Annotated in this window: 212 protein-coding genes and 3 riboswitches; of the genes, 132 read left to right on the top strand and 80 right to left on the bottom strand. The window is 55.7% G+C overall.

Annotation, left to right across the window (positions count from 1 at the left end):
- Positions 1-150: 150 nt before the first annotated feature.
- Together ACXAIA_RS10275 and ACXAIA_RS10280 are read right to left on the bottom strand one after the other, a co-directional pair.
- Positions 151-360, bottom strand: a complete 210-nt coding sequence (locus ACXAIA_RS10275) for a hypothetical protein (protein WP_475349248.1) — start codon at positions 358-360, stop codon at positions 151-153.
- 143 nt (positions 361-503) lie between these two features.
- The gene (locus ACXAIA_RS10280) at positions 504-1,604 is read right to left on the bottom strand and encodes a DNA methyltransferase (protein ID WP_475344315.1); all 1,101 of its coding nucleotides are present in this window, start codon (positions 1,602-1,604) and stop codon (positions 504-506) included.
- A 477-nt stretch (positions 1,605-2,081) separates the two neighbouring features.
- Here ACXAIA_RS10280 and ACXAIA_RS10285 point away from each other — a divergent pair, with 477 nt between their 5' ends.
- The 8 genes from ACXAIA_RS10285 to ACXAIA_RS10320 all read left to right on the top strand — a co-directional run bounded on the left by ACXAIA_RS10285 (position 2,082) and on the right by ACXAIA_RS10320 (position 11,692).
- Positions 2,082-3,089, top strand: a complete 1,008-nt coding sequence (locus ACXAIA_RS10285) for a BMP family protein (protein WP_475349249.1) — start codon at positions 2,082-2,084, stop codon at positions 3,087-3,089.
- Between the two features lie 410 nt (positions 3,090-3,499).
- On the top strand, positions 3,500-5,107 hold the full coding sequence (locus ACXAIA_RS10290; protein WP_475349250.1) for an ABC transporter ATP-binding protein: 1,608 nt from the start codon (positions 3,500-3,502) through the stop codon (positions 5,105-5,107).
- Positions 5,104-6,174, top strand: a complete 1,071-nt coding sequence (locus tag ACXAIA_RS10295; RefSeq protein ID WP_475349251.1) for an ABC transporter permease — start codon at positions 5,104-5,106, stop codon at positions 6,172-6,174. The genes ACXAIA_RS10290 and ACXAIA_RS10295 overlap by 4 nt, the downstream gene beginning before the upstream one ends.
- A gap of 17 nt (positions 6,175-6,191) precedes the next feature.
- Positions 6,192-7,133, top strand: a complete 942-nt coding sequence (locus tag ACXAIA_RS10300; RefSeq protein WP_062955907.1) for an ABC transporter permease — start codon at positions 6,192-6,194, stop codon at positions 7,131-7,133.
- A gap of 48 nt (positions 7,134-7,181) precedes the next feature.
- Positions 7,182-8,471, top strand: a complete 1,290-nt coding sequence (locus ACXAIA_RS10305; RefSeq protein WP_475349252.1) for an amidohydrolase family protein — start codon at positions 7,182-7,184, stop codon at positions 8,469-8,471.
- Positions 8,472-8,550: 79 nt separating this feature from the next.
- Positions 8,551-9,156: a flavin reductase family protein gene (locus ACXAIA_RS10310; RefSeq protein ID WP_475349253.1), complete on the top strand. Its 606-nt coding sequence runs from the start codon at positions 8,551-8,553 to the stop codon at positions 9,154-9,156.
- 171 nt (positions 9,157-9,327) lie between these two features.
- A complete protein-coding gene (locus ACXAIA_RS10315) occupies positions 9,328-10,629 on the top strand; it encodes an esterase-like activity of phytase family protein (RefSeq protein WP_475349254.1) in 1,302 nt (433 codons plus the stop codon).
- A gap of 94 nt (positions 10,630-10,723) precedes the next feature.
- Complete coding sequence (locus ACXAIA_RS10320) at positions 10,724-11,692, top strand: SAM-dependent methyltransferase (protein WP_475349255.1); 969 nt, start codon at positions 10,724-10,726, stop codon at positions 11,690-11,692.
- Between the two features lie 261 nt (positions 11,693-11,953).
- Here the strand turns inward: ACXAIA_RS10320 and ACXAIA_RS10325 are convergent, their stop codons facing one another.
- Positions 11,954-12,361, bottom strand: a complete 408-nt coding sequence (locus ACXAIA_RS10325) for a GFA family protein (RefSeq protein ID WP_475349256.1) — start codon at positions 12,359-12,361, stop codon at positions 11,954-11,956.
- 237 nt (positions 12,362-12,598) lie between these two features.
- Between ACXAIA_RS10325 and nadB the strand changes: the two genes are divergently transcribed.
- From nadB to ACXAIA_RS10340, 3 genes are all read left to right on the top strand, one after another.
- Positions 12,599-14,245, top strand: a complete 1,647-nt coding sequence (gene nadB / locus ACXAIA_RS10330) for an L-aspartate oxidase (RefSeq protein ID WP_475344286.1) — start codon at positions 12,599-12,601, stop codon at positions 14,243-14,245.
- Positions 14,246-14,695: an MOSC domain-containing protein gene (locus ACXAIA_RS10335; RefSeq protein WP_475349257.1), complete on the top strand. Its 450-nt coding sequence runs from the start codon at positions 14,246-14,248 to the stop codon at positions 14,693-14,695.
- 74 nt (positions 14,696-14,769) lie between these two features.
- Positions 14,770-15,840 carry a GAF domain-containing protein gene (locus tag ACXAIA_RS10340; RefSeq protein WP_475349258.1) on the top strand — a complete coding sequence of 357 codons (1,071 nt, stop codon included), beginning with the start codon at positions 14,770-14,772 and terminating at the stop codon, positions 15,838-15,840.
- On the opposite strand, the gene ACXAIA_RS10345 is transcribed toward ACXAIA_RS10340, so the two are convergent.
- Complete coding sequence (locus ACXAIA_RS10345) at positions 15,837-16,451, bottom strand: DUF4269 domain-containing protein (protein WP_475349259.1); 615 nt, start codon at positions 16,449-16,451, stop codon at positions 15,837-15,839. The genes ACXAIA_RS10340 and ACXAIA_RS10345 overlap by 4 nt on opposite strands.
- Before the next feature lie 88 nt (positions 16,452-16,539).
- On the opposite strand from ACXAIA_RS10345, the gene ACXAIA_RS10350 reads away from it, so the two are divergent.
- Together ACXAIA_RS10350 and ACXAIA_RS10355 are read left to right on the top strand one after the other, a co-directional pair.
- Positions 16,540-16,701, top strand: a complete 162-nt coding sequence (locus tag ACXAIA_RS10350) for a hypothetical protein (RefSeq protein ID WP_475349260.1) — start codon at positions 16,540-16,542, stop codon at positions 16,699-16,701.
- On the top strand, positions 16,694-17,491 hold the full coding sequence (locus ACXAIA_RS10355; RefSeq protein WP_475349261.1) for an AEC family transporter: 798 nt from the start codon (positions 16,694-16,696) through the stop codon (positions 17,489-17,491). The genes ACXAIA_RS10350 and ACXAIA_RS10355 overlap by 8 nt, the downstream gene beginning before the upstream one ends.
- Here ACXAIA_RS10355 and ACXAIA_RS10360 read toward each other — a convergent pair whose 3' ends face one another.
- Together ACXAIA_RS10360 and ACXAIA_RS10365 are read right to left on the bottom strand one after the other, a co-directional pair.
- On the bottom strand, positions 17,492-18,580 hold the full coding sequence (locus ACXAIA_RS10360; RefSeq protein WP_475349262.1) for a YHYH protein: 1,089 nt from the start codon (positions 18,578-18,580) through the stop codon (positions 17,492-17,494). It abuts the gene before it with no gap.
- Between the two features lie 99 nt (positions 18,581-18,679).
- On the bottom strand, positions 18,680-20,554 hold the full coding sequence (locus ACXAIA_RS10365) for an ABCB family ABC transporter ATP-binding protein/permease (RefSeq protein ID WP_475349263.1): 1,875 nt from the start codon (positions 20,552-20,554) through the stop codon (positions 18,680-18,682).
- Positions 20,555-20,806: 252 nt separating this feature from the next.
- Between ACXAIA_RS10365 and ACXAIA_RS10370 the strand changes: the two genes are divergently transcribed.
- From ACXAIA_RS10370 to rlmH, 4 genes are all read left to right on the top strand, one after another.
- On the top strand, positions 20,807-22,093 hold the full coding sequence (locus ACXAIA_RS10370) for a glutamate-5-semialdehyde dehydrogenase (protein ID WP_475349264.1): 1,287 nt from the start codon (positions 20,807-20,809) through the stop codon (positions 22,091-22,093).
- Positions 22,090-22,698 (top strand): nicotinate-nucleotide adenylyltransferase, encoded by a 609-nt coding sequence (locus ACXAIA_RS10375; protein WP_475344266.1) that lies wholly within the window; start codon positions 22,090-22,092, stop codon positions 22,696-22,698. The genes ACXAIA_RS10370 and ACXAIA_RS10375 overlap by 4 nt, the downstream gene beginning before the upstream one ends.
- 54 nt (positions 22,699-22,752) lie before the next feature.
- Positions 22,753-23,142 (top strand): ribosome silencing factor, encoded by a 390-nt coding sequence (gene rsfS / locus ACXAIA_RS10380; protein WP_342344550.1) that lies wholly within the window; start codon positions 22,753-22,755, stop codon positions 23,140-23,142.
- Positions 23,143-23,224: 82 nt separating this feature from the next.
- A complete protein-coding gene (gene rlmH / locus ACXAIA_RS10385; protein ID WP_167722865.1) occupies positions 23,225-23,683 on the top strand; it encodes a 23S rRNA (pseudouridine(1915)-N(3))-methyltransferase RlmH in 459 nt (152 codons plus the stop codon).
- A gap of 24 nt (positions 23,684-23,707) precedes the next feature.
- Here rlmH and ACXAIA_RS10390 read toward each other — a convergent pair whose 3' ends face one another.
- Entirely contained in the window at positions 23,708-24,085 is a 378-nt protein-coding gene (locus ACXAIA_RS10390; RefSeq protein WP_475349265.1) for a winged helix-turn-helix transcriptional regulator, read from the bottom strand.
- Between the two features lie 92 nt (positions 24,086-24,177).
- Here ACXAIA_RS10390 and ACXAIA_RS10395 point away from each other — a divergent pair, with 92 nt between their 5' ends.
- The 4 genes from ACXAIA_RS10395 to ACXAIA_RS10410 all read left to right on the top strand — a co-directional run bounded on the left by ACXAIA_RS10395 (position 24,178) and on the right by ACXAIA_RS10410 (position 29,797).
- Positions 24,178-24,666, top strand: a complete 489-nt coding sequence (locus tag ACXAIA_RS10395; RefSeq protein WP_475344258.1) for a GFA family protein — start codon at positions 24,178-24,180, stop codon at positions 24,664-24,666.
- Between the two features lie 261 nt (positions 24,667-24,927).
- Positions 24,928-26,691 (top strand): methyl-accepting chemotaxis protein, encoded by a 1,764-nt coding sequence (locus ACXAIA_RS10400; protein WP_475349266.1) that lies wholly within the window; start codon positions 24,928-24,930, stop codon positions 26,689-26,691.
- Positions 26,692-26,895: 204 nt separating this feature from the next.
- The gene (locus tag ACXAIA_RS10405) at positions 26,896-28,704 is read left to right on the top strand and encodes a methyl-accepting chemotaxis protein (RefSeq protein ID WP_475349267.1); all 1,809 of its coding nucleotides are present in this window, start codon (positions 26,896-26,898) and stop codon (positions 28,702-28,704) included.
- A 319-nt stretch (positions 28,705-29,023) separates the two neighbouring features.
- Entirely contained in the window at positions 29,024-29,797 is a 774-nt protein-coding gene (locus ACXAIA_RS10410) for a DeoR/GlpR family DNA-binding transcription regulator (RefSeq protein WP_475349268.1), read from the top strand.
- Positions 29,798-29,825: 28 nt separating this feature from the next.
- Here ACXAIA_RS10410 and ACXAIA_RS10415 read toward each other — a convergent pair whose 3' ends face one another.
- Together ACXAIA_RS10415 and ACXAIA_RS10420 are read right to left on the bottom strand one after the other, a co-directional pair.
- Positions 29,826-31,160, bottom strand: a complete 1,335-nt coding sequence (locus tag ACXAIA_RS10415; RefSeq protein WP_475349269.1) for an aspartate aminotransferase family protein — start codon at positions 31,158-31,160, stop codon at positions 29,826-29,828.
- Positions 31,157-32,158 (bottom strand): phosphotransferase enzyme family protein, encoded by a 1,002-nt coding sequence (locus ACXAIA_RS10420; RefSeq protein ID WP_475349270.1) that lies wholly within the window; start codon positions 32,156-32,158, stop codon positions 31,157-31,159. The genes ACXAIA_RS10415 and ACXAIA_RS10420 overlap by 4 nt, the downstream gene beginning before the upstream one ends.
- Before the next feature lie 253 nt (positions 32,159-32,411).
- Here ACXAIA_RS10420 and fabG point away from each other — a divergent pair, with 253 nt between their 5' ends.
- Both fabG and ACXAIA_RS10430 read left to right on the top strand, forming a co-directional pair.
- A complete protein-coding gene (fabG, locus tag ACXAIA_RS10425) occupies positions 32,412-33,191 on the top strand; it encodes a 3-oxoacyl-ACP reductase FabG (protein WP_475349271.1) in 780 nt (259 codons plus the stop codon).
- Between the two features lie 78 nt (positions 33,192-33,269).
- Positions 33,270-33,923 (top strand): hypothetical protein, encoded by a 654-nt coding sequence (locus ACXAIA_RS10430; RefSeq protein ID WP_475344244.1) that lies wholly within the window; start codon positions 33,270-33,272, stop codon positions 33,921-33,923.
- Between the two features lie 37 nt (positions 33,924-33,960).
- On the opposite strand, the gene ACXAIA_RS10435 is transcribed toward ACXAIA_RS10430, so the two are convergent.
- Together ACXAIA_RS10435 and ACXAIA_RS10440 are read right to left on the bottom strand one after the other, a co-directional pair.
- Complete coding sequence (locus ACXAIA_RS10435; protein WP_475349272.1) at positions 33,961-34,494, bottom strand: dihydrofolate reductase family protein; 534 nt, start codon at positions 34,492-34,494, stop codon at positions 33,961-33,963.
- A 162-nt stretch (positions 34,495-34,656) separates the two neighbouring features.
- Positions 34,657-36,096, bottom strand: coding sequence for an L-serine ammonia-lyase (locus ACXAIA_RS10440; RefSeq protein ID WP_475349273.1), 1,440 nt, complete (start codon positions 36,094-36,096; stop codon positions 34,657-34,659).
- Positions 36,097-36,165: 69 nt separating this feature from the next.
- Positions 36,166-36,288, bottom strand: a riboswitch (glycine riboswitch).
- Between the two features lie 3 nt (positions 36,289-36,291).
- A riboswitch (glycine riboswitch) is annotated at positions 36,292-36,397 on the bottom strand.
- Positions 36,398-36,669: 272 nt separating this feature from the next.
- On the opposite strand from ACXAIA_RS10440, the gene gpmI reads away from it, so the two are divergent.
- The 10 genes from gpmI (at position 36,670) to ACXAIA_RS10490 (ending at position 47,127) form a co-directional block, all read left to right on the top strand.
- A complete protein-coding gene (gene gpmI, locus ACXAIA_RS10445) occupies positions 36,670-38,262 on the top strand; it encodes a 2,3-bisphosphoglycerate-independent phosphoglycerate mutase (RefSeq protein ID WP_475349274.1) in 1,593 nt (530 codons plus the stop codon).
- Complete coding sequence (locus tag ACXAIA_RS10450) at positions 38,240-39,607, top strand: murein hydrolase activator EnvC family protein (protein WP_475349275.1); 1,368 nt, start codon at positions 38,240-38,242, stop codon at positions 39,605-39,607. The genes gpmI and ACXAIA_RS10450 overlap by 23 nt, the downstream gene beginning before the upstream one ends.
- The gene (locus ACXAIA_RS10455) at positions 39,604-40,905 is read left to right on the top strand and encodes a S41 family peptidase (RefSeq protein WP_475349276.1); all 1,302 of its coding nucleotides are present in this window, start codon (positions 39,604-39,606) and stop codon (positions 40,903-40,905) included. The genes ACXAIA_RS10450 and ACXAIA_RS10455 overlap by 4 nt, the downstream gene beginning before the upstream one ends.
- 58 nt (positions 40,906-40,963) lie before the next feature.
- Positions 40,964-42,493 (top strand): divergent polysaccharide deacetylase family protein, encoded by a 1,530-nt coding sequence (locus ACXAIA_RS10460; RefSeq protein WP_475349277.1) that lies wholly within the window; start codon positions 40,964-40,966, stop codon positions 42,491-42,493.
- Between the two features lie 39 nt (positions 42,494-42,532).
- Complete coding sequence (locus ACXAIA_RS10465) at positions 42,533-43,078, top strand: RNA pyrophosphohydrolase (RefSeq protein ID WP_475349278.1); 546 nt, start codon at positions 42,533-42,535, stop codon at positions 43,076-43,078.
- A gap of 84 nt (positions 43,079-43,162) precedes the next feature.
- Entirely contained in the window at positions 43,163-43,351 is a 189-nt protein-coding gene (locus ACXAIA_RS10470) for a hypothetical protein (RefSeq protein ID WP_475344229.1), read from the top strand.
- Positions 43,352-43,481: 130 nt separating this feature from the next.
- On the top strand, positions 43,482-44,288 hold the full coding sequence (locus ACXAIA_RS10475; protein ID WP_475349279.1) for a methyltransferase domain-containing protein: 807 nt from the start codon (positions 43,482-43,484) through the stop codon (positions 44,286-44,288).
- A gap of 42 nt (positions 44,289-44,330) precedes the next feature.
- Positions 44,331-45,176, top strand: a complete 846-nt coding sequence (locus ACXAIA_RS10480; RefSeq protein WP_475349280.1) for an alpha/beta fold hydrolase — start codon at positions 44,331-44,333, stop codon at positions 45,174-45,176.
- A gap of 219 nt (positions 45,177-45,395) precedes the next feature.
- A complete protein-coding gene (locus ACXAIA_RS10485; protein ID WP_475349281.1) occupies positions 45,396-46,073 on the top strand; it encodes a hypothetical protein in 678 nt (225 codons plus the stop codon).
- A 67-nt stretch (positions 46,074-46,140) separates the two neighbouring features.
- Positions 46,141-47,127 (top strand): squalene/phytoene synthase family protein, encoded by a 987-nt coding sequence (locus ACXAIA_RS10490; protein WP_475349282.1) that lies wholly within the window; start codon positions 46,141-46,143, stop codon positions 47,125-47,127.
- Between the two features lie 81 nt (positions 47,128-47,208).
- Here the strand turns inward: ACXAIA_RS10490 and ACXAIA_RS10495 are convergent, their stop codons facing one another.
- From ACXAIA_RS10495 to ACXAIA_RS10505, 3 genes are all read right to left on the bottom strand, one after another.
- Entirely contained in the window at positions 47,209-48,405 is a 1,197-nt protein-coding gene (locus tag ACXAIA_RS10495) for a phosphoglycerate kinase (protein WP_475349283.1), read from the bottom strand.
- A 185-nt stretch (positions 48,406-48,590) separates the two neighbouring features.
- Positions 48,591-49,436 (bottom strand): diaminopimelate epimerase, encoded by an 846-nt coding sequence (gene dapF / locus ACXAIA_RS10500; RefSeq protein WP_475349284.1) that lies wholly within the window; start codon positions 49,434-49,436, stop codon positions 48,591-48,593.
- Between the two features lie 109 nt (positions 49,437-49,545).
- Complete coding sequence (locus ACXAIA_RS10505; RefSeq protein ID WP_475349285.1) at positions 49,546-50,052, bottom strand: hypothetical protein; 507 nt, start codon at positions 50,050-50,052, stop codon at positions 49,546-49,548.
- Between the two features lie 417 nt (positions 50,053-50,469).
- On the opposite strand from ACXAIA_RS10505, the gene ccoN reads away from it, so the two are divergent.
- The 20 genes from ccoN (at position 50,470) to leuB (ending at position 69,650) form a co-directional block, all read left to right on the top strand.
- Positions 50,470-51,927, top strand: coding sequence for a cytochrome-c oxidase, cbb3-type subunit I (gene ccoN / locus ACXAIA_RS10510; RefSeq protein ID WP_475346223.1), 1,458 nt, complete (start codon positions 50,470-50,472; stop codon positions 51,925-51,927).
- Positions 51,928-51,940: 13 nt separating this feature from the next.
- A complete protein-coding gene (gene ccoO / locus ACXAIA_RS10515) occupies positions 51,941-52,672 on the top strand; it encodes a cytochrome-c oxidase, cbb3-type subunit II (protein ID WP_475349286.1) in 732 nt (243 codons plus the stop codon).
- Between the two features lie 15 nt (positions 52,673-52,687).
- A complete protein-coding gene (locus ACXAIA_RS10520) occupies positions 52,688-52,849 on the top strand; it encodes a cbb3-type cytochrome c oxidase subunit 3 (RefSeq protein WP_167722914.1) in 162 nt (53 codons plus the stop codon).
- A gap of 15 nt (positions 52,850-52,864) precedes the next feature.
- A complete protein-coding gene (gene ccoP / locus ACXAIA_RS10525; protein WP_475349287.1) occupies positions 52,865-53,737 on the top strand; it encodes a cytochrome-c oxidase, cbb3-type subunit III in 873 nt (290 codons plus the stop codon).
- Between the two features lie 306 nt (positions 53,738-54,043).
- Positions 54,044-55,543, top strand: a complete 1,500-nt coding sequence (ccoG, locus tag ACXAIA_RS10530; protein WP_475349288.1) for a cytochrome c oxidase accessory protein CcoG — start codon at positions 54,044-54,046, stop codon at positions 55,541-55,543.
- Between the two features lie 32 nt (positions 55,544-55,575).
- Complete coding sequence (locus ACXAIA_RS10535; RefSeq protein WP_475349289.1) at positions 55,576-56,097, top strand: FixH family protein; 522 nt, start codon at positions 55,576-55,578, stop codon at positions 56,095-56,097.
- Positions 56,094-58,517 carry a heavy metal translocating P-type ATPase metal-binding domain-containing protein gene (locus ACXAIA_RS10540; RefSeq protein ID WP_475349290.1) on the top strand — a complete coding sequence of 808 codons (2,424 nt, stop codon included), beginning with the start codon at positions 56,094-56,096 and terminating at the stop codon, positions 58,515-58,517. Before ACXAIA_RS10535 ends, ACXAIA_RS10540 begins: the two co-directional genes overlap by 4 nt.
- A gap of 4 nt (positions 58,518-58,521) precedes the next feature.
- Positions 58,522-58,710: a cbb3-type cytochrome oxidase assembly protein CcoS gene (gene ccoS, locus ACXAIA_RS10545; RefSeq protein WP_475344209.1), complete on the top strand. Its 189-nt coding sequence runs from the start codon at positions 58,522-58,524 to the stop codon at positions 58,708-58,710.
- Between the two features lie 79 nt (positions 58,711-58,789).
- Positions 58,790-59,488, top strand: coding sequence for a cyclic nucleotide-binding domain-containing protein (locus ACXAIA_RS10550; protein WP_475349291.1), 699 nt, complete (start codon positions 58,790-58,792; stop codon positions 59,486-59,488).
- Between the two features lie 225 nt (positions 59,489-59,713).
- Positions 59,714-60,559: a 3-methyl-2-oxobutanoate hydroxymethyltransferase gene (panB, locus tag ACXAIA_RS10555; RefSeq protein WP_475349292.1), complete on the top strand. Its 846-nt coding sequence runs from the start codon at positions 59,714-59,716 to the stop codon at positions 60,557-60,559.
- 53 nt (positions 60,560-60,612) lie between these two features.
- Positions 60,613-61,470, top strand: a complete 858-nt coding sequence (gene panC / locus ACXAIA_RS10560) for a pantoate--beta-alanine ligase (protein ID WP_475349293.1) — start codon at positions 60,613-60,615, stop codon at positions 61,468-61,470.
- A 302-nt stretch (positions 61,471-61,772) separates the two neighbouring features.
- Entirely contained in the window at positions 61,773-63,260 is a 1,488-nt protein-coding gene (ffh, locus tag ACXAIA_RS10565; protein ID WP_475349294.1) for a signal recognition particle protein, read from the top strand.
- Positions 63,261-63,409: 149 nt separating this feature from the next.
- Positions 63,410-63,823, top strand: coding sequence for a 30S ribosomal protein S16 (rpsP, locus tag ACXAIA_RS10570; protein WP_475344200.1), 414 nt, complete (start codon positions 63,410-63,412; stop codon positions 63,821-63,823).
- Positions 63,824-63,870: 47 nt separating this feature from the next.
- Positions 63,871-64,545, top strand: coding sequence for a ribosome maturation factor RimM (rimM, locus tag ACXAIA_RS10575; RefSeq protein WP_475344199.1), 675 nt, complete (start codon positions 63,871-63,873; stop codon positions 64,543-64,545).
- 3 nt (positions 64,546-64,548) lie between these two features.
- Positions 64,549-65,265 carry a tRNA (guanosine(37)-N1)-methyltransferase TrmD gene (trmD, locus tag ACXAIA_RS10580; RefSeq protein WP_475349295.1) on the top strand — a complete coding sequence of 239 codons (717 nt, stop codon included), beginning with the start codon at positions 64,549-64,551 and terminating at the stop codon, positions 65,263-65,265.
- Positions 65,266-65,268: 3 nt separating this feature from the next.
- On the top strand, positions 65,269-65,676 hold the full coding sequence (gene rplS, locus ACXAIA_RS10585) for a 50S ribosomal protein L19 (protein WP_475344196.1): 408 nt from the start codon (positions 65,269-65,271) through the stop codon (positions 65,674-65,676).
- 556 nt (positions 65,677-66,232) lie between these two features.
- On the top strand, positions 66,233-67,639 hold the full coding sequence (gene leuC / locus ACXAIA_RS10590) for a 3-isopropylmalate dehydratase large subunit (RefSeq protein ID WP_475349296.1): 1,407 nt from the start codon (positions 66,233-66,235) through the stop codon (positions 67,637-67,639).
- Between the two features lie 11 nt (positions 67,640-67,650).
- Positions 67,651-67,839, top strand: a complete 189-nt coding sequence (locus ACXAIA_RS10595; RefSeq protein WP_062955955.1) for a hypothetical protein — start codon at positions 67,651-67,653, stop codon at positions 67,837-67,839.
- A gap of 4 nt (positions 67,840-67,843) precedes the next feature.
- Entirely contained in the window at positions 67,844-68,455 is a 612-nt protein-coding gene (gene leuD, locus ACXAIA_RS10600) for a 3-isopropylmalate dehydratase small subunit (RefSeq protein WP_475349297.1), read from the top strand.
- Positions 68,456-68,546: 91 nt separating this feature from the next.
- Positions 68,547-69,650 carry a 3-isopropylmalate dehydrogenase gene (leuB, locus tag ACXAIA_RS10605; protein ID WP_475349298.1) on the top strand — a complete coding sequence of 368 codons (1,104 nt, stop codon included), beginning with the start codon at positions 68,547-68,549 and terminating at the stop codon, positions 69,648-69,650.
- A 56-nt stretch (positions 69,651-69,706) separates the two neighbouring features.
- Here leuB and sigJ read toward each other — a convergent pair whose 3' ends face one another.
- The 4 genes from sigJ to ACXAIA_RS10625 all read right to left on the bottom strand — a co-directional run bounded on the left by sigJ (position 69,707) and on the right by ACXAIA_RS10625 (position 73,171).
- The gene (gene sigJ / locus ACXAIA_RS10610; RefSeq protein ID WP_475349299.1) at positions 69,707-70,609 is read right to left on the bottom strand and encodes an RNA polymerase sigma factor SigJ; all 903 of its coding nucleotides are present in this window, start codon (positions 70,607-70,609) and stop codon (positions 69,707-69,709) included.
- A gap of 103 nt (positions 70,610-70,712) precedes the next feature.
- Complete coding sequence (locus tag ACXAIA_RS10615; protein ID WP_475349300.1) at positions 70,713-71,147, bottom strand: carboxymuconolactone decarboxylase family protein; 435 nt, start codon at positions 71,145-71,147, stop codon at positions 70,713-70,715.
- Positions 71,148-71,283: 136 nt separating this feature from the next.
- Positions 71,284-71,700 (bottom strand): hypothetical protein, encoded by a 417-nt coding sequence (locus ACXAIA_RS10620; protein ID WP_475349301.1) that lies wholly within the window; start codon positions 71,698-71,700, stop codon positions 71,284-71,286.
- A 247-nt stretch (positions 71,701-71,947) separates the two neighbouring features.
- Positions 71,948-73,171, bottom strand: coding sequence for a class I SAM-dependent methyltransferase (locus ACXAIA_RS10625; RefSeq protein ID WP_475349302.1), 1,224 nt, complete (start codon positions 73,169-73,171; stop codon positions 71,948-71,950).
- A 669-nt stretch (positions 73,172-73,840) separates the two neighbouring features.
- On the opposite strand from ACXAIA_RS10625, the gene ACXAIA_RS10630 reads away from it, so the two are divergent.
- The 7 genes from ACXAIA_RS10630 (at position 73,841) to ACXAIA_RS10660 (ending at position 81,287) form a co-directional block, all read left to right on the top strand.
- The gene (locus ACXAIA_RS10630) at positions 73,841-74,863 is read left to right on the top strand and encodes an aspartate-semialdehyde dehydrogenase (RefSeq protein WP_475349303.1); all 1,023 of its coding nucleotides are present in this window, start codon (positions 73,841-73,843) and stop codon (positions 74,861-74,863) included.
- Positions 74,864-75,056: 193 nt separating this feature from the next.
- Entirely contained in the window at positions 75,057-76,007 is a 951-nt protein-coding gene (locus tag ACXAIA_RS10635; protein WP_475349304.1) for a sugar-binding transcriptional regulator, read from the top strand.
- Positions 76,008-76,204: 197 nt separating this feature from the next.
- Entirely contained in the window at positions 76,205-77,515 is a 1,311-nt protein-coding gene (locus ACXAIA_RS10640) for an ABC transporter substrate-binding protein (RefSeq protein ID WP_475349305.1), read from the top strand.
- A 163-nt stretch (positions 77,516-77,678) separates the two neighbouring features.
- A complete protein-coding gene (locus tag ACXAIA_RS10645; protein WP_475344172.1) occupies positions 77,679-78,551 on the top strand; it encodes a carbohydrate ABC transporter permease in 873 nt (290 codons plus the stop codon).
- A gap of 10 nt (positions 78,552-78,561) precedes the next feature.
- Positions 78,562-79,392 (top strand): carbohydrate ABC transporter permease, encoded by an 831-nt coding sequence (locus ACXAIA_RS10650; protein ID WP_475344171.1) that lies wholly within the window; start codon positions 78,562-78,564, stop codon positions 79,390-79,392.
- A gap of 38 nt (positions 79,393-79,430) precedes the next feature.
- Complete coding sequence (locus tag ACXAIA_RS10655; protein WP_475349306.1) at positions 79,431-80,438, top strand: ABC transporter ATP-binding protein; 1,008 nt, start codon at positions 79,431-79,433, stop codon at positions 80,436-80,438.
- A gap of 78 nt (positions 80,439-80,516) precedes the next feature.
- Positions 80,517-81,287 (top strand): SDR family NAD(P)-dependent oxidoreductase, encoded by a 771-nt coding sequence (locus tag ACXAIA_RS10660; protein ID WP_475344168.1) that lies wholly within the window; start codon positions 80,517-80,519, stop codon positions 81,285-81,287.
- A gap of 97 nt (positions 81,288-81,384) precedes the next feature.
- Here ACXAIA_RS10660 and ACXAIA_RS10665 read toward each other — a convergent pair whose 3' ends face one another.
- Positions 81,385-82,623, bottom strand: coding sequence for a winged helix-turn-helix domain-containing protein (locus ACXAIA_RS10665; RefSeq protein ID WP_475349307.1), 1,239 nt, complete (start codon positions 82,621-82,623; stop codon positions 81,385-81,387).
- Positions 82,624-82,798: 175 nt separating this feature from the next.
- Between ACXAIA_RS10665 and ACXAIA_RS10670 the strand changes: the two genes are divergently transcribed.
- Entirely contained in the window at positions 82,799-84,793 is a 1,995-nt protein-coding gene (locus ACXAIA_RS10670; protein WP_475349308.1) for an SLC13 family permease, read from the top strand.
- A 331-nt stretch (positions 84,794-85,124) separates the two neighbouring features.
- On the opposite strand, the gene ACXAIA_RS10675 is transcribed toward ACXAIA_RS10670, so the two are convergent.
- The 6 genes from ACXAIA_RS10675 to ACXAIA_RS10700 form a co-directional block, all read right to left on the bottom strand.
- The gene (locus ACXAIA_RS10675; RefSeq protein WP_475349309.1) at positions 85,125-86,033 is read right to left on the bottom strand and encodes a hypothetical protein; all 909 of its coding nucleotides are present in this window, start codon (positions 86,031-86,033) and stop codon (positions 85,125-85,127) included.
- Positions 86,030-86,470 carry a hypothetical protein gene (locus ACXAIA_RS10680; protein WP_475349310.1) on the bottom strand — a complete coding sequence of 147 codons (441 nt, stop codon included), beginning with the start codon at positions 86,468-86,470 and terminating at the stop codon, positions 86,030-86,032. The genes ACXAIA_RS10675 and ACXAIA_RS10680 overlap by 4 nt, the downstream gene beginning before the upstream one ends.
- A gap of 770 nt (positions 86,471-87,240) precedes the next feature.
- Complete coding sequence (locus tag ACXAIA_RS10685) at positions 87,241-88,167, bottom strand: hypothetical protein (RefSeq protein ID WP_475349311.1); 927 nt, start codon at positions 88,165-88,167, stop codon at positions 87,241-87,243.
- Between the two features lie 52 nt (positions 88,168-88,219).
- Positions 88,220-89,119: a bifunctional methylenetetrahydrofolate dehydrogenase/methenyltetrahydrofolate cyclohydrolase FolD gene (folD, locus tag ACXAIA_RS10690; protein ID WP_475349312.1), complete on the bottom strand. Its 900-nt coding sequence runs from the start codon at positions 89,117-89,119 to the stop codon at positions 88,220-88,222.
- Positions 89,116-89,448: a DUF167 family protein gene (locus ACXAIA_RS10695; RefSeq protein WP_475349313.1), complete on the bottom strand. Its 333-nt coding sequence runs from the start codon at positions 89,446-89,448 to the stop codon at positions 89,116-89,118. Before ACXAIA_RS10695 ends, folD begins: the two co-directional genes overlap by 4 nt.
- Before the next feature lie 302 nt (positions 89,449-89,750).
- Positions 89,751-90,047, bottom strand: a complete 297-nt coding sequence (locus ACXAIA_RS10700; RefSeq protein WP_475349314.1) for a YggT family protein — start codon at positions 90,045-90,047, stop codon at positions 89,751-89,753.
- A gap of 289 nt (positions 90,048-90,336) precedes the next feature.
- Between ACXAIA_RS10700 and ACXAIA_RS10705 the strand changes: the two genes are divergently transcribed.
- A complete protein-coding gene (locus ACXAIA_RS10705) occupies positions 90,337-90,921 on the top strand; it encodes a DNA-3-methyladenine glycosylase I (RefSeq protein ID WP_475349315.1) in 585 nt (194 codons plus the stop codon).
- Here the strand turns inward: ACXAIA_RS10705 and ACXAIA_RS10710 are convergent.
- The 6 genes from ACXAIA_RS10710 to ACXAIA_RS10735 form a co-directional block, all read right to left on the bottom strand.
- Positions 90,913-91,956, bottom strand: coding sequence for a LacI family DNA-binding transcriptional regulator (locus tag ACXAIA_RS10710; protein ID WP_475349316.1), 1,044 nt, complete (start codon positions 91,954-91,956; stop codon positions 90,913-90,915). The two genes, ACXAIA_RS10705 and ACXAIA_RS10710, sit on opposite strands and share 9 nt — an antisense overlap.
- A gap of 107 nt (positions 91,957-92,063) precedes the next feature.
- The gene (locus ACXAIA_RS10715) at positions 92,064-92,675 is read right to left on the bottom strand and encodes an alpha-ketoglutarate-dependent dioxygenase AlkB family protein (protein ID WP_475349317.1); all 612 of its coding nucleotides are present in this window, start codon (positions 92,673-92,675) and stop codon (positions 92,064-92,066) included.
- Between the two features lie 95 nt (positions 92,676-92,770).
- Complete coding sequence (locus tag ACXAIA_RS10720) at positions 92,771-94,222, bottom strand: efflux transporter outer membrane subunit (RefSeq protein ID WP_475349318.1); 1,452 nt, start codon at positions 94,220-94,222, stop codon at positions 92,771-92,773.
- 1 nt (position 94,223) lies between these two features.
- Entirely contained in the window at positions 94,224-97,415 is a 3,192-nt protein-coding gene (locus tag ACXAIA_RS10725) for an efflux RND transporter permease subunit (RefSeq protein WP_475349319.1), read from the bottom strand.
- A 2-nt stretch (positions 97,416-97,417) separates the two neighbouring features.
- The gene (locus ACXAIA_RS10730) at positions 97,418-98,569 is read right to left on the bottom strand and encodes an efflux RND transporter periplasmic adaptor subunit (protein WP_475349320.1); all 1,152 of its coding nucleotides are present in this window, start codon (positions 98,567-98,569) and stop codon (positions 97,418-97,420) included.
- A 336-nt stretch (positions 98,570-98,905) separates the two neighbouring features.
- Positions 98,906-101,017: a methyl-accepting chemotaxis protein gene (locus ACXAIA_RS10735; protein WP_475349321.1), complete on the bottom strand. Its 2,112-nt coding sequence runs from the start codon at positions 101,015-101,017 to the stop codon at positions 98,906-98,908.
- Between the two features lie 371 nt (positions 101,018-101,388).
- On the opposite strand from ACXAIA_RS10735, the gene ACXAIA_RS10740 reads away from it, so the two are divergent.
- Positions 101,389-102,288, top strand: a complete 900-nt coding sequence (locus ACXAIA_RS10740) for a helix-turn-helix domain-containing protein (RefSeq protein WP_475349322.1) — start codon at positions 101,389-101,391, stop codon at positions 102,286-102,288.
- A 53-nt stretch (positions 102,289-102,341) separates the two neighbouring features.
- On the opposite strand, the gene speB is transcribed toward ACXAIA_RS10740, so the two are convergent.
- Positions 102,342-103,397, bottom strand: coding sequence for an agmatinase (speB, locus tag ACXAIA_RS10745; protein ID WP_475349323.1), 1,056 nt, complete (start codon positions 103,395-103,397; stop codon positions 102,342-102,344).
- Positions 103,398-103,575: 178 nt separating this feature from the next.
- Here speB and ACXAIA_RS10750 point away from each other — a divergent pair, with 178 nt between their 5' ends.
- From ACXAIA_RS10750 to ACXAIA_RS10760, 3 genes are all read left to right on the top strand, one after another.
- Positions 103,576-104,484: a LysR family transcriptional regulator gene (locus tag ACXAIA_RS10750; RefSeq protein ID WP_475349324.1), complete on the top strand. Its 909-nt coding sequence runs from the start codon at positions 103,576-103,578 to the stop codon at positions 104,482-104,484.
- A gap of 176 nt (positions 104,485-104,660) precedes the next feature.
- Positions 104,661-105,506 carry an AzlC family ABC transporter permease gene (locus tag ACXAIA_RS10755; RefSeq protein WP_475349325.1) on the top strand — a complete coding sequence of 282 codons (846 nt, stop codon included), beginning with the start codon at positions 104,661-104,663 and terminating at the stop codon, positions 105,504-105,506.
- Positions 105,503-105,832 carry an AzlD family protein gene (locus ACXAIA_RS10760; protein WP_044827231.1) on the top strand — a complete coding sequence of 110 codons (330 nt, stop codon included), beginning with the start codon at positions 105,503-105,505 and terminating at the stop codon, positions 105,830-105,832. The genes ACXAIA_RS10755 and ACXAIA_RS10760 overlap by 4 nt, the downstream gene beginning before the upstream one ends.
- A gap of 77 nt (positions 105,833-105,909) precedes the next feature.
- On the opposite strand, the gene ACXAIA_RS10765 is transcribed toward ACXAIA_RS10760, so the two are convergent.
- The 3 genes from ACXAIA_RS10765 to ACXAIA_RS10775 all read right to left on the bottom strand — a co-directional run bounded on the left by ACXAIA_RS10765 (position 105,910) and on the right by ACXAIA_RS10775 (position 109,018).
- Entirely contained in the window at positions 105,910-107,502 is a 1,593-nt protein-coding gene (locus ACXAIA_RS10765) for a peptide chain release factor 3 (protein WP_475349326.1), read from the bottom strand.
- Positions 107,503-107,606: 104 nt separating this feature from the next.
- Positions 107,607-108,644: a permease gene (locus tag ACXAIA_RS10770; RefSeq protein WP_475349327.1), complete on the bottom strand. Its 1,038-nt coding sequence runs from the start codon at positions 108,642-108,644 to the stop codon at positions 107,607-107,609.
- A gap of 50 nt (positions 108,645-108,694) precedes the next feature.
- Positions 108,695-109,018 carry an ArsR/SmtB family transcription factor gene (locus ACXAIA_RS10775; RefSeq protein ID WP_475349328.1) on the bottom strand — a complete coding sequence of 108 codons (324 nt, stop codon included), beginning with the start codon at positions 109,016-109,018 and terminating at the stop codon, positions 108,695-108,697.
- A 160-nt stretch (positions 109,019-109,178) separates the two neighbouring features.
- On the opposite strand from ACXAIA_RS10775, the gene ACXAIA_RS10780 reads away from it, so the two are divergent.
- The 8 genes from ACXAIA_RS10780 to ACXAIA_RS10815 all read left to right on the top strand — a co-directional run bounded on the left by ACXAIA_RS10780 (position 109,179) and on the right by ACXAIA_RS10815 (position 119,094).
- Complete coding sequence (locus tag ACXAIA_RS10780) at positions 109,179-109,511, top strand: ArsR/SmtB family transcription factor (RefSeq protein ID WP_475349329.1); 333 nt, start codon at positions 109,179-109,181, stop codon at positions 109,509-109,511.
- A gap of 32 nt (positions 109,512-109,543) precedes the next feature.
- Positions 109,544-110,056, top strand: coding sequence for an arsenate reductase ArsC (locus tag ACXAIA_RS10785; RefSeq protein ID WP_475349330.1), 513 nt, complete (start codon positions 109,544-109,546; stop codon positions 110,054-110,056).
- Between the two features lie 26 nt (positions 110,057-110,082).
- Positions 110,083-111,123 carry an ACR3 family arsenite efflux transporter gene (arsB, locus tag ACXAIA_RS10790; protein ID WP_475349426.1) on the top strand — a complete coding sequence of 347 codons (1,041 nt, stop codon included), beginning with the start codon at positions 110,083-110,085 and terminating at the stop codon, positions 111,121-111,123.
- Between the two features lie 12 nt (positions 111,124-111,135).
- On the top strand, positions 111,136-112,161 hold the full coding sequence (locus ACXAIA_RS10795) for an ArsJ-associated glyceraldehyde-3-phosphate dehydrogenase (RefSeq protein ID WP_475349331.1): 1,026 nt from the start codon (positions 111,136-111,138) through the stop codon (positions 112,159-112,161).
- 5 nt (positions 112,162-112,166) lie between these two features.
- Positions 112,167-113,393 carry an organoarsenical effux MFS transporter ArsJ gene (gene arsJ / locus ACXAIA_RS10800; RefSeq protein ID WP_475349332.1) on the top strand — a complete coding sequence of 409 codons (1,227 nt, stop codon included), beginning with the start codon at positions 112,167-112,169 and terminating at the stop codon, positions 113,391-113,393.
- Positions 113,394-113,732: 339 nt separating this feature from the next.
- Positions 113,733-114,488 carry a PhoH family protein gene (locus ACXAIA_RS10805; protein WP_475349333.1) on the top strand — a complete coding sequence of 252 codons (756 nt, stop codon included), beginning with the start codon at positions 113,733-113,735 and terminating at the stop codon, positions 114,486-114,488.
- Positions 114,489-114,667: 179 nt separating this feature from the next.
- Positions 114,668-114,896, top strand: a riboswitch (cobalamin riboswitch).
- A gap of 107 nt (positions 114,897-115,003) precedes the next feature.
- Complete coding sequence (locus ACXAIA_RS10810; protein WP_475349334.1) at positions 115,004-117,958, top strand: ribonucleoside-diphosphate reductase subunit alpha; 2,955 nt, start codon at positions 115,004-115,006, stop codon at positions 117,956-117,958.
- Between the two features lie 23 nt (positions 117,959-117,981).
- Complete coding sequence (locus ACXAIA_RS10815; protein WP_475349335.1) at positions 117,982-119,094, top strand: ribonucleotide-diphosphate reductase subunit beta; 1,113 nt, start codon at positions 117,982-117,984, stop codon at positions 119,092-119,094.
- 85 nt (positions 119,095-119,179) lie between these two features.
- On the opposite strand, the gene ACXAIA_RS10820 is transcribed toward ACXAIA_RS10815, so the two are convergent.
- The gene (locus tag ACXAIA_RS10820; RefSeq protein WP_475344120.1) at positions 119,180-120,199 is read right to left on the bottom strand and encodes a cation diffusion facilitator family transporter; all 1,020 of its coding nucleotides are present in this window, start codon (positions 120,197-120,199) and stop codon (positions 119,180-119,182) included.
- Between the two features lie 223 nt (positions 120,200-120,422).
- Here ACXAIA_RS10820 and ACXAIA_RS10825 point away from each other — a divergent pair, with 223 nt between their 5' ends.
- The 4 genes from ACXAIA_RS10825 to ACXAIA_RS10840 all read left to right on the top strand — a co-directional run bounded on the left by ACXAIA_RS10825 (position 120,423) and on the right by ACXAIA_RS10840 (position 127,046).
- Positions 120,423-122,405, top strand: coding sequence for a heme lyase CcmF/NrfE family subunit (locus tag ACXAIA_RS10825; RefSeq protein WP_475349336.1), 1,983 nt, complete (start codon positions 120,423-120,425; stop codon positions 122,403-122,405).
- Positions 122,406-122,425: 20 nt separating this feature from the next.
- A complete protein-coding gene (gene ccmI / locus ACXAIA_RS10830) occupies positions 122,426-123,685 on the top strand; it encodes a c-type cytochrome biogenesis protein CcmI (protein WP_475349337.1) in 1,260 nt (419 codons plus the stop codon).
- A gap of 322 nt (positions 123,686-124,007) precedes the next feature.
- Positions 124,008-124,454 (top strand): response regulator, encoded by a 447-nt coding sequence (locus ACXAIA_RS10835; protein WP_475344114.1) that lies wholly within the window; start codon positions 124,008-124,010, stop codon positions 124,452-124,454.
- Between the two features lie 21 nt (positions 124,455-124,475).
- Positions 124,476-127,046 carry an ABC transporter permease gene (locus tag ACXAIA_RS10840; RefSeq protein WP_475349338.1) on the top strand — a complete coding sequence of 857 codons (2,571 nt, stop codon included), beginning with the start codon at positions 124,476-124,478 and terminating at the stop codon, positions 127,044-127,046.
- A 76-nt stretch (positions 127,047-127,122) separates the two neighbouring features.
- Here the strand turns inward: ACXAIA_RS10840 and atpC are convergent, their stop codons facing one another.
- The 6 genes from atpC to ACXAIA_RS10870 form a co-directional block, all read right to left on the bottom strand.
- Positions 127,123-127,527 (bottom strand): ATP synthase F1 subunit epsilon, encoded by a 405-nt coding sequence (gene atpC, locus ACXAIA_RS10845; protein ID WP_475344108.1) that lies wholly within the window; start codon positions 127,525-127,527, stop codon positions 127,123-127,125.
- Between the two features lie 41 nt (positions 127,528-127,568).
- On the bottom strand, positions 127,569-128,987 hold the full coding sequence (atpD, locus tag ACXAIA_RS10850; protein WP_475344105.1) for a F0F1 ATP synthase subunit beta: 1,419 nt from the start codon (positions 128,985-128,987) through the stop codon (positions 127,569-127,571).
- A 52-nt stretch (positions 128,988-129,039) separates the two neighbouring features.
- Positions 129,040-129,930 carry a F0F1 ATP synthase subunit gamma gene (locus ACXAIA_RS10855; RefSeq protein ID WP_475344102.1) on the bottom strand — a complete coding sequence of 297 codons (891 nt, stop codon included), beginning with the start codon at positions 129,928-129,930 and terminating at the stop codon, positions 129,040-129,042.
- 30 nt (positions 129,931-129,960) lie between these two features.
- Positions 129,961-131,493 carry a F0F1 ATP synthase subunit alpha gene (gene atpA / locus ACXAIA_RS10860; protein ID WP_475349339.1) on the bottom strand — a complete coding sequence of 511 codons (1,533 nt, stop codon included), beginning with the start codon at positions 131,491-131,493 and terminating at the stop codon, positions 129,961-129,963.
- On the bottom strand, positions 131,493-132,050 hold the full coding sequence (locus ACXAIA_RS10865; protein WP_475349340.1) for a F0F1 ATP synthase subunit delta: 558 nt from the start codon (positions 132,048-132,050) through the stop codon (positions 131,493-131,495). The genes atpA and ACXAIA_RS10865 overlap by 1 nt, the downstream gene beginning before the upstream one ends.
- A 420-nt stretch (positions 132,051-132,470) precedes the next feature.
- Entirely contained in the window at positions 132,471-133,109 is a 639-nt protein-coding gene (locus ACXAIA_RS10870; RefSeq protein WP_475349341.1) for a glutathione S-transferase family protein, read from the bottom strand.
- A 246-nt stretch (positions 133,110-133,355) separates the two neighbouring features.
- On the opposite strand from ACXAIA_RS10870, the gene ACXAIA_RS10875 reads away from it, so the two are divergent.
- Positions 133,356-134,126: a substrate-binding periplasmic protein gene (locus ACXAIA_RS10875; RefSeq protein ID WP_475349342.1), complete on the top strand. Its 771-nt coding sequence runs from the start codon at positions 133,356-133,358 to the stop codon at positions 134,124-134,126.
- Positions 134,127-134,147: 21 nt separating this feature from the next.
- On the opposite strand, the gene ACXAIA_RS10880 is transcribed toward ACXAIA_RS10875, so the two are convergent.
- The gene (locus ACXAIA_RS10880; RefSeq protein WP_475349343.1) at positions 134,148-136,379 is read right to left on the bottom strand and encodes a primosomal protein N'; all 2,232 of its coding nucleotides are present in this window, start codon (positions 136,377-136,379) and stop codon (positions 134,148-134,150) included.
- Between the two features lie 172 nt (positions 136,380-136,551).
- Between ACXAIA_RS10880 and fsa the strand changes: the two genes are divergently transcribed.
- From fsa to ACXAIA_RS10920, 8 genes are all read left to right on the top strand, one after another.
- Entirely contained in the window at positions 136,552-137,208 is a 657-nt protein-coding gene (gene fsa, locus ACXAIA_RS10885; RefSeq protein WP_064788713.1) for a fructose-6-phosphate aldolase, read from the top strand.
- Between the two features lie 128 nt (positions 137,209-137,336).
- Entirely contained in the window at positions 137,337-138,026 is a 690-nt protein-coding gene (locus ACXAIA_RS10890) for a DUF484 family protein (RefSeq protein WP_044827252.1), read from the top strand.
- Positions 138,005-138,955 carry a tyrosine recombinase XerC gene (locus tag ACXAIA_RS10895; protein ID WP_475349344.1) on the top strand — a complete coding sequence of 317 codons (951 nt, stop codon included), beginning with the start codon at positions 138,005-138,007 and terminating at the stop codon, positions 138,953-138,955. Before ACXAIA_RS10890 ends, ACXAIA_RS10895 begins: the two co-directional genes overlap by 22 nt.
- An 86-nt stretch (positions 138,956-139,041) precedes the next feature.
- A complete protein-coding gene (locus ACXAIA_RS10900; protein ID WP_475349345.1) occupies positions 139,042-139,347 on the top strand; it encodes a YrhK family protein in 306 nt (101 codons plus the stop codon).
- Between the two features lie 86 nt (positions 139,348-139,433).
- Positions 139,434-140,039 carry a glutathione S-transferase family protein gene (locus ACXAIA_RS10905; RefSeq protein WP_475349346.1) on the top strand — a complete coding sequence of 202 codons (606 nt, stop codon included), beginning with the start codon at positions 139,434-139,436 and terminating at the stop codon, positions 140,037-140,039.
- A 106-nt stretch (positions 140,040-140,145) separates the two neighbouring features.
- Positions 140,146-140,637 carry a class I SAM-dependent methyltransferase gene (locus ACXAIA_RS10910; protein ID WP_475349347.1) on the top strand — a complete coding sequence of 164 codons (492 nt, stop codon included), beginning with the start codon at positions 140,146-140,148 and terminating at the stop codon, positions 140,635-140,637.
- A 63-nt stretch (positions 140,638-140,700) separates the two neighbouring features.
- Positions 140,701-142,089: a glutamine synthetase family protein gene (locus tag ACXAIA_RS10915; protein WP_475349348.1), complete on the top strand. Its 1,389-nt coding sequence runs from the start codon at positions 140,701-140,703 to the stop codon at positions 142,087-142,089.
- Positions 142,090-142,242: 153 nt separating this feature from the next.
- Positions 142,243-142,965 (top strand): hypothetical protein, encoded by a 723-nt coding sequence (locus ACXAIA_RS10920; protein WP_475349349.1) that lies wholly within the window; start codon positions 142,243-142,245, stop codon positions 142,963-142,965.
- 17 nt (positions 142,966-142,982) lie between these two features.
- Here ACXAIA_RS10920 and ACXAIA_RS10925 read toward each other — a convergent pair whose 3' ends face one another.
- Positions 142,983-143,207, bottom strand: a complete 225-nt coding sequence (locus ACXAIA_RS10925) for a hypothetical protein (RefSeq protein ID WP_475349350.1) — start codon at positions 143,205-143,207, stop codon at positions 142,983-142,985.
- Positions 143,208-143,576: 369 nt separating this feature from the next.
- On the opposite strand from ACXAIA_RS10925, the gene nadA reads away from it, so the two are divergent.
- From nadA to ACXAIA_RS10945, 4 genes are all read left to right on the top strand, one after another.
- Complete coding sequence (nadA, locus tag ACXAIA_RS10930; RefSeq protein WP_475349351.1) at positions 143,577-144,599, top strand: quinolinate synthase NadA; 1,023 nt, start codon at positions 143,577-143,579, stop codon at positions 144,597-144,599.
- A gap of 78 nt (positions 144,600-144,677) precedes the next feature.
- Positions 144,678-145,517, top strand: coding sequence for a carboxylating nicotinate-nucleotide diphosphorylase (gene nadC / locus ACXAIA_RS10935; RefSeq protein ID WP_475349352.1), 840 nt, complete (start codon positions 144,678-144,680; stop codon positions 145,515-145,517).
- Positions 145,518-145,523: 6 nt separating this feature from the next.
- Positions 145,524-145,949 carry an NUDIX hydrolase gene (locus ACXAIA_RS10940; RefSeq protein ID WP_475349353.1) on the top strand — a complete coding sequence of 142 codons (426 nt, stop codon included), beginning with the start codon at positions 145,524-145,526 and terminating at the stop codon, positions 145,947-145,949.
- 128 nt (positions 145,950-146,077) lie between these two features.
- On the top strand, positions 146,078-146,893 hold the full coding sequence (locus ACXAIA_RS10945; RefSeq protein ID WP_475349354.1) for an isocitrate lyase/PEP mutase family protein: 816 nt from the start codon (positions 146,078-146,080) through the stop codon (positions 146,891-146,893).
- Between the two features lie 100 nt (positions 146,894-146,993).
- On the opposite strand, the gene ACXAIA_RS10950 is transcribed toward ACXAIA_RS10945, so the two are convergent.
- On the bottom strand, positions 146,994-149,612 hold the full coding sequence (locus ACXAIA_RS10950; protein WP_475349355.1) for a DUF3772 domain-containing protein: 2,619 nt from the start codon (positions 149,610-149,612) through the stop codon (positions 146,994-146,996).
- A 217-nt stretch (positions 149,613-149,829) separates the two neighbouring features.
- Here ACXAIA_RS10950 and ACXAIA_RS10955 point away from each other — a divergent pair, with 217 nt between their 5' ends.
- Together ACXAIA_RS10955 and zapE are read left to right on the top strand one after the other, a co-directional pair.
- Positions 149,830-150,819, top strand: coding sequence for a CorA family divalent cation transporter (locus tag ACXAIA_RS10955; RefSeq protein WP_475349356.1), 990 nt, complete (start codon positions 149,830-149,832; stop codon positions 150,817-150,819).
- Positions 150,820-150,916: 97 nt separating this feature from the next.
- Complete coding sequence (gene zapE / locus ACXAIA_RS10960; RefSeq protein ID WP_475344052.1) at positions 150,917-152,044, top strand: cell division protein ZapE; 1,128 nt, start codon at positions 150,917-150,919, stop codon at positions 152,042-152,044.
- A 50-nt stretch (positions 152,045-152,094) separates the two neighbouring features.
- Here the strand turns inward: zapE and ACXAIA_RS10965 are convergent, their stop codons facing one another.
- Positions 152,095-152,424 carry a hypothetical protein gene (locus ACXAIA_RS10965; protein ID WP_475349357.1) on the bottom strand — a complete coding sequence of 110 codons (330 nt, stop codon included), beginning with the start codon at positions 152,422-152,424 and terminating at the stop codon, positions 152,095-152,097.
- Positions 152,425-152,671: 247 nt separating this feature from the next.
- On the opposite strand from ACXAIA_RS10965, the gene mdh reads away from it, so the two are divergent.
- The 6 genes from mdh (at position 152,672) to lpdA (ending at position 161,662) form a co-directional block, all read left to right on the top strand.
- A complete protein-coding gene (mdh, locus tag ACXAIA_RS10970; RefSeq protein ID WP_475344050.1) occupies positions 152,672-153,622 on the top strand; it encodes a malate dehydrogenase in 951 nt (316 codons plus the stop codon).
- Positions 153,623-153,763: 141 nt separating this feature from the next.
- The gene (gene sucC / locus ACXAIA_RS10975; RefSeq protein WP_475349427.1) at positions 153,764-154,993 is read left to right on the top strand and encodes an ADP-forming succinate--CoA ligase subunit beta; all 1,230 of its coding nucleotides are present in this window, start codon (positions 153,764-153,766) and stop codon (positions 154,991-154,993) included.
- 2 nt (positions 154,994-154,995) lie between these two features.
- Complete coding sequence (gene sucD, locus ACXAIA_RS10980; protein ID WP_167723089.1) at positions 154,996-155,871, top strand: succinate--CoA ligase subunit alpha; 876 nt, start codon at positions 154,996-154,998, stop codon at positions 155,869-155,871.
- A 70-nt stretch (positions 155,872-155,941) separates the two neighbouring features.
- On the top strand, positions 155,942-158,854 hold the full coding sequence (locus tag ACXAIA_RS10985; RefSeq protein WP_475349358.1) for a 2-oxoglutarate dehydrogenase E1 component: 2,913 nt from the start codon (positions 155,942-155,944) through the stop codon (positions 158,852-158,854).
- 108 nt (positions 158,855-158,962) lie between these two features.
- Positions 158,963-160,231 carry a 2-oxoglutarate dehydrogenase complex dihydrolipoyllysine-residue succinyltransferase gene (gene odhB, locus ACXAIA_RS10990; protein WP_475344047.1) on the top strand — a complete coding sequence of 423 codons (1,269 nt, stop codon included), beginning with the start codon at positions 158,963-158,965 and terminating at the stop codon, positions 160,229-160,231.
- A 24-nt stretch (positions 160,232-160,255) separates the two neighbouring features.
- A complete protein-coding gene (gene lpdA / locus ACXAIA_RS10995; protein ID WP_475349359.1) occupies positions 160,256-161,662 on the top strand; it encodes a dihydrolipoyl dehydrogenase in 1,407 nt (468 codons plus the stop codon).
- A gap of 160 nt (positions 161,663-161,822) precedes the next feature.
- On the opposite strand, the gene ACXAIA_RS11000 is transcribed toward lpdA, so the two are convergent.
- The 5 genes from ACXAIA_RS11000 to dctP are packed head-to-tail and all read right to left on the bottom strand — an operon-like array spanning position 161,823 to position 166,033.
- The gene (locus ACXAIA_RS11000; protein WP_475349360.1) at positions 161,823-162,821 is read right to left on the bottom strand and encodes an alpha/beta hydrolase; all 999 of its coding nucleotides are present in this window, start codon (positions 162,819-162,821) and stop codon (positions 161,823-161,825) included.
- On the bottom strand, positions 162,818-163,171 hold the full coding sequence (locus tag ACXAIA_RS11005; RefSeq protein WP_475349361.1) for a hypothetical protein: 354 nt from the start codon (positions 163,169-163,171) through the stop codon (positions 162,818-162,820). The genes ACXAIA_RS11000 and ACXAIA_RS11005 overlap by 4 nt, the downstream gene beginning before the upstream one ends.
- A 15-nt stretch (positions 163,172-163,186) precedes the next feature.
- Positions 163,187-164,467, bottom strand: coding sequence for a TRAP transporter large permease (locus ACXAIA_RS11010; RefSeq protein WP_475349362.1), 1,281 nt, complete (start codon positions 164,465-164,467; stop codon positions 163,187-163,189).
- 16 nt (positions 164,468-164,483) lie between these two features.
- The gene (locus tag ACXAIA_RS11015) at positions 164,484-164,987 is read right to left on the bottom strand and encodes a TRAP transporter small permease (protein ID WP_475349363.1); all 504 of its coding nucleotides are present in this window, start codon (positions 164,985-164,987) and stop codon (positions 164,484-164,486) included.
- A gap of 29 nt (positions 164,988-165,016) precedes the next feature.
- Positions 165,017-166,033, bottom strand: coding sequence for a TRAP transporter substrate-binding protein DctP (gene dctP, locus ACXAIA_RS11020; RefSeq protein ID WP_475349364.1), 1,017 nt, complete (start codon positions 166,031-166,033; stop codon positions 165,017-165,019).
- A gap of 123 nt (positions 166,034-166,156) precedes the next feature.
- On the opposite strand from dctP, the gene ACXAIA_RS11025 reads away from it, so the two are divergent.
- The 3 genes from ACXAIA_RS11025 (at position 166,157) to ACXAIA_RS11035 (ending at position 168,664) form a co-directional block, all read left to right on the top strand.
- Positions 166,157-167,104, top strand: a complete 948-nt coding sequence (locus ACXAIA_RS11025) for a LysR family transcriptional regulator (RefSeq protein WP_475349365.1) — start codon at positions 166,157-166,159, stop codon at positions 167,102-167,104.
- A gap of 158 nt (positions 167,105-167,262) precedes the next feature.
- The gene (locus ACXAIA_RS11030) at positions 167,263-167,709 is read left to right on the top strand and encodes a methylglyoxal synthase (RefSeq protein ID WP_475349366.1); all 447 of its coding nucleotides are present in this window, start codon (positions 167,263-167,265) and stop codon (positions 167,707-167,709) included.
- Between the two features lie 28 nt (positions 167,710-167,737).
- The gene (locus ACXAIA_RS11035; RefSeq protein ID WP_475349367.1) at positions 167,738-168,664 is read left to right on the top strand and encodes an AEC family transporter; all 927 of its coding nucleotides are present in this window, start codon (positions 167,738-167,740) and stop codon (positions 168,662-168,664) included.
- Here the strand turns inward: ACXAIA_RS11035 and ACXAIA_RS11040 are convergent.
- Positions 168,611-169,399 (bottom strand): RluA family pseudouridine synthase, encoded by a 789-nt coding sequence (locus ACXAIA_RS11040; protein ID WP_475349368.1) that lies wholly within the window; start codon positions 169,397-169,399, stop codon positions 168,611-168,613. The genes ACXAIA_RS11035 and ACXAIA_RS11040 overlap by 54 nt on opposite strands.
- Positions 169,400-169,551: 152 nt before the next feature.
- Between ACXAIA_RS11040 and ACXAIA_RS11045 the strand changes: the two genes are divergently transcribed.
- From ACXAIA_RS11045 to ACXAIA_RS11055, 3 genes are read left to right on the top strand one after another with little or no spacing between them, the layout of a single operon-like run.
- Complete coding sequence (locus ACXAIA_RS11045) at positions 169,552-170,334, top strand: DUF6134 family protein (RefSeq protein ID WP_475349369.1); 783 nt, start codon at positions 169,552-169,554, stop codon at positions 170,332-170,334.
- On the top strand, positions 170,331-171,098 hold the full coding sequence (locus tag ACXAIA_RS11050) for an SDR family NAD(P)-dependent oxidoreductase (RefSeq protein WP_475349370.1): 768 nt from the start codon (positions 170,331-170,333) through the stop codon (positions 171,096-171,098). The genes ACXAIA_RS11045 and ACXAIA_RS11050 overlap by 4 nt, the downstream gene beginning before the upstream one ends.
- Complete coding sequence (locus ACXAIA_RS11055) at positions 171,095-171,541, top strand: nuclear transport factor 2 family protein (RefSeq protein ID WP_475349371.1); 447 nt, start codon at positions 171,095-171,097, stop codon at positions 171,539-171,541. Before ACXAIA_RS11050 ends, ACXAIA_RS11055 begins: the two co-directional genes overlap by 4 nt.
- Here the strand turns inward: ACXAIA_RS11055 and ACXAIA_RS11060 are convergent.
- The 5 genes from ACXAIA_RS11060 to ACXAIA_RS11080 all read right to left on the bottom strand — a co-directional run bounded on the left by ACXAIA_RS11060 (position 171,504) and on the right by ACXAIA_RS11080 (position 176,871).
- Positions 171,504-171,995: a DUF3833 domain-containing protein gene (locus ACXAIA_RS11060; protein WP_475349372.1), complete on the bottom strand. Its 492-nt coding sequence runs from the start codon at positions 171,993-171,995 to the stop codon at positions 171,504-171,506. The genes ACXAIA_RS11055 and ACXAIA_RS11060 overlap by 38 nt on opposite strands.
- Before the next feature lie 86 nt (positions 171,996-172,081).
- The gene (locus ACXAIA_RS11065) at positions 172,082-173,428 is read right to left on the bottom strand and encodes an MFS transporter (protein ID WP_475349373.1); all 1,347 of its coding nucleotides are present in this window, start codon (positions 173,426-173,428) and stop codon (positions 172,082-172,084) included.
- Positions 173,415-174,692 carry a class I SAM-dependent methyltransferase gene (locus tag ACXAIA_RS11070; RefSeq protein ID WP_475349374.1) on the bottom strand — a complete coding sequence of 426 codons (1,278 nt, stop codon included), beginning with the start codon at positions 174,690-174,692 and terminating at the stop codon, positions 173,415-173,417. The genes ACXAIA_RS11065 and ACXAIA_RS11070 overlap by 14 nt, the downstream gene beginning before the upstream one ends.
- Before the next feature lie 5 nt (positions 174,693-174,697).
- Complete coding sequence (locus tag ACXAIA_RS11075) at positions 174,698-175,531, bottom strand: DUF1365 domain-containing protein (protein ID WP_475349375.1); 834 nt, start codon at positions 175,529-175,531, stop codon at positions 174,698-174,700.
- Entirely contained in the window at positions 175,528-176,871 is a 1,344-nt protein-coding gene (locus ACXAIA_RS11080) for an NAD(P)/FAD-dependent oxidoreductase (protein ID WP_475349376.1), read from the bottom strand. Before ACXAIA_RS11080 ends, ACXAIA_RS11075 begins: the two co-directional genes overlap by 4 nt.
- Positions 176,872-177,083: 212 nt before the next feature.
- Between ACXAIA_RS11080 and ACXAIA_RS11085 the strand changes: the two genes are divergently transcribed.
- Together ACXAIA_RS11085 and ACXAIA_RS11090 are read left to right on the top strand one after the other, a co-directional pair.
- A complete protein-coding gene (locus tag ACXAIA_RS11085) occupies positions 177,084-177,674 on the top strand; it encodes a sigma-70 family RNA polymerase sigma factor (RefSeq protein WP_475349377.1) in 591 nt (196 codons plus the stop codon).
- The gene (locus ACXAIA_RS11090; RefSeq protein WP_475349378.1) at positions 177,671-178,375 is read left to right on the top strand and encodes a ChrR family anti-sigma-E factor; all 705 of its coding nucleotides are present in this window, start codon (positions 177,671-177,673) and stop codon (positions 178,373-178,375) included. The genes ACXAIA_RS11085 and ACXAIA_RS11090 overlap by 4 nt, the downstream gene beginning before the upstream one ends.
- 78 nt (positions 178,376-178,453) lie before the next feature.
- On the opposite strand, the gene ACXAIA_RS11095 is transcribed toward ACXAIA_RS11090, so the two are convergent.
- The 3 genes from ACXAIA_RS11095 to ACXAIA_RS11105 are packed head-to-tail and all read right to left on the bottom strand — an operon-like array spanning position 178,454 to position 180,955.
- Entirely contained in the window at positions 178,454-179,341 is an 888-nt protein-coding gene (locus ACXAIA_RS11095; RefSeq protein ID WP_475349379.1) for a 23S rRNA (adenine(2030)-N(6))-methyltransferase RlmJ, read from the bottom strand.
- A 6-nt stretch (positions 179,342-179,347) separates the two neighbouring features.
- Positions 179,348-180,172 (bottom strand): rRNA large subunit pseudouridine synthase E, encoded by an 825-nt coding sequence (locus ACXAIA_RS11100; RefSeq protein WP_475349380.1) that lies wholly within the window; start codon positions 180,170-180,172, stop codon positions 179,348-179,350.
- 48 nt (positions 180,173-180,220) lie between these two features.
- Positions 180,221-180,955: an SIMPL domain-containing protein gene (locus tag ACXAIA_RS11105; RefSeq protein WP_475349381.1), complete on the bottom strand. Its 735-nt coding sequence runs from the start codon at positions 180,953-180,955 to the stop codon at positions 180,221-180,223.
- 270 nt (positions 180,956-181,225) lie between these two features.
- Here ACXAIA_RS11105 and ACXAIA_RS11110 point away from each other — a divergent pair, with 270 nt between their 5' ends.
- Positions 181,226-181,903: a D-lyxose/D-mannose family sugar isomerase gene (locus ACXAIA_RS11110; RefSeq protein ID WP_475349382.1), complete on the top strand. Its 678-nt coding sequence runs from the start codon at positions 181,226-181,228 to the stop codon at positions 181,901-181,903.
- An 80-nt stretch (positions 181,904-181,983) separates the two neighbouring features.
- On the opposite strand, the gene ACXAIA_RS11115 is transcribed toward ACXAIA_RS11110, so the two are convergent.
- Positions 181,984-182,943, bottom strand: a complete 960-nt coding sequence (locus ACXAIA_RS11115; protein WP_475349383.1) for a tetratricopeptide repeat protein — start codon at positions 182,941-182,943, stop codon at positions 181,984-181,986.
- A gap of 472 nt (positions 182,944-183,415) precedes the next feature.
- On the opposite strand from ACXAIA_RS11115, the gene ACXAIA_RS11120 reads away from it, so the two are divergent.
- The 5 genes from ACXAIA_RS11120 to ACXAIA_RS11140 all read left to right on the top strand — a co-directional run bounded on the left by ACXAIA_RS11120 (position 183,416) and on the right by ACXAIA_RS11140 (position 187,232).
- Positions 183,416-184,297, top strand: a complete 882-nt coding sequence (locus tag ACXAIA_RS11120; RefSeq protein ID WP_475349384.1) for a sensor domain-containing diguanylate cyclase — start codon at positions 183,416-183,418, stop codon at positions 184,295-184,297.
- Positions 184,204-184,416 (top strand): diguanylate cyclase domain-containing protein, encoded by a 213-nt coding sequence (locus ACXAIA_RS11125; protein ID WP_475349385.1) that lies wholly within the window; start codon positions 184,204-184,206, stop codon positions 184,414-184,416. Before ACXAIA_RS11120 ends, ACXAIA_RS11125 begins: the two co-directional genes overlap by 94 nt.
- 152 nt (positions 184,417-184,568) lie before the next feature.
- Positions 184,569-185,654 (top strand): GGDEF domain-containing protein, encoded by a 1,086-nt coding sequence (locus tag ACXAIA_RS11130; protein WP_475349386.1) that lies wholly within the window; start codon positions 184,569-184,571, stop codon positions 185,652-185,654.
- Positions 185,655-185,721: 67 nt separating this feature from the next.
- Positions 185,722-186,921 (top strand): BaiN/RdsA family NAD(P)/FAD-dependent oxidoreductase, encoded by a 1,200-nt coding sequence (locus ACXAIA_RS11135; protein ID WP_475349387.1) that lies wholly within the window; start codon positions 185,722-185,724, stop codon positions 186,919-186,921.
- A gap of 119 nt (positions 186,922-187,040) precedes the next feature.
- Positions 187,041-187,232 (top strand): PLDc N-terminal domain-containing protein, encoded by a 192-nt coding sequence (locus ACXAIA_RS11140; RefSeq protein ID WP_475349388.1) that lies wholly within the window; start codon positions 187,041-187,043, stop codon positions 187,230-187,232.
- Between the two features lie 67 nt (positions 187,233-187,299).
- On the opposite strand, the gene ACXAIA_RS11145 is transcribed toward ACXAIA_RS11140, so the two are convergent.
- Together ACXAIA_RS11145 and ACXAIA_RS11150 are read right to left on the bottom strand one after the other, a co-directional pair.
- On the bottom strand, positions 187,300-189,066 hold the full coding sequence (locus tag ACXAIA_RS11145) for a TRAP transporter permease (protein ID WP_475349389.1): 1,767 nt from the start codon (positions 189,064-189,066) through the stop codon (positions 187,300-187,302).
- Positions 189,067-189,140: 74 nt separating this feature from the next.
- Positions 189,141-190,103, bottom strand: a complete 963-nt coding sequence (locus tag ACXAIA_RS11150; RefSeq protein WP_475349390.1) for a TAXI family TRAP transporter solute-binding subunit — start codon at positions 190,101-190,103, stop codon at positions 189,141-189,143.
- Between the two features lie 448 nt (positions 190,104-190,551).
- Between ACXAIA_RS11150 and ACXAIA_RS11155 the strand changes: the two genes are divergently transcribed.
- Together ACXAIA_RS11155 and ACXAIA_RS11160 are read left to right on the top strand one after the other, a co-directional pair.
- The gene (locus ACXAIA_RS11155) at positions 190,552-191,997 is read left to right on the top strand and encodes an MFS transporter (protein ID WP_475349391.1); all 1,446 of its coding nucleotides are present in this window, start codon (positions 190,552-190,554) and stop codon (positions 191,995-191,997) included.
- Positions 191,998-192,201: 204 nt separating this feature from the next.
- Entirely contained in the window at positions 192,202-194,394 is a 2,193-nt protein-coding gene (locus ACXAIA_RS11160) for a malate synthase G (protein WP_475349392.1), read from the top strand.
- A 112-nt stretch (positions 194,395-194,506) separates the two neighbouring features.
- Here the strand turns inward: ACXAIA_RS11160 and map are convergent, their stop codons facing one another.
- The 3 genes from map to pcaH form a co-directional block, all read right to left on the bottom strand.
- Positions 194,507-195,256 (bottom strand): type I methionyl aminopeptidase, encoded by a 750-nt coding sequence (gene map / locus ACXAIA_RS11165; protein ID WP_475349393.1) that lies wholly within the window; start codon positions 195,254-195,256, stop codon positions 194,507-194,509.
- 132 nt (positions 195,257-195,388) lie between these two features.
- Complete coding sequence (pcaG, locus tag ACXAIA_RS11170) at positions 195,389-196,018, bottom strand: protocatechuate 3,4-dioxygenase subunit alpha (protein ID WP_475349394.1); 630 nt, start codon at positions 196,016-196,018, stop codon at positions 195,389-195,391.
- 3 nt (positions 196,019-196,021) lie between these two features.
- Complete coding sequence (gene pcaH / locus ACXAIA_RS11175) at positions 196,022-196,735, bottom strand: protocatechuate 3,4-dioxygenase subunit beta (RefSeq protein ID WP_475349395.1); 714 nt, start codon at positions 196,733-196,735, stop codon at positions 196,022-196,024.
- 104 nt (positions 196,736-196,839) lie between these two features.
- Here pcaH and ACXAIA_RS11180 point away from each other — a divergent pair, with 104 nt between their 5' ends.
- Positions 196,840-197,787: a LysR family transcriptional regulator gene (locus ACXAIA_RS11180; protein ID WP_475349396.1), complete on the top strand. Its 948-nt coding sequence runs from the start codon at positions 196,840-196,842 to the stop codon at positions 197,785-197,787.
- A 24-nt stretch (positions 197,788-197,811) separates the two neighbouring features.
- Positions 197,812-198,447: a trimeric intracellular cation channel family protein gene (locus tag ACXAIA_RS11185; RefSeq protein WP_475349397.1), complete on the top strand. Its 636-nt coding sequence runs from the start codon at positions 197,812-197,814 to the stop codon at positions 198,445-198,447.
- A gap of 23 nt (positions 198,448-198,470) precedes the next feature.
- Here ACXAIA_RS11185 and phnF read toward each other — a convergent pair whose 3' ends face one another.
- Positions 198,471-199,184 carry a phosphonate metabolism transcriptional regulator PhnF gene (gene phnF / locus ACXAIA_RS11190; RefSeq protein WP_475349398.1) on the bottom strand — a complete coding sequence of 238 codons (714 nt, stop codon included), beginning with the start codon at positions 199,182-199,184 and terminating at the stop codon, positions 198,471-198,473.
- A 133-nt stretch (positions 199,185-199,317) separates the two neighbouring features.
- On the opposite strand from phnF, the gene phnG reads away from it, so the two are divergent.
- The 8 genes from phnG to phnN are packed head-to-tail and all read left to right on the top strand — an operon-like array spanning position 199,318 to position 205,761.
- Positions 199,318-199,818: a phosphonate C-P lyase system protein PhnG gene (gene phnG / locus ACXAIA_RS11195; protein ID WP_475349399.1), complete on the top strand. Its 501-nt coding sequence runs from the start codon at positions 199,318-199,320 to the stop codon at positions 199,816-199,818.
- Positions 199,815-200,438, top strand: a complete 624-nt coding sequence (gene phnH / locus ACXAIA_RS11200; protein WP_475349400.1) for a phosphonate C-P lyase system protein PhnH — start codon at positions 199,815-199,817, stop codon at positions 200,436-200,438. Before phnG ends, phnH begins: the two co-directional genes overlap by 4 nt.
- Before the next feature lie 2 nt (positions 200,439-200,440).
- Positions 200,441-201,574 carry a carbon-phosphorus lyase complex subunit gene (locus tag ACXAIA_RS11205; protein WP_475349401.1) on the top strand — a complete coding sequence of 378 codons (1,134 nt, stop codon included), beginning with the start codon at positions 200,441-200,443 and terminating at the stop codon, positions 201,572-201,574.
- 4 nt (positions 201,575-201,578) lie between these two features.
- Positions 201,579-202,505: an alpha-D-ribose 1-methylphosphonate 5-phosphate C-P-lyase PhnJ gene (locus ACXAIA_RS11210; RefSeq protein WP_297018779.1), complete on the top strand. Its 927-nt coding sequence runs from the start codon at positions 201,579-201,581 to the stop codon at positions 202,503-202,505.
- The gene (gene phnK, locus ACXAIA_RS11215; protein WP_475349402.1) at positions 202,505-203,287 is read left to right on the top strand and encodes a phosphonate C-P lyase system protein PhnK; all 783 of its coding nucleotides are present in this window, start codon (positions 202,505-202,507) and stop codon (positions 203,285-203,287) included. The genes ACXAIA_RS11210 and phnK overlap by 1 nt, the downstream gene beginning before the upstream one ends.
- Positions 203,288-203,301: 14 nt before the next feature.
- A complete protein-coding gene (gene phnL, locus ACXAIA_RS11220; protein WP_475349403.1) occupies positions 203,302-204,006 on the top strand; it encodes a phosphonate C-P lyase system protein PhnL in 705 nt (234 codons plus the stop codon).
- Entirely contained in the window at positions 203,999-205,141 is a 1,143-nt protein-coding gene (locus tag ACXAIA_RS11225) for an alpha-D-ribose 1-methylphosphonate 5-triphosphate diphosphatase (protein WP_475349404.1), read from the top strand. Before phnL ends, ACXAIA_RS11225 begins: the two co-directional genes overlap by 8 nt.
- A complete protein-coding gene (phnN, locus tag ACXAIA_RS11230) occupies positions 205,138-205,761 on the top strand; it encodes a phosphonate metabolism protein/1,5-bisphosphokinase (PRPP-forming) PhnN (protein WP_475349405.1) in 624 nt (207 codons plus the stop codon). The genes ACXAIA_RS11225 and phnN overlap by 4 nt, the downstream gene beginning before the upstream one ends.
- Positions 205,762-205,811: 50 nt before the next feature.
- On the opposite strand, the gene ACXAIA_RS11235 is transcribed toward phnN, so the two are convergent.
- From ACXAIA_RS11235 to ACXAIA_RS11260, 6 genes are all read right to left on the bottom strand, one after another.
- The gene (locus tag ACXAIA_RS11235) at positions 205,812-206,513 is read right to left on the bottom strand and encodes a DUF1045 domain-containing protein (RefSeq protein WP_475349406.1); all 702 of its coding nucleotides are present in this window, start codon (positions 206,511-206,513) and stop codon (positions 205,812-205,814) included.
- A gap of 99 nt (positions 206,514-206,612) precedes the next feature.
- Positions 206,613-207,260 (bottom strand): LbetaH domain-containing protein, encoded by a 648-nt coding sequence (locus ACXAIA_RS11240; protein ID WP_475349407.1) that lies wholly within the window; start codon positions 207,258-207,260, stop codon positions 206,613-206,615.
- A gap of 3 nt (positions 207,261-207,263) precedes the next feature.
- Positions 207,264-208,076 carry a phosphonate ABC transporter, permease protein PhnE gene (gene phnE / locus ACXAIA_RS11245; protein WP_475349408.1) on the bottom strand — a complete coding sequence of 271 codons (813 nt, stop codon included), beginning with the start codon at positions 208,074-208,076 and terminating at the stop codon, positions 207,264-207,266.
- Positions 208,077-208,145: 69 nt separating this feature from the next.
- The gene (phnD, locus tag ACXAIA_RS11250) at positions 208,146-209,162 is read right to left on the bottom strand and encodes a phosphonate ABC transporter substrate-binding protein (RefSeq protein ID WP_475343960.1); all 1,017 of its coding nucleotides are present in this window, start codon (positions 209,160-209,162) and stop codon (positions 208,146-208,148) included.
- 70 nt (positions 209,163-209,232) lie between these two features.
- Positions 209,233-210,078, bottom strand: a complete 846-nt coding sequence (gene phnC / locus ACXAIA_RS11255; RefSeq protein ID WP_475343959.1) for a phosphonate ABC transporter ATP-binding protein — start codon at positions 210,076-210,078, stop codon at positions 209,233-209,235.
- A 303-nt stretch (positions 210,079-210,381) separates the two neighbouring features.
- Positions 210,382-211,377: an Ldh family oxidoreductase gene (locus tag ACXAIA_RS11260; RefSeq protein WP_475349409.1), complete on the bottom strand. Its 996-nt coding sequence runs from the start codon at positions 211,375-211,377 to the stop codon at positions 210,382-210,384.
- Positions 211,378-211,630: 253 nt separating this feature from the next.
- On the opposite strand from ACXAIA_RS11260, the gene ACXAIA_RS11265 reads away from it, so the two are divergent.
- Complete coding sequence (locus ACXAIA_RS11265; RefSeq protein ID WP_475349410.1) at positions 211,631-212,056, top strand: META domain-containing protein; 426 nt, start codon at positions 211,631-211,633, stop codon at positions 212,054-212,056.
- 116 nt (positions 212,057-212,172) lie between these two features.
- On the opposite strand, the gene ACXAIA_RS11270 is transcribed toward ACXAIA_RS11265, so the two are convergent.
- On the bottom strand, positions 212,173-213,843 hold the full coding sequence (locus ACXAIA_RS11270) for a BCCT family transporter (protein WP_475343954.1): 1,671 nt from the start codon (positions 213,841-213,843) through the stop codon (positions 212,173-212,175).
- A 64-nt stretch (positions 213,844-213,907) separates the two neighbouring features.
- Positions 213,908-214,321: a universal stress protein gene (locus ACXAIA_RS11275; RefSeq protein WP_475343952.1), complete on the bottom strand. Its 414-nt coding sequence runs from the start codon at positions 214,319-214,321 to the stop codon at positions 213,908-213,910.
- A gap of 859 nt (positions 214,322-215,180) precedes the next feature.
- Between ACXAIA_RS11275 and ACXAIA_RS11280 the strand changes: the two genes are divergently transcribed.
- The 5 genes from ACXAIA_RS11280 (at position 215,181) to ACXAIA_RS11300 (ending at position 222,527) form a co-directional block, all read left to right on the top strand.
- Positions 215,181-216,770 carry an ABC transporter substrate-binding protein gene (locus ACXAIA_RS11280; RefSeq protein WP_475343951.1) on the top strand — a complete coding sequence of 530 codons (1,590 nt, stop codon included), beginning with the start codon at positions 215,181-215,183 and terminating at the stop codon, positions 216,768-216,770.
- Between the two features lie 196 nt (positions 216,771-216,966).
- Positions 216,967-217,974, top strand: coding sequence for an ABC transporter permease (locus ACXAIA_RS11285; protein WP_475349411.1), 1,008 nt, complete (start codon positions 216,967-216,969; stop codon positions 217,972-217,974).
- Positions 217,971-218,798: an ABC transporter permease gene (locus ACXAIA_RS11290; protein ID WP_008889682.1), complete on the top strand. Its 828-nt coding sequence runs from the start codon at positions 217,971-217,973 to the stop codon at positions 218,796-218,798. Before ACXAIA_RS11285 ends, ACXAIA_RS11290 begins: the two co-directional genes overlap by 4 nt.
- Positions 218,791-220,422 (top strand): ABC transporter ATP-binding protein, encoded by a 1,632-nt coding sequence (locus ACXAIA_RS11295; RefSeq protein WP_475349412.1) that lies wholly within the window; start codon positions 218,791-218,793, stop codon positions 220,420-220,422. Before ACXAIA_RS11290 ends, ACXAIA_RS11295 begins: the two co-directional genes overlap by 8 nt.
- A gap of 98 nt (positions 220,423-220,520) precedes the next feature.
- Positions 220,521-222,527 carry a CocE/NonD family hydrolase gene (locus ACXAIA_RS11300; RefSeq protein WP_475349413.1) on the top strand — a complete coding sequence of 669 codons (2,007 nt, stop codon included), beginning with the start codon at positions 220,521-220,523 and terminating at the stop codon, positions 222,525-222,527.
- Between the two features lie 81 nt (positions 222,528-222,608).
- On the opposite strand, the gene ACXAIA_RS11305 is transcribed toward ACXAIA_RS11300, so the two are convergent.
- The 4 genes from ACXAIA_RS11305 to bcoG all read right to left on the bottom strand — a co-directional run bounded on the left by ACXAIA_RS11305 (position 222,609) and on the right by bcoG (position 228,119).
- On the bottom strand, positions 222,609-224,468 hold the full coding sequence (locus ACXAIA_RS11305; protein ID WP_475349414.1) for an autotransporter outer membrane beta-barrel domain-containing protein: 1,860 nt from the start codon (positions 224,466-224,468) through the stop codon (positions 222,609-222,611).
- A 214-nt stretch (positions 224,469-224,682) separates the two neighbouring features.
- Positions 224,683-225,627 (bottom strand): alpha/beta hydrolase, encoded by a 945-nt coding sequence (locus tag ACXAIA_RS11310; RefSeq protein ID WP_475349415.1) that lies wholly within the window; start codon positions 225,625-225,627, stop codon positions 224,683-224,685.
- A 129-nt stretch (positions 225,628-225,756) separates the two neighbouring features.
- Entirely contained in the window at positions 225,757-227,208 is a 1,452-nt protein-coding gene (locus tag ACXAIA_RS11315; protein ID WP_475349416.1) for a carnitine 3-dehydrogenase, read from the bottom strand.
- Positions 227,208-228,119 (bottom strand): 3-dehydrocarnitine:acetyl-CoA trimethylamine transferase BcoG, encoded by a 912-nt coding sequence (gene bcoG / locus ACXAIA_RS11320; protein WP_475349417.1) that lies wholly within the window; start codon positions 228,117-228,119, stop codon positions 227,208-227,210. Before bcoG ends, ACXAIA_RS11315 begins: the two co-directional genes overlap by 1 nt.
- A gap of 54 nt (positions 228,120-228,173) precedes the next feature.
- Between bcoG and ACXAIA_RS11325 the strand changes: the two genes are divergently transcribed.
- Positions 228,174-229,208 carry a GlxA family transcriptional regulator gene (locus ACXAIA_RS11325; RefSeq protein ID WP_475349428.1) on the top strand — a complete coding sequence of 345 codons (1,035 nt, stop codon included), beginning with the start codon at positions 228,174-228,176 and terminating at the stop codon, positions 229,206-229,208.
- A gap of 15 nt (positions 229,209-229,223) precedes the next feature.
- Here ACXAIA_RS11325 and ACXAIA_RS11330 read toward each other — a convergent pair whose 3' ends face one another.
- Positions 229,224-230,156: an L-lactate dehydrogenase gene (locus tag ACXAIA_RS11330; RefSeq protein WP_475349418.1), complete on the bottom strand. Its 933-nt coding sequence runs from the start codon at positions 230,154-230,156 to the stop codon at positions 229,224-229,226.
- Between the last annotated feature and the right edge of the window lie 530 nt (positions 230,157-230,686).

Below are 230,686 nucleotides of genomic sequence, written 5' to 3' on the forward strand. Positions count from 1 at the left end.
CAACCGCTCTGTGCACCGTGAACGGGTGGTGGCCACCACCCGTTCAAACAAAAGAGGCAGAAGGATCATAACAAATCCTTCTGCCTCTCAATGTATAAGGCCCGTGGTCAAAACCACGGGCCTTTTGTTTATGAACCTCGCGCGGCGCGATCAGGCGTAAATATCGATCACCTGTCCACGGCCCTCTGTCGGGGTCGGCGCGGCCTGCTGCGACGTTTCGGCTTCTGCTGTTTGCTCTACCCGCTGTGTCGGCGGTGAATTCAGGTCGTTATTCCCCGTTTCAGCAATCGGCGCGGTTGCCTGCTGAATTTGGACCGGGTTGGGTGCGTATGCGGCACCCCCTACTGCACCTGGCTGCATCTTTGTCTCCATCTATCCTTGCGGATAAGCATTGATCTCGAAAATATAGCAATAATTTCGAAAAAAAGCAAAACCGGCGGGTTTTGCAACCACGCCGGTTCTTTTGGGCATCAATGATTTAGCCGGAGTTTTCCCGGTTCGGATCAGGCGGGGACCTGACCCATTTCCTTGCGCAGCTGGCTGCGCAGGTTATCGATCGAAACCAGTCGGCCATCGCACTTGTAATGCCAATAAGTCCAACCATTACAAGCCTGTGCGCCCTGAACATGCGCGCCGACCTGATGGATTGAGCCTGCATTATCCTTGTGACTGATCGAGCCATCTGCACGCACCATCGCGGCCACATTGCCCCGGTTGTCATAGATCTTGTCACCCGGTGCAAGCAGGCCACGTTCGATGACCGCACCAAACGGAATACGCGGCAGGGAACGCTTCGACTCGGTCAGCTCAAGGCTGTCACCATCAAGCATCTGGACCTTGGCAATACGATCACGCGCAGCTTCAGCGTAGCTTTCTTCGCGTTCCAGACCGATGAAGTGACGGCCCAGACGACGGGCAGCCGCACCGGTCGTGCCCGTGCCAAAGAACGGGTCAAGCACCACGTCACCCTGACGGGTGGTTGCCATCAGAACACGCTGAAGCAGTGCTTCGGGCTTCTGGGTCGGATGGACCTTCTTGCCCTTGTCATCCTTGAGACGTTCAGAACCAGAGCAAATCGGCATCAACCAGTCTGAGCGCATCTGCAAGCCTTCATTGAGCTGCTTCATCGCTTCGTAGTTAAAGGTGATGGCTTTCTGTTCTTCGCTTTTCGAGCACCACAGAAGGGTCTCGTGCGCGTTGCAGAAACGCTTGCCGCGGAAGTTCGGCATCGGGTTGGTTTTACGCCAGACGATATCATTGAGGATCCAGAACCCGATATCCTGCAGCGTATTCCCGACACGATAAATGTTGTGATACGAACCGATCACCCAGATCGCACCGGTATCCTTAAGCACACGGCGGGCCGCAGTCAGCCAGTCACGGGTGAACTCGTCATAGTGACGGAAGCTGTCAAACTGATCCCAATGGTCGTCAACGGCGTCGACCTTGGAATTGTTCGGACGTAGCAGATCACCGCCAAGCTGAAGGTTATAGGGCGGATCGGCAAAAATCAGATCGACGGATTTTTCCGGCAGGCTGTTCATCAGTTCGATGCAATCGCCAACCATCACCTGATCAAGTGGTAAAGATGTCTTTTTTGTCATGATGCCTTCTAGGTTCCCCCTTGAAATCTTGATGAAAGCATCAACCGAAATAGTTAATGAAAGAGTTAACCGACTCCGAAATTTTTCAAGGATTCGCATTGTGTTAGAAAGTGCGTCACCTGTTTAGACAATCTTAACTGCTATGGTCGAAAAACCGGAAGATTTTGGCCCGTCACACCCAAAACCGGACAGCCGGGTGATACAGCCCGGACTCGGCAAATCAAAGGCGGGCTCAACCGCGCCAATCGGGAACAGAAAACGCCTGCCCCACCTCATGGCTGAGCAAAAACCGGCCAATTGCGCGCGAAAATTTAGTCCAAACCCTGTTCATTCCCAGCGACTTACACCAAAGAGCGGAAAACTGACCATTTGGACAGAAGGTGCTTTGCCTCTTTTGTGATCGCGTATACAATCTGCTCACAATCTATGCAAAAGGTTGAGTTTCGCATAACGGCAATAATCCGCAGGGGGACAAAAATGAAGTCTGGTACTTTCCGCCTAACGCGTCGTGCCATGCTGTCGGCCATCGTCGGCGCAGCCGCCGTCGTTTCGTTTGGCTTTGGTGCACCGGCCCAGGCCGCCGATCCGCTCAAGGTTTCGGCGATCTACACCGTTCCGGTCGAACAGCAGTGGGTCTCGCGTATTCACAAGGCGCTTAACGCGGCCGAAGCACGCGGCGATATTTCTTATGAGTTTTCCGAAAACGTCGCCAACACCGACTATGAGCGCGTCATGCGCGAATATGCCGAAAACGGTTCTGACCTGATCGTTGGTGAAGTCTTTGGTGTTGAACGCGCCGCCCGCAAGGTTGCGGCCGACTACCCGGAAACCGCGTTTCTGATGGGGTCGAGCTTCGCACCGGACGGGGAAAACTTCTCGGTCTTTGATAACTTCATCCATGAGCCGAGCTACCTTGTCGGCATGGCAGCTGGCAAGGCCACCGAAACCAACAAGATCGGCATGGTCGGCGGCTTTGCCATCCCGGAAGTGAACCGTCTGATGCATGCCTTCATGGCAGGTGCAAAATCGGTCAATCCGGATGTCGAGTTCATGGTGACCTTCATCAACAGCTGGTACGATCCGCCCAAGGCCAAAGAAGCAGCCTTTGCCATGATCGATAATGGCGCGGACATCATGTATGCCGAACGCTTTGGCGTTTCCGATGCCGCCAAGGAACGCGGTATTCTGGCCGTTGGTAACGTGATCGACACGGCGGCGGATTACCCTGGCACCATTCTGGGCTCCGCGCTTTGGAACATGGAAGCCACCATTGACCACGCGATTGAGGCGGTCAAAGCTGGTGAATTCGAGGCCGAAGATTACGGCAAATTCAGCTACATGGAATTTGGCGGCGGTTCTGTCGTTCTCGATCCGGCCCTGCTGCCGGACGGTACGGTCGAAGAAGTCGAAGCCAAACAGGCTGAAATCCTTGATGGGTCCTTCACTGTCGAAGTAAACGACGAAGAACCGAAATCAACGATGTAAGATTTCTCTGAAAGCACTAGGGTCAAAACTCATTCAAATCACCACCTTGGCAGCTGATATGAGAGAAAAACGCTAGGAAAAACCCGCAGACCGGGGTGATCCCCGGTCAAGGGATTTGACGCAGTGGCTTTCTCTCATAGCAGTTGTCCTCCGGATCTCCCGGATTTGCACGGGCTATTTTGTCACAAAACCTTGCAAGATTAAGATCTTGCTGCGATTTTGCTCCGCATATCCGCACAAATCCGAGAGACCAAGTCGGTGATTTGAACGAGTTTTGACCCTAGGCAGTTCGGTTACATAATCGAACTGCCCTTTGTCGTTTACGACATGATAGGGTCTAACCCCGATCCCACCACGAATACGCCCACCGCCCCACAGCGTGACGCATAAAAACAAAACGGATTACCCGAATGTCATCTGCTGCGCACACATCACCTGAAACGTCGCAAGACCTGCTGCTGTCGCTGGCAGGTGTCACCAAAAGATTTGGCGCACTCGTTGCCAATGACGCCATCGACCTGACCGTTCACAAGGGCGAAATCGTCGCCCTTCTTGGTGAAAACGGTGCGGGTAAAACCACCCTGATGAATATCCTGTTCGGTCACTATGTCGCAGATGAAGGCACCGTTGCGGTCGCCAGTCGCGCAGGTGAGCTTGAACAGCTTGAACCGGGCGCCCCGCAGGCTGCCCTTGATGCCGGGATCGGCATGGTTCACCAGCATTTCACCCTGGCTGAAAACCTGACCGGGCTTGATAACATTGTCCTTGGGACCGAACCGATTTTCAGGCTGCGGCGTGATCGCAACAGTGCGTGCGCCAAGCTTGGCGAGCTGATGGCCGGATCGGGCTTGAATGTCGATCTGGACCAGCCGGTGCACAAACTGACCGTTGGCGAAAAGCAGCGCGTGGAAATTCTCAAGGCGCTGTATCGCGATGCGCGCTTGCTGGTTCTTGATGAACCAACGGCGGTTTTGACCCCGCAAGAAGCCGACAGCCTGTTTGCCATCCTGCGCAAGCTTGCCACAAACGGCCTTGCCGTGATCATCATCGCCCACAAACTGGCCGAGGTTCTGGCTGTTTCACACCGGATTGCCGTGCTGCGCGGCGGGGCCAAGGTTGGCGAGATGAAAACAAGCGACGCCGATCATAAATCCATTGCCGAACTGATGGTCGGCCGCGAAGTCCCGGCCAGCCGCCGAACCGCGCGGGAGGCTGGAAAGCCGGTGATCACCCTTCATGATGTTACCATTGATCGCGGGGATTCTCGCCGGTCCCTGCATGGGGTAAATGTCACCGCCCGCGAAGGTGAAATCCTGGGTATTGCCGGGGTATCGGGCAACGGTCAGGCAGCACTGGCACAGCTCATTGCCGGGCTTGATAAACCCGATAGCGGCACGGTCAAGATATTCGGTGAAACCGTCACCAAATTTGATGCCCACAAGTTTGCCCAGAACGGCATCGCCCGCATCCCCGAAGACCGCCATCATGACGGTATGGTTGGATCAATGACAGTGGCCGAAAACATTGCGATCGAGGATGTCCGAAGCGCGGACTACCAGAAACTCGGTTTCCTTGATTTCGACGCCATCCACAAACGGGCCGAACACGCGATTAGCGATTATGACGTGCGTTGCCCCGGCCCGGATGCACCGGCCCGCCTTTTATCCGGTGGCAATATCCAGAAACTGATTCTGGCACGTGTTCTGGAAAAATCACCCAGGCTGATCCTTGCCAACCAGCCGTCACGCGGCCTTGATGTTGGGGCGCAATCGGAAGTCCATCGTCGCTTGCTTGAAGCCCGTCAGGGCGGGGCTGCGGTCATTCTGATCTCCGAAGACCTTGATGAACTTCTGACAATTTCCGATCAGATCGCGGTGATCCATGCCGGGCACATTACACCCGCCATGCCCACCGACAGCATTAATCGATCCGAACTGGGCCTGATGATGGCCGGACAAAAAGCGGCACCGCATGCCCCGAATGCGAAAAAGACCACCAATTCGGGAGAAACGGCATGATCCGCTTTGAACCCCGCAATAATCCCGGCCCGTTTCTGGTGTATGGCGTGCCGGTTCTGGCCGCAACGATTGCCATTCTTCTGGCCGCCATTCCGCTTGCCCTTGCCGGTGCGCCGATTATTGAGGCCTATGGCCTTATGATCAGTGGTGCCTTTGGCTCGGTCTTTTCGATCTCGGAAATGCTGACCCGCGCAACGCCGCTGATCCTGACCGGGCTTGCCGCTGCCATCGCATTCCGGGCCAAGCTTTGGAACATCGGTGCCGAAGGCCAGCTTTACATGGGGGCCATGGCCGCCGTTGCCATTGGTTCTGGCGTGATTGACGGACCAAGCTGGGTGATGATCCCGGTTGTGATCCTTGCCGGTATGGCGGCCGGGGCGCTTATGCTGATTGGCCCGACACTTTTGAAAACCCGCCTTGGCGTGGATGAGGTCGTCACCACCCTTCTTCTGAACTTCATTGTCTTGCTGTTTGTGCAGATGATGCTGGAAGGGGCGCTTAAAGACCCGATGTCGATGGGCTGGCCGCAATCCGAACCGGTTATTGATAGTGCCGCTTTCCCGGCACTTCTGGAACGCATGCGGGTTCATATCGGCTTGATCATCGCACTGATCTCAGCCGTTGCCTTGGCGGTTTTCGTCAAACGCACGATCTGGGGCTTTGAAATTCGGGCGGTTGGGGAAAATGCCGCTGCTGCCAAATTCTCCGGCATTTCGGTAACCAAGACCATGATCTTGGTTGCGGCCCTTTCGGGCGGTCTGGCGGGGCTTGCCGGTGTATCGGAAGTGGCCGGCACACGGGGTTATCTCGCAACCGATCTGTCACCGGGCTATGGCTATGCCGGGATCGTGGTGGCGATGCTTGCCCGTCTGTCGCCGATCGGGGTGATTGCATCGGCCTTGTTTGTCGCGTCGGTCTTTGTCGGTGCAGATTCCATGAGCCGCGCGATTGGCGTTTCAAGCTATCTGGCGGATCTGATTGTTGCCATGGCGTTGCTGTGCGTTCTGATCGGCGGGTTCCTAACCCGGTTTAAAGTTCACTTTGATCGCAAATCGGCACACGGCTAGGGGCGAGGGAAAAGACCATGGAAATCATTGATATTCTTCTTGCCGCCAGCTTCTGGGAAGCCGCCATTCGCATCGCGACGCCGTTGATCTTTGGCGTTCTGGGTGCATTGATCTGCGAACGCGCCGGGGTGCTTAACCTCGGGATCGAGGGCATCTTTACCGCTGGTGCCATGGCGGGCTGGATGGCTGTATGGCTTGGTGCGGGGCTTTGGGGCGGCGTATTGGTGGCCGCCCTCGCCGGGGGATTCTTTGGCCTGATCCATGCGATCCTGACCGTACCGTTGGGGCTGAGCCAGCATGTGTCGGGGATCGGTGTGACCCTGCTTGCAACCAGCCTGTCCTATTTCACCTATCGCACAGCCTTGCCCGATGTGTCTTCCCCACCGCGGATCGAGCCATTTCGACCGCTTGATATTCCGTTCCTGTCGGACCTGCCTTTCATCGGACAGGCGCTGTTTTCGCAAACGGCGATGACGATGCTGGCCCTTGTTCTGGTGTTTGTCACCGGCTGGGTTTTGTATCGCACCCCGCTGGGCCTTGCGATCCGGGCGGTTGGTGACAACCCGTCCTCGGTCGAGGCACAGGGTCTTTCGGTTTATGGCCTTCGCATCGGGGCGGTGGTGGTTGGCTCATCGCTGATGGCACTGGGCGGGGCGTTTTTGACCATGTCGGCCTTTGATGCGTTCTTCTTTGGCATGATCAACGGCCGTGGCTGGGTCTGTATTGCGCTGACCGTGTTTGCCAGTTGGCGACCGGGCAAGGCCTTGATCGGGGCATTGCTGTTTGGGGCCTTTGATGCGTTTCAGGTGCGTTTGCAGACCGAGGTCGGGGCATTCCTGCCATCGCAGGTTTTCCTGATGATGCCCTATATCCTGTCGATCATTGCGCTTATTGTTGTCGCCCGCAAAGCCGATTACCCCAAGGCGCTTCTTGTGCCATGGTTCAAGGGACAGCGATAAGCTGCGCATACCATTTGTGACTGCCACCACCAGACCAAGGATGACATCATGCAACCCGATCTGATCCTGAAGAATGCCAATATCGCCAACGGCCAGACCGGGGTCGATATTGCCTGTCAGAATGGCAAGATTGTCGAGATCGCCAGTCACATTGATGTTCCGGCAGTCGAGGTGCTTGATTGCGGCGGCATGCTGGTCAGCCCGCCCTTTGTCGACAGCCACTTCCACATGGATGCGACGCTGTCACTGGGGCTCCCGCGCATGAATGAGTCGGGCACGTTGCTTGAAGGCATTGCGCTTTGGGGGGAGCTTAAACCACTTTTGACCCCCGATGCAGTGATTGAACGCGCGCTGAAATATTGCGATCTGGCGGTATCAAAAGGCCTGCTTGCCATCCGCAGCCATGTTGATGTCTGCGATGATCGTTTGCTGGCGGTGGATGCCCTTTTGGACGTCAAGAAACAGGTCGCGCCCTATATCGACCTGCAACTGGTCGCATTCCCACAGGATGGCTATCTGCGAAGCCCGACGGCCAAGAACAATGTCATTCGCGCCCTTGATAAGGGGGTCGATGTTGTCGGCGGCATTCCGCATTTCGAACGTACCATGGCAGACGGCGCGCAAAGCATTACGGAACTTTGCCAGATGGCGGCAGACCGTGGGCTTATGGTCGATATGCATTGCGATGAGTCGGATGATCCGCTGTCACGTCATATCGAAATGCTGACCTATGAAACCCAACGTCTTGGGCTTAATGGTCGGGTGGCGGGATCACACCTGACATCGATGCATTCGATGGATAACTACTATGTCTCCAAGCTGATCGCGCTCATGGCCGAGGCAGAGGTTTCTGCCATCGCCAACCCGCTGATCAACATCACCCTGCAGGGTCGCCACGATAGCTATCCCAAACGCCGCGGCATGACCCGTGTACCGGAACTGCGCGATGCCGGGCTCACCGTCGCGTTTGGCCATGATTGCGTCATGGACCCCTGGTATTCGATGGGATCGGGTGACATGCTGGAAGTTGCTTCCATGGGGATGCACGTTGCCCAGATGACCTCGCGCGATGATATCCGCGCCTGCTTTGACGCGGTGACAACCCAACCGGCCAAAATCCTTGGCCTTGAGGGTTACGGGATCGAGGTCGGCAACAAGGCGGACTTCGTCATCCTTCAGGCCCGCGACACCATCGAGGCCATCCGCATGCGCGCCAACCGCCTGTTCGTCATCAAGAACGGCAAAATCATCGCCGAAACCCCGATGGCCCAAACCCGCCTGCACCTTGCCGACCGCCCCGAACACGTGCGTGAACATGAATACGCACCAGGCCAATAACAGGCCGAATAATTATTGGTGATCCAACCGGGCTACGACACCGGATAAGGAACACCGCGCAAACAGATCAGGACACACCATGTTCTACGAACCGGGAAAAACCGCGCACAACCTGCCGCATGATCCGTTCAAGGCCTGTGTGGCGCCGCGTCCGATTGGCTGGGTATCGACGGTTGATGTCGATGACCGTCCCAACCTTGCGCCCTATTCGTTTTTCAATGCGGTGCATGGCAATCCGCCGATGGTGATGTTTTCATCGGGCGGCTCGGTCGACAGTTTGCGCAATGCCCGTGATACCGGCGAATTCGTCGTCGGCGTTGCCCCGAAGGCACTGCTGAAGGAACTTAACTTTTCCTCCGCCCCGTTGCCGCCGGGCGAAGATGAGTTCGCATATGCCGGATTGGAAAAGCTACCCGCCCAGTGCGTCAAACCGCACCTGATCAAGGGTGTGCCAGTGCATATGGAATGCAAGGTCTTTCAGATCGTCGATCTGCCAAGTGCCAATCCCGACCGACCTTGTGCCATGGTGATTGGTACGGTAGTCGGCCTGCATATTGATGATGCCATCATTCGCGACGGGATGGTGGATGTCACCCTGTTTGAGCCGCTCGCACGCCTTGGCTATCAGGAATATGCCAGCGTATCGGAGACCTTTACGGTGCGCCGTGAGGATTTCTGGAAATAGTCCGGTAACCGATGCCTCCGTGCCAAGCGTCTGATTTGTTTCATCAAAGCGACGCGCAAGCGCAAACAAACTGTCACACAGACCCCTTAATGTGAACAGGAACACAGTTCGCCCGAACATTGCGGGCTTGAGCTGCTTGTTTTTGTGAAATTTTCCAGGGGATTCCCAGTGATGAAACGGACGTTTTCGGCCGGTCTTTTCGGCGTTACGGCCATGCTGATGGCGGGCTCTGCCATGGCGGGCGAGGCCAAGGTTTTTGAAACCAAAAGTGCGATCAACAACCTGTCGACCGTTATGGTCGATGGCGGCAAGGCACGCGATCTGACCGTTGGTCTGGGCTCTGGCGCTTATCGCCGTCCGGGCGACCCGGGCAACATGTTCTATGCTGTGTCCGACCGGGGTCCGAACTTTACCTGTGCAAATGTCGAAGCAGTTCTGGGCGTGTCCGCCGATCAGGTCTGCAAGGGCCAGAAAGTCCGGGTCTATCCGACCCCGGATTATTCGCCGTCGATCTACACCATCTTCCTCAATGATGATGGCAGCTTTGACATCAAGGATGTCATCACGCTGAAAGATCAGAATGGTGTGCCGCTGACCGGGCTGACCAACAAGCTCACCATCGCCAAAACCGAAAATCCGGTTGATGCCAATGGCAATATGCTGGAACAGTCGGTGTCCTCGATCGATGCCGAAGGCATCATTCGCCTTTCTGACGGCTCATACTGGATTGGCGAAGAAAACGGTCCGTCGATCCTGCATGTCGCAGCTGACGGTACCGTGAATGAGCGTATCGTTCCGGCTGGCTCGGAAAAGGATTTCGAAGGCGCGGCCTATAAGGTGACCGGCGGTCTTCCAGCCATTCTGGTCAAACGTCAGACCAACCGCGGCATTGAATCGATGGCGCTATCGCCAGACGAGAGCAAGCTGTACTTCATGGTTCAGAACCCGCTGGCCAACCCGGACAAGGCCGCCTACACCAAGGCAAAGAACACCCGCCTGTTTGTGTATGACCGCGCCTCTTCCAAGCTTACCGGTGAATATATCTATCAGCTTGATGATCCGCAGACCTTCCGCAACGATCCGTCGGAAAAACAGAATTCTCCGCGTATCTCGGAAGTTCTCGCCCTTGGCAATGACCGTCTGCTGGTGCTTGAACGCACCAACAAGACCACCAAGCTGCATGAAGTCGAGCTTGCGGGTGCGACCAACATCCTTGCCACCCGCTGGGACGACATGTCGACCAGCCCGTCGCTGGAACAGCAAAACAATCTTGGCAGCATTGATCTGGTCGCGGTTTCCAAGACGCTTCGTTTTGACAGTGCCGATTACCCGGAAGCGCCCAACAAGCTTGAAGGCCTGGCCATCATGGGTGATGGCGCGCTTGCCATGATCAACGACAATGACTTTGGCATCAAAGGCGATCCGACCAAGGTTCTTCTGATCGACAGTCTGGTGCAGGCTGACAAATTCTGAGTTGTCGTCTCCCTGATCGGCAATCACCGGCGGGAAAGCTGTCATGCAGCTTTCCCGCTTTTTTATTGGGTCAAAACGGCGTAAAAGCAGGCCCATGATGGAAAACACAAACATATTCGACACCCCGGACGGCATCGATGCTGTAATTGAACCGATGGATGCTACCGGCTATCTCGCCCCTGTCGGGTTTGAGGATCAGCTGGAAGCCGAACTTGGCGACGTGATTGAACGCCATGACCGCCTAATGTTTGCCCCGGGTCCTGAACGGCGTGTTTTCTGGGCACAGAATGTCTGGCACAATCCGGTGCGCATTGCCATCCCGTCGATCAAGGGTGCTGCCAAAATCCTGAAATTCAATCAGCGCAACTGGGCCCTGTTCAAGTTTGACCATTTTTCGCGCGCCAAGCTGATCGAAAGCCACCTGCCGCATGTTTCGGCCAAACGCCAGGTGTTTGGCGAACCGGCACCAACCGCACCACTTGGGTCATGGACGCTGATTGATCCTGACACCATCATTGCCGCAGCTGATTGTTCCAGCCCGTGGAAAAATGGCGATATCGAGTTTGAAGAAGACAAGGTCACGCCGCCAAACCGGGCCTACCTGAAACTGTGGGAAGCCTTCACGCGACTGGGCGCCTATCCGCAGGCCGGACAACGCACCATGGATCTGGGCGGAAGCCCGGGTGGCTGGACCTGGGTTTTGCATGAATTTGGCACCGATGTGATTTCCATCGACAAGGCCCGCCTTGATGCCAAGATCGCCAATCTGCCACGTGTGGATTTCCGTCAGGAAAGTGCCTTTGGCCTCGACCCCAAGGAAATCGGCCATATCGATTGGCTGTGCTCGGATGTGATCTGTTATCCGGATCGGTTGTATCAGCTGGTCAATCAGTGGATGGAGGCCGACATGGCCACCAATTTCATCTGCACCATCAAGCTGCAGGGCGATACGGACTATTCCGCCATCACCCAATTTGCCGATATTCCGGGATCAAAGGTCGTGCATCTTTATAACAACAAGCACGAACTGACCTGGCTTAAGGTCCCCGGTGTTACGGATTAGGGTCAGGACCTATTAATTTGATTGGAATGGCAGAACTTATATTTGTGAAATCCAAGGAAAAGCCCGCTGAGCGGGTCGGCAACCCGCGCGAGGGGTTTGACGCAGGAGTTTGCAAATATAAGCTCTGTCCTTCGGATCGTTCAGATTTGTACGGGCTACTTTGTCGCAAAACCTTGAAAGATAGGTATCTTTCGGCGGTTTCGCTTCGCGTATCCGCACAAATCTGAACGACCATTCGAACCAAATTAATAGGTCCTGACCCTACTGATCGAACTGTTTGATCGCCGGATCAAGCGGATAGTAATCGCCTTTATCAGCGCAGAAAATCTGGCCTGACATGGTGAGCGAACCGGTATCGTCGAGGGTACCGGGCATCACCGCCATGCTTTTTGATCGCACCGGTCGCCAGAAAATTGCCGTCCCGCATAGTTTGCAAAAGCCACGATCCGTCTTTCCCGACATCCGGTACCAGCGCAAACCGGTTTCATCGATCAGGTGCACGTCCTTCCGATCAAACCGAGCATAGGCACTGACATGGCCGTGCAATTTGCGACACAGAGTGCAGTGACACATCACCGGATTGTCGACCTGCCCCTGAATTTCAAAGCGCACCTTGCCGCAATGACAGCTTCCTGTGTGGTGATGCTGACGGGCCGTATCTGACGTCATCGGACTCTCCCTTGGTCAAGACGGACTGCACGACGCAAACCGGTCTGATGGTAACCCGATCGCGGCCTTTTGCGCGATCAACAATGTTGCTGCGGCGGTGTTTCATCATACTTTTTCAGACAATTATGTTTGAGATTGGACAAAAGCAGTCCTATTCTGCGCCTCTGTTCGGAGCCCGATGTTGACGCCATCGCGCCAATTTCCGCCATCTGGCTCCGCCCGAAAGTGATGGGAAAAATGTCCGAAAATTCTTTCCAGTATGATGTGCTGATCATCGGCAGTGGTGCTGCCGGCTTGTCCACGGCGCTTAAGCTTGCCCCGCATGTAAAGGTCGCCGTTCTTTCCAAGGGAAAGGTTGATGACGGCTCGACCAATTGGGCACAGGGCGGGATTGCCGCAGTGCTCGATGCCACTGACAGCATTGAAAACCACGTGCGCGACACCCTGGTCGCCGGTGCCGATCTGTGCAAACGTGAAACCGTCGAATTCGTCGCCACCAATGCGCCAAAGGCGATCGCATGGCTTGATGAACTGGGCATTCAGCTGACCCGTGATCCGAATGGCGATAACAATCAGCCATTCCATTTGACCCGCGAAGGCGGCCACAGCCATCGGCGCATTGTCCATGCCGCTGACGCCACCGGGCGCGCGGTGCAGACAACCCTTCAGGGACAGGCACTTAATCATCCCAACATCAAGATTTTTGAAAATTATCTGGCGATTGATCTGGTCACTGATCGCAAGTTCGGCGGCGAAGGCCGCCGTTGTATCGGGGCCTATGCGCTTGATCTTGATACCGGGCAGGTCAAATCCTTTAACGCACGCACCGTGATCCTGGCGACCGGCGGGGCGAGCAAGGTTTATCGGTTTACCTCCAACCCGGATGGATCGACGGGGGATGGTATTGCCATGGCGTGGCGTGCCGGATGCCGCGTGATGAATATGGAATTCAGCCAGTTTCATCCGACATGCCTGTATCACCCGCAAGCCAAATCCTTCCTGATTTCCGAAGCCGTGCGCGGCGAAGGCGGCAAGTTGTTGCTGCCCGATGGCACGCGTTTCATGGACCGGTTTGATGAACGGGGTGAATTGGCCCCGCGCGATATCGTCGCGCGCGCGATTGACCATGAACTCAAACGTCTGGGCGCGGATTGCGTTTACCTTGATATCACCCACAAGGGCGCCGATTTCATCAAGGAACACTTCCCGACCATTTATGAAAACTGCCTGAGCTACGGCATCGACATGACCAAACAGCCGATCCCGGTTGTCCCAGCCGCCCATTATACCTGCGGCGGGGTTTTGACCGATCTGCGCGGGCGAACTGATCTGACCGGGCTTTATGCGATTGGCGAATGTGCCGGTACCGGTTTGCATGGGGCGAACCGGCTGGCGTCGAACTCGCTTCTCGAATGCCTGGTGTTTGGCGATGCTGCGGCAAAGGACATTGTCGAAGCCCTGCCGGTGCAGGATCATTTCAAACCGATCCCGGACTGGGATGAAACCGGCATCACGGATTCTGACGAGGAAGTCATTGTCGCCCATAACTGGGAACAGCTGCGCAACGTGATGTGGGACTTTGTCGGCATTGTCCGCACCACCAAACGCATGCAGCGCGCCCAGCACCGGGTGGATTTGCTGCTATCGGAGATTGACGAATATTACGGCAACTTCCGTGTCACCAATGACTTGCTCGAACTGCGTAACCTGTCAGTGGTGGCCAAGCTGATCATTCAGTCTGCCCTGTGGCGCCGTGAAAGCCGGGGTCTGCATTACACCATCGACTATCCGGAACTAGATGAAAGCGGAACCCCGCGTCAGACCATTCTGGTGCCGGAAAACTTCGCGGGTCGTTGGGTCATTTCCGGTCAGTGGAAAACATAAATGGTGATTAAAGCTGAACTGATTGGCATTGCGCGCAAGGCCCGCTCGCACGCCCCGATGGAAACGCTTGATCAGGTTGATGTCACAACCGATCTTGGCGTTGACGGGGATTACCGAGGCAAACTGCGCCGGCGTCAGGTGACCATCCTGGCAGAAGAAGACTGGCAGGCGGCATGCGATGAGATCGGCCGTAATGACATTGCTTGGACCGAACGCCGGGCCAATTTGTATGTCCGCGGGATTGCCCTGCCCCGTTCCAAGGGCAGCAAACTTTCGATTGGTGACGTGGTTTTTGAAATCACCGGTGAAACCGATCCCTGCAATCGCATGGATGACGTTGCCATGGGCCTGCAAGACGCCTTGATGCCAGATTGGCGCGGTGGCGTGACCTGCCGGGTGATCGAAGGCAGCACGATTGCGATTGGCGATCCGGTTGGCGCAAAAAACTAGATCAAAGGTCGCCTTGATTGCACGCCGCAACCGACTAGAATTCGGGGCATAAAACACGAAACGGGGGAAATCGGATGCACAAGGCAGTATTGCCCAAGGACGAGCTTGATCGTCAGAAATCGCTTGAAAGCATGGGCATTCTGACCAGCGACGCCAACCCGGAACTTGATCGCATCACCCGCGTTGCACAACGCATTTTCGGTTCCGAAATCGTGGCGATTTCCCTGCTTGATAACGACCGCCAGTTTTTCAAATCCAACATCAACCAGCCGACATCGGAAACCCCGCGCGACGTTTCATTCTGCGGCCATGTCATCCATGACGATCAGGCCTTTGTCGTCGAAGATGCGGTCTCCGATGATCGGTTTCGCGACAATCCACTGGTTACCGGCGCGCCTTTTGTCAGATCCTATGCCGGCGTCCCGTTGACCAATCCGGATGGCTTCAAGATCGGAACCCTGTGTGTTGTCGACACCACCAGTCGGCAGTTCAACGATGAAGACCTTCAGATTCTCGAGGACCTCGGACTATGGGCCGAGACCATCATCGCGCTGCGCTACGGGGCAAGAACCCCGCAACAGGTCTATGATGACCTTGATCCGGCCAAACAAGAAATGCTGACCGATTCCAAAACGCGTTCATGGAATGCGGCGGGCATGACCGAATTCCTGCATCGCGAGCTGATCAATGCGCGGCTCAAACACACGCCGATTGCTATCTACCGCTTCGAGATTGATGACCATGAAAACCTTGTCAAAACATATGGCAAGGAAACCATGGAGCGCGTTGTTCTGGCCATTTCATCTGCGGTGACATCATCGCTTCGCGACCGTGATGTTGTCGGCCGGGTTGACGATTATGGCTTTGCCTGCCTGATGCCGGGCGCGCGTGAGGAACAAACAAGCTTTCTTGGTTTCAAACTATGCGACACGGTGCGTGAACAATGCCGCTTTACCGACGCCGATGGCGATCCGGTGCGCATTACGGTCAGCGTCGGCGCGACCTGGGCAGAACCCGAAGCCAAATTCAATTGCACAGCGCGTGAAATCCTCGATATCGCCTCAAACGCGCTTACGGTCGCGAGAGAACAGGATATCGAAAACGTCGTCTATCACGCGTTACCGATATCAGGCGCGACGACCTAGCGCCCGGGCACACCAAGCCGCGCGCACAGTTCCGCTGGTGATAAATCCACCAGTTCCGCCAGCGCGATATAGGGATCCCCCACCAATCCCAGAAGCCGGGCAAAAGCCGGTTCGGTCTTAACACCGGATTGCTTCAGGTCACGCACACGCTTGGCAAAATCATCGCCCATAACCGACAGAATTCGCGCCTCGACCAGCATATGGATAAAGCCGTATTGGGCTCGCGTTGGGCGATCTGTGGCAAAGATTTCGATGGGAAGACCTTCGCACGCAAAACAGACGACAAGGGCCTCATTCACATGGCGGGTGGCATCGCGCCGATGGCGGGCATAACCATCGAAATGACCAAAACTCTGATCAGAAAACGCCCCGAACGCCGCCAGATCAGACACGTTGCAGAGGATATCGATATCGGATTTTGGGGTATCAATCGCCAGCGGCAAGGTTCCGACAACTTCCGGATCATAAGGCGCCAGATGTTCAAGCACCCGATAACGGCCCAGGATTTCGGCCGCCCGCATGCCTTGAAGTGATGCGACCCGTAACAAAGCCAGCCCGGAAAAGCTTTGTCGATCCAGCCCATCAGGCCAATCCATTACCGTTTGGTTCATCTTGGAAATCATTCCGTTTCTTGACCTGCACGCCAAAGCAGGGATAGCTCATAGCTGCGCGCACTTAAAATGAAAGCCTCTGGCACATATGCTTGATATCCTTGCCATTACAACACCGATCTTCCTGCTGATTGCCATTGGTTACATCGCGGTCTTTCGCAATATCGTGCCGCAGCCCGTCGTACGTGGCATGGGGGCATTTGTCATCAACTTTGCCCTGCCTGTTGATCCGCGCCCTGATCGTGCGTGACATTACGGAGGTACTCAATACCGACTACCTGGCCGTTTATGGTGCCGGGTCGCTGATCGTGTTTGCGCTGGGCTATTTCTTTGCCCGCGTCATCGCCCGAAAAAGCCAACAGAATGCTGCCCTGCAAGGCATGGGCATGCCGGCTTCAAACAGTGGCTTTGTCGGCTATCCTATTGTCGTGCAATTGCTTGGCCCGACGGCGGCGATTGCACTGGCACTGTGCTTTATCATTGAAAATCTGGTGATCACACCGCTGACCCTGATCCTGGGCGACAGTGCCCAGACCGAGGGCGCAAACCGCTGGCATATTTGGCGCAAGACCTTTGTCCGACTGGGGCGCAACCCGATTATTTTTGCTCTTTTGATCGGTCTTGCCATTTCAATTTCCGGCATCACTTTGCCCGGCCCGATATTCTCGGTGATTGATATGCTGGCATCGGCATCGGGCCCGGTCGCACTATTTGTCATTGGCGGCGGGCTGGTCGGCCTCAAGCTGCGCGGTTTGCGCTTTGACATGGCGCGCATCGTATTTGGTAAACTGGTGCTGCACCCGCTGATCATTTTCCTGTTGCTGGGCCTTGTGCCATATCTCGACCCGATGATGAAAATCGCCGCCGTCACCTTTGCCTGCGCACCGATGTTTAGCGTCTATGCCATCTATGGCCAGCGTTACCGCCACGAAGGCATGAGTGCCGCCGCCCTAATGGCCGCGACCTTACTGTCCTTCATCACGATCAGCACATCGCTGTGGCTGCTTGATAGCACGGCCGTTTTCGGGCCATTGCCCTGATTAACGCGGCGGAGGGCCGAATTTTGGGCGCTGTCCGGGGAAGCCGCCGCCCGGCGGCGGGCCACGTCGATCACCGCCGGGTCCTGCACCGGGACCATTTCCCGGACCACCAGGGCCACCGGGGCCCATACCACCCTGCCCCTTGGCAAAGCTGCGATCGGGCATCCCTGCCAAAAGGCGCGGAATAAACGGAAAGCTCTCGGTCACGAAATAGGCATAGGTGCCGTTTGGATATTCGGGCGTCACGGTTTCACGGCCATTGGCCTCGTCGAGATCGCCCAACCCAGGAACGAATTCGAAATCCTCGCCATAAGTGCCGTCATAGGTGCCGCCGGGTCCATTCGGACGTGTGCCGGATTTCACCCGCCATGAACTGCGCACTGCGACCACCGGCGATGCCGGATCATTTGGCTTGGAATAGCCAAACATTGCATAGATCGGAAAACCGTCGGCGGCAAAGCCGATGCGAATGGAATGCTGGTCGGGCGACCAGCTTTTGATCAGTCCCTTGGGCAAGCCATGATAATGATAGGTCCCGTCCGGCTGGACATGAGCATTGTTCTGATCAAGACCGAGATCGACCGTTGGCGAGATCGCCTCGTAACGCCAGCCGGACTGACGGTCGCGCTGCCAGAACTCCGCTGTATAGGGATCAAATGGCACCCCATTGACAGCCACACCAAATGACATGTGATCAATTAATGAAAATCGTCCGGTTTTCGCCGGGTTCAGAGGCAAGCGAAATTCAAGCGATTGCGCCTTGATGGAATTGGGATTCTTGCTGTTTGGAAAACTGCCGGTCGCATGATCGGGAATCGCATTGGAACGGATATAGCGATATTGACCATCTTCACGCATGCTGACTTCGTTTGAGACAGCCCAAGCCTGCTTTGTCGGATTAAGAACCATTCCGGCAAGCGGCAACATACCCATCCCGACCAGAATGTTGCGACGCATGCGATCAACTTCTTCGCGCGTGTCACCGGCATGATCACCTTCATCCATCGGGCCATGATGATGATCATGGCTATGATCATGTTGGTGTTCTGATGACGCCCCCTCAAGCGCATGCCGATCGCTTCGTGTCAATTTCCCCACCGGACTTCCCCCAAAACCAGTTGCGACGTCATCCCCATTATTTGGCGATGACGTCGCAAGGTTCCAGAACAATTTCACCCGGTAGGGCCATCAGGTCGGAATTTCGCCTGCATGGGCGAGGATTTCCTCGGCCTCGCGGATTTCCTGTTGCTGGGCCCACATCTCGGCATACAGGCCGTCACGATCAAGCAATTCCTGATGGCGACCGCGTTCGGCCACCTGCCCGTCACGCAGCACGATGATTTCATCGGCATCAATCACCGTCGACAAACGGTGCGCAATAATCAGCGTTGTATGGCCGCGCGACACATCGCGAAGCGCCTGCTGGATGTCCTTTTCAGTTCGGGTATCAAGGGCTGATGTGGCTTCGTCAAAGATCATGATTTTCGGACGTTTGAGCAACATGCGCGCGATTGATACGCGCTGTTTTTCCCCGCCCGACAGTTTCAGACCACGTTCCCCGACCATGGTTTTGAAGCCTTCGGGCAGACCTTCGATAAAGCCGTCAATGCTGGCAAGCTTGGCGACATTTTCGATCTCGCCCTGCTCCGCGCCGGGACGGCCATAGGAAATGTTATAGGCAATGGTATCGTTAAACAGGACGGTATCCTGCGGCACGATGCCGATTTCGCGCCGAAGCGAGTTTTGCGTCACATCGCGGATGTCCTGATCATCAATCGTGATCTTGCCACCCGACACATCATAGAAGCGAAACATCAGACGGGTCAGGGTGGATTTGCCCGCCCCGCTTGGCCCGACAACGGCAACGGTTTTGCCCGCCGGGACCTCAAAACTCACGCCCTTGAGGATTTCACGGTCCGGGTTATAGGAGAAATGCACATCCTCAAACCGGATGGCGGCATTTCCGCACGCAAGGCCCTTGGCATCCGTCTTGTCTTCGACTTCCTTTTCCACATCAAGAAGCGAGAACATGCGCTCCATATCGGTGAGCGACTGTTTGATCTGACGATAGACAAAACCAAGGAAGTTGAGCGGCATATAAAGCTGCAGCAGATAGGTGTTCACCAGAACGAAGTCACCCACCGTCATGCTGCCATCCTTCACCCCCTGGGCCGCCAGCAACATGTTCAAAACCAAGCCCACCGCAATGATCGCGCCCTGCCCGACATTGAGCTTTGACAGCGAGACTTGCGACTGTACCGCTGCGGTTTCATAGCCGCGAAGCGCCTTGTCATAGCGGACCGATTCATGGGCTTCGTTATTGAAGTATTTGACCGTCTCGTAATTGATCAGACTGTCGATGGCCTTGGTGTTGGCCTCGTCATCGCGCTTGTTCATTTCGCGACGGAATTTCATGCGCCATTCGGTAACCACCAGTGTGAAAACGATATAGATCACGATGGTGGTAAAGGTAATCAGCGCAAACCAGACATCATAAAGCGCCCAGAGAATGATCGAGACCATCACGATCTCAAGCAGGGTCGGCAGGATGTTGAACAGCATGAAGGACAGAAGGAATTCAATGCCCTTCACCCCGCGTTCAATCGCACGCGAAAGACCGCCCATCTGCCGATCGAGATGGAAGCGCAGCGACAGGCCATGCAGATGTTCAAAAACACTCAGCGCGGATCGGCGGATCGCACGTTGAGCCACCTTGGCAAAGACCGCATCGCGCATTTCGCCAAAGGCCGAGACGAGAATACGCACAAGGCCATAGCCAACAATCAATGCGACCGGCACAACGATCAGGGCTATGGTATCGGCCGATCCGGACTGGGCCGCGTTGGACGCGGCATCACCCGCCTTGTCGCCACCGCCAAGCGCATCAACCGCGTATTTATAAAGGACCGGGATATAGACATTGGCGACTTTGGCCCCGACCAGAAACAGCAGGGCCAGAACAACGCGTGCCTTAAGCTCAACCTCGCCGCGCGGCCATAAATAGGGCAGGAACGTCTTGATGACGCCGAACTCTGCGCGCGCAGTCGGTTGGTCGGAACCCATATTTTTCAAAACCTTATCCCCAAGCAGGTACCGAACGGCATTGCGGTATGCGCACGGCATGTCATGTCTTTCTGTCATCAACAGATGGACCGCCGCGCACTATTTGGCAAGCATTCAGCGCGCTTTATGCATTCAAGGACATTGCAGATAGCGGGTTTGACGTCTATTTTGCCAATTTGTTGATAAAATCTCAGAACAAACGACCTGATGCGCTTTTGCACAGGCCGGAAACACAGGAACGGAACCAGGACCATGACGGCGCTTGCCAGTATCGAAAGCCAGGATATCGCAGCATTGATGCGCGATATGGGAATCAAGGCCCGCAAGGCGGCACTCGAACTCGCACAGGTCCCGGCCGAGCCAAAAGAAGCCGCCCTTAAGGCCGCGGCGGCCAAGCTGCGTGAAAATTCCGATGCCATCCTGACTGCCAACGCAAAGGATATGGAAGCCGGCCGTGCCAAGGGCCTGACCGCGGCCTTGCTTGATCGTCTGGCACTTGATGCAGACCGCATAGAAGCAATTGCCAAGGGTGTCGAAGCAGTTGGCGCCCTGCCCGATCCTGTTGGTCGTGAATTGGCCCGCTGGAGCCCGGAACATAACGGCCTTGATATCGCGCGTGTGTCCGTGCCGCTTGGCGTGATCGGCATCATCTATGAAAGCCGCCCGAACGTCACGGCCGATGCCGGGGCCATGTGCATCAAATCAGGCAATGCCGCCATCCTTCGCGGCGGGTCGGAAAGCTTCCATTCATCACGCGCGATTTTTGATTGCATGGTGGCCGGCATCGTTGAAGCGGGCCTTCCCGAAAACGCCATTCAGATGATTCCGGTCACGGATCGTGCAGCCGTGGGCGAAATGCTGAAACTATCAGATTACATCGATGTCATCGTCCCGCGTGGGGGCCAGTCGCTGATTTCGCGCATCACCGATGAAAGCCGCATTCCGCTATTCAAGCATCTTGAAGGGCTGTGCCACACCTATGTCCATGCCAGCGCCGATCCGCAAAAGGCCGTGGATATTGTCGTCAACGCCAAGATGCGCCGTGTCGGGATTTGCGGTGCGACTGAAACCGTGCTGATCGACAGTTCGGTTGCCGGGCGTTTGCTGCCTCGCATTGCCGAGGCACTGGTTGCCAAGGGCTGCGAGCTGCGCGGTGATGAAACCGCACAGGCGATTGATGGCCGTATCAAACCGGCCTCAGCCGATGACTGGGTCACCGAATATCTGGATGCGATCGTCTCGATCAAGGTCGTGTCGGGTGTTGAAGAAGCGGTTGATCATATCAACACGTTTGGTTCACACCATACCGACGCGATTGTTGCTGAAAACACAACAGCCACGGCCACCTTCCTGAATGGTGTTGATTCCGGAATCGTGATTGTGAATGCATCGACCCAGTTTGCCGATGGCGGCGAATTTGGCATGGGTGCCGAAATCGGTATTTCGACCGGCAAGCTGCATGCGCGTGGCCCGGTCGGAGTCGAGCAGCTGACCAGCTATAAATATATTGTCCGTGGTCAGGGCCAAACCCGTCCATGACCTCAGCGGCACCCAGATCACATGCGGCCCCGCCCCGGGTCGGCCTGTTGGGCGGGTCGTTCAATCCCGCCCATGAAGGCCATCTGCATATCTCGCTCGAGGCGTTGAAACGCTTGCAGCTTGATGCGGTCTGGTGGCTGGTATCGCCGCAAAATCCGCTGAAGTCATCGACCGGTATGGCCGACCTTGCCGACCGGTTTGATTCGGCACTGATGATGGCAAAGCATCCCCGCATTGTTGTTTCTGCAATTGAAACCGAGCTTGGAACCCGCTATACGGCCGACACTCTTGCAGCCTTGCAACGCCGTTTTACCCGAACAAAGTTCGTTTGGCTGATGGGAGCAGACAACCTGGCCCAGTTCCATAAATGGAAATGGTGGGAAAGGTTGATTTTACGTGCTCCCATTGCGGTTCTTGACCGTGAGGGGTATTCTAACAAGGCATTGTCCGGAACCGCCGCGCGCCGTATGGAACGCTGGCGCATTCCCATGGACAGGGCGGGTTTGCTGGCCGATCTCGATGTTCCGGCCTGGGTATACCTGCCAATCAAGCGCCATCCGGCTTCTTCGACTGCAATTCGCGCCGAAGGCAGATGGCAGGTGTAAGCATCGCAGCGATGTGTTTGTCGGACAATTCCGACCATCGCGCGGAACATTAAGGTGGCGACCATAGGTACCGCAAAACAGACTCTTAAGCCGGGCGAAATGCTTTCGCTGATCAAGAGTACGCTTGAAGATGACAAGGCTGAAGACCTTGTCACCATTGATCTGACCGACAAAACCTCCCTTGCTGATCACATGGTTATTGCAACCGGCTCGTCCTCGCGCCGGGTGGCAGCCATGGCCGAGCACATTGTCGAAGCCATCAAGGATGCTGGCCAGGGCCGTGCATTGGCCGAAGGCAAGGAACAGGGTGACTGGGTTCTGGTGGATACGGGTGATGTTATTGTTCATCTGTTCCGTCCGGAAGTTCGTGCGTTCTACAACATCGAAGAAATGTGGGGCGTTGAAAACCCGGCCCTGAAACAGCAGGCAGCGCGGCTGTACTAACAGCCCGCGCTGTTTGGCGCCTGCCTATCATCACGGGTCTGGCACCAAACAGGTATCTTGCGGAACGGTCTGGATCGAAGACATGCAAATCACCCTTGCTGCGGTGGGACGGATGAAATCCGGCCCCGAGAAAGATCTTTTTGACCATTACGCTGCCCGACTGCGCTGGCCGTTCGTGCTGCGCGAAGTCGAAGAAAAAAAGAAGCTTCCCCCCAATCAGCTCAAAGACCGCGAAGCAGACCTTCTGCTTGGTGTCATTCCGGAAAATGCCTTCCTGATCGCGCTTGATGAGCGCGGCAAGGAATACGGCTCTATCGAGTTTTCGCAAAAGCTTGAAGGCTGGATGGATCAATATGCCGGCAATATTGCCTTTGCCATTGGCGGGGCGGACGGGCATGGGGCGGCTTTGAAATCACGGGCCAACACGCTTTGGTCACTGGGCAAGGCCACCTGGCCGCATATGCTGGTGCGTGCGCTTATCGCCGAACAACTGTTTCGCGCCCACGCCATCCAGACCAACCATCCCTATCACCGCGAATAGTTGCGGCTGCGTTTACCAGCCAAGCTAATCACTTGATGGAATTCCAGACGCCATGAAGTCTTCCGGTGGAATCCAGGTTCCTGGGATGTGACGGTTTGCCCAGCGACAGACTTCCTGCATGACTGGCAAGAGTTCTGCGCCCTTTCGGGTTAACCGAATTTCGTATCGTTTGGGTCGGCTCTGGTAAAGTTTTCGGGAAACCAAGCCGTATCGTTCCATTGCTTCCAGACGATCACTCAAAACACTACTGGTGATCTTTTCTGGTGAGTCCAAAAATTCCGAGAATTTTGTCTTTCCGTTTATCAGGTCTCGCAAGATCACCATGGTCCATCGATCTCCGATAATATCCAGAGTCGTTGCAATCGGGCACCCTGATCGCGGCTCTACAATTCTCTTAACCATTTGAAATATAGTTCTTTATCAATTGTAAGTTGTAACTTGCAAGTTACAACTTACAATCTACTCCCGTTTCATGAAGATGTCAGGAGAAAACTATGTCACAGAACCAAAAACCGCATCCAGATCCGCTCCCGGGCGGCCCTTCCGGCCATGAACAAAGCGGTGGCTTTGAAGGAGGCTGCCTGTGCGGTGCTGTCCGTTACAAAAGCGCCAACCCGCCGCAACTGACCGGACATTGCCATTGCGTTGATTGCCGCAAAAGCAGCGGCACCGGGCATTGCACCCATGTCATTGTTGCCGAGGATGGCTTTACGCTTACCGGAAAAGTCACTGTCTATGATCGCAAAGCCGACAGCGGCAACATGATCAGTCGGGCTTTTTGCCCGACATGTGGGTCTGCACTGTTTTCCCGTAATGTCGGCATGCCCGGAGTGGTTTTTCCAAGGGCATCCAGCCTTGACGATCCGGAAATCGCCCAGCCCAGCATGGTAGTTTACGCCAGCCGAGCCCCTTCGTGGGACAAACAGCCAAGTGATTTACCTTCCTTCCCGGAAATGCCGCCTGAACCACCTATCAATTTTTAAATCTGGTCCGGCACCAAAGTGACCGACCTCCCGATCCGGCAGAAACAATTTCGCGTTGCGGCGTAAAGGTGGGGTTTAACCCCACCTGAGGTCGAATATCACCTATACCGTTGCTCAAGCAATGCGCGATAAAACAAGGATCTTTTCTCCTTTTTAGCGCATGCTGCCTTGCAACATGCCAATTGCCCCGATAACATTCCTTACAAGAAAGAAATATTCCCAAAATCAAAAAGACTCTTGGGCAATGGTAAGGCTTTGAATATGGAACAAACCGTTTTGGCCGCGCAGGACGGCGAAACTGCGCACGACGTCGCCCAAACCGCTGCTGGCATCGAAGAACTGATGCGCGGCATCTCCACCGCACTGGATTACATTCAGCATCTTCTGGAATTTGCCAACACCGCAGGCGAAACCCAGGACAGCCTGATGCGCGAGATTGACGTGCGTTCCAACAATCTGCGCGCCGGTCTTGATGATACCGGGCGCGAGATCGACAACAGCACCAGTGTTGCCCGCGACGTGCAGGACTCTACCCGTGCCACCGTGGCCGAAAAGACCGAAGCCATCCGCGCCGACCTTGAACGCATCAGTGCCGAACTTGAAACCAAGGCCGAAGGCGCCAACAAGGTTCTGAGCGCGATTGAAGATATCGGCAAGGGCATCAAGCTTTTGGCGCTCAATGCCGCGATTGAAGCCGCCCGCGCCGGTGATCATGGCCACGGATTTGCCGTGGTTGCCAAGGAGGTCGGCAACCTTGCGCAAAGCACCATGCAGCGCACCCACGAAGCGGTCGACCTGATTGATCTGTCTGACGTGACCAAGGCCCTTCGCGAAAGCATGGCCAATATCGGCCGTGACCTTGATAGCCTCGGCAATGAAATCGAAGGGTCGCTGACCACCCTTCAGGAACGCTTTACCAACATGTCCGGCCGCTTGGCCGATATTTCCGAACATAACCAGGTGGTGTTCGAACTGCTCGCGGGCAGCAAGGATGCCTCGGCGCGGACACGCAGCAAGGTGACCTGGGCACATGAAGACACCAAGGCACTGGGCGCAAGCCTGGGCGATGCGAGCACGGCACAAACAAACCTCAGCCGGTTTCTTGATAAACATCACCTGCATGACGATCCGACCTATGACCGGTTGGCCGATATCAAGGCGCGCGGCAAAATCCGTATTGCCATCGAACCGGCCTTTGTCGGCCTGTCATTCCGCCCGAAGCCAAATGATCCGTTGCGCGGCCTTGATGCCGATTACGCACGCGCGCTGGCCAAATGGCTGGGGGTTGAGTGCGAATTTGTTGAACATCCGTGGGATTTGCTGACCGAGCTTTTATTCGTTGGTGCAAAACCCGGTGCACCAACGGCCGATGTGGTCTGGAGCGCCCTGCCACCCAGCGACTTCTATAAAGGTGTCGCCTATTCCGACACATATACCTATCTCAACTTCGCGCTGTGTCGACGTGCAGGCAATACCGAGATCAACCGTCTTTCGGATTTGAATGGCAAGGTTTTGGGCATCATCAATGACCCGGTGGCGTTTCAGGTTCTTGAAGAACAGGGACTGCGCTGGGCGGATAATGAAAACAAGCCGGGCGGCATTGCCAAGCTGTCCAACCTGATTGCCTATAGCGACCAGACTCGCCTGCATGATGCCTTAGCCAATGGGGCGGTGGATGCCTTTGCGGTTGATCAGCCGATTTTCCACTGGGCTGCCAATAACCCGGAAAGCCCGTGGCATGGCCGGATCGAAGTCCTGCCGGGTAATATCCTGCCGCTGCCTTATTACTATACCGCTGCTGTCGCGGCCGAACCGGCATCGTGGAAATTGCTCTGTGCGATCAACGAATTCATTAGCGAATTCCGTGGTTCAAATGAGCGGGCCGAGATCGAAAAACTTTGGCAGGGTCAGGCATTGCAACATCACCTCACCTACAAGGACGAGGCCGGAAACCTTATTGGCGCCGATGAACTGGCGACCCTGTATCACGCCCATTGCCGCAAGTTCGGCATTGCCGACGCCTAGACTTTGCAACGCAACATCAAATGCCGTTTTGCGGGCACGGGTCGCGGAGCGGCATTTGAAAAACATCGCAACTTCAAGGCGTCACAGGTGCTTTTATCAACTTTCACAATATGTTGCCTTGCAACAATTTCCACCGGGCGATAAAGTTTCCTTATAAGAAATAAAAATTCACACAATTCAGTGGCAGCGGTGAGGCTTTGAAAAATGGACGAAACCATCATGGCTCCGCGTGCGGACGAAGTCGATCAGGACGCGCCGCAACAATCATCAGACATCCCCGAAATGGAGTCAGTTGCGCCCACACCGCAAGCCGATAAACTTGATGCGTTGATGCGTGGCATTTCCACTGCCCTTGATTACATCGAAAACCTGCTGGAATTCGCCAATACCGCCGGCGAAACCCAGGACAGCCTGATGCGCGAGATTGATGTGCGCTCCAACAACTTGCGCACCGGTCTTGAAGAAACCCGCCGCGAAATCGAAGAAAGCACGGCCACGGCCAACGATGTGCAGGAAAGCACCCGCACAACCGTTTCGTCGAAAACCGATGCCATTCGCGGTGACCTTGAAAAGATCAGTCAGGATCTTGAAACCAAGGCCGAAGGGGCCGCAAAGGTGCTGAGCGCGATTGAAGATATCGGCAAGGGCATCAAGCTTTTGGCGCTTAACGCCACGATTGAGGCGGCGCGTGCCGGTGATCATGGCCGAGGCTTTGCCGTGGTTGCCAAGGAAGTCGGCAACCTGGCGCAAAGCACCATGCAGCGCACCAATGAGGCCGTCGACCTGATCGATCTTTCCGATGTCACCAAGTCCCTGCGTGAAAGCATGGGCAATATCGGCAGTGACCTTGATAGCCTGGGGGGTGAAATCGAAGAAGCCCTTGGGGGCCTGAAAGATCGCTTTGCCCAGATGTCCGGTCGGCTTGAACATATCAGCGGGCATAATCAGGTCGTGTTTGAACTGCTTGATGCCAGTAAGGATTCATCGGCCCGCACACGCAGCAAAGTCAGCTGGGCGTCGGGCGAAATCGGCAAGCTGTCTGATTGCACCACCGATCCTGCAAACGTCTCAACCAAACTTTCGCGCTTCTTGGCCGCCAACCACATTCCCGAAGACCCGGCCTATGACCGGATGGCCGACATCAAGGCGCGCGGCAAAATCCGCATTGCGATTGATCCGGCACTGGTCGGCGCATCCTTCCGCCCGCAAAAAGGCGGGCCGTTGCACGGCATCGATATCGATTATGCAGTGGCCTTTGCCAAATCCATCGGCGTTGAATGTGAATTCATTGAACATCCGTGGGACCTTTTGACCGAACTTCTGTTTGTCGGCAAAAAGGCCGGTCAGCCGCCTGCCGATGTTGTCTGGTGTGCGTTACCGCCAAGTGATTTTTATAAGGGTGTGGCGTTTTCAGATACCTACACCTATCTGAACTTCTCGCTGATCCGCCGCCCGGACAACACATCAATCAACACGATTGCCGATCTTGAAGGCAAGGTCCTGGGTACAGTCAATGACCCGGCCGCCCTTGCCGTGCTTGAAGATGTCGGCCTGCGCTGGGCGGATAATGAAAACAAGCCCGGCGGCATTGCCAAGCTTTCGAACATGATTGCTTATGGCGATATTTCGCGCGTGCATGACGCGGTTGCCGACGGGGCGATTGATGCCTTTGCCGGGGACCACCCGGTATTTTATTGGGCGTCGAAAAACCCGCAAAGCCCGTGGCATGGCAAGCTTGAAGTTCTGCCAAAACCGATCCTGCCGCACCCGTTCTTTTATGTCGCGGCGGTCGCGGCCGAACCGGCATCCTATCCGTTGCTTTGTGCGATCAATGACTTCATTGCCGAATTCCGCAAGACATCAAAACGGGCCGAGATCGAGAAGCTTTGGCAAGGTCAGCCGATTGAACATCACCTGACCTACAAGGATGAGGCCGGCAATCTGATCGGGGCGGACGAACTTGCCAGCAGCTACCACGCCCATTGCCGGAAGTTCGGGATTTCGACTGACTAGGGTCAGGACCTATTAATTTGGTTTGAATGGTCGCTCAGATTTGTGCGGATACGCGGAGCGAAGCCGCCGAAAGATATATATCTTTCAAGGTTTTGCGACAAAGTGGCCCGTGCAAATCTGAGCGATCCGAAGGACAGAGTTCATGTTTGCAAACTCCGACGTTAAACCCCTCGCGCGGGATACCAACCCGCCCAGCGGGCTTTTCCTTGGATTTCACAAACATAAACTCTGCCATTCCAATCAAATTAATAGGTCCTGACCCTAAGTACCTTGCGTAAAACGGCTGGCGTGATGCTGGTGCGGGCATTATCATCGTGCCATGGCGTCAAACAAGAAATCCCTTCGACAACAACGCATTCTTGGCGAACTGGACCACGAACCGTCCCTTCGGATCGCGGATCTGGCCGAACGACTGAATGTCTCGAATGAAACCATTCGGCGCGACTTTGACGAGCTGACGTCGCAAGGCTTGATCAACCGCACCTATGGCGGGGCGGTCCGCCGTCAGGCCAGCGAGCCGGGCCTCAATGAACGCCATCAGCTTCACATCACAGAGCGTGAAAGCATCGCCAAACAATCCGTCCCGATTCTGGCCGGTGCGCGCCACATCATGATCGGATCGGGTGCAACCACGGTGCATGTGGCCAAACGGCTGGCCGTGACCATGACCGATCTTACCGTGATCACCCATTCCTTTGGCGTCGCCACGGTTCTTGCCATCAACCCGACCATCCGGGTGATCATGGCACCGGGCGTTTACCACGCCCAGGAAGGTGCAATGCATGGTGCGCAAACAGTGCGGTTTTTGGAAAACTATCGGGTGGAGTGGGCCATTCTGGGCGCCAGTGGCCTTGATGGCGACGGCGCCAGTGATGCATTGATCGAGGCGGCTGATGTTTATTCCGTCATGATGGAACGCGCGACCCGTAGCATGATTGTTGCCGATCACACCAAGTTCAATCAGGCCTTCCCGGCACGTTATTGCGACTGGACAGCGGTTGACGTTCTGGTCACGGATGAACACCCGATGGGCGTGCTGGGTGAAACCATCCGCGAAAGCGGCTGCACGATCAAGGCCGCCAACAGCAATTAATCCCCGAATTCAGTCCGGTCATGCGTTCCTAGCGGCAGGCGCGCAGCGACTTCGCCAGCGCCTCGATAAAGAAATCAACTTCTGACGATTTCAGACATAGTGGCGGGCGGATTTTCAACGTCTGACCATATTTTCCGGCCGCCCCGATCAGAACGCGATGTTCGCGCATGGCATTGATCACGTCACCAACCAGCTGCCCGCTGGGCTTGGCCGGATCACCATCGGGGGACAGGTCCACCCCCAGGAACAACCCGGCACCACGCACATCACTGATGCGACCATCAATATCGGCCAGATGCATCAACCCTTCGCGCAGCGACTTGCCACAAAGCGCTGCATTACTCTGAAGGTTTTCATCACGGATGACATCCAAAACCGCCAAGCCCGTTGCGGATGCCACCGGGCTTGCAGCAAAGGTATTGAAATATCCGACATCCTCGCAAAATGCGCTTAGCAGTTCCGGGCGCACGGCAATACCGGCCATCGGGAACCCATTGCCCATCGGTTTGCCCATGCTGACGATATCGGGTTCGACATCGTGGCGATCAAAGCCCCAAAACGCATCGCCGGTTCGCGCAAAGCCCGGCTGGACTTCATCAGCGATAAATATCCCGCCGCAACGATGAACCACCGCCACCGCCAGTCGCAAGAACCCGCGCGGATTTGAAAAGACGCCGTCACTTGAAAAAATGCTGTCTGCAATCAGGGCCGCAACCCCATGGCCACGATCCTGCAAAACCAGTGCGGCCTTGTGGACCTCATCAGCAAAGCCCGCCGCGACATCATCGCCATAGCTCAGCTTGCTCGGTGCCGGAACGGCAACGACATGATCGGGCAGATTGCCGCGCTTGAGTGCGGATGGCGAAATCTCTGTCACCGCACTCGTATTGCCGTGATAGGCGGACTCGGTCACGATGATGCCGCGCGCCCCTGTCGACCGCTGGGCAATACGCAGCGCAAGGTCATTGGCCTCGCTGCCACTGCAGGTCAGGACGATATTTTCAAGGTAATCGGGGAATGTCGCCTTAAGGCGATCCAGATATTCCTCGGTCGTCTGATGCAGATAACGGCTGTTGATATTAAGCTTGGCGGCCTGATCGGCCATGGCCGCAACCACACGCGGGTGGCAATGCCCGACCGAGGGCACGTTGTTATAAAAATCAAGATAGCTCGTGCCATCTGCCGCCGTCATCCAGCAGCCAGACCCCGACACCATTTCAATCGGATCGCGGTAAAACAAAACCGATGCCGCCCCGAAATTCCGGGTCCGGCGCGACAATAGGTCATCACCGGCCGGTGGGTGGCCGATGGACGTTTTGCCATCATAGGCATTCATATCAAGGATGGGGCGCGCAGGTTTCATTTCGCACTCTCGACGGTGAGATAATCCTGCGCCATTTGCAGGGTTCCGGCGGTAAAGTCCGTGCCCATCTCCTGCGCGGTCGGTGTTTCCGGATGACTTGCGATCCACGCGGTCAAAAGCAAACGCCGCAGCATGACAAAACTATCCAGCATTGCCGCGTCAGCAGCCGAAAACGGCGCGACAGTTCGGTACCCTTCAATCCATGCTTCTTTCAGGGCCGGGACAATCGGATCAAGCTCGATAAAGCTGATTGCGGCAGCAAAGTCATAGCCAAACCAGCCAAAGCCGCAATCATCGAAATCGATCACACCCAGCCGATCACCATCGACCAGAAGGTTCGCCAAACGCAAATCAGCATGGATCAGGCCATAGCGATCATTGCCCATGCCAAAGGCGGCCAGTTTCTGATCAAGATGCACACAAAGCCGTTCAAGCAAGGTCAAGCCATCTTCATCAAGACCGGGGGCCGCGCGCCAATCCCCCCAATGCGGATTGGCCCCAAGCGTGGTGTCAAACGTCCAGCTTTTGCGCACGAAATTGACCGAGCGCGTCCATTGCCGCGCATGTCCATGCAAACGTGCACTGATCGCGCCCAACTTGAAAAAGCCATCGACCAATGCTTCATCGGCAGAAGGTTCTTCGCCGCTCATGAAATCAAAGGCAACCACATGGCGGTTGCCCCCGTCCTGATCAAATTCGGCGACCAATGATCCGTCACTACGCAGGCGCGGCTTGGGAGTATCGACGATATCACTGGCACGCAGGGCATTGATCCAGGCCAGCTCAGATTCGATTTCCGCCCGCGTGTGATAACCCGGCCGATGCACCCGCAAGATCAGCTTTGCGTCACTATCGGGATCGGTCGCGAGAAAAGTCGCATTCTCCGACACGGTCAAAAGCGACACATCGGTATTCACGCCCATCCCCCAACCGGGCAGGACCGATTCCGCGCCCTTTTTCAGGACATCAATCATGTTGTCATCGTAAATGCCGCCCAACCGATGCCTCCTGTCGCTTTCTGCTGGCCGTGCAAAACGAGTTGTCGCGCCGTTTCGGGGCCGTCTCCCTGCCATTTTGTGAATAATGCGGCACAAAATGTGTAACTTGCAACATTTTTTGTTGCATCACGGAATATTTCGCCCAATCATCAAGGAAACATAACGCAGCACACAATCAGGGAACCGGCAATCCGCAGCACAGAACACATCTAGCACAGGCGCATTGCCCAATGACTTCACGAAAGGATCGACCATGCTTACTTCGATTTCCGGCAAAAGCGTCATCGTCACCGGTGGCTCAAAGGGCATTGGCAAGGGCATTGCCATGGTATTTGCCAGCAAGGGCGCAAATGTCATGATTGCCGCCCGCACCGAAAAGGACGCGGCAGCCACCGTCGATGAAATCAAGGCCGCCGGGGGCACCGGTGACAAGTTCCTGTGTGATGTGTCGGATTTCGATCAGGTAAGCGCGTTGGCTGACTACACCGCAAGGACCTTTGGCGGGATTGATATCCTGTGCGCCAATGCCGGTATCTTCCCGCAGATCAAGATGGTTGATATGACCGCCGATGATTGGGATCAGGTGATGTCGACCAACCTCAAAAGCAGCTTCCTGTGCGTGAAGGCCTGCATCCCCTATTTCGAAAAAACCGGCAAGGGCCGCGTGGTGATTACATCCTCGATCACCGGGCCAGTGACGGGCTATCCGGGCTGGTCGCATTACGGCGCATCAAAGGCCGGTCAGCTTGGCTTTATCAAGACGGCGGCCATGGAACTGTCACGCTATAACACGACGATCAATGCCGTCATGCCCGGCAATATCATGACAGAGGGGCTGGCGGACCTGGGTCAGGAATATCTTGATTCCATGGCGAACTCGATCCCGCTCAAACGTCTGGGCAGTGTCGAAGATATCGCCAACGCCGCCCTGTTCTTTGCATCCGATGAAGCGGCCTATATCACCGGCCAGCAAATCGTCGTCGATGGCGGTCAGATCCTGCCGGAATCGCTTGAGGCACTTGAAGAGATTTAAGCAGCTACCCTTAAGAGAACTTTCAATGCGATCTCAAAGTAATATTCTTCTCAGAAGAAACAACACTTGGGGGTTGCAATGTTCCGCCGGATTTCGGTACGCCTTTGGTTAGCTTTGTCGACAGTTCTGGTGATTTCGGGGTGTGCTGGAAGTCAGGTAAACTATTCCCCACCGGACCTTTCCAGTTCGTTAGGCACAAACGAGATCACGATAGAAGCAGACTTCGAAGCTGTGTGGGATGAATATGTAAAAGAACTCTCCCAAAGTTTCTTCGTAATCAATAACATCTCTAAAGAGAGTAGGATTATCAACGTCTCGTTTTCAGCCAATGACCCGACAAAATATGTCGAATGCGGCACTACAACGATTACGTCCAAGCACCCTGCTCGCGGAACCCAAACGTTTACCTATCCTGTTGCGGGTAGCTCCAGTCATTGGCTTGGCGTCGAAGGCACAAATCACATAGTAGATCGAGTAAGGCAAACTAGCCTTGAAGGACGAGCAAACATTTATATTGCCCCACTGAATTCGTCTCAGACTCTCATGCGGGCTAATGCTAGCTATGTGTTGAACATTCAAGTGAAGATAACCGGGGTCACCGCTTACCATCAGGAAATGAATAGCTCTCAAGTATCCTTTTCCACGCAAGAGCAGGGTGCTGGAGCCGATGGGATCACATGCAAGAGTAAAGGCGTCTTCGAAGAAGCACTATTAGACCTAGCTACTCTCTGAAAACGCCCAAGCTCCGTGCCTAGTCAAACGAAACACCCTATGCCAAACCGTACTGGCTGCGTACGACGCCGGAATTGTATCGCTCGGACGCCAACAGGCGGGGCTTAAGCCCCCCGGCGTCACGCCCGAACAGCGATATCCCGTCCCCCAGCACTTCCGGGATCGTAAAGATATCCAACTGATCAGCAAACCCGCCAAACAGGAACTGTGTCACCACACTGCCGCCGCCAACGACCCAGATGTCGCCATCCCCGGTTCGGCGGTCGCGCAGCTGATCGACCAGTTCGATGATGCTGCCACCATAGGCCTCTGTATTAGCGGGCCGGTCACGGGGCAGATCGCGCGATGTCAGAACGATTGTGCGACGGGCCTCATAGGGCCAGTCGCCAAATTCCATCACCTGATCAAAGGTGTTTCGCCCGATGATCAACGTGCCAACGGAGTCCAGAAAGTCATCAAAGCCGAATTCGGCCGGGTCATATTCACCCAACCAGTCCACCGCACCATTGGCGCGCGCAATGAAGCCATCCAGACTGACCGCGATATAAATGCGGAACAGTTTTTTGCTCATGTCTATGTCCAACCGATATTGGGGTCTTTGCCCCTATTTTTAATCGGCAAATCATAGCAAAACACCAACCACAAGTCGCAAGAAACAATCGCAGCAAACCGGGTCATTTCCATGACACATGCGAAAAAGCCCGGCTTTCTGCCCTATTCTTAAGAATTGGGTTTAGCACTCAACCACGTTGACATTGACCGCAAGGCCGCCCTGACTGGTTTCCTTGTACTTGCTTTGCATGTCGAGTCCCGTCTGGCGCATGGTTTCGATCACCTTGTCCAGCGACACGGTATGTTGCCCGTCACCGCGCAATGCCAGACGTGCGGCATTGATCGCCTTGACCGCGCCCATGGTGTTGCGCTCGATGCACGGCACCTGCACCAGACCGCCGATCGGATCGCATGTCAGGCCAAGGTTATGCTCCATGCCGATCTCGGCGGCGTTTTCAACCTGCTCGGGCGTGCCGCCCAGAACCGCACACAGCGCACCGGCCGCCATCGAGCAGGCTACGCCGACCTCCCCCTGACAACCGACTTCAGCGGCCGAGATCGAGGCACGCTTTTTATAGATCGACCCGATGGCCGCTGCGGTCAGAAGGAATTCACGGATATTGTGCTGATTGGCGTTGGCGCCGAACTTTTCGTAATAGCGCAGAACCGCCGGAATAACCCCCGCAGCACCATTGGTCGGCGCAGTCACAACCCGGCCACCTGCTGCGTTTTCTTCGTTGACCGCAAGCGCATAAAGATTGACCCAATCAATCACGGTCAGCGGATCACGCAGGCCTGCTTCGGGCTTTTCAGTCAGTTCCTTATAAAGGTTTGATGCCCGGCGCTTGACGTTCAGTCCGCCTGGCAAAATGCCATCGGTGCGAATGCCGCGATCAATGCAGCTCATCATCGCGTCATGGACACGATCAACAAAGGCGATGGTTTCTTCCGGGCTGCGCCAGCTTTGCTCGTTCTCCATCATGATTTCCGCAATCGAGCGACCTTCGCGCTTGCAGATTTCCATCAGCTCATCGGCCGAGGAAAACGGAAATGGCAGGGTGATGTTATCGCCGGAATATTCCGCACCGTGGTCGTCGCTCGATACGATAAAGCCACCCCCGACCGAGAAATATTCCTGGGTGTGGATTTTCACGCCATCGCGGTCAAAGGCGGTAATGCGCATGCCGTTGGGATGCTGCGGCAGAGTTTCGGTGAAATGAAACACCAGATTGGTATCGCGGTTAAACGCCACCGGATACTGCCCATAAAGCTGCAACAGGCTGGTTTCATCAATCGCCGTGACCGTTGGCACGATGTCGTCGGGATCGATATTGCGCGGGCGTTTGCCATTCAGCCCCATGATGACAGCGGTATCGGTGGCGTGCCCCTTGCCGGTCAGGGCAAGCGAGCCATACAGATCCACCACGACACTGCCGGTATTTTGCAAAAGATTGCATGCTTCGAGTTCAAGGCAGAAACGATATCCCGCGCGCATCGGGCCAACCGTATGCGAACTCGATGGGCCGATGCCAATGGTGTAAAGGTCGACAACCGACAGGTTAACGTCATGTTGGGAATTGTCTTGCGATCCCGAAGAGGGATCGGTTGCGGGATTTGTCATCAAGGGCCTCCTTCACGGCTCAGTAAAGCGCTTGTTTTCGCGCTGTTTACGAACCGGTGTTTTTGCCCCCTCTGTCCCTTGACCTGAGATTATCTGCCACCGTCCGATAAATATCGGGCAACTGGCGTTCATCCTTCGGTGGAAACCATATCGCGTCTTCTCCCTGACGCTTTTTGGTTTCTCTCTCCAGAGCCTCTATCCGTGACGGTCCATCTGCCTGAGAGTGTTTATGAGGCATTGCTCCTTCGGCGCCGCACATCATGCAAATCGCGTGATATCCGAACTCTCCCGTCACGGTGCGAAATGGCATTTCTGCCACCTCAGAGGTTCACCGTCAGATTGAACACTATCTGCGTCTTTAGACACTGTCAAAAGAACTGGTTTGCATCTGCAAAATTTTCTGCGGCGGATGCTGTTAAGCACCGGCAATCGTGCTAAATTGCCCGTGTAATTCATGTACCTGTTGTGCGCGAAGGTAGACCCACCCTGCCCGCATGACGGGATTGATGGCGAAATATCCCCTAAGTCACCATATTTACGGGACATTCAGCCTTTTCCTTTATCTGTGGGGTTATGAACGTGACTGACAAGAATTCCGTAAAGCGCCCGCGCCCTGTGGTGCTGTGCATTCTGGACGGCTGGGGGTATCGCGAAGAAAGCAAGAACAACGCTGTTGCGCTTGCCAACACGCCTGTCTGGGATGACCTTTACGCCAACAATCCGACCGGGTTCCTCAAGGCCTGCGGTCTGGATGTCGGCCTGCCCAAAGGTCAGATGGGCAACTCGGAAGTCGGTCACATGAACCTCGGTGCCGGCCGCGTGGTCATGCAGGAACTGCCCAAAATTGACGAGGCGGTCAAAACCGGCACCATCGCCGAAACCGACACCGTCAAAAAGATCATCGCCAAGCTGTCCGATTCCAACGGCGTTTGCCACATTGCCGGTCTTCTGTCCGAAGGCGGGGTGCATTCCCATCAGGTACATATGGCAGCCCTTGCCAAAATCATCGCCGGTGCAGGCGTGCCGGTGAAAATCCACGCCTATCTTGATGGCCGTGACACGCCGCCGAAAAGTGCCCCCAAGTTCCTTGAGAAATTCCGCACCCTGATCGGCGATGCCAATGTTGAAATCGCGACGGTTACGGGCCGCTATTATGCGATGGACCGCGACAATCGCTGGGAACGTGTCAGCCAGGCCTATTTCACCATGGTTCAGGGCGCGAACTATGCCGATGGCCGCACAGCCGAAAGTGCCGAGGCCGCGATTGCCGATGCCTATGGCTCTGACACCACCGACGAATTCGTTCTGCCGACCGTGATTGGCGATTACGCCGGTATGCAGGATGGCGACGGTCTTTTGATGACCAATTTCCGAGCTGACCGGGCGCGTGAAATCCTCGCCGCCCTTTGTGCGCCGGACTTTGACGGCTTTGATCGCGGCACGCCGGTAAACTTCGCCGTGCAGGCCGGGATGGTCGAATATTCGTCCGAACATGCAAAATACATGGATGCGATCTATCCGCCGCAGACCCTGCCAAACATCTTTGGCGAAGTGGTTTCCAAGGCCGGCATGAAGCAGCTGCGCATCGCCGAAACTGAAAAATACCCGCACGTGTCGTTCTTCTTTAACGGCGGCGAAGAACAGGTATTTGAGGGCGAGGACCGCATTCTGGTCGCATCCCCCAAGGTCGCGACCTATGACCTGCAGCCGGAAATGTCCGCACCGGAAGTGACCGAAAAGCTGGTCGCGGCCATCAAGGCGGAAAAATACGACACCATCATCCTGAACTTCGCCAACCCGGACATGGTCGGCCATAGCGGCATCCTTGAAGCCGCCATGAAGGCGGCCGAGGCGGTTGATACCTGCCTTGGCAAGGTGATTGACGCGATCAAATCGGTCGGTGGCGTTGCCTTTGTCACCGCTGATCACGGCAATTGCGAAGTGATGGTTGATCCGGAAACCGGCGAACCGCACACGGCACATACGCTTAATCTCGTTCCGACCATCCTTGTTAACGCTCCGGAAGGGGTAACATTGGAAGATGGCCGTTTGGCCGATGTCGCACCGACCTTGCTGCAATTGCTGGGCGTGCCACAACCGGCCGAGATGACCGGCAAACCCTTGCTTAAGGGCCTGAAACAGAATGACGCGCTTCTTGCGAGCTAAATCAGTCTCGAAGATCGCCCTGTTTGCGCTGACCGCATTTGCGGTGCTGTTTGCGAACGGGGCAGCGCCGTCTTTTGCCCAATCGCTGCAAAAGGTTGATCAGCAGCTTGATCAACTTGAAAGCCAGCTTTCCGAACAGCAAAAACAGGAAGAATTCCTGTCGCGCAAATCGCGTGAACTTTGGACCGAGGAACAAGCCCTTCAGTCCGAGGCGATTTCAGTCGCCAGACGCACCCAGCGCCTTGAAACCACTTTGACCGATCTCGAAGATCAGCTTGAAACGCTTGAAGCGCGCGAAAAAACCGCTGCCACCAGCCTTGAAGACAAGGCCGGGCAATATGCCCGCATCCTGATGGCCCTGCAGCGCCTGTCGACCACCCCGCCCGAAGCCGTGATTGCCCTGCCGACATCACCGCAAGATACCCTGCGCTCTGCCGTATTGCTCAAGGCCGCCTTGCCCGGGGTCGAGCAACATGCACGTGATCTGCGCAAGGAACTGACAGAAATCGCAACGCTACGCGAAGACATCCGCGAACGGCGAAGTGATGTCGCCAGTGCGACCGATGAATTGCAGCAGGAACGCGCATCCCTTGCTGCCCTGCTTGATGAAAAGCGCCGCCTGCGTGCCCAGACAGAAGCCGAAGCCGAAGAAGCTGCCAAGGCGGTCAGCCTGCTTGCCGATGAGGCCAAATCACTGGGCGAGCTTTTGCGCAATCTGCAAAACCGCGCCGAAGGCCTGCCGATGCCGCGCGCACGTCCTGAAATGCGCGCAACTGTAAGCACCGAACCGGATGCCGATATGCTGGGCGCAACAACGATTGCGAAAAACACACCCCCGCCACCGCCCGAGAGCAAGACTGAGCCAGTAAGCAGTGCTCCGAGCAACGCCAACGACGGCAATGACGAAGAAGAATTCGCCGTTGGCAGTTCAATTACCCTGGCGCAAGGCAACCTCAGGATGCCTGCCAGTGGTAAAGTGGTTACACTTTTTGGTGAAAAATCGCGCGGTCCGGATGGCTTGACCGTCAACCGATCCAAGGGAATTGAGATCAGCACCCGCGCAAATGCGCAGGTTGTCTCACCTTTTGACGGCAAAGTTGTCTTTGCCGGCCCCTTCCGCGGGTACGGCCGCCTCTTGATTATCGAACACGGCGAAGGATACCATAGCCTTATCGCCGGTTTTGATCGGCTCGACAGTGTGGTAGGACAATATCTGTTGGCGGGCGAACCTGTTGGTATTATGGGTGAAACTTCGCCAAAACTATATCTGGAGATGCGCCAGGACGGGGAAGCAATCAATCCGCTTCCATGGCTGGCCTCGAAAAACGGCAAGGTAAGTGGATGAAAACCTCACGATTGGCAGTACTCGCACTCGCGACCGGCATGACTTTCGGCCTTGCGTCGCCAGTTTTGGCGCAATCTTCAACCTCCTCGGCGGAGACCTATCGCCTGCTTAATCTGTTCGGCGACGTGTTCGAACAGGTCAAAGGCAAATATGTCGAAGATGTCGATGACAAACAACTGATCGAAGCCGCCATCAACGGCATGCTGACATCGCTTGATCCGCATTCCTCCTATCTGAACATGGATAATTTCGAGGAAATGCAGGTCGATACCCGCGGTGAATTCGGCGGCCTTGGCATCGAAGTCACGATGGAAGATGGCTTTGTCAAAGTCATCGCACCGATCTATGACACGCCAGCCGAAAAGGCCGGCCTGCAGCCGGGCGACTTCATCACCCACATCGACGGCACCGCCATTCGCGGCATGACGCTTAATGATGCGGTCGAGATGATGCGCGGCAAGGTCAATACCGACATTGTCCTGACCATCATCCGCAAGGGGGAACAGACCCCGTTTGACGTCACTCTGACCCGGGCCGTGATCAAGATCCAGTCGGTGCGTGCCGAACCAAAAGACGATGTTGGCTATATCCGTATCACCAAATTCAACGAACAGACCTTTAGCGGCCTGCAGCGCGCCATTGGCGACATGCGCGAAGACATCGGCCCAGAAATCAAGGGTCTGGTGATCGACTTGCGCAACAACCCGGGCGGTCTTCTTGATCAGGCGATTTCGGTATCAGACGCCTTCCTTGATAAGGGCGAGATCGTCTCGACCCGTCCGCGCGACACCCAGAACACCGAACGCTACAACGCGCGCACCGGTGACCTTAGCAAAGGTCTGCCGATCGTGGTTCTGATCAATGATGGCTCTGCCTCGGCGTCCGAAATTGTCGCAGGCGCGCTTCAGGATCACCGCCGTGCGGTCATTATGGGCACGCGCAGCTTCGGCAAGGGATCGGTTCAGACCATCCTGCCAATGCCGGGCAACGTCGCCCTTCGCCTGACCACGGCGCGCTATTACACGCCGTCAGGCAAATCAATTCAGGAAGTGGGCATCGTGCCGGACATCATCGTTCCGCAGGCACGTGTCGAAAGCATCGAGGCCGACACCCGTCGTTCAGAAGCATCCCTTAGCGGGGCGCTTCGCAACGAGGACGAAGGCATCACCGATGCGGAACAGGATGCAAATTCCCGCCGTGACGAGGCCGAACAGCTGGCGATTGATGACTATCAGCTGTCACGTGCGCTTGACATGATCCGGGGTATTTCCCTGTTTGGCCCACGTCCGAATGGATAAGGGTGGGCCCGGCATCGTGAGAGACTGACTGTTCGTGTTCAGGAAAATCCTAAATTCCTTGCCGTTCCGAAAAAAGAAGAACGGCGACATCGACGGGGAAATGGCCGATGATCTGGCCGAAGACCTTGGCGAGGGGATGACTGACGCCGACGAAGATGAAGACGACGTCAATCTTGATGACCTGCCCTTTGACGAACTGCCGATAGAAGTCCAGTTCAAACGACTGCCAAAGCGCCCGAAATCACGGCGCAGCTGGCTGTCGAAAATGCTGATCATTACGCTTTTCCTGTCACCATTTGGTGCAACCGCTGTGGCGATGATCCCGATTCTGGATCCTGAAACCGGTTGGCGGCTTTTCCATACCGGCGGACCTGAATCGACGATGACTGTTCCGGGTACGGAGCGCGAACTGCAAGAAGAAATCGCACGCGGCGTTCAGGATGTTCAGGATCGCGACCGCGCCGCACAGGAAGCCGCCAACGGCGAAAATGGCGACGGCCAGTCTGCCGAAGACATCGCAGGCGACCTTGATGGCGTATCCGATCTGATCGGCACCCCGGGCGCGGACGGCACCAATGGCAATGATGCCCCGACCCCCGAAGAACTCGCCGCCCTGATCGAAGAAGAAGGGTCGCTTGACGAACCGATCGAACCCGATCCGCTGCGCCCGGCGCCGCTGCCGGGCCTTGACGAAGAAGGCAGTTTTGGCCGCATCCCGCGTATTGGCGATGATGGCACAACGCCATTTGATGCCTATAAGCGCCCGTTTGAACTGCCCGAAGACACACCTGTCGTCGCCGTGATGCTGACCGGTGTCGGCCTAAACGAACAGCGTACCGAAACGGCGATCAATGATCTGCCGCTTAACATTTCGCTAGCGATTTCGCCCTATGCCCGCGATCTGCAAACGGTTGCCCGCGAAGCGCGCGCCATGGGCCATGAAGTCTTCCTTGAACTTCCGATGGAACCGGCCGACTTCCCGCTTTCCGACCCCGGCCCGCGCGCACTTTTGACATCCCTGTCCGAGGGTGAAAACCTTGTCCGGCTTGAATGGCTTCTGGCGCGTTTCCCAGGATATGCCGGACTGGTCAGCCGTCAGGGTTCGAAATTTGGCAGCCTTGATAGCGCCATTCGCCCGGTGATCGAATTCATCTCGCGCACGGGGCTGATGTATGTCGAAGGATCGGGCAGCGGTGTGGCCAGCTATGGCGCCCAATTGGCGGCAAATGCCGACACCCCAAATGCGATTGGCAATGTGATCATTGATGAAACGCCAAGCCGCCGCCAGATCGACAGCCGCCTGGCCGAATTGGTCGAGATGGCCAAACGCACCGGTGTTGCCGTCGGGATTGCCCAATCCTATCCGGTCACGATCCAGCGTCTGCGCAACTGGGCCTTCCGCCTGCGCCGTCAGGGTGTGGTTCTTGTCCCGGTCAGTGCGGTTACCGGTCAGCAAGTTACACCGCAATCCGCTGACGAGGCCGAAGCCGCCCGCCTTGAAGCCGAGGAACGCGAACGCGAAGTCATGGCCGAGCAGGCAGCCCAAGAAGAAAACGCAGAACCCGCCAACACAATCGAGAACGAGTGACAGATGCCGGACCACCCGGCCCGTCCGTCAGGAGAAATCATGGCAAAGAAGTCCGATAAACCCAAAAAGACGGAAACCGTTACCCCCGATAAAGTCACGGCTGACGATCTTCCCTATCGACCGTGTGTCGGCATTGCCCTGTTTAACGCTGACGGCCTGGTGTGGATGGGCAACCGGTTCAGGTTTGAAGGCGCATGGCAATTGCCACAGGGCGGCATTGATGATGGTGAAACCCCGGTTGAGGCCGCCATGCGCGAACTCGAAGAAGAAATCGGCACCAACAAGGCCGAAATCGTTGCCGAAACACCAAGCTGGCTGACCTATGACTTGCCAGAACATCTGATTGGCAAAGCGTTCAAGGGCAAGTATCGCGGCCAGAAGCAAAAATGGTTTGCCATGCGCTTCACCGGCAAGGACAAGCACATCAATATTGATGTGCCGCATCCGGAGTTTGATAGCTGGCGCTGGAATGATCTGGCGACCCTGCCGGACCTGATCGTGCCGTTCAAAAGGCCGGTTTATTTGCAAATTGCGGCCGAATTTCATGATGTACCGCAAAGAATTCGTGAAATGGGTCGGGCATAAAACGATGTTTGCGGCTTGATCGCTGCACAGTTTTCGCTACATTTTGCTTATTATAACTCACATTCGGCTTAGAGGAGTTCCAGCATGGGTATGGATCGGTTGATCTTTGGTGTTCTGACCATCGTGGTCGGTCTGTTTGGCCTGTTTTATGCGTCAGGTTCGCACGACGGCTATTCCTACTTCGTCGGCCTTACGATGTTCATTGGCGCCGTGCTGTTCATGTTCCATCTGATCAAAGGCCATTATGACCAGCTCGAAGCAGCTGATCACTAATCGCTGACGGAATGTGACAGGACCTCTGGTCCGGTTTGCTGCGCCCCGTTCTCTGGTTCGGGGCGCAAGTCTTTGGGGTTTCGTCACCTCAATGCTTCAAACGACCCCCGAAACGCGATAAGAGTTTCCCATGAGCAATACACATTGGGACCCTGCCCGTTACGGTTTGTTCGGCAATGAGCGCCTGCGACCGGCCATCGATCTGATTTCACGTTTGCCCAAATCGGCAAACGGGTTTTCCCCCCGTCACATTGTCGATCTAGGCTGCGGCCCGGGATCGGTGACCGCCGTTCTTGCCGATGCCTATGGCGCGGGCACAGCGGACGGACCCGGCATCGTTGGGGTCGATTCCTCAGACGAGATGCTTGAAACCGCGCGCAAGCGCGATGAAAACATCACCTGGCAAAAGGCCGACATTGCTGACTGGCAGCCCGATGAACCGGTTGATCTTTTGTTTTCGAATGCGGCCCTTCATTGGGTGCCCGATCATTCGAAACTGTTTCCCCGTCTTCTTGAGCATATCCGCCCCGGCGGTATCATCGCCATTCAGGTGCCCAACAATTTCCTGGCACCCAGCCACCAATTGATCGGCGAAACCGGCATGGACTGGCGCAAGGAAGTGGCGGCCGCCATGCATGCTGCACGCATCATGCGCCCTGGTGATTATTTTGATGTGCTCGCACCGGCCTGTGACGACATCGATCTGTGGCAAACCCAGTATTGCCATGTCCTGACGGGTCCGGATGCGGTCTATAACTGGACCAGTTCGACCATCCTGCGGCCGGTCATGGCCGCCCTGCCCGATGACGAAGCGCGCGCGACCTTTACCAAGAAATACAAGGAACGCCTTAATCAGGTTTATCCGTCCCGCGATGACGGACGCACCCTGTTTCCGTTCAACCGATTGTTCATGATCGCGCGCAAAAAATCCGCATAACGATCAAAGTCAGAACCAGACATCCCTGACAAGGAGCACCGCATGGCCGACTTTCGCGAACATTTCGTCAAATGCTGCGGGTATGAGGTCCATGTCAGGGCATGGGGCGATCCGGCCAACCGGCCGCTTTTGATGATGCACGGGCTTGCACGTCTGGCGGATGACTTTGATCATGTCGCGCCACATTTCACCGACAAATATTATGTGCTGTGCCCATCGATGATCGGGCGTGGTTTCTCTGGCTGGGCCAGTAATCCGGATACGGAATACACCGTGCCTTTCTATGTCGCACAGATGTTTGAACTGCTTGATCATTTCAACATCGATACCTGCGACTGGATTGGCACATCGATGGGCGGGTTGATTGGCCTTTATGCCACGACCGAGGTCGCCGGGCGGATCGAACGGCTGGTTCTCAATGACATCGGACCGGAACTTGACCCCGATGCCGTTGCCCGCATCAAATCCTATGTCGGGGCGTCACCGGAATTTGAAACCATCGACGAAGTCGAACAGCTTGTCCGGCTTGTTTATGCCTCTTTCGGGGTAGCCGATGACGCGACCTGGTCCTTTTTGGCATCGCGATCGGTTCGCCGTCTGCCGAATGGCAATTTCATGATGCATTACGACCCGGAAGTCATGCGGGTCTTTGCCGAACACATTGATAAGTTTGATGCTTGGGCCGAATTCGACGCCCTGCCCTGCCCGGTCATGTTAATCAGTGGCGAGAAATCCGACCTGATTCCCAAACCGATTGTTGATAAGATGAAGCAGAAAAAACCGGAAATGCCGGTTTTTGCAGTGGCGAACTGCGGGCACGCTCCCCACTTAAATGATAAAGCGCAAATCGACGCAATTCGGGACTTTCTGAGCATGAGCACATCCTGACCGGCCAAAGCCCGGTCACAAGCAGGATATCTTCACGCCATAAAATCCCGTCCGTCATAAATCCGATGATGTTTTGCCGCGCGCCAAGAACGCGGCACGGGTTGGACGGTTGTTGGTTGGGAGCGACAAAATCACACCATTCAAGCGTCCGGGACGAGACGCAGTCTGGCTGTTGCCTCGATTTTTGTGGTTGCTCAATCACCTGTGGGAACAGGCGACATGACAAAGCTGCAGTGGTTAAATTGGGTAAAAAGACACCGGACCCTGACGTTTCTGACGGCCTTGCTTTTGGCAGGTCTGGCGCAGAACCCTTCTGTATGGGCGCAAACGCTTGAAAATGTGCCGCCATCAAAAACCGGGATGCAGCTGGTGCCGGGTGGCTCGGCCTTTGGTCCCGGCGGCATTTCATCAACACTCCCGCCCGGCTTTGATCAGGGACTGACCCCGTCTTCCCGCTATGGCATTGCGTTGGCACCCACGCCAAGCGATCCGCATAATCCTTCGCAATACTGGCTTGAATTCGGCGGCGCGCCGCGCGCTGATCACGGCATGAATGCCCAGATCGGGCTTGGCTATTCGCCGTCCCCCGATCTTGGTTTTACCGTGGGGCCGTTCCTTGATCTTGATGCCGCAACCCCGGGCACGATCGGCATTTACCAGACCGATCGGTTTGGGGCCCAACGCCGCGTCCGTCCGGGTATCAATCTAACCGGTGTGGGTGATGCCCATGATGCCGGACTTGCCGGATCGCTATCCTATATGCCGCTTGAAGATATCTGGATTGGATTACACGGGTCGGTTTCGCGCGATTTGACGCCCCGCAATCCGGAAGACGGTCTGCTTGATGGCATTGATGCGATGCTGGGACTGACGGCAAGCTATCGGATCGAATTCTGATCTTGCGCGGGCCGGGCAGTCCTGTATGACTGTTTGAAAGGAAACCCAAGGGGACATTCAGACGCGCATGAGCCATTCGCTTCCACCAGAACATGCTGTGCTTGGCGCACCATTTGATGCCTGTAACGATCTGGCCGCGGCGAAAAACGCCAATCTTTATCGTGCGGCCATGCGCCTTGGCCCGGAACGTCAGCGATTCTTTCTGGCTGCCTATGCCTCGATGCGCGTGATTGACGATATCGTCGATGACGGTTTCCTTGAGCTTCCCGACGCCCAGCGCGATGCCGAACGTGAAGACGTCCTTGAAACCGTGCATCAATGGCAGGCCCAGGTCATGGCGGCCAAGGCCGATATGGACAATCCAATGCCCGAAGGCGGGCCGTTGACCGGTCCGGTGTATGACGCGCTCCGCCTGACCCTTGGCCGCAGCGACCTTCCCGCCGATCCATGGATTGAACTGGCCGATGCGCTTCATCGCGACATCGCCGAAGAACCGATGGATGAATGGGACGATTTCATCGCCTATTGCGAAGGGGCAACCGCTGCCCCGGCATCGATCTTTGTTTATCTGCTGTCAGCACGGCATGATCCCGAAATCGGCTATACCTCGCCGCTGACCAATCCGCCGCTTTATCATGCGCGTGATATGGCGATCTTTTGCTATATCATTCACATCCTGCGCGACCTGCCCGAAGACATCAAAGGCCCGGACCGCCTGGTTACCATCCCCTCCGAAATGCTGATTGCCGCCGACATCACCCTGGGCGAGATCCGCAATGCCATCGGTCAGGGCAAATATGATGACCTGGATTATCTTGGCAAAATCCTGCTCGAACATGCGTGGGAGCATTTTGAGACCGGTCAGGCGCGATCAAGCGAATTGCTGTCCGTTCTTGATACCGACGAGGCCGACACATTATCGCGCCTGTTCACTGTCTATATCGAACTGGCCGGTGCGATGACGGAAAATGGCTATGCCGCGTTCCTTAAGGATCGCGATGCCATCATGCAAAGCACCGCGCAAAACAGCCTGCCCGACGTCAAAAAGGATTAGGCTGGCAAGGTTTTACGGACCAGCCAAAAGAAAACCCCACCAGTTTGGCGGGGTTTGTCATTTTGCCATAAAGGCGATGGCTTAGCTGGCGCGAAGCGCTGCCACCCCCGGAAGGGTTTTGCCTTCAAGCCATTCAAGGAAGGCCCCGCCCGCGGTCGAGACATATGAAAATGCCTGATCAGAATCGGCATGACGCAGGGCTGCGACCGTGTCACCACCGCCAGCAACCGACAGAAGCTTGCCTGCCTTGGTCAGTTCAGCAGCGTGCTGGGCGACCGAAACGGTTGCGGTATCAAACGGGGTAATTTCAAACGCACCAAGCGGGCCGTTCCAGACCAGCGTTTCACAAGACTCGAGACGCTTGTTCAGATCAACAATGGTTGCCGGACCGGCATCAAGGATCATGCCATCAGAAGCAACGTCATCGATATCGGAAACATCATGCGGCGCATTGGCGGCAAATTCCTTGGCGACCAGCGCATCGACCGGTAGGACGATTTCACAATTCGCAGCTTCGGCCTTTTTGAAAATGGCCCGTGCGGTGTCGAGCAGATCATGCTCACAGAGCGACTTGCCAACATTCACACCCTTGGCCGCCAAAAAGGTATTGGCCATACCGCCGCCAATCACCAGCTGATCGACCTTGGCCACCAGATTGCCCAGAAGATCAAGCTTGGTCGAAATCTTTGCCCCACCGACAATCGCCATCACCGGATGTTTCGGTGCTTCCAGCGCATTGCCAAGTGCTTCGAGCTCGGCCTGCATCAAACGGCCGGCATAAGCCGGAAGTGCGCGCGCCAGACCCTCGGTCGAGGCGTGCGCACGGTGCGCACAGGAAAACGCGTCATTGACATAAACATCGCCCAGTTTGGCGAGCTCGGCGACAAAGGCCGGATCGTTCTTTTCTTCTTCGGCGTGGTAGCGCAGGTTTTCCAGAAGGGCGATTTCGCCGTCTTCGAGGCTATTCACAACGCTGGCTGCTGCATCGCCAATGCAATCATCGGCAAACTTCACCGGACGACCAAGCTGCTTGGCAAGGGCCTCGGCCACCGGTTTCAGGGTCATTTCCGGAACGCGCGCCCCTTTCGGGCGGCCGAAATGTGTGATGATCACCAGTTTCGCACCGGCATCGGCCAGTTCGATCAGGCCCGGAACGGTACGGTCGATACGAGTCGTATCGCCCACAACCCCATCTTTCATCGGAACGTTAAGATCAGCGCGCAGCAAAACGCGCTTGCCAGCGACATTGACACCGTCAAGCGTATTGAAGTCAGCCATTATCTGAACCTGCTTTTGAGTTTCACAAAAGACGGGATTGGGTGTCCCGACATGGATTGAGCCAAATCCTGATGCGCCCTGTTTTGCCCGATCAGCGCAACCGACGCAAGGCCGGATCAGGCCCGCAAAATTACCTAAAAGAAAAACCGGCCAACGTTTCCGCCCGGCCGGTTTTCAAAACCTGATCAATGGTTCCCCAGAAGGGATGCATGCAAAAAGCCCGAGAAACTGGTCGCCACCGGCCCGGTCATCAGAACATGATCATCGGGCAGCCATTCAATCGTTAGCGGCCCACCATCAAGAACGACTTCGACCTTGCGTCCGGTCAGGCCACGGCGCGCGGCCGCAACACCCGCGGCACAGGCCCCGGTGCCGCACGCCCGAGTGACCCCGACGCCGCGTTCCCAAACCCGCATGCGCAGTTTGTTTTCATCAATGATACTGCAAACCTCGATATTGGCACGTTCCGGGAACATTTCGTGATGTTCAAGCACCGGCCCCAGCTTTTCGATATCAATCGCCTCGGCGTCATCGACAAAGAAAACGCCATGCGGGTTGCCGACATTAACGCCAACCGCGTCTGACAGCGGACCAAGGGAAAGAGGAATATGATTGGTATCAACCGCCTCGGACAGCGGGATATCACGCCAGTCCAGTTTGACCTGCCCCATATCAACCGTCACCCGGCCATCGGCCAGACCATTGGCATCAAGCAATCCGACAACGGTTTCAATGATGACTTCCTTGCGGCCCAGTTCGCCCATGATGACATTGGCAACACAGCGCGTCGCATTGCCACAGGCCTCGACCTCGCCGCCATCATTGTTGCGGATGCGCATAAAGGCATCGGCCAGATCATCGCGCGCCGGTTCAATAACAATCAGCTGATCACAGCCAACCCCGGTCTTGCGATCGGCAATGCGGGCCGCAGTCGCGTTATCAAGATCAAGCACAGCGGGATCGCGTCGTCCGTCAAAGACAACGAAATCATTTCCCAGACCATGCATTTTGACAAAAGGAATACCGTTCATACCCGCCTTATAATCCTGATTGCGCACTGCGTCCACAGGGGGAATCCCCGATGGGCCGGGGATTTTCGCAACGAAGACGGATCAGAACGGAATGGAATCTTGGGCTGGATCAGGCCGACATGCGCGGTGCGGCCGGCGCGCAATAACGCACTTTGCTCGGCGCATATCCCGAACGGGCGAAATAGGTCCGCAGGCGGTCATCGGGTTCACCAAGCGATACATAGACATTGCTGCACTGGTGAATACGGGCCAGACGGGTCATGCCATCGCGCATGGCATCCAGGACATAATCGCCCGACACAATTTCAACCGCCATGACATTGTCGACATGCAAGACAAGGCCATCGGTCATGTCATCGCGGACATAATAGGAAAACAGGCCATGGATATAACCGCGTTCATTGGCAATCACGATAATGCCACGCTGACGCTGCCAGAGGATGTCATCACCATCGGTTCTCGCACCAAAAGACTCCGTGGCCACCGGCACGCAATACTGATCGACGAATGCACGCCAACGATCAAATGACATGTCGACTTTCAACATCTGAACCAGCGGATAGGTCATATCCGCGGTCTGTGCTGTAAGTGGAAGTGACTTATAGGCTTCTGACATGATCCTGCCCTCTAGAATTTATCAGATCATGCCGGAAATAATTCGCGCTCACCTTGATGTGCATCAACACCTTTTAAGGGTTTGGCGCGCATAAACACAGCCAGTACAGAAGTACCCATCCGAAGGGCCATAACGTTTCCTCCGATTGAATTTCTGACGGGTTTGCAAGCCAATATTGACGTAGGTCAATGGCTTTGGGACGATCAGTCCGCATACTCATCGAACGAATTAGGAAACCTCGCCCGGAATGACGCGCCCTGACGTAAAGCCAAGGCGTATTTTGGGTGGGGCTTTTTGTGCAGGTGGGTTGAAGATCATTTGGTCATCGATTCATCAGGACTATTGAAACTGCCCGAGAGGGTTTTGGGCAGTTCACCCGACCACCTTGAACGGGAGTCAAGCATGAGCCAGGGGAGCATGGCACAGGCAGCATCGCCTTCAGTTGCTGTCGATTATAATATGGACGTTGTGCGCTGGGGCGCACTTGCGACCGTATTTTGGGGAGTAGTCGGATTTTTGGTGGGCGATGTCATCGCATGGCAGCTTGCTTTTCCGGTTCTCAATTTTGATACCGAATTTTTGAACTTCGGACGTTTGCGTCCACTGCACACGTCCGCAGTGATCTTTGCCTTTGGCGGTAACGCGTTGCTGGCGACGTCATTCTATGTGGTGCAGCGCACCTGCCGCGCCCCGCTTTATGGCGGCAAGGCACTTCCGGCGTTTGTGTTCTGGGGTTACCAGCTGTTCATCGTCTTGGCAGCCATCGGTTATGTCACCGGTGTGACCCAGGGGCGTGAGTATGCCGAACCGGAATGGTTTGTTGACCTTTGGCTGACCATTGTCTGGGTTTGCTATCTGGCGGTCTTCGTCGGAACTTTGCTCAAGCGTACAGAGCCGCACATCTACGTTGCGAACTGGTTCTATCTGGCCTTTATCGTGACCATTGCGATGCTCCATCTGGGCAACAACCTTGCCATTCCGGTCTCATTGTTTGGCACGAAGTCCTATTCGATGTTCTCTGGCGTGCAGGATGCATTGACCCAGTGGTGGTACGGCCACAACGCTGTGGGCTTCTTCCTGACGGCTGGCTTCCTGGGCATGATGTACTACTTCATTCCGAAGCGTGCCGAACGTCCGGTTTATTCCTATCGCCTGTCGATCATCCACTTCTGGGCGCTGATCTTCCTGTATATCTGGGCTGGTCCGCACCACCTGCACTACACCGCGCTTCCTGACTGGGCACAGACCCTTGGCATGACCTTCTCGATCATGTTGTGGATGCCGTCATGGGGCGGGATGATCAACGGCCTGATGACGCTTTCGGGCGCCTGGGACAAACTGCGCACGGACCCGGTTCTGCGCTTCATGGTCGCAGCTGTCGGTTTCTACGGCATGTCGACCTTCGAAGGCCCGGTCATGTCGATCAAAGCCGTCAACGGCCTGTCGCACTATACCGACTGGACCATTGGCCACGTGCATTCCGGTGCATTGGGTTGGGTTGCCTTCGTATCGTTCGGTGCAATCTACTTCCTGATCCCGGTCCTTTGGAATCGTGAACGCCTGTATTCGATGCGCCTTGTGGCCCATCACTTCTGGCTCGGCACCATCGGGATCGTTCTTTACATCACCTCGATGTGGGTTTCGGGGATCATGCAGGGTCTGATGTGGCGCGCCTATGACGAGCTTGGTTTCCTGCAGTATTCCTTCATCGAAACTGTCGAGGCAATGCATCCCTACTACATCATTCGTGCAACTGGTGGCCTGTTGTTCGTGCTGGGTTCGCTACTGATGGTCTGGAACGTTTACAAGACCATCAAGGGTGACCTGCGCGAAGAAGCACCAATCGGCACACCTGCAACCGTTGCAGCCGAATAAGGGGGAACGAGATATGCTTCTTAAAAAACACCATTTTGTTGAAAAGAACGTCTTTGTTCTGATCCTTGGTATTTTCCTGACTGTCATCATCGGCGGTATCGTTGAAATCGTACCGTTGTTCACGATGGAACAGACCATTGAGAAGGTTGAAGGTGTCCGTCCTTATTCGCCGCTCGAACAGGCCGGTCGTAACATCTATATCCGTGAAGGTTGCTATAACTGCCATTCCCAGCAGATTCGTCCGTTCCGCGACGAAGTCGAACGGTATGGCCATTACAGCCTTGCAGCAGAATCGATGTATGACCATCCGTTCCAGTGGGGGTCAAAACGTACCGGTCCGGATCTGGCCCGTGTTGGTGGCAAATATTCCAACGCATGGCACGTTGCCCACCTGATTGACCCGCGCGCTGTTGTGCCGGAATCGATCATGCCGGGCTATCCGTTCCTGGCGGAACGCAAACTGGACTTCGATGACGCTCAGGCACATCTCGAGACCCTCAAACTGGTAGGTGTCCCCTACTCAGACGAGATGATCGAGGCGGCCAAGGCAGACCTTTACCTGCAGGCCAGCGAGGATGCGGCGTGGGATGATGATTTCCTCGCGCGCTACCCGAATGCGGCAACAGGTGATTTTGACGGCAACCCGGAAGAGCTGACTGAAATGGATGCGCTTGTCGCATACCTGCAGGTCCTCGGCCGGATGGTCGACTTCACCACCTACAACCCGCAGATGAACCTGCGCTAACGCAAGGGAATCGTCATGGAATTCTTTACGCAACTCGCTGACTTTTTCCGCCCTCTGTGGGGTTTGTGGCTGATGCTGCTGTTCAGCGCGATTATTGCCTGGGTCATGTGGCCGAGCAAAAAGCGCAACAAGGACATGGAAGCACATGCGCAGATCCCCTTCCGGGATCAGGATTGAGGGGAGAACAGAGCTATGTCGACTAAAGTCGAGAAAGATCAGGTATCCGGAACAGATACCACCGGTCACGAATGGGATGGCATCAAGGAACTCAACACTCCGCTGCCTTCCTGGTGGGTCTATGTCTTCTGGATTACGTGCATTTGGTCGGTTGGTTACTGGGTGGTTTACCCGTCCTGGCCGACTGCCAATGATTATCTCAAGGGTATGTTTGCAACCACCAACCGTACCCAGCTGCACGAAACCATGGCCAATGTTGCGGCCGAACGTGCACCTTACATGGAACGTCTGGCAGCCCTGGATGTCTCGGAAATCACCAATGACAGTGAACTTCTGAACTTCTCCATGGCTGGCGGCAAGGCGGTCTTCGCCGACAACTGCGCACCGTGTCATGGCACGGGCGGTTCGGGTAACCCGGGCTTCCCGTCGCTTCAGGACGATGCGTGGCTTTGGGGCGGTACGCTTGAGGCGATCAACGAAACACTGCATGTCGGTGTGCGTTGGGATGCCAACGAAGATACCCGCTTCAATGACATGCCGGCCTTCGGTCGTGACGAACTGCTTGAACGTGACCAGATCGAAGATGTGGTCGAGTATGTTCTTTCCTTCACCGATCGTGCAACCGACACCGCTGCGGCGGATCGCGGTGCGGTCGTCTTTGAAGAGAACTGCGCATCCTGCCACGGCGAAGATGCCAAAGGCGTTCAGGATCTCGGTGCGCCGAACCTGACCGATGCCATCTGGCTCTATGGTGGTTCGAAAGAAACCATCACCGAGACGGTCATGAATTCCCGTGGCGGCGTCATGCCGGCATGGGGTGGTCGTCTGGACGAAGAAACCATCAAAATGCTGACGGTTTATGTCCACTCGCTCGGTGGCGGCCAGTAAGCAGCACGCCAAATCGCTTTCAAGCAAGGCCCGCGATCAATGATCGCGGGCCTTTTTTCTGCGCGCCTGATCAATCCACCAGCTTTCGCGTACTTTTCCCACAGAACCGTCCGACAAATTGACATGTGTCATGGTGTCTGAAGTGGGCCTCTCGTATCTTCTGACTGAGATTTGAATAATTAGAGTTTGCCCTGCAAAGCTGCCAGAAACCAACTTCTCCTGACAGCCTAACCTTCAAAACGACTGGCGGGTTCGCCCCGCACAGAGAGCAGTCGTCGGGTTCAGAGCAACAACCAGGTAGCGAACATGGCCATGTCCAATTTGCAGCATTCCGAAGTCCCCCCGCAGGCTAATCCGAACCTCGCGCCTGAGGAAGAGGATATCCAGCTTTATAAAACGCGCGACAAAGTCTATCCGAAACGCGTCTCCGGTCGCTTCCGGAACCTGAAGTGGTTTGCACTGATCGCCCTTCTGGGCATCTATTGGGTCGTGCCGTGGCTGCGCTGGGACCGGGGACCGACCGCCCCCGATCAGGCCGTTCTGATCGACATGGATCTGGGCCGCGCCTATTTCTTCTTCATCGAAATCTGGCCGCAGGAAGTCTATTACATCACCGGCATCCTGATCATGGCGGCTGTTGGTCTGTTCTTGGCGACGTCGCTGTTTGGCCGTATCTGGTGCGGCTATGCCTGCCCGCAGACGGTCTGGACCGATCTGTTCATGCTGGTTGAACGTTACATTCAGGGGGACCGCAACGCCCGTGTCCGTCTCGACAAATCGAAATGGACGTTGGAAAAAGTCTGGAAAATCAGCGCGACGCATCTGGCCTGGATCGCGATTTCCATGGCGACCGGCGGGGCGTTCGTCCTGTATTTCCATGACGCTCCGACCGTGATGGTCGATATCTTTACCGCCAATGCCAGCTTTGGCACCTATGTCACGATCGCGTTTTTGACCGGTTCGACCTATCTTCTGGCCGGCTGGGCGCGTGAGCAGGTCTGCACCTATATGTGCCCGTGGCCGCGCTTCCAGTCTGCGATGCTTGATGATGAAAGCATGATCGTCACCTACGAAAACTGGCGCGGTGAAACACGTGGTCCGATCAAACGTAAAAACCTTGTTCGCGGCGAAGTGCCCGAAACCGGCCACTGCATTGATTGCCACGCTTGCGTGAATGTCTGCCCGACCGGCATTGATATCCGCGATGGCCTGCAGCTTGAATGCATCGGCTGTGGTCTGTGCATCGATGCCTGTAACGAGATGATGGACAAGGTCGGCTTCCCGCGTGATCTGGTCCGCTTTGACTCGGTACAGAACACCCAGCTTCGCGCGCAGGGCAAGGGAACCCGCGTACGCATCATTCGCCCGCGGACCATCTTCTATTCGGTGCTGTTGGTGATCATTGCATCTGTGATGATGTTTGGTCTGGCCAACCGTTCGGTGCTGGAACTCAATGTCCTGCGCGACCGCAACCCGCTGTTTGTTGCCCTGTCCAATGGTGACGTACGTAATGGCTACACCATGAAGGTTCTCAACAAGGAACAGGCCGAGAAAACCTATGTCCTGTCCATTCAGGGACTGGATGCCACCGAGCTTCAGGTCATTGGCCTGACGCCCAATCAGGATGGCACCTTTGACCTTGATGTGGCACCGGACCGGGTTGGCAGTTTCCGCGTGTTTATCGCCGCCGATCCTGACGACCTTGACGGCAAATCGACACCGTTCGAATTTACCGTGACCGATCAGGACACCGGAAATACCGAAACATATGATACAGTGTTCGCCGGTCCCGAGACCGACAACTGATCGCAGCAGCGCATCAGTATTGGAGACAAGAAATGGCTATGCAGATGACGACATCCCCTTCTTCCGATCAAAACGGTCCGCGCAAGTCGGACCGCTGGATCCCATGGTACTTTGTCGGTGGTTTCGCCATCATGCTGATCGCCAATATCTCGCTGATCACCTTTTCGATGACCAGTTGGAATGGCCTCGTGACCAAGCATGCCTTCGAAGAAGGCAACAATTATAACGCGGCCATTTCCGGGGCTGCCCGCCAGGAAGAACTTGGCTGGCGCAGCAAGCTTAGCGTCGATGGTGTCATTGATCAGAATGGCACCATCACGGTTCTGTTCCGCGACAAGGACTCCAACCCGATTACCGGCGCCAAGATGTCTGTCATGATGTCGCGTGCCGATCGTGACGATCTTGATGCCACCATCCCGATGGCAGAAATTGCCCCGGGTGAATATCGTGCAAGTGCCTCCTTCCCGGTCTATGGTCGTTGGCAGCTGCGTACCATCGCCAATGCGATGGGTGATGATTATCAGACCGTCGAGTATGTCGTCGTAAATCCATGAACGCCCCCCTTCAGTCCTGTCGTCACTGTGGCGAACCGGTGACGCCCATGTCGCCGGCGGCACCCGACTTTTGTTGTGCCGGGTGTGCCGGTGCCTATGAGTTGCTGGGTGAACTGGGACTGACTTCCTATTACAAGCGACGTGCCATCGATCCCAAGGTCCGTGCGCTTCGCCCGGACGAAGAAGAAGTCGCAAATTTCGATTTCACCGAACTGGCCAGCACCGATAGCGACGGCCACCATCATCTTAATCTGATGGTCGATGGCATTCATTGTGCGGCCTGTGTCTGGCTGATTGAAACCCTGCTGCAGCGAAACAGTGCTGTTTTGCACGCGCGCGTCAATATGACGACCCGCCGCCTGCGCCTGAGCTGGCAGGGCGAGGTCAGCGATATCGAAGACATCATTCGTCCGGTCATGCAGATGGGCTATCGCCTGATCCCGTTTGATCCGGCTGCCCTTGAACAGGCCACAACATCGCGCAACAAGGAACTCCTGCGCTGTCTGGCGGTCGCCGGGTTTGCCGCGGGCAATGTGATGTTGCTGTCGGTTTCGGTCTGGGCCGGGTATTTTCAGGGCATGGGTGGGGCGACCCGCGATCTGTTTCACTGGATTTCCGCCCTGATCGCGCTACCCGCAGCGGCCTATGCCGGATTGCCATTTTATCGCTCGGCCCTTGGTGCTATCCGCAATCGCCGGGTCAATATGGATGTGCCGATCAGTCTGGGTGTCATTCTGGCACTGGGCATGAGCTTGGCACAAACCATCCGCGGCGAACCACATGCCTATTTCGACAGTGCGATTACGTTGCTGTTTTTCCTGCTGATCGGGCGGTATTTGGATGGGCGCGCACGTGGACAGGCGCGCTCGGCGGCAGAACATCTTCTGTCGCTTAATGCCCGCTCGATCACGGTCATTGATCCGGATGGCACCCGGCGTCTGATCGCGCCGCAAAAGGCCACGCCAGGCATGATCGTTCTGGCTGCGGCGGGTGAACGCATCGGCATTGACGGCAAGGTCATCGAAGGTCAGTCCGATATCGACACCAGCATCATTACCGGCGAAAGCATCCCGGTCCTGACCCGTCCGGGCACCACGGTCTTTGCTGGCACCACCAATATATCTGCCCCGCTTCGCATCGAGGTAACGGCGACCGGCGGCAATACCTTGCTGTCGGAAATTGTCCGCCTGATGGAAAATGCCGAACAGGGCCGCGCCCGCTATGTCGCGATTGCCGACCGGGTTGCCAAGGCCTATGCGCCGGTGGTTCATACCCTGTCGCTGGCGACTTTCATCGGCTGGTGGCTGATTGTCGGCATTGGTTGGCAGGACGCGCTGATGAATGCCATCGCGGTTCTGATCATTACCTGCCCCTGCGCGCTGGCACTTGCCGTTCCCGTCGTTCAGGTGATTGCCACCGGGCGGCTGTTGCGTGCCGGGGTTCTGGTGAAATCGGCAACCGCGCTTGAACGCCTGACCAAGATCACCGGCATCATTTTCGATAAAACCGGCACTCTGACCACTGGCAAACCGGAACTGGTTGGCCAACCGGCTGAGGACAAATTGATGCTGGCGGCCAGCATGGCGGCCAACAGTAACCATCCGCTGTCGCGCGCCCTGGTGCGTGCGGCGGGCAATGTCACCGCACATCCCAATGTAACGGAGCAAGCTGGACTTGGCCTGATGACGGCTGGTCCCGCGGGTCCAATCCGGCTGGGCAGCCGTGCCTTTTGCGATATTGCCGAAAATGCGGCGGTGCCGTCTGATATTATCGGCCCCGAATTGTGGCTGGCAGAGCCCGGGGTTGCACCGACACGTTTTGTCTTCCGCGACACCATGCGAAGCGACGCACCCGATGTGATCGACACCCTGCGCAAGCGCGGCTTTGACATGACCCTGCTCTCAGGCGACCGCGAAAGCACCGTCCGCCAGCTTGCCGAAACGCTGGGCATTCCCAACTGGCAAGCGCGGATGTCGCCAACCCAGAAAGCCAACCATATCCAAACCCGATCAGATGCGGGCAAGCACGACCTGATGGTGGGCGATGGCATCAATGATGCCCCGGCCCTGGCGGCAGCCCACGCGTCAATGTCCCCGGCCACAGCCGCCGAGATTTCGCAAAATGCGGCCGACATCGTTTTTCAGGGCGACCGGCTTGGCGCTGTGATTGAAGCCATTGACGTCGCCCGCAAGGCTGACCGGCTTGTGCGTCAAAACTTTGCCCTGTCCTTTGCCTATAACATCGTCACGATTCCGCTGGCGGTATCGGGGTTTGTAACCCCGCTCTTTGCGGCCATCGCGATGTCATCTTCTTCCCTAATCGTGATCGCCAACGCCTTGCGTTTGCATGCAAAATCAGGCAAGCCTGACGAGATCGGCACGAAACCGGCAACCAAGTTGTCGCAGCAGGCAGGAGCCTAATGCCATGAGCAACCTCCTTCTCCTTATCCCGATTGCCCTGTTTCTCGGGCTTCTGGGCCTTGGCGCATTCTTATGGTCGTTGCGTTCGGGGCAGTTTGACGATATGGAAGGTGCGGCAAATCGCATTCTCTTTGATGATGACGACGTCGCGCCACCGACCGATTCAAAGAAATTCCATCAAAGCGATAGTTAGAATTGCTTGAAACTGCGCTATCTCATCGGATAGATTCAGTTTCATTCCGCCTACCGGGTCACCAGCATCGGAGTCTGCGATGGCAGTCCGCCCCCAAATTTGCGAAGCCTGTTCGATCAAGGACTTAACCTTCTGCTCTGCCCTGCATGGTGACGAGCATGATCAGCTGCGCCAATTGTTGACTCACGCTCATTACGACCCGCACAGCACGATTTTCCACGAGGCCGAAGAAGCCGACTATGTGTTCAACGTGACGGCCGGCTCGGTAAAGTTGTACAAGCTGCTGGGCGATGGCCGCCGTCAGATCACCGGCTTCCTGTTTGCCGGTGACTTCCTGGGGCTGGCCCTGAACTCGAACTACAGCTATTCCGCCGAGGCGATCGAACCGGTCACCGCGTGTCGCTTCCCGCGTCAGAAGCTCGAAAAGATGTTCGACAAGTTTCCGCATCTTGAAAAACGCATGCTTGGCATGGCCGTCGACGAACTGGCTGCCGCACAGGATCAGATGCTTCTGCTGGGCCGCAAGACCGCCAAGGAAAAGGTCGCATCCTTCCTTCTGATGCTGGCCCGTCGTCAGGAACATCGCGGCGAAAGCACCGAGACCATCAATGTGCCCATGAGCCGGTCCGACATTGCCGATTATCTTGGCCTGACGATTGAAACCGTGTCACGCACGCTGACCCAGCTTCGCAAGGAATCGACCATTTCGCTTAAGGACAACCGCCATATCGAAGCGGTCGGTCTTGATATGCTCGAAGATCTTGCCGAAGGTCTTTGATTCCTTCGTGGATTTCTTCGTACCTGTGAACGGCCAATCGAACTAAGCGGTACAGATCATTCGAAACATCAGTCCCGACACGCCTGAAATGGCGGTTATTGGCCGAATTGCCTATTTCGCGATTGCAAAAAATGTTTCCCGTTCGCGGCCATGGTATTGTACACATGACCGCACGCCCGACAGAGATCGGGCAGCGAAATCCGGTTGTACCGGGGGAGAAACGTCATGAGTGCCACCAGCAAAAAGATGGGCCGGACCTCCGTCCCAGAACTTCGTGCCCGTAAGGGGCAGGAACCGATTGTCTGCCTGACCGCCTATACCGCGCCAATGGCCCAGCGCCTTGATGAACATTGCGACCTGCTTCTGGTCGGTGATTCACTGGGCATGGTTGTCTATGGCATGGAAAGCACGCTTGCCGTGACCGTCGATATGATGGTCAATCATGGCAAGGCCGTCATGCGCGGATCACAAAATGCCTGCGTTGTTGTTGATCTGCCCTTTGGCAGCTATCAGGAATCCAAGGAACAGGCGTTCCGCACAGCATCCCACATTCTGGCCGAAACCGGCTGTGCTGCCGTCAAGATCGAAGGCGGTGCGGAACTGGCCGAAACCATCGAATTTCTGACCATGCGCGGTGTGCCCGTGATGGCCCATATCGGCCTGATGCCCCAACAGGTCAACACCATGGGCGGCTTCAAAAGCCAGGGCCGCGATGAAGAAACCGCGACAAAGGCCCTTGCCGATGCCAAGGCGGTTGCCGATGCCGGCGCATTCTCGGTGGTGATCGAAGGTACGGTCGAACCGGTCGCCCGTCAGATCACCGAGGCGATTGATATCCCGACGATTGGCATCGGGGCGTCCCCCGCCTGTGATGGTCAGGTTCTGGTCACTGAAGACATCCTTGGCCTGTTTTCCGACTTCACGCCAAAATTCGTCAAACGCTACGCCAATCTTGGCGATGCAGTGTCCGAGGCCGTCGGCCAATATGCCGACGAAGTGCGCACCCGCCAGTTCCCGGCGGATGAACATTGCTTTGGGCTGGCGAAAAAAGGTAAGTTGCGCGCGGTCTGAGCCCCGGGCCCGGATCGCCGCGATTTTCTGCAATCTTCGGTACGACGATAACGATGTCCCTTACGACTGTTCACACTGTCGCTGATTTGCGCGCGACTGTTGCCGACTGGCGCGCCAAAGGTCTGCGTGTCGCCCTGGTTCCGACCATGGGCGCCCTTCATGATGGCCATGTCAGCCTGACCCATCTGGCGCGTGAACATGCAGACCGCGTGATTGTATCGATCTTCGTCAATCCGACCCAGTTCGCGCCCAACGAAGATTTCGGGGCCTATCCACGTACCCTGCCTGCGGACCAGAAGCTGCTGGACGACGCCGGAGTTGAGCTGTGCTTTGCCCCCTCGGTCGAGGAAATGTATCCCGACGGCTTTGCCACCAAGGTCTGCGTTGATGGGGCCATGACCAATGTGCTGTGTGGCGCAGCCCGCCCCGGCCACTTTGATGGCGTGGCACAGGTCGTGACCAAATTGCTGCTCCAGGCGCTGCCGGATTGCGCGATCTTCGGCCAAAAGGATTTCCAGCAACTGATGGTCATCCGCCGTTTCAGTGCGGATTTGAACATCCCGGTCGAGATTATCGGGGCCAAAATCCTGCGCGAAGATGACGGTCTGGCCATGTCATCGCGCAACCGCTATCTCACACCTGATGAACGCGCAATTGCCCCGACATTGAACAAGGTGCTGGCCGAAATCACCGCCAAGGCCGCGACGGGGGCAGAACTCGGCCCGCTTCTGGCCCAGGGGCGCGAAGATATTCTCAAGGCCGGGTTTGATCCGATTGATTACCTTGAAGTCCGTGATGCGGCGACACTGGAACTGATCAGCGATACGGTCCGGAAAACGGCGCGCATCTTCGTGGCAGCCCGGCTTGGCAAGGCCCGATTGATCGACAATCACGCGATTGAACCGGCATAACCCTGGACATCACCCCGGACATCGCCCCGGCCACCACAAAGGGCATGGCAGCGCGCATGACCGGGGGTTAAACACCCGCGCATATTGGCGGAATCGGCAATTGCACGACAAAGCCGATGAAAAGCGCAGAATAACGCGCTTTTGCGCCCGATTGCGCTTGACTCCCACCCCCTGATCCAATAAACCCTCCCCACCAAAGGTCGCCCAAGGGGTGACTCCCCCAGTCCTCGAGTTTCGAGCACTGGGTTTTAGTTTTTTGTGCGCACGCGGTGGAAACACCGGCAACACAGACGGGATTTGGAATGTTTGAAGGACTAAGCGATCGCCTTGGCGGGGTTCTCGATAAGCTGCGCAAACGTGGCGCGCTGAAAGAATCCGACGTCAAGGAAGCCATGCGCGAAGTACGCGTCGCCCTGCTTGAGGCGGACGTGGCACTTCCGGTCGTCAAAACCTTTATCTCCAACGCCACCGAACGTGCAGTTGGTCAGGACGTTCTGCGCTCGGTCACGCCGGGTCAGATGGTCGTCAAGATCGTCCATGACGAACTCAAAAACATGCTGGGCGAAGGCGAGGAAATCAATCTCGCTTCTACCCCGCCGGTGCCGATCCTGATGGTCGGTCTGCAGGGCTCGGGTAAAACCACCAGTTCTGCAAAGATCGCGCTCAACCTGACCAAGAAGCGCAACAAGAAAGTCCTTCTGGCATCGCTCGATATCTATCGTCCGGCCGCCCAGCAGCAGCTGAAGGTTCTGGCTGACGATAACGGTCTTGGCGTTCTGCCGATCGTCATGGGCGAAAAGCCGGTATCGATTGCCAAGCGCGCCATGGATACCGGCCGCAAGGAAGGCTATGACGCGGTGATCCTTGATACCGCCGGCCGTCTGCATATCGACATGGAACTGATGAGCGAAGTCGCCCAGGTCCGTGATGCGGTCAACCCGGTTGAAACCCTTCTGGTCACCGATGCGATGACCGGTCAGGACTCGGTCAACGTTGCCAAGGAATTTGCCGACAAGGTCGGTATCACCGGTATCGTTCTGACCCGTGTTGATGGTGATGCCCGTGGTGGTGCCGCCCTTTCGATGCGTCAGATCACCGGCTGCCCGATCAAGATGATCGGTATCGGCGAAAAAATCGACGAGATGGAAGCCTTCCATCCCGATCGTATCGCCAACCGTATTCTTGGCATGGGCGATGTTGTCAGCCTTGTTGAAAAGGCTGCTGAAAACATCAAGGCCGAAGACGCCGAGAAAATGGCCAAGAAGCTGCGTAAAGGTCAGTTTGACCTGAACGACCTTCTGGCACAGCTCAAACAGCTTCAGAAAATGGGGGATCTTTCCGGCATCATGGGAATGCTGCCGGGCATGGGCGCGCTGAAAAAACAGATGTCGCAGACCAAGCTTGATCCCAAACTTCTGACCCACCAGGAAGCGATCATCCTGTCGATGACGCCCAAAGAACGTGAAAACCCGGCCATCATCAAGGCATCGCGCAAAAAGCGTATTGCTGCTGGCTGTGGTCTGACTGTTCAGGAGGTCAACAAGCTTCTGAAGCAGTATCAGACCATGTCCACCATGATCAAAAAGATGGGCAAGCAGGGCAAGAAGGGCATGTTTGGCGGCATGCCGAAAATGGACCCTTCGATGCTTGAGGGCGGCGAAATGCCGGACTTGGGCAACCTGCCAAAAGGATTGACCGGTGGCGGGGGCGGATTGCCGCCCGGGTTGCCGGGATTGGGAGGCGGCGGTGGCCTGCCTCCGGGATTCCCGGGGTTCGGCAAAAAGAAATAGCCAAGCCCCCGGTTCGAGAATGAGTTCTTCAGGAATTCCTCTTAGGAACCAAACCCGGCCCTTAAAGCCGGATCAAAGACCAAGTGAATAGGCCCTTCGGGGTCATGATTTAGAAGACTACAAACCCAAGCTGAAAGGAACTTATCCGAATGGCTGTCAAGATTCGTCTTTCCCGTGGCGGTGCCAAAAAACGTCCGTACTACCGTATCGTAGTTGCTGACGTTCGTTCGCCGCGTGACGGCAGCTTCATCGAGCGTGTCGGTACCTATGACCCGATGCTCCCGAAGGATGCTGACAACCGCGTTACCTTCAAAGAAGAGCGCATCAAATACTGGCTGTCTGTTGGCGCACAGCCGACCGATCGTGTTGCACGTTTCCTGGGCAAAGCTGGCCTTGCTGACGCGTTCAAACCGACCGAACAGCCGCAGAAGTCTGCTCCGAAAGCGAAAGCTCAGGAACGTCTTCGTGAGAAAGCTGAGAAAGCCGAAGCTGCTGCTGCCGCTGCTGCGGAAGCCGCTGCCGAAGCAGCAGCACCTGCTGAAGAAGAAGCTGCAGGCGAGTAATCGCCAAACGCACGCTTTGATCAGATACCAAAAACTTGTGAACCGAAATGGCTGAAACCCGCAAATCCAAAAACGACGAAGCTTATGTCTGCGTCGGCATGATCACCGCCCCGCACGGGGTGCGTGGTGCCGTGCGCGTCAAAAGCTATACCGTCGATCCGGATAACCTTGTCGGTTACGGCCCGTTGTTCGACGCCAAGGGACGCGTGAAATACAAGCTGTCTCCTGTCGGACATGTCCGCGACCAGCTGATCGCCAAGATCGAAGGTGTGGACGACCGGGACGGCGCCGAACGGCTGCGGGGCACCAAGCTGCATGTACCGCGTGCTGCACTGCCTGAGACGGTTGAAGAAGATGAATTCTACCTTGCTGACCTTGTCGGTCTGAAAGCGTTCCACATTGATGGTTCGATTTTCGGCACCGTTCGGGGTGTGGCTGATTTCGGCGCTGGCGACGTTATCGAAGTCGCGCTTGAAGAAGCCAAAAACAAGGTTGTGGTTCTTCCCTTCACCAAGGAAGTCGTGCCCGAGGTCATTCTTTCGGAACGCAAGATGGTGGTAAATCCGCCCGAGGGGCTACTGCAGGATGAAGACGGACCCGGCAATCGCAGCCGTCGTCCGAACAAATCCCGCAAGGACTCTCAGGCCGACCGCGATTCTGAGGCCGTTACTGCAGATGCAGTAGGCGCGGAAACCGCGACCGGCAGCGGGAAGGAGGCCTGATCGATGTCTGTGTGGCAGGCAAAAGTTGCAACCCTGTTCCCGGAAATGTTTCCGGGTGTGCTTGGTCAGTCTTTGGCTGGCAAGGCGCTTGAGAACGGGATCTGGTCGCTTGATGTCAAAGACATCCGCGATCATGCAACCGACCGCCACCGCACTGTAGACGACAATCCCTTCGGGGGCGGGGCCGGTATGGTCATGCGCCCGGATATTGTCGACGCCGCCCTGCGTGAATTGCGTGCAGATGCACCGCAATTGCCGCTGATTTATCTCAGCCCGCGGGGAAAAGTGCTGAACCAGAAACGCTGCCGTGAATTGGCAGCAGGCCCGGGTGCCATCCTGCTTTGCGGTCGTTACGAAGGTATCGACCAACGGGTTCTGGATGAACACGCGGCCGAGGAAATCAGCATCGGTGATTACATCCTCATGGGCGGCGAACTGCCGGCCATGGTCCTGATTGAATCGTGCATTCGCCTCATTGAGGGAACGGTCAACAAGACCGAGTCTGTCGACGAGGAAAGCTTTGAAACCGGGTTGCTTGAATATCCGCATTACACGCGCCCGGCCAATTGGAACGGGCGTGACGTGCCGGAGATCTTGCTTTCCGGACATCATGCCAAGGTACAAGCCTGGCGGCATGCTCAGGCAGAAGAAATTACCCGTGCGCGACGCCCGGACCTTTGGGACCGGTACGTGGCAAACGGGAACATCAAAGAGGGTTAAACCATGACCAACATCATCCAGCAGCTCGAGAAAGAGCAGCTCGACAAGATCGCTGAAAATCGCGAAGTTCCGGAATTCGATGCAGGTGATACCGTTCGTGTGCACCTGAAAGTCGTTGAAGGTACCCGTGAGCGTATCCAGCAGTTCGAAGGCGTTTGCATTGCGCGTAAGAACCGCGGCCTCAACTCTTCCTTCACCGTGCGTAAAATCGCATCGGGCGAAGGCGTTGAGCGTATCTTCCAGTCGTATTCCCCGGCCATCGACAAAATCGAAGTCGTTCGCCGCGGTGACGTACGTCGCGCGAAACTCTACTACCTGCGTGGCCGTACCGGTAAATCTGCACGTATCGCCGAGCAGACCACCGGCCACAAAGGCAAGCTGACCACTGCAGAGCGCAGCAAGAAGAAGTAATTCTTCGCGCATCTCGCGTCAGAACAAAGACGGGCTCACCTTCGGGTGGGCCCGTTTTCATTTTTGGTATCTGCGTTAGCCTTACGCGCCTGATGGATCACAAAAACAGAAATACACATATTAATTGCATTATGGCGAATCGCCTGATTCCATCGCAATGAAGGCAGTTCCGCAGAAACCTGAGGATTAATTCATCAGCTCAGGTTATATCAGATATCCCTTACCTACATCACCAAAGCCTTATTTGGCTACTTTGGGATGCTGCAAACCGCCCCACTCTATTTAGGAGTGTGAAACAGCCAAAAACACGCGCCCCATACCTTGCGATTTGGAAGGCGGCGTGTATAAAGGCACTCCCGCGGCAAAAACGATCAAACCCGCGTGGTTCTGAATAATAAAATTTCGCAGACCGGATAAAGCCGGTTGCGCCGGAGAAACGACACGTCCCGCCCGCCATACACGGCTGGTATTGCACCGATCTTCGTGACATTCAGAACTGCATCCGGCGGGCCAAGCGTTGCTGCTCAAAAGATCGATGTATTATGAGGAGGTCGAGATGGGTCAGCCTAAAACCCTTTTTGACAAGATTTGGGAAAGCCATGTGGTCGATACGCAGGATGATGGTACCTGCCTGCTTTATATTGACCGACATCTCGTCCACGAAGTGACCAGCCCGCAGGCATTCGAAGGCCTGCGCAATACGGGCCGCAAAGTGCGCCATCCTGAGCTGACGCTTGCGGTGCCCGATCACAACGTTCCGACGTCTGACCGTTCCGAAGGCATCAAGGAAGAAGACAGCCGCATTCAGGTTGAAACCCTTGACCAGAACGCCAAGGATACCGGCATTCACTATTTCCCGATGGCTGACCTGCGTCAGGGCATCGTGCATATCGTCGGCCCGGAAGAAGGCTTTACCCTGCCGGGCGTGACCATGGTGTGTGGTGACTCGCATACCTCGACCCACGGTGCGTTTGGCGCCCTGGCATTTGGTATTGGCACCTCGGAAGTTGAACACGTTCTGGCAACCCAGACGCTGGTTCAGAAACCGGCCAAGAACATGCTGGTCAAAGTCGAAGGCGATCTGCATCCGGGTGTTACTGCCAAGGACATCACCCTTGCAATCATCGGTCGCATCGGCACTGCTGGTGGTACCGGCTATGTTATCGAATATGCTGGCTCGGCCATCCGGTCGCTGTCGGTTGAAGGCCGCATGACCGTCTGCAACATGTCGATCGAAGGCGGTGCGCGTGCCGGCCTGATCGCACCGGACGAAAAGACCTTTGAATATATCAAGGGCCGCCCGATGGCACCGAAGGGTGCTGCGTTCGAGCAGGCTGTTGAATACTGGAAGACCCTGCCCTCTGATGAAGGCGCACATTACGACAAAGTTGTCGAAATCGATGCTGCCGATATCGTCCCGCAGGTTACCTGGGGCACCAGCCCGGAAGACGTCGTACCCGTCACCGGCACCGTTCCGTTCCCGACCGATGGCAAGGATGCTGGCAAGCAGAAAGCCATCGAACGTTCGCTGGAATATATGGGTCTGACCGCAGGCACCCCGATCGAGGAAATCAAGATCGACCGCGTCTTTATCGGTTCATGCACCAACGGTCGTATCGAAGACCTGCGTGCTGTTGCCGAAGTCGCCAAGGGCCGCAAGGTTTCCGAAACCGTGAATGCCATGATCGTTCCGGGCTCCGGACTTGTGAAAGAACAGGCAGAGGCCGAAGGCCTTGATCAGATCTTCATCGAAGCAGGCTTTGACTGGCGCGAGCCGGGCTGCTCGATGTGTCTGGCGATGAACCCGGACCGTCTGGCCCCGGGCGAGCGTTGCGCTTCGACCTCGAACCGTAACTTCGAAGGCCGTCAGGGCCGTGGTGGTCGAACCCACCTCGTCAGCCCGGCCATGGCAGCTGCGGCTGCGATCACCGGTCATCTGACCGACATTCGCAAACTCGGTTAAGGAAGGTTCCCATGGCCGATCAGACATTCATCAATTTCCGCGAAAGTGCCCCGCGTCTGGGCCGCGCACCGGTGCTTGAGCAGCTCCTGCCGCAACTGACCGGCATCAACCTGCCGGACTTCGTTGCGCAGGAACTCGACGCGACCGAAGAATTGATCGAAGCACTCGGTCTGGCCTGGGAAACTGGAAGCAAGGGATAAGACAATGGAAAAATTCACCAAGCTCACCGGTGTTGCAGCACCGCTGCCGATGATCAATGTCGATACCGACATGATCATTCCCAAACAGTTCCTCAAAACCATCAAACGTTCGGGCCTTGGCAAGAACCTGTTTGATGAAATGCGTTACGACGACAACGGCAACGAAATCCCGGATTTCGTTCTGAACAAGCCGGCCTATCGCAATGCCAAGATCCTGGTATCGGGTGATAACTTCGGCTGTGGCTCTTCGCGTGAACACGCACCGTGGTCGCTGCTTGATTTCGGCATTCGCTGCGTGATCGCACCAAGCTTTGCCGACATTTTCTATAACAACTGCTTCAAGAACGGCATCCTGCCGATCCGCTTGCCGCAGGAAGATGTCGACAAACTGATGTCTGATGCGGAACGTGGTGCCAACGCCACCGTCACCATCGATCTTGAAAATCAGGAAATCAGCGGCCCGGACGGCGGTTGCATCAAGTTTGAAGTCGAAGAATTCCGCAAGCATTGCCTGCTGAACGGTCTCGACGATATCGGCCTGACCCTGCAGAAGGGCGACGCCATCAACGAATTCGAAGCCAAGCGCGCTGCATCGCAGCCCTGGCTGTCGCTGTAATTGCAAAACGGGCGGCAAACATCGGTTTGTCGCCCGTTTTCTGATCGCTACGGGGTCATGCGCCTCGATAATATCTGGGAAGGAAGCATTTATGAGCACCACCAAAAAAGTACTGATGCTGCCGGGCGACGGAATTGGCCCGGAAGTCATGCGTCAGGTTCAGCGCGTCATGGACTGGATGGCGAAAAAGCGCAGCGTGAATTTCGAAATCACCGAAGGTCTGATTGGCGGCGCGTCGATTGATGCGCACAACAACCCGCTGACCGACGAAACGCTGGCGGATGCCATGGCCGCGGACGCGGTTCTGCTCGGTGCTGTTGGTGGTCCGAAATGGGACGACATGCCGTTCGACATCAAACCCGAACGCGGTCTTCTCAAAATCCGCAAGGAAATGGGTCTGTTCGCCAACCTGCGTCCGGCGCTGGTGTTCGATGCACTTGCCGGTGCGTCCTCGCTCAAGGAAGACATCGTCAAGGGTCTCGATATCATGATCCTGCGTGAATTGACCGGGGGCATCTATTTCGGTCAGCCGCGCGGTATCGAAGAACGCGACGGTGTCCGTCACGGTTTCAACACCCTGGTTTATTCCGAGCCGGAAGTCGAACGCATCGCACGCGTTGCCTTTGACATGGCGATGAAACGTGACAAGCGCCTGTGCTCTGTCGACAAGGCCAACGTTCTGGAATCCACCGTTCTGTGGCGCGAAGTTGTCGAACGTGTTGCCAAGGACTTCCCGGAAGTCGATCTCAGCCACATGTATGTTGATAACGCCTCCATGCAGCTGGTGCGTAACCCGAAACAGTTCGACGTGATGGTCACCACCAACATGTTTGGCGACATCCTGTCTGATTGTGCCGCCATGCTGACCGGATCGCTCGGCATGCTGCCGTCCGCATCGCTTGGTGCGGCCGATGAAAACGGTGCGCGCAAAGCGCTCTATGAGCCGGTACATGGCTCCGCGCCGGACATCGCCGGTCAGGACATTGCCAACCCGTTGGCCACCATCCTGTCGTTTGCCATGATGCTGCGTTATTCGTTCGACATGGGCGATGACGCCACCCTGATCGAAGACGCGGTTCAGAACGTCCTTAAGGGCGGCCTGCGCACCGCTGACATCATGCAGGACAGCATGGCCAAGGTTTCGACCACCGTCATGGGTGAGTCGCTGATCAACGAACTCGACAAACTCGTCTGATCATTCTTCACGATCCCAAATATGAAAAGGCCGGATTTCGATCCGGCCTTTTTGCATTACAGCGTGACTTCCTTGGCATCGGCCAGAACCGCTGAAAACAATGCCAGCTTGTCCGGATTGCGGTGCACAAACAGATCGATAATTTGCCCGTCGCGTTCGGTCGCGCTAATTGCCGTTGTGACAATCCCGTCTTCGACCATCAGAAGCCAGCATGCATCCGCAAGCGTGATGCCAAGCACGCGCTCATTCGGGCTGCGCTTGCCCCAGACACCGACAAAGAATCGCGAAACATGATCCGCCCCAAACAGCGGATTGGCCGTCGCCAGCGCCTTGCCCCCACCATCGGAATACAAAATCACATCCGGGGCGAGCAGATCCAGCAACCGCCCCACATCACTGGTGCCGATCGCGGTAACAAACGCGTCCAACCGTTCGCGATCGCACGCTGTCGCATTCGGTTCGGGCGTAGCATCCCGGTCATTTTCACGCTGCATCTTGCGGCGTGCGCGAAACAGGATCTGGCGGGTATTGTTGGGCGTACGTTCGATCAGGGGGGCGATGTCATCATGCAACCACTCGAAAACCTCGTGTAGCACAAGTGCCACCCGCTCAATCGGGGCCAGACGTTCGAGCATCAACATATAAGCCTGTCCAAGGCCATCGCGCTCGATCAACTCGGCTTCGGCTTTGGGTTGTTCGGGCGGAAGCCAAGGTTCGGGCAACCAATGGCCGACATAGTTCTCGCGCTGACGGCGGGCTGATTTCAACACATCAAGACAGATGTTGCTGCACACCCGCACCAGCCAGCCAGTGGCATCATTGATCGTGTCCTGATCCTGATTGCGCCAGCGCAGCCAGACATCCTGAACCGCGTCTTCGGCATCGGCATGACTGCCCAGCATGCGATAGGCAAGTGCAGTAAGCCGCGCGCGATGTTGTTCAAAAATACGATCTGCCAAGGATGACCTACCAAACGCATGAAGCGATACGGGCAAATCCCGTATCGCTGTTTGTGGCTGATTGTAAGGGCTTCTCCCAGCCCCGTCAGGAAGCTTGCGAAGATTATGCAAATTCATGCTGCGCAATACCCAACCGGTTCCAGGCATTCATCGTGGCAATGATGCAGGTCAGCTCGGAAATCTCGGCTTCCTCGAAATGATCCAGAAGCATGCGATGACACTTCGAAATCGTGACTTGGCATTCCGCGCGCGTCAGGCATTCGGCCCATACCAGTGCCGCACGCTCCGCCTCGGTAAATCCTTCTGCACTCTGCCAGACTGGCAGCATCGTCATTTTAACGGGATCGCCGCCATGTTTGGCGAAGCTGTCTGAATGCATGCGCACGCAATAGGCACAGCCATTGATCTGCGACACCCGGCATTCGATCAGATCACGCAACACCGGCGCGATCAGCGGGTCTGTGCCAAGTTCGTTGGCAAGCGCGAACTGGGCCTGAAACAGTTTCGGGCTGACTTCGTGAAAGGCAAAGCGGGTCATGACTATTCTCCTTGGTGACACGAGGAATATCTGGGGGAAATGCCCCCCTCTGCCAACAAGGACGAAATACGGGCGGCCCGTGTTACACGACCCGCCCGCAAAATTCGAAATTCATAAAATCAGCGATGCGCCCGCCTCAGACCATGCCAGCATCCTCAAGCGCGCGGACGACATTGTCATGCATTACCCATGTCCAGTCCTCGCCATCGCTTTGCGTGCCATCGGCAAGGGTAAAGATCGCCGCCAGATAATCACTGACATCACTCTCACACTTCGGCAAATCCGCTGCCGTCGCGATCTTGGCAGCAAGGCGACCGTATTTCTTGTTCCCGATCCGGCACCCGAAATGCCCGACCGTTTCGGCCAGTTTCAAACCGGTAATCTTGCGTCCCGGGGCATTGGCGTGGGCACGCAGCATATCGCGTTCACAGCTCGACATTTCAATGTCCGCCAAGGCGCGAACATAGTCCTCCGACCGTCCGATATGCGCTGCCATGGCATCATCCGTTTGCGTCTGGTGGTCGGCGTCATCCCAGGTGATCACTTTCAACATGTCGTTTCCTCCCGACAAAATGACCGGCCATCACTTTTCATATTCGCTTTTCACATCTGTCGTGCCGGTCCATCACGCGATGTGGCTTGGTTTGAAGGCACGTTTGCGACTGCTTTTGTTTGATTTTTGATTTGCAGTCATGCTGCGCAACTCACCGCAGCAATTTCGAGCGCCTTATTACTTGATATGGGAAGCGGCACTCGGAAAACAAACAGGGCGGGAAACCGTCGTTTCCCGCCCTGAATCATCAGGCATATTCAAAGCCCGGCTTGGTAAAGACAAACTGGACGACCCGCATGCCGCCGCCGCCCTCGGCCGCGTCAAAGGCATTGATGCAGCCCGCCAGATAGAATTCCCACATGCGTTTGAATTCTTCGTCGTATTTTTCCGGGTCCAGTTCATCGGCCACCTCGCGGAACCGATCCCGCCAGGCAATCAGCGTCTGGGCATAGTTCCGCCCTGGGTGGAAATGCGATGCTTCGACCGTCAGGTTGGCATGTTCGGCCGCCTCGACCACCTCATGCACCGCCGGGATATAGCCGCCCGGGAAGATATACTTGTCAATCCAGGGCGATGTGAATTCGGCGCGCGGCTTGATGATCGTATGGATCACCGCACGTCCCCCGGCCTTAAGAAGCTCACCAACCTTTTCGAAATAGGTTTTGAACTGATGGCGTCCGACATGCTCGAACATGCCGACCGAAACCACCCGGTCATATTTCCCGGCATTGGCATCGGCAAACAGGCGGTAATCCAGCAGGTGATAATCAAGTCCTGTCTTCATGTTCGCGCCCATCTCGGCACGCTTTTCCTGGGCCCAGTTATACTGTTCGGTCGACAGGGTAATGCCATGCACCTCGGCCCCGGTTTCCCGGTGGATAAAGCGGCTCAAACCGCCCCAGCCGCACCCGATATCAACCACCCGCAAACCGGGTTCATTGATCTTGAGCCGCTGTGTCGTCAGGCTCATTTTCCGGTGCTGGGCTTCTTCCAGGGTCTGCGCCCCATCATCCCAGAAGGCACATGAATATTGCATCTCCGGGTCAAGGAACCGGGTGTAAAGATCATTGCCGATATCATAGTGATGGCGCACGCGGTGCGACGCTGCCCGGACCGAGGTAAACTGCCCGATCTGGAATTTCAGCGCCTGCAGCTTTTCAATAAAGCTGCCAAATCCGCTGGTCGAATGGCCGCCTTCGAAATTAAGACGCAAGATCCGTATCAGGTCTTCCATCTCGCATTTCACAAGGTCGAAGCCGCCATGCATGAAAGCCTCGCCAAAGCCCGGGTCCGGGCTCAGTGCCATTTTAAGTGTGTTGGTCCAGTCCGGAACAGTCATGCCCGCACGCGGGTCTGTCCCGTCCCCCAGCACGATCTCGTGCTTGTCATCGACGCGAAAGACCAAAGTTCCGCGCGTCACATGCTCCCGAAAGAAATCGAGAACCTTTTTCTGTGTCCAATCCAAAGTCATCGGGTACGTCATCGGCCGTCCTTTTTACAAAAGTCGGAACAGGGTCAGAACCCACTAATTTGGTTTAAATGGTTCATCGGATTTGTGCGGATACGCGGAGGAAAACTGCAGGAAGATATAAATCTTTCAAAGTTTTACGACAAAGTAGCCCGTGCTAATCCGGTGAATCCGAAGGACAGACGTTATATTTACAAACTCCGGCGTCAAACCCCTTGGCCGGGATACCAGCCCGCCCCGCGGGCTTTTCCTTGGATTTCGCAAATATAACGTCTGCCATTCAAATCAAATTAGTGGGTTCTGGCCCTACTGATCGCCCCATATGCAGCGTTGCTGCATATCTGCATCTAACCTTGATCAGGAACGTTTTGGCTGGTCGTCCGGAAAAGTCGTCAGGTGGTGGCACTGGTGGCGCCAACGCCCGCCAGGCAGAAAGTCAGAAATCAACCCGGCAAATGCAAAACGAATCTGATTTCAGGTTCGACACATGAACCCCTGTAACAATTCTGCCAGATTTTTCAGCAATCTCAAGTAGTAATCATTATCGCATTGCCAAGGACACGCTTGCGCAATTGCCCAGAAACCCTTACATGTCGCCCCAGATTATCAGACATTATTCACAGGCAGGCGCGCGGACCGCCGCCGCCTGACAGACTGAAAAGAGGCACCCAGATGGGCTTTAAAATCGCCGTTGTTGGCGCGACCGGAAATGTTGGGCGCGAAATGCTCAACACCCTAGCCGAACGCAATTTCCCGGCAGACGAGATCTTTGCACTGGCCTCTTCGAAATCCATCGGCCGCACGGTTTCCTATGGCGAAGACGACGAGCTGTCGGTTTCGGATGCCGCGACCTTTGATTTTTCCAAGGCCGACATTGCGCTGTTTTCCGCTGGTGGCGAAACCGCCAAGAAACTGGGCCCCAAGGCTGCCGAAGCCGGTTGTGTCGTGATTGATAACTCCAGCTACTGGCGCATGGAGCCAGGCGTTCCGCTCGTCGTGCCGGAAGTCAATGCCGACGCGCTGGCGGGCTATGCCAAGAAAAACATCATCGCCAACCCGAACTGTTCGACCATTCAGATGGTGCTGGCCCTTAAGCCGCTTCATGACATGGCCGCGATCAAACGCATTGTCGTATCGACCTATCAGTCGGTATCAGGTGCTGGCCGTGCGGCGATGGACGAGCTGTTTAACCAGACGCGCGGCATCTATGTGAATGATCCGCCTCAGAAAGAAGAATTTACCAAGCAGATCGCCTTTAACGTCATCCCGCATATCGACAGCTTCATGGACGATGGCGCGACCCGCGAAGAATGGAAAATGACGGTCGAAACCCGCAAGATCCTGGCGCCGGAAATCACGGTCCACGCGACCTGCGTGCGCGTCCCGGTCTTTGTCGGCCACGGCGAGGCGATCAATATCGAGTTTGAAAAACCGATCACAGTTGAAGACGCCCGCAAGGCCATGAAAGACTTCCCGGGTGTCTCGGTCGTCGATTACCGTCAGGACGAAGGTTATGTCACCCCGCAGGAAGTCCAGGGCGAAGACAATGTCTTTGTCTCACGCGTGCGCAAGGACCCGACCGTCGAAAACGGTCTGTCGCTGTGGTGTGTTGGCGACAACCTGCGTAAGGGTGCGGCATTGAATGCCGTGCAGATCGCAGAAAAACTGATCGCCGATTTCCTGCCCAAGAAATAAGGGATCTGCTCGATCCTTCGCCGATTTGAAAGCAAAACCCGCCCATCGCTGGGCGGGTTTTGTCGTTCCACATCCCGGCAAGATGCTGGTCAGAGGCGCCAAAAGACGCTAGGGAAAAAGAACACGACATTTCAAAATCAAAAAATGCCCGCCGTCAAAAAGACTGTGGGCCTAAAAAAATCTGGGGAATCGGATGGTCAAACGCACGCGCAAGGAAGCGGCCCGCCTCGATGAAGCAGCCCGCGCTGGCTGGCTTTATTATTGTGCTGGCAACACACAGGATGAAATCGCCCACAAGCTTGGCGTGTCGCGCCCGACGGCACAGCGTCTGGTGTCGGCCGCTGTCAGCGAAGGTCTTGTGAAAGTCCACCTCGATCACCCGATTGCCCATTGCATGGAACTGGGCAAGGCGATCTGCGAGACTTATGGCATCGCCAGTTGCGATGTGGTGCCGACCGATCCGGCTGCCCCGGATGCGATGTTTGGTATGGCACAGGCCGCGGCCAACTATCTTGAACGTGCCCTGCATTCAACCGACCCGCAGATCATCGCATTGGGCACGGGGCGTGCCATGCGCGCCATGGTCGATGAGATCGGGCGCATTGATGCCCATCATCACAAGATCGTCTCGCTGGTGGGGACCATCGCCCATGACGGGGCGGCCAGTTTCTATGACGCGGTCACGGATCTGGCAGATCGCACCCGCGCACCGCACTATCCATTACCGATCCCGGTCATCATTGCCGATCCGCAGATGCGCCAACGGATGCAGTCCCAGCCGCCGATGGACAATATCCTCAAACTCGCGCGTGAGGCCGACATCCGCTTTATCGGCGTCGGGCATCTCGGCGATGACGCACCGCTGCATATTGATGGCTTTATCTCGAAAGACGAGCTGGTCTCGCTGCGCGACAGCGGCGGCATTGGCGAGGTGATCAGTTGGTCCTTTGATCAGGATGGCAATATCCTCGATCATCCGGTCAATCATTGCGTCACCAGCGCGCCTGCTGTGCAGCCCGCAACCAACACCATCGCGGTTGCCAAGGGCGCCAAAAAGGTTGCAGCGATTCGGGGCGCCATGCGCGGTCAACTGATTTCAACTCTCATTACCGACGAAGCAACTGCGGAAAGTTTGCTGCGCTAGCACGTGGCGGTTTTGCACATGGTTCGAATGCCTTTGCGCCCTGCCAACCCTGTTGGCGGGGCGTTTCTTTGTGCGGCGCAAAAACGATTTTGTTTGACAAGTAATAGCGAAATTGAGTGAATGCTCATCACCTGAACAAATGATCAATATGTGCAGCTGAAGTTGCTCAGCGGGTAAATAGTCCTTTGGGAGGAAATATGAAACGCGTAATGGGAGCAGCGCTATGTGCGTTGCTGGCTGGCGGTATCGCACACGCCAATGCCGAAACGAAACTGACCATCGCAACCGTCAATAACGGTGACATGATCCGCATGCAGAAGCTGACGGATGATTTCACCTCCAAGAACCCCGACATTTCCCTTGAGTGGGTCACGCTCGAGGAAAACACCCTGCGTCAGCGCGTCACCACCGACATCGCCACCAAGGGCGGTCAGTATGACGTCATGACCATCGGCACCTACGAAGTTCCGATCTGGGCTGAAAAAGGCTGGCTCGCACCGCTTGATAATCTTGGTTCCGACTATGGCGTCGATGACCTGATGCCTGCGATCCGCTCCGCTGTTTCGAACGATGGCGAGCTTTATGCTGCACCGTTCTACGGCGAAAGCTCGATGATGATGTACCGCACCGACCTGTTCGAAGAAGCGGGCATCGAAATCAACGGTCGCCTGACCTGGGATCAGACCCTTGAGATCGCCAAGAAACTCCACAAGCCTGACGAAGGCGTTTACGGCATCTGCCTGCGCGGCAAAGCCGGCTGGGGTGAGAACATGGCACTGATTACCACCATGGGCAATGCCTATGGCGCACGCTGGTTCGACGAAGAATGGAAACCGACCTTTGATGGCGACGCATGGAAAGATGCGCTCGACATGTACACCAACATTCTTGGGAATTACGGTCCTCCGGGCGCGACCTCGAACGGCTTTAACGAAAACCTTTCGCTGTTCAACTCCGGCAAATGCGGCATGTGGATTGACGCCACCGTTGCAGCATCCTTTGTCACCAACCCGAAAGAATCCAAAGTTGCAGACAAGGTCGGCTTCACCGAAGCACCGTGCGCTGTAACTTGCTCCGGCGCCAACTGGCTCTGGGCTTGGAACCTTGGCATTCCGATGGGCTCACAGAAAGTAGAAGCCGCACAGAAGTTCATCTCCTGGGCGACCTCCAAAGCCTATCTCGAACTGGTTGCCTCCAAGGAAGGCTGGGCAAACGTACCGCCGGGCACCCGTATGTCGCTTTACGAAAACCCGAAATATCTCGAAGCGGCACCGTTCGCAGACGAGACCCTTCTGGCGATCGACAGCGCAGACCCGATCAACTCGACCCTGGATCCGAAGCCGTATGTTGGCGTCCAGTTCGCCGCAATCCCAGAATTCCAGGGCATCGGCACCACGGTTGGTCAGCAGTTCTCCGCAGCCCTTGCCGGTCAGATGAGTGTTGAGCAGGCCCTTTCGGCTGCACAATCCTCCACCGATCGCACCATGCGCAAGGCTGGTTACTACTGATAAACTTCCCAGACCGGAATTCTTTACCTGATTGGAATTCCGGTCTGCACCTCCTTAACCTGAGAGAAACTTGGGTGGTGGTTGCAAAACGCACCGCCCTTTTTTTCCCTTAAGGGCCAAGCTCAGGACCTAAGGACACAAACGTAATTTCGGGGAGCACATCATGTCGACACGGGCCTCGACCCTTACCGGGCGCATCATGTCCGCACCGTCGATCATCGTCCTGTTCTTGTGGATGGCCGTCCCGCTGGGCATGACGATTTACTTCTCCTTCCTGCGCTACAACCTGTTGTCGCCGGGTATGGAAGAGTGGATCGGAACACTTAACTACGAATTCTTCCTGACAGATCCGGCGTTCTTCGCGTCCCTTGCCAACACCCTGTTGCTGGTCGGATCGGTTCTGGTCATCACCGTGGTGGGTGGCATTCTGCTGGGCCTGATGCTTGATCAGCCGATCTTTGGCCGCGGCATCCTGCGCCTGCTGGTGATCGCACCATTCTTCATCATGCCGACCGTGAACGCGCTGGTCTGGAAAAACCTTTTGATGGATCCGGTGTCAGGCATGTTTGCCTGGATCGCCAGCCTGTTTGGCCTGCCCGCGATCGACTGGTTTACCAACGCGCCACTGACCTCGATCATCATCATGGTGTCCTGGCAATGGTTGCCCTTTGCTGTGCTCATCCTTCTGACCGCCCTTCAGTCGCTTGACCGCGATCAGAAAGAAGCCGCCCAGATGGACGGTGCCGGGCCGATCTCGATCTTCTTCTATATCACCCTGCCGCACCTCAGCCGTGCGATCACGGTGGTTGTCCTGATCGAAACCATCTTCCTGCTGACCGTCTTTGCCGAAATCTTTGTCACCACTGGTGGTGGCCCGGGTCTGGCAACGACCAACATCGCCTTCCTCGTCTATACGCAGGCGCTGTTGCAATTCGATGTAGGTGGTGCTTCTGCTGGCGGCATTGTTGCGGTCATTCTGGCCAATATCGTGGCGATCTTCCTGATCCGCCTTATCGGCAAGAACCTGGACAAATAGGGGCCACGACATGGAAAACAAACAGACACCCCTTGGCTATGTCAGCTTCTCTGTCTTTGCGTGGATCGTGGGTCTTCTGATCTTCTTCCCGATCTTCTGGATGGTGCTGACCAGCTTCAAGACAGAACTCGAAGCCGTTTCCATTCCGCCCAGCTTCATCTCGTTTGACTGGACGCTGGAAAACTATGTCGAAGTTCAGGAACGCTCGAACTATTTCAAGTTCGCCATGAACTCGGTCATCTTGGCTGTCGGATCCACCCTTGTCGGTCTGGTCTTTGCCGTGACTTGCGCATGGGCAATGGCATTCAATCCGACCAAACGGACCAAGGATGCGCTTCTTTGGATGCTTTCGACCAAGATGATGCCGCCGGTCGGCGTTCTGGTCCCGATCTATCTGCTGTTCCGTGATTGGGGACTGCTTGATACCCGCTTTGGTCTGATCATGGTTCTGTTTTTGATGAACCTGCCGATCATGGTCTGGATGCTCTACACCTATTTCAAGGAAATCCCGACCGACATTCTCGAAGCGGCCCGCATGGATGGCGCAACCCTGCCCAAGGAAATCATCTTTGTGCTGTTGCCCATGGCGGTTCCGGGCATTGCATCGACCATGCTGCTCAATGTGATCCTGGCATGGAACGAAGCCTTCTGGACGCTCAACCTGACAACGTCTGATGCAGCCCCGCTGACAGCTTTCATCGCCTCCTATTCAAGCCCCGAGGGCCTGTTCTGGGCGAAGCTTTCAGCCGCATCGACGCTCGCGGTTGCCCCAATTCTCGTGATTGGCTGGTTCTCTCAGAAACAGCTGGTTCGTGGTCTGACATTCGGCGCGGTCAAGTAACCGCAGCCTGATAGAAATCTGGAAGAAGGAACACCAAAATGGGTGCTATCCGACTGGAGAAAGTCAAGAAAACCTTCGGCACACTGGACGTCATTCCCGGTGTCGATCTTGATATCAATGATGGCGAGTTCGTTGTCTTTGTTGGCCCGTCGGGCTGTGGCAAATCAACGCTTTTGCGCCTGATTGCCGGACTTGAAGACGTCACCGATGGCAAAATCCTGATCAATGGCACGGATGTCGCAAACGAGGCCCCGGCCAAACGCGGCTTGTCCATGGTCTTTCAGTCCTATGCGCTCTATCCGCATATGACGGTCTATAACAACATTGCTTTTGGCCTGAAAATGGCTGGCGAAAGCAAGGAAGTTATCGAAGAGAAAGTCCAGTCTGCGGCCAAGATCCTGAACCTGACCGACTATCTCGAACGCCGCCCAAGCGCGCTTTCGGGTGGTCAGCGTCAGCGTGTCGCCATCGGTCGTGCGATTGTCCGCAACCCGGCCGCCTTCCTGTTTGACGAACCGCTTTCCAACCTTGATGCCGCCCTGCGTGTGAACATGCGGCTTGAAATCACCGGTCTGCATCAGGAACTCAAAACCACCATGATCTACGTGACCCACGATCAGGTCGAAGCCATGACCATGGCCGACAAGATCGTGGTTCTTCAGGCCGGCCGCGTCGAGCAGGTCGGCCAACCGATGGAACTCTACAACAACCCGGCCAACAAGTTTGTCGCGGGCTTCATCGGATCACCGAAAATGAACTTCCTGGGCGGGGAGCTTGCACAAAAACACAATTGCCACGAAATCGGCATTCGCCCGGAACATGTCGCTGTCAGCACGGAAGCCGGGGAAATCCCCGCAACGGTCAAAATCGCCGAACACCTTGGTGCAGAAACCTATCTGCATGTCGAGGCCGACGGTTATGGCCCGATGACAGTCCGTGCTACCGGCGAAGTTCCGCTGGGCGAACATGACAAAATTTTCCTGACCCCGGAACAGGATCGCCTCCATCGCTTTGACGCCCACGGGCTAGCGCTGGGCAAATCCTGATACGTGCATGAACCGGATCGCAATGTCCCACACGCATTACGGTCCCGTCTTACCAACCAAGATAATTGTGAGTCCAAAATGTACCTGAAAAAGTTCGATCTTACCGGCCGTCGGGCCTATGTCACCGGTGGCGGTCGCGCCATCGGCCTGTCCTGCTGCGAAGCTCTTGCCGAAGCAGGCGCCCATGTCATCATCGGCGATATCAGTGACGGCGTTGCCGAAGAAGGCCGCGATTACCTGAAATCCAAAGGTTACTCCGCTGACATCGACATCATGGATGTCACCAACACCGATCAGGTCCGCGACAGCGCTGAAAAAATGGCCAAGCAGGGCGGCGTTGACATCCTTGTCAACAATGCCGGCATCGCGCGTTCCGAAACGCCGGCCGAAACCGTGACCGATGAACACTGGCTCAACGTCATTGATGTCAACCTGAACGGCACCTTCTGGTGCTGCCGTGAATTCGGCAAGCAGATGCTGGCCAAGGAAAACGGCGTCATCGTCAATGTCGGTTCCATGTCGGGCTTCATCGTCAACAAGCCGCAGGAACAGGCCTATTACAACGCCTCCAAGGCCGCGGTTCATCACCTGACCAAATCGCTTGCCGCCGAGTGGGGCGCACGTGGTGTGCGCGTCAATGCGGTTGCACCGACCTATATCGCGACCCCGCTTAATGAGTTCGTGAAATCCAAGCCGGAAATGTATGACGCCTGGATCAATGGCACCCCGATGGCCCGTCTGGGCCTGACCGAAGAAATCGGATCGGTTGTCCTGTTCCTTGCATCGGACGCTTCCAGCCTGATGACAGGGTCCATCGTTCTGGCAGATGGGGGTTACACCTGCTGGTAAGGCCAGGTGCGACAATAATGACCACAATGTCCTGAAGCTTTTGTGGTCAGCCAGGATGACGGATAGACGGGGCGCGGATGTGGGACCTGCGCCCCGTTTACCTTATCGCCGCACTGGCAAGATATCTCGAGAAGTCATTGGCGGGCATGACCTCGACCCCGTCCAGTCCCAAAAAGACCGAAAGCCGCATCAGGTTTTCCATCAGCGGCCCGGCCACATTGGCGGCCTTCGCATGGTTTTCCAGATGCGCACTTTGCACCCGAAGCACCCCGGCCTGCCGGTCCGACTTCAAATCCACACGCGCAACAAACTCGCCATTTAACATGAATGGCAAAACGTAATAGCCGTATTCGCGTTTCTCGGCGGGAACATAAATCTCGATCCGATAGATAAAGCCGAATATCCGCTCTACCCGGTCACGTTCCCACATCACCGGATCAAACGGCACCATCAGACAAGTCGGTTTGGCGCGTGACCTTGGATTGACCTTCGGGCATAGATAACCCGGCTGTTTCCAGCCTTCGACATCGGCCCGCAACAAGCGGCCTTCTTCAACAAGGCGCGCCAGACAGGCCTTGGTTTCATCGGTTGGCAGGCGGAAATATTTGCGCAGATCAATCTCGCTAGCCACCCCCATGGCGGCAATCCCCTGACAGATTAGATCACACATCGCGTCCTGCCGATCCCGGTCAGGTGCGTGGGCCGCATCGCCGATAATGCGATGGGGAAGATCATATTCGCGCTCAAAACTGCTGCGCCGTTTGCGCGCCATAACCTGACCGCTCCAGAACAGATATTCCATCGCGGTCTTGGTGTTTGACCAGCCCCACCATTTCTCGCTGCTACGTTCCTCGGTTTCGAGTGAACTGGCGGCAACCGCCCCTTCGCGGTCGATATGGCGCAGGATATTGTCAATCAGATCAGGCTGTTCACGCTGAACCCGTGCGATATTGCCCCAGGTGCCCAAGCCCTGCTCGGCATCGCGCATCCGCCAGCGATAAAGATGATAATCCTCAACCGGGATCATCGATGCTTCATGGCCCCAATACTCAAACAGCTTGCGCTGACGGGCATTCCCCCAGACCATTTCATCAAGCAGTTTCGGGTCATAAACGCCCAGCCGTGAAAAGACCGGCATGTAATGTGCGCGCGTCAGAACATTGACACTATCGACCTGCAGCATGTTGGTCGCCCGGATGGTCTTCAAAATCCGGCGCTTGGTCACATCCCGGTCCGGGTTGGCATCAAACCCCTGCCCGACAAGGGCCAGATTACGCGCCTGTTTGGCGGAAATCGAAACGACGGGCGATGGCATGGCGGCACTGTCAATTGGCATCAGAACACATGTAATTTCTTAAATGGAAACAGGGTGATACTAACACAGCCTCCTGACAATTCTGGCAGGATGATTTCCACACGTTCGCGGTTGATGCGCTTGACCGAATCCCGCGACGCTCATAGGCTTCAGGCAACAATCAATCAATGACGCCCCAACAAACAGGACAGCCCGAATGACCACCCCGCAGATCATGATTCTGGCCGTACTGCTTGGCACGGTTGTGCTGTTTTTATGGGGGCGCTGGCGCCATGACATGGTTGCGATGGCCTCACTTCTGGCCTGTGTGGTTCTGGGTCTGGTCCCGACCGACGGGGCCTTTGTCGGCTTTGGCCATCCGGCCGTCATCACGGTCGCCTGTATCCTCATTCTGTCCTCCGCTCTGCAGCGATCTGGGGCCGTCGACACCCTGTCGCGGACCGTCCTGCCGCAATCGGCCGGCCCGTTTGTGACCATGGCCGCCCTTAGTCTTCTGGCTGCTGTCCTGTCGGCCTTTATGAACAATGTCGGGGCTCTGGCGCTTTTGATGCCCATCGCCCTTCAGATCGCCAACAAACAGAACCTGCCACCGGGCAAGATTTTGATGCCGCTGGCTTTCGGCTCGATCCTGGGCGGGATGACGACCCTTATCGGGACGCCCCCCAACCTGATCGTTTCGGGCTTTCGGGCCGAGGCAACCGGATCGGGCTTTTCGATGTTTGATTACAGCCCGGTCGGGATCGCCATCGCGCTTGCCGGGTTGCTGTTTGTCATTCTCTTGGGCCGTTTTCTGGTGCCAACCCGCGAACGCGCCGGTGCCGAAGGGTTTGAAACCGGCTCCTACCTGACCGAGGCCCGCATTACCGAAGGCAGCAAGGCCATCGGCATGTTGCTGCGTGATATCAACAACGAACTTGAAAAGTCCGACGCCCAGATCATTGGCCTGATCCGCAATGAAACCCGCATCCCGGCCCCAAGCCCGTTTCGCGAACTCCATCAGGACGACATCCTTCTGATCGAAGCCGATCCCGAAGGTCTTTCAAGCGCGCTTGGCAGTCTTGAACTCACCCTTGAAGCCGAATGGCGCGATGCGCGCGCCAAGGAAGCCGCCAAGGAGGCGGAAAAACAAAAGGCGCCTGAGGATAAAGAAGCGGAAGCAGTAGAAGAGTCCGAGGCATCAGACGACGCCGAAGAAGCAACAAAACCCAAGGCACAACAGGCGGCAAAACCCGCCGAGAAAGAAATTGCTGCGCACAAAAACGATGCGCATGAAGATACGACCGAAGAAGACGCCGAAAAAGAATCCGAACCACACAAAAAGCCCGTCCAGTCCGACGACATTTCCCTGATCGAGGTCGCGGTTCTGCCAAACGCTGCCTTTATCGGCCGGTCGGCTGCCGATATCCGCATTCGGAGCCGCTATGGCGTTAACCTGCTCGCGATCTCCCGTCAGGGCCACCGCTCCATGAGCCGCCTGCGCACGATGAAAATGCGCGCCGGTGACGTGCTGCTGATGCAGGGCACACCGGCTGCCATTCATGAATTTGGCAACCGTCTGGGCTGTGTGCCGCTGGCCGAACGGTCGCTCAACCTTGGTGACAAGACCCAGGCGCTCAAGGCGACCGGTATCATGGCGATTGCCATCGCCCTTGCCGCCTTTGGCATCCTGCCCGCCGCCATTGCCTTCGCGCTGGGTGTGCTGGCAACCTTGCTTGTAGGGGTTGTTTCACCCCGCACCCTTTATGATGCGGTCGATTGGCCCGTGGTGGTTCTGCTCGCCGCCCTGATCCCGGTTGCCAATGCCATGGAAAGTACCGGCAGTGCCGATCTGATCGCGCGCTTCTTGCTGGAATCCGTCGCCCAGGGCAATGCGGTAATCGCGGTCGGCCTGATCCTGGTCGTCACCATGACGCTTTCTGATTTCATGAACAATGCCGCCACCGCGGCCGTGATGTGTCCGATTGCGATTGGCAGTGCCGCGCGACTGGATGCCAGCTCCGACCCGTTCCTGATGGCAGTCGCCATCGGCGCATCCTGCGCCTTCCTCACCCCCATCGGCCATCAGAACAACACCCTCATCCTCGGCCCCGGCGGCTTCCGCTTCAGCGACTACTGGCGCCTCGGCCTGCCAATCGAGATCATTGTTGTGGCAGTTGGGGTCCCGACACTTCTATGGGTTTGGCCGCTGTAGTCAAACTCAACCACTGCGACTGAGTTATCTTTCTGAAAAACGCTTTATATTGATAATTCTGGAAGAAACAATTTGACAAAATGAGCTATTGAATCCATATCTTCGAAGCTAGGTTGGAATAGCTGTTCACTTATGTACTTATGGTACTTGCCCACGGTGAGCAGTGAGACCCCTGTCTTTCTGTGAAGCTTGAGTGTACATTAAAGCTGGTACGAAAGAACCTCCAATGAACGGTACATTTGCAAATGTTGTTCATTGTGGCAATGCAATCTTGGGCAAAAAGTTTTAACCCTGCTCACCTTTGTGGGCAGGGTTTTCTTTCGTGAACTGCCTAAATTTGCACTTCATCGTTAGGAAAGATATTCAGGTGATCACTACTATACACTTTGTCACTATCATTAATAATATCTAACATTTTAGCATTTTCGACAAGACCATCGTCCTTAGAAGTAACATCATAATGATGCCGAAAATCAAAACGAAAACCGTATCGGTAGTGAGCGTTAAGCCAATCCACACGAGAGACATTAGAACTTGGAAAACGATGAGGCTTGTCGCGCTTGAACTCAAAATTGCGCTCATCAACAATCTTTCCACCTCTCCTTTGGAGCTCTTTCTTCAAAAAAAGTGAATATTTAAAAAAATCGCCAACACTCTGGATACCATTCACATTTTCACTGCGTTTATGGTTTTTAAAATTACGATGCGGTAATAAAAGATAATTACGAGTATCCAGCTTGTCAAATAAGACCCAGTACTGATTACTCTCAATTAGCTCCACTTGCTCAATGCAATAACTTGCTAACTGTATACTCTTTCCAAATAATTCGACAGGACACTTTACCGGCAGAGCATACCTACCAAGTCGCCCCCCGATTTTGTAATTTGAACGAGCCAGATAGACCAGAAGAATTACATCAGGTCTACTGTCTCGACAACGTGAAGGGTCGTGGTTCAAGCAAGTCTTTTTGCCTCGCCCAAACTTTAAAGCACACGTTTTTTGATCGTTATTACAAAAGCGCGTCCTCCCTTGCTCTCCAAACAAGGCATCATAAGTTGCATTTGACGCAAACGACAAATCCTTTTGCTTAAAAGAAATCTGCTCAGAACTTTTCTTAGCTGGATATGGCTGTGCAATTAAACGCACTCTGTCAGCATAGCCTTTTTCTGCGATTTTGTGTTGAAGCACATCTAAGTCAACCTGCGTAAAACCGATCACACTCAACAAATATCGCTTCACGACTCATCCTTCAGCAAAGACAAAATTAAGTTTCCATCCATTTCAAACTTAGCCCTATCATCTGAGCTGAGAGAAAGCAGAAACGCCCGAAGCTTCTCCAATTTTTTTGGCATTTTAGAAGACAAAGGCCCCAAGTAAACCGACTCATGTTTATTTGAATCATACTGAGCACTTTTTGCATATATTCGTATAGGATTGTTTGAATCCTTTAAAAGCCTAACTTTATCGGATAGATAATCCAAAATAAACTTCGAGATATTTTCGTTAGGAAAAATCTCCTTAAAAGCTTTCCCATCAGGATGATTTTTCTTAAATAACTCTCCAATCCGTGCCGTTAAAACACCTTCTTTGCTAAAAGAAGGGTCTCCTTCGAGAACCGTCAAGATAGTTTGCTTTGCAATATCAATATTGCCAGCTTCCAAATTTTGCTCGACCACTTATTTTCCCTCTCAACAATGCGAGCAACAATTCGCTCAACATTCGACCAAGAAGCCTAAAGCAACTATAGATTGAACTTTTGGCCACCGTAAAGGCCTTTTAGCGGCTTCCAGACTTCATATACAGATAACAAAAAAGTAAAATGGTTACGCTCACAAGCCATTCTTAGCTCAAATATTATAAAGGTAAACCGGGGCGAAAGAGATAGAAACTGTACTGTCCTAAAATAGCTTGACACTTCTCGACCAGCCTGAAGATGATCATTCGCTGGATTTTTGAAGCACACTTTCTAATGTTTGCATAGACAGAGCGATGTACGGCCGCATGGCATTGCAGCCCTAGGTCCATATGTTGGATCATTGGGGACTTGGCGATCCAATCTCCAACGGCCCACCCTCAAGCGATACCCTGCCGGGCAATTGATGCCTGAACAACAGCATTGTAATCGTCAAACTGCTTACCACCGCCAAGTGGTTAAGCCCGGCTCCCTCTACAAAACAGTCGACATCGGCGCATCTCCGCCCTCCTGACCCCGATCGGCCATCAGAACAACACCCTCATCCTTGGTCCCGGCGGCTTCCGCTTCGGCGACTACTGGCGCCTCGGCTTACCAATTGAGATCATTGTGGTTGCGGTTGGCGCACCGACTCTTCCATGGGTTTGGCCGTTGTGATTTTACTCCAGCCAATGACGATGCCAGCGCGACATAAGCCATTGAAAAATTAATATATTTTACGACATTAGAGAAAGGATAAAGCGTTTACATTTTTCATGTGAAACGCCGAGTTGCTGCGTCGAGCAAATTCGGCCAGTCTTCGGGATTAAGCCTTAACCTAATCATTAAGCCTCTAAATCTTTGTATTCCGCTTCTTTCCTCTTCTTCATTAACTCTCCTTGCAAAACAGAACAAATCCTCTGCCTGAAAAATCAGCTTTGCTGCATCAAGTATGTTTTCTCGCTTATTAGGGTCTTCATCGCCGATCCTAATCGCATAGAGAATTTCCTCTCTACCCATTGGGCGATATTCAGCAACCTCACGCGTCATACGAGATATTTGAACCTGTAAATGAGCTAACAATTCCGCCATCTGTTCTTGACGTTCTTGAGGAGCGTATTTGATCACTTCCCGGAAAACATCATTATGACTTCCTGATAGTTTTTTTAGGGGTTCGATCTCGTGCCCCTTAGCCATCAGAAAAGAAACTGAGAGGCAACTTTCGCCGTAAGTCACCAATTCAGAAAGCGCCATTGGCAGTACGCTTCGCGCTGAGACAAGATTTCTCTCTAGTAAATCCTCGTGGTTTTGCTCAGACGAGCTAATTTGTCGTCTTATAGCACCTACAGTAAAGAGTGCACCTACTAGCGCGATTATTCCAGATATTAACGTCTGGAATTCTTTAACCCACTGAATAAAATATTCTTCTGAAACTGTAGTACCAATTAAGCCGCTTAAAACAATGCCGGAAATAATTCCGCCGAATGCTATTGGCGCAGAATCGCACCTGCAATTTTTTGCCACCACTTTTCTCCAAACAATTAGCAATACTATCCAGTATGACTTTTTTGACATTATCGGCGTAAAGAGAAATTTCCAATCTGGATTAGTTACTTCCGGCTGACCTACGAAAGAATGATCACCAAACTGGATGAGATGGCCGCTATTCTGTTTTTTACGGTGATAGAGGCTCCAAACCAAGAAAGGCGGCCCGCTATGGCCGCCTTTTACACTTTTGCCTCAAAATCTCTTCTTAACTATCAAAACCAAGGTTCGGCACCGCAACGCCATTCGCACGGCAGGCAGAGATCAGGGTGTTATTCAGCAGACACGCAATGGTCATCGGGCCGACACCGCCCGGGACCGGGGTGATGGCGCCAGCAACTTTGGATGCGGTTTCAAACTCGACATCGCCGACCAGTTTGGTTTTGCCGTTTTCGCCGTCGATGCGGTTGATGCCAACATCGATCACGGTCGCCCCCGGGGCAATCCAGTCGCCCGTGATCATGTTCGGGCGGCCCACTGCGGCAACGACAATATCGGCACGGCGGACTTCTTCGGGAAGGTCGCGGGTGCGCGAATGGGCGATGGTGACCGTGCAGCTTTCTTTCAGCAGCAGCTGCGCCATCGGCTTGCCAACGATGTTCGAACGTCCGACCACGACGGCACGTTTCCCCGACAGATCACCAAGGGTGTCTTTAAGCAACATCAGGCAGCCATACGGCGTGCAGGGAGCAAAGCCTTCGCCACCTGTTGCCAGGGCGCCGGCATTGACAACATGGAAGCCGTCCACATCCTTGGCCGGGTCGATGGCGGCCAGAATGGCCTGCTCGTTGATGTGCTTGGGGACCGGAAGCTGGCAGAGAATGCCATGCACGTTTTCATCGGCATTAAGCTTGGCGATCAGCGCCAGCAAATCGGCCTCGCTGGTTTCCGCGGGGAGCTTGTGCTCATAGGAATTCATGCCGCATTCAAGGGTCTGCTTGCCCTTGTTGCGCACATAGACCTGACTGGCTGGATCTTCGCCGACCAGAATGACGGCCAGACCCGGTGTTACGCCATGTTCGGATTTAAGCTTTGATACTTCGGCTGTGATGTCGGTGCGCAGGTTGGCTGCGAATGCCTTGCCGTCGATGATTTTCGCGTCACTCATATGTCTGTCCGCCCCGTGAGTTGGGATATTTTCGCCATCAGCTCTTCGGGATTTCCGTCGATCAGCAGCGTTTTGGTGCGATCAGTTTGCCCGGAAACAATCCTGACCGACGATTTAGGACATTTGGCCGCTTTTGCCAAAAGTTTTATCAGCGCCTGATTGGCCTTGCCGTTTTCGGGCACGGCCGTCACAGAAACTTTCAACTGCTGCTGTCCGTTGGCATCGACCATGACATCACCAATCGCGTTGCGCGATGCCTTTGGCGTCAACCGAACGAACAGTCGAACCCCTGATGGCTCGGACCGTAACACGGGCGCGTGATCAGACATTGTCTAAATGAGACAATTTAATAGGTGAAATGAGACATTAGGGTCAGGGCCTACTAATTTGGTTTCAATGGTTAAACAGATTTGTGCGGATACGCGGAGCAAAGCCGCAGGAAGATATGCATCTTTCAAGGTTTTGCGACAAAGTAGCCCGTGCAAATCCGTTTAATCCGAAGGACAGACGTTATATTTGCAAACTCCCGCGTCAAATCCCTTGTGCGGGATACCACCCCGCTCAGCGGTCTTTTCCTTGTATTTCGCAAATATAACGTCTGCCATTCAAATCAAATTAGCAGGCGCTGACCCTAAAACCCGACAAGCGCCATCCGGACATCGGTCTGGATCAGCATGTTGGCAAATTGCAGGATCAGGATCAGGATAATCGGCGAGATATCAATACCGCCAAGATCGGGCATGATCCGCCGGATCGGACGCAATGCCGGTTCGGTGACACGATAGAGGAAATCACCGACCATATAGACGAACCGGTTGTTGGTATTGATCACGTTGAACGCCACAAGCCATGACAGGATTGCGGATGCAATCAGCATGAAAATGTAGATACCCACCACAGTGTCAATCAGCCAGAAAATCGCCAGCATCGCCGCTCCTTACAATCGCCGGGCACATGGACGTTTTGGGCCCGGAAAGATGTTTGCACGCAGCAAAACCTAGTCGGCAATGGCCGCCAACGCAAGCACACAGCGTTGATTTTGGTGCAATTCGCCCGAAGTTTTCATCGCTTTGTGATCATGCTCACCAAAGGCGCGAAAAACTCAGGCCCTTAACGCCCTGCCAGAAACTGTCAGGAGATGTCAGCCCCGCCCCGATTACGCCTTGTATACAGGAACGCATCAACGCCAGAATGCGGGCAGCAAAGGAGGAATAATCATGAAAGATACGGATCAACCACGCTGTGGCTGGGCCCTGACCCATGCCGACAAACCGTTTTATGTCGACTATCACGACAGCGAGTGGGGTGTTCCGGTGCATGATGACCGGCATTTCTTTGAAATGCTGATCCTTGAGGGGGCTCAGGCGGGCTTGAGCTGGCTGACCATTCTGGCCCGGCGCGACACCTATCGCGCGGCTTATGACAATTTCGATGTCGCTAAGGTCGCGGCCTATGATGATGCCAAAAAAGAAGCGCTTCTGGCCGACCCGGGGATTATTCGAAATAAATTAAAAGTCGTGGCGTCTATTCAAAATGCGCAAACATTCCTCAACATCCAGAAAGAGTTCGGAAGCTTTGATTCCTACATCTGGTCATTTGTAGGAGGAATGCCTGTAATCAATCACTGGAAAAGCATGTCAGACGTGCCGGTCTCGACCGAACTGAGTGACCGCGTCTCCAAGGATCTGAAAAAACGCGGCATGAAATTTGTTGGCACCACGATCATCTATTCCTTCCTGCAAGCCACCGGCATCGTGATGGACCACACCACCGACTGTTACCGCTACGAGGCGTTAAGCTGAGGTCGAACCGCGCAGAAGCAGGCTGGTTTCGAGCGTGATGGTCTTGCCCGGTTCTTCGGACAGGGCCATTTCGGCCGCCAACCGGCCCTTTTCCACTGAATCCTGATGCATGGTGGTGAGTGGCGGGTCGGTGCGTTCGCCGGCCGGGATGCCATCAATGCCAATGATCTTGAGGTCACCGGGTACCTTGCGGCCGATGGCGCGTGCGGCATCAATGGCGCCAATGGCGATCACGTCCGACATGGCGAGAATGCCGTTGATGTCGGGATGGTCTGCAATAAGCGCGGTCGTCATTTTGGCGCTGAGATCTGACTGGTTGTCGCATTCGATATGGACAACATCACTTGCGGCAATCCCGGCCGCCTCAAGGGCCGCGTGATAACCGGCCAGACGTTCGCGCACCACCCGGTGGCTGGCAGCCCCCAGACGGTTGGAGCTCATCGGGCCAAAATGATCATGTTCGGTTGCCTGCAGCGAGAGAATGGCGAATTTCGACGCCCCACAATCCAACAAATGCTGCGCAGCATTTTTGGCGGCGGCAAAGTCATCAAGCACCACGGTGCCCGCTGCCCCGGCAATGTCGGTATCGATGCTGATTAGCGGTTGGTTGCGGCGCTGGATGGCTTTGATGATGTCGTTATTATCAGAGTAGCAATGCACCAGAAAGGCATCGACGGCGGCATTGTTGACCGCCGTAATCGCCTGTTCTGGGTTTTCAGCCGAGATGATCATGACATTCACCCCATGACGCGCGCATTCGCGCCCGATCCCGCGCAGCAATTCAATCGCCACCGGATCGCTAAAGGCATATTCAAGATTATCCGGAAAAACGACGCCAAGTGCCCCGGCCTTGCCGGTGCGCAGCATGCGCGCCATGACATGCGGACCGCGATAGCCGAGTTCTCTGGCGGCTTCAAAGATGCGTTCGCGGACTTCCGGGCGGACCAGGTCGGGCTTGCCAAAGGCATTGGAGGCCGTGCCCTGCGAAACCCCGGCCGCCTTGGCGACATCCAGAAGTTTTACGCGTTTTGCCATGCCTGCCCTATCCCCGAAACCGTCATTAGCTGTTTGAATTGGCGACACTATAGCCAGAAGCAGGGCCTTACGGCCAGAACACATTCACCCCAAACCCAACCAAGGCCTTATCGGTTTTCCGGGCGTGTATTGCGGAAGGTCAGATTGATGCGCGGGCCGACCTGACGCGCGGTTTTGGGCAATTGATGCAACCAGCAATGCTGTGTCGCGCCCGACATGATCAGTGCCGAGTTATGGGGCAGATCAACACTGATGCGATCGCCGGTCTTCTTGTGGCGGAAATGAAAGCGGCGCTCCTGTCCGAAGGTCAGGCTGGCAATCACCGGGTTTTCGCCGAGAACTTCTTCGTCATCGGCATGCCACGAAACGCTGTCCCGACCATCGCGATACTGGTTGAGCAAAACGGTGTTGAAAGGTGCACCGGCCAGGTCCTCGGCCAGTGTGCGCAACGGCGCAACGATCAAAGGAAACGGACTTGCCGGGTGGTAGACCCCGCTATAGCGATAGGCGACCTCGCCATACCAGGCGGTCAGGCGCGGGACCGGAATTTCCTTGCCATGGATTTTGGCGGTTTCCTGTTGCCAGACGATGTTGCTTTGCAGCCGGGCAAAGGTCTTGTCGGCCTCATCATCATCCATGATGTCACGCAGCAACAGCACTTCGCCATCGAAAGGCAAAAGGTTGCGTGGTGGTTCATTGGCAAACAGATCGCCGGTCATGATTTTCCCCGGAATGCAGATTGCCAAAGACCTAGGATGAAAGATCGGGAAACTCAAGCCACAGTTCGCTGATATATGCGTTTTTCCAGCAGCTTCTAGCCGTTGACCAGCGTAACACCCGCCTCATTGGCATAGCGTTCGACATCTTCGACACTCAAGCCCGCCGCGCTATAGAGATTGATGGTTTCAAGCTCAAGATCGGTTTCGGAATCGGCAAGCGATTGCAGTGATGTCGTCAGGCTGCGCTGGGAATCGAGCACATCAAGAAAGTCCGAAAGCCCCTGCACATAGCGCACGCGCGATTGTTCAAAGGCTTCGCGGTGATATTGCACCGATGCGATCAGGGAATCGCGCTGTGCCACCGCGCCGACATAACCGTAAATCGCGCTTTCGACTTCCTCGATCGCAGTCAGAAGTGTCTGGCGATAGGTGAGGAAGGCTTGCTCGGCCTCTTCCTCGGCAACAGAGATATTGGCCCGGCGTTCCCCGCCATCATAAAGGGTCGCATCAATCAGGGCACCAATGGCAGCCATGGCGGTACGGACAATCGGGCCGGTGCCATAGCCGGTCACGCCAAGTGCCAATGACCCATCAAGGGACAATTCCGGATACAGTGTAGCCGTTTCCACCCCGATTTGTGAAGTCGCGGAAATCAGAGCCAATTCAGCGGCGCGCACGTCAGGGCGACGGCGCAGCAAATCGGCCGGGATGCCAATTGGCGGGCTGCTTTGAAATTCCGGCAAGGGTGACGCGTCCAGCAACAGGTCGCGATGGGTACCCGGCTGTGCACCAACCAAGATCGAGATCGCATTGATCGAACGATCAATCGTGGTTTGCAGGATCGGTACGGTGGCCTCAAGATCGGCGACCTCGGCCCGGGCACGTGACAAATCCAGTTCGGAGCCAAGACCGGTCTGCAAGCGTACCTGCACGATGTTGCTGGTCTGGCGTTGCAGATCAAGCGAGTCCTGCAAAAGCGCCAAACGCCGCTGCGCCCCGCGCAGTTCGATATAGTTCGTGATGATATCGGCAATCATGGTGCGATAGACATCTTCGCGCAGATAGACCTGCTGAAGATAATCGGCCTCGGCGACTTCTTCCTCGCGCGTCTGGCCGCCCCAGATATCGGCAGTCCAGGAGAAATCGATACCCGCGCCATAACCCATATCAGTGACCTGATCGCCACTGGCGCGGCTGGACGTCGACCGACTGGCAGAGCCATCAACCGATGCGCCGACCTGCGGCCCATTGGCCCCGGCGACACCGCGTGCGGTTGCCGCCGCCGCACGGATGCGGCTGATCGCGATCTGAAGATCGATATTATTGTCGACCCCCTCATTAATCAGACCATTTAAAACCGGATCGGTGGTGCTTTCCCACCAGCGGCCCTGCTCATTCTGATTGGCGGCAATCACCGGGATTTCCGGGGTGTAGGCGCCGACCAGATCAAAGCTTGGTGCGGTGTAATCCGGCCCGACAGATTGACACCCGGCCAGTGCCAGCAAAAAGGCAAGTCCCGAAACGGCAGAAATGTGAGGATTATTCATGTTACTTCGCACTTCCTTGAAGACCATCACTTCCGGGCTCATTGGCGACATGTGATGCGGCCTCGCCGTGATCGGGAATGGCTTCTGCGGCGCGCAACTGAATTTGCAGTTTCTTGCCGCCATCGGCACGGGCCGAAACCAACGGCGCCAGCAGCAGATAGAGTACCGGGGTCAGGAACAGGGTAAAGACCGTGGCAAAGCCAAGACCGCCAAATACGACCCAGCCGATGGCTGCGCGGGCTTCGGCCCCGGCGCCGGAACCAAGGACGAGTGGCAAGCCCCCCAGGACGGTCGAAATCATGGTCATCATGATCGGACGCAGGCGCACCATGGCCGCATCATGCACCGCTTCGCGGACGGACTTGCCGGCATCACGCAACTGATCGGCAAATTCGACAACCAGAATGCCGTTCTTGGCCATCAATCCGACCAGCATCACCAACCCGATCTGGCTATAGATATTGACCGACGTACCACTGAGCGCCAGCGCATAGATGGCCGCCGCCAAACCAAACGGCACGGTTAGCACCACCACAAGGGCGGATGTAAAGCTTTCGAACTGCGCGGCCAGCACGAGCAGCACGACAAGAACCGCAATCAGGAAAGTGATCTGCACATCATTAGCGGTTTCGCCAAGGGCCGCCGCGTTACCCAGGAACAGGATACCGACACCCGGTGGCAGCAACTGATCACCGACCGTATTCACATCCCCAACCGCCTCGGCCAGGGTATAGCCCGGTGCGAGGTTGGCGGAAATGGTGACAGCGCGCTGCTGGCCTTCGCGTTCGAGTTCGGAGGCAACCGCTTCTTCGCTTAGCGTAATCACAGAAGACAGTGGCAGGACACGACCGTTGGTGCCGGTGACAAACAGGTTTTCAAGGTCAGACGGGTCATTGATGCTGCCCAGCGCGCTGCGCAGCTTGATCGGCACATTCTGGTCATCGACATTGATTTCGGTGACTTCATAACCCTCGATCATTGCGCGGAGCGTGGTATCAAGTTCCTTGATCGGGATGCCAAGATCAAAGGCGCGCTTGCGATCAATATTGACCAGAAGCTGCGGCTGGGTGGTTTGATAGGACACCCGAAGGCCTGTGAGGCCGGGGTTATTCGCCTCGATCTCCTGCTGCATGGCGCGGGCATTTTCCGCCAGCGTGCGATAGCTTGTCCCGGTCAGGGCAAATTCAAGTCCCTCGCCCGTGCCGCCACGAAGCCCCAGACTGTTGGGTTGCCAGATATAGGCCTGCACGCCCGGAAGCGCATTCAGATCGCCCGGGATAGAGGCGGTAATTTCCTGTTGCGAGCGGCTGCGTTCTTCCCATGGTTTCAGTGGCGCAATCACCAGCGCGCGGTTCGGGTCCCAGAGGCCGACAATGGTGTAGATGTTATAGGCATCCCCCTCCTCGACCACCGGACGCAGGATGTCTTCGACCGCTTCGACCTGACGGTCCATATAATCAATGCCAACCCCGTCCGGCCCGCGCATGGAAACCAGGATACGACCGCGATCCTCATCAGGCAGGAGTTCCTGCGTGACACTGGTATAGACACCAATGGCCGTCCCGCCGGCAACGATACAGATCATCAGGGTGATGACGGGACTGCCAAGGGCAGCTTCGAGAACGCGACGATAAATCCCGGCACAAAAGAAGCCGACGTGTTCGAGCATATTGGGCGCATCATCGGTCTTGCCGTCATGCGGATCGATGTGTTTGAGGCGCGATGCCAACATCGGACAGAGCGAGAGCGCGACAAAGGAAGACACCGCCACGGCAAAGGCCAAAACAAAGCCGAATTCACGAAACAGTCGCCCCGCCGTGCTGGGCAGGAAGGAAATCGGCACGAACACCGAAATCAGCGTCAGCGTTGTGGCGATGACCGCAAAGAAGACCTGACGGGTTCCCAGAACCGCTGCTGCCATGGAGCCAAGACCCTGATGACGACGGCGCTGAATATTTTCCAGAACAACAATCGCATCATCGACAATCATGCCGGTGGCCAGAACAAGTGCCAGAAGGGTCAGGATGTTGATCGAAAAGCCCATTGCCCAGATGGCCGCCACCGTACCGATCAGGGCAATCGGAATGGTGATGGTCGGGATCAATGTTGCGGTGAAGGAGCGCAGGAACAGGTAAAGCACCCCGATCACGATGATAACGGCAAGGGCGAGGCTGAAGATCACTTCCCACAGCGCGCCTTCGATAAAGACCGCATCGTCAGAGTTCACAAAGACATCAAGATCGTCATATTGCGCATTGAGCCGTTCAACGACGTCGCGCACCCCGTTGGAGATGGCGATGGTGTTTGATTGCGCCTGACGGGTAATGGAAAGCCCGATCACAGTGCGGCCATTCAAGCGCACATAGGACGACGCATCATCCGGGCCATAATAGATATCGGCGACATCGCCCAGAGGCACGCCGTCGAGCACCAGCATCTGATTGAGCCGGTCAACCTCCCAGACAGAGGCATCGGCACGCACGAACAGCTTCTGATCCGAAGATTCAAAACTGCCGGCCGGAATATCGAACTGGGCGGTGCGCAGAAGGTCAGCGACATCCTGAACCGAAAGACCGTAACTTGCCATGCGCAGCGGATCGACGCGCACATGCAAGACACGTTCGCGGTCCCCGTTTATGCCGACTTCGGCCACACCGGGCACGGACAGCAAGGACGGGCTGATCTGGTCTTCGACAATATTGGCGAGTTCTTCTTCGGTCAGGCGGTTGCTGACAACCGCAATGCGCATGATGGCACTGGCATCGGCATCAGCCTTGACCACGCGGATGTTTTCAACCCCGTCAGGCAGGCTGCGTTCGGCACGGCTGATGGCTTCGCGGATGTCACTGGCGGCATCGTTGATTTCAACATCGGGATAGAACTCGATGCGGATACGTGCATTGGCCTCTTCGCTTTGCGAGCTGATTTCCTTGATGCCGCTGACACGCGATGCCGCACTTTCGAGGATGCCGGTGACCTCTGAATCAACCGTTTCAGGCGATGCCCCGTCATAGTCGGCGGTTACCGTGATGGTCGGGCGGTCAACATTGGGCAGTTCACGGATTTCCACCCCCAGCATGGCCGCCAAGCCCGCCAGAATGATCAGCATGGCCACCACACTGATCAGAACCGGGCGACGGATACTGAGCGATGCAAGATCGTTTTGATCGTTATTGCCGGTTCCCGTCGCCATGATCAGGATCCCTCGCCCGCACCTTCGCGGGCGGCAACGCCACCGCCGCCAGACTGAACATTATCACCGCGGATCGAGGCAGAAACAGTTCGGCCCGGACGCAGGCGCAAGACCCCCTCGACCACGACCAGATCGCCTTCGGAAAGGCCACCATCGAGCAGGATGCGGCCATTGGTGCGTTTCACGACACGAACCGGAACGCGCGAGACCTTGTTTTCATCATCAATGCGCCAGACATAGGTGCCTTCATCGCCCCACAGGACCGATATTTCGGCAACGGCGGGATATTGTTTGCCTTCGATATCGACATAAACCGCAAAGGACATGCCTGCCAGAAGGCGGCTATTGGGATTGGGGACACGCGCACGCACGGCAAAAGTGCGGCTTTCAGGGTCAATGCGGCTGCCAATGGATTCCACCACCCCGGTAAAGACTTCGCCCGGCAGACTCCAGGTTTCAACGCGCACCGACTGGCCGGGGCGGACATTGTCAAACCTGGTTTCGGCGACTTCGAAATCGACCAGAATGCTTTCGATGTTATCAAGGGTGACAAGCACGGTGGAACTGTCGACACGGTCGCCTGCCTCAATCTGCGGAATGCCGACAATACCATCAAACGGGGCGAGAATGGTGCGATCGGCCAGATTGACCTCAGCCTGATCAAGGGCAATGCGGGCCTCGGCGAGTGCTGTACGTGCGCTGTCGACTTCGCTTTCGGCAACAGCGCCCAGCGGGCGGGCCTTTTCATAGCGGTCAAGAAGCTGCTGGGCATCGCGGGCCTGAACGGCGGCAAGATCGCGGGCAAGACGTTCACGTTCGGCATCAAGAATGACGAGCACCTGACCTTTGGTCACCTTGGCGCCCGCACGAACCAGCACATCGTCAACTTCACCCGACACCGCAGGATAGATGGACACACCAAGCGCGGATTTGCCAGTCCCGACGGCCTCAACGACGGTTTTTTCATCCATCAGGCGGGCATATTCGGCAATCACCGGAAGGCTGCGTTCCGCGCCACCGCGCTGGGCCATGCTTGCGGGTTGCGCATCGGGCGCGATCAGCGCCGTGATGTCGTCTTGGGCAAAGAAATAGGCAGCGGTCGCACCTGCAATCAGTGCAACACCTGCGATCAGAAGCGTCGATTTACGCGCCATCACATTTGAACTTCCAAGTCGGGCTGACCAAACAACCTTAAAAACCCTGTTCCCGCGCCGGGAAAGTGTCGGTATTTCAATTCCATACCCCTATGGGGCCTTATGCTTTTTCTGAAATCCCGGTGCCCGAAACGATATTGCAACAGGCCGGTCAGAACCACACAAAAAGTGTATCAGAAACGTCGCAATTTGTATTCTGACAGCCGATAAAACCTGTGTTTTGAACAGGAAAAATCAGCCAAATGCAACAGACCTGCACACCTGATATACGGTGTGCAGGCCGGGATTGTTCAACTTTTAATATCGAGACCAGACGTTCGCGCAAGCGAGCGGAAATCAGGCGGCACCGCGCCTTTGCTCTTGCGGGAAGGCTACCAAATTGTCCTCGTGCCAGTTTGCGGCTTCATCGTTGGCACCGTCAGCCGCACCGGTTTCTTCGTCACCGGCGGCAGACGCCACGGCACGATCGAGGGACGCTGTGAGCTCAGTCACATTGCGATCGACTTCATCGGCACGACGGTTCAGATCAAGGCTGAGTTTGCGGGTGACGTCGATGTCTTCGGACACAGCACCGATGGCCGTGCCGACATTGCGCACAGCATCCCCGGCAAGGGCAATGGCGCCTGTGATTTCCTCGGTCTCGTGGCGTTGATGTTCAACGTCACCGGCGACTTCTTCGGAGATTGACATCATGGAGCGTACGGTTACCCCGACATCCTCCATGGAGGCGACACAACGATCGGTCACCGCGCCCATCGCGTTGACATGTTCAGTGATCTGCTGGGTCGCACGTTCGGTCTGACTGGCAAGGTTTTTGACCTCTGCCGCGACGACGGCGAAGCCCTTGCCGGCGTCGCCTGCGCGGGCGGCCTCGATGGTGGCGTTCAGGGCCAACATATTGGTCTGTCCGGCAATGCCACGGATCAGATCGACAATCTGTTCGATGCTGGTGGCCACTTCACGCAGATCATCAACCGCACGCGCCGATTCCTCGGTCGAGCCGACGGCATTCTGGGCGATTTCGCGTTGATGTTCGACGCGGTTGGCAATCGACACAATTGCTTCGCGCAGGCGGTTGGCCGCATCGCCAATGGCGTTGGAATGCGACTGGCTGTCATGAGCAGCACTGGTGGCGGTTTCGGTCTGGGCTGTGACGCGTTCGGCGGCAGCGGCAACCTCGGTCACGGCTTCGCGCATGCGGGTCACCTGATGATTGACCGATTTGACAAGACCGGTGGTCTCACCTTCGATGGTTTCGGCCATTGCGCCGAGCGAGGCACGGCGTTTTTCCTCTTCGATGCGCTGAAGGGTGATGCGTTCTTCGGCCATCTTTTCGATCTTAAGCGCATTTTCCCGGAAGATCGCGACTGTGCGCGACATGGCGCCGAATTCATCACGGCGCTTGATATCGGCCAGCGTAATGTTGGTGTCATTCTCGCTGAGCCGGGTCATGTCACCATTCACGCGTTTAAGCGGACGCAGGATGCTCATGGCGATGCCAAGGGCAAGCGCAACCGCGATCACAACCCCGATGCCCGCGACAACGATGTTGGTAAGCGCGGAGTTTTCCGACTGACTGTGCGCGGCATCGACCAAGGCGGTCTGGTTGGCCATGGCTTCAGACCGGATATTCTGGGTGATGGTCTGCACTTCGCGGACGGCAGATTTGAAATCATCCATCGACTGGCGGAAACCGACGACAGACGCTTCGAGCTGATTGGCGCCCTGCTTGAGCAGGTCATTGTCGCGGATGGCGTAGGAAAACAGCTTTTTGTCGCTGCGCTTCAAGCCATCAAAGGATGATTTGATTTCTTCCTGCAGGTCGGTCAGGGCCGATGTCTGCGTGCGGGCCGCTTCAAGGGATTCCGGTGTACGCAGGATCGGATATTGCAGAGAATTGACGATGGCCGCCAGATTGGCCGCCCCAAGCTTGTCTGAGAATTTCTCGGCAATTACCGGATCGCGATTGGTAATGAAATCTTCCAGACGGGCGGCAGATTTGCCGAGCTGATTGGCACCCAGCAACATGGTTTCGGACGCAGCAGACAGGTTTTCTGCGCGCAGGACAAGCGGCTCGAGGGTTGCGATGTAATCAGCACTCAGGCTTTCGAGTACATCGGCACGATCAAGGTCGCCATTCGCCCGCAGCTCGGAAACGAGTGTCGCGCCGCTTTGCTCGGCAACTTCGCGGATGGCGGTGATGCCATCGCGATCGAGGGCATCGACGGTCTGGGCAAACAGCAGAACCTGGTTGGACAGCCGTTCAAGGTTCAATGCGTATTCATTGGCAAGGCCGACCAGCCCGGTGCTTTTGGCGATACGGTCCGCATGGGCGCCAAAGCCCAGCAGATAGGTCGATGACAGGGCCGACAGACCGACAAGCAGAACCACCAGCACAAAGAAGCCGGCAAAGATGCGCGATCCGATACGAATGCGATCAAGAAACATGGGACATCCAAACAGTGAATTAGGCGTTTGGGGTCCTGCATACATGCGCGCGGCATCGGGAATTGTTTCAGTTGGATGAAATCCCTGTTCATCCATCAAACGGGACGCAGGATGCGCATTTGCGCAGCGCAAAACAACATTTTGACGCATCTAAAATGTTCAAATGAACAACGCACTATACAATTGGACCAGGGTCATTATCCGTTTCGGAATGCGGCAAAAAGGCGATTTTTTATGGAAACCCGTGCGACTCGGTTCCTTGAGGTTACGTCGGCGCTGCCTTTGCTGATTTTCTGGAATGACACCAATTAAAATGTCGCCATGACAATATTGTACAAGCTGGCACGCCCAAGCGGGGTTATAATGGGCCTATGAAAAATGCTGCGCGACAGAACACGGCCGCCCAGCGTCGCCAGATGTCACACCGATCGGCGACCCCGCGTCCCCGCGAGATTGCCCGACATTGGCGGGCAGCCGAGGGCATTGATATGTTCGAAGCCGATTACAAGAATTTCTCCTTCCCCAAGCACAGCCACGACTATTACGCCTTTGGCACGATCCTTAACGGGGCGGAGCGCTTTTTGACCCGCGGGACAAATTATGTCGCGGCACGCGGGCAGCTTTTGATGATGAACCCGATGCAGGTCCATGATGGTGGCCCGGCATCCGATGACGGCTATCAGTACCAGATCATGTTCATCGACCCGAAGGTATTTGGCGATCTGGTGGGCGAGATTTCCCCCAAAAGCAGCGGTCTGCCGTTTTTTGGCAATTGTGTTGTGACGGACCCGGAATTGCATTTGCAGTTGCAAGGGCTCCATCGCCTGTTTCGCCCGGGGGTGGAGAATGAGGCAACCCGTCTGGAACGCGACAGCCAGCTTCTTTATAGTGCCGCACGTTTTTCACTGCGCCATGCCGATGCCCCGCCCTATCTTTATCAGCCGGGGTCCGAGGACAAGCGGGTTCAGACCGTGATTGATTATATGGCGGCCCATCTTGATGCGAACATATCGCTTGATGATCTGGCGGCGATTACCGGGCTCAGCCGGTTTCATTTGCTGCGCGTGTTCCGGGCAGCAACCGGATTGCCACCGCACACCTATTTCAATCATATGCGCTTGCGTCGGGCCAAACGGCTGTTGTTTGACGGATCGAGCATTGCCGATGCGGCGGCTGCGACCGGCTTTGCCGACCAAAGCCATCTGAACCGGCATTTCAAAACCATGTGGGGTGTCAGCCCCGGCGCGTTTATCGCAAGCCTTGATTCGTAAGCCAAATGCCTGCCCATGATGACGTGTCCACGGGCAGGCTTTGTGATCGCGGTTTACGCTTCGCCGTTACGGATTTTCATTGCCTCGGCTACCAGACAAAGTTCTTCAAACAGGACCTGTGCTGCGACCTGGGCGGTGTTGGTGGTGGCATCATATTGCGGGGCGACTTCGACAACATCGGCGCCGACAAAATCAAGCCCCTTAAGGCCACGCAGGATCGCCAGTACCTCGCGCGAGGTCAGGCCACCGATTTCCGGCGTACCGGTGCCCGGCGCGAAGGACGGGTCAAGGCAATCGACGTCAAAGGACAGATAAACCGGGCCATCGCCAACCACTTCACGGGCCTTGGCGATCACGGCATCCACCCCCATTTTCGGCACTTCTTCGGCATGGATCACGGTCATGCCGCTTTCATAGGAAAACTCCCAAATATATTCCGACGGGCCGCGAATGCCGATCTGGATGGTACGTTCGGGATCAAGCACACCGTCCATCACCGCTTCACGGAACGGGCCACCATGATGAAAGCGCGATCCGTCATATTCACCACAGGTATCGCAATGGGCATCCAGATGGATCATGCCGACCGGGCGATCCTTGCCGACCGCTTTCTGGATCGAATAGCTGATCGAATGATCGCCACCGATGGCGATCGGAATGACACCCGCGCCAATGATCTTTTTGAAATAGGCCTCGATATCCTCGTGGCAGCTTTCCAGTGAATAGCGGCTGCGGAATGGCACATCCCCAATATCGGCAATCCGCGCCATCGCGCCCGGCACCATGCGAAGCACATGTTCATACGGTCCGATGCGTTCGATATTGCGCACCGCGCGCGGCCCCAGACGTGCACCTGCCCGGTTACTGACGCCCAAATCCATCGGCACCCCGACAAGGGCGATATCAAGGCCTTCGAAATTCTCGCTTTCGGCATCCGCGGCAAACGGCGCATCCAGAAAGGTCGGCACGCCAGCGAATGGCCATTTGCGCCCACCACTTTCAGAAAACTGCGAGGCCGCCACTTCGCGGAAATGCGGGTCGAACAGATCCCCGCCTTTGGCGTTACCATATTTTTCGCGCAGCTTGGCGAGTTTGTCGTTTGTGAACATGGGACCTCCTGAATGGGTGCATCGGGGAAAGACGGCACGCTCGAAGTATGCCAACCGATGGCCGGATGTGTTTGTTGCCCTGATCAGATCAAATTGCCTTGCCGGGAAAAATCACGTATTGCTGAACTTTACTTTGGCATTTCTCAAAGTAATTCCCTTTACGCACGGAACCCGCCCGATGTTTACGGAACAGGCCGATCTGAAGCTTTTGCGCATATTCCTGACCATCGTTGAGGCCGGGGGCTTTGCCGCCGCGCAAAGTGATCTCAATCTGTCACTTTCAACAATTTCAAGCTATGTCACCACCCTTGAGACCCGGCTGGGATTCACGCTGTGCAAACGCGGTCGGGGCGGCTTTGCCCTGACACGGGAAGGCCAGGTGGTGTTTGAAGAAGCCCACCGGCTTTTCAAATCGGTCGCGCAATATGAAACCAAGATGCGTGCGCTGCGTGACAAGCTGAGCGGCACGCTGACCATTGGGCTGACAGATAACACCATCACCGATCCCGGGGCCCGCCGGATCGAAAAAACCATCGCACGCTTCATGGAACGCGCGCCGGATGTGACGCTTAATGTCGTGACCCACCCGCCCAATGATCTTTTGCGCGAAGTGGTGACAGATAATATCCAGATCGGCATTTGCAGCTTTCCGAAAACCGTTCTGGGGCTGCGTTACATCCCGCTCTACGGTGAAACCCATCGGTTTTATTGCGGCTCAGAGCATCCGCTATTTGCGCGCAATGACGGGGAAATCGATATTGATGAAATCCGCCGCTATCGCCTGATCGGGCGTAAATCCTGGCTGGGGCGGGATTTGAAGGAATTCGCGATTTCAAGGCCGCACGCGACCGTGTCGGACATGGAGGCCGAGGCACGCCTGATCCTTTCCGGCGCGTTTCTGGGGTATCTGCCTGAACATTACGCCAGACAGTTTGTGGAGGCCGGGCGCATGCGCATGATCCTGCCAGATAAGTTAAAGGTAGATGTCACCTTTCAGGCGAGCCTTGATGACAGCAAGCAGCCCGATCCGATCACCAAGATGTTTATCGATATGCTGATTGCGGATTTCGCAAACACCCCTGCCTGACGGGCGATTGAAAACCCGGCCACAGCAATCGATAGCAATATCGTCCAAGACCGACTATCTGATATTGGCAATGATGGCGCCTGAAATAATGGCTCCTCGCCCACCAGCGATATAAAAAGGAAGTGCCGGTCGCCCCAAAAGAACCGGCACCCAAGATTGAATAGGAAACGTCGGACATGTCGCGCCCCGGACAGACCGAATCTCAGACTACGAATACACCCGAGAAATCACATCAGACCGGGCACTTTGACGCAGACACCATCCGGCGCGGCGCGCTTGCCTGTCTGCCGCTTTTGCCCAGCACCATCATCTTTGGCGCCGTGCTTGGCGTGCTGGCAGCCCAGCGCGGCCTATCACTTGGCGAACTTTTGTTCATGAGCCTCGCCGTCTTTGCCGGATCAGCCCAGTTTGTGTCGGTCGATCTGTGGCGCGAAACCATTCCCAGTGCGACAATCATCATCGCAACCGCGGTGATCAATATGCGCTATGTCCTGATCGGGGCGTCGCTGCGAACGGTGTTTCGCGGTCGCCCGCTGTGGGTGAAAATCACCGGCATGCATATGGTGGCCGATGAAAACTGGGCGGTGTCGATGACGCAAAAGGATCTCGCCAATCCGGGCTTCCTGCTGGGCGGCGGGATTTTCCTGGGTGTGGTTTGGGCCACCGGCAATACGGTGGGCTACCTGCTGGGTGGGGGTATTCCCGACCCGGAAGTCTATGCGCTTGATTTCGCCTTCACCGCCGTATTCGCAGCCCTCACCATTGGCATGTGGAAGGGCAAAGTCGACCTTCTGCCGTGGGTTGCGGCGGCGATCGGATCAATCATTGGGCATTTCGTCCTGCCGGGCACCTGGTCCATTCTGGCCGGTGCCGGGGCCGGGGTGCTTGTCGCGGCACTCACATGGCGCGAAGATATGGATGATGACAGCCTTGAAGCCGAATGTGCCGTTGAGGGCAGCACAGCCTATGGCGCGCCGGAAGGCACTGTCGAAGCCTCCACCGTCACGGAGACCGGCAAATGACCCAGTTCCCCGATCTGACAAGTTTCAGCCTTGAGGCCGTTCTGACCATCCTTGGCATGGCCGCTGTGACCTATGGCATGCGACTGGGCGGTCTTTTGATGGCGGATCGTTTGCCGCAACATGGCCGCTGGGCGCATGTGCTCGAACGCCTGCCCGGTGCGGTTCTGATTTCCGTCTGGGTACCCAGTGCCCTTTCGGCGGGCGCAATCGGCATTGCCGGGGCGGCGGCCACCGTGATTACCATGGCGGTTGCGCGCAACCTGTTTGCCGCGATGGCAGTTGGCATGGTTTTGGTCGGTGTGGGGCGATATTTCATCGGCAATTAGGCAACCGTCACCGTCCACACAAAGAAAAAGCCGCCCTTATCTAAGGGCGGCTTTTTGCGTTGGTTGGCGCGCGTTGATTACGCCGCAACCAGATTTTGTTCGCGGGTGGATTCGAACTTGAGGTTCGGCCAGTCGCTTTGGGTCGTATCAAGGTGCCAAGCATTTCGCGCGATGAAGACCAGGGTGTCATCGTGATCTTCAAACAGGGCCGACTGGTTGGTATCGCGGAATTTCTTGATTTCTGCCGGATCGCCCATCACCCAGCGCGCCGCATAGGCCGGGGTCGGTTCGAAATGGACCTTGATGCCATATTCGGCCGAGATGCGTTCTTTCAACACCTCGAACTGCAGTTGTCCGACCACGCCGACAATCCAGTCTGCGCCCATCATCGGTTTGAACACCTGGGATGCGCCTTCTTCGGCGAGCTGTTCAAGCGCGCGCTGAAGGTGCTTGCCCTTAAGCGGATCATCAAGACGGACTTTCTGCAGCAATTCCGGGGCAAAGGCCGGCACACCGCGGAAGCGAAGGTCTTCGCCCTCGGTCAGTGTATCACCGATACGTAGCGTCCCGTGGTTCGGAATGCCGATGATATCACCCGGCCAGGCTTCTTCGGCAATGTCACGTTCATTGGCAAAGAACAGCATCGGGTTATGCACCGCCATCTGTTTGCCAGCACGAACGTGCTTGAGCTTCATGCCACGTTTGAAATGGCCGGAGCACAGACGAATGAACGCAATGCGGTCCCGGTGGTTCGGGTCGATATTGGCCTGGACCTTGAACACAAAGCCCGCCACTTTTGGCTCAACCGCTTGGACCCGACGCGTTGCCGCTTCCTGCGGGCGCGGGGTCGGTGCGATTTCGCCAATGCCGCGCAACAATTCACGCACGCCAAAGTTATTGACCGCCGACCCAAAGAAGACCGGGGTCAGATGTCCTTCGCGATAGCTTTCAAGGTCGAACGGCGGGCACATTTCGCGCACCATTTCGACTTCTTCGCGCAGCTTTTCGAGAAGATAATCCGGGATCAGTTCATCAAGCTTTGGATCATCAAGCCCCTTGATCGGAATGGCGTCCTTGACGACATTGCCGCCTTTTTCCATGAACAGAAGCTGATCATTGACCAGATCGTAACAGCCATGGAAATCACGGCCCGAGCCGATTGGCCATGTTACCGGCGACACATCAAGGGCAAGGTCCTGTTCGATCTGATCAATCAGTTCGAACGAATCACGGGCTTCGCGGTCAAGCTTGTTAACAAACGTCGTGATCGGCACGTCACGCAGACGGCAGACCTCAAACAGCTTACGGGTCTGGGCCTCGATACCCTTTGCACCGTCAATCACCATGACGGCGGAATCAACTGCGGTCAGCACGCGATAGGTATCTTCGGAAAAGTCTTCGTGGCCCGGCGTATCAAGCAGGTTGAAGATGTTCTTTTCAAATTCGAAGGTCATCACAGCCGAGGATACGGAAATACCGCGGTCCTGTTCGATCTTCATAAAGTCCGAACGCGCACCTTTCTGTTCCTTTTTCGCCTTCACCGCACCGGCCATCTGAATGGCACCCCCGAAAAGAAGCAGCTTTTCGGTCAGGGTGGTTTTACCCGCATCCGGATGGGCAATGATGGCGAAGGTACGACGACGCGATACCTGCTGGTCAATCGACGACATGATGTCTCAACTTTAATCCGATATGAATTTCTTGGCGCGCAATGTAGCGATTTTTAACGTTATTGCCACCGTGAAATCATCATATCGGACATGAAGCGGGCGGTTTACCCCAGCCAGACTTGCGAAATCACCCCGATCACGAACGAGCCGACCAGCGCATAGACCAGATAAAGCGCAAAGACCGGCTTTTTCACCAGTGCGAAGACGGCAATTGCCGCCGGGATGGATGATACGCCGCCGGCCACCAGAAACGCCATGGCGGCACCCGATTGCATGCCTTGGGCAACCAGCCCTTCCATGATCGGAAGGGCGGCATAGCCGTTCAAATAGGCTGGAACTCCGACAAGGGTGGCGATTGCAATCGGCGCCAATCCGTCCCCGCCGAGCAATCCACTGACACTTTCAGCCGGGACATAGGCAACCATGATGCTTTCAAGCAGGAAGGCAAAGGCCAGCCATTTGCCCAGAAAGATCATGTTGGACACTGCGGACGTGCGGAACTTTTTGATCCGCTCATCATCCTGCCAGAACTTCCAGAAGACGGCCTTGTGCGACCGGACCTTGGCACCGCCGCAACCACCATTGCCAACGCCGTCGCGCAGCGGATCAGACAGAAAACCGCGCGCGCCCAACCACATGGTGACGAAGCCCCCCATCAGACCAAGGGCAATGGCCGAGATCATTTTGATCACGGCAAAATCAGTCCCCAGGGTACCGGCAGTTAAAACAAACATTGCCGGATCAATCACCGGACTTGCCAGCCAAAACGCCATCACCGGGGCCAAAGGAACCCCCATGGAAAGCAGGGCCGCGATCAGCGGGATCACACCGCAAGAGCAAAAGGGCGACAACGCCCCAAATGCCGCGGCGGTAAAGACCATCCGGACCGGTCGCCCGGCAAAAGCGCGTGAAATCAGGTTATCGGCGCCAGTTGCCGTGGCATAGGCGGCAATCCCGATCGAGAGGACAAGAAACGGTGCGGTTTCGACAAATGAGCCTGCAGTAAACAGCACACTCGGGACAAATTGCGGCGCGTCAAAGATCAGGATCGCAACCAGGATGGCACAGGCCGCCAGCAAAACCCGATCGATTTGCCGGGCAGATGTCCCAAAGCGGCGCAATTGAATTGTCAGGGCACTCATTTCCATATCCCTAGAAAACTAGTTGTATTCATCCAAAAAAATGACCTGACCTAGCAGGCGGTTTCTGGTTCCCGCACGACATCAAGATCAACACCACTGCAGCATTCATCGGTGATGAAGCCTACAAGATCACGCATCACGTCGAAATCCGCGCGATTGCGGGTTTCACGCCCCAGCTTTTCCTGTTTGACCAGCCCGGCCTGAACCAACGTGCCCAAATGATGGGAAAGCGTTGAGGCCGGCAGGCCAAGCAGCCGTCCGATATCGCCAATATTAAGGCCGTCGTCGCCTGCCTTGACGAGCAGGCGATAAATTTTCAAACGGGCTTCATGACCCAGGGCGGCAAAGGCCAGTGTAATGGTTTTCTCACTCATGCAACAATTATAACTATATTTCTAGTTATTTAAATGTATTTTTTTCAACACCGTTACCACATTGATATCAATTGTCTTTTGACGTTCGAGGCAACAATTGCACCGACTGAAATACAAATGTCACTTGCCAAAATACCAATATGTCGATATTTCCCGACATATGGAAACAAAACACGCAATCAGCGCCCTTGGCGCCCTGGCACAGGAACACAGACTGGCGGCCTTCCGGTTGCTGGTCCGGGCGGGGAATGATGGGATTGCCGCGGGCGAACTGGCCCGGCAGCTGTCGATCCCGCACAACACCATGTCATCGCATCTGACGACACTCAGTCAGGCCGGACTGATCACCAACACACGCGAAGGCCGGTCGATCATTTACCGGATTGTCCCCGACGCGATGCGCGATCTTCTGGGGTTCCTTGCCGATGACTGCTGCCATGGCCGCCCGGAACTTTGCGGAATTGTTCGGCCATCAAATGACGACTGCTGTTAGTTCACAACGCCTTTTGCAGAGGATAAATCGCCATGTCTGGTGGTACCTACAACGTGCTTTTCCTGTGCCGCGCCAATTCGGCAAGAAGCATCATGGCCGAAGCCATCTTGAAAAAAGAAGGTCATGATCATTTCTTTGGCTATAGTGCTGGCTCACACCCGCGCGGTGAAATACATCCCTACGCTCGCGAACTTCTGGAAAGCCTGGGTCATGATATGGCGAAGTTTTCCTCCAAAGACATGGAAACCTATGCGGGTCAGGATGAAATCAAATTTGATTTCGTCTTTACGGTTTGTGACGCCACGGCAAATGAAGACTGCCCAATTTTTCCCGGCTCGCCAATGACCGCCCATTGGGGTGTGCCCGATCCAGCAGGGGCCGAAGGCAGCGAAGCAGAAAAACGCCTAGCATTTGCTGAAACCTATCGCATGTTGCGCAACCGGATTTCGATCTTCACCAGCCTCCCGTTCAAGTCTCTCGACCGGCTGTCACTTCAAAATGAACTCGACAAGATCGGGAAAATCTCGAGCAGCGAGGACGCATGAGCGACACCAATAGTGGATCAGCCCCAATGAACTTGTTCGAACGTTTTCTGACCATCTGGGTGGCCGCAAGCATTGTGGTCGGCATTGTCCTTGGCGAATTGTTCCCCGACCTGTTTCAGGCGATTGGCAATCTGACCGCCTATGAGATCAATCTGCCGGTCACGGTTCTGATCTGGTTGATGATTGTGCCGATGTTGATGAAGGTCGATTTTGGCGCGCTTCATGAAGTCGGCCGCCAATGGCGCGGGATTGGAGTGACGCTTGGGGTCAACTGGTTGATCAAACCGTTCACCATGGCCGCCCTTGGCTGGTTGTTTATCGGCTTTTTGTTTCGCCCGCTCCTGCCCGAGGCACAGATTGAAAGCTATATTGCCGGTCTGATCCTTTTGGGTGCGGCACCGTGCACGGCGATGGTGTTTGTCTGGTCGCATCTGACCAAGGGGGATGCGAATTTCACCCTCACCCAGGTGGCACTTAATGACACGATCATGATCTTTGCCTTTGCGCCGATTGTCGCCCTGTTGCTGGGTATTTCAGCGATCACCATTCCGTGGGAAACGCTGACCATTTCGGTGGTGGCCTTTATCGTCATTCCGGTGATTGCCGGTCAGATCATCCGAAGCCGCCTGATGAAAGGCGGGGTTGCGGCATTCCATGATTTTGATGCCAAGCTCAAACCCGTTTCGATGATTGCACTGCTCAGCACGCTGGTTTTGCTGTTTGCCTTTCAGGGACAACAGATCACTGCCCAGCCGATGATCATTGCCCTTCTGGCCGTGCCGATCATTTTGCAGACCTATTTCATTGCCGCCATTGCCTATGTCGCCAACAAGGTGCTGGGCGTGGAGCATAAAATCGCGGCCCCGTCTTCGATGATCGGGGCCTCGAACTTCTTTGAACTGGCCGTGGCAACCGCCATCGGGCTGTTTGGATTTTCATCGGGTGCGGCCCTTGCCACCGTGGTCGGTGTGCTGGTCGAAGTGCCGGTGATGCTGTCACTTGTTGCCATCGCCAATCGTACGCGTGGCTGGTTTAGCCCTTCAAATGTTGCAAATACTGCAGAGTAACGGAGTCCTGAGATGAGCCGGAAAATTCGCGTTGGCATTAATGGTTTTGGCCGCATGGGGCGTCTGGTTCTGCGCGCCGGTTGGGGACACCCGAACCTTGAATTTGTTCATATTAACGAGATCAAGGGCGGGGCTGTAACTGCGGCCCACTTGCTGGAATTTGATTCCGTTCATGGACGTTGGAGCAATCATGTTGATTGCGTCGATGGGCAGGTTGTGATTGATCGCACCCACAAGCTAAGCTTTAGCGAAAATGTCCTTCCCGGCGAAACAAGCTGGGCCGGGCTTGGCTGTGACATCGTTCTTGAATGCACCGGTAAATTCAAATCCCCCGAAGCGCTTCAGCCTTATTTCGATCAGGGCGTGAAAAAGGTGATCGTTGCGGCCCCGGTCAAAGAAGGTGCCCTGAACATCGTTTATGGTGTGAATGACGATCTCTATGATCCGGCCCGCCACCATCTTTTGACTGCAGCCAGTTGCACAACCAACTGCCTTGCGCCGGTGGTTAAAGTCATGCACGAGAAACTTGGCATAGTGCATGGATCGATAACCACCATTCATGATGTAACCAACACCCAGACGATTGTCGATCTGCCGCACAAGGATTTGCGGCGGGCGCGGTCGTGTCTGCAATCACTGATCCCGACCAGCACCGGATCGGCGACCGCGATCACGATGATTTACCCGGAACTCAAGGGCAAGCTGAACGGCATTGCCGTGCGGGTGCCGTTGCTTAATGCGTCGCTGACCGATTGCGTGTTTGAGGTTGCGGAGGATACCGACACCGAGACCGTCAATCGCCTGATGCGCGAGGCCTCGGAAACTTATCTTTCGGGGATTCTGGGCTATGAGGACCGCCCGCTGGTCAGTGCCGATTACCTGAATGACAGCCGGTCTTCGATCATTGATGCGGGATCGACCATCGTGATTGACAAAAGACAGGTCAAAATTCTGGCCTGGTATGACAATGAGTGGGGATATGTCTGCCGCATGGCGGATTTGACCGTCAAAGTCGCGCAACATCTTTTGGGGAACTAGGGCAAATGTCCGCCGCAATCCGCAACTATGCGCTGGTCACCGGGGCCTATTGGGGCTTTACACTGACCGATGGGGCGCTGCGTATGCTGGTGCTGTTGCACTTTCATGCGCTGGGCTATTCGGCGTTTGAAATCGCTCTTCTGTTTATCCTGTATGAAGTGGCCGGGATCGTCACCAATCTGGTTGGCGGGTGGCTGGCGCAGACGCGTGGATTGCGCTTTACACTGTTTGCCGGACTTGCATTGCAAATAGCATCCCTGACCGCGCTATCATTTACCAATCCGGACTGGCTGCCCGCCATTTCGGTCGCCTATGTCATGGGGCTTCAGGCGGCATCGGGTGTGGCCAAGGACCTGACCAAGATGTCGAGCAAGTCGGCGATCAAGGTTCTGGTCCCGGCTGACGCCGAAGGCGCGCTTTTCCGTTGGGTGGCACTTCTGACCGGATCGAAGAACGCGCTTAAGGGCATCGGCTTTTTCATGGGCGGTGCGCTTTTATCCTGGCTTGGGTTTTCCGGAGCGCTTCTGGCGATGGCGGCGGGTCTTGCGCTGACACTTACGGCAGTTGCCATCTCGCTCGGTTCTGCGATGGCGGGCCCGGCAGACGCAATGAAGCCGAAATTCCGCGATGTGTTTTCACGCGATCGCAAGATCAATGTCCTGTCGGCGGCCCGGCTGTTTTTATTCGGATCGCGCGATATCTGGTTTGTTGTCGGGTTGCCGGTGTTTCTGGCGTCCGAGCTTGGCTGGAGCCATATCGAAGTTGGCAGCTACATGGCGCTTTGGGTCATCGGCTATGGCTTTATCCAGGCCATCGCGCCCAAGATGTTGCGGGCAAAAACCCGCGAGCCGGATGGCCGGACAGCGCAAATCTGGATTTCGGCCCTGATTGCGGTGTCCGCAATGATTGCCGCCGCCATCACGCGCGATATCGCGCCTGAACTTGCGGTTCTGGGCGGGTTGCTGGTGTTCGGGGTGGTTTTTGCCATCAATTCATCGCTGCATTCCTATCTGATCCTGGCCTATGCCGAGGGCGACAAGGTCGCGATGAATGTCGGGTTTTATTATATGTCGAACGCCATCGGGCGATTGACCGGCACGGTGCTTTCGGGGGTGGCGTATCTTTATGGCGGGCTGGTTGGCTGTCTTGTGACATCGATTGCGTTTTTGACGCTTGCCTGGGTGATCAGTGCCGCCCTGCCATCGCGATCAGATGTGTCAATGCAGGGTTGATTGAAAAAACTTCCTTCGCAGATGCGGGATAAACATCTGAAAAGACTCACAATCCTGTTTCATGAAAATTTAATCGCGCAAAAACCCGTGACAAGACACTGCATATAGGGGTACGATTCCAGTCAACGGTCAATAACTGGACCGCAGGAGGGGTTCCCGAGTGCCGCGAAAAAGCGTCTTAAAACGAGAATTTTCGCCCCCCGGATCGCACATGCAACATGCTGTGACCGGCGGAAACTCCTACCGCCACTTCCATCGCAAGATGAAAATTGAATGCGCGCCTTTCCATGACGGAATGGCGCGTTTTGCTTTTTTGGCAACTTTGTTGAGGTGATCGTCATGGGTAAGCGCGCAGCACGTCGTCGTAACCGTCCGCAACAGACTACTACCAACGTTCATGAGCTGTTTGATGAAAAGAATGCCGACTGGCATCCACTTGGCGAGACAGAGCAGAAAGGACAACGCGATCAAAGCTACCGCCGCAACATCCGCCCGAAAAGCGAGAACCAGGCAGCCCTGATGGAGGCCATCGACAACTTCAATCTGGTGATGGCCCTTGGCCCGGCCGGGACCGGCAAGACCTATATCGCGGTATCAAAAGCTGTCGAGGCCCTTGATAACGGCGATATCGCTCGCATCGTTCTGGCGCGGCCGGCGGTCGAAGCCGGGGAGAATATCGGCTTTCTGCCCGGCGATGTCGAAGCCAAAATGGCCCCGTATCTGCGCCCGCTTTATGATGCGCTCAATGACCGTCTGGGGGCCAAGCGCCTTAAGACTTATATTTCCGATGGCACGATCGAAATTGCACCGATCGGCTATATGCGCGGTCGCACACTTAACAACGCCTTTGTCGTGATCGATGAAGCACAGAACTGCACATACGGGCAGCTCAAGATGCTGGTCACCCGGCTTGGCTGGAATTCAACCATGATCCTGACCGGCGATCCGGACCAGACCGACCTTTTGCCGGAAATGTCGGGTCTTTCGGAAATGTCCGAACGGCTTGAAAATGTTGATGATGTCGCCTGTGTCCAGTTGCGCGACAAGGACATTGTCCGCCATCCATTGGTCGCAAGCATGCTTACCGTTCTGTAACCTCCGATATCGAATTCCGACACAGCAAACCAAAGAAGAAAAAGGCGGGTCTTTCGGGACCCGCCACTTTTTTTGCCAACAGAGATGTTTGGCAGAAATTCTTGGCTTCGCGCCAAATCGCGTAAAACGGGAAATCCTGTCAAGAAAACATATATATTGACGAAAAGTGCAGACCGGACCCAATATCTAGACATCACGGTCCTTCGCGTCGACCACAGAGTTGGTGCGAAGGCTAAGAGGGAATTCGGTGCGTTTGAGCCTTTTTCAAACAAATCCGGAGCTGCCCCCGCAACTGTAAGCGGAGAGTGTCTTTCGCAAAATAACCACTGAAACCCTTCGGGGTTTCGGGAAGGTTGAAAGACGCATTGACCCGCAAGCCAGGAGACCTGCCGTGAGCATGAGTTAACATTCACGGGCGGGGTGTCCCGGTGGAGTGCTTGCGATCTGGCAATTTGTTGCCATCCATCCCTGCATACCTCCGTTTGGCCTTTGCCCCCAAAAAATTGGGGCTAACGATGTCAGCAACTGTCGAAATGGAACGGCCAGCCGTTTCCAATCCATCACCACAATCGCAAACCGAATTCCAAGTCATTCGTCGCAATGGCTCGGTGACCAATTTTGACCCTGCCAAGATCAAGGCAGCACTGACCAAGGCATTCCTTGCCGCAGAGGGCGAAACCGCATCCGGATCGCATCGCGTCCATGACATTGTCGATGCACTCGCCGAACAGGTAACCGCCACCCTTTTACGCCGTGTTGCACCGGGCCATACCCTTCAGATCGAAGACATTCAGGATCAGGTCGAACTCGCCCTGATGCGCAGCGAGCACCACAAGGTCGCACGTGCCTATGTGCTGTATCGCGAAGACCGCGCCCGGGAGCGCGCCAAACTTGAAACACGCAAGAAAAAGAAAAAGCCCGATGCCCCGCTGATCAACGTAACCCAGCCAGACGGCAGCAAGGCACCGCTTGATTTCGACCGCCTGACCACCGTGATTTCAGAGGCCTGCGGCGCGCTTGAAGGGGTCAGCAGCGACCCGATTTTTGAGGAAACGCGCCGCAACCTTTATGACGGTGTGACCACGGATGAGCTGGCGTTGGCCCCGATCATGGCGGCCAGAACCCTTGTTGAACGTGAACCGAACTATGCCTTTGTCAGTGCGCGACTTCTGCTTGATAAACTGCGCGCCGAAGCACTGAGTTTTGTATCGGGCCGCCCGGAACAGGCCACCCAGGCCGAAATGAGCGAACGTTACGCCACCTATTTCCCCGCCGCCCTCAAGGTCGGGATCGAGGCCGGACTGATTGATGGTGAGCTTGCCAAATTTGATCTCAAGAAGATCTCGGCTGCGATCAAGCCGGAACGCGATCTGAATTTCCAGTACTTGGGTCTTCAGACGCTTTATGATCGTTACTTCCTGCATGTCAAAGGATCGCGCTTTGAATTGCCGCAGGCCTTCTTCATGCGGGTTGCCATGGGGCTTGCCATCCGCGAGATCGACCGCGAAGCCAAGGCGATCGAGTTCTATGATCAGCTTTCGACCTTTGTCTTCATGGCATCGACCCCAACGCTGTTTAACGCTGGCACCTGCTGTCCGCAGTTGTCTTCCTGCTTTCTGACAACCGTGCCTGATGACCTTGATGGCATCTTCAAGTCGGTCAAGGATAACGCCCTGCTGGCAAAATATTCCGGCGGGCTTGGCAACGACTGGACCCCGGTGCGCGGTCTTGGCGCACATATCAAGGGCACCAATGGCCAAAGTCAGGGTGTGGTTCCGTTCCTGAAAGTTGCCAATGATACCGCGATTGCGGTCAATCAGGGCGGCAAGCGCAAGGGGGCGGTTTGCGCCTATCTTGAAACCTGGCACATCGATATCGAAGAGTTCCTTGATCTTCGCAAAAACACCGGCGATGACCGCCGCCGCACCCATGACATGAACACCGCCAACTGGGTGCCGGATCTTTTCATGGAACGCGTCATGGCCGAGGGCCCGTGGACCCTGTTTTCACCTGATGACACGCCCGATCTGCACGATCTTTATGGTGCGAAATTCAAGGCCGCCTATGAAGAATACGAAGCCAAGGCCAATAGCGGCCTGATCAGCAATTTTAAAACCGTGCGTGCGGTCGATCTGTGGCGGCGCATGCTGACCATGGTGTTTGAAACCGGTCATCCATGGATCACCTTCAAGGATCCCTGCAATATCCGCTCCCCGCAGAACCATCGTGGTGTGGTGCATTCATCCAACCTGTGTACGGAAATAACTCTGAACACATCGGCGGACGAGGTCGCGGTTTGTAACCTTGGTTCGATCAACCTGATGGCGCATGTGACCGAAAACGGCCTTGACCATGACAAGCTTGCCAAAACGGTAAAAACCGCGATGCGCATGCTTGATAACGTGATCGACATCAATTTCTATACCATCCCCGAGGCACGCTATTCAAACCTGCGCCATCGCCCCGTTGGCCTTGGTTTGATGGGTTTTCAGGATGCCTTGCAGAAGATGGGCATTGCCTATGCCTCAGACCAGGCAGTTGATTTCGCCGATGAAAGCATGGAGGCGATTTCCTATCACGCCATTTCCGCATCCGTAGACCTTGCCGAAGAACGTGGCCGCTATGAAAGCTTTGAAGGGTCGCTTTGGTCGCGCGGTATTCTGCCAATTGATTCCATCGAATTGCTGGCCGAAACACGTGATGAATTGAATGTTGATCGCATCCAGCGTCTGGATTGGGAAACGCTTCGTGGGCGTGTTCAGTCCATTGGCATGCGCAATTCCAACACCATGGCGATTGCCCCGACGGCGACGATTTCCAATATCTGTGGGGTTAGCCAATCGATCGAGCCGGCCTACCGCAACCTGTTTGTCAAATCGAACATGTCGGGCGATTTCACCGTGGTGAATGCGGCCCTTGTCCATGACCTCAAGGAACGGGGTATCTGGGACGAGGTGATGATTTCGGACCTGAAATACTATGACGGCAGTGTTGGGCAGATTGACCGAATCCCCGACGACCTCAAGGCGCTTTATGCCACGGCGTTCGAACTTGATTCGTCTTGGCTGATCGAGGCCGCGGCACGGCGTCAGAAGTGGCTCGATCAGGCGCAATCACTGAACCTGTATATCGCCAATCCGTCCGGCAAGAAGCTTGGTGACCTTTATCGTCTGGCTTGGTTGCGTGGGCTCAAGACCACCTATTACCTGCGCTCAAGCGCCGCAACCCATGTCGAAAAATCAACCCTCAAAGGCACGGATGGCAAACTGAATGCGGTTGGCAACAGTCCGGCTGCAGCAGCCCCAAGCCCGACACCTGCGGCCGTCGTGACAGCATCGCCATCACCAAGCCCGGCAGCGCGTCCATCTGCCGTGGTGGATAGCAAACCAAAAGATGATGACATCACGGGCGGGGAAGTCTGGGGCAAGGCCTGCTCCCTTGACGATCCGGATTGCGAAGCCTGCCAGTAACACCAAAAACGGGAACGAGAACCATGCTTGATTGGGTCGAAGACGAAACCCCTTCTGTAAACAACACCGAAGATGCGGGCAGCGATGCCACCGGCCTTGGCGAGATTGACCGACGCGGCGGTCGCGTTTCGGTCAGCGAAAAGGCGATGATCAATTCACGAGCTGACGTAAACCAGCTTCTGCCGTTGAAATATGGCTGGGCTTGGGAAAAGTATCTCGCCGGCTGTAACAACCACTGGATGCCGACCGAGGTTTCCATGCAGGCCGATATCGCACTTTGGAAATCGCGCGATGGCCTGACCGAGGATGAACGCCGGATGCTGAAACGCAATCTGGGTTTCTTTGCTGCCTCGGAAAGCCTTGTCGCCAACAATATCGTGCTAGCGATCTATCGCCACGTGACCAACCCGGAATGCCGACAGTATCTGCTACGTCAGGCATTCGAGGAAGCGGTTCACACCCATACCTTCCAGTACATTGTTGAAAGCCTCGGCCTTGATGAGGGTGAACTGTTCAACATGTATCGCGAGGTACCCTCGATCACGGACAAGGCTGCTTGGGCACTTGATTACACCAAGCATCTTGATGATCCGAACTTTGCCACGGGCACACCGGAACGCGATCAGGACTTCCTGCGTGATCTTGTCGCGTTCTATGTCGTGTTCGAAGGCATGTGGTTCTACACCGGCTTTGCCCAGATCCTGTCGCTGGGCCGTCGCAACAAGATGGTCGGTATTGCCGAGCAATATCAGTACATCCTGCGTGATGAGAGCATCCATCTCAATTTCGGGATCGATGTCATCAACCAGATCAAGGCGGAAAACCCGCATTTGTGGACGGCTGCGTTCCAGGAAGAAGTGCGTGGCATGTTGGGTGACGCCGCCGAACTTGAAGCTGCCTACGGGCGTGACACCATGCCCAACGGCTTCCTTGGCCTGAATGCCGAGCTGTGTGAACAGTATATGCACTTCATCGCCAACCGCCGCTGCGGCCAGCTTGGCCTGAGCCCGGTCTTTGCCGAAGTGGATAATCCGTTCCCATGGATGTCAGAAGCCATGGACCTCAAGAAGGAAAAGAACTTCTTTGAAACCCGGGTGATTGAATATCAGAACGGTGGTGCGCTGAGCTGGGATTAATCCGAACGATCGCCCCGAAAACCAAACAACGGCTGGCATTGGAAAATGTCAGCCGTTTTCTGTTATTCCAGTCGCGCAAGCCTACTTAGCGCCCCATGGCCGCGACTTCGCCGCCGGTATTATTGACCGGGATGTCATGTTGGCCAGCGCGTTTGGCGCGACCGGTGTGCCAGAATTCCGGATCCTCGGTATAGCCGCTGAATTCATCAAGATGGATGTCTTCGGGCGGCTCGGGATGGATGGTGATATCGAGATCGGGATATTCCGAGCGGATGCTGTCCATCACCTGATGGCAGATGGTGTGCGATTCGCGCATCAGCATGCCGCCATCCATGATCAGCTCGATCTCGGCAAAGCGATGAACACCCGACGAGCGGGTCCGCAGACGGTGAATGCCGATGACAGAGGCGTTTTTCATCGCCAGTTCAATGATCCGCTGACTATCAGAATCGGGAAGTTCCGCATCCATCAGAACCTTGATCGAATGCTTGCCGACCTTGACCGCCGAAATAACAAGGAACCCGGCGACCACCACACCAATCAGCGGGTCGGCCCACAAGAAGCCCGACATGCCCAGAACAAGGGCAAGGATCACCGCCGCATTGGCAAGAATATCACTGGTATATTGCAAAGAATCGGCTTCAACAGCGACCGACCCCGAAACGCGGGCGGCCTTGCGCTGGAGCACGACCAGTCCAAGTGTCATGACCATCGACACCGCCATCATCCAGATGCCCTCGGTCGCGTAGCGCAGCGGCTGCGGATCGAATACCCGAGACGAGGCCTCGGCCACGACAAATACCGCCGCCCCGATCATGAATGCACATTGGAAAAGCCCGGCCAATGGTTCGGCCTTGCCATGGCCAAAGCGATGATCGTGGTCAGCCGGACGCCAGGCAGAACGGACCGCCATGAAATTGACGACTGCCGTTCCGACATCCAGCATGCTGTCGACCATCGATGACAGAAGACTGACGGAATCGGTCAGGAACCAGCCAACGGCCTTGATGCCAATCAGAATAGCAGCAATGACAATGGAGGCCGTCGTTGCACGACGCGCCCACATTTCTTTCTGTGCTATGTCAATGACGGGACATTGACTCATACTTTGTTGACCTCTGGCCTGCCAATACGCTGTCTGACCATCGTTTTATAGCCTGTTTGCGTACAATTTGTAACGCCTATTGCCATATTTTCGCCCGCCTTAGTGCAGCAAATAGCGCATATTTGATATTCCGCAAGGTTTCCAAGCCTTTTTAAAGAGATTATATGTCGCACCGGGCACATAAGAGATAACCTCAGGCCTGCGAGGGACGAGAGACGTTAATATGATTGTAGAGATCGGACATTACGCCCTGATTCTGTCACTTGTGATGGCAGTGGCCCAATCCACCATTCCGTTTCTGGCGGCATCCCGGCGTGATCCGGCGCTTCTGGTTGTCGCCCCGCGTTTGGCGATTGCGTGCTTTGCACTGGTTGCGGCCAGTTTTCTTGCGCTGACCTATGCCTATGTCAGTTCCGATTTCTCGGTCCTGAATGTCCTGAACAACAGCCATACCTCCAAACCGATGATCTACAAGATTACCGGGGTCTGGGCCAATCACGAAGGATCGATGCTGCTTTGGGTATTGATCCTGACCCTGTTTGGCGGCGCGGTTGCGGCATTTGGTCGCAATCTGCCGCCGACCCTGCTTGCGCGCGTTTTGGGTGTGATGGGCCTGATCGGGGCCGGTTTTATCCTGTTTATCGTCCTGACATCCAACCCGTTTGAGCGCGTTTTGAACCCGCCGCTTGACGGGGAAGGCATGAACCCGCTTTTGCAGGATCCGGGCATCGCCATTCATCCGCCGTTCCTTTATCTCGGCTACGTCGGTTTTTCGGTGGCCTTTGCCTTTGCGGTCGCTGCCCTGATTGAAGGCCGGGTTGATCCGGCTTGGGCGCGTTGGGTGCGGCCCTGGACGCTGGCCGCCTGGGTCTTTCTAACTGCGGGTATCGGTCTTGGGTCCTGGTGGGCCTATTACGAGCTTGGCTGGGGCGGCTGGTGGTTCTGGGACCCGGTCGAAAACGCATCCTTCATGCCCTGGCTTGCCGGTACGGCGCTGTTGCATTCGGCCATCGTGGTGGAAAAACGTGATGCACTGAAAAGCTGGACGATCTTTTTGGCAATCCTGGCCTTTTCCTTCTCGCTTTTGGGGACCTTCCTTGTGCGTTCGGGCGCGCTGACATCGGTGCATGCCTTTGCCACAGACCCGACCCGCGGGGTGTTTATCCTGTTGCTGCTGTGCATCACGGTCGGCGGATCGCTTACACTTTATGCATGGCGTGCGCCGTCCCTGAAGGGGGGCGGGTTGTTCCAGCCGATTTCGCGCGAAGGGGCATTGGTCTTTAACAACGTGCTGCTTTCGATCGCAGCCGCCATGGTGTTGCTGGGAACGCTTTACCCGCTGTTGCTTGAAACCATGACCGGCGAGAAAATCTCGGTCGGCGCACCGTTCTTTAACGCGACGTTCGTTCCGATCATCACCCCGGTCATTGTCGCCATGGCGTTCGGTCCACTGATGCCATGGAAACGTGCCGATCTGATGGGTGTGTTTAACAAGCTCAGAATTGCGCTGGCCGCGACCGCCGTGGTCGTTCTGGTTACCCTGTGGCTTGCTGGCGGCCCGGCGATTGCCCTGTTTGGCATGGGGCTGGCGGCCTGGCTGTTTGTCGGATCGATCCTTGAATGGGCGGGGCGCATCAAACTGTTCCGTGAACCGATTGACAACAGCCTGCGGCGTATGCGCAATCTGCCGCGCTCCGCCCATGGGACGATGCTTGCCCATGCCGGTGTGGCAATTGTGGTTGCCGGCATCACCGGATCGCAGGCCTGGACCCAGGAAGCGGTGCAATCGCTTGCGGTTGGGGAAAGTACCGATCTTGCCGGACATACCTTTACCCTGAGCGATATTCGCGAATATCAGGGACCGAACTATGCCGCGCGCGAAGGTGAAATCACCATCACCACGCCGGGCGAACGCACGGTTGTCCTGACACCGGAAAAACGCGTTTACACGGTCGAAGGCATGCCAACGACCGAAGCCGGCATTCAATCGAGCTTCACCGGCGATATCTATGCCGTGATTGGTGATCAGGATGAAAGTGGCAAATGGATCACCAGGTTCTATGTCAAACCGATGATCCCGTGGATGTGGTTTGGCGGACTTGTCATGGTGTTTGGCGGATTGATGTCATTGTCTGACCGTCGCTATCGCATCGGCGCACCGACCCGTTCGCACAAGACCGCCGCCAAAGCGGTTCCCGCAGAGTAAGCCAAGGACAGGAAACACTCATGACCATCTGGATTGTTCTTGGCGCGATTACCCTGCTGCTTGCGGGTTTCATTCTGTGGCCGATTTTCCAAAAAAACAAAGCCTCCACCCAGGATGCTGGCACGGCGTCGTCGACGCCTGAGGGCGAGGATGCCAGCCCGGAAAGCGAACTTTCACGTGACCTTGCGGTGTATCGTGATCAGCTTTCCGAGATTGACCGCGATATCGAGCGTGGTGTTCTGAGCGCTGAGCAGGCCAGTGCAGCCCGGATTGAGGTCCAGCGCCGCATTCTGGCGGCCGATCAGCGGATCAAGAAGCAACAATCAAGCGACGTGGCCCCAAGCACTGCCCCGGCGCGGTCGCCCGTGCGTGCGATTGCCGCAGGCTTTATCGTTCTGTTCATTGCCGGCGGGATTGGGCTTTATCTTGATCTGGGCAACCCGACCATGCCCGACCGCCCGATTGCCAGCCGCGCCGATGAAATCAATGCCATCCGCATGGCGCAAACTGCCGATGAAGACCGCCAGTCGGTGCTGAACCGTGCGGTCAGCGACCTGTCGCAGAAGCTTCTGGAAAACCCGGATGATATCCGCGCATGGGAGTTGCTTGGTGCCAGCCTGATGGCGCTTGGCCGGCCGGAAGAGGCCCAGACCGCGTTCCTTGAAACTGTCAAACGGTCGGGCCGAGACGGGGATTATCTGGCGATGTATGCCGAAAGCCTTGTGCGCGCCAGCAACGGTCAGATCAACACGACCGCGCGCGGGGTTTTGCGCGAAGCCGAACAAACCGATAGCACCGATCCGCGTATCCAGTTCTATCTGGGCCTTGCTGATGCGCAGGAAGGCAATGTTGGCGCCGCCGTTGATCGCTGGATCGCACTTGCCAACGGCGCCCCTGCCGATGCGCCGTGGGTGCCGATGGTGGTCGGGCGGATCAATGAAGCCGCCCTTGCCCAGGGGATCGACATCGAAGGACGTCTGAACCTTGCTGAACGTGCGCCGGGCCCAAGTCAGGACGATATCGCAGCTGCCGAGGAACTGACACCCGAACAGCGTCAGGAAATGGTGATGTCGATGGTCAATGGTCTGGCAGAACGCCTGGAGACAGAGCCGAACGATCCGGATGGTTGGGCGCGTCTGATGCAGGCCTATATGGTGCTGGGTCAGGAAAGCGATGCAAAAGCCGCCTATGAAAAAGCCGGCGAAGTCTTTTCCGACCAGCCGGGACTGGTGGCCCGATTCGATTCACTGGCACGTGAAATCGGCATCTCGACCAACTAAAACGGCATTTGTCGGCAAAAATACCGATAAAAAATGTTTTCGCAGAACACTTTTTCCTGCACTTTTGAGCCATTATATCTCATACATACGGATAATATCTGCAACTTTACTGAAGTCTTATTGAATTGAAGTTCGTGCTGGGGTATGAGAATAAGACTAAAGGATAGATAATAAATAAATCATATATCCGTTTTCAAAGAATATCTGATGCGTCAGGGGGCCATCTTTTTCTTTGGGATCAAGTGTCTGACAGGCTCACGCAAGAAAAGTTGAGGGATGACCAATTTCACTGCGTGGTCACCCGTAAGGATAGCGGATCAACATGCCAGATCAAAACAATGGCGCAAAAAACAACCTGTTGTTGATCGAAGATAATCCGGGTGACGCGCGCCTTGTGCGTGAAGCACTGCGGGAGTTCAAACAACCGGTTGAATTGCATCACGTTAAAGATGCGATCACAGCATTGCAATTCTTGCAGCAGGATGGCCCGTATCGAAATTCGCCGCGCCCGCGCCTGATCCTTCTGGATCTGAATATGCCGCGCAAGGATGGCCGCGAAATGCTGAGCGATATTCGTAATGACCCCAATTGTGCATCCATCCCGGTCATTGTCCTGACCACATCCGGTGCCGAACATGATGTCGATCTATGTTATGCCGCTGGCGCAAACTGCTATTTGCGCAAACCGGTTGATGTGACAGAATTCATCGAGCTGATGAAAATGATCGAATCATTCTGGCTGGGGCTGGCGTTAACCCCCACGCCGTAACCCTCTGCCAGCGAGACTGCCGTGTCCCGCCCAACTTCTGTGTTTTTCCGGTCCTTCGACTTCCCCACGAGCCTGCGGATCGCGCTGCGCGAATTGCGCAAGCCCGGGACCGGGATCGCAATCCTTTTTGCCACACTTGTCTTTGCCACGACCATTCTGGTGCTGAGCGTCAGCCTGACCCAATCGGTGCGTGACGGATTGCGTCAATCCGCCCAACAAACCATCGGCGGCGATATATCGTTGCGACTGTTTCACCGCGCGCCAAGGGACGAAGAAATCAGTTTCCTTGAAACGCTTGGCACAGTTGGCATCAGCATCGAACAACGAGTGATGGTCGGACCATCCAACGATCAGCCACCGGTTCTGTCGGAACTGAAGGCCGTTGATCAGGCCTATCCGCTATATGGCAGCCTCAGCCTTTCACCCGACATTGCGCTTGGTGATGCCCTTGCTGTCAAAGACGGCACTCCCGGCATCGTGGTCGGACCGGAATTGCTTGAAGAAAACGACCTTGAGATTGGCAATCACCTTGATCTGGCCGGTCAACCCTATCAGATCCGCGCCAGCATCACCGCGGAACCGGAACGCACATTCAGATTGTTCTCGCTTGGCCCCCGGGTGATTGTCAGGCTTACGGCCTATCGCGATAATCCGCTTCTGGCGCCAGGCAAGCAGGTTTACTGGTATTTGCGCCTCAAATTGCCGTCGGGCAGCAATCAGACGCCCGAACAGATTATCGCCGCCATTGAGGACCGGTTTCCCCAAAGTGGCTGGCGGATCGTCAATGCCGCGGATGGCGTTCCGGGGCTTGAACGTATTGGCAATTTTGCCTCCGCCTTTGTCAGTTTGATGGGCATCGCCATTTTTGCCATCGCGACAAGTGCGATCCAAAATTCCTTGCGTGCCGACCTTGGCGCAAGACAGTCCCGATTTGCCACCATGCGCAGTCTGGGTGCCCGTCCGCGCGACATCGGTTGGAGTATTATCTGGCTGCTTGGGCTGATCACCGGTGCCGCCATCCTGATCGCGGCGTTGCTGACCGTTGCCCTTGGCATGGTTATCGGACCGATGCTGTTGGGGTCCCTTGGGGTTGCCGTGCAACCGGATTTCTCCGCCAGTCTGATGATTATCGCCTTTGTGTTTGGCTTTGTGGCGCTTGTTGCTGTTAAACCGGTGAGCGATGCCTGCCAGACCTCCCCCGCCTGCCTGTTTCGCCATCAAACCGAAAACTCGCTGGCCTCCCGGTCGACGGGGCTCAAGTTGATTAAAGCCTTGCTGGCGGTTGGTCTTCTTGCCATTGCCGGCGGCCTGATTGATCTGGGCTGGTTTGCCTTCGTCGTGCTGGGACTATTGATCGCCTGTCAGGGGCTGTTTGTCCTGCTTGGTCGCGCGATCCAAATGCTGGCCGGACGGCTTGCGACAAAGCCCCTGTTTGCGCCCAGCCTACGCTTGGCCCTACGCAACATTGCACGGCCCACAGCCCCGACGGTGACCATCACAGCATCGTTTGGTCTGGCCATGGCCTGTCTGTGTGCCGTGTTGTTGTTTGGCGCACTGGCGGGACACCATCTGAAATCGGTATTGCCGTCGCAAACGCCCGATGTGCTGTTTTTTGATATCCCGCCCGCCGAACAAAATGCTTTTCTGGCCAACGCTCAAGGCCATGACGCCTTCAAGACCGCCACACAGATGCCCTTCCTGCACGGGCGTGTAACGCATTTGAATGGTGTGCCCCTGACCCGTGCCGATGTCCCGCGACGCTATCACTGGTTCCTGCGCGGGGATCGCGGAATGTCCTGGACCGATCAGCCAACAGGCGATATGCGCGAAAACCTGATAGCCGAAGGGCAATGGTGGGCCGCCGACAGCGTTAATCAAAACCTTGTATCGCTAGATGCGGGGGTCGCACGGGCTGTCGGCATTACGCTTGGTGATCAGTTGACGCTTAATATCATGGGGCAGCCCTATGAGGTAACGGTCGCCAACCTGCGCCAGATTGATTGGACACAGCTTGGGCTGGATTTTCCGATCGTGCTTTCACCGATGGAACCGGTTTTTGATCACGGCGTGATCAGTTCACTGAACCTGCAAGACGGCGCCCAGCTGCAAACTGCCGTGGCGCCCCTGCTTCAGGCCTATCCAAACATACCGGTGATTTTCGTTAACGAGGTGCTGGCAAAACTGACCCGGTTATTCGAGGGCGTGGTGACAGCCCTGATCGGGCTGACAGCGCTTGCCACCATCGGGTCGATCCTGGTGATCGTGTGTGGGTTGATCGCGCTTCGTCAGCAACAAACCGAAATCCTCGCCATGCTGCGCGCCCTCGGACTGAGGCCAAATCAGATCAACAAGACAGGCGCGCTTGAAACCGGCCTGATGGTGGCAACCGGCGGGCTGGTGGGTGTGCTGACGGGAAGCGCAATTGCCATTGCGGCCGCCCAAGCCATCGGCACAATCAATCTGGTGCAGATCGCCCAAATCGCGGGCCCGATGGCGTTGGTCACTTTCGGATTGGTGCTGTTCATCGGGTTTGCGGGGGGCTGGTTCTTGCAAGCATCATCCTTGCGCGCCCAAACGGGCTGGCGCGGATAGTCTCATTTTGCCTGTAGATAACAAAAAGGCCGCCCCATCAGGACGGCCTTTTTAAATGATTTTCTGAAACCGACGATTAGTTGGTCAGGGCCTGGATCTGTGCACGGGCCACGTCGAGCGCGCGCTCGGCATTGGCTTTGTCGTGTGCAGTCTCGGCAGTCTTGAGGTCGGCTTCTGCCGCTTCAAGACGGGCCTGCGCTTCGTCAGCTTTCAAATCGGAAACCGGAACCGCTTCTTCTGCCAGAATGGTGCAACGCTCGGGATTAACCTCTGCAACACCGCCAGCAACGAAGATACGTTCGGAAACCTTACCACCTGCATAGATGTCGATGACACCCGGACGAATGGTCGAGATCATCGGCGAATGCTTCGGCAGCACACCAAAATTCCCGTCCGTGCCCGGAACAACGACCATCTCGACCGGCTCAGATTTGAGCAGGGCAGACGGTGAAACAAGTTCCAGTACAGTCGTATCAGTCATGACAATCCTCGCTCCTTAGCCGGAGGGGGACCAAAGCTGCCTTAGGCAGCTTCGGCCATCTTCTTGGCTTTTTCGATGGCTTCTTCGATGGTGCCGACCATGTAGAATGCCTGTTCCGGCATGTGGTCATATTCACCAGCGCAGATCGCCTTGAATGCCTTGATGGTGTCTTCGAGCTGAACGAACACGCCCGGAGTACCGGTGAAGACCTCTGCAACGTGGAACGGCTGCGAAAGGAAACGCTGGATCTTACGGGCACGTGCCACGACCAGTTTGTCTTCTTCCGAAAGCTCGTCCATGCCGAGGATGGCGATGATGTCCTGCAGACCTTTGTAGGTCTGAAGAACACGCTGAACTTCACGTGCGGTCTCGTAGTGTTCCTGACCGATAACGCCCGGATCAAGAGCACGCGAGGTGGAGTCAAGCGGGTCAACTGCCGGGTAGATGCCGAGCTCGGCAATCTGACGGTTCAGCGTGGTCGTTGCATCAAGGTGAGCAAACGAGGTTGCCGGTGCCGGGTCAGTCAAGTCATCGGCCGGGACGTAAATTGCCTGAACCGAGGTAATGGAACCTTTTTTGGTCGAGGTAATACGTTCCTGCAGCGCACCCATGTCGGTTGCCAGCGTCGGCTGATAACCCACAGCAGACGGGATACGACCGAGAAGTGCGGACACTTCCGAACCAGCCTGGGTGAAGCGGAAGATGTTATCGACGAAGAACAGAACGTCCTGGCCTTCTTCATCACGGAAGTATTCCGCAAGGGTCAGACCGGTCAGAGCAACACGTGCACGGGCTCCCGGGGGTTCGTTCATCTGGCCATAGACCAGTGCCGCTTTGGATTCGCCTTCCGGATTGATAACGCCCGATTCCATCATCTCGTGATAGAGGTCGTTACCTTCACGGGTACGTTCACCAACACCGGCGAAGACCGAGTAACCACCGTGGCCTTTTGCCACGTTGTTGATCAGTTCCATGATAAGGACGGTTTTACCAACGCCCGCACCACCGAACAGACCAATTTTACCACCTTTGGTGTACGGCGCGATAAGGTCGATGACCTTAATGCCGGTAACCAGAATTTCGGTGTCGGTTGCCTGATCGACGAAGTCCGGTGCTTCACGGTGGATCGGCGCGGTTTTGGTCGCTTTGACTTCACCACGTTCGTCAACCGGCTCACCGATAACGTTCAGAATACGACCCAAGGTTTCCGGACCAACCGGAACCGAGATCGCGTCACCGGTATCGATGACTTCCTGACCGCGCTTCAGACCTTCGGTGGTGTCCATTGCGATCGTACGAACCGCATTTTCACCAAGGTGCTGTGCAACTTCAAGAACCAGGCGCTGACCGTTGTTGTCAACATGCAGCGCATTCAGAATGGGAGGCAGTTCGCCGTCGAATTTAACGTCGACGACGGCGCCCATTACCTGGGAAATTTTCCCCGCCTTCTTGTTCGCCATAGGTATTGTCTCCTGCTCGGACAAAGCTATCCGTTAACTTCCTGCGACCCGCTTACAAAGCCTCGGCGCCGGAAATGATTTCAATCAGTTCGTTGGTGATCTGAGCCTGACGTGAGCGGTTATACTCGATGCTCAGTCGGTCGATCATGTCGCCGGCATTGCGGGTTGCGTTATCCATCGCGGACATACGCGCGCCGTGTTCAGATGCACTGCTTTCAAGCATTGCACCGAAGATCTGGACGCCAACGTTACGCGGCAGCAAATCAGCCAGAATGGCTTCTTCGGACGGTTCGTATTCGTAAACCGCAGAAGAACCGGTTGCTTCTTCCTCACCGTCAACTTCTTCACCCGCGAACGGGATCAGCTGCTGAGCGGTTGCCACCTGCGAAATCGCGGACACGAACTTGTTGTAGAAGATCGTGCAGACGTCGAATTCGCCTTCGTCGTAAAGCGCCAGAACCTTGTCTGCCACCTCGGTTGCAGAGGAGAAATCAATCCCCTTCTTGCCCTCGATGCCAGTATACCGGGCGACAATATTGTCACCAAATTCACGCTTGAGCGCATCTGAGCCCTTGCGGCCAACGCAGATGATTTTAACGGTCTTGCCTTCGCCCTTAAGAGCGAGGGCCTTGAGTCGAGCCGCTTTCACGATCGATGCGTTAAAACCACCGCAAAGGCCACGGTCAGCGGTGAAGACGACGAGCAGATGCACATCGTCCTTACCGGTACCGGCCAGAAGCTTCGGAGCCCCTTCGTTGCTGCCGACGGCAGTTGCAAGACGGCCCAGCATCGTCCCCATGCGTTCTGCATAGGGACGGGCTGCTTCCGCTGCATCCTGTGCACGACGGAGCTTGGAGGCTGCCACCATCTTCATCGCCGAGGTAATCTTCCTCGTCGATTTGACGCTGGCAATGCGCGAGCGCAGATCCTTCAAACTAGCCATTGCGTTTCCTCCTTCGCCTAAGTTTCAGTCTTACGCGAAGGTTTTCGCGAACTTGTCGAGGAACGCTTTCAGCTTGCCTTCTGTCTCATCAGACAGTTTCTGCTCGGTGCGGATCGCATCGAGGATATCAGCGCCAGCCGAACGAATTTCGGACAGGTACTGTTCTTCGAAGGCGCGGATCTTGGTTACCGGAACATCATCCAGGTAGCCTTTAACACCAGCATAGATCACAACAACCTGCTCTTCGACCTTGAGCGGCGAGTACTGCGGCTGCTTGAGCAGCTCGGTCAGACGTGCGCCACGGGCCAGAAGTTTCTGGGTCGCCGGATCGAGGTCCGATGCGAACTGAGCGAATGCTTCCATCTCACGATACTGCGCGAGTTCCAGCTTGATCGAGCCGGCAACCTGCTTCATCGCTTTGATCTGTGCGGACGAACCAACACGCGAAACCGACAGACCAACGTTCACAGCCGGGCGTACGCCTTTGTAGAACAGGTCGGTTTCAAGGAAGATCTGACCGTCGGTGATCGAGATCACGTTGGTCGGAATAAACGCGGAAACATCGTTACCCTGGGTTTCAATGACCGGAAGTGCGGTCAGCGAGCCAGCGCCGTTTTCGTCATTCATCTTCGCAGCACGTTCCAGCAGACGGGAGTGCAGATAGAAGACGTCACCCGGGAATGCTTCACGTCCCGGCGGGCGGCGAAGCAGCAGCGACATCTGACGATAAGCAACAGCCTGCTTGGACAGATCATCATAGAAGATGGTTGCGTGCATGCCGTTGTCACGGAAGTACTCACCCATTGCGCAAGCAACGAACGGTGCGATGAACTGCATCGGCGCCGGGTCGGATGCGGTCGCAGCAACAATGATGGTGTTTTCCATCGCGCCGCGCTCTTCAAGGACCTTAACAACCTGTGCAACGGTCGAACGTTTCTGGCCAACTGCAACATAGATGGAGAACATCTTGTCGCTGTCGGATTTCGCTGCATCGTTCACCGGCTTCTGGTTCAGAATGGTGTCAACGATGATGGCGGTTTTACCGGTCTGACGGTCACCAATGATCAGCTCACGCTGGCCACGGCCAATCGGGATCAGGGAGTCAATCGACTTGATACCGGTCTGTACCGGCTCATGAACCGATTTACGCGGAATGATGCCCGGTGCCTTGACGTCGGCAAGGCGACGTTCTTTGGCAGCAAGGTCACCCTTGCCGTCGATCGGGTTACCCAGACCGTCAACAACGCGACCCAGAAGTTCTTTACCAACCGGAACGTCAACGATGGCGCCAGTACGTTTAACCTGGTCACCTTCCTTGATCGAACGGTCAGAACCGAAGATCACGACACCGACGTTGTCTTCTTCGAGGTTAAGGGCCATGCCCTTAATGCCACCCGGGAAGTCAACAAGTTCACCAGCCTGGACGTTGTCCAGACCGTAAACACGGGCAATACCGTCACCGACGGACAGAACCTGACCGACTTCGGCAACTTCGGCTTCAGCACCAAAATTGGCAATCTGATCCTTGAGAATAGCGGAGATTTCCGCGGCGCGGATTTCCATCACGCAACCCCTTTCATAGCGAGCTCGAGCTTCTGCAGTTTAGTACGAAGCGAGGCATCAAAAACCCGGGAACCGACCTTGACGACAAGACCGCCAAGAACAGCCGGATCAACTTTAAGGTCCACTTTGACAGTGGCGCCGACAACTTCTTTGAGAGCGCCGGTAACGGCTTCGATTTGCTCTTTTTTCAGCTCATTTGCCGAGGTCACCTGTGCGGTAACTTCGCCCTTGTGAGCCGAGAGCATGGAAAGGTAGGAATCGATGACATCCGGCAGGGCAAACAGACGACGCTTCTGAGACAGAAGTCCTACGGTCTTCTTGGTCAACTCGGAAACGCCGAGTTTATCCAGAAGAGCCGCCATCGCCTTGGCCTGCACGTCCCGGGAAATCACGGGACTGCGGAGTACATTCCGGAGGTCATCGCTGTCTGCGATGGCCTGGTCGAGCAATTCAAGATCGCTTTTGACAACATCAAGCTGGTTGGCCGAATTGGCCAAGTCAAACAGTGCTGTGGCGTAGCGCCCTTGGAGCCCGGTCGCGGCAGTATTTTGGGACACCGGTGAAAGCCCTCAATTCTGGTTATGAGAACGACTCGGATACGTATAAAAAAATGATCCCCCGAAAGGGTTTCCTTCCGGGAAGCGAGCGTTTGGTATCACATGTCCTTGGAGGGGGCAACCCCCGCGCAAGCGCAATTGCGCGCTCTTTTCCATTCTTTGGCAAAGATGGGCCAAAACACCCCGAAATCGCCCATTTTTAAGGCAGGCTTACAACTATTTTATAACACGCCCGCAATCGCCGATCCGCTCCGAAGGTTAACGAATTCCTGATTCCGGCGACGAATCCCCCAAAACGGGACCAATCGCGCGATCCTTGAGCAAAAACAGCGTGGAAACCCGCCCCGACTGTGACCGAGGTCACGTTATTTTGGCCGAAATGACACAGCAATCATCGATATGGGTCGTTTGGGGTTCAGCTCAGGCCGGCCAACCAGACAGACCTTCACGGGTGCTGAGCTCAACAAAGGACGCACGAGACGTGATGCGTTCGACATATTGGCGCAAGGTCGGCCTATCGATGGCAGAGCACGGCATCTTGCGCGACCAGCGCATCAGCATGACAGCCAACATGTCGACCATCCCGAATTGATCGCCCAGCAAATACGCGCCGTTTTTCAGCAGGCGGGCTTCGAAATCATCCCACACGCCACCGATCCGTTTTTCCGCCAGCGCCTTGACCGCACCGGCCCCGTCGGGATCGCCATCCTTGGCAGCATAGAGCCAGTCTCGCATCGCAGGCATCAGGGTATTGGCAATATAAATCGCAAACTGCAGCCATTCGGCTCTTTTGGGACTCGCTGGTTCGGGCGCAAGCCCACTTCCGGAATGCCGTTCTGCCAACAGCATCATCAAAGCAACGGTTTCGCCATATGCAGTGCCATCAATGATCAAAGTCGGCACGCGCCCGGTCGGGTTGAGCTGAAGGTAATCGGGATTGCGTTGTTCACCGTTTTCAATATCGACCAGAACAGCCTCGAACGGCACACCATGTTCGATCAGCATCCAGTGCACTGCCATGCTGGCAGTTCCGGGTGCGTAAAAAAGCTTATAGGTCATGAGAGGCAATCTCGGTGCTGTTGGTTGGGCATGCGGGAGGCGATCAAATGACCTTAGTGATTTCCTGTCTCTGTATCCAGTACCACCTGAAAACCCGCAAGCACTGCAAAACCCACAAGATTCTATTCGTGATGGCGCACAAGATGCCGTATCATTTCCCGACCACCAACCATGCGAACCGGGATGCCCGTGCCATATCGCCTCGGACGAGCCTTTCGATCAGAAAACTTTCTGATCTGTATCTTGATGCTGCTGGCCCTGATGTTCTCTCAAGGCAAACAGTCGCTGGCGCGCACCCTGATTATCGAGGGGCTTGAAGAAGAACCGCTTAAATGGATGGGGCATGAAGAACCCAAAGGCATCGATATCGACATCATGACCGAGGTCCTCAATACCATGGGGATCAGCGATTATGTCTTTCGTTTTGTCGATACCGGCAGCCGATTGCTGCACAATGCGCGCAATGGCAGATCAGATATCATCCTGACCCTGTCGATGAGCGACAAACGCGCCAAGTACCTTATATATCCGGACGAAGCCCATCTGTTGCTTGATTGGCGCTTTGCCGTCCGGGCCGAGGACAAGGATGCCATCCGGTTTGAAGAATTTTCCGACCTGTCACGGGTGCGGATCGGGGCGGCGGCCGACTATTCCTATACCCCTGCATTCTGGAATTCGGGTCTGGATATCCAGACGGTGGCGCGCGGTGATCTTTTGATTCCGATGCTGCTGCAAAAGCGTTTTGATGCGGTGCCGGTCAATTACCTGAATACCATTTATGACAGCCTTGAGAATCGCTATCGCGACAAGCTGGCCTTCCTGTATCCGCCGCTGCGCCGGGCACCCTATTATAATGTGTTCTCACGGGCGTCCGACTATCCGGGCAAGGATATGTTTCTGGCCGAATATGACAAAATCATCCGCGAGATGCGCGATGATGGTCGCTTGCTGGAAATATTTGAACGCTATCTTGGCGCGGACGGCTACGACTGGTGGCAGTCGCAATATTCGCAGTAAGCGCCCTGAAGGAAATCCACCTTACATAAAGCTGTAGGGATCAATATCGACCTGCACCCGGACACTGCCCGGCGTCTTGACCTTTGACAGCCAGTCATGGATCAACGCCTGCATCTTGACCGACTTGTCAGCCCGGATCATGAAGCGCCGGCGGTAGCGTCCCCGCAACAGCGAAAGCGGTGCCGGGGCCGGTCCCAATACCATCAATCCATCCCCACGCGGGGCGGCACGACCAATCCGCCAGGCGGCTTCATCGACCTCGTTTTCTTTTTTGCCACTTATTATAAGGGCGGCCAGGCGACCATGCGGCGGCATGCCATGGGTCATGCGCTGGGACAGCTCCACCTCGTTAAAGGCATCACGATCCCCTGCGGCAATCGCTTTGATCACCCGGTTGGCCGGATCCGCGGTTTGCAGGATTACCGTGCCAGGTCGATCCCCGCGCCCAGCACGCCCGGCCACCTGGGTCAGCAATTGATAACTGCGCTCTGCCGCGCGCAAATCACCACCGGCCAAGCCAAGATCGGCATCAACCACGCCGACCAGGGTCAGCATCGGGAAGTGATAGCCCTTGGCCAAAATCTGTGTGCCGATCAGAAGATCGACTTCGTGATTATGCACCCGCTTGATCAGTTCGGCCGCGGCCTTGGGTCCCATGATGTTATCGGATGTCGCGACCTCGACCCGGATATCGGGGAAGGTTTCAACCGCTTCCTCATAAAGGCGTTCCACCCCCGGCCCGCAGGGCGCCAGCTTGCCCTCTGCCCCGCAGGATGGGCAGACTTCCGGCGCCTTGGACTGATAACCGCAGTGATGGCATTGCAATTTGCCCCATGCCCGATGTTCAACCAGCCAGGCCGTGCAATTCGGACACTGAAAGCGATGACCACAGGCGCGACAGAGTGTCAGCGGTGCGTAGCCACGCCGGTTCAGGAACAACATCGCCTGCTCACCACTGGCAAAGGTTTCTGCCAGACGTTTTTTAAGCGTCGGGGTAATCCAACGATTGCGTTCGGGTTTGTCCTGACGGATATCGATGATCTCGACACTGGGCAATACGGCCGCACCATGACGACTGCCAAGCTGGACGCGCTGATAGCGCCCGGCCTCGACATTGGCCAGCGTTTCAAGCGACGGCGTCGCAGAGGCCAGAACGACCGGGATATTGCCCAGATGCGCGCGCGTCACCGCCATGTCGCGCGCGTGATACATCACCCCGTCTTCCTGCTTGAAAGCGTGTTCATGTTCCTCATCGACCACGATCAGACCAAGATCGTGATAGGGCAAAAACAAAGCCGACCGTGCCCCGACAACCAACCGTGCCGAGCCATCGGCCACCGCCCGCCAGGTATCACGTCGGCGCGCCTGCCCGACTTCGGAATGCCAAAGGGCCGGCTCCACCCCGAACCGGTCGCGGAAACGTTGCAGCCACTGGGCCGAAAGCGCGATTTCCGGCAACAGGACGACAACCTGCTGCCCCTTTGCCAAGGCGGCACGGACCGGCTCAAAGTATACCTCGGTCTTACCCGACCCGGTGACACCATCCAGCAAAGTGCAGGAAAACCCGCCCTGCTCCAGACGGGCGCACAGCGCATCGGCGGCCTCGTTCTGTTCCGTCGACAAATCGGGGCGCGGAATATCAAGATCGGGGGCGTCAAACGGCGATGGTGGGGTAACCATCAAGCGCTGCACGGCACCTGCTTCGACCAAGCCTTTAACAACGCTGGCCCCGACACCGGTTTCACGCAGGATATCGCCCTGCTCCATCGGTGGATGGTCGGCCAGAAAAGCCAGAACCCGTTTGCGCGGCGGCGTCATGCGCAGGCCTGAAACGTCAAATTCCGGGTTCAGGGTAAAACGAAAGATCGGTTTGGGGGCCTCAAGCGCGTCGGGCACGCTCATCGCCATGCGCAAAACTGCCCCCTGTGGGGCCATGGTATAGGCCGAGACCCAGTCAATGAATTTGCGCGTCACGTCATCCATGGGGGGCGTTGGCAACACACCCAGAATTTCGCGCAGTTTGGCGGGATCAACATCGCCCTTGGCATCGCCCCAGACGACGCCGCGCTGGGTTTGTCGGCCCAATGGAATTTCAACGAAATCGCCCGGTGCAACCGACACACCTTCGGGCACCAGATAGTCATAGGGGCCAGCCAAAGGCAGGGGCGGCAGGACGCTCACGGTCTGGGCGGTTACCTCAAAGGCCGGATCATTCGCAAACAAATTTCCAGAGGTGGCCTTTGCGGCACTCATATATTATAAACCCCGTGAGGTTGCCCATCCGACCGGTGCCCTTTCAGGATCGCCAGCTACAGGGCACAAGAAAATAACGGTCCCACAGCAAGGATCTGGTTCCGTCATCAGATGATCCAGAACCTAGCAGCTAACCGCATCATTGAACAACAGGTCCTAAACAGGAATTCCAATGAAGTTTTTCATCGATACCGCTGACATCGACGCAATCCGCGAACTGGCCATGTCCGGCCTTGTGGACGGTGTCACCACCAACCCCTCGCTGGTAGCAAAGTCTGGCCGACCGTTTCTCGAACTGATCAAGGAAATTTGTGACGTTGTCGACGGCCCGGTCAGCGCAGAAGTTGCTGCGACCGATTACGAAACCATGGTTGCCGAAGGCCGCAAGCTTGCCAAGATCGCCGACAATGTCGTCGTCAAGCTGCCGCTGACCGCTGATGGTCTCAAGGCTTGCCGCACTTTCACCGACGAAGGCATTCAGACCAACGTCACGCTGTGCTTCTCGGTTGGTCAGGCCATTCTGGCTGCCAAAGCCGGTGCGACCTATGTTTCGCCGTTCGTTGGCCGTCTGGATGACATTTCCTCTGATGGCATGCAGCTGATTGCCGACATCGTTGATGTTTATGGCAACTACCCGAACTGGACCACCGAAGTGCTTGTTGCTTCGGCACGTGGCCCGCAGCATGTTGTCGACTCGGCCCGTCTCGGTGCTGACGTTGTCACCATCCCGCCGCAGGTTCTGGGTCAGCTGACCAAACACCCGCTGACCGACAAAGGCCTTGAAGCCTTCCTCGCCGATTGGGAAAAAACCGGCCAGTCGATCCTCTGATTTTGGATCGCTGATCGCGATAAACATATAAAAACCGGCATCGCGTGCGGTTTTTAACATGCATTTAACCCGGCAGCCCGCATTGTGGCAGCCGGGTTTTTTGTTTCTCACTTTTCAAGCCGGAACCGATGGAAAAGACAGCTTTGCGCGCCGATGATGTCGCGGACTACCTTGCCGAACATCCCGAATTCTTCACCACGCGCCCGGACTTGCTTGAAAGTCTTGATCTGCCGATGCGCGAACTGGGCAATGGCGTTGCCGACATGCAGCAATATGTCGTCGCCCGCCTGCGCGACGAGCGCGAAAAGCTGCGCGGGGCCACCAGCGAGCTGATCAATATTTCCAAATCCAACCTCGAAACCCAAAGCCGCATTCACCGTGCGGTTCTGGCTTTGCTTAACGCACGCGGGTTTGAAACCTTTGTCGAGGCCTTACAAGACCTTGTCCCCGAACTGCTCGACCTTGATGCCATCGCGCTGTGTTTCGAGGAATGCAACGAAGCGCCGGTGCCAAGCTGTGATGGCCGGGTCCGTCGCCTGGTCGCCGGTGCAGTTGATCAGGTTCTTGGCGAAGAACAGGATGTCTGGCTTCTGCCTGATGATGCCGGGGATGAGGCGATTTTTGGCCCGAAGGCATCTGATATCCGCTCTGCCGCGATTGTGCGTCTGGCACCGTTTTATGGCGATCCGGTCGGGCTTGTTGCCTTTGGCGTCAAGGAACCCGATTATTTCAGCCCGGCACAGGCCAATGACCTGATCATGTTCCTGGCTTCTGTCATCGAGTTTGGTGTGCGCCGATGGTTGACCCAAACGGTCTGACCGCCATCACCCTACCAAACGATGTGCGCGACGCCATTGCCGACTGGCGTGGCTGGCTTGCCGATGAGCGCCGCGCGTCTGAGCACACCACGGAAAACTATCTGGCCGATCTTTATGCCTTTTTGGGGTTTGTCAAAGACCATCTTGGCGATGCCCCGACGCTTCGCGATTTGCTGCGTCTGAACCCGCGCGATTTTCGAAGCTGGCTGGCCCGGCGCAGCATGGATGGTATGGCCAGGACGTCTACGGCGCGTGCACTTTCAAGCTTGCGCAATTTCTATCGGTTTTTGGAACGGTCCGGGCGCGGGCAGAATGCCGCCGTGCAGTCGATCCGCAACCCGCGCCTGCCGCAATCAACACCGAAGCCACTCGCCCCTGATGATGCGATGGCGGTGCTTGAAAATGCCGATGCCTGGCAGGATGAGCCGTGGCTTGGCAAACGCAACCTCGCGCTTTTTACCCTGCTTTATGGCTGCGGATTACGTATTTCCGAGGCGCTGGATTTGAACGCCAATCAACGCCCGACCAGGGATTCGATGGTGATCACGGGTAAGGGCAACAAGCAGCGCCTTGTCCCGGTTCTGCCCATCGTGCGCAACGCGATCGAGGATTATATCCACAGTTGCCCGTTTGCACCCAATGGCGATGACCCATTGTTCCTTGGTGCGCGCGGCAAACGCCTTGTCGCACAGGTCGCACAACGCGAAATGCGCAAGGTGCGCGAACTTTTAAACCTGCCCGATACCGCCACCCCGCATGCGCTGCGCCATTCCTTTGCCACGCATCTTTTGGCCGGGGGCGGTGATTTGCGCACCATTCAGGATTTGCTGGGCCACGCATCACTTTCGACCACCCAGCGTTATACCGCGGTTGATACCGAACAATTGATGGCGGTTTATAACGGCACCCATCCGCGTGCCCGGCGCTAAAGCCCACGTCGGAACCGCTTGGCGGGGCCGCGCGTTAAAACCAGATAAATCACCCTTTTTGTCCCACAAGAAGAAACAGAAGCCTCATGAAGCTCTTTCGATCCCGCCGCTTTGATGCCAGCCATCGCCACCGCCAGATTTACAGCGCGTATGAGATCGCCTATTCGGCCGTCGACCTTCTGGCTGCTGTGCTGTTCATTGTCGGAAGCTTTTTGTTTCTCGATAATGAAACAGTCAAGGCGGGGACGTGGATGTTTATCATCGGGTCGGTGTTCTTTGCCGCCCGCCCAGCCGTGCGTCTTGCGCGTGAGCTGCATTTGGCCGGATTGGGCGAAGGGGATGAGGAAGACGATACCGAAACCTCGCCGGCGGCCAGCAGTTCCGGTTCCTGATCCTCATTTGAGAAAATTTCAGTTCCTTGCGATCCCGGTTCGCCCTTAGACTGCGGACAAACAATTGATACGCCCGGAGGAAATCCATGATTCTGCGTTCGAGTGGTCCGTCGCCGTTTGGCCGGAAAGTTAAAATCGTTGCCAAGATGCTTGGCATTTATGACCAACTGACCGTCGAAATGTCGAACACCAACGACCCGGCTGATACCCTGCGCCAGCAAAACCCGCTGGGTAAAATCCCGATTCTGATTCTTGATGATGGCCGCAAGATTTTCGATAGCCGTGTGATCTGCGAATACCTTGACGCGCAGGTCGACGGCACCACCCTGCATCCGACCGAAAGCGATGCCCACTGGGAAGCCTTGACCCTGCAGGCACTTGGCGATGGCATTGTCGATGCATCGATCCTGCAGGTCTATGAAACCCGCATGCGCCCGGACGACAAACGCCATGACGACTGGCTGTCCTATCAGGCTGATAAGGTCAAACGGTCGCTGGATCATCTGAGTGCCAATGCGCCTTCCCTCGAAGGGGATCTGACGATTGGCCATGTCTCGATTGCCTGTGCGCTGGGTTATCTTGATCTGCGCTTTGATGGCACATGGCGTGAAAGCTATCCGACGCTGGTCAGCTGGCTTGAAACCTTTGACGCGCGCGTTCCGGCCTTTGAGGCCACCAAATTTGTCGCCTGATTTGCGATCCATTGGCGCAAGTTGGCACAACCCCGCTTGCGCCAAGGAGCAAAGCCGTTAAATCAAGTGCTTACCCACGAAAAAACAACCCGGAGCCTTTTATACAATGTCCCGTCTGAACAGCGTTATCCGCCGCCTTCAAGCCCAACGCGATTGCCTGAATGCGGCCGCCGAAATGATCAAGGATCAGGACGGGATCGTGCTTGAAGTCGGGCTTGGCAACGGGCGCACCTTCGATCACCTGCGCGAAATCATGCCAGACCGCGAGATCTTCGTTTTTGATCGCCAGATCGCTGCCCACCCGAAATGCATCCCCGATGATGATCATCTGTTCCTTGGCGATATTTTTGAAACCCTGCCCAAGGCGGTCGAGCGTTTCAAAGGCAAGGTCACCCTTGTGCATTCCGATGTCGGCACCGGCGATGAGGATCTTAATGCCAAGATCGCATCCTTTATCGGATCGACCCTGCCGCCGGCATTGATGAAGGGGGCGATTGTCGCATCCGATCAGAAAATCGATGTGCCGGGCACGATTGCTGAGCCACTTCCAGAAGGCGTTCCAAAAGATCGCTATTTCTTCCGTCGTTATCAGGGCTAATATCCTGCCCTGCATCGGTTCTGTTTCGGCGGAACAAGTTTTAGCATCTTAGGAAGTCGTGCCGTGGCCACCGCAAACGCCCCCTCACCCAGTGGAAGTCAATTGTCCGAAGCACAGGACTTTCTGGCCAATTATCCTGATGTCGAGGCCATCGACATCATCCTGACCGACTTTCACGGGATAGGCCGGGGCAAGACGATCCGGCGTCACGAACTCGAAAGCATCTATAAATCCGGGCGCGGCCTGCCAAGCTCGATCTTCGGGCAGGATGTCAGTGGCGAGGATGTTGATGATTGCGGCCTTGTGCAAACCGGTGGCGGCGGGGATTGCCGATGCTGGCCGGTGCCGGGCACGCTTGGCTATCTGCCCCATACCGGGCGCGGGCAGCTTCTGATTGCGATGTATGAAGAAGATGGCGCGCCACATGACGTGGACCCGCGCAATGTGTTTGGCGCACAGGTCAAACGTGCCGAAAAGCTTGGCTTCTATCCGATGGGCGCGTTCGAGCTTGAATTTTATCTGGTCGATCAGGCGCCGGATGCCCAGGGGCTTTATCACCCGGCCTCCTATGCCATCACCAAACGGCGCAGCAAATTGCGCAACACCATGTCCGTCGATGAGATTGACGAGATGTCGCCGCTTTTTGATGCGGTCTATGACGGGGCGAAGCATCTTGATCTGACGCTGGAAACCCTGATTTCGGAATATGGTCCGGGCCAGTATGAAATGACCATCCGCTATCGCGATCTGATGCGGGCAGCCGATGACGTGATCATCGCCAAACGCCTGATCCGCACGGTGGCACGGCGCTTTGGCAAGGAAGCCGTGTTTATGCCCAAACCATTTGGCAATGAAGCCGGATCGGGCATGCATTTGCATCTGTCCCTTGCCGGCCCGGATGGCAACAACCTGTTTGCCGACGAGCCGGACGGATCGCTAAGCCCGCTTATGCTGCATGCCATTGGTGGCATTCGCGGCACGATTGGCGAAACCATGTTGCTCCTCGCCCCGTTCATGAATTCCTGGCGGCGCTTTGCATCAGCGATGTATTCACCGGCCTCCGATGACTGGGGTGTTGAAAACCGCACCGTGGCGCTCCGCGTACCCGGCACACCGGGCAAAACGCGCCATTTCGAACACCGCATTGCCGGTGTCGATGCCAACCCCTATCTGGTCGCGGCCGTGACCCTTGGCGCGGCCCTTGACGGCATCGAAGGCAAAATCGACCCGGGCAAACCGTGCGAAGATGAAATCGGCGAGGCAAAGGCCCCCAACGACCTGCCGCGTCATTGGCTGGATGCGATTGATCAGTTTGGCGCATCCGAGTTCAACAAACGCACGCTTGGCGAACGCTTCCACACGGCATTTACCAAAATCAAGCAAGCCGAATACGAACAGATGGCGCTCAAGGTTTCGGCGGCAGAGTGGGAATATTACGGGTTTTCTGTCTGACCCCTATTCCCGTCCTGTTCTGAACGTGAACGATATTCCTCTTCACATCACCTTTAATCACTCATAATTGGGCAAAAGGGAATCCCTGCTCGGACTCCTTCGTTTTGCGCAATCCAATATTTGATCGGCTAAAACTTAGCGGAGGCGATTACCATGACCTTTAATAGTAGAAGTTTCGATGACCTTGATGCACTCTATTCAAGAATTCGAGAGGGAAACCGAGAAGCAATTATCGGAAATGATATCGTTGTCGACCCTCTGCCATTACCCGGCGAGCTTCGCTGGGGAATAAGCACTGTTTTCCGGCCAAAACTGAGCGCTGAACTTTGGGAAGATATCTCTGATCTCCGAAAAACCTTGGGCAATGCCCATGCGGCGTATGACCAAAGCAGTGTTCATGTCACAGTCCGTTCTAATGAGGGCTTCCGCCCAAACATCGCCGATGGCGATCATGATGTTGACGGATACGCTGAAGCTATGAAGGCTGTTATAGAGGACCACGCACTGTTCGAGGTCACATTCAAAGGTTTAATTGGAGTTAGAACTGGTGTGCTACTTTGCGGGTACCCGCATTTTGACTTAATTGAACTTAGGAGGAAATACTTCCTCGAGCTGGAGGCTCGGAACCTTATTCGCCCAGGACCAGAGCCTACTATCGAGAAACTACGAAATACTTGTCACGCCAGCATGATCATGTTTTCTGAGCCACTCTCTGACCCAAAGAAGTTCGCGTCGCACCTTGATAAATTAGTAAATAGAAACTACGGCACAGTAGCGATCGATACATTCGATATTGTGTCTTACTCACGCACACTCAGCCATATTAAGACTGCAACACATGCTACAGTTCCGGCAGGCCCGGTAGAGCCTGGGTAACCCACATGATGTTAGCGTCAGTAGCTTAGATCCAAACCAAGGAAATTGCTGAGCGCAAGCGTGATGCCGCCAACAGCCATAAGGGCGAGCACGAAAAGGCCTGTTACCTTGGCGCTGGCGCGCAGGACGGCTTGCCTGCCGTACTTTTGGCCCTGGTCGTAATGCCATTTGATGGCGAAAAACATCGCGATAAGCAGTGCGGCAGCTTTAAACGTGCCAAAGGCGATCGGGACCCAATCCATATTCAAGACTCTCATATGTATTCGTTATGCGTTTTATGCCCTGATCCGGGGTCCCGCGCATATTTCTTATTCTACAAGGCAGGTATGTAACAGCAGGCTGAAAAACAGCGAAACCGTTTGTGCGAACGCGCATTTGAGCGCCAATCCGTTACGTAATCCGGGCCAAATATAGAATTACTCAAAGGTAGCAGCACTGAGATTTATCAATCAGATGGGCTGTTGTTGACGCAAGGCTGCCTTTCTTTGCCGCCCAATTCCTTGCCATCCCTGCCCAATGGCGATATTGAAGTCTTCAAACTGTCATTAACTTGCGATGCCGGGCCCCGCGCATTATCTCCGGCTTGCAACCAGGCGAGATGAGAAGACGCCATGAATGAAATGATCACCATTGCCGAGGCCTCGGCCGACGCAATGTCGGAAATGCAGATTGATCCCACCCTTGATCTGGAAGCTGAGATTCAGCGCCTGAAAAAGGAAAAGAACGCGATCATTCTGGCCCATTACTATCAGGATGGGGAAATTCAGGACCTTGCCGACTTTGTCGGTGACAGCCTTGATCTGTCGCGCAAGGCAGCAGCAACCGATGCCGATGTCATCGTGTTCTGCGGCGTGCGCTTCATGGCCGAAGTTGCCAAAATCCTGAGCCCGAACAAAACCGTTCTGCTGCCGGACTCCAAAGCGGGCTGCTCGCTCGAAGATTCTTGTCAGCCAGAGCCGTTCCGCAAGTTCCGCGAACAGCATCCTGATCACGTCTCGATCACCTATATCAACTGCTCGGCCGAGGTAAAGGCGGCGTCCGATATCATCGTGACCTCGTCCAATGCTGCCGAGATTATTGATCAGATCCCGGCAGATCAGCCGATCCTGTGGGCGCCCGACCGTCATCTCGGCTCCTATCTTGCCAAAAAGACCGGCCGTGAGATGACGCTTTGGAACGGGTCCTGCATCGTGCATGAGCAGTTCTCCGAGCGTGAGCTGATCCGTCTTAAGACCCAGAACCCGGATGCCAAGATCGCAGCCCACCCGGAATGCCATGACGGTATTCTGAAACATGCCGATCATATCGGCTCGACCCGCGCCATTCTGGAATATGTGATCAACGGTCCGGATCAGAAATATCTGATCGCGACCGAGCCGCACATCATCCACCAGATGGAAAAGGCCGCCCCGAACAAGGAATTCATCCCGGTGCCGGGGGCAGACGGATCATGCGCGTGCAACAACTGCCCGTTCATGGAGCTCAACACTCTTGAGAAGCTCTATCTCTGTCTGGTCAATAACGGCCCGCAGATCGTCATGCCCGAAGACCTGCGCGTCAATGCGGTCAAGCCGCTCGAACGCATGCTGGAAATGTCAAAAAACATTCCGGTCAAAAAAGACGACGCGGCCTAAGCCAATTGATCTCACAGCCCCGCAAATCTTGCGGGGCTGTTTGCCATTCCCCATCAGAATTCAAAGCAGCCCGCCATCATGACCGTCCTGACCCAAGCCGAAATCGCGGAATTCATTGATCGCTCCTTTGCCGAGGATATCGGTACCGGCGACATAACATCAGACAATGTCATTCCCGCTGATGCCCGCCTGCGGGTCGCGCTTGAAACCCGCGAGGATATCGTGGTCGCCGGCCTTGATATCGCCCTTGAATGTTTCCGCAAGCTGGTCCCCGATGCCAAGATTGAAAAACGCTGCGAAGACGGGGATGCGATTGCCGCCAAGGACGTCATGGCTGTGGTCGAGGGCAATGCACGCGGCATCCTGACGGCCGAGCGTACAGCGCTGAATACCCTGCAGCACCTGTCTGGCATTGCCACCACGACGCGCACCTATGTCGCGGCGATGGGCGAGACGACCGCAAAGCTTCTTGATACCCGCAAGACCCTGCCCGGTTGGCGCAAGATGGAAAAATACGCCACCCGCATGGGGGGTGCACAAAACCACCGCATGGGGCTTTATGACGGGGTGATGATCAAGGACAACCATATCGGTGTTGTCGGATCCATCACCAAATGTGTCGAAGCCGCGCGTGCCGCCAACCTGCCCAAGATTGAAGTAGAATGCGACACCCTTGATCAGGTGCGTGAGGCCGCAGATGCCGGAGCAGATATCATTCTGCTTGATAACATGGGACCGGACATGTTGCGCGCAGCGGTTGCAATTGTTGCCGGTCGCTGCAAGACTGAGGCATCCGGGGGTGTCAACCTTCAGACCATCAGTGCGATTGCCGCAACCGGGGTCGATTATGTTTCCGTCGGGCGGATTACCCAATCCGCACCGGCCGTTGATATCGGACTTGATGTCGCAATCCTGTGAGGCCGCATGCGTGAAAGCAGTCAAAGCACCACAGACCCAGCCCTTATCAAGGTGATCGAAACCGCCAACTGGATTATGCGGGATGGCGAAAACATCCTGTCGGTCAGAAGCCACGGTCGTGACCGGTTCTATCTGCCCGGAGGCAAGATTGATCCGGGTGAAACCGCGCGCGAAGCCATCAAACGCGAAATCAATGAAGAACTCGGTGTCGACCTTGTGCCCTGCACCTTGCGCCGACTGGGGACCTTTGCCGGACAGGGCCATAACCAGCCCGACGGATCGGTTGTCCGGATGACCTGCTTTACCGGCGATTATTCCGGCACCCTTGCCCCGGCAAGCGAGATCGCAGAACTCAGGTGGCTCTCACCGCGTGAACGCCATCTGATGGCCCCGATGGGTCAAAAAATCACCGCCGCCCTGTTTGATATTTGATCCCCTTTCAACGCCACTCAGCCAACAGGCAGCCTATTTCACCCGTATCACCCCTCCAAATGTTCACTTTATGTTCTAAATTCTTTGTGATAATAATGCCGTGCAACTCGGCATCAAAGGATCGACACATGACGCAGGACAAAGGGGCACTGCTTCGTGCACTTCACGAAGAGCCCGGTGCATTTATTATTCCCAATCCATGGGATATCGGAACAGCCAGAATTCTTGCAGCACTTGGCTTTCGCGCCTTGGCAACGACCAGTGCAGGCATGGCATTTTCTCTGGGCGTTGCCGAGGGCAAAACATCACCCGAAAATACATTCAAGCATTGCGAGGCAATGGTTTCTGCCACACCACTTCCCGTGACGGCCGATCTTGAAAAAGGGATGGGCGATAGTCCGGAAAGCGCGGCGAAAACAATTTCGACCGCGGCATCGATCGGCCTAGCTGGCTGTTCGCTTGAAGATCACACAGGGGATCGGGAAAAACCGATCTATGATTTCTCGCTTGCCGTTGAACGCATCCAGGCTGCCGTCGAAGCACAATCAGCCCTGCCCCATGATTTTGTCCTTACCGCACGATGTGAGAATTTTTTGTGGGGACGTCCTGATCTTGACGAGACGATCAAGCGCCTTCAGGCATTTGAAGAGGCAGGTGCTGATGTTCTTTATGCGCCGGGTCTGTATGATCTTGATACAATCCGCACTGTTTGCACGTCGCTGAGCAAACCGGTGAATGTTGTTATGGGCATGCCTGGAAAAACGTTCAGTCTGGCCGAGTTGGCCGAGGCTGGCGCAAAAAGGATCAGCGTCGGGTCCGCACTTGCCCGCCTTGCCTACGGCGCCTTTGTCAATGCATCGCGTGAAATGATCGACACCGGAACATTCGGGTTTTCCGATCAGGCCATGGGTTTTGCCGAGCTTGAGGAATTCTTCACCGCATAAAGAACGCAACGCCCGGTCACGAAGGCGCAACACGTTAATCCTGTGAGCAAACCCAAGCAGCCCCCCGGCACAAGCATGGCCAACGAGCCGAGAACATCTCTTAGCGCGGCGCATCCCCGTCCGGACTACCGCCCGCATCGGGAATTTCACGGCCCGACGCATCGCGATCACGCGAAACATCCTTCGCCGCAGACGGCGGTGCCGCCTTTTGATCCGCCCCGCTGTCATTTGAGTCAGAGGACGTTTCGTCGGTTTTATTTTCCGAGGTGTTGTCTGACTTCGGTTCGATTTCAGTGATCTGTTGCGGTGCGCCCCTTCCGGCATCACGGATGGCATCGGTCAGTTTGTCGATATCGCGCAGGTTAAGGTCGCGCTGCGGGAATGGAATTTCGATACCTTCATCGCGGAAACGCTGCACCAGTTCAAAGCGGATTGAACTGGCAACCGCAATCACATCACCAATATCGCGCAGGAAATAGCGCAGTTCAAAATCAAGCGAGCTGGCCCCGAAATCCATGAACACCACCTGCGGTGCCGGATAGGTCAGAATTTCACGGCGCTTGTCCGCCATTTCAAACAGGATCTCGCGGACCTTATCGATATCCGCACCATATGAAACCCCGATCTTGATGATGCCACGGCCAGAGCGCTCCTTGAGCGTCCAGTTCAGAACCCGGTTTGAAATCAGCTCGGAGTTCGGAATAACAACCGAAGAGCGGTCAAAGGTTTCAATCTCGGTCGCACGGACCCGGATGTCTTTGACAAAGCCCTGATCGGCCCCGACCACGATCCAGTCCCCCACCTTGATCGGGCGTTCGACCAAAAGGATCAGGCCCGAGACAAAGTTGTTCACGATGCTTTGCATGCCAAAACCGATACCAACCGAAATGGCACCGGCGATGATCGCAAGGTTGGACAGATCAAGCCCGGCAGCAGAGACCGCCAACAGAATGGCAAGGCAAATCCCGGCATAGCCAAAGATCGCCGAGACGGAATGTTGCAGTCCCTGATCAAGCTTGGTGTTGGGCAGAACGCGCGTGCTCAGCATCCGCTGGAAGAAGCGCATCGCGGCCAGCACGATGACAAACATCAGGGCGGCCAGCAGGATGGAGCGCAACGAGAAATGAATGCCACCAACCTGAATGCCGATAAAGGCCTGCTGAACGGCCAGAATAAGATCGGCCCAGGCAATATCGGTAAAGATCATAACTGCGACCGGCACGGCGATGGAAAACATCACCACATCGATCAGAACCCGCAGCCAGAAATATAACGTGCCATGCACAGCATCACTGACATTGCTGTCCTCGCTGCTTTCCGGGCGCACCAGATAGGTGTGCATAAGTGCACGGCTATAGGCGCGCAGTAGCCAGTAGCAGGTCAGAAACGCCAGCGCCATCATCAGGTTTTCAAGAATGAAACGGGCCAGCGCAACATAGCCAGCCGCCATCAGGACCGGCATCAGAATCGCAATGAGTTTCAGACCCCGGCGCGACCGGTGTTCGATCTTGGACCAGACTTCGTGGCGATCCTGTTCGTCATGTTGCCAGAACATCCCGAGAGAGGAGACAAACAGCAAAACCGAAATGACCAGAACGTTCGAGATGCTTTGCACGAGCGCGATATCAAGCGACGTGCCCAGCGTGGTCGCCCCCTGCAGCAACACCATGTCGCAGGCAAAAATCACTGCGACGGCCAGCGAACAGAAGCCGACAACCCTTGCACCTTGCGGTGTTGTGCCTGAGCGGCGCAATGAAGGGGCAAAGGGCGAGTGCACACTGCGTACCGCAGCGCCGACAAACAACAGGAACAGCGCAGCCGCAAAGCATTGATGAACGAAGTCCCCCATTGGACCGCTGAGTAGCGCGTCACGCGATTCAAGCATGCCATAGGCGATCAGAAGGGCAATGCCCGGCACCAGCGCGGTAAACAGGAACCGCGTGCCGGATATAAGCGACACTCGGTCCTCGTCAGGGACACTGTTCCAGCGCGCGGGGATATAGCGCAGCACGACCACCTCGCCACAGATCAGGGCCGCAAGGACAATCACCGCCAAAAGAACCAGTCCCGGTGCCACCTCCGACAGTTGGTCGGCGACCTCCCCTTCAAGTTCAAGATTGGCATAACGGGCCCGCACCATGTTGGGCAGTTGAACAATTTCGCCCCAGGCATCAAACCAGACAACCGGATCAAGCGGCACATCAACCCGACCAAGGATGCGGCGGGTAAAGCGTTCGCGCGCCAAACCAGCCAACTGATCGGACAGTTCACTGGCGCGGAAATTCGTCAGTTCAAGCTGCTTGATCACGCCGCTGACGCGCGCGATGTCCTGATCAATACGTTCGCGTTCGCGCGCAACTTCGGGAACTTCTTCTTCGCCCTCGGCCGGGGCTTCGCCCAGCTTGCCAAGGGCAGCTTCAAAGCGCTGCAGGCGATCATTGGCGCGCCCGCGCAGGTCATTGATGGCAAGCTGGATGGTTTCAACCTGATCACGGCCATCTGCGATCACGCGCCCGGTGACTTCTTCGCCGGAAATCGACTCTTCAAGTTCATCAAGGGTGGCTTCCCAGTCCGAGAGGCGGTTCTGGGCATTTTCCAGTTCGATCTTTTGAACAGGTTCGGGCCGCTGTTCGCTGGGTTGGGCCGACAAACCGAAAGAAGCCGTCAATGCAAACAAAGCGACTGCAAGACCTGCGATGACCTGACGAACTGATGTCATTCCTGATGATCCATGATGATGCCGAGCCAATACCCAGCTTCAATTTCTTGAGCGTTTTTCGCGTTTTGTAAACAGGTTGGCTTGATACTTGTTCACAATGCCAAAGCCTACACTGAGAACAATAACGAATCATCTAACGTTTCGTTCCCGTGCGATGACGCGTTGAGAGTAACCCCGTTCCTCACCTGTGCGCACACAGTCAGCCAAGGAGCCCGCGATGAGCAAAACCGCGCTGATCAATGCTTTTGAAATTGCCCCGAATGGCACGGCCAAGCCGCTCAGTTGGGATGTCCTGCAAACCGGCCTGCCGGAGGTGAGCGAGGGCAATTACCTTTGGGTGCATCTCGACTGGATGGGGGACGGGGTGCGCGACTGGCTGATCAATGTCGCGGGACTTGATGCGACCATTACCGATACGCTTTCGACACGCGGCACGCGCCCGTCGGTGTTTTTCTATGATCCGGGCTATTCGCTTAATCTGCGCGGGGTGAACCTGAATGCCCAGAATGACCCGGCCGATATGATTTCGGTGCGTTTCTGGGTCACGGGCAACATGGTGATTACGCTGCGCAATCAGCCGCTTCGGGCATTTGACGACATGCGCGCCGGCATTGCTGAGGGCAAAGCGCCCAACAGTATTGATGACTTTGTCCTGACGGTTGCCGAACGGCTTGCTTACCGGGTTGAGAATGTCGTGCGCGACATGGAAGACGCGGTCGAAGTGATCGAGGATGATCAGGAAACCGTGGCCGAGGGCAAGACGCTGGCACTGCGCAAACGCGGATCGGATATCCGACACATGTTATCGCGCCTGCGCCGCCATCTGGGACCGCAACGTGATGCGCTGGCAAATTTTGTCGAACAGAAACCAGCCTGGTCGGACAAACGGTTCAAGCGCCGCGCCCGTGCCCTGACCGACAAGACCGTCCGCCTGGTCGAGGAATTCGATTCACTGCGCGAACGCCTTCAGATCGTTAATGAGAACCTGATGGCCATGGAAAGCGAACAGATGAACCGCACCATGTATTGGCTGACAGTCATTGCCGGACTGTTCTTGCCGATCAGTTTTGTCACCGGGCTTCTGGGCATCAATGTTGGCGGTGTACCCGCCACTGACAGCCCGTATGGCTTCCTTGGGGTGTCGATCATACTGGCCGTCATAACCGCGTTTGAAATCTGGCTGTTTAAAAAGATGCGCCTGATCTGATGGCAGCAATGCAAAGCACCTTGTTGCAATGCGATGCACGTTGGCGCTATGACAAAGCCACGACGTTGATTTCTTTCACTGCATTCGAGATTTGTTGATGACCGACGGCCCGCTTTCCCGTTATCGCGCGAAAATCACCGCTGGTGAGCTGTCCCACGATCCGATGCAGGAATTGTGTGCCGAAAAGCTGCAAAGCCTGAAACATGCGCTCGACCATTACGAACCGGCCACCGGCACTGGCGGCTGGCGCGAACGGTTTGGCCTGACGCGCCGGCGCGAAGAACCCACCCCGCCGCTTGGGCTTTATATCTATGGCGAAGTCGGGCGTGGCAAATCGATGTTGATGGATCTGTTTTATGAAACCATCGACATTGAAAAAAAGCGTCGCGTGCATTTCCATGACTTCATGCAGGACGTGCATGACCGCATGCACCGCTATCGCCAGACCAAGAAAAAAGACGATGCCGACCCGATCCCGCCCATTGCCAAGGACCTCGCAGAGGATGCGTGGTTGCTGTGCTTTGACGAGATGCAGGTAACCGACATCACCGACGCAATGATCCTGGGCCGCCTGTTTGAGCAGCTGTTTGATCATGGGGTGGTAATTGTCACGACGTCGAACCGTGTGCCGGATGATCTGTATAAGGATGGTTTGCAACGCCAGAACTTCCTGCCCTTCATCGACATGATCAAGCAGAAGCTTGATGTGCTCGAACTGGCAAGCCCGACCGATTACCGCATGCGCAACCTGACGGCTGCCGAGGTCTTCCTGTATCCGACGACCCGCGAAGAAGCGTCAGCGCGCATTGATGAAATGTTTGCCACCCTGACCGAAGGGGCGCGGGTCGCGCCTGACAGTCTGACCATCAAGGGTCGCAAGATTGAAATCGCTGCTGCCGGTGCCGGTGTTGCCAAATTCACGTTTGACGAGCTGTGCACGCGCCCGTTGGGTCCGGGCGACTACATCGCGCTTGCGACCCATTTCCATACCATCGTGATTGATTTCATTCCGAAATTGCCGGACTCCAGACGTGACTGGGCCAAACGGTTCGGCACCTTGGTCGATGCGATGTATGAGCATAAAACCAAGCTGATCTGTGCCATTGAATGCGACCCGAGCGAGATTTACACTGACGGCGACTATTCGTTTGAATTCCAGCGCACGGTGTCGCGCATGACTGAAATGCGCAGTCAGGAATATCTCGATATGGCGCATCTGACCTGATCGCACTTGATCACGGTTCGGGGCACAAATTCCGCCAATCAACGGGCAGATCAGACCTGTTTTGTCGGACGCGCGCAAAGCGTGCGTTGATCAGTGTAAAACGACTCCAAAACAGCCATTTTAAAACCATCGCAATTATTCGCCATATGAGCGCTTATCATCGGGTGTTTCTTGCGTATGACGCAGGGGAAACGCAGCTTCACGCAAAATTCGTCATATAGCGGTTTTCGTGCCCCCGAGCTGACCGCATGGCTGATGGCTGTTTTGCGCATTGCTGCGTTGGTGTAATCGGGTTCATACGCCCGAATTCGCAGCAAAGGCGCAGACTGCCTTTCATTTAGGCAGGCCGCAATCGTAAACCAGCTTTGGTTTTGCTGCACATTCGCCCGCCTTCGCACCTGCAACGTGAATGGTTTTTAAGCGTTTAGACGTTAGTTGCAATAAACCCCGAAGCGGCGGTTTTCCTCGTAAAAACAGTGGGGTTTCCCCTTGTCATTCGTGCCGATTCAGTTTACGACACTCGATGTTTACGAACGATTATTTCGCGTTCGCAGGTTTAAATTTTCAATCGCGCTCCCAAGTTGAGTTTCGACCCCCAGGAAGCGCAATAGGGAAGAAGGTAACGGAATGGCCCGCAACAAGATCGCGCTCGTCGGCGCCGGCAATATTGGTGGCACCCTTGCTCACCTCGTCGGTCTGAAAGAGCTTGGCGACGTCGTCCTTTTCGACATCGTTGATGGCATGCCACAGGGCAAGTCGCTTGACATTGCTGAATCCTCCCCCGTCGACATGTTTGATGCCGACCTCAAGGGTACCAGTGACTACAAAGACATCGCAGGCGCTGATGTCGTCATCGTAACTGCCGGTGTTGCTCGCAAGCCGGGCATGAGCCGCGATGACCTGATTGGTATCAACACCAAAGTCATGACCCAGGTTGGTCAGGGCATCAAGGAACACGCTCCTGACGCTTTCGTCATCGTCATTACCAACCCGCTTGATGCGATGGTCTGGGTAATGCAGCAGGCAACCGGCTTCGATCCGAAGAAAGTTGTCGGCATGGCTGGCGTTCTGGACTCGGCTCGTTTCCGTTACTTCCTCGCAGAAGAATTCAACGTCTCGGTCAAAGACGTTACCGCCTTTGTTCTGGGCGGCCACGGCGACACCATGGTCCCGTCGATCCGTTATTCGACCGTTGCCGGTATCCCGGTTCCGGATCTGATCAAAATGGGCTGGACCACGCAGGAAAAAATCGACCAGATCGTTCAGCGCACCCGTGACGGTGGCGCAGAGATCGTCGGCCTGCTGAAAAACGGTTCTGCTTTCTACGCCCCGGCTGCTTCGGCAATCGCGATGGCGGAAAGCTACCTCAAAGACCAGAAGCGCGTCATGCCGGTTGCTGCTTACCTGAGCGGCGAATACGGTGTTGACGGTCTTTATGTTGGCGTCCCGGTTGTTCTGGGCGCTGGCGGTGTAGAACGCATCGTCGAGATCAATCTTGACGAGTCCGAAAAGGCAAACTTCGATAATTCCGTGAATGCAGTTCGCGGCCTTGTCGACGCTGCCAAGGGCATGCTCTAAAGAACGCGAAACGGGCTGGTCATTGACCGGCCCGTTTTTCAATCATTGTTGTTTTTCAAACTTCAATGATCGCGGGCCTCGTAACAAAGTCCCTCCCGCTCGTTAAGGGACATTGAAATCCAGATTTCTGACCCACCGGAAATCGTACGGAAGGCAAGAAAGCGACCGAACATGAATATTCATGAGTACCAGGCGAAAGAAATTCTTCGCAAATACGGTGTGACCGTGCCGAACGGCAAGGTTGCATACACCGCTCAGGAAGCCATCGAAGCTGCCCAGTCTCAGGCTGGCCCGGTTTACGTGGTAAAGTCCCAGATCCATGCAGGTGGCCGCGGTAAAGGCACCTTCAAGGAAGCCAAAGCAGGTGACAAAGGCGGCGTTCGCGTCGTCAAGAGCCCGGAAGAAGTCGGCGAGAATGCTGAACAGATGCTCGGCTCCACCCTGGTTACCCACCAGACCGGCCCGGACGGCAAAGAAGTCAAACGCGTTTACATCGAAGAAGGCTGCGACATCGCACGCGAACTGTATCTTTCGGTTCTCGTTGATCGTGCAACTTCGCGTGTGATCTTCATGGCGTCGACCGAAGGCGGCATGGACATCGAAGAAGTTGCTGCTGCAACCCCGGAAAAGATCGTCACCGTTGACATCGATCCGGCTGCCGGCTTCTCGGGCTTCCACGGTCGTAAACTGGCGTTTGCACTTGGCCTTGAAGGAAAGCAGGTTTCCAAAGCTGTCAAATTCATGTCGGCGATGTACCAGTGCTTCCTCGATACCGATGCTGCCATGGTTGAAATCAACCCGCTGGTCGTCACCGGCGAAGGCAACATCATCGCGCTTGATTGCAAAATGAACTTCGACGACAACGCGCTGTTCCGCCATGCGGACATCGAAGAGCTGCGCGACGAAGACGAAGAAAACCCGGCCGAACTCGAAGCTGCAAAACACAGCCTCAACTACATCAAGCTCGATGGCACCATCGGCTGCATGGTCAACGGCGCAGGCCTTGCCATGGCAACCATGGACATCATCAAGCTGTATGGCGGCGAACCGGCTAACTTCCTTGACGTTGGTGGCGGTGCAACCAAAGAACGCGTGACCACTGCTTTCAAACTGATCCTGTCGGATCCGAATGTTGAAGGCATCCTGGTCAACATCTTTGGCGGTATCATGCGTTGTGACGTGATCGCAGACGGCGTTGTGGCAGCAGCCCGCGAAGTCAGCCTGAACGTCCCGCTGGTCGTTCGCCTTGAAGGTACCAATGTCGAACTTGGCAAGAAGATCCTCGAAGAATCGGGTCTGCCGATTGTTTCGGCTGACAACCTTGCCGATGCCGCCGAGAAGGTGGTCAAAGCTGTGAAGGAGGCCGCGTAACTATGGCTGTTCTCGTCGATAAAAACACCAAAGTTATCTGCCAGGGTTTCACTGGTTCGCAGGGTACGTTCCACAGCGAACAGGCACTGGCATACGGCACCAAAATGGTTGGCGGTGTAACCCCGGGTAAAGGCGGCACCAAGCACCTTGACCTGCCGGTTTTCAACACTGTTGACGAAGCGGTTCACACCACCGGTGCGAATGCATCGGTCATCTATGTTCCGCCGCCCTTCGCAGCAGACGCAATCCTTGAAGCCATCGACGCCAAAGTCGAACTGGCTGTCTGCATCACCGAAGGTATTCCGGTTGCTGACATGGTCCGCGTCAAGCGCGCGCTCGACGGTTCGTCGACCCGCCTGATCGGCCCGAACTGCCCGGGTATCATTACCCCGGACGAATGCAAGATCGGCATCATGCCGGGTCACATTCACCGCCGCGGTAAAATCGGTATCGTTTCGCGTTCCGGTACGCTCACCTACGAAGCAGTTGCACAGACCACGGCCGCCGGCCTGGGTCAGTCGACCTGTATCGGTATCGGTGGTGACCCGGTCAACGGCACCAACTTCATCGATTGCCTCGACCTGTTCCTGAAGGATCCGGAAACCGAAGGCATCATCATGATCGGTGAAATCGGTGGTTCGGCTGAAGAAGAAGCATGTGAATTCCTGCAGGCTTCCTCGGTCAAGAAACCGGTTGCTGGCTTCATCGCCGGTGTTACCGCACCTCCGGGTAAACGCATGGGCCATGCCGGTGCGATCATCTCGGGCGGTAAAGGTACCGCGGATGCCAAAATGGAAGCCATGCGCAGCGCTGGCGTGCTGGTTGCCGATTCCCCGGCAAGCCTCGGCTCGACCATGCTGAAGGCTTTGAAGGGCTAATCTGGGTAGTCAGAGGAAAGGCAAGGGGGGGCGTGGTCCTTCTTGAGGACCATGCCTTCCAAGACCACAAATGAAACCTCAAGATCTCGACACGATTCTAAACGAGTCGAACGCAACCTACATCGCTGAACTTTACGCCCGGTATCTGGAAAGCCCGTCTGCGGTTGACCAGAGCTGGGCTGAGTTTTTTGACGGGTTGCAGGACGACGCCTCCGAACTCCTCGCAGAAATGCGTGGGCCGAGCTGGCAGCCACGGGAAACCAAGGTTGTTGGCGGCATGGAGGGATACGACGTCTCACAGGGGCATGCCGAGCGCCCGGCTCCGGTCGCGGGCTTTGCACCGGCACCTCATGCAGCGCCTTCTGCGGCACAGGTCAATTCTGATGCCATCCGTGCTGCGGCCAATGATTCCATTCGCGCCCTGATGCTGATCCGCTCCTTCCGGGTCCGTGGGCATCTCGAAGCGAATCTGGATCCGCTGGGCCTTGCCCCGCGTGAACCGCATCCGGAACTTGATCCCAAGACTTACGGCTTTACCGACGCTGATCTGGACCGTCCGATCTTCATCGCCAATGTCCTTGGCCTTGAAACCGCGACCATTCGCCAGATTGTCTCGCTGGCACGCAAAACCTATTGCGGGTCGATCGGTATCGAATTCATGCATATCCAGGAACCGGAACAGAAATCCTGGATTCAGCAGCGCATAGAAAGCATCGGCAACCAGACGCAGTTCACCACCCGTGGCAAGGAAGCCATCCTTGAGCGTTTGGTCGAAGCCGAAGGTTTCGAAAATTATCTGCACACCAAATATGTCGGCACCAAGCGTTTCGGCGTTGATGGTGGCGAAGCCCTGATGCCGGCGCTTGAACAGATCCTCAAACGTGGTAGCCAGCTTGGCATCCGCGAGGTTGTGTTCGGCATGCCGCACCGTGGTCGTCTCAACGTTCTTGCCAACGTCATGAGCAAGCCGTTCCAGGCGATCTTCTCGGAATTCATGGGCAACCCGTCCAAGCCGGACGACGTGATGGGCTCAGGGGATGTTAAATATCACCTTGGTACCTCCGCCGACCGTGAATTTGACGGCAACGTTGTTCACCTGTCGCTGACGGCAAACCCGTCGCACCTTGAAGCGGTGAACACGGTTGTTCTTGGTAAGGTCCGCGCCAAGCAGGCCCAGCGCAAAGACACCGCACGCGAGCAGGTTATGGGTATCCTCCTGCATGGTGATGCGGCCTTTGCCGGTCAGGGTCTTGTGGCGGAAACCTTCGATCTGTCGCACCTCAAGGGGTATCGTACCGGTGGTACGATCCACTTTGTGGTCAACAACCAGATCGGTTTCACGACCAAACCGACCGATTCCCGTTCTTCGCCCTACTGCTCGGACATTGCCAAAGTCGTTCAGGCACCGATCCTGCACGTCAATGGTGACGATCCCGAAGCTGTGGTTCACGCGGCCCGTATCGCGACCGAGTTCCGTCAGGAATTCAAGCAGGATGTTGTCATCGACATGTTCTGCTATCGCCGCTTTGGCCACAACGAAAGCGACGAGCCGGCATTCACCCAGCCCAAGATGTATGACGTGATCGGCAAACACCCGACCACCAAAGACATCTATGCCCAGCAGCTGATCAAGGAAGGTCTTCTGACCGAAGAACGCGTCAAGGAACTGGACAAATCGTTCCAGGATTACCTTGATGAAGAGTTCAAGGCCTCGGAAAACTACCGTCCGAACAAGGCTGACTGGCTTGAAGGTAAATGGTCGGGTCTTGCATCCTCGCATGGCGACGATGCGGACTGGATTGGCAAAACCGGCGTTGAAGAAGATCTTCTTCAGGAAGTCGGACGCGCTCTTTCGACCGCGCCGAGTGACTATGACATCAACCGCAAAATCCTTCGTCAGCTGAAGGCCAAAGCGAAGATGTTTGAAACCGGCGAAGGCATCGATTGGGCCACGGCAGAAGCCCTGGCATTCGGGACCCTGATGTGCGAAGGCACACCGGTGCGTCTGTCGGGTCAGGACTGCCAGCGTGGTACCTTCTCGCAGCGTCATGCCAAACTGGTCGATCAGACCAACGAAGCAAAATACACCCCGCTCAACAACATCCGTACCGGTCAGGCCGAGCTTGAAGTTCTCAACTCGCCCCTGTCCGAAGCAGGTGTTCTTGGCTTTGAATACGGCATCACCCTTGCAGAACCGCATTCGCTGGTTCTCTGGGAAGCCCAGTTCGGTGATTTTGCCAACGGTGCACAGGTCATCATTGACCAGTTCATCAGCTCGGGCGAAGCCAAATGGCTGCGTATGTCGGGTCTGGTGATGCTGCTGCCGCACGGTTACGAAGGCCAGGGTCCGGAACACAGTTCCGCACGTCTGGAACGTTACCTGCAGCTTTGTGGTGAAAATAACATGCAGGTGGCGAACTGCACGACGCCGGCAAACTATTACCACATCCTGCGCCGTCAGATTCGTCGCTCCTTCCGTAAACCGCTGGTGCTGATGACGCCGAAATCGCTTCTGCGTCACAAGCAGGCTGTGTCGTCTCTGTCCGAATTCGGACCGGGCACGACCTTCCAGACTGTGATCAGCGAAACCGGCAAGCTGGTTGACGACAAAAAGGTCAAACGCGTCGTTCTGTCGTCGGGCAAGGTCTATTACGATCTGCTTGCCGAACGCGAAAACCGTGGCATCGAAGATGTTGCGCTTGTGCGTGTCGAACAGCTTTATCCGTGGCCGGAAAAAGAACTGGCTGCGGAACTGGCCAAATACCCGAATGCTGATGTCGTCTGGTGTCAGGAAGAATCAGAGAACATGGGTTCCTGGTACTTTGTTGATCGCCGGATCGAGGCAACCCTTGCCAGCATCAAGCACAAGACGGGTCGTCCTGTTTATGTCGGTCGCGCAGCTTCTGCTTCGCCGGCAACGGGTCTTCTGAAGGCTCACCTGCGTGAACAGGCCGAGTTGGTCGATAAGGCACTGAGCGTCTAACACTTTCATCGAACGGGCGAGAAATCGCCCGTTCGATCCGTTCATTTAGAATTCATTCGTATCCTGGCAGACCCACACTGCCTGATTGAAAAAACGGTCGAGGAAAAAATGGCGACTGAAGTTAAAGTTCCCGCACTGGGCGAGTCCGTATCTGAAGCCACGGTGGCAAAATGGTACAAAAAAGTCGGTGAAGCTGTTGCTGCCGATGAACCGATTGTCGAACTTGAGACCGACAAGGTCACCGTCGAAGTCAACGCACCGGTCGCCGGCGCGATTGCCGAACTGATCGTTGGCGAAGGCGACGAAGTCGAAGTTGGTGCGCTGATCGCCATGATCAACGAAGGTGCCGAAGGCTCCGCCGAAGCACCGGCCGAAGAAAAATCCGAAGCCAAGGCTGAAGAAGCACCGGCTGAGAAAAAAGAAGAGCCGAAAGCAGCCCCGGCTGCGGCACCGGCAGCGGCAACCGCGTCAAACAGCGATCATCCGCTGGCACCGGCTGTTCGCAAACTGGTCGAAGACAAGAACCTCGACCCGTCGAAAATTCCGGCAACCGGCAAAGACGGCCGCCTGACCAAGGGCGACGTTCTGAACTTCCTCGAAGGTGGTGGATCCGCTCCGCGCGCTGCTGCGCCGGCACCGAGCGCACCGGCAGCTCCGAAACCGGAACGTGAACTGCGTGACGGCGAAGAGCGTGTCAAAATGTCCAAGCTGCGCCAGACCATCGCGCGCCGCCTGAAAGAAGCCCAGAACACCGCGGCCATGCTGACCACTTACAATGAAGTGGACATGACCAACCTTCTGGCATGCCGTAACAAGTACAAGGACGGGTTCGAGAAGAAACACGGTGTGAAGCTTGGCTTCATGTCCTTCTTCATCAAGGCCTGCACCACGGCCCTTAAAGAATGGCCGGCTGTGAATGCCGAGATCGATGGCAACAGCTTCATCTACAAAAACTACTGCGATGTCGGCGTTGCCGTTGGCACCCCGCAGGGTCTGGTTGTTCCGGTCATCCGTTCGGCAGAGGAAAAAACCTTTGCGGATCTGGAAAGCACCATTGTCGATTTCGGCAAGCGTGCACGTGACGGCAAGCTGGGCATGGATGAAATGACCGGCGGTTCCTTCACGATCTCGAACGGTGGTGTGTTTGGTTCGCTTCTGTCGTCGCCGATCCTGAACGCACCGCAGTCCGGTATTCTTGGCATGCACAAGACCCAGATGCGTCCGGTTGCAATCGATGGCAAAGTCGAAATTCGTCCGATGATGTATCTCGCGCTTTCCTATGACCACCGTATCATTGACGGCCGCGAAGCCGTTTCCTTCCTGGTACGCGTCAAGGAATGCATCGAGAATCCGGAACGCATCCTGCTCGACATCTGATCAGACAAAAGGATCAAAGAACTCATGAGTGAGAACTACGACGTTGTCGTGATCGGTGGCGGTCCTGGCGGTTATGTTTGCGCCATCCGCGCCGCACAGCTTGGCCTTAAAGTTGCCTGCGTTGAAAAACGCGGTGCGCTTGGCGGTACCTGCCTGAATGTAGGCTGCATTCCGTCCAAGGCTTTGCTGCATTCCTCGCACCTGTTCGAAGAGGCAACCAAGCATTTCGATACCCATGGCATCGAAGTCTCCAAGCCCAAGGTCAACATCGAAAAGATGATGGCGCGCAAGGACAAGGTTGTTGAAAGCAACACCAAGGGGATCGAGTTCCTGTTCAAGAAGAACAAGGTTACCTATGTCAAAGGTGCTGGCGAAATCACCTCGCCGACCGAAGTCAAGGTTGCCCTTCTGGACGGTGGCGAAGAAACCCTGACGGCCAAGAACATCGTCATCGCAACGGGTTCGGAAGTCACCCCGCTGCCGGGTGTCGAGATCGACGAAGAAAAAATCGTCTCCTCGACCGGTGCACTGGTTCTTCCGAAAGTGCCGAAAAAGATGGTCGTGATTGGCGCAGGCGTCATCGGTCTGGAACTTGGTTCCGTGTGGCGTCGTCTGGGTGCCGAAGTCACCGTTGTTGAATTCCTTGACCGTATTCTGCCGGGCATGGATGGCGATCTGGTCAAACAGACCCAGCGCATCTTTGCCAAGCAGGGCCTTGAATTCAAACTCGGCCACAAGGTTACCGGTGCCAAAACCACCAAGTCTGGCGTGACCCTGACTGTTGAACCGTCCAAGGGCGGCGATGCAGAAGAACTCAAAGCCGATGTGGTTCTGGTGGCAATCGGTCGCCGTCCGTACACCAATGGCCTTGGCCTGGACACCGTCGGTGTTGAGCTCGACGACCGTGGTCGTGTCAAAACCGACGAACACTTCCAGACCAATGTTGGTGGCATCTTTGCGATTGGCGATACCATCGTCGGTCCGATGCTTGCCCACAAGGCTGAGGAAGACGGCGTTGCCCTGGCTGAGATGCTGGCCGGCGAAGAAGGCCATGTCGATTACGACAAGGTCCCGGGTGTTGTTTACACTTGGCCGGAAGTTGCCTCTGTCGGTAAAACCGAAGAGCAGCTCAAGGAAGAAGGCGCAGACTACAAAGTTGGCAAATTCCCCTTCACGGCCAATGGTCGTGCCAAGGCCATGGAAAGCACCGAAGGCTTTGTCAAAATCATCGAAGACAAGAAAACGCACCGTGTTGTCGGCGCGCATATTGTCGGCCCGGCTGCGGGCGACCTGATTGCCGAAGTGGTTCTGGCGATGGAATACGGCGCCTCTGCCGAAGACATCGCACGCACCTGCCACGCCCACCCGGCCCTTGGCGAGTCCGTCAAGGAAGCCGCACTGGACGCAGACAAACGCGCCATCCACATGTAATTCGATCAGTTTCTGATCTGCAAACGGCCGCTCCATTTACGTGGGGCGGCCGTTTTGTTTTTCGCGTTTTGGCCCGGTTTGCTACCCAACAAAAAAAGCCTGCCGATCATATGATCGACAGGCTTGGAAGTTGTCGGCAAATCAAATTCTCTAAGACGCGTTAGCCTGCTTTGGAAGTGCGTGCCATCCAGTCCACAACCAGCTTGGCGATGTCAGCACTGTTATCGTCCATCATCGGCACGTGGCTATTGCCGCGAATGCCTTCTTGCGGCAGGTCAAGAAGATCCGACGTGCCGCCAAAGCCTTTGAGCGCATGCATGAACTCGTCAGCGGCATTGCGATAGTTTTTCCAGGCCGGGACATCCTCGATATAGTCGCCCCAGACGAACAGATGCGGGATATGCAAGATCCGCTTGGCATCTTCTTCAGAAAGGAGCGGCGCGCCGGCTGGTTCAATCACGACCAGTGATTTGATCAGTTCTGGTACGCGCAGAACCATGTTCAGGCCAAACCACCCGCCCTGACTATGGGTGACCAGATGCACCGGGCCGACCTTGCGCAGAAGCGCTTCGTAAGCTGCCAATGTCATCTCGTCATGGGTGGTCCAACGCGGGACGAGTTGGGCTGCCAGAACGTCAAACCCACTCATCGGAAAACGTTGGCCAGCAAACGGTTGGCGCTCAGCAACGTCGTCCTTGAAACCCGATTTCGGACCGAAGCGATACATCGCCCAGCTTTCTTCCTTGGTGCGGAAGACCGGCGGGGTTTTGTAAATCTGCGGATAAGGCGACCAGGAAGCACGCCCGCGTTCGACCGCGTCAGTGACGATCACGTCGTAACCAGCTTCAAGGAATAACCACTGCCAGCCGGGTCGTCCATCCGGGGTGGTTTCCCATGTGACACCCGTCATCGCCCCACCGTGCCAGAACATCACCGGTGCTTCATGCTCGGGTTGGCTCAGTCGAACATGATTGGCATATACCTGCCCCGTAACATAGGACCCGTTCAGGTCCACCTCACGGGCGACACCATTCCCAGCAACGCGCATTTCAAGTTTCGGCTGGTCGGTGAGTTTGACAACCTCACCCCCAACATGGAAGCTGTCGATGGCGGCAATCGACACGCCCGTCTGGCTTACACCTTGCTCGGACATACTCATTGCGCGCCCTCCGTAAAAATATCTGCTGCGGCGATGTCATCAGAACTTGTGGCAATCAGCCGCACGCGCACCGAACAGCCATAAGTGCGGTTCAGGTGGTCCGCAATGGCCTGTGCGCAGCTGTTGCGAACCTCTGACGTACGGCTATCGGACGCACGATGAACAAGATGTGCCAGCATGGAACACCCGACAACGCTGCCAAAGGCTGGCACGAACATGATCTGTTCGGTGCCTTTGGCCGGGGCAAGATGCTTTCGGATCAATGCAAGAAGATTGTCTGAAAGCACATCACTTGCAGATCTCACTTCTTCAATCAGATCCGGTGCGACTGTTACTGTGAGTATTGGCATTCTTTTTGTGTCCGTTTATTTGCCGTAGGCCAGTTCAGGCAACCACATGCTGATCTGCGGAACGAAGGTCACGAGGATCAGCAGCACAATCAGGATCATCACATAGGGCATGGTGCCGCGAATGACGGTTCCGATGTTCTCGCCTGAAATGTTTTTAAGGATGAATAGGTTCAAACCAACCGGCGGCGTCAGAAGCGCCAGTTCCATGTTGATCACAACGATCAGACCGAAGTGAACCGGATCGATGCCCAGATGTTCAATGATCGGCAGTACCAGCGGCACAAAGATCAGAATGACCGAGATCACCTCAAGGAACATACCAAGGACGAACATCACCACGTTGGCAAGGATCAGGAACTGCCAGCTGGTGAGGCCGGTTTCATTGACGAAATCAACAATGGACCGCGTGATTCCCTCGCTCGTGAGCCAATGACCAAGCGCGAGTGCGGACATGATGATCACAATGATCACTGCTGTCTGGCGGATACCGTCGGTCAGTACAGTGGGAATATCGCGAAGCGGTACCGCACGATAGACAAACACACTGACAATCAGGGCGATGAAGGCCGCAACGCCGGCGGCTTCGGAAATCGTCACCAGGCCGCTATAGATACCGCCCAGAACAAGAACCGGGATGGCAAGTGCTGGCAGCGCACTTCTGAAACGCTGGAAAACTTCACCGGCTTCGAGCTTGTCTTCAACCGGCAACTGGTTCTTGCGCGAATACCAGATGATATAGCCGACAAACAACGCGCCCTGCAAAAGACCCGGAATGACGCCTGCCAGGAAAAGCTGCGGAACCGACGTTTCTGCCACAAGACCGTAAATCAGCAATGGCAGGCTTGGCGGAATAAGGATGCCCAGTGTGCCCGCCGCACCCACGGTGCCAACCGAGAAACTGGCAGGATATTTCCGTGCCGCCATGGTCGGGATAAGGGCCGTGCCCATTGCCATGGCCGTTGCAACCGAGGAGCCACAAATAGCGGCAAAGAACGTCGTTGCAATCACGCAAATAATCGCAAGACCACCACGGCTACGCCCGGCAATCAAACTGGCGAAATCAATCAGTGCACGCGTGATACCACCGCGTTCCATAAAGGTCGCGGCCACAACAAACAGCGGCACCGCCACAAGGGTTTGGGAATTCAATTCATTGGCGAACTGCTGGGCCAGCGCAATAAGCGGCGTCCCTTCAACTAGCCAGCCAATGACGGCCAGACTGCCCAGAACCAGATAAATAGGAACCCCAGCCAGCAGCAACACAAAGAAGAGCGCCAGCATCAACCAGATTATCATGAGAGAATTTCCTTAGTCAGGAGGCGGTCGGAGACGCCCGCAACTCCATCAACTTGGATATCAGCAGAACCACATAACGCAGCAGCGATGTTCCAAAGCCGACCGGCACGGCGAGATAAAACGCCCACATCGGGAATTGCAGCGAGCTGTCGCTGATTTCACCAAACATCAGGCCGAATGAAACAACATCAATGCCCGCCCAAAGGATAATCGCGCAGAAGACAATGCCGATGATGGTTGCACACACATCAAGGAACCAGCGAACCGAGGGCGAGAATTGGTGATGAAGCAAGTCGGCACGCACGTGTTTTTCGTGTGCGACGAGATGCGGCAGACTGAGCATCAAGGCCCACCCGACCAGATAGATCGTAACTTCACCGCCCCAATCCGTCAGATGGGCTGGCGCGGCATAACGCAGAACAGTCTCGATAACCACCAGAATGATGGCGGCAAGCGCCATCATTCCGATAAGGCATTTTTCAAGACCATTCAGGACGTTTGCAATGCTGCGAAGTGACATATCAAACATTCCCAGATCAGGGGTCGAACTTATTTTTCAGCAGCAGCCACGGCTTTTGCCACCTCGTCGATGAAGTCGGTATCCATGCCGAGTTCTTCAACAATACCCGGCTGGGCCGCCATCAGCTTTTCACGCATTTCAGCAAGATCGGCCGGGTTGGGATCCACGGTTTCAATCCCGTGATCTGCATTGGTCTGACGACCGTCTTTCTGCGCCTGGGTTGCCACTTCGCGAACCTGATCGACCATGTCGTCCCATGTATCGATCATCAATTGTTGCAGGTCTTCAGGCAGCTTCGACCAGGCATTCTGGCTCAGGATCGGAACATATTCGATAAAGGCCTGACGGTCTTCGAACGCGTATTTGATCCCCGCATCCCAAAGCTGCGCACTGGCAACACTTTCCTGGGTCGCCCAGATGGTTGAAACAGCGCCGGTCTGCAATGCCTGTGGGACATCGGACCACGGAATCTGCGTCGGGTTGGCTTTGAACACCTTGTAACGCTCAAGGGTTGCTGCACCACCCGGTACACGGACGATCTGTTCTTCAAGATCGGCTGGCGTGGTCATTCGAAGATCAGTCGAAAAGACGGTGCCATATCCCAGATCAAACGGACGGCCGAGTACGACAACACGCAGTTTGTCCGCGATCATCTCGTTGAGTTTCTCACCAACTTCGCCATCAACGACGTTATAAATCACGTCCTTGTCCTGACCATAGAACATCGGCAAAAGAAGAATGCCGGTTTCCGGTACGAATTTCGACAGGTGCTGATGGGCAGGGGCGGCCATATCAATCGCGCCTTGGGCGACAGCAGTGGCAACCATCGGACCTTTATATTTCGATGCTGAATCGAAAATGCGCAGCTCAAGACGGCCATCGGATTTTTCGTTCAGTTCTTCGGCAAAGGCGCGGAAAGAACGGTTCCGCACATGATTGGGCGAGGTATCAAGCGACACATCAATGGTGTAATCAGCAGCCTCAGCCTGCCAGGTGAACGCGGTTGCTGCAACGATGGCCGCCGACAGGATCTTTGAAACTTTCAAGACTTTTCCTCCAGATATTTTTTCTTTGTATCCCGATCCTGACGCTAGCAGTGGCGATATCATTTTTGTAATATATAATTCTGATCTACCTATATATAAATTTATATATCTTGTTGGTTGGTAATGAAGTTTCTTGCACAACAACTTAATTTATCTCGACTTTCTGCATTTGCCGCCATTTGCGAGGAGGGAAGCCTCAGCAAGGCATCCTTGCGACTTGGTATTGCACAGCCCGCCCTGAGCAACATGATCAAGAAGCTCGAAGAGGATCTTGGGACTGCGATTCTGATGCGTCATGCACGTGGATCGACGCCAACCCCTGCGGGGGAGGTTCTTTTGAAGGGCGCATATGAAATGCTTGCCATCGCAAATGCAACAATTGACGCGGTCGGCACTGCAAATGAAGAACCCGAAGGCGAAGTTGCCATCGGCCTGCCCGCCGCAACATCGACGGTTCTTGCCATTCCGCTGATCAAACGGTTGCGCAAAACCCTGCCCAAGGTATCCCTTCGGGTGGTCGAAGCATTTTCCGGATATCTTTGGGGTTGGCTGCAAGAAGGCAGGCTTGATTTCGCAATTTCTTTTGATCGCACTCCCCTGCCCGATATCGTTTGTCATCCGATCTGTGACGAGGAAATATTTCTTGTCGGCAACCAGGATCTAATGCGCGATGTTCCCAGCCGGATTACCCCGGAAATGCTGGGAAGCTTTCCCTTGATCATGCCAACCACCATCCACGGCATTCGCATGAAGGCCAAAGCGTTCGCAGCCCTTGGCAGCGGTCTGGATGTACGAATGGAAATTGATGCCAGTACGCATCTGGTCAAACTGATCGCCAGTGGCGAAGGATATGGCCTTCTGGCCAAATGTGCGATTTATGATGAACTTGAAAATCAGACCGTCAAGGCCGTCCCCCTCTCCCCGCCAATGATCCGGCAGGTGTCGGTTTGCGCCCAGCGCATCAAAATGAAAGACCCGGTTTTGTTGCGGGTTCTTGATGAAATTCATTCTGTCAGTCAGGAACTGATTGCTGCGGGCAAATGGCCAGTGGCGCGCCATTCAGACACGTAGACACCGCACCCTAAATATCTGTTTTGTCATATAAACTGGCGACACCCGACATTCGTTTTTTTGACAAAAATCGCATTGGTCCGATGATTGTCGCGTGACGCAAAGTCGGGATCAGGATTAGTATGACAAATCCTGTTTACTGGCCCGGAGATCGAAAAATGGTGCTGTCTGTTGGGGTTGTGGCCCATGACCGTCGCAAACGCGAAATGGCTGACTGGCTGGAAAAGCACAAGGATGTGTTTGCCAGTATGCGCATCTTTGCCACCGGCACCACCGGGCGCGTTCTGCAGGAGCGATTCACGGAACTCGATATCCATCCCCTGAAAAGTGGTCCATTTGGCGGTGATCAGCAACTGGGATCGATGATTGCGCATCGTGAATTGCAAGCCATGTTCTTTTTCACCGACCCGATGACGCCCCACCCCCATGATGTCGATGTCCGCGCCCTGATCCGATTGGCGAACCTTTATGAAGTGCCGATTGCGTGTAACCAAAGCACGGCCGACCTTTTGATCAGCAATCCGAAGTTCGAGGAAATCTGCGAGCAATATCGCGATCATTCCCCCGAACAGGTCTTTGCCGATTACAGCAACCGCCAGGTTTAAATCCCCCCGCCGGAGCGCCCCGCCTGCCATGCAACTTGCCTATGAACTGATTGCTGCGATCTTTCCGATCTTTGCCGCCATCCTTGTTGGCGCGGCGTTAAAGCGATACCTGATCAAGGCAGCCGATGTGTGGGCCGGGATTGATCGGCTGACTTATTATCTGCTGCTGCCCTCGCTTCTGATTGTCGAGATTTATCGCGCCGATTTTTCCAGTGGCAATGCCGGTACCGCCATTGGCGTTACGCTTGCAGCCACCCTTGGCCTGTCGGCAGCGCTTCTTTTGCTGCGCCCGCTGATCACCCGTGACACACCGCTTTTCACATCAATCTTTCAGGGATCGGTGCGTTACAACAGCTATGTCCTGTTGGCCGTTGCCGATGCGCTTTACGGGGCGGCGGGGCTTGCCCTTGCCATCATCTTTGTTGCGGTGATGGTGATTGCCACCAATATGCTCGGTGTCGTCGTGCTTAGCGCCTTTAGCGGCGGGAAAAGCAACCTGAAGCGCATCATGGGCGGGATTGTCAAAAACCCGATCATTCTTGCCGCTGGCGCCGGTGCGATCCTGAATGTGAGCAACATTCACGTTCCGCTGCCCATTGAAAATACCGCAGCGCTTTTCAAGACTGCTGCCCTGCCGCTGAGCCTGTTGTCAGTCGGGGCCGGGCTTCGTTTTATCATGGATAAAAAGGCGCTTGGTGCGATCGCCCTTGCCACCACCATCAAGCTTGCGGTGCTGCCGGTAATCACCGGTACCTGCCTTTATCTTGCCGGTGTCGATGGCATGGTTCTGGCGATGGGGGTTCTTTATGCCGGCATGCCGTGCGCGGGAAATGCCTATATCCTAGCGCGCCAACTCAATGGCGATGCCGAGGCGATGGCATCGATCATCACACTTGAAACCTTACTCTCCGCCTTCAGCGTCGCTGTCATCGCCGGTGTACTGAGCATCAATTGAGCTTGCATGCGCGGCGTAGTCGCCTGCGTAACCACAAGCCTCAAGGCCAGCGCGCATGAGTTCAGGCGGCGGGGCGTCGACAATTACCGGATCCCGGTCGGCATGGAACGGGACGACAATCTGGCGCGACAGCAGCATCAGGGTCGGCGGCGCACCAAAGATCGGCGGTTCATCACCACGGCCATAAAACGGATCGCCAATCACCGGATGCCCGACATGATCAAGATGCACACGCAGCTGATGGGTGCGCCCGGTATGCGGGATCAGTTCCAGCCAGGTGATGTCTTTGCTATCGGCGTCCTTGCCACGGCCCAGCACAGTATATTCGGTTTTTGATGGTTGGCCATCCTCGTGGACCAGCATGGTCCAGCCGCTTTCATCATTGATCTTGCCGATCGGCGCATCGATGAAACCATGATCATCTTCCATCGCACCATGGACCACCGCCCAATAGGTCTTGCCGATTTTCTTTTCGGTGAAAAGGCGGGTGATCTTTTTTGATGATTTCGGGTGACGGCACAGCAACAGGCAGCCGGCGGTATCACGGTCCAGACGATGGGCCAGCGTCGGTTCCGGCTGGATGCCGAATTTCAAATCCGGCAGGTAGGCATCGACATGAAAATAGGTTTTCGGCCCGCCATGCGACGCCAGCCCGGGCGGCTTGTTTAAAACAATGACGTTGGAATCGCGGTGCAGTACATGCGCGATCAGGTCTTCGGCAATCGGATGGGGCATGGCGTGGCCTTTCATGTCGGGGCGGGCCCGTTGAGCCCCTGCTTACCCCATCAGGCGATGGCGGGCAATGATGATGACGTTTGATCCGCAAATGCACACCAGCCGTAACAAGAAGGAACCACACCTTCTGCAACCCGGCTTTGGTAACGATCATGAAGACGTTCTTGGCACCATCACTGAAACAGCTGCTTGGCACATGCGTGCTTGCGGGCGGTATCTTTGTGTCATCAAACGCGATGGCAACAAGTGACACTGTGATTGAGCAGGCAAGCCTGACGAGTGCGTTCGAGGCAACCGATACCTGCCGCAGTTTCGATCCGATTGCGCGATATGGCAACGAACTTCGTTTTCAGATCCGGCGCAATGATTCCCCGGTCGGGAGCCATGTGGTGCAGTTCAATCAGGGCCGCGACGGCCTGCAGGTGGTTGCGCAAAGCAATATCGATATCAGCTTCCTGGGGTTTAACGCCTATAGCTTTGATTATCGCTCCGAAAGCCTGTGGCAGAAGGGCCGGTTGGCTGCCCTTTCGGTGCGGGTCGATGATGATGGCGATCAAACAGAAGTCACCGCCAAACCGGATGATCAGGGAACGCTTGTTGTCACCGGTCCCAAAGGCCAGCAAACCCTGCCTGACGGCATTTTTCCAACCGATCACTGGCATTGCGGGGTGTTGGGCAGCAAGTCGGTCCTGAACACCATCACCGGCAAGCCCAACGTAGTTGATATCACCCCAACAACAACCGAAATGCTGCGCACAACGAACGGCACGCTGCGTGCGACCCGATTTACCTATGACGGCGAGCTTGAAACCACCGCATGGTACGATGCCGATGGGCGCTGGGTGGGCCTCGCGTTCGAAGCACGTGATGGATCCACCATCACCTATCGCTGCATGAGTTGCGCGACCCAAACCGCGCAAAAGGATGAGGAATGAGCAAACACTTCCAGACCATCTGGATTATCGGGGCATCATCAGGCATTGGCGCGGCATTGGCCCGCAAATTCCATGAAAACCCGACATCATCAGACCAGAAAGTCATCATTTCGGCGCGAAATGCCGACAGATTGAATGAATTGGCATCCGAAATGCCGGATTTAACCCCGGTAACGGTCGATATCACCGACCCAAACGCGGTCAACAGTGCTGTTGGCACGGTCGAAGCGCAGTTTGGCCTGCCCGATCTGGTGATTTTGGCGGCCGGGATCTATTCGCCGATGAAACTTGATGCCTTTTCGGCAGCAACCATCCGAAGCCATGTTGATACCAACTATATGGGCATTGTGAATTGTCTTGAGCCCCTTTTGACCCGGATGCGGGCCCGCAAGTCCGGCGAGATTGCGGTGATGGCATCGGTCGCGGGTTATCGCGGATTGCCCAATGCATCGGCCTATGGCCCGACCAAGGCGGCCCTGATCAATCTGTGTGAATCACTACATACGGAGCTCAGCGGCAGTGGCGTTTTGCTGCGCGTGATCAATCCGGGGTTCGTTAAAACCCGTCTGACCGACAAGAACGATTTTGAAATGCCCTATCTGCTTGAGCCCGAGCAGGCAGCAGACTTCATCTATCGCGGGCTTTGCGGCAGTGACAAATTCGAGATTGCCTTTCCACCCCCATTCGTGCGGCAATTGAAGCTGACGCGAATTTTGCCCTATCCGCTTTTCTTCAAACTGATGCGCAAACTGATCCGAGCATGACCGACATCACCGAAAACAAGCGCCAGTTACTGGCGGCATATGCGGCCTATTACGAGAACCTGTCGCTTGAGACGGTTGATCAGTTAAACGATCTGGTGACAGAGGATTTTGTTTTTTGCGATCCGTTCACGACGGTTCGGGGGCCAAAGGATGTCTGCGCCTATCTGGCGAAGGCCTTTACCGATGCGGACGACCCACGCTTTGTCGTCACCCATCGCGCGATTGACGGGGATCGGGGTTTCTTGCGCTGGAAATTCAGTGCGCGGGTCAAGGTCATCGGCGATTGGGAATTCACCGGCATGTCGGAGCTTACCTTTAACGAGGATGGCACCTGCCTGACATCGCATTTCGACCATTGGGATTCCGGGCAGAACTTCTATGCCAAAATCCCGGTGCTGCGCTGGTTCATTCAACGGCTTGCACGACGTGTTGCTCCTTCGTGAAAAACAGCGTCACTTCACCGATTTCAAAGCCCCATTTCTTGACCCGTGCGCGGTTGACCAAGACCCCATCTGGCTGCAGGAACATCCAGTCGTTGAAGCCAACCCGCCAGGCGCCATCACCGACCTTGAGATCCATGTCATAAGACCAGTTCAGCGCATTGCCATACTGGCTGCCGATGGCAGTCCCGACAATGTCATCAGCACGGCCTTCATAGGTGTGTTCACCGGTTTTGGTGATCTCCCACACGCGGCGATCTGTTTCGCCATCATCATAGATAAAGTCTTCTTCCAGTGTCAGAACACCGTCTTCGACCGTTCCCGTGATTTCAACGGTGAACTGACGACGCAGCGTTCCGAACCGGTCTTCGAAAATACCCCAGGCCCGGCTGTTGCCTTCGAAATAGTCAAACACGTCGAATCGGGGTTCTTTTTGCGCGAAATCCTGCGGTTTCATTGACCCACATCCGGCTAATAGCACCAAAAAACACAGCGCCGTGAAATTCCGCAGCATCGATTTTCTCCTGTCCTGACATCCCAAGATCAAACGGTGCGGCGTGAAAGGCGCCGACGAATGGCAACCTGATGCGCACCATCCAGTGGAAAGCGCCACATCATCCCGATTGCTCCTGCTTTCAATACGATGGGGATCACCGCATAGATCAAAACCAGCACGATCAAAGCACCGGTTTTTTCATCCCCGCCCTCGGTCAGGCCAAAGGCCCCCAGGATCGGAAGCGCGATCCCCGCCGCCAACGCCATGGCAAGCTTGTTGGTCATGTTCCAAAGGGCAAATAAAAGCGCGGTGCGCCGCACGCCAAAGCGATAGCGATCCCAGTCATCGACATCGGCCTGAATGGCCGGCGGCAGGGCAAGGTCCGCCCCCAAAGCCGCACCGGTCACAAGGCAGATGAGGGCAAAGGCGCCAAAGTCCCCGGCATCAAGGATCGGTACAAACACAAAGGCAATGATCGCCATCACCATGGCCAGACACCAGACCCGGTGTTTGCCCACCCGTCCAGCCATGACAACCCAAAGCGGAATGGCGATGATGGCGGCTGCGAAATAAAGCAGGATCAGCATGTTCTCGCTGTCCTGACCCAGTTCGAGGTAATAGCGAACAAACAGCGGGAAGCAGACCGCAGGCAGCCCGGCCGCCAATCCATTGATCATCCAGGCTGCCAGCAGACGCATGAACAGGCGATTGTCGCGCAGGCTGCGAAACCCAAGACGCACGGTCTTAACAAGGTTACCTGACCCCATACCAGTTGCCGTCGAGTTTGTGCGTTTTTGCTGCGCAACCGGATCAGGCACCTGCCAGATCAAAAACGCGACAAAGACAGCCCCCAGTGTCAGGGTCACGATGGCAAGGGTCTGGATTTCCGCGGCACGATCCGTGGCGTTGATCAGAACCGGAATGGCCCCGGCCAGAACAATGCCGATCAGACCGGCCCCTTCGCGAAGAGCGGTAAGCGACGTGCGTTTTTTATAATCACCGGAAAGGTCCGCCCCCCAGGCAAGATAGGGCACCTGAAACATCGTCCAGCCGAGGAAAAGCACACTCGCCCAAATTAAAAGATAGAGTGCATCGGGGTCTTTGGGTGGGCTGAACAAATACCAAAGGCCGATCCCGGCAATCAGTGCCCCGACCCCGGTCCAGATTTTGCGATTGCCGGTCCTGTCTGACAGCCAACCGACCACCGGGTCGGTCAGCATATCGATCATTCGCACCAGCAAAAGGACCACGCCTGTGATCGCCAAGCCAAGGCCAAGGTCATCGCCGTAATAACTTGGCAACAGGACATAGGCCGGGATGGTCGGCACGGCTGCGGCCATCGCCGGAAGCGCATAGAAGATGGATGTCTGGGTGGGGTATTCAGTCGGACGCATTGTCGCGATGTTCGATCACGAACAGGCCAACATCGATCGAGCCCTGATCAAAGCCGGTTTCGCAATAAGCGAGATAATATTCCCACAAGCGTTTGAAACGCAGATCAAAGCCCTGCTTGGCAATGCCATCCCAGGCATGCTGGAAGCTGCGCTGCCATTCGGCCAGCGTGCGGGCATAGGATTTGCCAAAGAATTCCGAATGGCGCACTTCAAGCCCGGCGTTCTCGACCGCTGCTGACAGTGCGGTTGGCGAGGGCAACATTCCCCCCGGAAAGATGTAGCGCTGAATGAAATCCGCCCCACGTCGATAGGTTTCAAACCGGTCATCATCAATGGTGATGATTTGCAGGACCGCTTTGCCGCCCGGCTTCAGACGGTTGCGGATCATTTCGAAATAGGTTGGCCAATGTTCTTCGCCGACCGCCTCGAACATCTCGATCGAGACAATTTTGTCATACTGGCCTTCTTCATGACGGTAGTCGCGCAGAACAATATCCGTCCGGTCATGCAATCCCTGCAGCAACAGGCGTTCACGGGCATAGGCATGCTGTTCGTTCGAAAGCGTTAGCCCCGTAACGTTGCAGCGATATTTGCCGGCGGCCAGTTCGGCAAAGCCGCCCCAGCCACAGCCGACTTCAAGGATAGTCTCGCCGGGTTTCAGATCCGCAAGCGCGCAAATGCGTTCGTATTTCGCGTCCTGGGCCGCATCCAGCGACATGTCGGACGTATCATACAGGCCCGAAGAATAGGTCATGCTGGGATCAAGCCAGGCGCGATAGAATTCGTTGCCGAGATCATAGTGATAGGCAATATTGCGCTTTGAACCCTCAAGCGTATTGGCGTTGCGCAAATGTCCGATCCGCGCCACCGTGCGGGCCAGAAAACCAGCCGCCAGACGGGCGCGCACAATCGTTTCATTGCGCATGGCAAAATGCATCAGGTGGGTCAGGTCCGGGCTGCTCCAACTGCCATCCATATAGGCCTCGGCAAAGGCGACATCGCCGCCGGTGGCGAGTTTGCGGATTGCCTGCCAGTCATGGATATGGATGGCCGCACGCAGGTCGGTTTCCTGATCACCGGTAAAATGAAGGGTATCGTTATCGGGCAAAACAATGGTCAAACGCCCGTAATGCAAATGCGAAAGAACACGCTTGAGCATGGCTTTCAGAAGACTGCGACTGCCCGTCATGCTGCCCAGCATCGGCAAGATGCGGTCACGCAGCGGAAGAATGTCGGCGGATGCATTACGATTGCGGTTTGGCATTGTTTTTATCTCTTTCCTGCTTGGGCCGCTGCCGTCCCGGTTTCCAGCACATAGGTCACGGCATGCTCTGGCGGTGCTGGTCGTTTATGGAACGTCATACCCTTTCGCCAAAGATGGAGCGCCTCCCAATGGATACCTGCCACGACCTTTAGCGTCATGAGCGGGTAGCGAATGAACGCTCCTAACAGTTTACGGTCGGAAAGCTCGGTTCGATCACCGACAAAGGCGGCATTGAGAAACGCGCCCTTGGCATCGGTCTCGCGGATGGCGACCGCAACGTTTTGATCGGGAATACGAATTCGGAAATGATAGTCTGCAACCATGTCGATAAAGGGTGAGACATAAAAACCCTTCGCACAGGACTGGCGCAGCACGTTTTTGTCATCCAGCGCACCGTCACCCACCGGGATCAGATAACTATGCCGATCCCCAAAGGTGTTGGAGACTTCATAAAGCACCGCCCCCACCGAACCGTCCGCCCGGTGGCAGAAATAAACCGACAACGGATTGAACACAAAACCAAGTAAACGCGGATAGCACAGCAATTGGATTTTGTGCGCACAATCGCCCAAACCGTGACCCTGCAGAATGCATTCAAGTCGGGTGCGCAGATCGGCTTTGCCGCCATCGGCGTGATCGCGATCATGGAACGAAAACAGGTTAAAGCGGTTGCGGCTGAACAGTTTCAGCTTTGCGGCAAGACCATCGATCTCATCAAGATCAAGCAGGAAGGAAAACACCCGATAGCGCAGCTTGTGCTTTTTCGGGCGTAACCGATGGTGGGCAACTACCCCTTCAAACAGGGCCGATGTCGGCTTATCCGCAACAGGTCGTGTCATGCGGCCTCGCTTGATTGTGCACGCGCAGGATCGCCAAGATGGATGCGGCCACTTTCATTTTCCACGTTCCACGGACGGCGAACATTGCCAAGCGCCTCGGCCACGGCAAGGCCGGACTGAATACCGTCTTCATGGAAGCCATAGCCAAAGTAACTGCCACAATACCAGATGTTATCCACCCCCTGTATCGACCACAGGTCTTTTTGCGCCGCCATTGCACCCGCATCAAATAGTGGATGATCATACAGGAACGACCGGATCACGCTGCCGTCTTTGGGGTGGCGTGGCGGGTTGAGGGTCACGAACAGGGGTTGCTGTTGATCAAGATGCTGCAGGCGGTTCATCCAATAGGTCACGCAGACTTTTTGTTCGCCGTCATGGTCCTCGGCCAGGTAGTTCCAGCTTGACCAGACCTTCTGGTTTTTCGGCATCAGGCTGGCGTCATTGTGCAGGATCGCCAGGTTGCGTTCATATTTGAAGGCTGACAGTAGATCACGTACACGCGGATCGGGTGCATCCTGCAGGGCCAGCGCCTGATCACCGTGGCAGGCCAGAACCACGTGATCATATTCTTCGCGTTTGCCATAGCGGTCCTCGACAAAGGCACCGCCAGACGCAGTTTTGCCGACCTTGGCAATGGCACGATCAAGAACCACACCGCCGGAAATGTTTGCTGTCATGCGTTTCACATATTCGCGTGACCCGCCAACCACGGTGCGCCATTGCGGGCGATCCTTGATCTGCAAAAGGCCATGGTTCTGACAAAACCGGACAAACGCCGCCAGCGGATAGGCCATCATGGTATCAACCGGCGTTGACCAGATCGCAGCCCCCATGGGCAAAAGATGGTCATTGATAAAGGATTTGGAATAGCGCTTGTCGCGCAGGTAATCGCCAAGGCTGATATGTTCGGCCGTACCGTCTTCAAGGGCAGCGGGTACTTCGCGGTAAAAACGCAGGATATCACGCACCATTTTCCAGAAGCGTGGGCGGAACAGATTGCGTTTCTGGGCAAACAGGGCCGAAAGATCCCCACCGCCATATTCCAGCCCGCCTTCATCCATCGAGGCAGCAAAGGACATATCGGTCGGCGTGGTTTTGACATCAAGATGATCAAACAGCGCACACAAGTTCGGATAGCATCGGGTATTGTAAACGATAAAGCCGGTATCAACCGGGGTCTGCCCCGCATCGACCGTGTTGGAATGCCCGCCGGGGCGGTCATCCTTTTCATAGAGCGTTACATTATGTGATTGGCTCAGCAGCCAGGCCGCAGACAGGCCGGAAATGCCGGACCCGACCACAGCGATATTGAGTTTTCCCGGGGTGACGATGTTCATATCGGCGGGGCCTGTTTGCAGTTAATGTGTGAGTGTTACATATGAGTACGCACGTTAAAGACGTGCAGATCACCCTGAATTATTTGTCGGGTGTCATTGTAAGTATCTGGCAAAAACATACATTTTTATTTGATCCAAATGAATGCGGCCGACGTAGGATTGGAATGATGAACACGATCCTGGCGCGGCCCCAAAAGGGACCAGAGACCAAAATGAGCGGCACCACACCACGACGCACCGGACCAGCTGATCCGGTCGAAGCGAAAAGATGTGCCGACTGGATTGTTTCCGTCGCGACCTCGCGCGATCGGGAAGCGTTTGCGCAACTGTTTGCGCATTTCGCCCCGCGCGTGAAGGCCTACATGTTCCGATTTGGCGGCAATTCCGAAACCGCCGAGGAAATGGCTCAGGAAGCAATGATGCAGGTCTGGCGCAAGGCGCACCTGTTTGATCCCTCAAAGGCAGCGGCCAGTACGTGGATTTTCACCATCGCCAGGAACCTTCGAATTGACCGGTTCCGGCAACGTAAACATATCGAGGTTGATGATTCCGACCCGACTTTGATCGTCGACGAAGACCCGCTGGCAGATGACATTGTCAATCGTGACCAAGAGGCCGTCCTTGTCAAAGCCGCGATGGCGGAATTACCAGCCGATCAGAAGGTGGTCGTTGAATTGTCGTTTTTCGAAGATTGCTCACATAGCGAAATCGCCGAGCGTCTTGATATCCCGCTGGGGACTGTGAAGTCCCGGTTGCGGCTTGCGCTTGGCAAGTTGCGTGGCGGACTGGAAGGTGTCGCATGAATATCAAGCATCATCCAACCGATCAGACATTGATGGATTATGCCAGTGGTTCCCTGTCGCAAGCGATGGAGCTTTTGGTGGCAACCCATATGACCGTGTGCCCGCATTGCCGCGACAAGGTCAGTGGATATGAAACCATGGGCGGTGCCGCCCTTGAAAGCACCGACAGCATGTCTATGGCGGATCATTCACTTGATCACGTCATGGCAATGCTTGAACGCGATACGGCGAATGAAAACATCGTCACCGAGGAGTTGCCATCCTTGCGCCGCGTTGCAGTTGGCGAAAGCATTACCGGCAGCGCCATGAGCGCCCTGCCAAGGCCGCTTGCCGATCTGCTGCCCGACGATGTGATGTCGCTCGAAGACATTCCATGGAAAACGCTTGCACCGGGTGTGAAGCATTTCCAGCTGAAATCAATCGAAAGCAAGGGCACAGTGCGCCTGATGAAGATTGCACCGGGTGTGTCGATCCCCGATCACGGGCATCATGGTCATGAAATGACTTTGCTGATCAAGGGATCCTATATCGACGAGATCGGACGGTTCCGGGCCGGTGATGTCGCGGATCTTGATGATGATATCGATCATCAGCCGATTGCCGATACGGCCGAGGAATGCATCTGCCTGATCGCAACCGATGCCCCGATGAAGTTCAACCGTCTGCTGCCGAAATTGCTGCAGCCGTTCTTTGGCATCTGATACCCCCGTTCCCAATGCATCCTAACGCATCAAGGCCCCGTTGGCATCACGCCTTTGGGGCCTCTTTTCTGTGAAGTTCTAGGCTGCGGGGACCAGCCAGCTGATGTGATGTTCTGCCGGTCCCGGCAGCTTGCAAGTTTTCGCAAGCCAGTCGCCGATTTCGCCAAGCTGCTGATCAAACTGCCAGGGCGGATTAACGACCAGAAGCCCCGTACCGCGCATGCGGCCCTTTGCCCCGCCCTGATCGGTGGCCAATTCAGCACACAGGACACCGCCCGATGCCTTGATCGCCGCAAATGATGTGCGAAGCTCGGCGTCAAATCCGTCTTCAAGGATCGGATACCACAGCATGAAGGTTGCGGTCGGCCATTTTTCCCAGGCCTCACGCACGGCCTTGGCGGCCTTTTGATAATCCTGTTTCACATCATAGCTTGGGTCCATCAGCACCAACCCACGCCGGATGGCCGGCGGCATCATGCCAACCACACCTTCATAGCCATCGCGCTTGTGCAGATGAACGCGCGTATCGCGCTTCACCCGGTGACACAGTGTTTCATGTTCGCGCGGATGCAGTTCCATCAGGACCAGTTCATCATCCTCGCGCAGCATTTCGCGCACAATAAACGGCGATCCGGGATAGAACGGACCGTGATTGTCGTCGCCGTCGCGCACGCCATAATCGCGGCCCTTGGCGACCGGATCAAAACCCGCGACGTAGCTTAGAAATTGCTGCAACATTTCCGGCGCGTCATTGGCATCTTTTGCCCGCGCATACCCGTCTTTCCATTCGCCGGTTTTGGCCGCCTGTTCGCTGCCCAGATCATACCAGCCCGATCCGGCATGGGTATCAATCACGCAGAACGGCTTTTTCTTTTTGCGTAAGTGTTCAAGCACCAGCCAAAGGGCAGCATGCTTGTGCATGTCGGCAAAATTCCCAGCGTGAAAGCCGTGCAGGTAACTGAGCATGGCGGCTTATCCTTTCTTCGGGCGCGAACGATGGCGTGCAGGCTTTGCCCCGCCCGGCCTGCGGCGTTGGCTGGTGTCCGATGCGCTGTGTGCCGCATCGTTGGGGGCATTGCGTTGGCGGGCCGATTTATAGCCCCCCTTACGCCGAGAACTACCCGGCTTTGCGCCAGCGCGTTCGCCATCGGATGGGTTCTCAGTCTTGGTGTTGCCGTCATCGGGCAATTGATTACGCCGCGGCGGCTTGGCCGATCCGGGTGAAAGTCTGCGATGGGTGGCGGGCGGTGCATCGACCTCGATCACCTTCCATTCGCCGGGCGCGAGGTCACCCAGCGTCCAATCCCCGATGGCATGGCGGATCAGGCGCAAGGTCGGGAAACCGACCGCGGCGGTCATGCGGCGCACCTGACGGTTTTTGCCCTCGGTAATTGTCAGCTCAATCCAGCTTGTCGGGATGGCCTTGCGATAGCGTACCGGCGGATCACGCTCCCAAAGCCCGGCCGGTTCATCAATCAACCGCGCCTTGGCGGGCAAGGTCAGGCCGTCTTTAAGCTCCACCCCGCGCCGCAGGGCTTCGAGGGCTTCGTCGGTTGGTTCGCCATCGACCTGCGCAAGATAGGTTTTGGGTTTTTTGAATTTCGGGTGGGCGATCTGCGCATTAAGCGGCCCGTTATCGGTTAACAGCAACAACCCCTCGCTATCGCGATCCAGCCGGCCAGCAGCATAAACACCGGGCAGATCAATATAGTCAGCCAAGGTCGCCCGGCCGTTTTCACGGTCGGTAAACTGGGTCAGCACCCCGTAAGGTTTGTTAAACAGGATCAATTGCGCCATGGCGCGCATAAAACCAGCTTTGGCGAGGCTGTCAACTGGGTTCAGGGCCTAATCCCGGATGAGATATTCCATGGTGGCGACCACGCGCACGGTCTTGTTGATCTGGTTTGCTTCCATCATGTTGGGCGCACCATCAGCCGCCAAAATCTGAAACAGGCCCTGCGTTGCGCGACGAATACCGCCAAGCTCACCGCCGGAATCGCTGGCGAATTGTTGGGCCGCTTCGCGGGCATTGGCAGTTGCCGCCGCGATCATTTCCGGCTTGATGTCATTAAGACCCGTAAACAGGTAACTCGGCCCCGGGTTATAGCCCTGCCCGCCCAAAACAACACCGCTCTGCAACAGCTTGCCGATATCCTGTGACGCGGCAACCACCGCATCAACATCATCGGTGCGCACCTGAATGGTCTGATTGACGATATAGCGACTCTCAATCGGGCCGGAGCGATAGGACTGGGCAAGTTGATCGGTCACTTGCAGATTTTGCAGCTCCGTTGCTTCGCGCGTGATGCCATGACTGGCAAGGAATTCAAAGAGTGTGTTGGTATCGGCATCGATCTTGGCCTGTGCGTTTTGCAGCACATCATCGGTCGCAACATAGGTAATCGGCCAAACGGCCTTGTCGGCCTTTACGTCACGTTCAGCCAGCCCCTTGACCGTGACATAGCGATCAAGGGCACGCATGTTTTCAATGCCGGTTCCGACCAGCCAGCCCGATGCTGCCAATCCACCGGCAACAACGATTGCCGCAACAACTTTTGCAAATCCCGATGATTGCGCCATGGGGCCGTTTCCTTTGCAGTTTCTCTGTCCGATTCCGCGCGATATGCCAGATATGATATCGCGGGCGATGACTTTCACGGTATCTGCATTGTATTGGCGTGAAAAACGGCGATTGCGGGGCAGTATTTGGCCACGACGCCCTCCAACTGCAGCCAAAATGAAAATATTTTGAATGCATTCAAAAACTGTCGCATTCACCCTTCGGGCGTGGTAAAACCCGGCCAAATCATTCGCACCAAGCACCACATATAACGCCACAAGAGGTCATCCATGCTGCGTTCTGAAATCAATGCCTGTATCGAGCATGCCAAGGAACTTTATGCATCCATCGCATTCAAACTGCCGGAATGGGCCCATTACAGCCCGGCACAATGGGATGGCGAGGCCGATCTGGCGAAATGGTGCCGCGACCATCAGATGGGCTGGGACGTTACCGATTACGGCGAAGGCGATTTCGCAAAGCGCGGCCTGATCCTGTTTTGCCTGCGCAATGGCATTCTGCGCCAGCCGGGCGAAGTGCCCTATGCCGAAAAGATCATGATTGTTGGCGAAAATCAGGAATGCCCGTGGCATTACCACAAGGTCAAAATGGAAGACATCATCGTGCGTGGTGGCGGCAACCTCGTGATCGAGCTTTGCAACCTGACCGATGATGGTCAGATGGACCGCGAGAACGAGGTCCGCGTGCGCACCGATGGCAAGCTCAACATCCTGCCCGCCGGTGGCAAGGTTGTTCTGCAGCCGGGTCAAAGTGTCACCTTGCCGCGCACGCTTGTGCATCGCTTCTATGGCGAAGAGGGCAAAGGCCCGGTCATTGTCGGCGAAGTGTCACAGGTTAATGATGACCTCACAGACAATTACTTCTTTGACTGCGATGCCCGCTTTACCGAAATCGAAGAAGACGTCGCGCCGATCCATCCGCTGTGGAACGAACTGCCCAGCAGCTAAGCAACGTCGTACGCCCGATAAAGAAAAAGCCCTGCAGCAATCCTGCAGGGCTTTTTGCTTGGATACTTTGACGTTCTGACCTACTCGGCAGGCGGCAAGTCTTCCTTGTTGCCAAGAATATCGGTGAATTCCGGCATATCGCGCAGTGGTTCAAACTCTTCTTCGCTCCAGGCCGGTTGGCGCATGGCATCAGAAAGTTCGACCGCACGGCGCAGATCCGCAAGGGCGGCTTCCTTGAAGCCCAGCCCCGCATTGGCGCATGCGCGCTGATAATGGCCGTTGGCACTTTCGGGTTCCTCGGCCAGCAACCGGTTGCACAGACTGAGCGCCCAGTCACGGTCACCAAGCTGAAGGGCGGCGTCCGCCTTATAGGCCATGACTTCCGGGTCGCCGGGGGCAAGTTCGAGGATCTTGTCATAGGTTTCGATCTTTGCGCGCGGATTGCCCAACTGGTTGGCCTGCAGCCACAGCGCATGAATGGTCTGGGTGCGTTCGATTTCGTGCTGATGTTCGTTGATCAGTTTGGATTTCAACAGCAGTTCATTTTCAAGCGAGGTCAACCGCCCTTCGAATTCCTGCGACAGGCGCTGCAATTCGGTATTGGCCAGATTGCGCACACTTGATTTCAGTTCGCGCAGGGACTGCCAGCCCAGCATGGTCAGAAGCGCACCGACCGCTGCCACGAAGTAGAAGAAATAAGTCACGGTGTTCGAAGAATACGAGATCGCCTTGTCGATGGCCTCAAGCTGGCGATTGACGACTTCGCGCAGCAATTCGGCACGCATGCCCTGCATTTCTGTGCGCAGGTTTTTCAGCTCATCAAGAACATACCGTTCCATAAGCGGCGGCATGTTGGAGCGTTCTTCGGCCGATAGCGGGCGATAATCAATTGCCGGGTTGTCGGTCGTACTGTCGGTAACCTGACCATTGACCGTTGTCTGGTCGGATGTATCGTTGCTTTGCGCGACGGCCACATCTCCATAAAGGACAACCCCCAACATCACCGTCAGAGCAGCGATCAAAGCAGATAGTTTCCGCATCTTTTCTTCCCGTCTTCTTGTCCGGATTGGAACCGTTTCCCGATCACTGAAACTACCGAACATGCTTGAACAAACCAATAAAATTACAACCTGCACACTCTGTACGCGCATGTGACAAAACTGATATAGTCTGTAACTTAAATACGCGTCCCAGACTTAAAGAAGTGGTGAGGGTCAAGACCTATTAATTTGATTGGAATGGCAGAGCTTAAATTTGTGAAATCCAAGGAAAATGCCGCCTAGCGGGTTGGTATCCCGCTTAAGGGATTTGACACAGGAGTTTGCAAATATAAGCTCTGTCCTTCGGATCGCTTAGATTTGCACGGGTTACTTTGTCGCAAAACCTTGAAAGATAAATATCTTCCGGCGGTTTTGCTTCGCGTATCCGCACAAATCTGAGTGACCATTCAAACCAAATTAAAAGGTCCTGACCCTACAGTCCCCACGATATCGCTCCTTCAGGTTCCCCGGAATGCCTCAGCAAGAACAATACCGACAGCGGTCGTATGCCCTGTCGCGTGAAACGCTGGAATTACTAAATGAATTGGGTTTGAGTGCAAACCCGATCAATTTCGCTGTGTTCTTTGCCTATGTCGAAAAATCCAATGATGATCTGGTTGCCCTGATTGATATCCTGCGCAGCAACCAGCGTGCACTTGATGATCTGAAGTGCCACGAGCTTTATCAACGTTTCATCGAACCGGGCCGGGCCGAGCTTCTGCGCGAAGCCATCTCAAATGATCTGCACCAACAGGTTTCCAACCTTCTGCGTCGCCTGTCTGACGGGAAAGATCAGATCAGTGCGGCTGCCAACGATCTTCTTGGTGTTGCTGACCTTTCTGATGCCCAAAGCACGAAAGACGGTAACAAGGATACCAGTCAGGACCCGGCCGAAGTGACCCAGCTGCTTCTTGATCTTGAAGAAATGAAGCGCGAAGCCCACACCGACGGGCTGACGGGGATTGCCAATCGCAAGGCGTTTGATGAAAGCCTGCGCGATGCCGCCATGGCAACGATGGAAGGTGGCGAGTGCCTGAGTATTCTTTTGATCGATATTGACCACTTCAAACGGATCAATGACACCCACGGCCATCAGGCGGGCGATCAGGTCATCCGCACGCTGGCCAAGACGCTGCAGCAAAATGTCAAAGGACGCGACACCACCGCACGATATGGTGGCGAGGAATTCGCGGTTATCCTTCCGGCCACGACCCTGTCAGATGCCATGCGGGTGGCGAAAATATCCGCGCATCCATTGAGTTGCTACACCTCAAAAGCATCAATCGCAACGAAGACCTTGGGCGTATTACCGCCTCTATCGGGGTTGCGACCTATCAGCTGGGTGAGCCCCTGACCCGCGTGATCGAACGCGCCGATCAGGCATTGTATCTTGCCAAGGAAAGCGGTCGAAACTGTGTGATGAACCAGAACGATCTGCTTCATCAACCGATCCCGCGCGCGGAAAGTGCCTAAGCATAGTGGCGGCTGCCAAAGCCACTTTTCAACCACACGGAAACTTGTTCAAAAACCCGGTCTACTGCTGACCTATATCAAACCGTTAGCTTATTCTCTTGCATAGGATAATGCCGCAACTTTCAGCGACATAATTCTACTGCAGGAAATTGATGACCGCGCACGGGCTTAATCACAAAACAGCACAAACCTACACCGAGGCTGCCCTTAGATTGATGGCGGAGCTCGGCGTGATGTCACACCCGGACAATTTCCAGATTTTCTTTACCTATGTCGCGAAAACCAATTTCGACCTTTGCCGCACCATCGATATCCTGCGCAGCAATCATCGCGAGTTTGATGAGGCGCAATGTGAAGAACTCCATACCCGGTTCTTCAGCGACAAGCGCGAAAACGAAATCATCGAACGCATTTCCAACGACCTGCGCGAACAATTGGGCAGTATCCTTGATACGGTTCACGAAGTCGGCGTCGACACCCGGAAATATAACAAGGCGCTCGATCATTTCTGTTCCTATGTCGGGGACAAGAACCGCGATCTCAGCAATCTTGAGCAAGCACTTCATACCCTGCTTGGCGCGACGCGCGAGATGGAAGGGGTTAACCGCACCCTTGAAAACCGGTTGACCAACAGCTCATGCGAAATCACCCGCCTGCGCGAGGACATGGAAGACCTCAAACGTGAAGCCCTGACCGATGGCCTGACCGGTATCGCCAACCGCAAGGCTTTTGACATGCAGTTGCGTGAAGGCATGATGCACGCGATGGAGGATGGCCAACCGCTGAGCCTTTTGTTGCTTGATATCGATCACTTCAAGAAGTTCAACGACACCTATGGCCACCAGATCGGCGATCAGGTGATCCGACTGATGGCCGAATCCCTCACGCGCAATGTCAAAGGCCAGGACACCGCAGCCCGATATGGTGGCGAGGAATTTGCCATCATCCTGCCCAGCACATCGCTTGGCAATGCCGTGTTGTTTGGTAATCAGTTGCGTCATTACATCGAAAGCCACAAGGTCGTGTCAAAAAGCGGCAAGACCATCATTGGCAAGGTCACGGCATCCATCGGCGTTGCCGAATTCCGACCCGGTGAAACGATCGCCAAACTGATCGAACGCGCCGACATGGCGCTGTATTTCGCCAAGGAAAACGGACGCAATCAGGTCGCCAGCGAAAAGCAGGTTTTGGGCAACGATAGCCCTGCGCAAACCGGCAAAGGTATGGCAGCCCAATAGGCAATTGCGCTGCTGGCACTGACAACACGGTCATTTCCACGTATAAGCAGGTCCGAAACTCATATGAATGGATCTGACGGGCTTGAAAAAGATTGATGTTCTTGTCATCGGGGCGGGTGCAGCCGGCCTGATGTGTGCGATTGAAGCAGGTAAACGCGGGCGGTCCGTCGTGGTGGTGGATCATTGTGCCAAGCCGGCGCAGAAAATCCGTATTTCCGGCGGTGGGCGTTGCAACTTTACCAATATCCACACGAGCCCGGAAAACTTCATCTCCGAGAACAAGCGTTTCTGTGTATCCGCGCTCAAGCGTTATACGCAGCATGACTTCCTTGATCTGGTGAGCCGCTACAACATCGCTTGGCATGAAAAAACGCTGGGCCAGCTGTTTTGCGATGAGTCGTCGTTCCAGATCATCGACATGTTGCTTGATGAATGTGACGCCGCCGATGTGACGATCAAGCTCAATACCGAGATTTCCAATATCATCAAGCGCGACGATGGCGGCTTTGATGTCACCACGCGCACCGGCGCACAGTGGACTTGTGAGTCGCTTGTGGTTGCCTGTGGCGGCCTATCAATCCCGAAAATCGGGGCGACCGGTTTCGGCTATCAGATTGCGCGACAGTTCGGCATCAATGTCATTCCGACCCGTGCCGCCCTTGTCCCGTTTGTATTTGATCCGGATTTGCGCGCCCGAACCGGGGAGCTTTCCGGCATCTCGGTCGATGCAATTGTGCAATGCAACAAAAAGCAGTTCCGCGAAGGATTGCTGTTTACCCATCGTGGTCTTTCCGGGCCATCAATCTTGCAGATTTCGTCTTACTGGAATGAAGGTGATGCCATCACCGTGAACCTGAACCCGGAAGAAGATGCCTTTGATCTTTTGAAATCTGCCAAGGGTGAAAACCCGAAACAGGCCGTGCATACGGTTCTGTCACGCATTCTGCCCAACCGGCTTGCCCAGATGATTGCATCCACCCATGGTCTGGATCGCCCGATTGGGGAAACCGGTGACAAGGCGCTGCGCAAACTTGCCATGGATGTCAATCAATGGGCCCTGACACCCAGCGGCACCGAAGGATATCGCACGGCCGAGGTCACCGTTGGCGGGGTGGATACCAATGCCCTGTCATCGAAAACCATGGAAGCCCGCGACGTGCCCGGTCTTTATTTCATCGGCGAAGTTGTCGATGTCACCGGCCATCTCGGCGGGTTCAACTTCCAATGGGCGTGGTCGTCTGGCTGGTCTGCCGGACAGGTCGTTTAGCCCCATTCAAATCCTTGCTCCGTATGCCTTTTTTGCTGAGCCGGGAACAAATTATGCATCCAACCGTTTGAGTTGTAAGCGCGGTGCAAACGCCGCTGCAACAAATGTGAGGTTGGAACATGCTTGAATATGGTGGAATTCTTGGACTTCTCGTCCTGATTGCCGATATCTGGGCGATCGTGAACATTATGGGCAGTGGTGCAAGCACCGGCTCAAAAGTCCTGTGGACTGTGCTTGTTGTTGTTCTGCCGGTCCTTGGTCTGATCATCTGGTTCTTTACCGGACCGCGCAGTGGTCGCGTGACCGCATAAAACCGGACATCAATCATTCCCTCAATGACAAAAAAGCCGACAGGAAACTGTCGGCTTTTTTGTTTGTTTAAATGCCTGCAGCAAAAATGACCGCAGCCCCGATACCAATCAGTGCGCCGCGCACCAGGATTGAGCGCGGGGCGATCAACCCGTAGGAAATTGCGGTCAATCCAAGCGCCACCTTAAGCCCGGCGACAATCGCCCAAAGCGGATCACTGGCAAGCTCGATCAGGGTGCTGTTGGCGATCATGGCAAGCGGTACGATATAAAGCCCGATGCCAAGTGCCATTGCGGTGCCAGCGACCTTGAGCCAGTTTTCCTCGACCATGCCAGCGGCAATAAACACCGCCCCGCATACCGGCGGTGTAATGGTCGATAAAAGCGCAAACCAGAAAACAAACAAGTGCGCCTGAAGCGGCTCAAGCCCCAACTCAATCAGGGCGGGCCCCGCGACCGAGACGCAAATGACATAGGCCGCCGTGGTTGGCACTTCCATGCCAAGGATCAGACAAGCAAGAGCTGTCAGAAGCAGAGCTGGCCACAACATGCCGCCCGAGCCCGAGATCAGAAGCGAGGTAATCTTGACACCCAGCCCGGTCAGACCCAGCACCCCGATCACGATCGACGCGCACAAAATGATCGACCCGATCATCGCCACCTGACGCCCGGCATTCAGACACACATCGGTAAACCGTTGCTTGCTGCGCGCAAAATCAACCGTAAGATCCGCATCCAGCAGCAGCAACACCGCCCCGGCCAAAAGTGCCAGACAAGCCGCATATTGCGGGGTAAACCCACCGCCAAACATGCCCCAAAGCAGGATGGTAAAAGGTACGAGGAAAAAGCCCGACGTGATCAGGACTGCCCGCATGTTCGGGCGGTCTTCCTTGGGCACACCGGGCAGATCAAACCGCATGGCAAAGGCATTGATGCCAACCCAGACGGCCAAGAAATAAAGGATGGCTGGCAACATGGCCGCAACCATGATCTCGACATAGGGTTTGCCGGTCAGCTCCACCATGACAAAGGCCCCGGCCCCCATCAGTGGCGGCATGATCTGACCACCGCTTGAGGCCACGGCCTCAACCGCTGCAGCAAGACGTTTGGGATAGCCAAGCTTGGTCATGGCCGGCAGGGTAATCGCCCCGGTCGAGGCAACATTGGCCGACGCCGACCCCGAGATCGAGCCAAACAGCGCCGATGACACCACCGACACCTTGGCCGCCCCGCCCTTGAGCCGACCGGCAGCAGCCCCGGCCACATTCATGAAGCCCTGACCGGCTTCGCCGCCATTAAGAACTGCGCCAAAAATCACAAAGATCGCAACAATATTGACCGACACCCCGGTCAAGCTGCCCCAAAGGCCGCCTTCGGCGATGGTGAGGGTCCCCAGCATGCTTTCGATCGGAAGCCCCGCATGCCCGAACTCGCCCGGGACATGTTGACCAAACAATGCATAAAGAAGCGCAATCGCCGCCACTGTCGGCAAGGGCCAGCCAATCGCGCGCCGTGCCATTTCAAGCACAATCAACAGCAACGCGCCCGCCAGAACGATCTGGCTATTGCCCATCAGAAAACCATACTGATCGCCAAGTGCCTGATGGTTGGCGACGATCCAGCCACATCCGATCAGACCGATAATGGTCAGAAAGATACCCGAGATTTTCTGGGCACGGGTTTTGGCAACAAAGATCAGCGCCCAGGGCAAGGCCAGCGCCATATGGATCGGGCGGCTGACAAGATTGGGCACCAATCCTGAAAAGATCAGCCACAGGTGAAAGGCAATCGAAACGGCGCCAAGGGCGATCCAGAAGGGGCGAGTGGAGGCTGACATATTGTAAATGGCTTGCTTGATAAGAAACGGCCCGGCAGTTCTGCCGGGCCTTGAACATGTGATGGGATCAGCGATCAGCGCTGATCATCGCGGACGTTAAAGCCGACTTCGTCGTAATAGCGCAGCGCACCGGCATGCATTTTGCCGCTGATGTTGGCCAGCATTTCTGGGGTGACACCATTCCACCAAGACGAGCTTTCGCCCATTTTTGCCTTCTGCTCCCAGAAGGTCTTGGTGAGCTCATAGGCAGTATCCGCATCCATCTGGGTGGTGGCAAAAGCCACAACCGAAAGCGATGCGGTGGTGATGTCCGCATCCTGACCGTTATAGGTACCCGCCGGAATGACGGTCTTGTCGCGCTTGGTTTGGGCGAGCTGATCATTGGAAAGCGAAAGAACTTTCACATCGGTGCCCGCCGCAGCCTCGATCACGTTCGGGGCCGGCCAGGAACCAGCCGTCACGAAACCATCGATCTGACCGTTTTTAAGCGCAGCAACAGCATTCGACAGTTCGGCGTCTGCCAGATCAACCTTGCCTTCAAGACCAAACAGTTTGAGGTACTTTTCCCCTTCACGCGCCCCAAAGGAACCCTTGCCGAGCAGAACGGTTTTGCCTTCAAGATCGGCAAAGCTGGTCGCGCCGGAATCAGCACGCATGACGAAATGCATGGTCAGCGACGGGATCGGGAACAGGGCGCGGACATCGGCAAACTTTTCAGTCGGACGGCCATCGAACGGGCCTTTGCCCTTCTGAGCCAGCCCAACCAGACCGGGCGGGGAGGTAAAGACATAATTGCCCGGACGCACCATGGCTTCCATGACGTTCTGAACCGAGCCCTGGCTTTCTTCGACCGTGACGATGATGTCGCCATCGGTACCGGTTTTCATAGCCTCGGCGAACTGGGCAGCCATCTGGTAATAGGATGATGCGGCCTTGGCTGATTTCAGGGTGACACGGGTTTCGGCCTGCGCGGCATTTGCCACGGACAGCGCCATCATACCGGCGGCAATCACGCCGAGTGTACGGATAAGTTTCAAGGTTTCCTCCCCTTGTATGGTGGGCTCATCGTCTGGCTTGAACGCCGTTTATGGCCGATAAACCAAAAGTCTGGTGGCGAGACGCAAAAACCAACCCCGTTTCAAGAGGATTTTGGCAAAATGCGTCTGATTTCGGACCATAGAAAGCATCAATCCCCCCAAGGTCAAGCAGCTTGTGCGATTTTCAACAATCAAAGCGGAATTCGGCGCTGAATGTGCGCCATTTGCACATGGCAGTTGCGCAAAACCGGCACTATGCGCGCATGCCAAGCAGGCATAAAGGAAGCCAACAAATTTGACGGGAACTTCTTGTCCGTCACGGTGTTAAGACACAGATGCACTGTCAGATTTTTGTGCCAACGGTTTGATCCATTGGCTTGCTAGGATTGACAGGTTTCACCCCCTTGCCGCAGGGTGCCCGCCCTGACGAACTTCAAATGAGGAAACCATGCCGCGTTCGCCGGTCGCCCTGATCATTGCATTGTCTGCGACACTGTTTGCTGCCTTTGCCCTGAACAGTGGTTCATCCCTGCAATCATCCTTGCTGGCACTGCGTGCCTCGGCCGAGGGATTTGCACCGGTCTATACCGGTATCATTATGGCTTCCTATTATATCGGGTTTGTCGCCGGCATCATCTGGGGCGCAAGCCTTGTGAACCGGGTCGGCCATATCCGGACCTTTGCCGCACTGGCATCGACCGGCTCGGCCATTACCCTGTTGCACGCGGTGTTTGTCGATCCGATTACCTGGTCGCTGTTTCGTGCAATGACCGGCCTTTGCCTTTCGGGATTGTATCTGGTTGTTGAAAGCTGGTTGAACGCACAGGCGGACAACACATCACGCGGCAGCACGATTGCAATTTACATGACCGTATCGCTTGGTGGTCTGGCAATTGGTCAGCTGTTGCTGAATGGTGCGCCGGTCAGCAGTTTTGAGCTGTTTACGGTCGCGTCTGTTTTGCTGTCACTTTCATTGGTACCGCTTGCGCTCACCCGTCAGCCACCACCATCGGCGGTCAGTGGGGAGCGCATGACGTTCCGCCGTCTTTATAAAATCTCGCCGCTTGGCTTTGTCGCCGCATCCGGTGCCGGGGTACTTTCTGGTGCGGTTTACGGTGTCGGTCCGGTTTTTGCCGCCGACCTTGGCCTTGCGACCAATGATGTCGCCTATTTCATGTTTTTTGTCATTCTGGGCGGCATGATCATGCAGTTCCCGATTGGCAAGCTTTCGGATAGTGTGCCGCGCCAATATGTCATGATCGCGGTTCTGGTCGGACTGACGATTTCCGGTCTTTTCCCGCTGATCGCGCCCGATCTTGTGCGTGACAACCTTTCGGTCTGGGGCGGGATCACGGGCGTATTCATCATGCCGGTTTACGGGCTGGCCGTGGCCTATGTGAATGACTATCTCGAACCCGAAGATATCGTGCCGGCATCCGGTGGCCTTTTGATCATTTATGGCGGCTCGGCTGCGAGTGGTCCGCTTCTGGGGTCAAGTGCGATTGGCTATTTCGGGCCATGGGCACTACCGGTTCTGTTTTCCATTATTGGTGTTTCGGTCGCAAGCTTTGCAATGTATCGCGCAGGCTTTGGCCGTCGTATCTCGATCGAGGAACAGGGTCAGTTCGTTGCCGTCCCGCGTACAACGCCCATGGCGTTTGAACTGTCACCAATTACCGACGATATCGCCACCGAAGACGATGGTGATGAAAGCGCTGCGGACGAAGATTCAGAAACGAAACCATTCGACCCGCACGATCTGGAAGACGCCCTGAGCCCCGATGGCACCGCACATCCGGACGATATCGGACAGGTTCCACCAGCCGATACCGATACAGAAAACGATACAACTGACACTGATGAACCGGGCGCGGATAGCGACAAGAAAAGCTAAGTCGACCCCGCTCGGCACCCACCGGGCGAGCTTCCATAATACGGAAAAGATCCCGTAAATTTGAAACAGGCTGTGGACCGACCCCGGCTTCAACCCATATGTTGTGGACCAAATGATTGGCGGGTTGGCTTTGCCACGCATGTTATGATTGTCGGCACAGCCCCTTTATCGCCCGCAACAGTTCCAAGTCTGGTGAGAGAAAACATGACCCAACGCATCCAAGAAGGTGGCCTTCAGATTGCAAAAGTTCTGCATGATCTGGTGGCCAACGAAGTCATTCCGGGAACAGGGATCAGTTCCGATCAGTTCTGGGCATCCTTTGAAAAGCTCGTCACCGAACTTGGACCGCGCAACAAGGCGCTGCTGGCAAAGCGCGACGAATTGCAGACCAAGATCGACCAATGGCATCTTTCGCGTCAGGACCAGCCGCGGGATCCGGCGGCCTATAAGGAATTCCTGACCGAGATCGGCTATCTTCTGCCAGAAGGTGATGACTTCTATATCACCACCACCCATGTCGATCCGGAAATCGGCCGGGTTGCAGGTCCGCAGCTTGTCGTGCCGGTGATGAATGCGCGCTATGCCCTTAACGCCGCCAATGCGCGCTGGGGCAGCCTTTATGATGCGCTTTATGGCACCGACGTCATCGACGAGGAAGACGGCAAGGAAAAGACCAAAGAATTCAATCCGAAGCGTGGCGCAGCTGTTGTCGCCTATGCCGCCGAATTCCTCGATGAAGCCGCCCCGCTTGCAACCGGCAAACATGCCGATGCCACGAAATACGAAGTGCGCGAAGACGGATCAGGCTGGTGGACACTGGTTGTGACCCTTTCGGATGGCAGCGAAACCGCCCTTGAATTGCCGTCGCAGTTCATCGGTTACAACGAAAAGGATGGCAAGCTTTCCGATATCCTGCTGCGCCGTCACAGCCTGCATGTCGAAATCCATATCGATCCGACCCACCCGATCGGCAAGGAACATGCCGCAGGCGTGTGTGACGTGATCATGGAATCCGCCGTCAGCACCATTCAGGACTGCGAAGATTCGATTGCAGCCGTTGATGCCGATGACAAGACCGTTGCCTATCGCAACTGGCTTGGCCTGATGAAGGGCACGCTTGAGGAAAAGTTTGAAAAGGGTGGCAAAACGATCACGCGCCGCCTGAACCCGGACCGCACCTATAAGGGTGTTGACGGGCATGAAGTTGTCCTGCCGGGCCGCAGCCTGATGCTGATCCGGAATGTCGGTCATCTGATGACCACGGATGCGGTGCTTGATGCCAATGGCAATGAAGTCCCGGAAGGCTTCCTTGATGCCATGGTCACCAGCCTGATCGCCAAACATGATGTGATCGGCAACAATGAACTTTCAAATTCGCGCAATGGCAGCGTCTATATCGTGAAGCCGAAAATGCACGGCCCCGAAGAGGTCGAGCTGACCAACGATCTGTTCGGCTTTGTCGAACAGGCAATCGATCTGCCTGAGCACACCCTCAAAGTCGGCATCATGGATGAGGAACGCCGCACGACGGTGAACCTCAAGGAATGCATCCGTGCCGCAAAAGACCGCGTGGTCTTCATCAATACCGGCTTCCTTGATCGTACCGGTGATGAAATCCATACCAGCATGGAAGCTGGCCCGATGGTCCGCAAGGAAGCGATGAAGGATCAATACTGGATCGCGGCCTATGAAAACTGGAACGTCGATATCGGGCTTGAATGCGGTATGAAAGGCGTTGCCCAGATCGGTAAAGGCATGTGGGCCAAACCGGACCGCATGGCCGAAATGATGGAAGCCAAGATCGGACATCCGAAGGCCGGTGCAAAATGTGCCTGGGTTCCGTCGCCGACGGCGGCCACCCTGCATGCCATCCACTATCATCAGGTTGATGTTCGCGCTGTTCAGGACGAGATCGGCAAACGCGAACGCGCAAGCCTTGATGACATTCTGGCGATCCCGCGTCTGGGTGACATCAAACCGATGCCAAGCGAAATCCAGGAAGAGCTTGATAACAACGCCCAAGGCATTCTAGGCTATGTCGTGCGCTGGATCGATAGCGGCATTGGCTGCTCGAAGGTGCCTGACATCAATGATGTCGGCCTGATGGAAGACCGTGCGACGCTGCGTATTTCAAGCCAGCATATTGCCAACTGGCTCCATCATGGCCTGTGCAGCGAAGAACAGGTGATGGAAACCATGAAACGTATGGCCGCCGTCGTCGACAAACAGAATGAAGGTGACCCGACCTATCGCAACATGGCGCCGCACTTTAATGACAGCATCGCCTTTGCTGCCGCCTGTGATCTGGTCCTCAAGGGGCGTGAGCAACCGAACGGTTACACCGAACCGGTTCTGCATGCGCGCCGGCGCGAAGCCAAGGCAAAATACGGCGCCTGATCGCGATACCAGACGCCAGATCAGACCAAAAACAAAAGCCGCCCGAATGGATCGGGCGGCTTTTATGCTGCAGAAAATGCTGCAGCATAAAGTGCAGCATTTTTTGCCGGGATCAACTGCCCAGCGTCATGATTTCATAACCCTTGTCGGTAACAACAAGGGTGTGTTCGTACTGCACGGTCGCATCACCGGTATCGGCATAGAGCGTCCAGCCATCTTCGCTATCGAGTGCCCATTTCGCGCCAAGTGACAGGAACGGTTCGATGGTGATGACCTGCCCTTTCTTGAGCGCCCGGCGTTCTTTTGGGTCATCCCATGTCGGGATGGTGTGGGGATGTTCATGCAGCGACTTGCCAATGCCATGGCTGGCAAGATTACGGATCAGGGTATAGCCGCCCTTGCGGGCAAAGTTTTCGATCTTAAGCCCGATCTCACGGATCGGGGCCTTGTCGCGCACGACCTTGATGCCCGTCCACATCGCCTTTTTGCCGTCTTCACACAGCTTGGCGATTTCGGGTTTTGCCGTGCCGCAAATAAAGCTGGCACCAGTATCAGAAAAATACCCATCAAGTGATGCCGACACATCGATATTGACCAGATCCCCATCGGCGAGAACTTGATCCCCGGGAATGCCGTGGGCGACGGCCTCATTGACACTGATGCAGGTCGCACCGGGGAATTTATATTCGCTTTCCGGGGCGGAGATCGCCCCGGCATCTTCAAGAACCTTGCGTCCGATCTGATCAAGTTCGGCAGTCGTGATCCCGGGAACGGCGGCCGCCCCCATGACATCACGTGCACGGGCACAAATGCGCCCGATCTTGCGCAGCTGTTCGAGTTCTCTTTCTGATGAAATTGTCATGGAATGCTTATTGCGATGCGTCGAACCAAAGTCAAGAAAACCCCTGTGCCGTGACAAACCGTTTCAAAAGAAACGACGGCCACCGGTGATGGCCGTCGCAATGCATTCAGGTTTCAATCCGATCAATCGCAATCAGATATCAAAGAACACGGTTTCGTTTTCGCCCTGCAGCACGATGTCAAAGCGATAGACCGGAACGGGCCCGCTATCGTCGCGGCTTGCGATCAGGGTTTTGCGGCGTTCATGCTGTTCGATCAGGTTCAGCACAGGGTCCGTCGCATTTTTATCGGCTTCGTCGGCGAAATACATCCGGGTGTTCAGGCCGATATTGATCCCGCGCGCCACGATCCAGAAATTGATATGCGGTGCCATATCACGGCTGTTGCGACCCGAAACCACACCTGGCTTGATGGTTTCAAACCGATAGACAGCGGTATCAAAATCGGTCCCGGTCCGCCCCCAACCGCGGAAATCTTCATCGACCTTGCCGGATTTCTGGCGATCCAGTTCGTGATTGTAGCGCCCGTCTGCATTGGCCTGCCAGATTTCAAGCAGCGCATCACGAAGCGGCGTGCCGGTGCCATCAATTACCCGTCCTTCGATGATAATCCGTTCCCCACGGGTGTTCTCATCGGCCAGAATGTTGGTGAAATTGTTTTCAAAGATGTCAAAACCGGCCTGCTTGGGGATAAGCCCGATATGAACATACGGGCCCGCCGTCTGGGAGGCTGTTTCTTTGAGATAATCAAGGTTCTGAACCATGGATCAGTTTCCTTCCAGACGGTTTTCAAACAGGGTCGAACGACGGCCGCGCAGAACGATGTCGAACTTGTAGGCAATGGTATCGAGCGGCACCGAGCCATTCAGATCAATCGGCGCGATCAGGCGGTTGATTGCATCCTCGTCGGGGATGACATGGACAATCGGGCATTCCTTGATCAGCGGATCGCCTTCGAAATACATCTGGGTGATCAGGCGCTGGGCAAAGCCGGATCCGAAAACCGAGAAATGGATATGGGCCGGGCGCCAGCTATTGACGTAGTTACGCCATGGATAGGGGCCCGGCTTGATGGTGCGGAAGAAGTAGTAGCCATTTTCGTCACTGAGTGCGCGGCCACACCCGCCGAAGTTCGGGTCAATCGGCGCCAGATAGGTATCTTTCTTGTGGCGATAGCGCCCACCGGCATTGGCCTGCCAGAATTCGACCAGTGTATTGGGTACTGGGCGGTTATTTTCATCAAGAACCCGCCCGTGAACGATGATGCGCTCGCCAATCGGATCGCCCTCCTTGGCATAGTTGCGGATCAGATCGTTATCGAGCGGCCCCAGTTCATTCTGACCGAAAACCGGACCGGTGACCTCGGACAGGGACCCTTGCAGCGACAGCAGCGACTGGCGCGGTGAACGCGCAACCGATGTCTTGTAGATCGGCGTGTAACCAGCGGGCTGAAGCGTTCTGTCACGCTGATAAAATTCCATGATGTTTCCTCCGCAGATGATGCTCCGGACAGTTGAATGTCCGCGTTAAGGCCATCCTGCGCGGCCAATTGCATAAAATAAATGCATCATTTATCATGTAATTCATGAGTAATTTCGATCATTTGGAACTGGACGGCCATGCGCTGCGTCTATTTTTGGCCGTTCTCGAAGAAGGGTCTGTGACGGCGGCTGCCGAACGGCTTGGCGTGACGCAATCTGCGGTCAGTCACAACCTGACCAAATTGCGCCGCATCATGCGCGACCCGCTTTTCACCAAATCGGGGCGCGGGATTGTGGCAACCGCACATGCGCAAAACCTGGCAGAGCAGGCGCGGTTTCTTCTCGATCAGATGCAGGCCTTTGCCAGTGGCGCGGACTTCGAGCCTGACGGCGCATCGATGACGTTGACGATTGCGGCCAACGACCTGCAGCGTGATCTTTTGCTGCCGACGCTCTTTCGTAATCTTGAAGGTGCACTTGCCAACATCCGCATGACGGTGGTGCCGTCACTTTTGCCAGGGCCCGCGCTTTTGCGTGAAAATCACTGTGATCTTCTGATTTCACCCCGCCCGCCCGAAGGGGTTGATATTGTGCAAAAGCGCCTTCTGACCGATCACTACATGGTGTTTTATGACCCGGATATGCGGGATGCCCCACAAAGCGTGGATGACTATCTTGCCGCACGCCACATCACCGTGCGCTATGGCAATAACCGCACGCTTGAATTTGATGACATGCTTGAAAGTCAGGGCGTTGATCGCAACATCGTTTTGCGGGTCCCGAACTTTACCGCCATTGCCGAATTCCTGCGTGGAAGCAATATGATCGCAACCTTGCCCAGTCTTTTGCACAAGCATGCCCTGCGTGATTTTGCGCGTGCACCAATGCCGGTCACCGATCTGAAGGACGGCACGCTTGATCTGCCGATTTTCATGTGCTGGCACCAACGTTATCAGCATGATCCATCGCATCGCTGGTTGCGCGAGCAGCTTGAAGATGTTGCCGCAACCCGACTACGCATGCCAACCAAAGAACCCGTTTCGCAAACTTAGGGGACAGGCCCCGCAAAGGACATCATGACGATTACAGAAATCATCTATTGGCTTGAACTGGCCGGGGTTGCTGTTTTTGCGATTACCGGCGCGCTTGAGGCATCCCGTCGTCAGATGGACATCATGGGGTTCGTTCTGATCGCGACCTTTACCGGGATCGGGGGCGGCACGGTGCGTGATGTCATCACCGGGGCAACACCGGTCTTCTGGATCCGTGATATCACCTGGCTTGTGACCTGTATCGGCGCTGCGATCCTGACATACTTCACCGCCCATCTGGTAGAGCGGCGCTATGTCGCCTTGCTGTGGCTCGATGCTCTGGGGCTTGCGATGTTCGGGGTTACCGGGGCGGCCATTGGCCTTAATCTTGGCGTATCGCCCTTGGTGGCCGTCATTCTGGGTATGATCACCGCGACCTTTGGCGGGATGGTGCGCGATGTGGTGTGTAATGAAATTCCCCTGATCCTGCGGCCAGAGATTTATATTACCTGCGCGCTCGTCGGTGCCGGGATTTATGTCATCGGTACCACAATCCTTGGATTGCCGCGCGGGCCGATTGCCGTTATCGGCTTTTTTGCCGCCTTCACGATGCGGGCAAGTGCGATCAAGTTCGGTCTACGTTTCCCGGTCTATAAGGCCCGACCGGGTCGTGAGTACTAGGGGCCTTTCAACCACATAAAGCCTTACTCGACGATCAACTGCACCCGATCACTTGAAAAGGCGGTGATCCCGTATTCAATCGGCACACCTGCGGAATCGACATCGACACTTTCCGTCGAAATCACCGGACGGTTACGCGCCTGCTTGAGCAGGTTGGCGACCCTTGATGACGGCAGGGTGGCGGAAATGCGCGTGGTCTTGCGGCTGTAATCATCAATCCCGAAACGCTTGAAGGCCTCGGTGAGCGACTTGGTCTCGACAAATATTTCGACAATGCCGTCAAAGCGGGCAGCCGGCAGGTAACTTGTCGCCACCGCCAGCGGCACACCATCGGCCTCGGACACAGAGAACAATTCAATCACCCGTGTGCCCGGTTTTACATCAAGGAATTGTGCGACGGTTGCACTGGCCTTAAGCACCTCGGACGACACCAGGCGCTTGTCGGGCAGACGATGTCGACCCGATACAATCTGCGAAAAACGGGTTTTCGATCCAAGCGGGTAATCCAGGATCTGTTCCTGCACAAAGGCCCCGCGCCCCTGCTCAACGCGGACAACATTGGAATCGACAAGTGCGGCCATCGCACGACGCACCGTATGGCGGTTCACCCCAAAACGCCGGACCAGTTCCATCTCGGTCGGCATCTTGTCACCGGGCGCGAAAACCCCGTCGGCAATATCAGTCAGAAGCTGCTTTTCTATTTGCTTCCAGATAGATAGGCCCGGTTCCCAATCCATTACATTCCCCGTTCATAAAACTTTCACCGCAAGACCTTTGCCTTTGGTTCTGGATCGTCTTATAACGTCAACAGGTATAGACGTCTAGACAAATTTTGAATTTGTCGACACAAGTTGAAAAGGGATCAGATTGATGACGGCGCACCCTGCCCCGAATGCCGAGACCGATCAGAACCGGACTACAGACACCCCCACCGATCCGCAAATTGCCGCACGTCAAAAATGGATGTCGGTTCTGGCCCGCACATCACGTGCCCGGCTGGAAACACATTGGTCGGAAAACCATGGCAGTGAAACCTGGACCCACCTGCGCGAACCGCAGATCGGCATGGTGATGGTGCGCGGTCGCGCCGGTGGTGCGGGCCAGCGCTTTAACCTCGGCGAAATGACGGTAACGCGCTGTGCCGTGACACTGTCTGATGGCACCGTCGGGCATTCCTATGTCAAGGGACGCGACCGCATTCAGGCGCAATATGCCGCTCTGTTTGACGCAGTGATGCTGCGCGATGGATCGGAAAGCGACTTCATCGAAACGCTCGCCGCCGAACAGGCCGCCGCCAAACGAGATCATGCGCGCAAGGTTGCCGCCACCAAAGTTGATTTCTTCACCCTTGTCCGCGGAGAAGACGAATGACGCCCCAATCCCAATCAACAACCGCCCAGACAAGTGACCTGCTGCCCGGTTTTGATCATGCGGCCTTTGATTCCAATGCCGTCTTTCGCGCCCTGCTTGATGCCATGTCCCGCCCCGGTCGAATTTATGATCTGCCGGTCACTGTTACGGCGCCCGATGGCCTGAACGAAGCTGCGACGGCAACCCTTCTTGCCATGGCGGATATGGATACCACCGTATGGCTTTCGCCATCATGCGCGACCAAGGCCGCCGGCGATCATTTGAAGTTCCATTGCGGTTGCCCGATCAGCACGGATGTCAAACAGGCGGACTTTGCAGTTGCCCGCATTTCAGATGACCTGTCCTTCATCACCGATCTTTCCGTCGGCAACGCAGAATATCCGGATCAATCCGCGACCCTGATCCTGATGGTCGACGAGATTTCCGATCGCCCGTCCATGACCCTTAAGGGTCCGGGCATCAAGAACACACACAGCCTTGCGATCAAGGACCTGCCGGAAAGCTTCCATGCCTGGCGGGCAGAGAACCATCACCTGTTTCCGTGCGGCGTTGATGTGATTTTCGCAAGCCCAACCCAGATCGCCGCCCTGTCGCGCACCACCCGGATCGAGGTCAATTAATCATGTATGTTGCGGTAAAAGGTGGCGAACGCGCCATCAACAATGCTCACAAGCTTCTGGCCGAGCAGCGCCGGGGCGACAAAGTCATTGCCGAAATCGAAACCGATCAGATCGAACAGCAATTGTCGCTGTCGGTCACACGCGTCATGGCCGAAGGGTCGCTTTATGACCGCGATCTGGCTGCCCTTGCCATCAAGCAGGGCCGTGGTGATCTGATCGAGGCGATCTTTTTGATGCGGGCCTATCGCACGACGCTGCCGCGTTTTGCGTTTTCCAAACCGATCCAAACCGCCGAGATGGATGTGTCGCGCCGCATTTCAGCAACCTTCAAGGACCTGCCCGGCGGACAGATTTTGGGCCCGACCTTTGACTACACGCATCGTCTTCTTGATTTCACCCTGATGGCAAATGGGGAAGAACCGACCGAGGCATCAAGTGGCGAACAGCCGGTCGATGAAAACATGCCACGCGTTCTCGATGACATCCTGAATTATGAAGGCCTTATTCAGGACGAACCGGTCCCGGTTGATGAAGATGCGCCGGTGGCCGATTTGACCCGTGAGCCCGTCAAATTCCCGGCTGGGCGTGATCTGCGTTTGCAGAACCTGTCACGCGGCGATGAGGGGTTTGTTCTGGCACTTGGCTATTCCACCCAGCGTGGCTATGCCAACAGCCACGCCTTTGTCGGTGAAATCCGCTATGGCACTGTTTCGGTCGAGATCGAGCCCGAAGAACTCGGCTTTGCGATTGATATCGGTGACATCGAACTGACCGAATGTGAGACGGTCAACAAGTTCAAGGGATCAAAAACCAAGCTGCCGCAATTTACCCGTGGCTATGGGCTTGTGTTTGGTCAGAACGAACGCAAGGCCATCTCGATGGCGCTGGTTGATCGTGCCATGCGCGCCAATGAAATGGGCGAACAGATCATGGGCCCGGCACAGGACAGCGAGTTCGTGATGGAACATAGCGACAATGTCCAGTCCACAGGCTTTGTCGAACATATCAAGCTGCCACACTATGTCGATTTCCAGGGCGAACTTGAACTGGTGCGCCGCATGCGCGCCGAGGTCGAGGAACGTCTGGCGAAATCCGACGCCGAAAATGGCACATCCCAACCCGAGGCCGCGGAGTAATCCCATGGAACAGACTGTCAAAAACCCGGCCGACGGGGCACCGGACTATAACTTTGCCTATCTCGATGAACAGACCAAACGCATGATCCGGCGCGCCCTGCTTAAGGCCGTCGCAATCCCGGGCTATCAGGTACCGTTTGCCGGACGTGAAATGCCAATGCCCTATGGATGGGGCACCGGCGGTGTTCAGGTGACGGCTGCTGTAATTGGACCGAATGATACGCTCAAGGTCATTGACCAGGGGGCGGATGACACCACCAACGCGGTCTCCATCCGGCAATTCTTTGCCAAGACTGCACAGGTCGCCACCACGGAGAAAACCGCGGAAGCATCGATCATTCAAACCCGTCACCGCATTCCGGAAAAGGAACTGCGCGAAGATCAGGTTCTTGTTTATCAGGTGCCGATCCCAGAACCGCTTCGCTTCCTTGAACCGCGTGAAACCGAAACACGGAAAATGCATGCGCTTGAAGAATACGGCCTGATGCATGTGAAGCTTTATGAAGACATCGCACGCCACGGCCACATCGCGACCACGTATGCCTATCCGGTGATGGTCGATGATCGCTATGTGATGGATCCGTCGCCAACGCCCAAGTTCGACAATCCGAAAATGAACGACATGGCTGCCCTTCAGCTTTTTGGCGCCGGTCGTGAAAAGCGCATTTATGCCCTGCCGCCCTACACCAAGGTCAAAAGCCTCGATTTCGAGGACCATCCGTTCGAAGTCCAGACCTGGGAAGATGAATGCGGCATGTGTGGTGCGCGCGACAGTTACCTTGATGAAGTCATTCTCGATGACCAGGGCAACCGGATGTTTGTCTGCTCGGACACAGATTACTGTGCGGAACGACAGGACGCCGGCCATCGCGGCCCGCAACATCATGACCAACCCCTTGGCACCGCAGACCGTGGAAAGGCAGCAGAATAATGACCCAGATGAACGAACCGCTTCTGCGTGTTGACAACCTGACCATGATGTATGGCGACCGGGTTGGCTGCAAGGATGTCAGCTTTGAACTCCGTCCCGGCGAAGTTCTTGGCATCGTAGGGGAATCCGGATCCGGTAAATCGACTTTGTTGCGCAGCATATCCGCCCAGCAGGAACCGACCAAAGGTTTGGTTGAATATCAAACCCGCATTGATGGTGTGCGCGATGTCTATCAGATGTCCGAAGCACAGCGCCGTCTTCTGATGCGCACCGACTGGGCCTTTGTGCATCAGAACCCGCGTGATGGATTACGTATGAATGTCAGTGCCGGGGCCAATATTGGTGAACGGCTGATGGCGATCGGGGATCGTCATTATGGCAACATTCGCAGCAATGCGGACAGCTGGCTTGGTAAAGTCGAAATCGCATCCGAGCGCCTTGATGACCTGCCATCAACCTTTTCGGGCGGCATGCAGCAACGTTTGCAGATTGCCCGCAACCTCGTAACCAGCCCGCGCCTCGTCTTTATGGACGAACCCACGGGTGGGCTTGATGTTTCTGTTCAGGCCAGATTGCTCGATCTGCTGCGCGGGCTGGTTCACGATCTTAATCTTGCGGTGATCATCGTGACCCACGATCTGGCAGTCGCACGTCTTCTTTCGCACCGGCTGATGGTGATGCAACAGGGCAAGGTGATTGAACATGGTCTGACCGACCAGGTTCTTGATGATCCGCAGCATGCCTATACCCAGCTGCTTGTTTCTTCCATTCTGCAGAACTGATCGGGGCGAAGAAAATGTCTGAAATGCTTCATGCTCAAAACGTCGCCAAAAGCTTTACCCTGCACACACAAGGCAGCGTGACCATCCCGGTCTTCGAGGGCGTTGAATTCATGCTTTCGGCTGGGGAATGTATCGCGCTGACCGGTGAATCCGGCTCCGGGAAAAGTACCTTCATGCGCATGCTTTATGCCAATTACACCTGCTCGCAGGGATCCATCAAGGTCTTCCATGATGGCGACTGGCTCGATATCACCACCACCAGCCCACACTCGATCCTTGATATCCGCAAGCGCACGCTTGGCTATGTGTCGCAGTTCCTACGCGTGATCCCGCGTGTGCCGACGCTTGATATCGTGGCTGAACCGCTTGTCGCCCTTGGCACGGATCGCAAGGCTGCGACCGAAAAGGCGCGTGACCTTTTAACCCGGCTTCGCATCCCCGAACGTCTTTGGCAGCTTTCACCATTGACCTTTTCAGGCGGGGAGCAACAGCGTGTGAACATTGCACGTGGCTTTATTGCTGATTATCCGATCATGCTGCTTGATGAGCCGACCGCATCGCTTGACGCCCAAAATCGCGCCACAGTTCTGGCGCTGATTGAAGAAGCCAAAAGCCGCGGTGCGGCAATTGCCGGTATTTTCCACGACCATGAAACCCGTGATGCCGTCTGCACCGGGTCGTTTGATGTGACTTCCTTTAAAGTTGGGGCCAATGACTGAACAGATTTTCACCAATGCCAAACTGGTTCTGGCAAACGAAGTCATTGATGGGGCCGTACAGGTCAAGGACGGCAAGATCAGCGATATTTCCGATCGCGCCTCGAACCTTCCGGGTGCAGAGGACATGGACGGCGATTATCTGATGCCGGGCTTGGTCGAGCTGCATACAGATAACCTCGACAAACATCTGACCCCACGCCCCAAGACCCGCTGGCCTGCCACCGCCGCCGTTGTCGCCCATGATAACCAGGTCGCGAGTGCGGGGATCACCACCGTGTTTGATGCGGTGTCCATCGGTGATGTTAACGAGGGCTCCGAACGCATCGTGCGCCTGATTGAATCGGTCACCGCACTTGAACATGCGTTGGAAAACGCGTTGCTGCGTGCGGACCACAAACTGCATCTGCGCTGCGAGACATCCTTCCCGGGCATGGTCGAGGCGCTGGGTCAACTGATCGACTTGCCCCTAGTCAGCATGCTTTCGGTGATGGACCACACACCGGGGCAGCGCCAATTCGTCAGCCTTGATGCCTATTACACCTACTATCAGGGCAAATACGGGCTCAGCGACGAAGAGATGCGCAAATTCATCGCCACCCGCCGTCGCGATGCTGAGCTGTACTCCGAAAAGCATCGCCGTCATGTGGTCGAGCAGGCCCACGCCAAGGGCCTGGCCCTTGCCAGTCATGACGACGCCACCGAGGCCCATGTGGCGGAGGCAGTCGCAGACAAAATGACGGTGGCGGAATTTCCCACCACGCTTGAAGCCGCCAAGGCATCACATGAAGGCGGGCTTGGTGTGATGATGGGCGGACCGAACCTTGTGCGCGGCGGATCGCACAGCGGCAATGTCGCCGCCGGTGACCTGGCAACGCAGGGTTATCTCGACATCATTTCAAGCGACTATGTCCCGCACAGTCTTTTGCACGGGGCGATGAAACTGTTTGACGAGTTTGACGGCTATGACCTGCCACGTGCCATTCGCACAGTATCCCTCAATCCGGCGACCCAGGTTGGACTTGATGATCGCGGCGAGATCGCGGTTGGCAAGCGTGGCGATTTGATCCGAGTACATCATTCCCCGCACCATCCGATTGTGCGCGGTGTGTGGCGCGAAGGGGTCAGGGTGTCATGACCGACACCCCCGCAGCCCCTGCAACTCCGGCACACAGCGGTAGCTCGGGATACGGGCTTTTGGTCCTTGTCGTCGGCCCCAGCGGCGTTGGCAAGGACACCCTTCTTGATGCAGCCCGTGACAGACTTGCCAAGGACAAACAATTCTGTTTCCCGCGGCGCTGCATAACCCGCCCGGCCGGCACAGTTGGCGAAATCCACATTCCCGTCCGTCCCGAAGACTTCGGGCAGATGGCCCGTCAGGGCGCGTTTCTTTTAAGCTGGAAGGCACATGAATTGGGATATGGCATCCCGCGTCATGTACTTGCAGAAATCGAATCCGGCAAAACTGTCATCGTCAACGTGTCGCGCAGCGTGATCGAGGACGCCTGTACGCTTGTCGGCCGCGAAAATGTCCGGGTCGTCAATATCCGGGCCAGCGCTGATGCCCTGCGCAAACGCCTTGAAGCCCGTGGACGCGAAGACGCGCTGGATATCGAACGACGCCTTGCACGCGCATCCGCCTATGAGGTGGAAGGCGATTACGTTGTCCATGTCGATAATGACGCAGATCTCGAAACCGGTATCCTGCGCTTCATTCGCGCACTTGAATTGCCACAGGCAATGGCAAACCGGGCCTAGCTCAAGCCGCCATCACGTCAAAAATGCTGCACCCTACAAGCGCAGCATTTTTATCCGGCGAGCGGAAAACGTCTGAGCAATCTGAATGGCTTTTGACCGCCCGGGTCACCGAAAAGACAGACTTCTCTGACCACAAACGGATCCGCGCAAAGCGGTGCAACCAGATCAGACAGCGCGTTTTTGAACGGTTCAATCTGTTCGTCAGAAAGCTTGTTAGTCAATGTCAGGTGGAAGCGGAATTCTTCCATGACATAGGGATAACCCCAGCGTACAAGATTTTCTTCCTGCCGATCCGTCAGCCCCGCCGCACGGCGCCTGTTCATCGCCGGTTCATCTTCGGGTTGGCGAAAACCATCAAGTTCGCGCACCAGCGTTGCGGCAATATCCCCCAAAGGCGAAACTGGTTCAGTCGGAACAAGGGCCAGAAAACGCCCGATTGATTTCAACATCAAAGGCCCACAAACCACCGGCGCGATTGTGCTGCAAAGATGAGCAAGAGCCGCTTCAAGCGCATCGTGATCTTTACCGTCCGGCAGGGCGAAGGGGGGCTTAAGCGTACCGTGAAAACCATAGCGGGTTGGCGATGTCGTTGCCGCGACAATGTCAGCATAGCTCAAGCCCATAACTGCCGGCCGCGCCAAACTGTCTCCGCTTTCCGGATCACGCCCCAGCCAGGCATTGCCCAACTGACCCAACGCGCTTTGCGGTTCTGGCGCGTAATAGATGCCATAACGTTGGTAGTTTTCGGTCATGAATGAACTCTGGAAACAAAAGAAGGTCGGGGAAAAGAGGCGCCAGATTAACTAGATTAACCTCCGGCGCGGATCTTATCACTGAGAAAGTCTGATCGCTTAGACCGTATCGTATTTCTGGCAGAAATCACGTACCGGAAGTGTCCGAAAGTCCTGCAGTCTTTCGCGCAGCATTTCGTGCGACCAGTCCCACCAGCGAATGCGCAACAGGGCATCAACAATATTCGCCTCAAACCTTGGGCGCAGTGGGCTTGCCGGAATGCCCGTCAAAATCGTATAGGGCGCGACATCCTTGGTCACCACCGCCCCCGATCCAACCACGGAGCCGATGCCAATCGTCACGCCGCCTTGCACAATCGCCCCGTGCCCGATCCAGACATCATGTTCAAGACGCACACGCTTTTCACGACGCCAGTCAAAGAAGGCCGGATCATCTTCGCCCAGTTCATAGGCGCTGGAACGATACTGGAAATGATGCATCGAGGCCCGGTCCATCGGATGCTGGCCCGGATTGATGCGTGTATGGGCGGCGATATTTACGAACTTGCCGATGTCGGAATAGATGATTTCACTATCATTCACGACATAGGAATAATCATCCATCCGGGTCTCGCGCATGGAGGTGCGTGCACCAACTTCGGTCCAGACCCCCATGTCGCAATCGACAACAATCGCACTGTCATCAATCGTGGGCCGCTCCGACAATGCCTTCATTGCCGGTTTGGCCTGCGTAATCTTGAAGCCCATGGATCAGGTCACCAGTTTGCGCAGACGCTGCGACACCATATCCAGCAGGCTGACAGAAATGATGATGATGATCATGACCGCAGCCGTTTCGGCGTAATAGAACCCGCGGATATATTCCCAAAGCACCATGCCGATACCGCCCGCACCAACAATGCCCAGCACCGTTGCAGAACGCACGTTCGATTCAAAGCGATACAGCGAATAGGAAATCCACAGCGGCAGGACCTGCGGGATCACGCCAAAGATGACTTCCTGAAGAGCATTGGCCCCCGTGGCCCGAATGCCTTCGACCGGCTCGGGATCGATTGCCTCGACCGCCTCGGAGAACAGTTTGGCCAGAACACCCGTTGTGTGAATCCAAAGGGCCAGAACACCGGCAAACGGACCAAGCCCGACGGCAACAACGAACAGCATGGCAAAAACCATTTCGTTGATCGCACGGAAGGAATCCATCAAACGGCGCACCGGCTGATAAACCCAGACGGGGACGATGTTTTCAGAAGAAAGAATACCGAACGGAATCGAACAAACGATGGAAAGCGCCGTCCCCCAGATTGCAATCTGGATGGTGATCCACATTTCTTCGACATACATCTTCCACATCAGGAAGTCGGGTGGGAAGAAGCCCTCGGCGAAGTCGACCATATTGCCGCTGTTTTCAAACAGCGCCATCGGACGCATGTCCGCCCCTTCCCACGACCAGGCCAGAAGACCCAGAATGAACGCCCAAAGCAGGAAGCTTGAAGCAGACCGCTTAAGATCGCGCGGCGGAAGGTCGATTGCGACAGATGATGTCGAAGAAATGCTGCTGTTCATCGTTTAAATCCCGGAAGTAAAAGCAAACGGGGAGCGCACCGATCCGTGCACTCCCCGTCGAAAGTCCGATTACTGATAAGCAACCAGAATGTCGAGCTCAGCAAGCTTCTTGTCGATTTCAGCAACACGCTCTGCTTTCTCTTCGTCAGAAAGCTCTTCGGTGTTCTGGATTTTCAGCTTGTCTTTGAAAAGGGCAAGCTGACGGATCGGGTAAAGCTGCGCGTTTGAGCTTTCCATGAATTTACCCATACCATCCTGAATACCGGCCAGCACTTTTTCCGCAGCAACGGTATCGCCCATGCGGCCGTAACCAAGGAAGAAAGCCTTGATCTCGGATTTCAGTTCACGCGACATGTCTTTGCGATACACCATCGGGTCAGACGGGATCAGCGGCGAGGTCCAGATGACTTTGACCTTATCAGTGATTTCCGGCTTGTTCATGTTCGTACGTGCAAGCTGCTCGGAGTTGTTGGCAGCAGCATCAACCTGTGCATTGGCAGTCGCCATCAGGTTGGTTTCGTGGTTCGCATTACGGACGGTTTTGAAGCAATCTTTCGGATCAGCACCGTTCTGTGCAAACACATAGTAGGACGGAACCAGGAAGCCCGAGGTCGAGTTCGGATCACCGATACCGAAGTTCAGCGAACCATCACATTTCAGAAGGTCTTCAAGCGAGTTCAGCTTTTCGTTATCTGCCTGGGTGATGATGTGGGAATAGTAACCGTTCGAACCATCAGATTTGGAGGTCTGAACGAAGACTTCGCCACCGGCGCGGTCAACGGCTTCCATTGCGGACTTGTTACCGAACCAGCCCACATGAACCTTGCCAAAACGCATGCCTTCGATGATGCCTGCATAATCGGGGGCGAAGAATGCCTCGATTTCCATACCGAGTGCTTCTTCCATGTCATCAATCATCGGCTGCCACTGGGCTTTGAGGTTCGAGCTCGACTCAGTCGAGATGAAACCGAACACCAGCTTTTCTGGATCCTGTTCGAGCGGCTTGTACTCAACATCGGCTTTGGCAACAAAAGAAGCCAGCATCGTGGCTGCAAATGCTGCGGATGCAATTGTCTTAACGTTCATAAGAAGTCCCCTGTCAAAATAGATTTGGACGTGTTTCGAGAAGATAAGGCAGTCATGACAACTGGCCCGGCTAGCTTGTTGCGACAGCCAGGTCCTTTTCTGCAACGTGTGACACAGCAGGTTCAGCAACCTCCATCGCGCCATCTGCAAAAAGTTCGGAAGAATGTTCGCCGTACAATTCCTGCAGGAATTGCGGCGTCAGTTCGCTTGAAGGTCCGTCAAAAACGACTTCACCATCGCGCATGGCGATGGTGCGTTTGCAGTAGTCCTTGGCGTAATCAACCTGATGAAGCGATACGATCACGGTGACATTGTCTTCGCGGTTCACACGATCAAGCGTGTTCATCACCTTGCGCGAAGATGCCGGATCAAGCGATGCAATCGGCTCGTCCGCCAGAATAAGCCGCGCCCCTTGGGTGATGGTGCGGGCAATCGCTGCGCGCTGCTGCTGACCACCCGAAAGATTACGTGCCTTTTTGGAGGCATGCGCATCAATACCGACACGCGAAAGGGCACCCATGGCCCGCATCTTTTCGGCCTTGGTAAACAGGCCAAGCGATCCGCGCCATGCCGGAACACGACCAAGAAGCCCCATCAACACGTTGGTCAGAACCGAAAGACGGCTGACCAGGTTGAATTGCTGGAAAACAACACCGATATCGGAGCGCACCTTGCGTGCACCGCGTGAAATCTTGCCATTTTCCTGAATGGTTTCGCCAAACACAGCGATCTTGCCGCCGTCGCGATCTCCGCGCAGCAAACCGGCAATATGACGGATCAAAGTGGACTTGCCTGACCCCGATGCGCCGATCAGGGCGACCATCTCGCCTTCGCGCACCTGCAGCTTGACGTCGCTAAGCGCGCGCTTGTCACGGGTAAAGCTTTTGTTCAGTCCAGAGATATCTACAACCAGCATCAAAGAGTCGCCTGAAAGTGTTTCGCTGGACCAAGAAGCTACGCACAAACCGCGACTCTACGGTGACACTGATGTTACAGTTCGATGATTACGGCGGGGATATCACCCCGACAACAATCAAACTTGTCTATACATCAAGTATTCATAGAAATATTCAGAAATGAAACAGAGAATAAATTTGTAACATATTTGATTTTTATCGACCTATTTGTGTGATGAATGTCATTTTTTGAACTCAGCACACAGTAACAGACCGGATAACCAAACCTGAAAGGTCGATTTTTTCAACAATCCGGACGGCTTTTATTTTATCTGGTTGATAACGTCGAGCACGTCGTCTTCGATATCAAGCCCATCCGTTTTGGCTGCTGCACGCGCCTGCTTGCCGCGACGCCCCGGCAGGCGAACGCCTTCTTCGGCGGCGATCTCGTTGGCGATATAGGCAAGATGATCCATCACATCGACACCACCAGTTGCCTTGGGATCAATCGCAATGATCAGCTGGCCAAGTGCAGGCGGTGCACCTTTGTCATCGAAAAGCGACGAAGACTGATGGCCAAATTGCGCACCGGTCAGACCAGCGGCCAGAAGCTCAACCATCATTGCAAGGGCTGCGCCCTTTACCCCACCGGCGGGGATCATCGTGCCATCAAGCGCCTTCTGAGCATCGGTGGTCGGATTCCCATCCACATCAAGTGCCCAGTCATCAGGAATTTCCGCACCCTTTTGCTTGGCCGCCATGATCTTGCCGCGCGCGACTCTTGAAAGGGCAAGATCAATAATGATCGGATCACCGGCATCCCCGACCGGCCCCCCAAAGGCAATCGGGTTGGTGCCAAACATCGGACGACGCCCACCCCACGCGGCCATCGCCGCCGGGGCATTGGCAAACATCATCGCCGCCAGGCCCTGCTCTGCCAGTCGCTCAACGGTCAGCCCCATGACCCCCGCATGATGTGATCTGTGGATCGACGCAATCGCAATCCCCTGGCTACGCGCCATATCGGGCAAATGATCCATCATCAGATCAAGTGCGGGATAGGCAAAACCATGCTGCGCATCAATCCGCAAAACGCCGGGCACGGGCTTTTCAAACACTGGACCGACCGTGCCATCGACTTTGCCGACCTTTGCCTGTGCCGAATAGGCCGGCACCCGACGAAATCCGTGCCCGCCTTGTCCGGATGCTTCTGCCGCCACCAGTGCCTTTGCGACCGAGGTGGCGTTTTCCGCGGTTACGTTACAACGCATCAGGGTATCACGCACAAGCGTGTGGGCATCTTCGAGCGAAATCTTCATCGGGGGCGGACCTTAGATTTTGTAAGCGGAAATAATGGCGCAAGGATCATGCGCCCGTGGGCCTTACAGCATAGTCGCAAGCCAGCCCCATTCGCAAAGGCGTTTTCATCCAAACGCCGCAACAGTCTGAAGCAAAGCCCATTGAAAATATGATACTATTGCCCGCAACCATCGGCATCAAAGCCGCACATGACCGGGCAAGCAACACAGGCATTCAGACATGCATCGTGTAAAACACAGGATCATCTCCCCGTTGGCCGTCACCGCCTTGATGTCGCTTGCGGCCTGCAGTGTGACATCAAATGGTGGCATGACAACTGACTGGTCGACTGTCACGGATCAGGAATGGCACCTGGTGACTGTGAAAGACCCAAGCGGCCCCTTGTCACCAACACCACCGGTCTTGGCGACGGCAACATTTTCAGACGACGGCATGGTATCGGGCAATGCCGGGTGCAATCAGTATTCCGGGGGCTACACACAAGCCGGATCGTCACTTGGCATCGCGCAGCTGGCCATGACGCGCAAGATGTGTATCGCAGAAGAAGCCATGAAGATCGAAAATGCGCTGAGCGGCGCCTTCGTTCTTGTTGACAGCTGGAATGTGATGGATGGCCACCTTGTTCTAAAGGACACGGACGGAAATGCAGTGATCGAATTTGCGCCCGGCACGCCGTAAGCCTTACCAACACTTCACAACGTCTGACACAACAAAAAGGGGCACCAAATGGTGCCCCTTTCGTTTGACGGTGTATCGCAGCTAACAGATCGCTGCGATACATGTATGTCGATAGCTTAGTCTTTGCCGTCGGTCGCTTCGGAGTTCGCGCCAACCGCCTTGGGTTCAGAGCGAAGACCCTGAATGATCGAGTAGCAGGCAAACAACAGCACAATCGCAAACGGGAAGCCCGTCGAGACGGCCATTGCCTGCAGTGCCCCAAGGCCACCGCCAAGCAACAGTGCAATTGCGACCAGGCCTTCGAAGGTGCACCAGAACACACGCTGCGGAACCGGCGCATCGACCTTGCCGCCTGCGGTGATGGTATCAATCACAAGCGAGCCGGAGTCCGACGAGGTCACGAAGAACACGATCACAAGAACAATCCCGATGAAGGATGTGATCGCCTGCATCGGCAGCTGATCAAGCATGGTGAACAGCTTGATCGGCAGACCTGCTTCGGCAATTGCCGAAACGCCTTCGGTCACCATGTGAACGGCGGTACCGCCAAAAGCAGTCATCCACAGAACACAAACCAGCGACGGAATGATCAGAACGCAGGTGATGAATTCACGGACCGTACGGCCGCGCGACACACGTGCGATGAACATGCCAACAAACGGTGACCAGGAAATCCACCACGCCCAATAGAAGGACGTCCAGCCTTGGCTGAAGTTGGCATCTTCACGACCGATCGGGTTCGAAAGCGCCGGCAGATACTCTGCATAGGACAGCAGGCTTGAGAAGAAACCGGTGATGATTTCCATCGTCGGGCCAACCGCCACAACAAACACGAGCAGAAGGGCCGCCAGGATCATGTTGATTTCCGACAGGCGCTTCACCCCGGCATCCAGACCAGCCAGAACCGAAATCAGTGCTACACCGGTAATCCCGATGATCAGGAAGACCTTCGAGGTATCGGAAACCGAAATCCCAAACAGGTAATCAAGACCGGCATTGGCCTGTTCCGCACCGAAACCAAGCGAGGTTGCGAGACCAAACAGGGTCGCAAACACGGCCAGAATATCGATGACATGACCGGTCCAGCCCCAAACGCGCTCGCCAAAGATCGGATAGAAGATCGAACGAACAGTCAGCGGAAGACCCTTGTTAAACGAAAACAGCGCCAGTGCGAGCGCCACCGTGGCATAGATCGCCCACGGATGAAGACCCCAGTGGAAGATCGTCGCGGCCATGCCAAGGTCAAAAGCAGCATCCGTATCACCGGCAGCAGCACCCAACGGCGCCCAGTCGGTACGCATGCCATCATCGCCGACCGAAATCCCGCCCATCGAGGACGTGAAATGCGAAATCGGTTCTGACACACCGTAGAACATCAGACCAATACCCATGCCTGCAGCAAACAGCATGGCAAACCAGCCGGAATAGGAATAATCCGGTGTTGCGTCCGCACCGCCAAGACGCACGCGGCCCAACGGTGAAACAATCAGGAACAGACACAACACGACAAATACGTTGGCCGCAGACAGGAAGAACCAGTCAAGCGACGATGTCAGCCAACCACGCAGGTCGTTGAACATCGGCCCGACACTTTCCTGAAAGGCCAGGGTAAGAAAGACGAAAGCAACAATTGCAAGACCCGAAATCAGAAAGACCGGGTTATGGACATCCAATCCAAATGGCCCGATCTCTGCCTGGATATTGTCCTGCCCGATTTCATATTCTGTATCAATCGGGTTCGCTGCACCGTCCGGGCTTTCTATGCCCGTGTCAGCTTCAGACCCCATTTGAAACTCCCTAGGTTAAATGAATATACAGCTACCCCGAGCCGTAATAGTTCGTCCGAATTCCTTAACGCACGAGGAATACGGAAAGATCCGAGTGAGACGCCACATATCCGCCATGAGATGCAAAGATATGGTCGGCAATACCGGGGACGTGCGATGCCATGACGATAACGTCGGCACCCAGTTCGTCGGCCTTGGCGACAAGTTCCTTGCTAAGATCCACTGCGGGATCATGCGAAATGTGGGCAACGGCCTTGGTGCTTACACCATGTTTGGACGCCAGATCCTCGGCAAATGCCTGCAGTTTCTGTTCGAATTCCTTTGGTGTATGCGCAACCGATGACGGTGTATTGGTACCGACACCGAGAAGGCTTATCTCGGCCTTGTAATGCTTGGCTAGATCGACCGCCGTTTTAATTGCTTTATCCAATTTATCAACGTGGGCCAAATCGACAGGCACGAGCATCTTCTGATACATTCATTCCTCCGTTATGTGCACCACCCCTGAAGTCCATGATTTCATGAAATATCAGGGTAGCGGCCGAAGCGTAACATTGACGGTGTTCAAAATCAAAAAGCGACTTTCGAAATTGTCCATAAACATTGCTGCAGTATTTCTTGCAACATTGCCCGCATAAGTTTGACAATATTTGCAGGTGAAATCTGGCTGGGTGGCTCGGTAATTCTGCACTTAACAGCGAATCGTTGATCCGAATATTTTTCGATTTCAAATGCAAAACCCGGGGCATCTTTGTGCCGATTTTCGATGTTCGAACCTGAAAATTTTAAAAATTTTTTCGCATTGAAACAGCCCCGTTTTCACGGCCCGTTTTTTCGCCCGTAAACCCCTTACCGGGTAAGGCATTTCTTGGAAAAATCCATCGGATATCTATTCTATTTTCCAGAGAACATTTCACGGCAAAAATCTATCTCCGGATGGCGAAAAAATGCAGCGCAACACGCACTTGGCTTGATGAGGCCTCATACTCGTGTCACGATGTCCGCGATTTGTGCACTGTCTGTCCCACACAACATGTGCTTCCAGCTCAGGACATCATAGGTTCTGGCTGGACATATTTGCTGGATACGCCTTGTAAAAGGCGAACATCCATGGCCGTGCACATTCCCGAAAGGGAAAATTATTGTGGCCAACGGGGGAGTTCAATAACTGCGCAAAAGCGGTGACATGACAAACCAGCGCGTCTTATCGCTGCATGTCCGTTTGTGTCTGAACGACACCCGACCCTGCACAACCAAGCACAACCAAATCGCGGGTGGGAACTGCCACAGCATTTAAATAATTCAGCAAGATCAAAAGCATCAGAGAAGGAACAGGGATGACTGACCCTATCAAGCATTTCGCGTCACGCGTCACAGCACATGAAATGAACCGCCGTGAATTCATCGGCCGTTCAATGGCCGCCGGCCTGACCCTTGCAGCTGCCACCAGCCTTTATGGCAAGTCCGCCTTGGCACAGGAACCCCAGCGCGGCGGCCACCTGAAACTTGGCCTGCAGGGTGGCTCTTCGACCGACGTTATTGATCCGGCGAAATCGTCTTCGCAATTTACCTTTGCCATGAACCGTAACTGGGGTGACACCCTGGTTGAATCGCATCCGAGCAGCGGCCTTGCCGTTCCGTCGCTTGCTGAATCGTGGGAACCGAATGCGGATGCATCTGTCTGGACCTTTAAAATCCGTAAGGGTGTCGAGTTCCATGACGGCTCCGAACTGACCATCGACGATGTCGTCAAAACCCTGAACCGCCACACCGACGAAAAGTCCGAGTCCGGCGCACTGGGTGTTCTGGGTTCGATCAAGGGCATCGAAAACAAGGGCGGTGACCTTGTTCTGACGCTTTCCGAAGGCAATGCCGATCTTCCGCTTCTGCTGAGCGATTATCACCTCGTGATCCAGCCGGGTGGTGGCTATGACAATCCGAATGCCGGTATCGGTACCGGTCCGTTCAAGATCGACAATTTCGAAGCTGGCGTGCGCGCGACGTTTGTGAAAAACGAAAATGACTGGCGCACCGACCGTGGCTTCGTTGATTCGGTCGAAATGATCGTAATGAACGACGCAACCGCACGTATGGCAGCCCTGTCATCGGGTCAGGTTCACTTCATCAACCGTGTTGATCCGAAGACCGTTGGCCTTCTTAAGCGTGCACCGAATGTCGAAATTCAGACCACTTCGGGCCGTGGCCACTATGTGTTCATCATGCATTGCAACACCGCACCGTTCGACAATAACGACCTGCGTCTGGCGCTGAAATATGCGATGGACCGCGAAACCATGGTCGAAAAGATCCTTGGCGGTTACGGCAAGGTCGGTAACGACTTCCCGATCAACGAAACCTATGCTCTGTTCCCGGAAAGCATCGAACAGCGTGCATATGATCCGGACAAGGCAGCCTTCCACTTCAAGAAGTCCGGCCATGACGGTTCGGTTCTGCTGCGGACGTCTGATGTTGCCTTCCCGGGTGCGGTTGATGCTGCGGTCCTCTATCAGGAAACCGCGAAAAAAGCCGGTATCGACATCGAAATCAAACGTGAGCCGGGTGACGGTTACTGGTCGAACGTCTGGAACGTTCAGCCGTTCTCGACCTCTTACTGGGGTGGTCGTCCGACCCAGGATCAGATGTATTCGACCGCTTACCTGTCGAGTGCCGACTGGAACGATACCCGCTTCTTCAACACCGACTTCGACAAGATCCTTCTCGAAGCACGTGCTGAACTCGACCAGAGCAAGCGTAAGGAAATGTACCACGACATGGCCCTGATGGTCCGTGACACCGGTGGTCTGATCCTGCCGATGTTCAACGACTTTGTGAACGCAACCACGACCAACGTCTCGGGCTTTGTCGATGATATCGGCAACGACATGTCGAACGGTTATGTTGCTTCGCGTCTGTGGATCAACAGCTAATCAGTCGGGGTGCCTTGCATCCCCATGATTGAAGACCTGCGGGATCACGGCCTTTTTGGCCGTGGTCCCCGTCTTGTTGTTCGCCTGTTTGTTTAAGACATGGTCTGATCGAAATTTCCAGATGGAGGCAAAGCACCCTTTGCCGTCCCACCCGTCTTGAATTTCCGTTCAGGCCACTAAGGGGGAGTATGTGTTCATGGCCAGTCCTTTGGCCGGCGTGCGAGCCGCGCGACACAGACTGAAAGAAACCCATCCGTTATCGGTACTGATTGCCGAACGACTGGGCTTGAGTGTGTTGTTGCTTTGGGCTGTTTCAGTCCTGATTTTTGCCGGCGTTGAAGCCCTTCCGGGCGATTTCGCCGAAACCTATCTTGGGCAGTCTGCGACACCGCAGGCAATTGCCAATATCCGTGAAGACCTTGGTCTGGATCGCCCGATCACCACGCGCTATTTCGAATGGCTTGGCGGGGTTGTTCAGGGTGACTTTGGCAACAGCTGGGCCAGCGGTGCCCCGGTGAGCGAACAGATCACCAAACGTCTTGGCAATTCGCTGTTCTTGGCGTTCTTTGCTGCAGCAATTTCTGTTCCGCTTGCAGTTGGCCTTGGCATGGTGGCGGTTCACTATCGCAACCGTATTCCGGATCGCGTGATTAACGTTCTGTCGCTTGCTGCGATCTCGCTGCCGGAATTCTTTATCGGTTATATCCTGATCGTGTTCTTTGCCGTTCAGATGGGTGTCGCGACATTCCCGTCCACGGTCTATGACAATATGGCCTGGTCGGAACGCCTGGCAGCGATTGCCTTGCCGACCGCCACCCTTGTGATGGTTGTTCTGGCCCACATGATGCGAATGACCCGTGCGGCCATCATCAGCGTCATGTCATCGGCCTATATGGAAACGGCCGAACTCAAGGGCCTTGGTGCCTTCAAGGCGATTGTCAAACACGCAGCCCCCAATGCCATTGCCCCGATTGTCAACGTGGTGGCCCTTAACCTTGCCTATCTTGTGGTGGGGGTTGTCGTGGTCGAGGTTGTCTTCGTCTATCCGGGCATGGGCCAGTATATGGTCGATGCCGTGACAGTGCGTGACATGCCCGTCGTGCAGGCCTGCGGCCTGATCTTTGCGGCGGTGTATATCCTGCTCAACATGGTGGCGGACATCGTCGCCATTGTCGCCAATCCGAGACTGAGGCATCCGCGATGAGATTACGTGAAATCCCGCTGACCGCCTGGATCGGAATTCTGGGCATTCTGTTCGCTTTTGGCTGTGCCGTCTTTGCCCCGCTCATCGCGCCCTATGGGGAACGTGAAATTGTTGCGGGTGTCTGGGAACCGGCCAGTGATCTTTATCTTCTGGGCACAGACAACCTTGGCCGCGATCTTCTTTCGCGCCTGATTTACGGTGCGCAGACGACCTTGTTCGTGTCGCTTGCGGCGTCAATCCTGTCGTTTTCGATCGGCATTTTCCTGAGCTTCACGGCCGCTGTTTCCGGCGGTCCGATTGATCAGGGATTGTCGCGTCTGAACGATTTGATGATGTCGATCCCGACGCTGATTTTCGCACTGGTCGTTCTGGCGGTTCTGCCGCAGAACATCTTCATCCTGATTGCCGTGATGGCCATTCTCGATTCAACGCGCGTCTATCGACTGGGGCGTGCGGTTGCGCTTGATGTTGCGGTGATGGAGTTCGTCGAGGCCGCGAAACTGCGCGGTGAAGGCCGGATGTGGATCATCTTCCGCGAAATCCTGCCCAACACGCTTTCGCCGCTTCTGGCCGAATTCGGGCTGCGTTTTGCCTTTTCGATCCTGTTCCTGTCGACCTTGTCCTTCCTTGGCCTTGGCATTCAACCGCCTGCTGCCGACTGGGGTGGCATGGTGAAAGACAACAAGGATGGCATCATCTTTGGCATTCAGGCCGCCCTTATTCCGGGTGGCGCGATTGCCGCGTTGGCCGTCTGTGTCAACATGGTTGTCGACTGGTTGCTGAAACGTACTTCCAGCCTGAAAGGAGGCCGCGGCGATGTCTGATCTTTTATCGGTACGCGATTTGCGCATTGGCGCGACCATCTTCCCACCGGGCGAAGCCCCGATGGATATCGAGATTGTCCACGGCGTTTCCTTTGATCTGCAAAAGGGCAAGGTGCTTGGCCTGATCGGTGAATCCGGTGCGGGCAAATCAACCATTGGCCTTGCGGCCCTGGCCTATGGCCGGGGTGGTGTGCGGATCACCGGCGGCGAAGTCCTGCTTGATGGCAAGGATATCCTGCCACTTGATAAAAAGGGTATCCGCAGCATCCGTGGGGCGCGTGTCTGTTATGTCGCCCAGTCGGCCGCGGCATCCTTTAACCCGGCGCACAAACTGGGCGATCAGGTGATAGAAGCCACCGTCGAACATGGCCTGATGACCCGTGAGGAAGCCCGCAAGCGGGCCGACTACCTGTTTGAAATTCTCGGTCTTCCGGACCCCAAGAATTTCGGAAGCCGTTTCCCCCATCAGGTATCGGGTGGACAGCTGCAACGTGCCATGACCGCCATGGCGCTGTGTTCCAAACCGGAACTGATCGTCTTTGACGAACCGACCACCGCCCTTGACGTAACCACCCAGATTGACGTTCTGGCCGCGATCAAGAACGCGATTGAGAAAACCGGTACAGCAGCCCTTTACATCACCCACGATCTGGCCGTGGTTGCCCAGATTTCCGATGACATCATGGTGCTGCGCAACGGCGATACCGTTGAATACGGACCGGTCCAGCAGATTATTGAGAACCCGCGTCAGGAATATACCAAGGCGCTGGTCAATGTCCGCCAGACCAAGCAGACCGAAGCCCGCGATCAGACCGACGCGTTGCTGAAGGTTGAAAACATCTCGGCGGCCTATGGCAACGGGGTGCAGGTTCTCCATGACGTTTCGCTGCATGTGCCGCGCGGTCAGACACTGGCAGTTGTCGGGGAATCCGGTTCGGGTAAATCCACGCTCGCACGTGTCATCACCGGGCTTCTGCCGCCGTTTAAGGGCAGCGTCAAATTCGGTGATGAGGAACTCTCCAACGCCCAAAAGGACCGCTCACGCGATCATTTGCGGCGCATCCAGCTGATCTATCAAATGGCGGATACGGCGATGAACCCGCGCCAGACCGTCGGGCAGATTATTGGTCGCCCGTTGCAGTTCTATTTCGGCATGCGCGGTGCGGAACGCAAAAAGGAAGTCATCAAACTTCTTGATGAAATCGAGATGGGTGAAGCTTTCTATGATCGTTATCCGGCCGAGCTTTCCGGCGGCCAGAAACAACGTGTGGCCATCGCACGTGCCCTGGCGGCACAGCCGGAACTGATCCTGTGTGACGAGCCGACCTCGGCCCTTGATCCGCTGGTTGCCGAAGGCATCCTTGATCTTTTGCTGCGCCTGCAGAAAGAACGTCAGGTGTCCTATCTGTTCATCACCCATGACATCGCAATTGTGCGTGCAATTGCCGATTCTGTTGCGGTGATGCTGCAGGGCAAGCTGGTCGATTTCGGTCCACGTTCCGAAGTACTGAACCCGCCATTTGACGATTACACCGACCTTCTTTTGAAATCGGTGCCGGAAATGGAACTGGGTTGGCTGGAAAAAGTTCTGGCCTCCCGCAAAATGGAAAGTGCCGGTCACTAAACACCGTGCAACAATCAAAAGGCGGCCCTCAATCAGGGCCGCCTTTTTGAATAAGCCCCACACCCTACAACGCGCCACCAAAAGGACGACGCCCCAATATGTCCGACCGAAATTTCACCGCTATTGAAAACACCTTTATCACCATTGCCGATGGCACCCGCCTTGCCGCGCGCATGTGGATGCCCGACAACGCCGAAAATGATCCGGTACCCGCCGTTTTTGAATTCCTGCCCTATCGCAAGGGCGACGGCACCTGTGCACGCGATGAGTCCACCTATCCCGAATTTGCCAAAGCCGGCATTGCCGGTGTGCGGATTGATATTCGCGGATCGGGTGAGTCTGACGGTGTGATTGACGGCGAATATACCGAACTTGAACTGGCCAATGCCTGCGAACTGATTGCCTGGATTGCAGATCAACCGTGGTGCAACGGGTCGGTTGGCATGATGGGGATTTCCTGGGGCGGGTTTAACTGCCTGCAGGTCGCAGCCCTTAATCCCCCGGCACTTAAGGCGGTGATTTCCATAGCATCCACCGTCGACCGGTATAATGACGACATCCATTACAAAAATGGCTGTCATCTCGGCGCGCAGCTCTCATGGGCGGGCACCATGCTGGCCTATCTGTCGCGCACGCCAGATCCGGCACTGGTCGGGGATGACTGGCGGGCAATGTGGCTGCACCGCCTGAAGGAAGAGCCGTTCTTCCTTGAAGAATGGCTGCAACACCAGACCCGCGATGACTATTGGAAGCATGCCTCTATCGGCGAGGATTTCGATGCGGTCAAAATCCCGTCGATGGTTCTGGCCGGTTGGGCGGATGGCTATCGCAATACCCCGATCCGCGCGATTGAAGGCATGCCCGATCGCGCCAAGGCGCTGATTGGCCCCTGGGTGCACAAATACCCGCATTTCGCATGGCCCAAACCGCGTGCCGATTTCACCGGCGAAGCCATCAAATGGTGGAACAAATGGCTGCGCAGTGATGAGAACGGCATCGATGAACTGCCCCAGATGCGCGCCTATATCCTTGATGGCCCGAAACCGGCCGTGCGCCGTGACTTTGACCCGGGTTTCTGGATTGGCAAGGACACGTGGTCAAAACCCGACACCCGGACGCTTTATGTCAATGACGGCAAACTGGGATTCGAGCCGGAAAGCTACGATGCCCCGGCCGCGGACATTTACCTGAAGTCGCCGCTTGATACCGGCACCGCGTCGGGCGAGTACTTTACCCTGAAACCCGACGTCGAAATGGCGATTGATCAGCGTTCTGATGATGCCGGGTCGCTGGTGTTTGAAACCGCCCCGCTGGAAGCCGAAATCGATCTTCTGGGCCGTCCGGTTGTAAAGCTTGACGTGGAATGCGACGCGGACTGGTCAAACCTGTGCGCACGCCTTGTTGATGTGCATCCCGATGGCACGGCAACCCGCGTATCGTTCGGGGTGCTCAACCTTGCCCATCGTGATCTCGATGCCAACTATGCCGATCCCAAACCGATGCCGCGCGGCAAGAAAGTCACCATTACACTGGTGCTCGATGCCTGTGGTTATCGTTTCAATGCCGGGCATCGCATTAGGCTTTCGCTTTCGACATCCTACTGGCCGATGATCCTGCCGCCGCCCTTCGATGCGGGCCTGACGGTCGCGCCGTCTTCGATTGCATTTGATCTGCCCTTGCTGGGCGCGCACGAGAAGATCGAAGTCAAGGAACCGGATAATCCCGATCCCCTGCCGAAATATATCGAACACAAACCGAGCCGCACGGAACGCAGCGTTCAGCGCAATCTGACGCAGAACGAAACGCGGTATCGTATCTATGAAGATACCGGTCTGTTTGAACATCCGGACTCGCGCCTTGCGACACGTGAGGTGCGCAGCGAAACCTGGACGATCAATCCGCTGGATCCGACGTCTGTAACCGGTGAGGCCGCCTGGACCTGTGATCTTGAACGCGATGACTGGTCTGTACGCACCGATTGCCATGCGGAACTCAAATGTGATCGCGACAACTGGTATGTCTCGGCCTGGGTGATCGGCTATGAGGGAAGCGAACAGGTGTTCGAAAAGAAGTGGGAAAAAACAATCCCGCGAAACTTCATGTAAGCACACCAAAAACAAAAGGGCCGGTCTCCCGGCCCTTTCTTATGCTTAGGCTATCTTGCTGCAAACCGCATCGCACCAGGTTCAGAACTTCAGATCAAGAGTGGCTAGCATACTGGCTCTTTGTGCCGCCGGATCGCCGGACACACTGAGCTTACTGGAAAACCTGTCATCAAGATCAATCAGTGTCGCCCCAGCAGAAATTTCCGGAGCCCCGCTGTCTGACAGGCTGGTACCGACATAAGGTGACGCTACTGCTGCAAAGCCGCCATCGGCCGCAGAGACCTGAAAACCATAAGCAACGAAAGCACTCACCGTGTATTCGCTGTAATCGTCCCGACCAACCAGTCGTGAACCTTCGATAGAACTCGACAGGCCGCTTCCGCCTGCTGCTACGCGTAGGCCGCCACCAAGATCAAAAGCCCCGGCATCACCATTGGTCTGGTCTGTAAAATCATGGACATAAGCTCCCTTCACAAAGGGTATCAGAGCCGTTTCACCTATTTGAGCCGGATAAGCCAGTTCGACATTTGGCTTCAACTGCACAGTATTGACCGAGGATTCCGCAACCTGGCTGCCGTCACTTTCGGTGTAGGCATCAAGCGTATTGCGTGACGTCAACGCACCTAGCCCGCCCGTGACCTGAAACGGGCTTTCTGCTATCGGCTGGAACGTTTGGCGTATATCAACCTGCAGATACCAGCTTTGGCTGTCGGTATTGCCTGTCACGCTCGTATTACGGCTCCTGGCCACATCCCCGAAAGCATAACCCGCAATAGCAGAAAATGTCAGCGTTTCGGACGGAGTGTAGATAACATAGGGAGACAGGTTCCAAGTGTCTTCTTCGTAGGTGCCGGTTTCAAAGGTCGTCGTAATATCGGTTTTGGCATAGCCAACCGATATACCAGCCACGAACGCCGACGAAAAGCGGTAGTCCGCACCCAAGTTGTACCCCCAGACGCTGCCATCGTAACGGTTATCCTCGCCCGTCCGGTTGCGTGTGTTTTCGACATCGGTAAAGGACCCATACCCCCAGATCGTGATCGGACTTTCAGTCGATAAGAAAATGCGTTGTTCTGGTCCGCCAATCGGGGAATCAGCGGTATCGGCGGCAGCGAGAGTCCGTGACGTATCGAAGGATGCGAGCATCGCCAACCCGCGCAGGGTTGTGCCATTCGTTTGGAATGGCGGCTCATCGTCTGTATCGAGACCGGCCATGCCGAACTGCTGCGTTGGTGTAACGCCATCTGGCTGTGTGCCTGGGACGGTTCCGCTGGGAATTATACCACCGGAACCAGGAGCACCACCCGGACCAGCCGCCACATTGGATACGCGCGACCCGAAATTCTGGCCAATCACCACAGATTGCGACCGCGTAACCGATCCCTGAACGGCGCGTTGGGCCGTAGACGTATCCTCCGACGAGGACGCGTCCGCAGTCGTTATCGCCACCGAGGCACTGTTGTAGGTGTAGCTGGCGCCTCCACCGGCAACCGTCAGAGAAACTGTCATCCGAATAGTTGACCCGTTCTCGCCATCAATCGTGACTGTCTCGGTTTCGGTACCGTTGACAGCACGGTCAATTTCACAAGCAACACCCGCAGCGGCGGTAAAAGTGCCAAGACTACATCCTCTATGCGCGGTATTGCTGGAGCCGCCGCCCGTCCCCATAATGAATTCCTCGGAGTTGCCACCCGTCTGGTTCCGGAACGTAATATCGAACTGACCAGTAAGCACGGCGACCGAGTTACCTTGCATGGCGCAAGTGCCGCCACTGTGATCGTATTGAAGACTATTGAAGGCGTTCGATGCAACCCCTGCCAAACCCGTGCATGTGATTGTCGTAGTTGCCGCAAATGCGTGACGCCCATCACCGATCATGAAGACATAAAAGACGGTCATCGCCAAAAGCAGCGACGATGGCAGTTTCGCAATATTGATCATGCAGGTCCCCCCGAACCGTTATGCACCCAAGCGGTCTAATTGCGCGCAAAAATGGATTTCATAAAATGATTATAAACTAAAAGTTTTCTTGGGATCAATATCTTATCAGTTACAACGAACGCCGCGCGGTTCCAGCACGCGCAAACTGTCCGCCCTGTGTCGCTTCTTTTTGCTCGGGTACGCATTTGCGACCCAAGGTGGCGTAACCGGCCTTCTATGCGGTCGCCAGCATCTCCGAAATGGCTTTGCACAGATGCCGGAAGGCTGTTTTCGCCCCCGGGCTCATATGCCGGGCACGCAGCCAGCCATGGATCATTTGCGGTTCTTCGCGGTACTGCACGGAAATGCCTGCACGGGCAAGGCGGGCAGTATATTCACGGCCATCATCGCGGAGCGGATCAAAATAGGCCGCGGTAATAAAGGTCGGCGGCAACCCACGCAGATCATCAACCGACAATGCATGGGCAAACGGATCATCCATCGGCGCCTTGAGCACATCACGATAGTAGATCACATCATCGGTGCTTAAACCCGGCGCACTGGCCATCTGCCCATAGCTTGGCCAATTCAAATCCCCGCCAAGAGCCGGATAAATCAGGGCCTGCCCCAGAACGCGATTGCCAAAGCCCTCTTCGCGGGCGCGAACGGCGATCCCGGCGGCCAGCATCCCCCCGGCACTATCCCCGACCAGCACGATTTTCTTGCCTGATGCCAAGATGCTTTGAGTTACCTTGTGGCAGTCTTCGTGCTGGGCTGGCCAAATATGTTCGGGGGCCAGGCGATAATCAATGGCGATCAGTTCAGCCTCTGCCGCCTGGGAGATTTCGGCGCAAATCGCATCATGGCTGTCGCGCGATCCAACGACAAAGCCACCGCCATGCATATAGACGATCTTGTGGTTTGCGGCGCAATCAGCCGGGCGGTAATGGCGCACCGGTACACCGGCAATCTCGTCGTCTTCGACCTGCATGCCTGCCGGATGGGCGAAGGCAAATTCTGTACATAGCGCATCATACCAGCTGCGCTGCTGATCAATTGAAGCCGCCACTGCGTCGGGCGGATAAAACCCGTCACATTTGGCAATGAAGGCGCGAATGCCTTCTTCCTCTGGCATCGGGTCATAGGTCATTTCGGAGGAAACCTGATCAGAATTGGCCATCAACGGATCCTTGTGGGCAGAGACTTGATGTCTCAGCCTAACGCGGAAGCCCCCGCAGTTAAAGACTGCAGGGGCAACTCACAGCGCAATTGTGAACTGGTTCCAAGCGACTCAGTTCAAGGCACCGGCCTAGCCAATTGCGCGGCCAAGCTGATCGGGGTTGGGCAGACTTGAATGGCGTTTGGCCATATCCGCCAGATTGGTCGCCACCAGGCCAGTCGGCTCGGAGGTGCGACGGGTGGTAAGGTCGACATGCAGCAAGAATGTCTCGACAGTTGCAGCAACCGCACCCGCATCATTGATCAGGCGATGGAACAGGTGCAGCTTCTTGCCCGCACCATTAATCAGCTGTGTCGTGACACGGACATGATCCCCGGCACTGATTTCCTGCAAATAGCAGACATGGGTTTCGACCGTGAAATAACTGCCACCCTTGGCGATATAGTCGGCATCCGCACCAACCATCTCCATGAAGCGGTCGCTTGCCTGTGAGCTGACTTCGACATAATGGGCTTCGTTCATGTGCCCGTTATAATCCGTCCAGCTTTGCGGGATCCGACGATCCCCGGTCACAGGAAGATCATCCAACGGTGCTGGGTCGGGCAAAGCTGCCTCGTGATCATTGATCGTGCCCCCGGCACCACTGCCCGATTTCTTGAGCGCGCGCATCATGCCAACAAGGTTGTCATCACGCAGGCGTTCAAGGTCACGGATGCTAATGTGACCGGATTGATCATCGGATTGCTGCGCAATACGGGCTGTCAGTTCCGGGGTCAGTTCCGGAACATCCATCAGCTTCGTCCATGGCCATTTCAGGGCCGGGCCAAATTGCCCGATGAAATGTTCCATCCCGGCTTCACCACCGGCAATACGATAGGTTTCAAACAGCCCCATCTGGGCCCAGCGGAGACCAAAACCAAACCGGATGGCATCATCAATTTCCTCGGTCGTGGCGACCTCGTCATGAACAAGCCACAGCCCTTCACGCCAGACCGCTTCAAGCAAGCGGTCGGCAATATGCGCATCAATTTCCTTCCGCACAACAAGCGGCTTCAGCCCGACGGACCGCAGTACCTCACACCCGGTCGCGAGCACCTCGGCATCGGTTGCTGCCGATGGCACCACTTCGATCAATGGCAGCAAGTAAACCGGGTTGAACGGATGGGCGACAACGATATGTTCGGGCTTGATCGAACCTTGCTGCAACTCGCTTGGCTTAAAGCCCGATGTCGATGAGCCGATCAGACAATCAGTGGGCGCATGGGCCTGAATCTGTGAGAGGATCTTGTGTTTAAGCGCAAGCTTTTCAGGAACGCTTTCCTGAATCCACTGCGCTCCGGTCACCGCCGTTGCCATATCGTCATGGAAGGTCAGTTTGCCTTCAGTCGGCAGGGCGCGGTCATAAAGGGCCGGCAAGCTGCGACGTGCGTTTGCCAGCACCTCATTGATTTTGCGTTCGGCCTGTGGGTCGGGATCGAAGACTGCAACATCCCAACCGTTGAGCAAGAATCTCGCGGCCCAGCCACCGCCAATCACACCACCGCCAATGATGGCGGCTTTTTTAATTGCGGTCGCAGACATCAGCGCGGCTCCCGCTTGGTCAGGCCAAGCTTCTTGCGGACCGCATCCGGGCCGATCACCGTGGCGCCCATGCCCTCGATAATGCCGACTGCCCGTTCAACCAGCTGGGCGTTGGTGGCAAGCACCCCCTTGGACAGATAGATATTGTCTTCCAGACCAACGCGCACATTGCCCCCGGCCAGTACCGATGCCGCAACATAAGGCATCTGATCACGCCCGATGGAAAAGGCCGACCATTCCCAGTCTGACGGCACATTGTTGACCATCGCCATAAAGGTATTGAGATCATTGGGCGCCCCCCACGGGATGCCCATACAAAGCTGCACCAGTGCCGGGCTTTTGAGAATGCCCTCAGATACCAGTTGCTTGGCAAACCACAGATGACCGGTATCGAATGCCTCGATCTCTGGTTTGACGCCAAGATCAGTCATCATCTGGCCCATGGCGCGCAGCATGCCCGGCGTATTGGTCATGACATAATCGGCCTCGGCAAAGTTCATCGTGCCGCAATCAAGAGTACAGATTTCCGGCAGGCAATCGGCGATGTGAGCCATGCGATCACGCGCCCCGATCATGTCGGTTGCGGCTTCATTGACCGGCAGCGGTGCCTCGGTCGAGCCAAAGACGATATCGCCGCCCATACCCGCCGTCAGGTTCAGGACAACATCAGTGTCGGCGGCCCGCACCCGTTCGGTCAGTTCGCGGTAATATTTAACGTCGCGTGATGGTGCACCGGTTTCAGGGTCGCGCACATGGCAATGCACCACCGCAGCACCGGCCTTGGCGGCATCAATCGCGCTGTTGGCGATCTGCTCTGGCGAGCGCGGCACATGCGGCGATTTGTCCTGTGTGCCGCCCGACCCGGTTACGGCGGCGGTAATGAAGACTTCCTTGTTCATCGAAAGCGGCATGTTGGCCTCTCTGGCTTTTGGGATCATTTTGCTGGGATCAGGGTATCGTAATTGGTGATATTGATTTTACATATTCCGTCATTTATTTTCCTGATCATGCCAAATGCCCGTCACCGATTTGTCTTTGTCCTGTTTGACGGTTTTTCCAATCTGGTTCTGGCCAGCGCATTGGAACCGTTACGCGCGGCCGCAGGCCTGCCGGGCGGGCCGGAAATCAGTTGGGATATCTGCACAATTGATGGATCCCCCGCGAAAAGTTCAAGCGAGCTTGTCATCACGCCCAAGGCCGCGCTCAATGCCATCGCGGATCCCACGCGGATTGATTATCTGGTGGTGATATCGGGCTATGACATGCGCCATCATTTATCGCCCCGAAACCGCGCCCGACTGCAAAATGCTGCGCAACATGCAAGCACGGTGATTGGGGTCGATACCGCCGCCTGGTTACTGGCCACTTGCGATATGCTGGACGGGAAATCGGCAACTATCCATTGGCAGGAACTTGATCAGTTCCGCGAACAGTTCCCCGATGTGCGTGTTTCGACCGACCGCTTTGTTGAAGACGGCAAAATGATCACGTCAGGCGGGGCGGCAACAGTGATGGAATTGATGCTCCATATCCTCGCCCGGGAATTTGGTGCCGCTGTCGCCTTTGATGTCAGCAACCTGTTTGTCTATGACGCCCGCCATCAGACACAAAGCGATCCCAGCAGCACAGTACCACGCGGCGCGGATCGTTTGCATGGTCCGGGTGCCGATCATGTACGACGTGCTGTTGCCAAAATGATTGCCTGTATTGAAACGCCTGTTGCACTTAAGACCATCGCGACACATGCGGGATGTTCATTGCGCAGCCTCGACCGGGCTTTTCAGAACAATCTGCAAATGGCACCGGGAAAGTATTATCAGATGCTGCGTCTTGGTCGGGCGCGTGATCTGGCGCGGTCGACCGACCTGAAACTGGCCGATATCGCTCTTCAAACCGGCTTTAGAAACCACGCGGCGCTAAGCCGTGCCTACGGGCAAGCCTTTGGCACAACCTTGCGCACGATGCGCGGCAAAGGACAGTCGGCGGCACGAACCTCCTGACCCGGCGCGCCCGCCCTATAGGCGGATCGATTCGACACTGTCTTTGAGAAGCTTCGCACTTTTTTCAAGTCCGTCACGCTCGGATGCAATCAGGTCTGGCATCAAATCGGTTTCGATCCCCTGTGCCCCGACCACGCGCGGGATAGAAAGGGCAACGTCCTTAACACCGACGATTTCAGGCGTCACACAAGATACAGTCAGAACATCATGCTGATCATGGCCAATGGCCTTGACGATTCGCGCCAGTCCGGCCCCGATCCCGTAATAGGTCGCCCCCTTGCCCTTGATGATCTTGTAGGCGGCATTGCGCACCCCATCATCAATGGTTGCCCGGACATGTTCAGTGATCGGTGAACCGACCTGGGCTGCAATATCGGCCAGCGAAAGCGACCCCACCTTGGCATTTGACCAGGCGAGAACTTCGCTATCTCCATGCTCGCCAAGCACATAGGCATGCACCGATTGTGGCGAAATCCCAAGTTGGCGCCCCAGAAGGCTTCGGAAGCGTGCCGTATCAAGAATGGTACCCGACCCGATCACCCGGCTTGCCGGAAGACCTGATATCCGCTGGGTAATCTGGGTCATGATATCGACCGGGTTGGACGCAATCAGAAGGATCGCATCAGGCGCAACCGCAAGCACATTGCCCACGACATCCTTGAAAACGGCGGCATTTCGTTCAAGCAATGCCAGCCGGGTTTCACCGAGTTTCTGACTGACCCCGGCGGCCAGAATCACCACCGAAGCACCGGCCAGACCGCTATAGTCTGCGGCCTCGACAATGGTGGAGGACATGAAGGGAACTGCATGGGCAATATCTTCGGCCTGTGCAACCGCGAGATCGTGGTTTCGATCCACCAGCACGACGGAACTTGCCAGTCCCATAACCGCCAGCGCATAGCCCGCCGAACTTCCGACCATTCCGGCCCCGACAATTCCGACTTTCATCACCCGAATCCCCAATTTTCTCAGCAGATTGTTCTGATGATGCCACTGAGACCCGGGAACGTCAAAAAAGGGCAGAAAAACGACCCCCGGATATTGGAATTTATCCCCGCAAAGGCCACGTAGCCGGGATAGCGTGCCAGACAATGATAATTGCGTCGCAAAACTACTGCCCAATTGACTTATGTTTTCTCCCTTAGCACCCACTTTCCGAAATAGATTTTCTGATCGCTCACTCTATGCCGTGGGCGTGCCAAAGAGCAGGTTACCTGCCGGCTGAGAAGAGGGAGACTTTGGGTGCAACTGACAGCCCGCAATCTGGCACGTACGCCGTACGTGAACCATTGTTCGTATTCGCTTTTGGTTGCGAATACCAATCGTGCTGACAACCACCACGTTGTTGGAACTGGATTGCTGCGTTCGGCTTCATCGCGTGATGTAAAGAAGCAAAACTGTCAGCTACCTCGGCTATACCAACTCTCTCGAACGCAGATAGCCACCGAAGACGTCCAGGAAATAAGCCCGAAACCGGA

Source organism: Thalassospira sp. ABL2_045 (assembly GCF_056161285.1).

Bases quoted from the DNA above. Each gene is read 5' to 3' on its own strand.
- trmD (WP_475349295.1), top strand. From the start codon at position 64,549: ATGTCTGTGTGGCAGGCAAAAGTTGCAACCCTGTTCCCGGAAATGTTT.
- ACXAIA_RS11035 (WP_475349367.1), top strand. From the start codon at position 167,738: ATGCAACTTGCCTATGAACTGATTGCTGCGATCTTTCCGATCTTTGCC.
- ACXAIA_RS11330 (WP_475349418.1), bottom strand. From the start codon at position 230,156: ATGAAAGTCGGAATTGTCGGGGCCGGAATGGTCGGAAGTTCGGCGGGC.
- ACXAIA_RS10875 (WP_475349342.1), top strand. From the start codon at position 133,356: ATGCTGCTGGCCCTGATGTTCTCTCAAGGCAAACAGTCGCTGGCGCGC.
- bcoG (WP_475349417.1), bottom strand. From the start codon at position 228,119: ATGCCGCTTTCGATGAACAAGGAAGTCTTCATTACCGCCGCCGTAACC.
- ACXAIA_RS10810 (WP_475349334.1), top strand. From the start codon at position 115,004: ATGTCAGCAACTGTCGAAATGGAACGGCCAGCCGTTTCCAATCCATCA.
- mdh (WP_475344050.1), top strand. From the start codon at position 152,672: ATGGCCCGCAACAAGATCGCGCTCGTCGGCGCCGGCAATATTGGTGGC.
- ACXAIA_RS11185 (WP_475349397.1), top strand. From the start codon at position 197,812: ATGACGATTACAGAAATCATCTATTGGCTTGAACTGGCCGGGGTTGCT.
- ACXAIA_RS10505 (WP_475349285.1), bottom strand. From the start codon at position 50,052: ATGTCAGAAGCCTATAAGTCACTTCCACTTACAGCACAGACCGCGGAT.
- atpC (WP_475344108.1), bottom strand. From the start codon at position 127,527: ATGACTGATACGACTGTACTGGAACTTGTTTCACCGTCTGCCCTGCTC.
- ACXAIA_RS10450 (WP_475349275.1), top strand. From the start codon at position 38,240: ATGACGCGCTTCTTGCGAGCTAAATCAGTCTCGAAGATCGCCCTGTTT.
- ACXAIA_RS10480 (WP_475349280.1), top strand. From the start codon at position 44,331: ATGGCCGACTTTCGCGAACATTTCGTCAAATGCTGCGGGTATGAGGTC.
- leuB (WP_475349298.1), top strand. From the start codon at position 68,547: ATGAGCACCACCAAAAAAGTACTGATGCTGCCGGGCGACGGAATTGGC.
- ACXAIA_RS11155 (WP_475349391.1), top strand. From the start codon at position 190,552: ATGCCGCGTTCGCCGGTCGCCCTGATCATTGCATTGTCTGCGACACTG.
- ACXAIA_RS11005 (WP_475349361.1), bottom strand. From the start codon at position 163,171: ATGCCAATACTCACAGTAACAGTCGCACCGGATCTGATTGAAGAAGTG.
- pcaH (WP_475349395.1), bottom strand. From the start codon at position 196,735: ATGGAATTTTATCAGCGTGACAGAACGCTTCAGCCCGCTGGTTACACG.
- zapE (WP_475344052.1), top strand. From the start codon at position 150,917: ATGACCGACGGCCCGCTTTCCCGTTATCGCGCGAAAATCACCGCTGGT.
- ACXAIA_RS10955 (WP_475349356.1), top strand. From the start codon at position 149,830: ATGAGCAAAACCGCGCTGATCAATGCTTTTGAAATTGCCCCGAATGGC.
- leuC (WP_475349296.1), top strand. From the start codon at position 66,233: ATGGGTCAGCCTAAAACCCTTTTTGACAAGATTTGGGAAAGCCATGTG.
- ACXAIA_RS10635 (WP_475349304.1), top strand. From the start codon at position 75,057: ATGGTCAAACGCACGCGCAAGGAAGCGGCCCGCCTCGATGAAGCAGCC.
- ACXAIA_RS11235 (WP_475349406.1), bottom strand. From the start codon at position 206,513: ATGACCGAAAACTACCAACGTTATGGCATCTATTACGCGCCAGAACCG.
- ACXAIA_RS10415 (WP_475349269.1), bottom strand. From the start codon at position 31,160: ATGAAACCTGCGCGCCCCATCCTTGATATGAATGCCTATGATGGCAAA.
- ACXAIA_RS10410 (WP_475349268.1), top strand. From the start codon at position 29,024: ATGGCGTCAAACAAGAAATCCCTTCGACAACAACGCATTCTTGGCGAA.
- ACXAIA_RS11110 (WP_475349382.1), top strand. From the start codon at position 181,226: ATGCTGCGTTCTGAAATCAATGCCTGTATCGAGCATGCCAAGGAACTT.
- ACXAIA_RS10430 (WP_475344244.1), top strand. From the start codon at position 33,270: ATGTTCCGCCGGATTTCGGTACGCCTTTGGTTAGCTTTGTCGACAGTT.
- ACXAIA_RS10670 (WP_475349308.1), top strand. From the start codon at position 82,799: ATGACCACCCCGCAGATCATGATTCTGGCCGTACTGCTTGGCACGGTT.
- ACXAIA_RS10305 (WP_475349252.1), top strand. From the start codon at position 7,182: ATGCAACCCGATCTGATCCTGAAGAATGCCAATATCGCCAACGGCCAG.
- ACXAIA_RS10405 (WP_475349267.1), top strand. From the start codon at position 26,896: ATGGACGAAACCATCATGGCTCCGCGTGCGGACGAAGTCGATCAGGAC.
- phnN (WP_475349405.1), top strand. From the start codon at position 205,138: ATGACCGACACCCCCGCAGCCCCTGCAACTCCGGCACACAGCGGTAGC.
- ACXAIA_RS11085 (WP_475349377.1), top strand. From the start codon at position 177,084: ATGAGCGGCACCACACCACGACGCACCGGACCAGCTGATCCGGTCGAA.
- folD (WP_475349312.1), bottom strand. From the start codon at position 89,119: ATGAGTGACGCGAAAATCATCGACGGCAAGGCATTCGCAGCCAACCTG.
- ACXAIA_RS10440 (WP_475349273.1), bottom strand. From the start codon at position 36,096: ATGACAAATCCCGCAACCGATCCCTCTTCGGGATCGCAAGACAATTCC.
- ACXAIA_RS11315 (WP_475349416.1), bottom strand. From the start codon at position 227,208: ATGTCTGCGACCGCAATTAAAAAAGCCGCCATCATTGGCGGTGGTGTG.
- ACXAIA_RS10275 (WP_475349248.1), bottom strand. From the start codon at position 360: ATGCAGCCAGGTGCAGTAGGGGGTGCCGCATACGCACCCAACCCGGTC.
- ACXAIA_RS11160 (WP_475349392.1), top strand. From the start codon at position 192,202: ATGACCCAACGCATCCAAGAAGGTGGCCTTCAGATTGCAAAAGTTCTG.
- ACXAIA_RS10295 (WP_475349251.1), top strand. From the start codon at position 5,104: ATGATCCGCTTTGAACCCCGCAATAATCCCGGCCCGTTTCTGGTGTAT.
- ACXAIA_RS10535 (WP_475349289.1), top strand. From the start codon at position 55,576: ATGGCTATGCAGATGACGACATCCCCTTCTTCCGATCAAAACGGTCCG.
- ACXAIA_RS10870 (WP_475349341.1), bottom strand. From the start codon at position 133,109: ATGACCTATAAGCTTTTTTACGCACCCGGAACTGCCAGCATGGCAGTG.
- map (WP_475349393.1), bottom strand. From the start codon at position 195,256: ATGACAATTTCATCAGAAAGAGAACTCGAACAGCTGCGCAAGATCGGG.
- ACXAIA_RS10920 (WP_475349349.1), top strand. From the start codon at position 142,243: ATGACCTTTAATAGTAGAAGTTTCGATGACCTTGATGCACTCTATTCA.
- ACXAIA_RS10280 (WP_475344315.1), bottom strand. From the start codon at position 1,604: ATGACAAAAAAGACATCTTTACCACTTGATCAGGTGATGGTTGGCGAT.
- phnD (WP_475343960.1), bottom strand. From the start codon at position 209,162: ATGAACGTTAAGACAATTGCATCCGCAGCATTTGCAGCCACGATGCTG.
- ACXAIA_RS10825 (WP_475349336.1), top strand. From the start codon at position 120,423: ATGATTGTAGAGATCGGACATTACGCCCTGATTCTGTCACTTGTGATG.
- ACXAIA_RS10370 (WP_475349264.1), top strand. From the start codon at position 20,807: ATGACGGCGCTTGCCAGTATCGAAAGCCAGGATATCGCAGCATTGATG.
- ACXAIA_RS11105 (WP_475349381.1), bottom strand. From the start codon at position 180,955: ATGGCGCAATCATCGGGATTTGCAAAAGTTGTTGCGGCAATCGTTGTT.
- ACXAIA_RS11310 (WP_475349415.1), bottom strand. From the start codon at position 225,627: ATGGCCAATTCTGATCAGGTTTCCTCCGAAATGACCTATGACCCGATG.
- ACXAIA_RS10310 (WP_475349253.1), top strand. From the start codon at position 8,551: ATGTTCTACGAACCGGGAAAAACCGCGCACAACCTGCCGCATGATCCG.
- ACXAIA_RS10630 (WP_475349303.1), top strand. From the start codon at position 73,841: ATGGGCTTTAAAATCGCCGTTGTTGGCGCGACCGGAAATGTTGGGCGC.
- ACXAIA_RS10320 (WP_475349255.1), top strand. From the start codon at position 10,724: ATGATGGAAAACACAAACATATTCGACACCCCGGACGGCATCGATGCT.
- ACXAIA_RS10705 (WP_475349315.1), top strand. From the start codon at position 90,337: ATGAAAGATACGGATCAACCACGCTGTGGCTGGGCCCTGACCCATGCC.
- speB (WP_475349323.1), bottom strand. From the start codon at position 103,397: ATGTTCACAAACGACAAACTCGCCAAGCTGCGCGAAAAATATGGTAAC.
- ACXAIA_RS10455 (WP_475349276.1), top strand. From the start codon at position 39,604: ATGAAAACCTCACGATTGGCAGTACTCGCACTCGCGACCGGCATGACT.
- ACXAIA_RS10655 (WP_475349306.1), top strand. From the start codon at position 79,431: ATGGGTGCTATCCGACTGGAGAAAGTCAAGAAAACCTTCGGCACACTG.
- ACXAIA_RS10345 (WP_475349259.1), bottom strand. From the start codon at position 16,451: ATGAACCAAACGGTAATGGATTGGCCTGATGGGCTGGATCGACAAAGC.
- ACXAIA_RS10335 (WP_475349257.1), top strand. From the start codon at position 14,246: ATGGTGATTAAAGCTGAACTGATTGGCATTGCGCGCAAGGCCCGCTCG.
- ACXAIA_RS11140 (WP_475349388.1), top strand. From the start codon at position 187,041: ATGCTTGAATATGGTGGAATTCTTGGACTTCTCGTCCTGATTGCCGAT.
- ACXAIA_RS11045 (WP_475349369.1), top strand. From the start codon at position 169,552: ATGAAGACGTTCTTGGCACCATCACTGAAACAGCTGCTTGGCACATGC.
- ACXAIA_RS10375 (WP_475344266.1), top strand. From the start codon at position 22,090: ATGACCTCAGCGGCACCCAGATCACATGCGGCCCCGCCCCGGGTCGGC.
- ACXAIA_RS10620 (WP_475349301.1), bottom strand. From the start codon at position 71,700: ATGTTGAAAGTGATCACCTGGGATGACGCCGACCACCAGACGCAAACG.
- ACXAIA_RS11080 (WP_475349376.1), bottom strand. From the start codon at position 176,871: ATGAACATCGTCACCCCGGGAAAACTCAATATCGCTGTGGTCGGGTCC.
- gpmI (WP_475349274.1), top strand. From the start codon at position 36,670: ATGAACGTGACTGACAAGAATTCCGTAAAGCGCCCGCGCCCTGTGGTG.
- ACXAIA_RS11030 (WP_475349366.1), top strand. From the start codon at position 167,263: ATGGTGCTGTCTGTTGGGGTTGTGGCCCATGACCGTCGCAAACGCGAA.
- ACXAIA_RS11115 (WP_475349383.1), bottom strand. From the start codon at position 182,943: ATGCGGAAACTATCTGCTTTGATCGCTGCTCTGACGGTGATGTTGGGG.
- ACXAIA_RS10900 (WP_475349345.1), top strand. From the start codon at position 139,042: ATGAAGCTCTTTCGATCCCGCCGCTTTGATGCCAGCCATCGCCACCGC.
- fabG (WP_475349271.1), top strand. From the start codon at position 32,412: ATGCTTACTTCGATTTCCGGCAAAAGCGTCATCGTCACCGGTGGCTCA.
- ACXAIA_RS10735 (WP_475349321.1), bottom strand. From the start codon at position 101,017: ATGTTTCTTGATCGCATTCGTATCGGATCGCGCATCTTTGCCGGCTTC.
- ccoP (WP_475349287.1), top strand. From the start codon at position 52,865: ATGTCGACTAAAGTCGAGAAAGATCAGGTATCCGGAACAGATACCACC.
- ACXAIA_RS10465 (WP_475349278.1), top strand. From the start codon at position 42,533: ATGGCAAAGAAGTCCGATAAACCCAAAAAGACGGAAACCGTTACCCCC.
- ACXAIA_RS10625 (WP_475349302.1), bottom strand. From the start codon at position 73,171: ATGACTTTGGATTGGACACAGAAAAAGGTTCTCGATTTCTTTCGGGAG.
- ACXAIA_RS10645 (WP_475344172.1), top strand. From the start codon at position 77,679: ATGTCGACACGGGCCTCGACCCTTACCGGGCGCATCATGTCCGCACCG.
- ACXAIA_RS11300 (WP_475349413.1), top strand. From the start codon at position 220,521: ATGTCCGACCGAAATTTCACCGCTATTGAAAACACCTTTATCACCATT.
- ACXAIA_RS11290 (WP_008889682.1), top strand. From the start codon at position 217,971: ATGAGATTACGTGAAATCCCGCTGACCGCCTGGATCGGAATTCTGGGC.
- ACXAIA_RS11275 (WP_475343952.1), bottom strand. From the start codon at position 214,321: ATGTATCAGAAGATGCTCGTGCCTGTCGATTTGGCCCACGTTGATAAA.
- ACXAIA_RS11180 (WP_475349396.1), top strand. From the start codon at position 196,840: ATGAGTAATTTCGATCATTTGGAACTGGACGGCCATGCGCTGCGTCTA.
- ACXAIA_RS10740 (WP_475349322.1), top strand. From the start codon at position 101,389: ATGAAAAATGCTGCGCGACAGAACACGGCCGCCCAGCGTCGCCAGATG.
- phnC (WP_475343959.1), bottom strand. From the start codon at position 210,078: ATGCTGGTTGTAGATATCTCTGGACTGAACAAAAGCTTTACCCGTGAC.
- ccoN (WP_475346223.1), top strand. From the start codon at position 50,470: ATGGCACAGGCAGCATCGCCTTCAGTTGCTGTCGATTATAATATGGAC.
- ACXAIA_RS10815 (WP_475349335.1), top strand. From the start codon at position 117,982: ATGCTTGATTGGGTCGAAGACGAAACCCCTTCTGTAAACAACACCGAA.
- ACXAIA_RS11000 (WP_475349360.1), bottom strand. From the start codon at position 162,821: ATGAGTATGTCCGAGCAAGGTGTAAGCCAGACGGGCGTGTCGATTGCC.
- ACXAIA_RS11010 (WP_475349362.1), bottom strand. From the start codon at position 164,467: ATGATAATCTGGTTGATGCTGGCGCTCTTCTTTGTGTTGCTGCTGGCT.
- ACXAIA_RS10820 (WP_475344120.1), bottom strand. From the start codon at position 120,199: ATGAGTCAATGTCCCGTCATTGACATAGCACAGAAAGAAATGTGGGCG.
- odhB (WP_475344047.1), top strand. From the start codon at position 158,963: ATGGCGACTGAAGTTAAAGTTCCCGCACTGGGCGAGTCCGTATCTGAA.
- ACXAIA_RS10785 (WP_475349330.1), top strand. From the start codon at position 109,544: ATGTCTGGTGGTACCTACAACGTGCTTTTCCTGTGCCGCGCCAATTCG.
- ACXAIA_RS10475 (WP_475349279.1), top strand. From the start codon at position 43,482: ATGAGCAATACACATTGGGACCCTGCCCGTTACGGTTTGTTCGGCAAT.
- phnL (WP_475349403.1), top strand. From the start codon at position 203,302: ATGTCTGAAATGCTTCATGCTCAAAACGTCGCCAAAAGCTTTACCCTG.
- phnK (WP_475349402.1), top strand. From the start codon at position 202,505: ATGACCCAGATGAACGAACCGCTTCTGCGTGTTGACAACCTGACCATG.
- nadB (WP_475344286.1), top strand. From the start codon at position 12,599: ATGTCCGAAAATTCTTTCCAGTATGATGTGCTGATCATCGGCAGTGGT.
- ACXAIA_RS10290 (WP_475349250.1), top strand. From the start codon at position 3,500: ATGTCATCTGCTGCGCACACATCACCTGAAACGTCGCAAGACCTGCTG.
- ACXAIA_RS10890 (WP_044827252.1), top strand. From the start codon at position 137,337: ATGGAAAAGACAGCTTTGCGCGCCGATGATGTCGCGGACTACCTTGCC.
- ACXAIA_RS10795 (WP_475349331.1), top strand. From the start codon at position 111,136: ATGAGCCGGAAAATTCGCGTTGGCATTAATGGTTTTGGCCGCATGGGG.
- ACXAIA_RS11065 (WP_475349373.1), bottom strand. From the start codon at position 173,428: ATGCGTCCGACTGAATACCCCACCCAGACATCCATCTTCTATGCGCTT.
- ACXAIA_RS11240 (WP_475349407.1), bottom strand. From the start codon at position 207,260: ATGGGCTTCAAGATTACGCAGGCCAAACCGGCAATGAAGGCATTGTCG.
- rplS (WP_475344196.1), top strand. From the start codon at position 65,269: ATGACCAACATCATCCAGCAGCTCGAGAAAGAGCAGCTCGACAAGATC.
- ccoS (WP_475344209.1), top strand. From the start codon at position 58,522: ATGAGCAACCTCCTTCTCCTTATCCCGATTGCCCTGTTTCTCGGGCTT.
- ACXAIA_RS10350 (WP_475349260.1), top strand. From the start codon at position 16,540: ATGCTTGATATCCTTGCCATTACAACACCGATCTTCCTGCTGATTGCC.
- ACXAIA_RS10395 (WP_475344258.1), top strand. From the start codon at position 24,178: ATGTCACAGAACCAAAAACCGCATCCAGATCCGCTCCCGGGCGGCCCT.
- ACXAIA_RS11025 (WP_475349365.1), top strand. From the start codon at position 166,157: ATGAAGTTTCTTGCACAACAACTTAATTTATCTCGACTTTCTGCATTT.
- ACXAIA_RS10730 (WP_475349320.1), bottom strand. From the start codon at position 98,569: ATGGCGCGTAAATCGACGCTTCTGATCGCAGGTGTTGCACTGATTGCA.
- ACXAIA_RS11135 (WP_475349387.1), top strand. From the start codon at position 185,722: ATGGATCTGACGGGCTTGAAAAAGATTGATGTTCTTGTCATCGGGGCG.
- ACXAIA_RS11285 (WP_475349411.1), top strand. From the start codon at position 216,967: ATGGCCAGTCCTTTGGCCGGCGTGCGAGCCGCGCGACACAGACTGAAA.
- ACXAIA_RS10340 (WP_475349258.1), top strand. From the start codon at position 14,770: ATGCACAAGGCAGTATTGCCCAAGGACGAGCTTGATCGTCAGAAATCG.
- ACXAIA_RS10595 (WP_062955955.1), top strand. From the start codon at position 67,651: ATGGCCGATCAGACATTCATCAATTTCCGCGAAAGTGCCCCGCGTCTG.
- ACXAIA_RS10855 (WP_475344102.1), bottom strand. From the start codon at position 129,930: ATGGCTAGTTTGAAGGATCTGCGCTCGCGCATTGCCAGCGTCAAATCG.
- ACXAIA_RS10835 (WP_475344114.1), top strand. From the start codon at position 124,008: ATGCCAGATCAAAACAATGGCGCAAAAAACAACCTGTTGTTGATCGAA.
- ACXAIA_RS10615 (WP_475349300.1), bottom strand. From the start codon at position 71,147: ATGACCCGCTTTGCCTTTCACGAAGTCAGCCCGAAACTGTTTCAGGCC.
- ACXAIA_RS10285 (WP_475349249.1), top strand. From the start codon at position 2,082: ATGAAGTCTGGTACTTTCCGCCTAACGCGTCGTGCCATGCTGTCGGCC.
- ACXAIA_RS10895 (WP_475349344.1), top strand. From the start codon at position 138,005: ATGGTTGACCCAAACGGTCTGACCGCCATCACCCTACCAAACGATGTG.
- ACXAIA_RS11205 (WP_475349401.1), top strand. From the start codon at position 200,441: ATGTATGTTGCGGTAAAAGGTGGCGAACGCGCCATCAACAATGCTCAC.
- ACXAIA_RS11060 (WP_475349372.1), bottom strand. From the start codon at position 171,995: ATGAAACCGCAGGATTTCGCGCAAAAAGAACCCCGATTCGACGTGTTT.
- ACXAIA_RS11055 (WP_475349371.1), top strand. From the start codon at position 171,095: ATGACCGACATCACCGAAAACAAGCGCCAGTTACTGGCGGCATATGCG.
- ACXAIA_RS10945 (WP_475349354.1), top strand. From the start codon at position 146,078: ATGACGCAGGACAAAGGGGCACTGCTTCGTGCACTTCACGAAGAGCCC.
- rpsP (WP_475344200.1), top strand. From the start codon at position 63,410: ATGGCTGTCAAGATTCGTCTTTCCCGTGGCGGTGCCAAAAAACGTCCG.
- ACXAIA_RS10540 (WP_475349290.1), top strand. From the start codon at position 56,094: ATGAACGCCCCCCTTCAGTCCTGTCGTCACTGTGGCGAACCGGTGACG.
- ACXAIA_RS11260 (WP_475349409.1), bottom strand. From the start codon at position 211,377: ATGAAGATTTCGCTCGAAGATGCCCACACGCTTGTGCGTGATACCCTG.
- ACXAIA_RS10765 (WP_475349326.1), bottom strand. From the start codon at position 107,502: ATGTCGTCGATTGACCAGCAGGTATCGCGTCGTCGTACCTTCGCCATC.
- rimM (WP_475344199.1), top strand. From the start codon at position 63,871: ATGGCTGAAACCCGCAAATCCAAAAACGACGAAGCTTATGTCTGCGTC.
- ACXAIA_RS11070 (WP_475349374.1), bottom strand. From the start codon at position 174,692: ATGCCAAACCGCAATCGTAATGCATCCGCCGACATTCTTCCGCTGCGT.
- fsa (WP_064788713.1), top strand. From the start codon at position 136,552: ATGAAGTTTTTCATCGATACCGCTGACATCGACGCAATCCGCGAACTG.
- ACXAIA_RS10950 (WP_475349355.1), bottom strand. From the start codon at position 149,612: ATGACATCAGTTCGTCAGGTCATCGCAGGTCTTGCAGTCGCTTTGTTT.
- pcaG (WP_475349394.1), bottom strand. From the start codon at position 196,018: ATGGTTCAGAACCTTGATTATCTCAAAGAAACAGCCTCCCAGACGGCG.
- ACXAIA_RS10775 (WP_475349328.1), bottom strand. From the start codon at position 109,018: ATGAGTGAGAAAACCATTACACTGGCCTTTGCCGCCCTGGGTCATGAA.
- ACXAIA_RS10485 (WP_475349281.1), top strand. From the start codon at position 45,396: ATGACAAAGCTGCAGTGGTTAAATTGGGTAAAAAGACACCGGACCCTG.
- ACXAIA_RS10725 (WP_475349319.1), bottom strand. From the start codon at position 97,415: ATGGCGACGGGAACCGGCAATAACGATCAAAACGATCTTGCATCGCTC.
- dapF (WP_475349284.1), bottom strand. From the start codon at position 49,436: ATGAACGGTATTCCTTTTGTCAAAATGCATGGTCTGGGAAATGATTTC.
- ACXAIA_RS10805 (WP_475349333.1), top strand. From the start codon at position 113,733: ATGGGTAAGCGCGCAGCACGTCGTCGTAACCGTCCGCAACAGACTACT.
- ACXAIA_RS10550 (WP_475349291.1), top strand. From the start codon at position 58,790: ATGGCAGTCCGCCCCCAAATTTGCGAAGCCTGTTCGATCAAGGACTTA.
- ACXAIA_RS10660 (WP_475344168.1), top strand. From the start codon at position 80,517: ATGTACCTGAAAAAGTTCGATCTTACCGGCCGTCGGGCCTATGTCACC.
- phnF (WP_475349398.1), bottom strand. From the start codon at position 199,184: ATGGATTGGGAACCGGGCCTATCTATCTGGAAGCAAATAGAAAAGCAG.
- phnG (WP_475349399.1), top strand. From the start codon at position 199,318: ATGACGGCGCACCCTGCCCCGAATGCCGAGACCGATCAGAACCGGACT.
- panB (WP_475349292.1), top strand. From the start codon at position 59,714: ATGAGTGCCACCAGCAAAAAGATGGGCCGGACCTCCGTCCCAGAACTT.
- ACXAIA_RS10390 (WP_475349265.1), bottom strand. From the start codon at position 24,085: ATGGTTAAGAGAATTGTAGAGCCGCGATCAGGGTGCCCGATTGCAACG.
- ACXAIA_RS10700 (WP_475349314.1), bottom strand. From the start codon at position 90,047: ATGCTGGCGATTTTCTGGCTGATTGACACTGTGGTGGGTATCTACATT.
- ccoO (WP_475349286.1), top strand. From the start codon at position 51,941: ATGCTTCTTAAAAAACACCATTTTGTTGAAAAGAACGTCTTTGTTCTG.
- ACXAIA_RS10315 (WP_475349254.1), top strand. From the start codon at position 9,328: ATGAAACGGACGTTTTCGGCCGGTCTTTTCGGCGTTACGGCCATGCTG.
- ccoG (WP_475349288.1), top strand. From the start codon at position 54,044: ATGGCCATGTCCAATTTGCAGCATTCCGAAGTCCCCCCGCAGGCTAAT.
- ACXAIA_RS11295 (WP_475349412.1), top strand. From the start codon at position 218,791: ATGTCTGATCTTTTATCGGTACGCGATTTGCGCATTGGCGCGACCATC.
- ACXAIA_RS10760 (WP_044827231.1), top strand. From the start codon at position 105,503: ATGACCCAGTTCCCCGATCTGACAAGTTTCAGCCTTGAGGCCGTTCTG.
- ACXAIA_RS10770 (WP_475349327.1), bottom strand. From the start codon at position 108,644: ATGAGTGCCCTGACAATTCAATTGCGCCGCTTTGGGACATCTGCCCGG.
- ACXAIA_RS10880 (WP_475349343.1), bottom strand. From the start codon at position 136,379: ATGAGTGCCGCAAAGGCCACCTCTGGAAATTTGTTTGCGAATGATCCG.
- ACXAIA_RS10495 (WP_475349283.1), bottom strand. From the start codon at position 48,405: ATGGCTGACTTCAATACGCTTGACGGTGTCAATGTCGCTGGCAAGCGC.
- ACXAIA_RS11305 (WP_475349414.1), bottom strand. From the start codon at position 224,468: ATGATCAATATTGCGAAACTGCCATCGTCGCTGCTTTTGGCGATGACC.
- ACXAIA_RS10925 (WP_475349350.1), bottom strand. From the start codon at position 143,207: ATGGATTGGGTCCCGATCGCCTTTGGCACGTTTAAAGCTGCCGCACTG.
- ACXAIA_RS10300 (WP_062955907.1), top strand. From the start codon at position 6,192: ATGGAAATCATTGATATTCTTCTTGCCGCCAGCTTCTGGGAAGCCGCC.
- ACXAIA_RS10695 (WP_475349313.1), bottom strand. From the start codon at position 89,448: ATGTCTGATCACGCGCCCGTGTTACGGTCCGAGCCATCAGGGGTTCGA.
- ACXAIA_RS11210 (WP_297018779.1), top strand. From the start codon at position 201,579: ATGGAACAGACTGTCAAAAACCCGGCCGACGGGGCACCGGACTATAAC.
- nadC (WP_475349352.1), top strand. From the start codon at position 144,678: ATGACCGTCCTGACCCAAGCCGAAATCGCGGAATTCATTGATCGCTCC.
- ACXAIA_RS10715 (WP_475349317.1), bottom strand. From the start codon at position 92,675: ATGACCGGCGATCTGTTTGCCAATGAACCACCACGCAACCTTTTGCCT.
- ACXAIA_RS11075 (WP_475349375.1), bottom strand. From the start codon at position 175,531: ATGACACGACCTGTTGCGGATAAGCCGACATCGGCCCTGTTTGAAGGG.
- ACXAIA_RS10755 (WP_475349325.1), top strand. From the start codon at position 104,661: ATGTCGCGCCCCGGACAGACCGAATCTCAGACTACGAATACACCCGAG.
- ACXAIA_RS10780 (WP_475349329.1), top strand. From the start codon at position 109,179: ATGGAAACAAAACACGCAATCAGCGCCCTTGGCGCCCTGGCACAGGAA.
- ACXAIA_RS11130 (WP_475349386.1), top strand. From the start codon at position 184,569: ATGACCGCGCACGGGCTTAATCACAAAACAGCACAAACCTACACCGAG.
- arsB (WP_475349426.1), top strand. From the start codon at position 110,083: ATGAACTTGTTCGAACGTTTTCTGACCATCTGGGTGGCCGCAAGCATT.
- panC (WP_475349293.1), top strand. From the start codon at position 60,613: ATGTCCCTTACGACTGTTCACACTGTCGCTGATTTGCGCGCGACTGTT.
- ACXAIA_RS10750 (WP_475349324.1), top strand. From the start codon at position 103,576: ATGTTTACGGAACAGGCCGATCTGAAGCTTTTGCGCATATTCCTGACC.
- ACXAIA_RS11270 (WP_475343954.1), bottom strand. From the start codon at position 213,843: ATGGGGTCTGAAGCTGACACGGGCATAGAAAGCCCGGACGGTGCAGCG.
- ACXAIA_RS11145 (WP_475349389.1), bottom strand. From the start codon at position 189,066: ATGTCAGCCTCCACTCGCCCCTTCTGGATCGCCCTTGGCGCCGTTTCG.
- sucD (WP_167723089.1), top strand. From the start codon at position 154,996: ATGGCTGTTCTCGTCGATAAAAACACCAAAGTTATCTGCCAGGGTTTC.
- ACXAIA_RS10985 (WP_475349358.1), top strand. From the start codon at position 155,942: ATGAAACCTCAAGATCTCGACACGATTCTAAACGAGTCGAACGCAACC.
- leuD (WP_475349297.1), top strand. From the start codon at position 67,844: ATGGAAAAATTCACCAAGCTCACCGGTGTTGCAGCACCGCTGCCGATG.
- atpA (WP_475349339.1), bottom strand. From the start codon at position 131,493: ATGGAAATCCGCGCCGCGGAAATCTCCGCTATTCTCAAGGATCAGATT.
- ccmI (WP_475349337.1), top strand. From the start codon at position 122,426: ATGACCATCTGGATTGTTCTTGGCGCGATTACCCTGCTGCTTGCGGGT.
- ACXAIA_RS10650 (WP_475344171.1), top strand. From the start codon at position 78,562: ATGGAAAACAAACAGACACCCCTTGGCTATGTCAGCTTCTCTGTCTTT.
- ACXAIA_RS10325 (WP_475349256.1), bottom strand. From the start codon at position 12,361: ATGACGTCAGATACGGCCCGTCAGCATCACCACACAGGAAGCTGTCAT.
- ACXAIA_RS10910 (WP_475349347.1), top strand. From the start codon at position 140,146: ATGTCCCGTCTGAACAGCGTTATCCGCCGCCTTCAAGCCCAACGCGAT.
- ACXAIA_RS11040 (WP_475349368.1), bottom strand. From the start codon at position 169,399: ATGCCCCATCCGATTGCCGAAGACCTGATCGCGCATGTACTGCACCGC.
- ffh (WP_475349294.1), top strand. From the start codon at position 61,773: ATGTTTGAAGGACTAAGCGATCGCCTTGGCGGGGTTCTCGATAAGCTG.
- ACXAIA_RS11015 (WP_475349363.1), bottom strand. From the start codon at position 164,987: ATGTCACTTCGCAGCATTGCAAACGTCCTGAATGGTCTTGAAAAATGC.
- ACXAIA_RS11095 (WP_475349379.1), bottom strand. From the start codon at position 179,341: ATGCTCAGTTACCTGCACGGCTTTCACGCTGGGAATTTTGCCGACATG.
- ACXAIA_RS11100 (WP_475349380.1), bottom strand. From the start codon at position 180,172: ATGGCGCAATTGATCCTGTTTAACAAACCTTACGGGGTGCTGACCCAG.
- ACXAIA_RS11225 (WP_475349404.1), top strand. From the start codon at position 203,999: ATGACTGAACAGATTTTCACCAATGCCAAACTGGTTCTGGCAAACGAA.
- rlmH (WP_167722865.1), top strand. From the start codon at position 23,225: ATGCAAATCACCCTTGCTGCGGTGGGACGGATGAAATCCGGCCCCGAG.
- ACXAIA_RS10720 (WP_475349318.1), bottom strand. From the start codon at position 94,222: ATGAATAATCCTCACATTTCTGCCGTTTCGGGACTTGCCTTTTTGCTG.
- phnE (WP_475349408.1), bottom strand. From the start codon at position 208,076: ATGAACAGCAGCATTTCTTCGACATCATCTGTCGCAATCGACCTTCCG.
- phnH (WP_475349400.1), top strand. From the start codon at position 199,815: ATGACGCCCCAATCCCAATCAACAACCGCCCAGACAAGTGACCTGCTG.
- ACXAIA_RS10710 (WP_475349316.1), bottom strand. From the start codon at position 91,956: ATGGCAAAACGCGTAAAACTTCTGGATGTCGCCAAGGCGGCCGGGGTT.
- nadA (WP_475349351.1), top strand. From the start codon at position 143,577: ATGAATGAAATGATCACCATTGCCGAGGCCTCGGCCGACGCAATGTCG.
- ACXAIA_RS10435 (WP_475349272.1), bottom strand. From the start codon at position 34,494: ATGAGCAAAAAACTGTTCCGCATTTATATCGCGGTCAGTCTGGATGGC.
- ACXAIA_RS10520 (WP_167722914.1), top strand. From the start codon at position 52,688: ATGGAATTCTTTACGCAACTCGCTGACTTTTTCCGCCCTCTGTGGGGT.
- ACXAIA_RS10470 (WP_475344229.1), top strand. From the start codon at position 43,163: ATGGGTATGGATCGGTTGATCTTTGGTGTTCTGACCATCGTGGTCGGT.
- atpD (WP_475344105.1), bottom strand. From the start codon at position 128,987: ATGGCGAACAAGAAGGCGGGGAAAATTTCCCAGGTAATGGGCGCCGTC.
- ACXAIA_RS10400 (WP_475349266.1), top strand. From the start codon at position 24,928: ATGGAACAAACCGTTTTGGCCGCGCAGGACGGCGAAACTGCGCACGAC.
- lpdA (WP_475349359.1), top strand. From the start codon at position 160,256: ATGAGTGAGAACTACGACGTTGTCGTGATCGGTGGCGGTCCTGGCGGT.
- ACXAIA_RS10365 (WP_475349263.1), bottom strand. From the start codon at position 20,554: ATGGGTTCCGACCAACCGACTGCGCGCGCAGAGTTCGGCGTCATCAAG.
- ACXAIA_RS10940 (WP_475349353.1), top strand. From the start codon at position 145,524: ATGCGTGAAAGCAGTCAAAGCACCACAGACCCAGCCCTTATCAAGGTG.
- ACXAIA_RS11050 (WP_475349370.1), top strand. From the start codon at position 170,331: ATGAGCAAACACTTCCAGACCATCTGGATTATCGGGGCATCATCAGGC.
- ACXAIA_RS11280 (WP_475343951.1), top strand. From the start codon at position 215,181: ATGACTGACCCTATCAAGCATTTCGCGTCACGCGTCACAGCACATGAA.
- arsJ (WP_475349332.1), top strand. From the start codon at position 112,167: ATGTCCGCCGCAATCCGCAACTATGCGCTGGTCACCGGGGCCTATTGG.
- ACXAIA_RS11120 (WP_475349384.1), top strand. From the start codon at position 183,416: ATGCCTCAGCAAGAACAATACCGACAGCGGTCGTATGCCCTGTCGCGT.
- ACXAIA_RS10640 (WP_475349305.1), top strand. From the start codon at position 76,205: ATGAAACGCGTAATGGGAGCAGCGCTATGTGCGTTGCTGGCTGGCGGT.
- ACXAIA_RS11090 (WP_475349378.1), top strand. From the start codon at position 177,671: ATGAATATCAAGCATCATCCAACCGATCAGACATTGATGGATTATGCC.
- ACXAIA_RS10490 (WP_475349282.1), top strand. From the start codon at position 46,141: ATGAGCCATTCGCTTCCACCAGAACATGCTGTGCTTGGCGCACCATTT.
- ACXAIA_RS10905 (WP_475349346.1), top strand. From the start codon at position 139,434: ATGATTCTGCGTTCGAGTGGTCCGTCGCCGTTTGGCCGGAAAGTTAAA.
- ACXAIA_RS10665 (WP_475349307.1), bottom strand. From the start codon at position 82,623: ATGCCAATTGACAGTGCCGCCATGCCATCGCCCGTCGTTTCGATTTCC.